207 protein-coding genes and 4 tRNA genes (2 of these 211 running past the window's edge) are annotated in these 224,388 nt (G+C 68.2%); 94 read left to right on the forward strand and 117 right to left on the reverse strand.

Annotation, left to right across the window (positions count from 1 at the left end; translation table 11 throughout):
* Positions 1-52, forward strand: partial view of an SCO family protein gene (locus tag AC07V5_RS11790; RefSeq protein ID WP_495115865.1) — the 3' portion only. 563 nt of this gene lie to the left of the window's left edge; the window shows 52 of its 615 coding nt (coding positions 564-615); its start codon lies off the left edge, out of view; it ends in the stop codon at positions 50-52.
* 45 nt (positions 53-97) lie between these two features.
* Here AC07V5_RS11790 and rpoH read toward each other — a convergent pair whose 3' ends face one another.
* From rpoH to AC07V5_RS11820, 6 genes are all read right to left on the reverse strand, one after another.
* Positions 98-1,015 carry an RNA polymerase sigma factor RpoH gene (gene rpoH, locus AC07V5_RS11795; protein WP_495115866.1) on the reverse strand — a complete coding sequence of 306 codons (918 nt, stop codon included), beginning with the start codon at positions 1,013-1,015 and terminating at the stop codon, positions 98-100.
* A gap of 170 nt (positions 1,016-1,185) precedes the next feature.
* Positions 1,186-1,686, reverse strand: a complete 501-nt coding sequence (locus AC07V5_RS11800; RefSeq protein ID WP_495115867.1) for a chemotaxis protein CheW — start codon at positions 1,684-1,686, stop codon at positions 1,186-1,188.
* A gap of 33 nt (positions 1,687-1,719) precedes the next feature.
* Entirely contained in the window at positions 1,720-4,899 is a 3,180-nt protein-coding gene (locus AC07V5_RS11805; RefSeq protein ID WP_495115868.1) for a CHASE domain-containing protein, read from the reverse strand.
* A gap of 70 nt (positions 4,900-4,969) precedes the next feature.
* Positions 4,970-7,552: an ABC transporter permease gene (locus AC07V5_RS11810; RefSeq protein ID WP_495115869.1), complete on the reverse strand. Its 2,583-nt coding sequence runs from the start codon at positions 7,550-7,552 to the stop codon at positions 4,970-4,972.
* Positions 7,553-7,592: 40 nt separating this feature from the next.
* Complete coding sequence (locus AC07V5_RS11815) at positions 7,593-8,540, reverse strand: PA2778 family cysteine peptidase (RefSeq protein WP_495115870.1); 948 nt, start codon at positions 8,538-8,540, stop codon at positions 7,593-7,595.
* A complete protein-coding gene (locus AC07V5_RS11820; RefSeq protein WP_495115871.1) occupies positions 8,537-8,983 on the reverse strand; it encodes a PA2779 family protein in 447 nt (148 codons plus the stop codon). Before AC07V5_RS11820 ends, AC07V5_RS11815 begins: the two co-directional genes overlap by 4 nt.
* A gap of 102 nt (positions 8,984-9,085) precedes the next feature.
* On the opposite strand from AC07V5_RS11820, the gene AC07V5_RS11825 reads away from it, so the two are divergent.
* A tRNA-Gly gene (locus AC07V5_RS11825) sits at positions 9,086-9,159 on the forward strand.
* A gap of 179 nt (positions 9,160-9,338) precedes the next feature.
* Here AC07V5_RS11825 and AC07V5_RS11830 read toward each other — a convergent pair.
* From AC07V5_RS11830 to AC07V5_RS11840, 3 genes are all read right to left on the reverse strand, one after another.
* On the reverse strand, positions 9,339-10,277 hold the full coding sequence (locus AC07V5_RS11830) for a diguanylate cyclase (protein ID WP_495115872.1): 939 nt from the start codon (positions 10,275-10,277) through the stop codon (positions 9,339-9,341).
* Entirely contained in the window at positions 10,274-12,787 is a 2,514-nt protein-coding gene (locus AC07V5_RS11835) for a response regulator (RefSeq protein ID WP_495115873.1), read from the reverse strand. Before AC07V5_RS11835 ends, AC07V5_RS11830 begins: the two co-directional genes overlap by 4 nt.
* A gap of 244 nt (positions 12,788-13,031) precedes the next feature.
* Positions 13,032-14,711, reverse strand: a complete 1,680-nt coding sequence (locus tag AC07V5_RS11840) for a bifunctional metallophosphatase/5'-nucleotidase (protein WP_495115874.1) — start codon at positions 14,709-14,711, stop codon at positions 13,032-13,034.
* Between the two features lie 441 nt (positions 14,712-15,152).
* Between AC07V5_RS11840 and AC07V5_RS11845 the strand changes: the two genes are divergently transcribed.
* Positions 15,153-18,626, forward strand: a complete 3,474-nt coding sequence (locus AC07V5_RS11845; RefSeq protein WP_495115875.1) for a TonB-dependent receptor — start codon at positions 15,153-15,155, stop codon at positions 18,624-18,626.
* A gap of 91 nt (positions 18,627-18,717) precedes the next feature.
* Here AC07V5_RS11845 and AC07V5_RS11850 read toward each other — a convergent pair whose 3' ends face one another.
* Complete coding sequence (locus tag AC07V5_RS11850) at positions 18,718-20,202, reverse strand: NAD-dependent succinate-semialdehyde dehydrogenase (protein WP_495115876.1); 1,485 nt, start codon at positions 20,200-20,202, stop codon at positions 18,718-18,720.
* Positions 20,203-20,318: 116 nt separating this feature from the next.
* Between AC07V5_RS11850 and alaS the strand changes: the two genes are divergently transcribed.
* Positions 20,319-22,943 carry an alanine--tRNA ligase gene (alaS, locus tag AC07V5_RS11855; RefSeq protein WP_495115877.1) on the forward strand — a complete coding sequence of 875 codons (2,625 nt, stop codon included), beginning with the start codon at positions 20,319-20,321 and terminating at the stop codon, positions 22,941-22,943.
* A gap of 51 nt (positions 22,944-22,994) precedes the next feature.
* Here alaS and AC07V5_RS11860 read toward each other — a convergent pair whose 3' ends face one another.
* The 5 genes from AC07V5_RS11860 to AC07V5_RS11880 form a co-directional block, all read right to left on the reverse strand.
* Positions 22,995-25,127, reverse strand: a complete 2,133-nt coding sequence (locus AC07V5_RS11860) for a methyl-accepting chemotaxis protein (RefSeq protein ID WP_495115878.1) — start codon at positions 25,125-25,127, stop codon at positions 22,995-22,997.
* Between the two features lie 90 nt (positions 25,128-25,217).
* Complete coding sequence (locus AC07V5_RS11865) at positions 25,218-25,742, reverse strand: chemotaxis protein CheW (RefSeq protein ID WP_495115879.1); 525 nt, start codon at positions 25,740-25,742, stop codon at positions 25,218-25,220.
* Between the two features lie 29 nt (positions 25,743-25,771).
* Complete coding sequence (locus tag AC07V5_RS11870; protein ID WP_495115880.1) at positions 25,772-27,898, reverse strand: chemotaxis protein CheA; 2,127 nt, start codon at positions 27,896-27,898, stop codon at positions 25,772-25,774.
* 24 nt (positions 27,899-27,922) lie between these two features.
* Positions 27,923-28,285 carry a response regulator gene (locus tag AC07V5_RS11875; RefSeq protein WP_268165303.1) on the reverse strand — a complete coding sequence of 121 codons (363 nt, stop codon included), beginning with the start codon at positions 28,283-28,285 and terminating at the stop codon, positions 27,923-27,925.
* 56 nt (positions 28,286-28,341) lie between these two features.
* Positions 28,342-28,809, reverse strand: a complete 468-nt coding sequence (locus tag AC07V5_RS11880) for a hypothetical protein (protein ID WP_495115881.1) — start codon at positions 28,807-28,809, stop codon at positions 28,342-28,344.
* Between the two features lie 198 nt (positions 28,810-29,007).
* On the opposite strand from AC07V5_RS11880, the gene AC07V5_RS11885 reads away from it, so the two are divergent.
* From AC07V5_RS11885 to AC07V5_RS11930, 10 genes are all read left to right on the forward strand, one after another.
* Positions 29,008-30,165 carry a hybrid sensor histidine kinase/response regulator gene (locus AC07V5_RS11885; protein WP_495115882.1) on the forward strand — a complete coding sequence of 386 codons (1,158 nt, stop codon included), beginning with the start codon at positions 29,008-29,010 and terminating at the stop codon, positions 30,163-30,165.
* Positions 30,162-30,809, forward strand: coding sequence for a response regulator (locus AC07V5_RS11890; RefSeq protein ID WP_495115883.1), 648 nt, complete (start codon positions 30,162-30,164; stop codon positions 30,807-30,809). Before AC07V5_RS11885 ends, AC07V5_RS11890 begins: the two co-directional genes overlap by 4 nt.
* 70 nt (positions 30,810-30,879) lie before the next feature.
* A complete protein-coding gene (locus tag AC07V5_RS11895; RefSeq protein ID WP_495115884.1) occupies positions 30,880-32,091 on the forward strand; it encodes a diguanylate cyclase domain-containing protein in 1,212 nt (403 codons plus the stop codon).
* Between the two features lie 19 nt (positions 32,092-32,110).
* Positions 32,111-34,057, forward strand: a complete 1,947-nt coding sequence (locus tag AC07V5_RS11900; protein ID WP_495115885.1) for a TonB-dependent receptor plug domain-containing protein — start codon at positions 32,111-32,113, stop codon at positions 34,055-34,057.
* Positions 34,054-34,566, forward strand: a complete 513-nt coding sequence (locus AC07V5_RS11905; protein WP_495115886.1) for a YfiR family protein — start codon at positions 34,054-34,056, stop codon at positions 34,564-34,566. The genes AC07V5_RS11900 and AC07V5_RS11905 overlap by 4 nt, the downstream gene beginning before the upstream one ends.
* Positions 34,567-34,765: 199 nt before the next feature.
* Positions 34,766-35,986 (forward strand): efflux RND transporter periplasmic adaptor subunit, encoded by a 1,221-nt coding sequence (locus AC07V5_RS11910; protein ID WP_495115887.1) that lies wholly within the window; start codon positions 34,766-34,768, stop codon positions 35,984-35,986.
* The gene (locus AC07V5_RS11915) at positions 35,983-36,681 is read left to right on the forward strand and encodes an ABC transporter ATP-binding protein (protein ID WP_495115888.1); all 699 of its coding nucleotides are present in this window, start codon (positions 35,983-35,985) and stop codon (positions 36,679-36,681) included. The genes AC07V5_RS11910 and AC07V5_RS11915 overlap by 4 nt, the downstream gene beginning before the upstream one ends.
* 10 nt (positions 36,682-36,691) lie before the next feature.
* The gene (locus AC07V5_RS11920) at positions 36,692-37,861 is read left to right on the forward strand and encodes an ABC transporter permease (RefSeq protein ID WP_495115889.1); all 1,170 of its coding nucleotides are present in this window, start codon (positions 36,692-36,694) and stop codon (positions 37,859-37,861) included.
* 2 nt (positions 37,862-37,863) lie between these two features.
* Complete coding sequence (locus AC07V5_RS11925; RefSeq protein WP_495115890.1) at positions 37,864-39,180, forward strand: ABC transporter permease; 1,317 nt, start codon at positions 37,864-37,866, stop codon at positions 39,178-39,180.
* Positions 39,181-39,283: 103 nt separating this feature from the next.
* On the forward strand, positions 39,284-40,150 hold the full coding sequence (locus AC07V5_RS11930) for a DUF4394 domain-containing protein (RefSeq protein WP_495115891.1): 867 nt from the start codon (positions 39,284-39,286) through the stop codon (positions 40,148-40,150).
* A gap of 161 nt (positions 40,151-40,311) precedes the next feature.
* On the opposite strand, the gene fliR is transcribed toward AC07V5_RS11930, so the two are convergent.
* From fliR to fliF, 13 genes are all read right to left on the reverse strand, one after another.
* Positions 40,312-41,076, reverse strand: coding sequence for a flagellar biosynthetic protein FliR (gene fliR, locus AC07V5_RS11935; RefSeq protein WP_495115892.1), 765 nt, complete (start codon positions 41,074-41,076; stop codon positions 40,312-40,314).
* A 13-nt stretch (positions 41,077-41,089) separates the two neighbouring features.
* Positions 41,090-41,359: a flagellar biosynthesis protein FliQ gene (gene fliQ, locus AC07V5_RS11940; protein WP_495115893.1), complete on the reverse strand. Its 270-nt coding sequence runs from the start codon at positions 41,357-41,359 to the stop codon at positions 41,090-41,092.
* Positions 41,360-41,361: 2 nt separating this feature from the next.
* The gene (gene fliP / locus AC07V5_RS11945) at positions 41,362-42,108 is read right to left on the reverse strand and encodes a flagellar type III secretion system pore protein FliP (protein WP_495115894.1); all 747 of its coding nucleotides are present in this window, start codon (positions 42,106-42,108) and stop codon (positions 41,362-41,364) included.
* Positions 42,098-42,421 (reverse strand): FliO/MopB family protein, encoded by a 324-nt coding sequence (locus AC07V5_RS11950; protein ID WP_495115895.1) that lies wholly within the window; start codon positions 42,419-42,421, stop codon positions 42,098-42,100. The genes fliP and AC07V5_RS11950 overlap by 11 nt, the downstream gene beginning before the upstream one ends.
* A gap of 67 nt (positions 42,422-42,488) precedes the next feature.
* A complete protein-coding gene (gene fliN / locus AC07V5_RS11955; protein ID WP_495115896.1) occupies positions 42,489-42,935 on the reverse strand; it encodes a flagellar motor switch protein FliN in 447 nt (148 codons plus the stop codon).
* Complete coding sequence (fliM, locus tag AC07V5_RS11960; RefSeq protein ID WP_495115897.1) at positions 42,925-43,929, reverse strand: flagellar motor switch protein FliM; 1,005 nt, start codon at positions 43,927-43,929, stop codon at positions 42,925-42,927. The genes fliN and fliM overlap by 11 nt, the downstream gene beginning before the upstream one ends.
* Before the next feature lie 6 nt (positions 43,930-43,935).
* Positions 43,936-44,523, reverse strand: a complete 588-nt coding sequence (locus AC07V5_RS11965; protein ID WP_495115898.1) for a flagellar basal body-associated FliL family protein — start codon at positions 44,521-44,523, stop codon at positions 43,936-43,938.
* A 136-nt stretch (positions 44,524-44,659) separates the two neighbouring features.
* Positions 44,660-46,006, reverse strand: coding sequence for a flagellar hook-length control protein FliK (locus tag AC07V5_RS11970; RefSeq protein WP_495115899.1), 1,347 nt, complete (start codon positions 46,004-46,006; stop codon positions 44,660-44,662).
* Between the two features lie 14 nt (positions 46,007-46,020).
* Positions 46,021-46,476 (reverse strand): flagellar export protein FliJ, encoded by a 456-nt coding sequence (gene fliJ, locus AC07V5_RS11975; RefSeq protein WP_495115900.1) that lies wholly within the window; start codon positions 46,474-46,476, stop codon positions 46,021-46,023.
* Between the two features lie 61 nt (positions 46,477-46,537).
* Positions 46,538-47,965: a flagellar protein export ATPase FliI gene (gene fliI / locus AC07V5_RS11980; RefSeq protein ID WP_495115901.1), complete on the reverse strand. Its 1,428-nt coding sequence runs from the start codon at positions 47,963-47,965 to the stop codon at positions 46,538-46,540.
* Positions 47,962-48,711 (reverse strand): FliH/SctL family protein, encoded by a 750-nt coding sequence (locus tag AC07V5_RS11985; RefSeq protein ID WP_495115902.1) that lies wholly within the window; start codon positions 48,709-48,711, stop codon positions 47,962-47,964. Before AC07V5_RS11985 ends, fliI begins: the two co-directional genes overlap by 4 nt.
* Positions 48,712-48,743: 32 nt before the next feature.
* A complete protein-coding gene (fliG, locus tag AC07V5_RS11990) occupies positions 48,744-49,739 on the reverse strand; it encodes a flagellar motor switch protein FliG (RefSeq protein ID WP_495115903.1) in 996 nt (331 codons plus the stop codon).
* Between the two features lie 14 nt (positions 49,740-49,753).
* Positions 49,754-51,448, reverse strand: coding sequence for a flagellar basal-body MS-ring/collar protein FliF (fliF, locus tag AC07V5_RS11995; RefSeq protein WP_495115904.1), 1,695 nt, complete (start codon positions 51,446-51,448; stop codon positions 49,754-49,756).
* Between the two features lie 161 nt (positions 51,449-51,609).
* Between fliF and fliE the strand changes: the two genes are divergently transcribed.
* Positions 51,610-51,945: a flagellar hook-basal body complex protein FliE gene (fliE, locus tag AC07V5_RS12000; RefSeq protein ID WP_495115905.1), complete on the forward strand. Its 336-nt coding sequence runs from the start codon at positions 51,610-51,612 to the stop codon at positions 51,943-51,945.
* 19 nt (positions 51,946-51,964) lie between these two features.
* Here the strand turns inward: fliE and AC07V5_RS12005 are convergent, their stop codons facing one another.
* The 8 genes from AC07V5_RS12005 to AC07V5_RS12040 all read right to left on the reverse strand — a co-directional run bounded on the left by AC07V5_RS12005 (position 51,965) and on the right by AC07V5_RS12040 (position 58,986).
* Complete coding sequence (locus AC07V5_RS12005; protein ID WP_495115906.1) at positions 51,965-52,459, reverse strand: pilus assembly FimT family protein; 495 nt, start codon at positions 52,457-52,459, stop codon at positions 51,965-51,967.
* On the reverse strand, positions 52,456-53,187 hold the full coding sequence (locus tag AC07V5_RS12010) for a flagellar brake protein (RefSeq protein WP_495115907.1): 732 nt from the start codon (positions 53,185-53,187) through the stop codon (positions 52,456-52,458). Before AC07V5_RS12010 ends, AC07V5_RS12005 begins: the two co-directional genes overlap by 4 nt.
* A 165-nt stretch (positions 53,188-53,352) precedes the next feature.
* Entirely contained in the window at positions 53,353-53,652 is a 300-nt protein-coding gene (locus tag AC07V5_RS12015) for a flagellar protein FliT (RefSeq protein WP_495115908.1), read from the reverse strand.
* A 36-nt stretch (positions 53,653-53,688) separates the two neighbouring features.
* Positions 53,689-54,123 carry a flagellar export chaperone FliS gene (gene fliS, locus AC07V5_RS12020; RefSeq protein WP_495115909.1) on the reverse strand — a complete coding sequence of 145 codons (435 nt, stop codon included), beginning with the start codon at positions 54,121-54,123 and terminating at the stop codon, positions 53,689-53,691.
* Positions 54,124-54,348: 225 nt separating this feature from the next.
* On the reverse strand, positions 54,349-55,773 hold the full coding sequence (fliD, locus tag AC07V5_RS12025; protein WP_495115910.1) for a flagellar filament capping protein FliD: 1,425 nt from the start codon (positions 55,771-55,773) through the stop codon (positions 54,349-54,351).
* Positions 55,774-55,857: 84 nt separating this feature from the next.
* Entirely contained in the window at positions 55,858-56,745 is an 888-nt protein-coding gene (locus AC07V5_RS12030) for a flagellin N-terminal helical domain-containing protein (RefSeq protein ID WP_495115911.1), read from the reverse strand.
* Positions 56,746-56,915: 170 nt separating this feature from the next.
* Complete coding sequence (locus tag AC07V5_RS12035) at positions 56,916-57,785, reverse strand: flagellin N-terminal helical domain-containing protein (protein ID WP_495115912.1); 870 nt, start codon at positions 57,783-57,785, stop codon at positions 56,916-56,918.
* Positions 57,786-58,122: 337 nt separating this feature from the next.
* Positions 58,123-58,986 carry a flagellin N-terminal helical domain-containing protein gene (locus AC07V5_RS12040; protein WP_495115913.1) on the reverse strand — a complete coding sequence of 288 codons (864 nt, stop codon included), beginning with the start codon at positions 58,984-58,986 and terminating at the stop codon, positions 58,123-58,125.
* A gap of 437 nt (positions 58,987-59,423) precedes the next feature.
* Here AC07V5_RS12040 and AC07V5_RS12045 point away from each other — a divergent pair, with 437 nt between their 5' ends.
* The 8 genes from AC07V5_RS12045 to AC07V5_RS12080 all read left to right on the forward strand — a co-directional run bounded on the left by AC07V5_RS12045 (position 59,424) and on the right by AC07V5_RS12080 (position 64,813).
* Positions 59,424-59,900, forward strand: a complete 477-nt coding sequence (locus AC07V5_RS12045) for a hypothetical protein (protein ID WP_495115914.1) — start codon at positions 59,424-59,426, stop codon at positions 59,898-59,900.
* Positions 59,901-60,117: 217 nt separating this feature from the next.
* A complete protein-coding gene (gene flhD / locus AC07V5_RS12050; RefSeq protein ID WP_056877410.1) occupies positions 60,118-60,438 on the forward strand; it encodes a flagellar transcriptional regulator FlhD in 321 nt (106 codons plus the stop codon).
* A gap of 35 nt (positions 60,439-60,473) precedes the next feature.
* Positions 60,474-61,010 carry a flagellar transcriptional regulator FlhC gene (flhC, locus tag AC07V5_RS12055; RefSeq protein ID WP_119043339.1) on the forward strand — a complete coding sequence of 179 codons (537 nt, stop codon included), beginning with the start codon at positions 60,474-60,476 and terminating at the stop codon, positions 61,008-61,010.
* Between the two features lie 21 nt (positions 61,011-61,031).
* Entirely contained in the window at positions 61,032-61,784 is a 753-nt protein-coding gene (locus tag AC07V5_RS12060; protein WP_495115915.1) for a class I SAM-dependent methyltransferase, read from the forward strand.
* 89 nt (positions 61,785-61,873) lie between these two features.
* Positions 61,874-62,731, forward strand: coding sequence for a flagellar motor stator protein MotA (gene motA, locus AC07V5_RS12065; RefSeq protein WP_495115916.1), 858 nt, complete (start codon positions 61,874-61,876; stop codon positions 62,729-62,731).
* A 3-nt stretch (positions 62,732-62,734) separates the two neighbouring features.
* Complete coding sequence (motB, locus tag AC07V5_RS12070) at positions 62,735-63,709, forward strand: flagellar motor protein MotB (RefSeq protein ID WP_495115917.1); 975 nt, start codon at positions 62,735-62,737, stop codon at positions 63,707-63,709.
* A 56-nt stretch (positions 63,710-63,765) separates the two neighbouring features.
* Complete coding sequence (gene cheY, locus AC07V5_RS12075; protein WP_233371843.1) at positions 63,766-64,158, forward strand: chemotaxis response regulator CheY; 393 nt, start codon at positions 63,766-63,768, stop codon at positions 64,156-64,158.
* Positions 64,159-64,177: 19 nt separating this feature from the next.
* Positions 64,178-64,813 (forward strand): protein phosphatase CheZ, encoded by a 636-nt coding sequence (locus tag AC07V5_RS12080; RefSeq protein ID WP_495115918.1) that lies wholly within the window; start codon positions 64,178-64,180, stop codon positions 64,811-64,813.
* A 53-nt stretch (positions 64,814-64,866) separates the two neighbouring features.
* On the opposite strand, the gene AC07V5_RS12085 is transcribed toward AC07V5_RS12080, so the two are convergent.
* Entirely contained in the window at positions 64,867-65,610 is a 744-nt protein-coding gene (locus AC07V5_RS12085; protein WP_495115919.1) for a substrate-binding periplasmic protein, read from the reverse strand.
* The gene (locus tag AC07V5_RS12090) at positions 65,610-66,371 is read right to left on the reverse strand and encodes a substrate-binding periplasmic protein (protein WP_495115920.1); all 762 of its coding nucleotides are present in this window, start codon (positions 66,369-66,371) and stop codon (positions 65,610-65,612) included. The genes AC07V5_RS12085 and AC07V5_RS12090 overlap by 1 nt, the downstream gene beginning before the upstream one ends.
* A 174-nt stretch (positions 66,372-66,545) precedes the next feature.
* Here AC07V5_RS12090 and flhB point away from each other — a divergent pair, with 174 nt between their 5' ends.
* From flhB to AC07V5_RS12120, 6 genes are read left to right on the forward strand one after another with little or no spacing between them, the layout of a single operon-like run.
* Complete coding sequence (gene flhB / locus AC07V5_RS12095) at positions 66,546-67,721, forward strand: flagellar biosynthesis protein FlhB (RefSeq protein ID WP_495115921.1); 1,176 nt, start codon at positions 66,546-66,548, stop codon at positions 67,719-67,721.
* Positions 67,718-69,808, forward strand: a complete 2,091-nt coding sequence (flhA, locus tag AC07V5_RS12100) for a flagellar biosynthesis protein FlhA (RefSeq protein ID WP_495115922.1) — start codon at positions 67,718-67,720, stop codon at positions 69,806-69,808. Before flhB ends, flhA begins: the two co-directional genes overlap by 4 nt.
* Complete coding sequence (gene flhF / locus AC07V5_RS12105) at positions 69,805-71,484, forward strand: flagellar biosynthesis GTPase FlhF (protein WP_495115923.1); 1,680 nt, start codon at positions 69,805-69,807, stop codon at positions 71,482-71,484. The genes flhA and flhF overlap by 4 nt, the downstream gene beginning before the upstream one ends.
* 11 nt (positions 71,485-71,495) lie before the next feature.
* Positions 71,496-72,275: a MinD/ParA family ATP-binding protein gene (locus AC07V5_RS12110; RefSeq protein ID WP_495115924.1), complete on the forward strand. Its 780-nt coding sequence runs from the start codon at positions 71,496-71,498 to the stop codon at positions 72,273-72,275.
* Between the two features lie 17 nt (positions 72,276-72,292).
* Positions 72,293-73,015 carry an RNA polymerase sigma factor FliA gene (locus AC07V5_RS12115; RefSeq protein WP_495115925.1) on the forward strand — a complete coding sequence of 241 codons (723 nt, stop codon included), beginning with the start codon at positions 72,293-72,295 and terminating at the stop codon, positions 73,013-73,015.
* 52 nt (positions 73,016-73,067) lie between these two features.
* On the forward strand, positions 73,068-74,414 hold the full coding sequence (locus AC07V5_RS12120) for a methyl-accepting chemotaxis protein (protein WP_495115926.1): 1,347 nt from the start codon (positions 73,068-73,070) through the stop codon (positions 74,412-74,414).
* A 1-nt stretch (position 74,415) separates the two neighbouring features.
* Here AC07V5_RS12120 and AC07V5_RS12125 read toward each other — a convergent pair whose 3' ends face one another.
* The 6 genes from AC07V5_RS12125 to AC07V5_RS12150 form a co-directional block, all read right to left on the reverse strand.
* Positions 74,416-75,132 (reverse strand): substrate-binding periplasmic protein, encoded by a 717-nt coding sequence (locus AC07V5_RS12125; RefSeq protein WP_495115927.1) that lies wholly within the window; start codon positions 75,130-75,132, stop codon positions 74,416-74,418.
* 103 nt (positions 75,133-75,235) lie between these two features.
* On the reverse strand, positions 75,236-75,892 hold the full coding sequence (locus AC07V5_RS12130; protein WP_495115928.1) for an ankyrin repeat domain-containing protein: 657 nt from the start codon (positions 75,890-75,892) through the stop codon (positions 75,236-75,238).
* 56 nt (positions 75,893-75,948) lie between these two features.
* Positions 75,949-76,848 carry a helix-turn-helix domain-containing protein gene (locus AC07V5_RS12135; RefSeq protein ID WP_495115929.1) on the reverse strand — a complete coding sequence of 300 codons (900 nt, stop codon included), beginning with the start codon at positions 76,846-76,848 and terminating at the stop codon, positions 75,949-75,951.
* A gap of 16 nt (positions 76,849-76,864) precedes the next feature.
* Positions 76,865-78,712, reverse strand: a complete 1,848-nt coding sequence (locus tag AC07V5_RS12140; RefSeq protein ID WP_495115930.1) for a GGDEF domain-containing protein — start codon at positions 78,710-78,712, stop codon at positions 76,865-76,867.
* Positions 78,712-80,934 carry a putative bifunctional diguanylate cyclase/phosphodiesterase gene (locus AC07V5_RS12145; protein WP_495115931.1) on the reverse strand — a complete coding sequence of 741 codons (2,223 nt, stop codon included), beginning with the start codon at positions 80,932-80,934 and terminating at the stop codon, positions 78,712-78,714. Before AC07V5_RS12145 ends, AC07V5_RS12140 begins: the two co-directional genes overlap by 1 nt.
* A 169-nt stretch (positions 80,935-81,103) precedes the next feature.
* Positions 81,104-81,472, reverse strand: a complete 369-nt coding sequence (locus AC07V5_RS12150) for an Hpt domain-containing protein (protein WP_495115932.1) — start codon at positions 81,470-81,472, stop codon at positions 81,104-81,106.
* A 173-nt stretch (positions 81,473-81,645) separates the two neighbouring features.
* On the opposite strand from AC07V5_RS12150, the gene AC07V5_RS12155 reads away from it, so the two are divergent.
* Positions 81,646-82,977, forward strand: a complete 1,332-nt coding sequence (locus AC07V5_RS12155) for a sensor histidine kinase (protein ID WP_495115933.1) — start codon at positions 81,646-81,648, stop codon at positions 82,975-82,977.
* A gap of 58 nt (positions 82,978-83,035) precedes the next feature.
* On the opposite strand, the gene AC07V5_RS12160 is transcribed toward AC07V5_RS12155, so the two are convergent.
* From AC07V5_RS12160 to AC07V5_RS12190, 7 genes are all read right to left on the reverse strand, one after another.
* The gene (locus AC07V5_RS12160; RefSeq protein ID WP_495115934.1) at positions 83,036-83,656 is read right to left on the reverse strand and encodes a response regulator; all 621 of its coding nucleotides are present in this window, start codon (positions 83,654-83,656) and stop codon (positions 83,036-83,038) included.
* A 21-nt stretch (positions 83,657-83,677) separates the two neighbouring features.
* On the reverse strand, positions 83,678-86,122 hold the full coding sequence (locus tag AC07V5_RS12165; RefSeq protein ID WP_495115935.1) for a PAS domain-containing sensor histidine kinase: 2,445 nt from the start codon (positions 86,120-86,122) through the stop codon (positions 83,678-83,680).
* 26 nt (positions 86,123-86,148) lie between these two features.
* Entirely contained in the window at positions 86,149-87,333 is a 1,185-nt protein-coding gene (locus tag AC07V5_RS12170; protein WP_495115936.1) for an EAL and HDOD domain-containing protein, read from the reverse strand.
* 104 nt (positions 87,334-87,437) lie between these two features.
* Positions 87,438-88,649: a flagellar hook-associated protein FlgL gene (flgL, locus tag AC07V5_RS12175; protein WP_495115937.1), complete on the reverse strand. Its 1,212-nt coding sequence runs from the start codon at positions 88,647-88,649 to the stop codon at positions 87,438-87,440.
* A gap of 15 nt (positions 88,650-88,664) precedes the next feature.
* Positions 88,665-90,647 carry a flagellar hook-associated protein FlgK gene (gene flgK / locus AC07V5_RS12180; RefSeq protein ID WP_495115938.1) on the reverse strand — a complete coding sequence of 661 codons (1,983 nt, stop codon included), beginning with the start codon at positions 90,645-90,647 and terminating at the stop codon, positions 88,665-88,667.
* 10 nt (positions 90,648-90,657) lie between these two features.
* Entirely contained in the window at positions 90,658-91,527 is an 870-nt protein-coding gene (gene flgJ / locus AC07V5_RS12185) for a flagellar assembly peptidoglycan hydrolase FlgJ (protein WP_495115939.1), read from the reverse strand.
* The gene (locus tag AC07V5_RS12190) at positions 91,527-92,636 is read right to left on the reverse strand and encodes a flagellar basal body P-ring protein FlgI (RefSeq protein ID WP_495115940.1); all 1,110 of its coding nucleotides are present in this window, start codon (positions 92,634-92,636) and stop codon (positions 91,527-91,529) included. The genes flgJ and AC07V5_RS12190 overlap by 1 nt, the downstream gene beginning before the upstream one ends.
* 221 nt (positions 92,637-92,857) lie before the next feature.
* Here AC07V5_RS12190 and AC07V5_RS12195 point away from each other — a divergent pair, with 221 nt between their 5' ends.
* From AC07V5_RS12195 to AC07V5_RS12225, 7 genes are all read left to right on the forward strand, one after another.
* A complete protein-coding gene (locus AC07V5_RS12195; RefSeq protein ID WP_495115941.1) occupies positions 92,858-93,256 on the forward strand; it encodes a hypothetical protein in 399 nt (132 codons plus the stop codon).
* A 381-nt stretch (positions 93,257-93,637) separates the two neighbouring features.
* Entirely contained in the window at positions 93,638-94,729 is a 1,092-nt protein-coding gene (locus AC07V5_RS12200) for a glycosyltransferase (protein WP_495115942.1), read from the forward strand.
* Positions 94,729-95,649 carry a glucosamine inositolphosphorylceramide transferase family protein gene (locus AC07V5_RS12205; protein ID WP_495115943.1) on the forward strand — a complete coding sequence of 307 codons (921 nt, stop codon included), beginning with the start codon at positions 94,729-94,731 and terminating at the stop codon, positions 95,647-95,649. Before AC07V5_RS12200 ends, AC07V5_RS12205 begins: the two co-directional genes overlap by 1 nt.
* Positions 95,650-95,713: 64 nt before the next feature.
* Complete coding sequence (locus AC07V5_RS12210; protein ID WP_495115944.1) at positions 95,714-96,127, forward strand: GntR family transcriptional regulator; 414 nt, start codon at positions 95,714-95,716, stop codon at positions 96,125-96,127.
* Positions 96,124-96,975: an ABC transporter ATP-binding protein gene (locus tag AC07V5_RS12215; protein WP_495115945.1), complete on the forward strand. Its 852-nt coding sequence runs from the start codon at positions 96,124-96,126 to the stop codon at positions 96,973-96,975. Before AC07V5_RS12210 ends, AC07V5_RS12215 begins: the two co-directional genes overlap by 4 nt.
* Positions 96,972-98,381 (forward strand): hypothetical protein, encoded by a 1,410-nt coding sequence (locus AC07V5_RS12220; RefSeq protein WP_495115946.1) that lies wholly within the window; start codon positions 96,972-96,974, stop codon positions 98,379-98,381. Before AC07V5_RS12215 ends, AC07V5_RS12220 begins: the two co-directional genes overlap by 4 nt.
* A gap of 6 nt (positions 98,382-98,387) precedes the next feature.
* A complete protein-coding gene (locus AC07V5_RS12225) occupies positions 98,388-99,653 on the forward strand; it encodes an amidohydrolase (RefSeq protein WP_495115947.1) in 1,266 nt (421 codons plus the stop codon).
* 11 nt (positions 99,654-99,664) lie between these two features.
* Here the strand turns inward: AC07V5_RS12225 and AC07V5_RS12230 are convergent, their stop codons facing one another.
* The 8 genes from AC07V5_RS12230 to flgB form a co-directional block, all read right to left on the reverse strand.
* Positions 99,665-100,201, reverse strand: a complete 537-nt coding sequence (locus tag AC07V5_RS12230) for a substrate-binding periplasmic protein (protein ID WP_495115948.1) — start codon at positions 100,199-100,201, stop codon at positions 99,665-99,667.
* A 277-nt stretch (positions 100,202-100,478) separates the two neighbouring features.
* Positions 100,479-101,147: a flagellar basal body L-ring protein FlgH gene (locus tag AC07V5_RS12235; RefSeq protein WP_495115949.1), complete on the reverse strand. Its 669-nt coding sequence runs from the start codon at positions 101,145-101,147 to the stop codon at positions 100,479-100,481.
* A gap of 11 nt (positions 101,148-101,158) precedes the next feature.
* Positions 101,159-101,941 carry a flagellar basal-body rod protein FlgG gene (flgG, locus tag AC07V5_RS12240; protein ID WP_495115950.1) on the reverse strand — a complete coding sequence of 261 codons (783 nt, stop codon included), beginning with the start codon at positions 101,939-101,941 and terminating at the stop codon, positions 101,159-101,161.
* A gap of 2 nt (positions 101,942-101,943) precedes the next feature.
* Complete coding sequence (gene flgF / locus AC07V5_RS12245; RefSeq protein ID WP_495115951.1) at positions 101,944-102,675, reverse strand: flagellar basal-body rod protein FlgF; 732 nt, start codon at positions 102,673-102,675, stop codon at positions 101,944-101,946.
* Positions 102,676-102,697: 22 nt separating this feature from the next.
* Entirely contained in the window at positions 102,698-104,035 is a 1,338-nt protein-coding gene (flgE, locus tag AC07V5_RS12250; protein WP_495115952.1) for a flagellar hook protein FlgE, read from the reverse strand.
* Between the two features lie 31 nt (positions 104,036-104,066).
* On the reverse strand, positions 104,067-104,708 hold the full coding sequence (locus AC07V5_RS12255) for a flagellar hook assembly protein FlgD (protein ID WP_495115953.1): 642 nt from the start codon (positions 104,706-104,708) through the stop codon (positions 104,067-104,069).
* 16 nt (positions 104,709-104,724) lie between these two features.
* Positions 104,725-105,141, reverse strand: a complete 417-nt coding sequence (flgC, locus tag AC07V5_RS12260; protein WP_495115954.1) for a flagellar basal body rod protein FlgC — start codon at positions 105,139-105,141, stop codon at positions 104,725-104,727.
* A gap of 6 nt (positions 105,142-105,147) precedes the next feature.
* Positions 105,148-105,561 carry a flagellar basal body rod protein FlgB gene (gene flgB, locus AC07V5_RS12265; RefSeq protein ID WP_495115955.1) on the reverse strand — a complete coding sequence of 138 codons (414 nt, stop codon included), beginning with the start codon at positions 105,559-105,561 and terminating at the stop codon, positions 105,148-105,150.
* A gap of 157 nt (positions 105,562-105,718) precedes the next feature.
* Here flgB and flgA point away from each other — a divergent pair, with 157 nt between their 5' ends.
* The 3 genes from flgA to AC07V5_RS12280 all read left to right on the forward strand — a co-directional run bounded on the left by flgA (position 105,719) and on the right by AC07V5_RS12280 (position 107,293).
* Positions 105,719-106,414: a flagellar basal body P-ring formation chaperone FlgA gene (gene flgA / locus AC07V5_RS12270; protein ID WP_495115956.1), complete on the forward strand. Its 696-nt coding sequence runs from the start codon at positions 105,719-105,721 to the stop codon at positions 106,412-106,414.
* Between the two features lie 148 nt (positions 106,415-106,562).
* Positions 106,563-106,895: a flagellar biosynthesis anti-sigma factor FlgM gene (gene flgM, locus AC07V5_RS12275; protein ID WP_495115957.1), complete on the forward strand. Its 333-nt coding sequence runs from the start codon at positions 106,563-106,565 to the stop codon at positions 106,893-106,895.
* A 5-nt stretch (positions 106,896-106,900) separates the two neighbouring features.
* On the forward strand, positions 106,901-107,293 hold the full coding sequence (locus AC07V5_RS12280) for a hypothetical protein (protein ID WP_495115958.1): 393 nt from the start codon (positions 106,901-106,903) through the stop codon (positions 107,291-107,293).
* 60 nt (positions 107,294-107,353) lie between these two features.
* Here AC07V5_RS12280 and AC07V5_RS12285 read toward each other — a convergent pair whose 3' ends face one another.
* The 12 genes from AC07V5_RS12285 to AC07V5_RS12340 all read right to left on the reverse strand — a co-directional run bounded on the left by AC07V5_RS12285 (position 107,354) and on the right by AC07V5_RS12340 (position 118,597).
* Positions 107,354-108,124, reverse strand: a complete 771-nt coding sequence (locus AC07V5_RS12285; protein ID WP_495115959.1) for an SDR family NAD(P)-dependent oxidoreductase — start codon at positions 108,122-108,124, stop codon at positions 107,354-107,356.
* Between the two features lie 155 nt (positions 108,125-108,279).
* Complete coding sequence (locus AC07V5_RS12290) at positions 108,280-108,864, reverse strand: TetR/AcrR family transcriptional regulator (protein WP_495115960.1); 585 nt, start codon at positions 108,862-108,864, stop codon at positions 108,280-108,282.
* Between the two features lie 111 nt (positions 108,865-108,975).
* Positions 108,976-109,332, reverse strand: coding sequence for a hypothetical protein (locus tag AC07V5_RS12295; protein WP_495115961.1), 357 nt, complete (start codon positions 109,330-109,332; stop codon positions 108,976-108,978).
* A 245-nt stretch (positions 109,333-109,577) separates the two neighbouring features.
* A complete protein-coding gene (locus AC07V5_RS12300; protein WP_495115962.1) occupies positions 109,578-110,009 on the reverse strand; it encodes a DUF1841 family protein in 432 nt (143 codons plus the stop codon).
* The gene (locus AC07V5_RS12305) at positions 109,931-110,863 is read right to left on the reverse strand and encodes a PEP-CTERM sorting domain-containing protein (RefSeq protein ID WP_495115963.1); all 933 of its coding nucleotides are present in this window, start codon (positions 110,861-110,863) and stop codon (positions 109,931-109,933) included. Before AC07V5_RS12305 ends, AC07V5_RS12300 begins: the two co-directional genes overlap by 79 nt.
* A gap of 75 nt (positions 110,864-110,938) precedes the next feature.
* Entirely contained in the window at positions 110,939-112,849 is a 1,911-nt protein-coding gene (locus AC07V5_RS12310; protein ID WP_495115964.1) for a serine/threonine-protein kinase, read from the reverse strand.
* Positions 112,842-113,405, reverse strand: a complete 564-nt coding sequence (locus AC07V5_RS12315) for an ECF-type sigma factor (protein WP_495115965.1) — start codon at positions 113,403-113,405, stop codon at positions 112,842-112,844. Before AC07V5_RS12315 ends, AC07V5_RS12310 begins: the two co-directional genes overlap by 8 nt.
* Before the next feature lie 16 nt (positions 113,406-113,421).
* Complete coding sequence (kefC, locus tag AC07V5_RS12320; RefSeq protein ID WP_495115966.1) at positions 113,422-115,269, reverse strand: glutathione-regulated potassium-efflux system protein KefC; 1,848 nt, start codon at positions 115,267-115,269, stop codon at positions 113,422-113,424.
* Positions 115,266-115,916 carry a glutathione-regulated potassium-efflux system oxidoreductase KefF gene (kefF, locus tag AC07V5_RS12325; protein WP_495115967.1) on the reverse strand — a complete coding sequence of 217 codons (651 nt, stop codon included), beginning with the start codon at positions 115,914-115,916 and terminating at the stop codon, positions 115,266-115,268. The genes kefC and kefF overlap by 4 nt, the downstream gene beginning before the upstream one ends.
* Positions 115,917-115,944: 28 nt before the next feature.
* A complete protein-coding gene (locus AC07V5_RS12330) occupies positions 115,945-116,496 on the reverse strand; it encodes an outer membrane beta-barrel protein (protein ID WP_495117058.1) in 552 nt (183 codons plus the stop codon).
* Between the two features lie 62 nt (positions 116,497-116,558).
* Entirely contained in the window at positions 116,559-117,941 is a 1,383-nt protein-coding gene (locus AC07V5_RS12335; protein WP_495115968.1) for a sensor histidine kinase, read from the reverse strand.
* Positions 117,938-118,597, reverse strand: a complete 660-nt coding sequence (locus tag AC07V5_RS12340; RefSeq protein ID WP_495115969.1) for a response regulator — start codon at positions 118,595-118,597, stop codon at positions 117,938-117,940. The genes AC07V5_RS12335 and AC07V5_RS12340 overlap by 4 nt, the downstream gene beginning before the upstream one ends.
* Before the next feature lie 85 nt (positions 118,598-118,682).
* Here AC07V5_RS12340 and AC07V5_RS12345 point away from each other — a divergent pair, with 85 nt between their 5' ends.
* Both AC07V5_RS12345 and AC07V5_RS12350 read left to right on the forward strand, forming a co-directional pair.
* A complete protein-coding gene (locus tag AC07V5_RS12345) occupies positions 118,683-119,138 on the forward strand; it encodes a MaoC family dehydratase (RefSeq protein WP_495115970.1) in 456 nt (151 codons plus the stop codon).
* A gap of 26 nt (positions 119,139-119,164) precedes the next feature.
* Positions 119,165-120,073 (forward strand): DUF808 domain-containing protein, encoded by a 909-nt coding sequence (locus AC07V5_RS12350; protein ID WP_495117059.1) that lies wholly within the window; start codon positions 119,165-119,167, stop codon positions 120,071-120,073.
* Positions 120,074-120,076: 3 nt separating this feature from the next.
* Here the strand turns inward: AC07V5_RS12350 and AC07V5_RS12355 are convergent, their stop codons facing one another.
* The 6 genes from AC07V5_RS12355 to AC07V5_RS12380 form a co-directional block, all read right to left on the reverse strand.
* Positions 120,077-120,547 (reverse strand): DUF6714 family protein, encoded by a 471-nt coding sequence (locus AC07V5_RS12355; protein ID WP_495115971.1) that lies wholly within the window; start codon positions 120,545-120,547, stop codon positions 120,077-120,079.
* Between the two features lie 35 nt (positions 120,548-120,582).
* Positions 120,583-121,431 (reverse strand): segregation and condensation protein A, encoded by an 849-nt coding sequence (locus AC07V5_RS12360; RefSeq protein ID WP_495115972.1) that lies wholly within the window; start codon positions 121,429-121,431, stop codon positions 120,583-120,585.
* Between the two features lie 12 nt (positions 121,432-121,443).
* Complete coding sequence (locus AC07V5_RS12365; RefSeq protein WP_495115973.1) at positions 121,444-121,647, reverse strand: DUF3460 family protein; 204 nt, start codon at positions 121,645-121,647, stop codon at positions 121,444-121,446.
* A gap of 17 nt (positions 121,648-121,664) precedes the next feature.
* Positions 121,665-123,314 carry a SulP family inorganic anion transporter gene (locus AC07V5_RS12370; protein WP_495115974.1) on the reverse strand — a complete coding sequence of 550 codons (1,650 nt, stop codon included), beginning with the start codon at positions 123,312-123,314 and terminating at the stop codon, positions 121,665-121,667.
* Positions 123,315-123,446: 132 nt separating this feature from the next.
* Positions 123,447-125,492, reverse strand: coding sequence for a methionine--tRNA ligase (gene metG, locus AC07V5_RS12375; protein ID WP_495115975.1), 2,046 nt, complete (start codon positions 125,490-125,492; stop codon positions 123,447-123,449).
* A 42-nt stretch (positions 125,493-125,534) separates the two neighbouring features.
* Complete coding sequence (locus tag AC07V5_RS12380) at positions 125,535-125,726, reverse strand: hypothetical protein (RefSeq protein ID WP_495115976.1); 192 nt, start codon at positions 125,724-125,726, stop codon at positions 125,535-125,537.
* A gap of 617 nt (positions 125,727-126,343) precedes the next feature.
* Here AC07V5_RS12380 and minC point away from each other — a divergent pair.
* Genes minC through minE form a run of 3 tightly spaced genes read left to right on the forward strand, consistent with a single transcriptional unit; the run spans position 126,344 to position 128,303 of the window.
* Complete coding sequence (gene minC, locus AC07V5_RS12385; protein ID WP_495115977.1) at positions 126,344-127,180, forward strand: septum site-determining protein MinC; 837 nt, start codon at positions 126,344-126,346, stop codon at positions 127,178-127,180.
* 36 nt (positions 127,181-127,216) lie between these two features.
* On the forward strand, positions 127,217-128,032 hold the full coding sequence (gene minD / locus AC07V5_RS12390; protein WP_495115978.1) for a septum site-determining protein MinD: 816 nt from the start codon (positions 127,217-127,219) through the stop codon (positions 128,030-128,032).
* A 13-nt stretch (positions 128,033-128,045) separates the two neighbouring features.
* Positions 128,046-128,303 carry a cell division topological specificity factor MinE gene (minE, locus tag AC07V5_RS12395; protein ID WP_495115979.1) on the forward strand — a complete coding sequence of 86 codons (258 nt, stop codon included), beginning with the start codon at positions 128,046-128,048 and terminating at the stop codon, positions 128,301-128,303.
* Between the two features lie 147 nt (positions 128,304-128,450).
* Here the strand turns inward: minE and AC07V5_RS12400 are convergent, their stop codons facing one another.
* Positions 128,451-128,699 (reverse strand): VF530 family protein, encoded by a 249-nt coding sequence (locus tag AC07V5_RS12400; RefSeq protein WP_495115980.1) that lies wholly within the window; start codon positions 128,697-128,699, stop codon positions 128,451-128,453.
* Between the two features lie 175 nt (positions 128,700-128,874).
* Positions 128,875-129,465, reverse strand: a complete 591-nt coding sequence (locus tag AC07V5_RS12405; protein ID WP_495115981.1) for a 1-acyl-sn-glycerol-3-phosphate acyltransferase — start codon at positions 129,463-129,465, stop codon at positions 128,875-128,877.
* Positions 129,466-129,595: 130 nt separating this feature from the next.
* Here AC07V5_RS12405 and AC07V5_RS12410 point away from each other — a divergent pair, with 130 nt between their 5' ends.
* Positions 129,596-131,263, forward strand: a complete 1,668-nt coding sequence (locus tag AC07V5_RS12410) for a serine hydrolase domain-containing protein (protein ID WP_495115982.1) — start codon at positions 129,596-129,598, stop codon at positions 131,261-131,263.
* Between the two features lie 11 nt (positions 131,264-131,274).
* On the opposite strand, the gene AC07V5_RS12415 is transcribed toward AC07V5_RS12410, so the two are convergent.
* Positions 131,275-131,553, reverse strand: a complete 279-nt coding sequence (locus AC07V5_RS12415) for a 2Fe-2S iron-sulfur cluster-binding protein (protein WP_495115983.1) — start codon at positions 131,551-131,553, stop codon at positions 131,275-131,277.
* Here AC07V5_RS12415 and AC07V5_RS12420 point away from each other — a divergent pair.
* Both AC07V5_RS12420 and AC07V5_RS12425 read left to right on the forward strand, forming a co-directional pair.
* Positions 131,547-132,068 (forward strand): M48 metallopeptidase family protein, encoded by a 522-nt coding sequence (locus AC07V5_RS12420; RefSeq protein ID WP_495115984.1) that lies wholly within the window; start codon positions 131,547-131,549, stop codon positions 132,066-132,068. The genes AC07V5_RS12415 and AC07V5_RS12420 overlap by 7 nt on opposite strands.
* 14 nt (positions 132,069-132,082) lie before the next feature.
* A complete protein-coding gene (locus AC07V5_RS12425; RefSeq protein WP_495117060.1) occupies positions 132,083-133,021 on the forward strand; it encodes a tRNA dihydrouridine synthase in 939 nt (312 codons plus the stop codon).
* On the opposite strand, the gene AC07V5_RS12430 is transcribed toward AC07V5_RS12425, so the two are convergent.
* A complete protein-coding gene (locus AC07V5_RS12430) occupies positions 132,993-133,958 on the reverse strand; it encodes a Bug family tripartite tricarboxylate transporter substrate binding protein (RefSeq protein WP_495115985.1) in 966 nt (321 codons plus the stop codon). The genes AC07V5_RS12425 and AC07V5_RS12430 overlap by 29 nt on opposite strands.
* Before the next feature lie 186 nt (positions 133,959-134,144).
* A complete protein-coding gene (locus AC07V5_RS12435; RefSeq protein ID WP_495115986.1) occupies positions 134,145-135,053 on the reverse strand; it encodes a LysR family transcriptional regulator in 909 nt (302 codons plus the stop codon).
* 150 nt (positions 135,054-135,203) lie between these two features.
* Here AC07V5_RS12435 and AC07V5_RS12440 point away from each other — a divergent pair, with 150 nt between their 5' ends.
* Genes AC07V5_RS12440 through AC07V5_RS12465 form a run of 6 tightly spaced genes read left to right on the forward strand, consistent with a single transcriptional unit; the run spans position 135,204 to position 142,307 of the window.
* A complete protein-coding gene (locus AC07V5_RS12440) occupies positions 135,204-135,713 on the forward strand; it encodes a TRAP transporter small permease (protein ID WP_495115987.1) in 510 nt (169 codons plus the stop codon).
* Positions 135,710-137,032 (forward strand): TRAP transporter large permease, encoded by a 1,323-nt coding sequence (locus AC07V5_RS12445; protein ID WP_495115988.1) that lies wholly within the window; start codon positions 135,710-135,712, stop codon positions 137,030-137,032. Before AC07V5_RS12440 ends, AC07V5_RS12445 begins: the two co-directional genes overlap by 4 nt.
* A 22-nt stretch (positions 137,033-137,054) precedes the next feature.
* On the forward strand, positions 137,055-138,080 hold the full coding sequence (locus tag AC07V5_RS12450) for a TRAP transporter substrate-binding protein (RefSeq protein ID WP_495115989.1): 1,026 nt from the start codon (positions 137,055-137,057) through the stop codon (positions 138,078-138,080).
* Between the two features lie 56 nt (positions 138,081-138,136).
* On the forward strand, positions 138,137-139,858 hold the full coding sequence (locus AC07V5_RS12455; RefSeq protein ID WP_495115990.1) for a subtype B tannase: 1,722 nt from the start codon (positions 138,137-138,139) through the stop codon (positions 139,856-139,858).
* Positions 139,859-139,882: 24 nt separating this feature from the next.
* The gene (locus AC07V5_RS12460; protein ID WP_495115991.1) at positions 139,883-141,175 is read left to right on the forward strand and encodes a gallate dioxygenase; all 1,293 of its coding nucleotides are present in this window, start codon (positions 139,883-139,885) and stop codon (positions 141,173-141,175) included.
* A 34-nt stretch (positions 141,176-141,209) separates the two neighbouring features.
* Positions 141,210-142,307: a porin gene (locus AC07V5_RS12465; protein ID WP_495115992.1), complete on the forward strand. Its 1,098-nt coding sequence runs from the start codon at positions 141,210-141,212 to the stop codon at positions 142,305-142,307.
* Between the two features lie 3 nt (positions 142,308-142,310).
* Here AC07V5_RS12465 and AC07V5_RS12470 read toward each other — a convergent pair whose 3' ends face one another.
* A complete protein-coding gene (locus AC07V5_RS12470; protein WP_495115993.1) occupies positions 142,311-143,552 on the reverse strand; it encodes an MFS transporter in 1,242 nt (413 codons plus the stop codon).
* 117 nt (positions 143,553-143,669) lie between these two features.
* On the opposite strand from AC07V5_RS12470, the gene AC07V5_RS12475 reads away from it, so the two are divergent.
* Positions 143,670-144,608, forward strand: coding sequence for a LysR family transcriptional regulator (locus AC07V5_RS12475; protein WP_495115994.1), 939 nt, complete (start codon positions 143,670-143,672; stop codon positions 144,606-144,608).
* A gap of 2 nt (positions 144,609-144,610) precedes the next feature.
* Here the strand turns inward: AC07V5_RS12475 and AC07V5_RS12480 are convergent, their stop codons facing one another.
* Complete coding sequence (locus AC07V5_RS12480; protein WP_495115995.1) at positions 144,611-145,270, reverse strand: peroxiredoxin; 660 nt, start codon at positions 145,268-145,270, stop codon at positions 144,611-144,613.
* 88 nt (positions 145,271-145,358) lie between these two features.
* Complete coding sequence (locus tag AC07V5_RS12485) at positions 145,359-146,054, reverse strand: hemerythrin domain-containing protein (RefSeq protein ID WP_495115996.1); 696 nt, start codon at positions 146,052-146,054, stop codon at positions 145,359-145,361.
* Between the two features lie 129 nt (positions 146,055-146,183).
* On the opposite strand from AC07V5_RS12485, the gene AC07V5_RS12490 reads away from it, so the two are divergent.
* Both AC07V5_RS12490 and AC07V5_RS12495 read left to right on the forward strand, forming a co-directional pair.
* On the forward strand, positions 146,184-148,607 hold the full coding sequence (locus AC07V5_RS12490) for an ATP-binding protein (RefSeq protein WP_495115997.1): 2,424 nt from the start codon (positions 146,184-146,186) through the stop codon (positions 148,605-148,607).
* A gap of 42 nt (positions 148,608-148,649) precedes the next feature.
* Entirely contained in the window at positions 148,650-149,042 is a 393-nt protein-coding gene (locus tag AC07V5_RS12495; RefSeq protein WP_495115998.1) for a hypothetical protein, read from the forward strand.
* On the opposite strand, the gene ftrA is transcribed toward AC07V5_RS12495, so the two are convergent.
* On the reverse strand, positions 149,039-150,019 hold the full coding sequence (ftrA, locus tag AC07V5_RS12500) for a transcriptional regulator FtrA (protein WP_495115999.1): 981 nt from the start codon (positions 150,017-150,019) through the stop codon (positions 149,039-149,041). The two genes, AC07V5_RS12495 and ftrA, sit on opposite strands and share 4 nt — an antisense overlap.
* A 65-nt stretch (positions 150,020-150,084) precedes the next feature.
* On the opposite strand from ftrA, the gene AC07V5_RS12505 reads away from it, so the two are divergent.
* From AC07V5_RS12505 to AC07V5_RS12525, 5 genes are all read left to right on the forward strand, one after another.
* Positions 150,085-150,489 carry a rhodanese-like domain-containing protein gene (locus tag AC07V5_RS12505; protein ID WP_495116000.1) on the forward strand — a complete coding sequence of 135 codons (405 nt, stop codon included), beginning with the start codon at positions 150,085-150,087 and terminating at the stop codon, positions 150,487-150,489.
* Positions 150,490-150,520: 31 nt separating this feature from the next.
* Complete coding sequence (locus AC07V5_RS12510; RefSeq protein WP_495116001.1) at positions 150,521-152,722, forward strand: S9 family peptidase; 2,202 nt, start codon at positions 150,521-150,523, stop codon at positions 152,720-152,722.
* Entirely contained in the window at positions 152,719-153,063 is a 345-nt protein-coding gene (locus tag AC07V5_RS12515; protein WP_495116002.1) for a translation initiation factor Sui1, read from the forward strand. The genes AC07V5_RS12510 and AC07V5_RS12515 overlap by 4 nt, the downstream gene beginning before the upstream one ends.
* Positions 153,060-154,157 (forward strand): AraC family transcriptional regulator, encoded by a 1,098-nt coding sequence (locus tag AC07V5_RS12520; protein ID WP_495116003.1) that lies wholly within the window; start codon positions 153,060-153,062, stop codon positions 154,155-154,157. The genes AC07V5_RS12515 and AC07V5_RS12520 overlap by 4 nt, the downstream gene beginning before the upstream one ends.
* A gap of 73 nt (positions 154,158-154,230) precedes the next feature.
* Positions 154,231-155,658 carry a S41 family peptidase gene (locus AC07V5_RS12525; protein ID WP_495116004.1) on the forward strand — a complete coding sequence of 476 codons (1,428 nt, stop codon included), beginning with the start codon at positions 154,231-154,233 and terminating at the stop codon, positions 155,656-155,658.
* Here the strand turns inward: AC07V5_RS12525 and AC07V5_RS12530 are convergent.
* Positions 155,655-156,164 (reverse strand): hypothetical protein, encoded by a 510-nt coding sequence (locus tag AC07V5_RS12530; protein WP_495116005.1) that lies wholly within the window; start codon positions 156,162-156,164, stop codon positions 155,655-155,657. The genes AC07V5_RS12525 and AC07V5_RS12530 overlap by 4 nt on opposite strands.
* 128 nt (positions 156,165-156,292) lie before the next feature.
* Here AC07V5_RS12530 and dbpA point away from each other — a divergent pair, with 128 nt between their 5' ends.
* From dbpA to AC07V5_RS12550, 4 genes are all read left to right on the forward strand, one after another.
* The gene (gene dbpA / locus AC07V5_RS12535; RefSeq protein ID WP_495116006.1) at positions 156,293-157,693 is read left to right on the forward strand and encodes an ATP-dependent RNA helicase DbpA; all 1,401 of its coding nucleotides are present in this window, start codon (positions 156,293-156,295) and stop codon (positions 157,691-157,693) included.
* A gap of 132 nt (positions 157,694-157,825) precedes the next feature.
* Complete coding sequence (locus AC07V5_RS12540; RefSeq protein ID WP_495116007.1) at positions 157,826-158,692, forward strand: hypothetical protein; 867 nt, start codon at positions 157,826-157,828, stop codon at positions 158,690-158,692.
* A 126-nt stretch (positions 158,693-158,818) separates the two neighbouring features.
* Positions 158,819-159,043: a hypothetical protein gene (locus tag AC07V5_RS12545; protein ID WP_495116008.1), complete on the forward strand. Its 225-nt coding sequence runs from the start codon at positions 158,819-158,821 to the stop codon at positions 159,041-159,043.
* 99 nt (positions 159,044-159,142) lie between these two features.
* Positions 159,143-160,258 (forward strand): sensor domain-containing diguanylate cyclase, encoded by a 1,116-nt coding sequence (locus tag AC07V5_RS12550; RefSeq protein WP_495116009.1) that lies wholly within the window; start codon positions 159,143-159,145, stop codon positions 160,256-160,258.
* A 3-nt stretch (positions 160,259-160,261) separates the two neighbouring features.
* On the opposite strand, the gene AC07V5_RS12555 is transcribed toward AC07V5_RS12550, so the two are convergent.
* The 7 genes from AC07V5_RS12555 to AC07V5_RS12585 all read right to left on the reverse strand — a co-directional run bounded on the left by AC07V5_RS12555 (position 160,262) and on the right by AC07V5_RS12585 (position 168,324).
* Positions 160,262-162,031: a glutamine--tRNA ligase/YqeY domain fusion protein gene (locus tag AC07V5_RS12555; protein ID WP_495116010.1), complete on the reverse strand. Its 1,770-nt coding sequence runs from the start codon at positions 162,029-162,031 to the stop codon at positions 160,262-160,264.
* A 55-nt stretch (positions 162,032-162,086) separates the two neighbouring features.
* Complete coding sequence (locus AC07V5_RS12560) at positions 162,087-162,902, reverse strand: hypothetical protein (protein ID WP_495116011.1); 816 nt, start codon at positions 162,900-162,902, stop codon at positions 162,087-162,089.
* A 10-nt stretch (positions 162,903-162,912) separates the two neighbouring features.
* Entirely contained in the window at positions 162,913-163,167 is a 255-nt protein-coding gene (locus AC07V5_RS12565; RefSeq protein WP_495116012.1) for a hypothetical protein, read from the reverse strand.
* A 51-nt stretch (positions 163,168-163,218) separates the two neighbouring features.
* Positions 163,219-163,992, reverse strand: coding sequence for a LytR/AlgR family response regulator transcription factor (locus AC07V5_RS12570; RefSeq protein ID WP_495116013.1), 774 nt, complete (start codon positions 163,990-163,992; stop codon positions 163,219-163,221).
* On the reverse strand, positions 163,989-165,062 hold the full coding sequence (locus AC07V5_RS12575; protein ID WP_495116014.1) for a sensor histidine kinase: 1,074 nt from the start codon (positions 165,060-165,062) through the stop codon (positions 163,989-163,991). The genes AC07V5_RS12570 and AC07V5_RS12575 overlap by 4 nt, the downstream gene beginning before the upstream one ends.
* A gap of 76 nt (positions 165,063-165,138) precedes the next feature.
* The gene (locus AC07V5_RS12580) at positions 165,139-166,704 is read right to left on the reverse strand and encodes a methyl-accepting chemotaxis protein (protein ID WP_495116015.1); all 1,566 of its coding nucleotides are present in this window, start codon (positions 166,702-166,704) and stop codon (positions 165,139-165,141) included.
* A 75-nt stretch (positions 166,705-166,779) separates the two neighbouring features.
* A complete protein-coding gene (locus AC07V5_RS12585) occupies positions 166,780-168,324 on the reverse strand; it encodes a helicase HerA-like domain-containing protein (RefSeq protein WP_495116016.1) in 1,545 nt (514 codons plus the stop codon).
* 77 nt (positions 168,325-168,401) lie between these two features.
* Here AC07V5_RS12585 and AC07V5_RS12590 point away from each other — a divergent pair, with 77 nt between their 5' ends.
* The 15 genes from AC07V5_RS12590 to AC07V5_RS12660 all read left to right on the forward strand — a co-directional run bounded on the left by AC07V5_RS12590 (position 168,402) and on the right by AC07V5_RS12660 (position 179,824).
* A complete protein-coding gene (locus tag AC07V5_RS12590; protein ID WP_495116017.1) occupies positions 168,402-169,124 on the forward strand; it encodes a YebC/PmpR family DNA-binding transcriptional regulator in 723 nt (240 codons plus the stop codon).
* A complete protein-coding gene (gene purD, locus AC07V5_RS12595) occupies positions 169,124-170,404 on the forward strand; it encodes a phosphoribosylamine--glycine ligase (protein ID WP_495116018.1) in 1,281 nt (426 codons plus the stop codon). The genes AC07V5_RS12590 and purD overlap by 1 nt, the downstream gene beginning before the upstream one ends.
* A complete protein-coding gene (locus AC07V5_RS12600; protein WP_495116019.1) occupies positions 170,401-171,033 on the forward strand; it encodes a 1-acyl-sn-glycerol-3-phosphate acyltransferase in 633 nt (210 codons plus the stop codon). The genes purD and AC07V5_RS12600 overlap by 4 nt, the downstream gene beginning before the upstream one ends.
* Positions 171,030-171,965, forward strand: coding sequence for an oxygen-dependent coproporphyrinogen oxidase (gene hemF, locus AC07V5_RS12605; protein WP_495116020.1), 936 nt, complete (start codon positions 171,030-171,032; stop codon positions 171,963-171,965). The genes AC07V5_RS12600 and hemF overlap by 4 nt, the downstream gene beginning before the upstream one ends.
* Positions 171,962-172,549: a nicotinate-nucleotide adenylyltransferase gene (gene nadD / locus AC07V5_RS12610; protein ID WP_495116021.1), complete on the forward strand. Its 588-nt coding sequence runs from the start codon at positions 171,962-171,964 to the stop codon at positions 172,547-172,549. The genes hemF and nadD overlap by 4 nt, the downstream gene beginning before the upstream one ends.
* On the forward strand, positions 172,550-173,323 hold the full coding sequence (gene rsfS / locus AC07V5_RS12615) for a ribosome silencing factor (protein ID WP_495116022.1): 774 nt from the start codon (positions 172,550-172,552) through the stop codon (positions 173,321-173,323).
* Positions 173,323-173,790 carry a 23S rRNA (pseudouridine(1915)-N(3))-methyltransferase RlmH gene (gene rlmH / locus AC07V5_RS12620; RefSeq protein WP_056198982.1) on the forward strand — a complete coding sequence of 156 codons (468 nt, stop codon included), beginning with the start codon at positions 173,323-173,325 and terminating at the stop codon, positions 173,788-173,790. Before rsfS ends, rlmH begins: the two co-directional genes overlap by 1 nt.
* Positions 173,787-174,401, forward strand: coding sequence for a Maf family protein (locus tag AC07V5_RS12625; protein WP_495116023.1), 615 nt, complete (start codon positions 173,787-173,789; stop codon positions 174,399-174,401). Before rlmH ends, AC07V5_RS12625 begins: the two co-directional genes overlap by 4 nt.
* A 55-nt stretch (positions 174,402-174,456) precedes the next feature.
* Entirely contained in the window at positions 174,457-175,950 is a 1,494-nt protein-coding gene (gene rng, locus AC07V5_RS12630; RefSeq protein ID WP_495116024.1) for a ribonuclease G, read from the forward strand.
* Positions 175,951-176,020: 70 nt separating this feature from the next.
* Positions 176,021-177,316 (forward strand): Tol-Pal system beta propeller repeat protein TolB, encoded by a 1,296-nt coding sequence (gene tolB / locus AC07V5_RS12635; RefSeq protein ID WP_495116025.1) that lies wholly within the window; start codon positions 176,021-176,023, stop codon positions 177,314-177,316.
* A 102-nt stretch (positions 177,317-177,418) separates the two neighbouring features.
* Positions 177,419-177,958, forward strand: a complete 540-nt coding sequence (gene pal, locus AC07V5_RS12640; RefSeq protein ID WP_495116026.1) for a peptidoglycan-associated lipoprotein Pal — start codon at positions 177,419-177,421, stop codon at positions 177,956-177,958.
* Positions 177,958-178,737, forward strand: coding sequence for a tol-pal system protein YbgF (gene ybgF, locus AC07V5_RS12645; protein WP_495116027.1), 780 nt, complete (start codon positions 177,958-177,960; stop codon positions 178,735-178,737). The genes pal and ybgF overlap by 1 nt, the downstream gene beginning before the upstream one ends.
* Entirely contained in the window at positions 178,737-179,519 is a 783-nt protein-coding gene (locus AC07V5_RS12650) for a tRNA threonylcarbamoyladenosine dehydratase (protein ID WP_495116028.1), read from the forward strand. The genes ybgF and AC07V5_RS12650 overlap by 1 nt, the downstream gene beginning before the upstream one ends.
* A 79-nt stretch (positions 179,520-179,598) precedes the next feature.
* Positions 179,599-179,674, forward strand: a tRNA-Lys gene (locus tag AC07V5_RS12655).
* Between the two features lie 74 nt (positions 179,675-179,748).
* Positions 179,749-179,824, forward strand: a tRNA-Lys gene (locus AC07V5_RS12660).
* A gap of 92 nt (positions 179,825-179,916) precedes the next feature.
* Here AC07V5_RS12660 and AC07V5_RS12665 read toward each other — a convergent pair.
* Positions 179,917-180,705, reverse strand: a complete 789-nt coding sequence (locus tag AC07V5_RS12665) for a glycoside hydrolase family 19 protein (protein ID WP_495116029.1) — start codon at positions 180,703-180,705, stop codon at positions 179,917-179,919.
* A gap of 94 nt (positions 180,706-180,799) precedes the next feature.
* On the reverse strand, positions 180,800-181,744 hold the full coding sequence (locus tag AC07V5_RS12670) for a LysR family transcriptional regulator (RefSeq protein WP_495116030.1): 945 nt from the start codon (positions 181,742-181,744) through the stop codon (positions 180,800-180,802).
* A 133-nt stretch (positions 181,745-181,877) separates the two neighbouring features.
* Here AC07V5_RS12670 and AC07V5_RS12675 point away from each other — a divergent pair, with 133 nt between their 5' ends.
* The gene (locus AC07V5_RS12675) at positions 181,878-182,891 is read left to right on the forward strand and encodes an MBL fold metallo-hydrolase (protein WP_495116031.1); all 1,014 of its coding nucleotides are present in this window, start codon (positions 181,878-181,880) and stop codon (positions 182,889-182,891) included.
* Positions 182,892-182,911: 20 nt separating this feature from the next.
* Here AC07V5_RS12675 and AC07V5_RS12680 read toward each other — a convergent pair whose 3' ends face one another.
* The gene (locus AC07V5_RS12680) at positions 182,912-183,727 is read right to left on the reverse strand and encodes a substrate-binding periplasmic protein (protein ID WP_495116032.1); all 816 of its coding nucleotides are present in this window, start codon (positions 183,725-183,727) and stop codon (positions 182,912-182,914) included.
* A complete protein-coding gene (locus AC07V5_RS12685) occupies positions 183,724-185,262 on the reverse strand; it encodes a glycine betaine ABC transporter substrate-binding protein (protein ID WP_495116033.1) in 1,539 nt (512 codons plus the stop codon). Before AC07V5_RS12685 ends, AC07V5_RS12680 begins: the two co-directional genes overlap by 4 nt.
* Positions 185,263-185,390: 128 nt before the next feature.
* Between AC07V5_RS12685 and AC07V5_RS12690 the strand changes: the two genes are divergently transcribed.
* The gene (locus AC07V5_RS12690; RefSeq protein ID WP_495116034.1) at positions 185,391-185,594 is read left to right on the forward strand and encodes a hypothetical protein; all 204 of its coding nucleotides are present in this window, start codon (positions 185,391-185,393) and stop codon (positions 185,592-185,594) included.
* A 55-nt stretch (positions 185,595-185,649) separates the two neighbouring features.
* On the opposite strand, the gene AC07V5_RS12695 is transcribed toward AC07V5_RS12690, so the two are convergent.
* A complete protein-coding gene (locus AC07V5_RS12695) occupies positions 185,650-194,160 on the reverse strand; it encodes a GH36-type glycosyl hydrolase domain-containing protein (RefSeq protein WP_495116035.1) in 8,511 nt (2,836 codons plus the stop codon).
* 377 nt (positions 194,161-194,537) lie between these two features.
* Here AC07V5_RS12695 and AC07V5_RS12700 point away from each other — a divergent pair, with 377 nt between their 5' ends.
* The gene (locus AC07V5_RS12700) at positions 194,538-196,937 is read left to right on the forward strand and encodes a hypothetical protein (RefSeq protein WP_495116036.1); all 2,400 of its coding nucleotides are present in this window, start codon (positions 194,538-194,540) and stop codon (positions 196,935-196,937) included.
* A gap of 15 nt (positions 196,938-196,952) precedes the next feature.
* Here the strand turns inward: AC07V5_RS12700 and AC07V5_RS12705 are convergent, their stop codons facing one another.
* The gene (locus AC07V5_RS12705; protein WP_495116037.1) at positions 196,953-197,288 is read right to left on the reverse strand and encodes a thioredoxin domain-containing protein; all 336 of its coding nucleotides are present in this window, start codon (positions 197,286-197,288) and stop codon (positions 196,953-196,955) included.
* Between the two features lie 100 nt (positions 197,289-197,388).
* Between AC07V5_RS12705 and AC07V5_RS12710 the strand changes: the two genes are divergently transcribed.
* Positions 197,389-197,967 carry a hypothetical protein gene (locus AC07V5_RS12710; protein WP_495116038.1) on the forward strand — a complete coding sequence of 193 codons (579 nt, stop codon included), beginning with the start codon at positions 197,389-197,391 and terminating at the stop codon, positions 197,965-197,967.
* On the opposite strand, the gene AC07V5_RS12715 is transcribed toward AC07V5_RS12710, so the two are convergent.
* From AC07V5_RS12715 to ssuE, 8 genes are all read right to left on the reverse strand, one after another.
* Positions 197,964-199,106, reverse strand: a complete 1,143-nt coding sequence (locus AC07V5_RS12715; protein WP_495116039.1) for a serine hydrolase domain-containing protein — start codon at positions 199,104-199,106, stop codon at positions 197,964-197,966. The genes AC07V5_RS12710 and AC07V5_RS12715 overlap by 4 nt on opposite strands.
* Before the next feature lie 10 nt (positions 199,107-199,116).
* Complete coding sequence (locus AC07V5_RS12720; protein ID WP_495116040.1) at positions 199,117-200,085, reverse strand: alkaline phosphatase D family protein; 969 nt, start codon at positions 200,083-200,085, stop codon at positions 199,117-199,119.
* A gap of 56 nt (positions 200,086-200,141) precedes the next feature.
* Positions 200,142-200,921 (reverse strand): ATP-binding cassette domain-containing protein, encoded by a 780-nt coding sequence (locus AC07V5_RS12725; RefSeq protein WP_495116041.1) that lies wholly within the window; start codon positions 200,919-200,921, stop codon positions 200,142-200,144.
* A gap of 2 nt (positions 200,922-200,923) precedes the next feature.
* Positions 200,924-201,688, reverse strand: coding sequence for an aliphatic sulfonate ABC transporter permease SsuC (ssuC, locus tag AC07V5_RS12730; protein ID WP_495116042.1), 765 nt, complete (start codon positions 201,686-201,688; stop codon positions 200,924-200,926).
* Between the two features lie 2 nt (positions 201,689-201,690).
* On the reverse strand, positions 201,691-202,863 hold the full coding sequence (gene ssuD / locus AC07V5_RS12735) for an FMNH2-dependent alkanesulfonate monooxygenase (protein WP_495116043.1): 1,173 nt from the start codon (positions 202,861-202,863) through the stop codon (positions 201,691-201,693).
* Positions 202,864-202,883: 20 nt separating this feature from the next.
* Entirely contained in the window at positions 202,884-203,939 is a 1,056-nt protein-coding gene (locus tag AC07V5_RS12740) for an aliphatic sulfonate ABC transporter substrate-binding protein (RefSeq protein WP_495116044.1), read from the reverse strand.
* The gene (locus tag AC07V5_RS12745; RefSeq protein WP_495116045.1) at positions 203,936-204,895 is read right to left on the reverse strand and encodes a sulfonate ABC transporter substrate-binding protein; all 960 of its coding nucleotides are present in this window, start codon (positions 204,893-204,895) and stop codon (positions 203,936-203,938) included. Before AC07V5_RS12745 ends, AC07V5_RS12740 begins: the two co-directional genes overlap by 4 nt.
* Positions 204,896-205,042: 147 nt before the next feature.
* A complete protein-coding gene (ssuE, locus tag AC07V5_RS12750; RefSeq protein ID WP_495116046.1) occupies positions 205,043-205,594 on the reverse strand; it encodes an NADPH-dependent FMN reductase in 552 nt (183 codons plus the stop codon).
* Positions 205,595-205,870: 276 nt separating this feature from the next.
* On the opposite strand from ssuE, the gene AC07V5_RS12755 reads away from it, so the two are divergent.
* Positions 205,871-206,860, forward strand: coding sequence for an SGNH/GDSL hydrolase family protein (locus AC07V5_RS12755; RefSeq protein ID WP_495116047.1), 990 nt, complete (start codon positions 205,871-205,873; stop codon positions 206,858-206,860).
* A gap of 127 nt (positions 206,861-206,987) precedes the next feature.
* Here AC07V5_RS12755 and AC07V5_RS12760 read toward each other — a convergent pair whose 3' ends face one another.
* On the reverse strand, positions 206,988-209,282 hold the full coding sequence (locus AC07V5_RS12760; RefSeq protein ID WP_495116048.1) for an autotransporter-associated beta strand repeat-containing protein: 2,295 nt from the start codon (positions 209,280-209,282) through the stop codon (positions 206,988-206,990).
* An 842-nt stretch (positions 209,283-210,124) separates the two neighbouring features.
* Between AC07V5_RS12760 and AC07V5_RS12765 the strand changes: the two genes are divergently transcribed.
* The 3 genes from AC07V5_RS12765 to AC07V5_RS12775 all read left to right on the forward strand — a co-directional run bounded on the left by AC07V5_RS12765 (position 210,125) and on the right by AC07V5_RS12775 (position 213,160).
* Positions 210,125-211,144: a tyrosine-type recombinase/integrase gene (locus AC07V5_RS12765; RefSeq protein ID WP_495116049.1), complete on the forward strand. Its 1,020-nt coding sequence runs from the start codon at positions 210,125-210,127 to the stop codon at positions 211,142-211,144.
* A gap of 376 nt (positions 211,145-211,520) precedes the next feature.
* Positions 211,521-212,384 (forward strand): hypothetical protein, encoded by an 864-nt coding sequence (locus AC07V5_RS12770; RefSeq protein ID WP_495116050.1) that lies wholly within the window; start codon positions 211,521-211,523, stop codon positions 212,382-212,384.
* 41 nt (positions 212,385-212,425) lie between these two features.
* Entirely contained in the window at positions 212,426-213,160 is a 735-nt protein-coding gene (locus tag AC07V5_RS12775) for a hypothetical protein (RefSeq protein ID WP_495116051.1), read from the forward strand.
* 149 nt (positions 213,161-213,309) lie between these two features.
* On the opposite strand, the gene AC07V5_RS12780 is transcribed toward AC07V5_RS12775, so the two are convergent.
* Positions 213,310-213,879: a tyrosine-type recombinase/integrase gene (locus tag AC07V5_RS12780; protein ID WP_495116052.1), complete on the reverse strand. Its 570-nt coding sequence runs from the start codon at positions 213,877-213,879 to the stop codon at positions 213,310-213,312.
* Between the two features lie 14 nt (positions 213,880-213,893).
* On the opposite strand from AC07V5_RS12780, the gene AC07V5_RS12785 reads away from it, so the two are divergent.
* The gene (locus tag AC07V5_RS12785; protein WP_495116053.1) at positions 213,894-214,172 is read left to right on the forward strand and encodes a hypothetical protein; all 279 of its coding nucleotides are present in this window, start codon (positions 213,894-213,896) and stop codon (positions 214,170-214,172) included.
* 18 nt (positions 214,173-214,190) lie between these two features.
* Here the strand turns inward: AC07V5_RS12785 and AC07V5_RS12790 are convergent, their stop codons facing one another.
* The gene (locus AC07V5_RS12790; protein WP_495116054.1) at positions 214,191-215,657 is read right to left on the reverse strand and encodes a hypothetical protein; all 1,467 of its coding nucleotides are present in this window, start codon (positions 215,655-215,657) and stop codon (positions 214,191-214,193) included.
* 333 nt (positions 215,658-215,990) lie between these two features.
* Between AC07V5_RS12790 and AC07V5_RS12795 the strand changes: the two genes are divergently transcribed.
* Positions 215,991-216,431: a DUF6641 family protein gene (locus AC07V5_RS12795; protein ID WP_495116055.1), complete on the forward strand. Its 441-nt coding sequence runs from the start codon at positions 215,991-215,993 to the stop codon at positions 216,429-216,431.
* 416 nt (positions 216,432-216,847) lie between these two features.
* Positions 216,848-218,779, forward strand: a complete 1,932-nt coding sequence (locus AC07V5_RS12800) for an N-6 DNA methylase (protein WP_495116056.1) — start codon at positions 216,848-216,850, stop codon at positions 218,777-218,779.
* Here AC07V5_RS12800 and AC07V5_RS12805 read toward each other — a convergent pair.
* Both AC07V5_RS12805 and AC07V5_RS12810 read right to left on the reverse strand, forming a co-directional pair.
* The gene (locus AC07V5_RS12805; protein ID WP_495116057.1) at positions 218,776-219,465 is read right to left on the reverse strand and encodes a hypothetical protein; all 690 of its coding nucleotides are present in this window, start codon (positions 219,463-219,465) and stop codon (positions 218,776-218,778) included. The two genes, AC07V5_RS12800 and AC07V5_RS12805, sit on opposite strands and share 4 nt — an antisense overlap.
* Positions 219,466-219,470: 5 nt before the next feature.
* Positions 219,471-219,719 carry a helix-turn-helix domain-containing protein gene (locus AC07V5_RS12810; protein WP_495116058.1) on the reverse strand — a complete coding sequence of 83 codons (249 nt, stop codon included), beginning with the start codon at positions 219,717-219,719 and terminating at the stop codon, positions 219,471-219,473.
* 175 nt (positions 219,720-219,894) lie between these two features.
* On the opposite strand from AC07V5_RS12810, the gene AC07V5_RS12815 reads away from it, so the two are divergent.
* Positions 219,895-220,101, forward strand: a complete 207-nt coding sequence (locus AC07V5_RS12815; protein ID WP_495116059.1) for a hypothetical protein — start codon at positions 219,895-219,897, stop codon at positions 220,099-220,101.
* 90 nt (positions 220,102-220,191) lie between these two features.
* Here AC07V5_RS12815 and AC07V5_RS12820 read toward each other — a convergent pair.
* Positions 220,192-220,266 (reverse strand) — tRNA-Arg (locus tag AC07V5_RS12820).
* A 316-nt stretch (positions 220,267-220,582) separates the two neighbouring features.
* On the opposite strand from AC07V5_RS12820, the gene AC07V5_RS12825 reads away from it, so the two are divergent.
* A complete protein-coding gene (locus AC07V5_RS12825) occupies positions 220,583-220,930 on the forward strand; it encodes a GFA family protein (protein ID WP_495116060.1) in 348 nt (115 codons plus the stop codon).
* Between the two features lie 39 nt (positions 220,931-220,969).
* Here the strand turns inward: AC07V5_RS12825 and AC07V5_RS12830 are convergent, their stop codons facing one another.
* From AC07V5_RS12830 to AC07V5_RS12840, 3 genes are all read right to left on the reverse strand, one after another.
* Positions 220,970-221,293: a hypothetical protein gene (locus AC07V5_RS12830; protein WP_495116061.1), complete on the reverse strand. Its 324-nt coding sequence runs from the start codon at positions 221,291-221,293 to the stop codon at positions 220,970-220,972.
* A 78-nt stretch (positions 221,294-221,371) separates the two neighbouring features.
* Positions 221,372-221,674, reverse strand: a complete 303-nt coding sequence (locus AC07V5_RS12835; protein WP_495116062.1) for a hypothetical protein — start codon at positions 221,672-221,674, stop codon at positions 221,372-221,374.
* A gap of 144 nt (positions 221,675-221,818) precedes the next feature.
* On the reverse strand, positions 221,819-224,388 hold the 3' portion of the coding sequence (locus tag AC07V5_RS12840) for a translocation/assembly module TamB domain-containing protein (protein WP_495116063.1). The gene runs 1,312 nt beyond the window's last position; 2,570 of the gene's 3,882 nt are visible here — the last part of the coding sequence; its start codon lies off the right edge, out of view; the stop codon is at positions 221,819-221,821.

Raw genomic sequence — 224,388 nt, forward strand, 5'->3', positions numbered from 1 at the left:
GCCGCTGGCGGACGACATCAAGCTGCTGCTGGCCGAAGCCGGCAAGAAATGAAAAAGGCCCCTTACGGGGCCTTTTGTTTGCGCGGACAAGACTGGGTCAAGCCGTCTCGGTCAGCGCCTTCTTCATCTTCTTCATCGCCGCCACCTCGATCTGGCGGATGCGTTCGGCCGACACGCCGTACTCGGCCGCCAGCTCGTGCAGCGTCATGCCGCCCGACGCGTCGTCGTTCACCTTCAGCCAGCGCTCTTCGACGATGCGGCGGCTGCGGGCGTCCAGCACGTCCAGCGCGCGGTGGATGCCGTCGCCGGCGAGCTCGTCACGCGAGCGGGCCTCGATGACGCGGGTCGGCTCGTGGCTGTCATCGGCCAGGTAGGCAATGGGCGCGAAGCTCTCGCCGTCGTCGTCGGTCTGCGGCTCCAGGGCCACGTCGCCGCCCGACATGCGGGTCTCCATCTCCAGCACTTCCTCGCGCTTGACGTTCAGCGTGCTCGCCACATGCGCCAGTTCGGCTTCGGTCAGCGTGTTGCGATGCGTCTGGCCGTCGGCTTGGCCGGCCTTCAGCTGGTGCTTCATCGAGCGCAGGTTGAAGAACAGCTTGCGCTGGGCCTTGGTGGTGGCCACCTTGACCATGCGCCAGTTCTTCAGGATGTACTCGTGGATCTCGGCCTTGATCCAGTGCATGGCGTAGCTCACCAGGCGCACGCCCTGATCCGGGTCGAAGCGCTTGACGGCCTTCATCAGGCCGACATTGCCTTCCTGGATCAGGTCACCCTGGGGGAGGCCGTAGCCGACGTACTGGCGCGAGATGGACACGACCAGGCGCAGGTGCGACAGCACCATGCGGCCGGCGGCTTCCACATCGCCCTTGTCGCGCAGGCTGCGCGCGGCCGAACCTTCTTCCTCTGCGGTCAGCAGCGGCAGGCGGTTGACGGCGGAGATGTAGGCGTCCAGATTGCCCAGTGAGGGCACGACGGCCCAGGGACTGCGAACGGCAATGGCGGAAGAAGCAGACATCGTCTTGAATCCTTGCTAAACCGCGGCGTGAACTGCCGCGGTGAACAGGATATTAGCACTCTGGTTCGGTGAGTGCTAAGTTCGATGGTGCGTCAGCTGGAATGCATTGTTTCCAACGGTGAAACAGTGGGCAGGCGCTAACTTACAGCCATTCCCAGCCACGGCGACGCTCAGTCGACGAGGCCGAAATCCGGGCTTTTGATCATCGCCTCGATGTCGAGCAGGATCAGCATGCGCTCGCCGAGCTTGCCCAGGCCGGTGATGAAGCGGGCGTCCAGCGCGGCCGGCACTTCGGGGCGGGCCTTGATCTCGTCGGTGCTCAGTTCCAGCACGTCCGAGACCGAGTCGACCACGATGCCGACAACGCGGCCGGCCACGTTCAGCACGATGACGACAGTGAAGGCGTTGTACTCACCGGTGTGGCCGAGGCGAATGCGCAGGTCCACGATGGGCACGATGACGCCGCGCAGGTTGACGACACCCTTGACGAAGGCCGGCGCGTTGGCGACGCGGGTGGGCGCCTCATAGGAGCGGATCTCCTGCACGCGCAGGATGTCCATGCCGTATTCCTCCTCGCCAATGCGGAAGGTCAGGAACTGGCGGCCATCGGTTCGTGCCGAGGTCTGCACGGCCTGGGCAGCGGTGCTGGGAACGAGGTCGGTGGAGCTCATCGGACGCTGCTGTCTTTTAGAAAAGCTGGGCCTTCATTCTGCCCGCTCCGCGTCTTGCCCCGGCGCCAACAATTCATCGATCAGGCCCAGCAGCTCACGAACGTCCAGCGGCTTGGTCAGGTAGTGCCGGGCGCCGGCCGCGCGGGCGGCGGCAATCTGCTCCGGCTGGGCGTTGGCCGACACGACGATGACGGGCGGCGGGTTGCCGACGTCACGCAGGTGGTGCAGCAGCGTCAGGCCATCGCCGTCGGGCAGTTGCCAGTCCAGCAGCAGCAGGGCCGGCGGGCGCTCGCGCAGCGCGCGCAGGCCGGCCTCGATCGTGGGTGCCACTTGCAGCTCCAGGCCCGGGCGCTGCTCCAGGATGCCGCGCATCACCTCCGCGTTCAGCGGGTTGTCCTCGACGTAGAGCAATCGGCGCCGCGGCCCGGCGCGCGGGCCGGTGGGCTCGTCGGGGGGTGTCTCCCGCGGCGCCGCAACGGCGGCCTTGGCCGCGGCCAGCCTCAGCACGAAGCAGGCCCCAGGGCCCTCGATGGCCTCGGCGCGCAGGCTGCCGTTCATCATCTCGGCCAGGCGCTGGCTGATGACGAGGCCGATGCCGGTGCCGGGCAGGCCGCTGCGCTCCCGGCCCAGGCGGTTGAAGGGCTGGAAGAGGCCCGCGCGCTGCTCGGCCGTCAGGCCCAGGCCGGTGTCGCGCACCGCGATCTCCACCCAGCCCGGCTGCGGGCTGCTGGCCTCGATGCTGACGCTGCCGCCGGGGCGGTTGTACTTGACCGCATTGCTGAGCAGGTTGGTCAGGATTTGCGTGACCCGCGTCGGGTCGCCGATGAGGCTCGCGGCGCCCGGGTCGATGCGCTGGCTGATGGCCAGGCCGCGCTCTGTCGCCTGGCCCTGCACCAGGGCCAGCGCCCGGGCCAGCAGCGGCGACAGCGCCAGCGCAACCGGCTCCAGCCGCAGCGAGCCAGTCTCGATGCGCGACAGGTCCAGCGTGTCGTTGATCATCTCCAGCAGATGCCAGCCCGCCTGCGCGATCTGCTGGGCGCGGCCGCGCTGGCCGGGCGGCAGCGGCTCCGCGGCATCCATCTGCATCAGCTGCGTGAAGCCGAGGATGGCGTTCATCGGGGTGCGCAGCTCATGGCTCATGCGCGACAGGAACTCGTTCTTGGCCTGGTTGGCCGCCTCGGCCGCCTCGCGTGCGCGCCCCAGCTCCTCGATGCGCAACTGGTCGGTGATGTCCTCGACGACGCCCACCAGCCGGTGTGGCCGGCCGTCCGCGCCGCGCAGCAGGCTGACGAGGACGCGCGCGTTGGCGATGCTGCCGTCCGGGTGGACATAGCGCTTCAGCCGCCGGTAGAACGGGATCTCGCCGCGCATCAGCCGGCGCCCCAGGCGAATGTCCTCGCGGCGGTCGTCGGCATGCGTCACGTCGATGGAGCGCTTGCCCGCCAGTGCCTCGGCCGAGTAGCCCACCATGTTGCAGAAATGCGCGTTGACCTCCTGGAACCCGCCGTTCAGGTCGGTGAAGGCGATGCCGATGGGCGCGGTCTCGAAGATGCTGCGAAAGCGCTGCTCGCTCTGGCTCAGCGCGCGTTCGCCCTCGGCGCGGTTGGCAATCTCGCGTTCCAACGCCGCCGTGCGGTCCTTCACCAGCGCCTCGACATGCTGGGTGCGGCCCGACATCAGCAGCAGCAGCGCGCCGACCATGGCCGTCGCCAGCAGCCCCACCAGCGAGAACGTCCAGCTGCGGCCCGGCGGCGGCAGCATGCCGGGCAGGTCGTACATGCGCACCTCCCAGTGCCGGCCGCCGAACTCCAGGGGCATCTTGACCAGGGGCAGGGCCGAGTCGCTGCCGCGCTGCACGGCCTCGCAACCCAGGCGGCCGCCGAGCCGCGGGTAGAGGGCGCCCGGCTCCAGGTCGACGAGGCAGGCGCCCAGATGCTCGGGCCAGTCGGCGGACAGCCGCGACAGCAGCAGGTCCGGCCGCAGCGTCGCGAAGACGACGCCCTCCAGCGCCTCCTCGCTGGGCCGCGCCTGGCTGCGGTACAGCGGCTGGTAGATGACGACGCCTACCGCGGACTCCTTGTCCTGCGACAGCTGGAAGCCGGCCGACGTCACGGTGCGCCCCGCCGCCGCGGCCTTCTCGATGGCCGCGCGCGCGCCTGGAATGGTGCGCACATTGATGCCCAGCGCGCCAGCATTGCGCGACAGTGGTTCGATGAGCCGGATAGCCAGCATGTCCTCGTCCGCCGGCGGGCGCAGATCGCCGGCACGTACCCGGTCGCGGGCCTGGTAGCCGCCGGGGAAGGCATCAGCCGCCGCCGCCGCGTTGAAGCGCTCGACATCCGCACGCGCCACGCGCAGCGTCAGCCCCAGTGCGATCAGCGGGCTGTCCTCGGTCAGGAAACCGCTGGTGGCGCGCGCGAACTCCTCTCGCGTCGGCCGCGGCTTGATCTTGACCATGCCGTGCACGCCTTCCAGCGCCAGCAGCGGCTCGCGCAGGCGGCCGGCCAGGGACTGGGCCGCGGTGGTGGCATCACGCGTGAAGTCGGCGCGGTTGCGCTGGCGATCCCATTCCACGGTGGCGGCCACGCCCAGGCCCACGAGCAGCGTCGTCAGCAGCATCGGCAGGCCGACGCTGAGGCGCCGCGTCGCCCAGGCCGAGCGGGGTTGGCCGATCAGCGCCAGCGTGATGGGCGCGGCGATCAGCACGCCCATCAGGTCGCCGGTGTACCAGACCGTCCAGACCAGCCCCATCTGCTCGCTGCCGATGACGCCGACGGCCTTCAGCAGGAGCGTCGCGCAGGTCGGGCTGATGAGCCCGGCCAGCGCCACGGCGGCCAGGTAGGCGGCGATCTCGCGTGGCGACGCCAGCACCAGCGGCCGGCCGCACCAGTGCCGCATCAGCAGCGTGCCGCCTGCCGCCTGGGTTGCGGCGCCACAGCCGATGCCGGCCGCCAGCAGCGTCGCGCTGTCGGTCATGCTCGCCATTGTCGTGGCCTGCACCACGAAGGAGCCCAGGGCGACGGCCGGCAGATAGCGCAGGCCCCACACCAGCAGCACCGCCAGGCCCCAGCCCGCGGCCGGGTAGATGGGCGCCACCTGGTAGGGTGGCAGCACCATCAACAGGCCGAGCCGGCCGAGCAGGTAATAGACAAGAGTGATGCCTGCCGACAGTGCCAGGTAGCGGCTGACCGTGCGGGCATTCAACTCCGTCACCTTGCGCCCTTCGCGCTACGCGCTGTCCCGCCAAGCGGGAGCTGAGTCCCTTCGGACGGCCGGGCGGGTCTCATTCAGCCTGGGCCTCGCGCAAGGTCTGCATCACCGGGCGCTGCAGCACGCCCCGCAGGCTCCACCAGCCAGCGGCCCAGGCCAGCAACGCGCCGAAGAGCGCGCTGACCAGCGGCACCCAGGGCTTGAGCTGCCAGTCGAACTGGAAGACGAAGCGCGCCAGCAGTGCCGCCAGCACCAGCGCCACGCCGCCGGCCAGGAAGCCCGCCAGCGCGCCGACGCCCAGCAACTCGGCGCGCTGTACCTGGGCCAGCAGCGACGACGGCGCGCCCAGGGCACGCATCAACCCGAACTCACGGGTGCGCGCCTCGCGCGTGCTGCCCACGGCGGCCAGCAGCACGACGAGCCCCGTCGCCAGCGTGAAGCCGAACAGGAACTGCACGGCCTGGATGACCTGGTCCAGCACGCCCTGCACCTGGTTGAGCTGGGCCGACACGTCGATGACCGTCAGGTTCGGGAACTGCCTCGCCAGCTCGCGGTCCAGCTTGCTGCCCGCCGCGGGGGTGCGGTAGGCGGCGATCTGCGTGGCCGGCAGGTCGGGCAGCTCCGCGGCCTCGAACAGCACGAAGAAGTTGACCCGCATCGACGACCAGTCCACCTTGCGCAGGCTGGTGATGCGGCCCTGCACCGGCTGGCCGGCGATGTCGAAGGCGAGCTCGTCACCGAGCTTGAGCCCGAGCGTCTGCGCCAGGCCCTCCTCCACGCTCATGCCCATCTCGCCCGGCTTGGCACTGCCCTTGGCACCGCCCCACTCGCCGGCCACGATCTGGTTGTGCGCGGGTTTCTCGGCCGTGTGGCTGAGGTTGAACTCGCGCTCGGCCAGGCGCTGGGCGCGATCCTCGGCGAAGCGCTTGCCTTGCACCGCTTCGCCGTTGATCGTCGTCAGCCGGCCGCGGATCATCGGATTCCAGTCGTAGTCCTTCACGCCGGCGTCGAGCAGCGTCTTGCGGAAGGCCGTGGTCTGGTCGGGCTGGATGTTGATGACGAAACGGTCCGGCGCCGCAGCCGGTGTCGCGCGGCGCCAGCTGTCGATGAGGTCGGTGCGCAGCAGCACCAGCAGCGCCAGGGCCAGCAGGCCGACGGCCAGCGAGGACACCTGCATGACGGCAAAGCCCGGCCGCGCCGCCACCTGGCGAGTGGCCAGCAGCAGCCAGCGCGGCACGCCAGCGCCGCTGACATTGCTCGGCACGACGCGCCTGAGCAGCTTCACGGCGCCCCAGGCCAGCAGCGCGAACAGCAGCACCGCGCCGGCAAAGCCCGCCGCCGCGATGGCGCCGAGCATCAAGTCGCCGGCCAGCACGACCAGGATGGCCGCGAGGCCCGCCACGCCAGCGCCCAGCACCAGCAGCGAGCCCGCCTTGGGCGCGCCGAGGTCGCGGCGGATCACGCGCAACGGCGGCACGGCCGCCAGCTGCAGCACCGGCGGCAGCCCGAAACCCAGCAGCAGCGACAGGCCCAGCCCCAGGCCGAGCAGCGCCGGCCACACGCTGGGCGGCGGCAGGTTCACCTCGATGAGGCCGGCCAGCAGCGACACGAAGACTTGGTGCAGCGCCAGGCCGATCAGCACGCCGGCCAGGCTGGCGGCCAGCCCCGCCAGCAGGAACTCCAGCCCGTAGGCCTGGGCGATGCGCCGCTGCGACTGGCCCAGCACGCGCAGCATCGCGCAGGCGTCCAGATGCCGGGCCGCAAAATCGCGCGCGGCCAGCGCCACGGCCACCGCTGCGAGCAGGGCCGACAGCATGGCCACCAGGCGCAGGAAGCGCGCCGCGCGGTCCAGCGTCTGGCGCATCTCGGGCCGGCCCGATTCCAGCGACTCCAGGCGCACGCCGCGCAGTTTGTCTTTCTCGACCAACTGCTCGGCTGCGGTCACGAAGCGGCGCACCGCGTCCGGCGTCGCACCGGCGCCGGGCACGAGGGCCACGCGGTAGGTGATGCGGCTGGCCGGCTGGACGAGGTGGGTGGCGGCCAGGTCGGCTTCGGACAGCATGACGCGCGGCGCGAAGTTCAGGAAGCCGGCGCCGCGGTCGGGCTCGGTCTCGATCAGCGCGGCGAGCTTGAGCTGGCTGTCGCCGAGCAGCAGCAGGTCGCCGAGCTTGAGCCCCAGGCCGTCGGCCACGGCCGGGTCGACCCAGACCTCGCCCGCCGCCGGCGCACCGCCACGGCCGGGCAGGGCCTCGCGCAGCGCGATGCTGCCGCGCAGCGGATAGCCGCCGCTGACCGCCTTGACCGCAACGAGGCGGCTCTCGCCCCCCTGCGCCTCGGTCGCCCGCGCCATGCTCGGGAAGGTCGCACTGCGCACCGTGGTCAGCTTCAGTTCGGTGGCCAGGTCAACGAGGGCTTGGGGCGTGGGCTGATCGCTCGCGACGACCGCATCACCGCCAAGCAACTTGGCGGCATCGCGGCGCAAGCCCTGGTCGAGGCGATCCGACAGGAAGGCCACGGCACACAGCGCCGCAACGGCCAGCGCGACGGCCAGCATCAGCAGCCGCAACTCGCCGGCCCGCCAGTCCCGCAGCAGCTGGCGCCAGGCGACGGCCAAGGTGGTTGGCGGACGCTGGTCGTGCGAGGCAGGGGACATCATGCGCGCGACTTTAGCCGCGCATGGCCGCGCGAGAAGCGGCTCAGCGGTCGTTTGTTGCGGCCAGTGTGGCGCGCGCCGCATCCCGCCAGGCCGGCTCGGCCGCGTCAGCCCGCCGAACCGCACGCTCGGCCGCGGCAACGGCGCCGCCACGGTCGCCCGCATCCAGCCGCAACCGCGCGAGATTGATCCAGGCCACGGCGCTGTCGTGGCGTTCGGCCACGGCCTCGAAGGCCGCGCGGGCGCCGGCCGCGTCGCCCGCGGCGTTCAGCGTGTTGCCCAGGCCGATGCCGGCCAGCAGGTTGCCCGGCCAGCGCGCCAGCAGCGTGCGGTAAGCCACCGCGGCGCGGGCCGGTGGTGCGGCGCGCTCGAAGCCGACGGCTGCGTCCAGCGCGTCGGCCTCGGTGGCCGTGGCCGGCAGCCGCTCTGGGGGCAGCACGGCGATGGCCCAGTGCCCGCCGCGCGCCCAGGTGTATTCGAAGGTGCGCAGCGCCAGCGTCGCCCGCTCGGTCGTGCCGGAGCGCAGGATCACTTCGCGCTCGGCGAGGTCGTAGCCGACCACGACGGCGTAGTGCCAGCGCGGGATGAGATCCAGGCCGAGGTTCTGCAGCACGACGACGGCGTGTCCTGCCGCGACCTCGCGCAACAGCGCCTGAAGGTCCCGCGGCAGCCGCGTCGCGACGGCGCCCTGGCGACGCGTGCCGCCCAGCATTTCCAACTGCAGGCTGCCGGAGCGCGACGGCAGGAAGACGGCGTCGGCCAGTCGGTCAGGGTCGGCGGGCAGGCCGATGTCGGCCAGCGCCATGGCCAGCGCCGCCGGGCCGCAGTGGTCGCGCGTCTGGGCAAAGAAAGGCACTTCGGCCCGCTCGGCGCGCACCGGCAGATCCTGCGGCTGCGCTGCCAGCAGCGCAGCCGTCTGTGGCGGCGTGAAGAAGCTCGCGCAGCCGCTCAGCGCCAGCGCGGCGAACGCGCCGGCAAACCGCCCGATCAACGCACGGAGCGTGTGAACGGGAACACCTTGGTCAGCCCCAGGATGTCGGTCACCAGCAGGATGATGAAGATGGTGAACAACACGCCGAGCACATCGCTGCTGCCGGCGGGCGCCTGGTCGATCTGCGTCAGCATCTGCTGGGCTTCGGCATCGCTGAGTGCATCGACGCGGGCGCGCATTTCGTCGGTGGAAACGCCGCGGGCCTGCAGCATGGCGGCCAGGTCGGCGCGGTCCAGCGTCGCCTGCAGCTTGGCGTGAGCCTCGCTGCGTGTGGTCGACTGCATGGCGGTGGCGGCCTGCTCGGTGCTGATGAGTGCCGTCGGCGCCGCTTGCGCCATGCCGCTGAAGACCAGGGAGGCGGTGAGGACGGAAGTGAGGATGCGCCGTGCGTTGTTCATGTGCTTCTCCTGCTGGGGCGAGGCGGTGATGGGATGGGCAGGCATGCTAGTGCCCGCCTTGACTGCGTTCGCCGCGCCATCACCATCTCGCGGCCTTGTCCTACACGCGGGCCGTGGCTCCGTCGTCACGTAAACTCGCGCCCCGATGCGGGTGTAGTTCAATGGTAGAACTTCAGCTTCCCAAGCTGACTACGTGGGTTCGATTCCCATCACCCGCTCCAAACAACAACGGCCCCTCGAGGGCCGTTGTTGTTTGGAAAGGGGTCTTGGGATGAGACCCCACCCGGGTTCGCTCAAGGACAGCCAGTGGCTGTCATTGGACGTGCCGCAGGCACGGGCCGAGTACCAGCGAGGCCGAGGATTCGGCCCAAGCCGATTCCGAGCATTCCCACCCCCGCGGTCAGCCCTCAACCCAGCTGACCCTTCCCCTTCCCGCCGCCTTCGCCAAATACAACGCCCGATCCGCCGCCTCAACAAGCCCCTGCGCCTGCGTCCCCGCCGACACGCCCAGGCTGATCGTCACGCAGCCTTCCACCCCCGGATGCGGCAGCGCCAGGGCCCGCACGGTGTCCTCCATCAACTGCGCGACGCCGATCGCCCCGGCCAGATCGGTTTCCGGCAGCAGGCACACGAACTCCTCACCCCCGTAGCGCGCCAGCAGGTCTGTCGGCCGGCGCAGGCAGGCTCGCAGCGCCGCGGCAACCCGGCGCAGGCAGTCGTCGCCGGCCAGGTGGCCCAGCGCGTCGTTGTAGCGCTTGAAGTGATCCACGTCGGCCAGCGCGATGGCCAGCGGCGCGCGGGTGCGCTGGGCGCGGCGCGTCTCGGCGATGAAGCGTTCGTCGAAATGGCGGCGGTTGTGCACGCCGGTCAGGCCGTCGACGAAGGCGAGCTCGCGCAGCAGGTCGGCCTGGGCCTTGAGCGTGAGCTGGGTGCGCACGCGGGCGCGCACGACGGTGGGGTTGAAGGGCTTGGTGATGAAGTCGGCCGCACCGGCGTCCAGCGCCCGGGTTTCGTCCTCGGGCCGGTCCTGCGAGGTGACGAAGATGACGGCGATGGAGCGCAGCAACGGGTCGGCCTTGAGCTCGGCGCAGAGTTCGTGGCCGTCCATGCCGGGCATCTGCACGTCCAGCAGCACGAGGTCGGGCTGGCGTTCGCGGCAGAGCTGCAGTGCGCGTGTGCCGTCGGTGGCCATCAGCACCTGGCAGTCGGCGGCGAAGACGCGGTGCAGGGCCTGGATGTTGACGGGTTGGTCGTCGACGATGAGCAGGCGCGGCCGGCGGCCGGCGGGTGCGTGGCCAGGCTGCAGCGGGGCCCGGTCGGGCAGAGAGAGCTGCATCATGGGCTGGCCTCCAGCGTGGCGCGCAGGCGCCGGCACAAGGCCAGTGCCGTGGAGAAATCGAGCTCGGCCATGGCCGCGTCCAGCAGCGGGGCAGTGTCTGCAGGCAACTGCGTTCGCAGCGCCTGGTGGGCGTCCAGGGCTTCCAGGTCCGCGCCCTCCAGCAGTGCGGCGAAGGCATCCAGGCGCTGGGCCAGGTCGCTGGGCGGGGCAGGGCGCTCCTGTTCGGCGTGGTGGTCGTGCAGAGCCTGGCGTGCAGTGAGGTCGGCGGCGAGGCGGTCCAGCGCGGCGAGGTCGGCCTCGCGGCGTTCGAGGAAGCGGCGGCGCCAGTCTTGGTCGGGTGCGGCGGCGTGCTCGCCTTCGGCGGCCAGCGCGGCCAGCTCGCCAGCGCCGAGCATGGCGGCCAGGCCGCGATAGCCGTGCAGGCCGCGCGCCGCGGTGCGCCCACCTTCGGCCAGGGCCTGGGCCAGCTTGCGATCCTGTTCATGCAGCGCGGCCAGCGTGCGCTCGAAGAGTTCAACGCGACCCGACATGCGCGCCAGCGCCTCGGCCAGCGCGATGCCGGCGCGGCCGGCGTCGGCGAGCAGGGCCGGCGGCAGATCGGGGGTGGCGGCGCGGTCCTGGATGGGTGCCGCGCCGCAGCGGCGCCTCAGCACGGCGACGAGGGTGTCGGGGTCGAAGGGCTTGCCGATGTGCTCGTCCATGCCGGCGTCCAGGCAGGCCTGGCGCTCGGTGTCGAGGGCGCCAGCCGTCATCGCGATGACGGGCAGGGTCAGGCCGAGCTGGCGGCGCAGCAGCCGGGTCGCCGTGGTGCCGTCCATGACGGGCATCTGCACGTCCATCAGCACGGCGTCGAAGCCCCGCCGGCCGCGGGTCTGGGCGAGCAGGGTCAGGGCTTGCTGGCCGTCTCCGGCCACTGTGATGGTGGCGCCTTCGAGCTCGAGCAGTTCGCGCGTGACCTGCTGGTTGCTGGGGTTGTCTTCGACGAGGAGGAGCCGGAGGCCGGCCAGGCGTTGCGGCGCCGGTTCGGGCGGCTCGCCGTCGCTGCAGCGGGCCTGGATGGCGCTGGTGACGGCCTGGCTCAGCATGGTGGCCGTGACGGGTTTGACGAGGAAGCCATCGAGCAGGGCCTGTTCGGTGGCGCTGCGCTGGGCCAGGCGTTCACGGTCGTGGCTGGTGACCATCAGGATCAGCGGCTCGGGGCCGAGGTGCTGGCGCAGGTGCACGGTGGCCTGCCAGCCGTCCATGCCGGGCATGACCCAGTCGAGCAGCACGACTTCCGGCGCGCTGGCTTTGGCGAGCTGCAGGCCTTCGGCACCGCTGGCGGCAAGCCGGACCTGCCAGCCCAGCGATTCCGCCAGCACGCCGAGGACGCGGCGGGCCTGCGGGTGGTCGTCGATGACGAGGGCCTGCAGGGCCTGGCGGGGGGTGGGCGCGGGCTCGTCGGCAGGCAAGGGGAAGCTCAGCGTGAAGCTGAAGCGGCTGCCCTGGCCGGGCGTGCTTTCGACGTGGATGTCGCCGCCCATCAGGCGCACGAGGCGGCGGCTGATGGCCAGGCCCAGGCCGGTGCCGCCGAAGCGCCGCGCCGTCGACGCCTCGGCCTGGCTGAAGCCCGAGAAGATGCGCTCCAGCTGCTCGGGCGAGATGCCGATGCCGGTGTCGCGCACCGAGAAGGCGAGCACGATGCCGCTGGCACTTTGCGACACCCGCGTGATGCCGAGCACGACCTCGCCGGCCTGGGTGAACTTGATGGCGTTGGTGGCCAGGTTGATGAGCACCTGCTGCAGCCGCAGCGCGTCCGCGACGATGACCGGGGGCAGGGAGGGGTCGAGGTCGAAGAGCAGCTCCAGTTCGCGCTTGTCGACGTTGGCGGCCAGGATGACGGAGAGGTCGCGCAGCAGCTCGTCCAGGCGCGTCGGGTGCGGGTCCAGGCTGAGGCGGCCGGCCTCGATCTTGGAGAAGTCCAGGATGTCGTTGAGCAGGCCGAGCAGGCCGCGCGCGGCGCCCTCGCTCTTGACGGCGTAGTCGCGCTGCTGCGGGTCCAGCGGCGTCTTCTGCAGCAGGCGCAGCATGCCGAGCACGGCGTTCATCGGCGTGCGGATCTCGTGGCTCATGTTGGCCAGGAAGCGTGTCTTGGCCTGCGATGCGCGCTCGGCGGCCAGCCGCGCCTGGGCTTGCGGCGTCAGGTCCAGGCAGGTGAGCACCAGGCCGCCGTCGGGCAGGGGCGCGGTGCGGGCCTCGATGAGGCGGTCGCCGGTGCGGTAGGTTTCGAGGCGGTTGGCGTGCTGGTCGCGACCGAGCGCGAGGGCGGCATCCACCGAAGCGCGGGCCTGGTCGCCCTGGCCGTAGTCGCCGCGGGCGGCGAAGAACTGGACGAGGTCGTCGAAACGCAGCGGCGGCTCTTCGAACAGCGAGCTGGGGACGTTGAGCAGGCGCTCGAACTCGGCGTTGTGCACGAGCAGGCGGCGCTCGGCATCAAAGACAGCCAGGCCGCAGGGCAGATGGGCGATCACCTCGCGGACCAGCGAGCTGGTCGAAGGTGAATGGCCCGTGGCCGGGGGCCCAGCCCGAGGCTGGCCGTCCGTGCCACCTTGCATGTCCCACGCCGCCATCGCTCCCCCGAACCGCTGGCGCCCGACATGCACTGCCGGGCGTTTCGAGTCTAGGACTGGGGAGTCAGGGTACCGCTATGGGGTCGCTACAACAAGTTACAGGTTTGCCCTAGTGCGCTGACCGAGTGGTGCGGCGAGCCACAGCTCAATCGCGCACGATGCGCCCGGGCGCGGCCTGGGGCAATGCCTGCGGGTTGTCGCGGAGCAGCCCGACGAGGGCGTCGATGTCGGTACCCAGCATGGCACGGTCGCGGCCGTGCTTGAAGCCGGTCTGGGCATCGCCGCCTTCAGAGAGGAAGTTGTTGACGACGACGCGATAGTCCCGGGTGCGGTTCAGCGGTTGGCCGTCGATGAGGATTTCGCCGAGCTGGGGCGTGCCGTCGGTGCCTGCACGCCAGTGGTAGCGCAGGGTGGACGACGGCTGCAGCATGCGCGGCGCGGCATCGCCCTTGGGCAGCTGGCGCTGCAGGATGTCCCAGAGCTGCTGGCCTGTCAGTGTCAACGCGACGATGTCGTTGCCGAAGGGCTGGATGGCCAGCAGGTCGCTCATGGTCGTGGGCTTGCCGGCCTCCACGACGAGGTCGGCGCGGATGCCGCCCGGGTTCATGAAGGCGATGTCCGCCGGGCCCTGCTTGCGCGCGAAGGCCAGCTGGCTGTCGGCAATGAGGTTGCCCAGCCAGGAGTCGCCGTTGGGTTCCTTGGCGTTGCGCGTGGCGCCGCGGGGCAGGGTGGCGACAGGCTTGTTGCGCGCGGCTTCCGTCAGCGCGGCAGCGCGGGCGACCAGGTCGGCCAGGGCGGCGTTGGGCGCGTAGACCGACTGCAGCACCGGGTGGTTGACGGCCGTGGCTTCGAGCACGCGGCCGGAGGCGTCGAGCTTGAGATGGCTTTCGGTGATCCAGCCGCCATAGCTGCCGGCCTGCACGACGAGGCGGCCGTTGATCTTGCAGGTGTAGGCCTGGTGCGTGTGGCCGCCGACGATGATGGCGTAGGCCGGGTCGAGCCGCTTGGCGATGTCCTGCACGCGGCCGGTCAGCGTGGGGCAGGCGTAGCTCGGGTCGTTGGCACCGGCGCCCTGGCCCTGCACGCCGCCTTCATGCATGACGGCCACCAGCACCTGCGCACCCTCGGCCTTGAGCTGGGGCACGAGGGCGTTCAGCGTGTCGGCCTCGTCGGCGAAGCGGATGCCCTTGATGGCGCGGGCGACGATGACGTGCGGCGTTTCCAGCGTAGCCACGCCGGCGATGGCGACCTTGAGGCTGCCGGCCTGCTTCATGACATGGGTGGGCAGCAGCGGCTTGCCGGTGCTGGCGTCCAGCACGTTGGCGCCGAGGTAGGGGAAGCCAGGGCCTTTGTAGCCCGGCCACAGGCAGCCGCTCGCGCCGCATTCGCCGCGCGCCTGGCGCAGCAGCTCGGGCAGGCCGGCGTCCAGTTCGTGGTTGCCCAGCGCGCTGGCCGAGATGCTGAGTTCGGACATGGCCGCCAGCGTCGGCTCATCGCGCAGCAGGTTGGAGATCAGCGGCGAGGCGCCGATCAGGTCGCCGCCTGCGACGACGAGGGCGTCGGGGTTCTTGGCTTTCAACTCGGCCAAGGCCGTTGCCAGGTGGGCCACGCCACCGGCCGGCTGGGGCTTGACCTCGCCGGTGGCGGGGTCGGGCAGGCGGGGCATCAGCGGCGTCGGGCGCGCCGGCTGGATGTTGCCGTGGAAGTCGTTGATGGACAGCAGCGTCAGCTCGGTCGTTTTGGAAGGCTGCTGGGTTGCGCAGCCCGCGAGCAGAGCGCCGAGCACGAGGCCGGCGCCGAGGCGGAAATGTTGGGTGTTGGCCATGGCGGGGAGGCTTGAAGAAGGGCGCGATCTTAAAAGTGGCTTTGTTGCCCGAGTTTGTCGCTGTTTCGCGACAAGCCCCAGCACCGCATCAATGTTTACATTGCAGAAAGAATTGCACCAATGAGGTGCGTTGCGAGCCGAGATTCGAGAACTTCATCTCCGAAACACCCGGCTCAGCGGGCCGTTCCGTGGGCAATGTCGCGGCCGAGCGACGCACTGTCCCAGTGCTTCTGTCTGGGAGCCGGTGTCTAAAAACGGCCACTTCTGACTTACCCGTAAAGTTCCGTCACAGAAAGTCATGACAATTCCGCCACCGATGCGGCCGTGCCTCCTTTGGGACGCCAGGCGGCTGCAACCGCGGCAAGCGCTACGTGACGTTTCCGTGACGACTTTCGACACATCAGCCGCGCGCTTGCCGCGCGCACAACAGGAGTGATTGGGATGAGCAACAGGTTTGGGTCTGGATTCCCGCTGTCGGCGCTTTGCGCTGCCGTGGCCATCGTGGCTGCCGCGCCCGCAATGGCGCAGAACACGACGGCTGCCATTGGCGGCCGTGTGACCACTGCGGATGGCAAGCCGGTGGCAGGCGCCACGGTCACCGTCCTGCACCGTGAGTCCGGCTCGGCCAACACGCTCGTCACCGACGGCGAAGGCCGCTACGCCGCCCGCGGCCTGCGCGTGGGTGGTCCTTACTCCGTCACCGCCGTCAAGGGCGCTGACCGCAGCGTGCAGGACGACATCTATCTGCAACTGGCCGAAAGCCTGAACTTCGACGTTCGCCTGGGCGGCCAGACGCTGGAGGCTGTCGTCGTGACGGGCTCCGCGGCTTCGGCCAACAACAAGTTCAACAGCTCCAACGCCGGTGCCGGCACGAGCCTTGGCCGTCAGGAACTGGACGCCTATGCGTCCATCGCCCGCAACCTGCAGGACTACGCCCGCCAGGATCCGCGCCTGTCGCAGACCGACAAGGAGCGTGGCGAGATCTCGGCCGGCGGCCAGAACTCGCGCTACAACTCGATCACGGTCGACGGCGTCAAGATCAACGACACCTTCGGTCTCGAGTCCAACAACCTGCCGACGATCAAGCAGCCGATCTCCATCGACGCGATCCAGTCGGTGCAGGTCAACATCTCGAACTACGACGTTACCCAACAGGGCTACACCGGCGCCAACATCAACGCCGTGACCAAGTCGGGCACGAACGAGTTCAAGGGCAGCGTCTATTACGTCTACCGTGACGACGACATGAGCGGCCGCCGCTTCAACCGCGTCACCAACACGCAGTTCGCCTTCCTGCCGTACAAGGAAGACACCAAGGGTGTGACCCTGGGCGGCCCGATCATCAAGGACAAGCTGTTCTTCTTCGCCAGCTACGAGGAACTGAAGAGCACGCGCGCCCAGCCTGAATTCGGCCCCGTTGGCAGCCCGCTGACCAACGTCGCGATCTCGCAGGCGACCATCGACGCCGTGACCAAGGTCGCCAAGGACAAGTACGGCATTGACGTCGGCACGCCGAATGGCCCCGCCCCCGTCAGCGTCAAGGACGCGCTGCTCAAGCTCGACTGGAACATCAACGAGAACCATCGCGCCAACATCCGCTACACCAAGACGAAGCAGGACGAGACCAACTTCGGCACCTACAGCGCCACTGGCCTGAACCTGACCTCGTGGTGGTGGAACCAGCAGAAGACGATCGAGACCGTCGTCGGCCAATGGTTTGCCGACTGGACGCCCAACTTCTCGACCGAACTGAAGCTGTCCAACCGCGACTATCACGCCGAGCCGCAGAACAACAGCAAGCTGCCGGCCATTGGTCTGTCGTTCTCGGGTGCGGCTCCGGCTGGTTCGCCCGCTGGCATCAACACCGGTACCCGCTTCCTGAACTTCGGCACGGAACTCAGCCGCCAGTTCAACATCCTCGACACCAAGACCGTCGACGGCTACTTCGGCGCCAACTGGGTCGTGGGTGACCACGAGATCAAGGCCGGTGTCGACTACAGCAACAACAAGGTCTACAACGCGTTCTTCCAGAACGTCAACGGCAACTACACCTTTGCCTGTATCAACGGCCCCGCAGGTACTTACACCACGGCCGGCCTGACGGGCGCCGTGACTTGCGCAAGCCTGAGTGGCGCCCTGGTGGAGGCCGCCGTGCTGGAGAACTTCACCCGTGGCCGCTACAACGGCTTCCAGGTGCAGACTCCGCTGGCCGGCAAGACGCTGGACGATGGCGTCGCCAGGTGGTCCATGGCCAACACGGGCCTGTTCCTGCAGGACGCGTGGACGCTCAGCAGCAACCTGACGCTGGGCGCTGGCCTGCGCTATGACCGCACTTCGGTGCCGGATTCCCCCGCGCAGAACACGGCCGTGCTCGCCGCGCCGGTGGCTGGCTCCGTCAGCGGCAGCCTGGTCACTCGCGCCGCCGGTGGCTTCGGGATGAACAACGCCCTCACGGCCGATGGCAAAGACCTGGCCCAGCCGCGCGTGTGGTTCAACTACGTGCTGGACAGCAAGGCCAACCAGAAGAAGCAGGTCCGTGGCGGCTTCGGCCTGTTCCAGGGCGCAGCGGCCAACGTCTGGATGTCCAATCCTTTCTCCAACACCGGCCTGGCGACGGGCTTCGTGGGTTGCGGCAACACCGGCTTCGCGAACTGCGTGCTGGGCACCACGACCAAGGACGGCGCGTTCAATCCGGATCCGAGCAAGCAACCGACCACCGGCTTCGGTGCCGCGGCGACCAACGTCGACCTGCTCGATCCGTCGCTGACCCAGCCCTCGGTTTGGAAGTTCAACCTGGCGTTCGATGCCGAGCTGCCGATGAACCTGACGGCGGGTGCCGAATGGGTGCACACCAAGGTCAAGGACGGTATCTACTACCAGCATCTGAACCTGGGTGCGCCGACCGCGACCGGCAAGGACGGCCGTGAGCTGTACTACACACCGGCCGCGTACAACCCGGCCTGCTGGAGCGCGACGGGCGGCACGGTCACCACGGGCACGGCCTGCGCCACTTCGGCGACCAACGCCGGTGTGCGCAACCGCGCGCTGTCCAACGCCAGCTACAACAACGTGTTGCTCGCCACCGGCACCGACAAGGGCGGCGGCGATTCAATCACCTTCAGCATTGGCAGCAGCAAGCCGGTGGGCGGCCTGAACTGGCAGCTGGCGTACACCCGCACGTCGGCCACTGAAGTCAGCCCGCTGACCTCGTCGGTGTCGAACTCGAACTTCAACGCCCGCTCGGTGTTCAACCCGAACGAGAACGTCGATGCGAACTCGGCCTATCTGGTGAAGGACCGCTTCAACGCGTCCCTGAACTGGTCGCAGGCCCTGATCGGCAAGTACAAGACGACGGTCGGCGTGTTCTATGAAGGCCGCAAGGGCAAGCCCTACAGCTGGACTTACCGCAACGACCTGAACGGCGACGGCGTCTCGGGCAATGACCTGATGTATGTTCCGACGGCTTTCGGTTCGGGTGAAGTGATCTTCCTGGGCGACACCGCCACGAACAAGGCTAACGAAACCCTGTTCTGGAGCATCGTGGATGCCAACAAGGCTCTGCGTGATGCCAAGGGCGGCGTGGTCAAGCGCAACAGCGCCTTCTCGCCGTTCACGAACAGCTTCGACGTGCGCGTCAGCCAGGAAATCCCGGGCTTCAGCGCCAAGCACAAGGGCGTGCTGACGCTGGACATCCTGAACTTCGGCAACCTGCTCAACAACCGCTGGGGCCGTATCAACGAGATGGCCTTCGCATCCGCAGGTGGCCAGCGCCGCACCTTCGTCAACTATGTCGGCCTGAACCCGGACGGCAAGTACATCTACCAAGTCAACGGCACGATCGACGACTACACGCAGCGCCAGGTCAAGGGCGAATCGCAGTGGGCCGCCCAGGTCACGGCTCGGTACGAGTTCTAAAAGCAAAGAGCAAGATGTCAGGACCGCCTTATCGGTCCTGACAAAGCAAAGGGGCCCCAAAAGGGCCCCTTTTTCGTTGGCGCTTGAGCGGCTACTTCAGGATGTCACCCAGGCAGAGGTACTTCACCTCCACATAGTCCTCGATGCCCTGGCGGCCACCCTCGCGGCCCAGGCCCGATTGCTTGACGCCCCCGAACGGCACTTCGGCCGTCGAGATCAGCCCCGTGTTGACGCCCACCATGCCGTACTCCAGCGCCTCGCCAACGCGGAAGATGCGGCCGATGTCGCGGCTGTAGAAATAGCTGGCCAGGCCGAACTCGGTCGAGTTGGCCAACTGGATGGCTTCGGCCTCGGTCTGGAACTTGAACACCGGCGCCACCGGGCCGAAGGTCTCCTCGCGTGAGCACAGCATCTGCGGCGTCGCATCGGCCAGCAACGTCGGCTCGAAGAAGTTGCCGCCCGCCATGTCTACGCGCTTGCCACCGGCCAGCAGCTTGGCACCCAGTGCGATTGCGTCGGCCACGTGGGTCTCGACCTTCTGCATGGCCTGGTCGTCGATCAGCGGGCCGACGTTGATGCCGGCTTCGAAGCCATTGCCCGTCTTCAGCGCCGCCACCTTGGCCGCGAACTTCTCCAGGAAAGCGTCGTAGACACCCGCCTGCACGTAGATGCGGTTGGCGCAGACGCAGGTCTGGCCGGCGTTGCGGTACTTGCTGACGATGGCGCCTTCCACGGCCGAGTCGAGATCGGCATCGTCGAAGACGATGAAGGGCGCATTGCCGCCCAGCTCCAAGCTGAGCTTCTTGATCGTCGGCGCGCACTGTTTCATCAGGATGCGGCCGACTTCCGTGCTGCCGGTGAAGGACAGGTGCTTCACGACGTCGCTCTCGCACAGCACCTTGCCGATCTCGATGGACTGCTCGGAATCGGCCGTCAGCACATTCAGCACGCCCGCCGGCATGCCGGCCTGCTGGGCCAGCTCGGCGGCGGCCAGGGCCGTCAGCGGCGTGGCCTCGGCCGGCTTGATGATGACCGTGCAGCCCGCAGCCAGCGCTGGGGCAACCTTGCGCGTGATCATCGCCAGCGGGAAGTTCCACGGGGTGATGGCCGCGCAGACACCGACGGCCTGCTTGATCACCAGGTAGCGCTTGGTTGGGTCGGTCGTCGGGATGGTTTCGCCGTAGACCCGCTTGCCCTCCTCGGCAAACCAGTCGAGAAAGCTCGCGCCATAGACGACCTCGCCTCGGGCCTCGGCCAGGGGCTTGCCCTGCTCGGCCGTCATCAGCCGGGCCAGGTCGTCGGCATGCTTGACGAGCAACTGCTGCCAGCGCACCAGCACGGCGGCGCGCTCCTTGGCCGGTTTGGAGCGCCAGGCGTTCAGCGCGTTGGCGGCGGCGGCGATGGCTGCGTCGGCGTCGGCGCGGCCCAGGTTGGGCACCTGGGCCAGCTCGCGGCCGGTGGCCGGGTCGTTGACCGCAAAGCTGGCCGCGCCGCTGACCCATTCGCCGTTGATCAGGGCCTGCGTGCGCAGCAGTCCGGGGTTTTCGAGTGCGTCCAGCGGCGAATTCGCGTCCATTCGGGGCTTCTCCAGTCGTATTGACGCCCACTCTACCCGTGGGACGTAAAGCCCCCTCCCTACAATCCGCCTTCTTTGTCACCGACCTTTTCGTCAATTTCCCAGGAAGCCCCGGAATGAAAGCCGCTGAGATCCGCCAGACCTTTCTGAAGTTCTTCGAGTCGAAAGGCCACCAGATCGTCGCGTCCAGCCCCGTCGTGCCGGGCGATGACCCGACGCTGCTGTTCACGAACGCCGGCATGAACCAGTTCAAGGACGTGTTCCTGGGCTTCGACAAGCGCTCGTACTCGCGCGCCACCACCAGCCAGAAGTGCATTCGCGCCGGTGGCAAGCACAACGACCTGGACAACGTTGGTTACACGGCGCGGCACCACACCTTCTTCGAGATGCTGGGCAACTTCAGCTTCGGCGACTACTTCAAGAAGGACGCCATCTCCTACGCGTGGGAGCTGCTGACGGTCAACTTCGCGCTGCCGAAGGACAAGCTCTGGGTCACCGTCTACGAAGAGGACGACGAGGCCTACGACATCTGGAACAAGGTGGTGGGCGTGCCCGCCGAGCGCATCGTGCGCATCGGCGACAACAAGGGCGCGCGCTACATGTCCGACAACTTCTGGATGATGGGCGACACGGGCCCCTGCGGCCCCTGTACCGAGATCTTCTACGACCACGGCGCCGACGTGGCCGGCGGCCCCCCGGGCTCGGCCGAGCAGGACGGCGACCGCTACATCGAGATCTGGAACAACGTCTTCATGCAGTTCAACCGGACTGAAGACGGCGTGATGCACCCGCTGCCCAAGCCCAGCGTTGACACCGGCATGGGCCTGGAGCGCCTGGCGGCCGTGCTGCAGCACGTGCATTCCAACTACGAGATCGACACCTTCGTGAACCTGCTCGCGGCCGCCAAGTCGGCCGTGGACGCAGCCGGTGGTGGCGACTGTGATGCCACAAGCCCGTCGCTGAAGGTCATCGCCGACCACATCCGCGCCTGCTCGTTCACCGTTGTCGACGGCGTGATTCCTGGCAATGCCGGCCGCGGCTATGTGCTGCGCCGCATCGCCCGCCGCGCCATCCGCCACGGCTACAAGCTGGGCGCACGCACGCCGTTCTTCCACAAGCTGGTGGCCGCGCTGAGCGCCGAGATGGGCGAGGCCTACCCCGAGCTGCGCCAGGCCCAGGCCCGCGTGACCGATGTGCTGAAGCAGGAGGAAGAGCGCTTCTTTCAGACCATCGCCACCGGCATGGAAATCCTCGAAGCGGCGCTCGCCAAGGGCGGCAACGTCGATGGCGACACGGCGTTCAAGCTGCACGACACCTACGGCTTCCCGGTCGACCTGACCGCCGACGTCTGCCGCGAGCGTGGCGTGGCGGTGGACGAGGCGCGCTTCAACGAACTGCTCGAGGAGCAGAAGAACCGCGCCCGCGCCGCCGGCAAGTTCAAGATGGCGCAAGGCCTGGCCTACAGCGGCGCGCCGACCGAGTTCCACGGCTACGACGACCTCGTCGTCGAGGCCGCCAAGGTCACGGCGATCTACATTGATGGTGCACAGGTCGACCAGGCCCAGGCCGGTGACGACGCCGTCATCGTGCTGGACCACACGCCCTTCTACGCCGAGAGCGGCGGCCAGGCGGGTGACTCCGGCGAGCTGCGCAACGGCACGACGCGGGTCGTCGTTGCCGACACGCTGAAGATCCAGGCCGACGTGTTCGGCCACCATGGCCAGGTCGTCGAAGGTTCGGTCAAGGTCGGCGACGTGTTCGCCGCCCGTGTCGACGCCGAGCGCCGTGCCAAGACCGTGCGCAACCACAGCGCCACCCACCTGATGCACAAGGCCTTGCGCGAGGTGCTGGGTGCGCACGTGCAGCAAAAGGGCTCGCTCGTGAACGCCGAGCGCACGCGCTTCGACTTTGCGCACAACGCACCGATGACGGCCGAGCAGATCAAGGAGATCGAGGCCATCGTCAACGCCGAGATCCTCGGCAACGCCGGCGCCAAGGCCCAGGTCATGGCGCTGGACGACGCGCAGAAGTCGGGCGCCATGATGCTGTTCGGCGAGAAGTACGGCGACACCGTGCGCGTGCTCTCCATCGGCTCGTCCAGGGAACTCTGCGGTGGCACGCACGTGAAGGCGACCGGCGACATCGGCCTGTTCAAGATCGTGGCCGAGGGTGGCGTGGCCGCGGGCATCCGCCGCGTCGAAGCCGTCACCGGTGACAACGCGCTGGCCTATCTGCAGTCGCTGGAAGCGACCGTGCACGCTGCGGCCCACACGCTGAAGACAGCCCCGGCCGAACTCGACGCCCGCCTGCATGCCGTGCTGGACCAGGTCAAGGCGCTGGAGAAGGAACTCGCCACCGCCAAGAGCAAGCTGGCGTCCGCCCAGGGCGACGAACTGATGGCGCAGGCCGTCGACGTGGGTGGCATCAAGGTGCTGGCCGCCAAGCTCGAAGGCGCCGACGCCAAGACGCTGCGCGAGACCATGGACAAGCTCAAGGACAAGCTGAAGACTGCAGCCATCGTGCTGGCGGCCGTGGACGGCGACAAGGTCCAGCTCGCGGCCGGCGTGACGGCCGACAGCATTGGCAAGGTCAAGGCTGGTGAGCTGGTCAATTTCGTCGCCCAGCAGGTGGGCGGCAAGGGCGGCGGCAAGCCCGACCTGGCCATGGCGGGCGGCACGCAGCCGGCCGGTGTGGCGGCTGCGCTGAGCAGCGTTGCAGCCTGGGTGGCCGAGCGCGTCTGACGCGACTCAGCCCCTGATGCAAAAAGGCCCGCGATCAGCGGGCCTTTTTCTTTAGAAGGTTTCCCAGTCGCCCTCAGCGGTGGCGGGTGCAGGTGCTGGCGCCGGTCGCGGCGCGGCCGCCGGCGCCGGTTTGGCTGCCGGCTTCTTGATGGCCGGAGCAGGGCGTGGCGACGCGGATGTCTTGGGTGTCGATGCCGGCTTGGGGGCGGCAAACGGGGCTGCCTTGGGCGCGGCGGGTCTTGGCGCCGCAGCGCGATGGGGCTCGCTGCCCGCAACGCGGAACACGGCCACGGCCTCGACGAGGCGCTGCGCCTGTTCCTTCAGGCTCTCGGCGGCCGCGGCAGACTCTTCCACCAGCGCTGCGTTCTGCTGCGTCATCTGGTCGAGCTGCACGACCGAGGTGTTGACCGAGGCGATGCCCTCGCTCTGCTCGGTGGCGGCAGAGCTGATCTCGCCAATGATGTCCTGCACGCGCTGCACGCTGGAGACGATCTCACCCATCGTCGTGCCGGCCGTCTGCACCAGGCGAGCGCCGTTCTCGACGCGCTCGACGCTGTTGCCGATCAAGGCCTTGATCTGCTTGGCGGCCTCGGCGCTGCGGCCGGCCAGTGAGCGCACTTCGCCGGCCACGACGGCAAAGCCGCGACCTTGCTCGCCGGCGCGTGCCGCTTCCACCGCGGCGTTCAGCGCCAGGATGTTGGTCTGGAACGCGATGCCGTCGATGGTGCCGATGATGTCGGAGATCTTCTTGCTGGCCACGTTGATCTCGTCCATCGTCGTGACGACCTGGCCGACGACCTCGCCGCCGCGCGTTGCCGCGGACACGGCGGACTGCACGAGCTGGTTGGCCGTGCGGGCCGAGTCGGCCGTCTGGCGCACCGTGCCGGTCAGCTCGGCCATCGACGAAGCCGCGTTCTGCAGGTTGCTCGCCGTTTGTTCGGTGCGCTGGCTCAGGTCCAGGTTGCCGGTCGCGATCTCGCTGCTGGCCGTGCCGATGCTGTCGACCGAGTTGCGCACGGTGCCGATGGTGGAGGCCAGGCGCTGGCGCATGCTCTCCGTGTCCTGGATCAGCGAGCCGATCTCGTCGTTGCGGGTGCTGCTGACCGACTGGCTGAGGTCGCCGTCGGCAATAGCGCCGACCGCCTTCTGCAGCGACGCCAGCGGCTGTGCCACCCAGCGGCTCATCATCCACATCAGGCCGAATCCCAGGCCAACGGTGGTCAGCGCGAGGGCGCCCCAGAAGAACCACAGCGTCGCGCGGCCGGCGGCCTGGGCCTCGCCACGAGAAACCTGGGCGATGACCCAATAGCCGGTCTTGTCGCTCTTGCGAGCCACGGCGAAGTTGTCGCTCAGGCCGTTGCCGAGCACGTCGGGCACGTCGTCGAGCACAACGACGCTTTCCTTCTGCTCGGCCAGCAGCTTCTCGAAGCCCGGCGCGACGCTGGACAGCAGCTTGCCCTTGGCACTCGGGTGGGCGGCCAGCAAGGCCTTGGTGGGGTCCTTGGGCACGGCGACGATGTAGGTGCCGCCATGCTCGAAGAACTTGGCGCTGCCGGCCATGCGGTCCATGGCCAGCTCGAAGGCGTCGAGGTCGAAGCCGACGAAGAGGATGCCGACGATCTTGCCGGCGTCGCTCTTGATCGGCTCGTAATGCGTCATGTAGGCGCGCCCGAACAGCAGCGCGCGGCCGGTGTAGGCCTTGCCGCCCTTGATGGACGCGTAGGCCGCACCCTGCTTGTCCAGCAGCGTGCCCATGGCGCGTTCGCCCTTCTCATTCTTCAGCGACGTGGTGATGCGCTCGAAGTCATCGCCCTTGGATGCGAAGACGGTGGCCACGCCGCCATTGACGGCCGCGAACTTGTCGACCTGGGTGAAGTTGCCGTTGAGCTTGGGGCCCCAGTCGCGCAGTTCGCCGGTGGCCTCGTCCAGCGAGAAGCTGGGGCCGAATTCCTGGCGGAAGGAGCCGAAGCTGCGCTGGATCTGCTTGGCGGCGACGTCGTCCATCGCCTGCATGGCGTCCACCAGGGAGGCGGCCTTGTCGCCAACCCAGGTTTGCACCTGCTCATTAGCTGAACGTTTCAGCAGCGTGCCCACGATCAGGCTGACGCCGAGCAGCACCGCCGCAACCGCGACGGCGCCGGTCAGGGATACCTGCCGGGCGATGGAGTTCACGGACTGGCTCATGCGGTTCTCCAAAAGCCAAAAAAACGGGCAATGCTCCGCAATCCCTGCCTCGTTGCAGGGTCGCGTTGACGGGATCAGGTCGGGGTGGGGTCAGGCGGCGATGGCCGCTTCCATCAGGCCCATCTCGGCACTGCTCATCAGGCCTTCGATGTCCATCAGGATCAGCATACGGTCGCCGACCGAGCCGATGCCGGTGATGAAGCTGGTATCGACCGATGCCGAACTCAACTCGGGGGCCGGCTTGATCGCGTCACGGCTCAGCTCAAGCACGTCGGAGACCGAATCCACCACGGCGCCGACGACTCGATTCTTCACGTTCAGCACGATGACGACGGTGAAGCTGTTGTACTCGGCCGTCGGGCAGTTCAGCTTCAGGCGCAGGTCGACGATCGGCACGATGACGCCGCGCAGGTTGACGACGCCCTTGATGAAGTCCGGCGCATTGGCAATGCGTGTCGGCGCCTCGTAGGAACGGATCTCCTGCACCTTCAGGATGTCGATGCCGTATTCCTCGGAGCCGAGGCGGAAGGTGAGGTACTCGCCGCTCTTGGGGCCGTGGGCCTTGGCGCTGAGGGCACCTTGCTGGCGCAGGGCAGGGACGTTGCTGGCTTCCATGCGGACCTCTCTGGGTGGATTGTGGTTTGTTAGTGGCGCGAGCGGCGCACGAGGCTGCCAACGTCCAGGATCAGGGCCACGCGGCCGTCACCCATGATCGTTGCGCCGGAGACGTCGTTGACCTTGCGGTAGTTCGCTTCGAGGTTCTTCACGACGACCTGTTGCTGGCCGAGGAGTTCGTCAACCAGCAGCGCGACGCGGCCGCCTTCGGCCTCGACGACAACCATGATTGAGCTGACGTGCTCGAAGTCGAAGCGCGGCACGTCGAAGACCTTCTCGAGCTCGATGACCGGCATGTACTCGTCACGCACCTCGACGACGCGGCCGGAGCCGGCGACGGTCTTGATGGTGTCGGACTGCACCTGGAAGGATTCGACGACAGAGGACAGCGGCAGGATGTAGCACTCGTCACCCACGCCCACGCTCATGCCGTCCATGATGGCCAGCGTCAGCGGCAGGCGCACCGAGACCTTCATGCCGTAGCCTTCGGCCGAGTCGATCTCGACCGTGCCGCCCAGCGACGTGATGTTCTTCTTGACGACGTCCATGCCCACTCCGCGGCCGGACACGTCCGTGACCTGTTCGGCGGTGGAGAAGCCAGGCGCGAAGATCAGGCTCCAGCACTCGGTGTCCGTCATCGTGTCCGGCGCGTCGATGCCTTTCTCGCGGGCCTTCTTGATGAGCTTGTCGCGGTTCAGGCCCCGGCCGTCGTCGCGCACCTCGATGACGATGCTGCCGCCCTGGTGGGAGGCCACCAGCGTGATCGTGCCCTGCTCGGACTTGCCGCGCGCGACACGGTCCTCCGGCATCTCGATGCCGTGGTCGCAGCTGTTGCGCACCAGGTGGGTCAGCGGGTCGGTGATCTTCTCGACCAGGCTCTTGTCCAGTTCGGTCGCTTCACCTTGCGTGACCAGCTCGACCTTCTTGCCCAGCTTGGCCGCCAGGTCGCGCAGCATGCGCGGGAAGCGGTTGAACACCGTCGACATCGGAATCATCCGGATCGACATGACCGACTCTTGCAGGTCGCGCGTGTTGCGCTCTAGGTCGGCCAGGCCCGAGGTCAGCTGCTGGTACAGCGCGGGATCGAGCTCGCGGCTGTTCTGGGCCAGCATGGCCTGGGTGATGACGAGCTCACCGACGAGGTTGATGAGCTGGTCGACCTTCTCGATGGAGACGCGCAGCGTCGTCTGGTCCATGGCCGCGGGCTTGGAGTCGGCCTTGGCAGCGGGCGTGGCCGCACGGGTCGGCACGATGGCGGCCGTGGGCGCTGCCTCGGCGGCAGGTGCGGGCGCAGCAGCGCCGACGGGCACGCCGGGCGCGTCGTCGAAGAAGCCGTAGCCCGGGTCTCCGGACGGTGCCTCGGCCGGCGGCGCGCCAGGGGCGCCGTCGTAGAAGCCGAAGCCGGTGCCCAGCGGCATCAGCTTGACCTGTTCACGGGCGACGTGGAAGGTGAAGAGGTCCAGCAGATCGTTGTCGGTCGAGCTGGTCAGCACCTTGAAGCGACGCATGCCGTCCGAGCTCTGCCCGGCGTCCAGCGGTTCGATGGTGCCGAGGTCGGTGATTTCCTTGAACAGCTCGACGAGGTTGTCGGCCAGGGTCAGATCGGTCAGCGGGCCGACCTGCAGCTCCAGCAGGCGCGTGCCCGGCTTGACGCCTGCGGCAGGGGCCGCAGCGGCGACGGGTGCGGCTGCTGCGGCGGCCTTGGGCGCCGGTGCGGCAGCGGCCGGTGCGCCGCCGCCCTCGACGAAGCTCTTGATGCTGATGAGCAGGTCGGTCGTGTCGATGAGGTCGCCACCCGAGCCCTGATGGCGGCCCAGCTGAGCGCGCAGCGCGTCGCCCGACTGCAGCAGCACGTCCACCATGGCGGCGTTGGGCTGCAGTTCGTGGCGGCGCAGCTTGTCCAGCAGCGTCTCCATCTGGTGGGTCAGCTCGGCAACGTCCGAGAAGCCGAAAGTCGCTGCGCCACCCTTGATGGAGTGGGCGCAGCGGAAGATGGCGTTCAGTTCTTCGTCGTCGGCCTCTTCGACATTCACATTGAGCAGCAGCTGCTCCATGTTGTCGAGGTTCTCTCCAGCTTCTTCGAAGAAGACTTGATAGAACTGGCTGAGGTCGATGCCAGCACTGATGCTGGCGCCTTCGGTGGTCATGTCACCCATGGCTGTTCTCCCTTGGGACGGACTTCAGCGGATAACCTTGCCGATCACTTCGATCAGCTTGGCCGGGTCGAAAGGCTTGACCAGCCAGCCGGTGGCGCCTGCGGCGCGGCCAGCCTGCTTCATCGTGTCGCTGGACTCGGTAGTCAGGATCAGGATGGGCGTGGTTTTGAACTTCGGGTTCTCGCGCAGCTTCTTGGTCAGGCTGATGCCATCCATGCGCGGCATGTTCTGGTCGGTCAGCACGAGGTCGAAATCGCGCTGGCCGGATTTTTCCCAGGCGTCCTGTCCGTCCACTGCTTCCACCACGTTGAAGCCGGCGTTCTTGAGCGTGAAGGCCACCATCTGGCGCATCGAGGCGGAGTCGTCGACAGCGAGGATTGAGTGCATTTAGTTTTCTCCGAGGGAACGTGTAGTGCCTGGGGGCTGGAAATTGACCGGGGGATTCAGAAAAGCTCGATGGAGCCGGCGTCCATCTCGTCTTGAGTCACTGGATTGGGACGCAGCGGCGCAATCTCGACAACAGCCGCGCCGTCCTCGTCGTCCATGCCGAAGGTGTCACGGGCCAACTGGTCGGCGCAGTTGCGCAAGCGCTGGCTGGTGTGGGCGATCAACTGCGTCGCCATGTCCTGGAATTGCAGCGCAGTGATCGCGCCGGCGATGTCCTGCATGATCTGCTTGAGCCCGTCGGAGGCGGGTGTGCCGTCGCTGGTACTTAGCAAGGTCATGGCCTGGCTGGACGCGCTGTAGAAATGCGTGGACAGGGCCTCACCGGCGTCGTCGAGCAGGCGCTGCAGGCGCTCAAGGTCGTGCGTCACCGTCATCAGGTGATCCTGCAGTTCCGCTGCCGCCAGCAGCGGCATGGCGGCCGCAGCTCCATCGAAATCGGCGGCGGTGGATGGTTCTGTCTGCATCGTTTCTCCGCGAGGGGATGCTGCTTCTTGTCCCGATGCCCTGTGGATACCCTCAGGGCAAATGCATCATGGCATGTTCACTTGTTTTTCGGCACCTGTCGACCTGGAGATGTCGCGAGAACGAGCCGTATTACCGGTCTGAACTGCGTTGAGTGTGGCGCCGGCTGCCTGTCTCGGCGCGCGGCATACTGCTGCCCCATGACGATTTCTGGTCTGGATCAGGCCCCCAGGGTCCTGCGCGTGCTGCATGTCGAGGACTCCGAACTCGACCATCAACTCATCTTTGCCCAGCTCTCCCGTGCCGGGCTGAAGGTCGACATGGAGAGGCTGGACGCACTGCCCGCGGTGCTGGCAGCGCTGGAGCGTTCGTGGGACGCCATCATCTCGGACTACAACCTGCCGGGCTACTCGGGCCTGGATGTGCTGGAGGCGCTGAAGGCTCGCCAGCGCACCGTGCCCTTCATTCTTGTCTCGGGCGAGATCGGCGAGGACACCGCCGTTGGCGCGATGCGCAACGGGGCGTCCGACTACCTGCTGAAGAACAACCTCAATCGCCTCGCGCCTGCCCTGCTGCACGCCATCGACGCGGCCGAGAACGAGCGCGCCCGCCTCGCGGCGGACCGGGAGCTCGTCAAGTCCAAGCAGCGCCTGCATGAGCTCGCCGGCCATCTGCAGACCAGCGTCGAGCTGGAGCGGGCGGCCATCGCGCGCGAGATCCACGATGACGTCGGCGGATCGCTCACGGCCGTCAAGTTCGACCTCGCCTGGATCGACCGCCACGCCCAGGAGCCCGAGGTGCGCCAGCGCGTCGCCGCGGCCCTGGAGACGGTCAACTCGGCCATCGATGCCAGCCAGCGCATCATGCACAACCTGCGCCCGGCCATCCTGGAGCAGGGGCTGGTGGCCGCGCTGCAGTGGATGACGGCGCGCTTCGAGCGGCGCACCGGCATCGAGGCCGGCCTGCGTCTGGGTGACGAGCGGCTGGGGCTGCCGCCCGGCGTGCCGCTGGTGGCCTACCGCACGGCACAGGAGGCGCTGACGAATGTGTCCAAGCATGCCCTGGCAACCCGGGTCGATGTCGAGCTCAGCCTGGACTCCGGCGTGCTGACACTGGAGATCCGCGACGACGGCCGTGGCATGGGCCCCAACGACCTGACCAAGGAGCGGTCCTTCGGCATCCGCGGCCTGCACGAGCGCGCGGCCACTGTGGGGGGCTGGGTCGACCTGTCGAGCCCGCCGGGCGGCGGCACCAGCCTGATCCTGACCGTTCCGCTGGCACAGGACGCCATCGACGCACTGGACGACTCGACCGACTTCGGCAAGGATGACGGCAACTCCATCTGGGGACGCGTGTGATCAAGGTCATCCTCTGCGACGACCACGGCCTGATCCGCCGCGGCATCCGCGACACGCTGGCGGATTCCCAGGACATCGAGGTCGTCGGCGAGGCTGGCGACTACACCGAGTTGCGCGGCCTGCTGCACACGCTGGGCAAGGACAACCCCTGCGACGTGCTGGTGCTGGACATCAACATGCCCGGCCGCAGCGGCCTGGACGTGCTGCATGTGCTCAAGGAAGAGGGCAACCCGGTGCGCACGCTGATCGTGTCCATGTACCCCGAGGACCAGTACGCCATCCGCGCGCTGCGTGCCGGCGCCTACGGCTACGTCAACAAGGGCGGGGACCCGGCGACGCTGGTGCAGGCCGTGCGCACGGTGGCCCAGGGCCGCAAATACGTAACGCCCGAGATCGCGCAGATGCTGGTCGAGAGCCTGACCGCGCCCGTCACCGAGCAGGCCCACCACAAGCTCTCCGACCGGGAGCTGCAGACGCTCGTCATGATCGCCTCGGGCAAGCGGCTGTCGGACATCGCCGAGGAGCTGATGCTCAGCCCCAAGACGGTCAGCGTCTACCGCGCCCGCATGCTGGAGAAGCTCGGGCTGACCAACAACTCAGAGTTGACGGTCTATGCCATCCGCAACGGACTCGTCGCCAGCTGAAGGGCCTGCAAGAAGCCCGCGCCGCCGGCCCTCGCTGGTCAGGCGGCTGACGCGACTCAGCGTCGCCGTCATGGGCGCGGCCCTGCTGCTGAGTGCGCTGGCCCTGGCCGCCTGGGTGCATCACAGCCTGCGCGAGGCCCAGTTGAAGAGCGCCGAGCAGTCGGCCCAGTTGCTGGCCGAGAACCTGGCGCCGGCCCTGGCATTCCACGACCGCCAGGCCACGCGAGACGCCCTGGTCACGTTCAGCCGCCGCGAGGGCCTGCAGAGCCTGGTGGTGCGCCAGCCCGGTGGCGAGGGCTTTGCCTACTGGCCCGGCGCGGCAGCGTCCGCGCCCTGGGTCGATGTGCCGCTGCAGGTCGACTGGCGCGGCCTGCGCCTCGTCGTGCCCGTGCAACTGCAGGGCGAGCGCATCGGCAGCCTCGACTGGCAGGAGTCCTTCGATGCGCTGAACGCAACGCTGCTGCGGCTGGCGGTCGGTGCCGTCACCGTGCTGGCCCTGTCGCTGCTCGGCGCCAGCTTGCTGCTGCGCTGGACGCAGCGGCGGGCGCTGGCGCCGCTGATCGCGCTGTCGCGCCTGGCCGAGCGCGTGGCGACCAGCCAGGACTACAGCCTGCGCGCGCCGGTGCGCGAGCACGACGAGGTTGGCCGGCTGGCCGAGCGCTTCAACGGCATGCTCCGGCGCATCGAGGTCTGGCACGAGGACATGAACCAGCAGCTCGCGCAGGAGCAGCAGACCGGCCGCGCGATGCAGCAACTGGCCCACCGCGACACGCTGACCGGTCTGCCCAACCGCCTGGCCTTCGAGTTGACGCTGGAGCGCCTCTTCGTCGACCTGCACCACCCCCAGCATGCCGGCGCGCAACGCCTGGCCCTGCTCTTCATCGACCTGGACAACTTCAAGGGCGTCAACGACAGCCTGGGCCATGCGGCGGGGGACGCCGTCCTCATCGAGGTCAGCCGGCGCATGAGCGGCGTGCTGCGCGCCAGCGACACGCTGTTCCGCCTCGGCGGCGACGAGTTCGCCCTGCTCGTTGCCGACGTGGCCGAGCCCGAAGCCGTCGAGCATCTGGCCGTCCGGCTGATCGCCAGCGTGCGTGAACCTCTCGTCATCCAGGGCGAGGTGGCGCCCGTCGGGGCCACCTTGGGCCTGGCTTTCGTGCCTGATGACGCAACCGACCCGCAGTCCCTGCTGTGCGCTGCGGACGCCGCCATGTACGCTGCCAAGCATGCCGGCAAGAACACCTATCGCAGGGCGGTCAGCGAGCATCCTGCGGGGCCTTGAGCTCTGCACTCTTTGCGCTTTGCTGCTGCTGGGCAACCCCGCCCTGGCTCAGGCCCAGCCTCCCGACATCCCCAGCCTGGAAGACCTGCTGCGCACCGAGCGCCGTGGCGCCGCCGCAGAGCTCGCCGTCAGCACGGCGTCGCGCCAGGCCCAGAGCGCCGACCTCGCACCCGCCGTCACCCACGTCGTCAGCCGCCAGGACATCGCCCGCCTGGGCCTGCGCAACCTGGGTGATGTGCTGCGCCGCATGCCGGGGCTGGAGGTGCGCCAGGACGACGAGTTCACGCGCGTCGCCGTGCGCGGCGTGGCACCCGGCGATTTCAATGGCCGCGTGCTCTTCTTGCTGGACGGCCTGCGGCTGAACGACAACCTCTACGACGCCGGCCCCATCAACCGAGAGTTCTTCGTCGACGTCAGCCTCATCGACCGCGTCGAGTTCACGCCCGGGCCGGGCTCGGCGCTGTACGGCGGCAATGCGCTGCTGGGCGTCGTCAACATCGTCACCCAGCGCGCCGACACGCTCGCCGGCCCGCAGGCCCACGTCGTGCTGTCGCCGCGCGGCCAGGTCAGCACCCGGCTGAGCTACGCCCAGCGCCTGGACAGCGGCGCCGAATGGCTGGCCGCCTTCAGCAGCGACGAGGAACCCCATCCGCCGCTGGCCTTTGGCGAGCCCGAGGAGTACCACGCCCGGCTGGAACCACTGGAGTGGGACCGTGCGCGGCGCTGGCTGCTTGGCGGGCGCGCCGGTGGCCTGTCGCTGCGCTTCGGTGGCACGCAGCGGGAGAGAGGTCTGTACAGCTTCCTGCCCAAGTCGGGCGACATCACCGGCAGCGTGAACTCGCTGCGTGAGAACTACGCCCAGGCCGGCTGGGAAGGCCGCGTGGCCGACTGGGACCTGCACCTGGGCCTGGCCTGGCAGCAGTCGCGCTACCGCTCCGAGCAGGCCGACGACAACGAGCCCGAGCTGCGCACCAGCCGCTTCGAGGCCTTGGGCCGCTGGTGGCTGGGCGAGCTGCGAGTGGCGCGCGCCTGGGGCGGCCCCGGCGGCGACAGCCACACCACCAGCGTCGGCATGGACTGGCAGCGCGACGGCGTGCAGCGCTTTCGCTTCGTCTACCTCGGCCAGCCGCCGACCGACGAGAACTACGCGTCGCGGCGGCTGGGCTTTTATGTGCAGGACGAGTGGCGGCTGGCGGAGCGCCAGCGCCTGGTGCTGGGCCTGCGCCAGGACGGTGTGCGCGGCGGTGATTCGAGCTGGAACCCGCGCGCGGCCTGGGTCTGGTCACCCGAACCGGGTCAGAGCCTGAAGCTGATGTGGGGCACGGCCTTCCGGGCGCCCAACCGCTTCGAGCATGCCTACAACCAGGGCGCCGGCGCCGAGCCGCCACGGCCCGAGCGGTTGCGCACGATGGAGCTGGCCTGGCAGGGGCCCCTGCCAGGCCTGGCCGGCATTGCCGCCGGCACCTGGAGCTGGCAGGCCTCGCTGTTCAGCAGCCATCTCGTCAACTTCATCGAGCGCGGCGGCGACAAGCCGTTTGCCAACACGCCCGTCGCCCACTCGCGCGGCGTCGAGCTGGGCCTGAACGGCCACTGGGGCGAGGGCTGGCAGCTGCAGCTCAGCCTGATGGGGCAACGCAACCACGCAGCGGACGGCAGCCGCCAGGGCTACAGCCCCAACCAGACGCTGAAGTGGGCGCTGCAGATGCCGCTTGTCTCGGCGCTGCGCCTGTCCGTCAACGGCTGGGCGACGACCCAGCGCATCGGCGACGAGCGCCTGCCCGGCTATGCCCAGCACCAGGCCCACCTGCTGTGGCAGCCGAGCCGGCGCTGGGACTTCTTCGTCGGCGCCGAGAACGTGGGCGGCCGCGCCTACGCCGAGGCCAGTGCCACCGGCTACAGCGCCCCCCTGCAGCACAGTGGCACGCGCTGGCAGGCAGGCCTGACCTGGCGTGGAGACGCCCCTTGAAACCCTGGCCGCTGCTGTTGGCCGTGGCCGCTGTTGCGGCCAGCGCCGACAGCCTGGATGAAGACAGGCTGCGCGCCGCCTTCGTGCTGCGCCTGGCCCAGTACACCCAATGGCCCGCCCCGGTGGCGGAAAGCCCGACGCTGTCGCTGTGCGCGGCCGGCCTGCAACCCGCCGGGCTGGAGGCGGTGCGCGCGCTCGCCAGCCGGGCGGTGGGTGGCGCGCAGATCAAGGTCAGGGCGCTGAGCGAGCCGCGGGATGCGGCGCGCGACTGCCAGGTGCTGTTGCTCGGCCACCCGGACGCGGCGACGCTGCGCCAGTGGATCGCGGCCGTCGGCGACGCGGCCGTGCTCGTCGTGGCAACCAGCCCCGAGGCGATGCGCGCCGGTGTCTGCATCGCGCTGATCAACGAGCCGCAGGGCATGGCCTTCGCCGTCAACCACGGCGAGTCCAAGAAGCGCGGCCTCAGCCTGGCGGCGCCGGTGCTGAAGCTGGCCCGCGAGGTGCGTTAACGCCGAGGAACTTGCCGTTCATCGCGCTTGGCTGTCGATTCGCCAGCTCCGGCTGCCGTTTATCGATTGATGACACCTTGTGGCAGTAGCCACTGCAAAATGCGCCCGGTTCCAAATGGGTGGCCGAAAGGCCGGTGCTGCTGCGGGCCGGGAGGTCGGCCCAAGCCAACTGTTCAGGGGGCGTGTCATCGATACCGGATTGTTGAAAGAGCTGCGCATCGACGGTGCGCATCGCGAGGACCATGACGGCGGCGGGCCGCCGAAATGGATCTGGGGCCTGCTGGCCGCCGTCATCGTGCTGGCCTTGGCAGGTGGTGCAGCCTGGTGGTACTGGGCGGGCAGCAAGCCCATCGCCGTGCAGACCACCAGCGTGCGCGCCAACGGCCAGGGTGCGAACACCGATGCCGTCCTGCAGGCCACGGGTTATGTGACGGCGCGCCGCATGGCGACGGTCTCGGCCCAGATGACCGGCACGCTGACCGAGGTGCTGATCGACGAAGGCTTCAAGGTCAAGAAGGGGCAGGTGCTGGCCCGGCTGGACGACACCGGGCTGAGGGCCGGCCTTGCATCGGCCGAAGCCCAGATCCGCACGGCCGAAGCCAATCTCGGCCAGGTGCGTGCCCAGCTCGCCCAGGCCCAGGCCGACGAGCGCCGCCAGGCCGAGCTGAATGCCAGCGGCATGACGACGCGCCAGTCCCGCGAGCAGTCCGCGACCGCCGTGAAGACCGTGTCCGCCCAGCTGGAAGCAGCGCAGCGTCAGGTCGAGGCCGCCCAGGCCCAGGCCCGCATTGCCCGTGTGAACTTCGACTACGCCACCGTGAAGGCGCCCTTCGACGGCGTCGTCACGGCACGTGCGGCCCAGGTGGGCGAGATCATCTCGCCGCTGTCCGCCGGCGGTGGCTTCACCCGCACGGGCGTGGGCACCATCGTCGACATGGACTCGCTGGAAGTGAATGTGGACGTCAACGAGGCCTACATCGCCCAGGTCAAGGCCGACATGCCCTGCGAGGCCGTGCTCGACGCCTACCCGGACTGGAAGATCCCGGCCCACGTCGTGGCCGTCATCCCGAGCGCCGACCGCGGCAAGGCCACCGTCAAGGTGCGCGTGGCGCTGGAGAAGAAGGACGACCGCGTCGTGCCCGACATGGGCGTGCGCGTGAGCTTCCTGGCGGCCAAGCCCAAGGTCGAGGCCAAGCCGGTAGCCGGCGTGCTGCTGCCGCCCGACGCGGTCGTCGGGCGCGATGGCGCGTCCGTCGTGTTCGTCGTTCACGACAACCGCGCCGAGCAGCGCGCGGTGAAGCTGGGAAGCGATGTCGGCAAGTTCCGGCTCGCCACCGAAGGTGTGAAGGCAGGGGAGACGGTTGTCGTGTCGCCGCCCGCCGAGCTGAAACAGGGTTCAACCGTCTCCAACAAGGAATGAGCATGAGCGCTTTGATCGAGGTCCGCGATCTCTCCAAGGTCTACACCCGCGGCAAGCAGAAGCTTGAGGTGCTGCACCACATCGACCTGGACGTGCAGCAGGGCGACTTCCTCGCGCTGATGGGCCCGTCGGGCTCGGGCAAGACCACGCTGCTCAACCTGATCGGCGGCCTGGACACGCCCAGTGGCGGCGCCATCACGGTGGGCGGCGAGCGCATCGACAAGCTCGGCGGCGCGGCGCTGGCCAAATGGCGTGCGTCCCGGGTCGGCTTCATCTTCCAGTTCTACAACCTGATGCCCACGCTGTCGGCGCAGAAGAATGTCGAGCTGCCGCTGCTGCTGACCAAACTGTCGGCCGGTGAGCGCAAGAAGCGCGCGTCGATTGCGCTGCAGCTGGTGGGCCTGGCCGACCGCGCCTCCCACAAGCCGACCGAGCTGTCGGGCGGCCAGCAGCAGCGCGTGTCCATCGCGCGGGCCATCGTGTCGGACCCGACGCTGCTGGTTTGCGACGAACCCACCGGCGACCTGGACCGGCAATCGGCTGAAGACGTGCTGACGCTGCTGCAGGCGTTGAACCGCGAGCATGGCAAGACCATCGTCATGGTCACCCATGACCCGCGCGCCGCCGCCCGTGCCAGCCACACGCTGCACCTCGACAAGGGCACGCTGGTGACCGCCGCCGAGGCGCTGGCTTAAGGAGCCCGCGATGAAATACCTCCACCTCATCTGGGCAGCACTGTTCCGGCGCAAGCTGCGGACCTTCCTGACCCTGGTGTCCATCGTCACGGCCTTCCTGCTGTTCGGGCTGCTGGACGCGGTGCGCGTCGGCTTCGACCAGGCGGGCAAGAGTGCGAATGGCGCACAGCGGTTGCAGACGGGCGCCAAGATCAGCTTCATCCAGCTGCTGCCCATGTCGCTGACCGCACGCATCTCGCAGATCGACGGCGTGAAGGACGTGGCCTTCGCCAACTGGTTCGGCGGCGCTTATCAAAAGCCCGAGAACCAGGTCTTCAGCTTCGCCGTCTCGCCCAACTACCTCGACATCTATCCCGAGATGGAGGTGTCGGCCGAGCACCGCAAGGCGTTCGCCGAAACCAAGGACGGCGCCCTCGTCGGCGAAGGCCTGGCGAAGAAGTTCGGCTGGAAGGTGGGCGACCAGATCCCGATGCAGTCCACTATCTTCCCGGACAAGAACGGCAGCCAGAACTGGCCGTTCAAGATCGCCGGGATCATCCACGTGGCCGACAAGAAGACCGGCGCCTGGTACGACCAGATGTTCCTGCTGAACTGGAAGTACTTCGACGACACGACGCCCTGGAACCAGGGTCAGGTGGGCTGGTACGTGACGCGCGTGAAGGACGTGAACCAGGCCGACCGCGTGCTCAAGGCCATCGACGAGATCTCGGCCAACTCCGACCATGAGACCCGCACGCTGACCGAGCAGGCCGCGATGTCCAGCTGGATGAGGCAGCTGGCCGACATCAACCTCATCGTCACGTCCATCATGGGCGCCGTGTTCTTCACGCTGCTGCTGCTGGCCGGCAACACCATGATGCAGGCCGTGCGGGAACGCACCGGCGAGATCGCGGTGCTGAAGACGCTGGGCTTCTCGGGCGAGAGCGTGCTGTCCATGGTGCTGGCCGAGTCGGTGCTGCTGCTGCTGATCGGCGGCGTCGTCGGCCTCGGGCTGGCCAGCGTCATCGGGCCCGCCGCGAGCGCGGGCAGTGGGGGTGCGCTGAACCTGCCGGCCGCCGGCCTCAGCAGCTGGGCGATCGGCGTGGGCCTGGCCCTGGTGTTCGGCCTGGCCGTCGGCGCGTTGCCCGCACTGCGCGCGATGCGCGTCAACATCACCGACGCCCTGGCGGGGAGGGCCTGACCATGAAATTCCTGAAGAACCTCGGACTCTTCCTCCTCACGGTCGCGCTGCTGGTCGGTTGGATCTTCCTGCCCTGGTACGGGGCGCTGGCGGCCGCCGTGTTGCTGGCGCTGTGGATGTTCCTGTTCCGCAGCGGTGCGCAGGCTCGCTCGGTCACGGCGGTGGGCATCAGCACGCTGACGCAGCGGCTGGGTTCGTCGGCCGTCATCGTGGTCGGCATCGCCGGCGTGGTGGGTGTGCTGGTGGCCTTGCTGGCCATGGCCGAGGGCTATGCCCAGACGCTGCGCAACTCCGGCAGCCTGGACACGGCCATCGTCATGCGCGGCGCCTCGGCCAACGAGGTTTCGTCCTCGCTGAGCCGCGAGGACATCGTGCAGATCGAGCAGGCGCCCGGCGTGGCCCGCAACGCCAAGGGCGAGCCCATCATCTCGGCCGAAACCGTGGTGGCGGCCAACCTGCCCATCAGGGGCAGCAAGACCGGCGACGCCGGCAGCGCCCAGGTGCGCGGCATCAGCGAGGCCGCCTTCGCCGTGCGCGCCAACGTCAAGATCATCGAGGGCAAGACCTTCCAGCCGGGGCTGCGCGAGATCATCGTCGGCAAGGGGGCGGTGCGGCAGTTCGAGGGGCTCACGGTGGGGTCCAGCCTGAAGCTGGGCAACCAGCCCTGGACCATCGTCGGCATCTTCGCCTCGGGCGACTCGATGGAGTCCGAGCTCTGGGCCGATGCCAACGTCGTCAACGACACCTACAAGCGTGGCAGTGGCCGCAACTCGGCGACGGTCAAGCTGGAGAACCCGGCGGCCATCAAGGCCTTCAGCGCCGCGCTGGAAGGCAACCCGCAGCTCAAGGTCAAGGCCAGCACGACGCTGGAGTTCTTCTCCAAGCAGGGTGAGCAGATGACCAAGATCCTGCGCATCATCGGCATCACGGTCGGCTCCATCATGGCCGTGGGCGCGGTGTTCGGGGCGCTGAACACCATGTTCGCCGCTGTGGCCACGCGGGCCCGCGAGATCGCCACGCTGCGCGCCATCGGCTTCCGTGGCCTGCCGGTCGTTGTGGCCGTGATGCTGGAGACGACGCTGTTGGCGCTCATCGGCGGGCTGATCGGCGGCTTCGTGGCCTGGCTGCTGTTCAACGGTTTCGAGGCCTCCACGATGTCGGCCGGCTCGGTCGGCAAGCTCAGCTTCAACCTGGCCGTGTCGCCTGGGCTGCTGTGGGAAGGCATCAAGTGGGCGCTGGCCATCGGCTTCGTTGGCGGGTTGTTCCCGGCCGTGCGGGCGGCCAGCCTGCCAGTGACGACGGCACTGAGAGAGGCTTGAGGCAGACAAGTTAGGGGGAGGGCGCCGGATTACGCATCCGGCGCATGGCACCTGGCCGTAGGCAGTGGGGTTCGTCCCCACCACCCTCACCAGGAGCCTTCCCATGACTTCTTCGCTACGCACCGCGCTCGCCGCGGCGGCTTTCCTCGTCTGCGCCTCGTCGCAGGCCGTCACGCTGATCGGCCTGAACAGTCAGAACCAGATCAGCCGCATCGACACGACCAACATCGGCGCCGCGGTCAACATGAACATCACCGGCCTGGCCGCCGGTGACCGCCTCGTCGGCATCGACACCCGGCCCAAGGATGGCAAGGTCTACGGCGTCAGCCTGTCCAACCAGCTCTACACGATCGACGAGCTGACCGGCGCGGCCACGCTGGTTGCCGCCTTGAGCGCGCCAGTGATCCAGGCCAACCTCGGCTACGGCATCGACTTCAACCCGGTGGCCGACTTCGGCACCGGTGCGTCGCTGCGCCTGGTCAGTTCGGCCGGCAGCAACTTCGCGATCAATGCCGCCACCGGCGTGGTCGGCAACGCGGCCAACACCATCGCAACCGGCTTCTCGGGCGTGGCCTACACCAACGCCACGTTGATGCCCGTCGCCGCGCCGGCCAGCACCGCGCTGTACTACATCGACAGCAACAACGACACGCTGGCCATGGCGTCCTCGGCCTTCAACACACCCGTCATCACGACGGTGGGCGCACTGGGCGTGGACGTGCTCAAGGCCAACGGCTTCGAGATCCTGGGCAACGGCCAGGCCTACGCGGCCCTGAATGTCGACGCCGGCACCTCGCTGGCCACGGGCATCTACAGCATCAACCTGGGCACGGGCGCAGCCACGCTGGTCGGCACCTACAACGGCACGCTGTCGGGCTTGACCGTCAGTGCCGTTCCGGAGCCGCAGACCTATGCGCTGATGGGCCTGGGCATGCTCGGCCTGGCCGTGCTGCGCCGCCGCCGGGGCTGAGCCCCTCGCCCAGTCTTGCCGCGCTGAACGCAGGCAAGCCTGGTCGGTCCCCCGAGGGGACGGCGATGCGTGCCGGATCGACCGTCACGCATCGCCCGACGGGCCGGCTTGGGAGCGGCCCGGCGCTCGGCCCGAACCATCCTCGCCAAGCTCGGCAAAGCCTAGCTGAACGCTGCCAGCAGACGCTCAAGAGCCACGGTGAAGGGTGTCTGCATCAGCGGCAGCGTGGCCACCATGCCGATCAGGCCGATGCTGACGGTCAGCGGGAAGCCGACCGAGAAGACGCCGATCTGCGGCGCGACGCGCGAAATGACGCCGAGCACGAGGTTGACGAACATCAGCATCGTGATCAGCGGCAGCGCGATCCACAGCCCGATGCTGAAGATCTCGGCGCCCCACTTCTGCGGCGTGGCCGCGCGCAGGAAGGCGAAGGGCTCGCCGCCCACCGGGAAGGCGTGAAAGCTCTGCACCAGTGCATTGATCAGCAGCAGGTGGCCGTTGATGGCAATGAACAGGAAGGCCACCATGCTGCCGAAGAAGCGCGCACTGGCCGTGCCCTGGGCACCGGTGCCGGGGTCGAAGAAGCCGGCGAAGTTCAGGCCCATCTGCAGGCCGATGATTTCACCGGCGAACTCCAGCGCCGCGAACACGATGCGCACGGCGAAACCCATGGACAGGCCGATCAGCAGTTGCTGGGCGATGAGCAGCGTCAGCATCGGCAGGGAGTCCAGCGGCGTGACCGGGATCTCGGGCAGCGAGGGCTGGGCCGCGACGGCGATGAAGAGGGACAGCCCCACGCGCAGGCGCAGGGGGACGTTGCGCTGGCTGAAGGTGGGCATGCCGGCGAACAGCGCCAGCGTGCGGATGAAAGGCCAGAGCAGCGGGTTCAACCACGCCAGCAACTGGGCTTCGGTGACGCTGAACATCGGACTTGGAGCTTCAGCCGACGACGTTCGGAATTGTCATCAACGTCCGCTGGATGTACTCCACCAGCGTCGTCATCATCCAGGGCCCCGCGACGGCCAGCGTCAGCACGGCGCCGATGACCTTGGGCACGAAGGACAGCGTCGCCTCGTTGATCTGCGTGGCCGCCTGGAAGACGCTGACGACGACGCCAACGAGCAGCACGACGATGAGGATGGGCGCTGACACCAGCAGCAGCATGTACAGGCCTTGCTGGCCGAAGGTGAAGACTTGTTGTGCATCCATGGTCAGGTCACAAAGCTAGCGGCCAACGAGCCAAGAAGAAGATTCCACCCATCCGCCAACACGAACAGCATCAGCTTGAAGGGCAGGGCGACGAGCACCGGTGACAACATCATCATCCCCAGGCTCATCAGCACGCTCGCCACGATCATGTCGATGACGAGGAAGGGGATGAAGATCAGGAAGGCGATCTGGAAGGCACTCTTCAGCTCGCTCGTCACGAAGGCCGGCACCAGCACCTTGAAGGGCACGTCCTCGGGCTTGATGCTGCTGTCCAGCTTGGCCAGGCGCGAGAACAGCGCCACGTCGGCCTGGCGGGTTTGCTTGAGCATGAAGCCGCGCATCGGCACTTCGGCGCGCTTCAAGGCCTCGTCGAACTGGATGGCGCCGGTGCTGTAGGGCTGCCAGGCCTGCTCGTAGACCTTGTCCAGCGTCGGGCTCATGACGAAGAAGGTCAGGAACAGCGACAGGCCCACGATGACCTGGTTGGGCGGTGCGGCCTGTGTGCCCAGGGCCTGGCGCATCAGGCTCAGCACGATGGCGATGCGCGTGAAGCCCGTCATCATCAGGATGACGGCGGGCAGGAAGCCCAGCGCCGTGAAGAAGAGCAGGGTCTGGATGGGCACCGAGTAGTTGCCGCTCGCGCCCTGGCCGATCAGCAGCGGCAGCGTGGCCGGTGGTGTCTGGCTCTGCGCGAAGGCAGCGCCTGCAGTCAGCAGCAGGCTGGCACCCAGCAATAACTTAGACCGCATTGCCGCGCTCCTTGCTGAGCAGCTTGGCGAAGCTTGCCGGCGCGACCGGTTCGGCCTGCGGCGGCAGCGTGTGCAGCGTCGTGATGCTTTGCGCCGTGGCACCCAGCACCAGCCAGCGGCGATCCTCGCCCTGGCCCACCTCGACGACGAGCAGGCGCTGGTTGGGCGCCATGGGCAACTGGGCCACGACGCGCAGCACGCCGGCTGCCGCCGCGCCGCCCATGGGCGTGCGCTTGAGCAGCCACAGCGCGACCGGGATCAGCGCGACGATGCCGAGGAACCAGAGGAAGGGGAGCAGGCCGGAAGCATTCATGCCTCGGCATTTTGCGGACCGACTTGAGCAGTCGGTCCCGGTAACTGCGCCGCAAAAGCGGCGTTGTTCAGGCGGCCTTGGACAGGCGGCGCATGCGTTCGGACGGCGTGACGATGTCGGTCAGGCGAATACCGAACTTGTCGTTCACGACGACGACCTCGCCCTGGGCGATCAGGTAGCCGTTGACGAGCACATCCATCGGCTCGCCGGCCAGCGCGTCCAGCTCCACGACCGAGCCCTGCGCGAGTTGCAGGATGTTCTTGATCGGGATGCGGGTGCGGCCCAGTTCCACGGTCAGCTGGACGGGGATGTCCAGGATCATGTTGATGTCGTTGCCCGGCCCCATGCCCGTGGTGGGCGTGAAGTTGGCGAAGCTGGGCGTGGACACCTGCTCCGGTGCCACCTCGGAGACGACTTCGTTGGCAGAAGGGGCAGGCGCAGCCTCGGCCAGGGCCGCAGCCCATTCGGCCGCCATCGCGTCCTGTTCGTCTTGGCTGGGTGAATCAGGGCTCATGTTTGGCTCCCAACCAGCTCTCCTGAGAGCCAGTCAGCATCTTGTCGATCTTCAGGGCGTAACGACCGTTGGACGTGCCGTAGTGGCAGTCGAAGATGGGCACGCCGTCCACCTTGGTCTGGATCATGGGATCGAGGTCCAGCTCGATGAAGTCGCCGGGCTTGAACGCCAGCAACTGCTCGATGGTGGCCGGCGCGGTGCCCAGCTCGGCGACGAGCTCGACCTCGGCGGCCTGGATCTGCGTCTTCAGCAGGTTGATCCAGCGGCGGTCGGGCTCGGTGGAGTCGCCCTGCGTGGTGCTGTAGAGCACGTCGCGGATGGGTTCCAGCGTCGAGTAGGGGATGCAGAAATAGATGGTGCCGCTCGTTTCGCCGATTTCCAGCGTGAACGAGGTGGACACCACGATCTCGCTGGGCGTGGCGATGTTGGCGAACTGGGGCTGCATCTCCGAGCGCTGGTATTCCAGCTCCAGCGGGTAGATGCCTTTCCAGGCCTTGTGGTACTCGGTGAGGATGACCTCGACGATGCGCGTGATGACGCGCTGCTCGGTGGGCGAGAAGTCGCGGCCCTCGATGCGGGCGTGGAACTTGCCGATGCCGCCGAAGAGGGAGTCGATGACGGCGAACACCAGCGTCGGGTCGCAGACGATCAGGCCGCTGCCGCGCAGCGGCTTCACCGACACGATGTTGAAGTTGGTCGGGACGACGATCTCGCGCAGGAAGGCGCTGTACTTCTGCACCTTGATGCCGCCGATGGCGACTTCCGGGCTCTTGCGGATGAAGTTGAACAGGCCGACGCGGATGTTGCGCGCGAACCGCTCGTTGATGATTTCCATCGTGGGCATGCGCCCACGAACGATGCGTTCCTGGCTGGCGAGGTTGTACTCGCGTATGCCGCCGACCTGCTCCTCTTCGGCCTCGAGCTTCTGGCTCTCGCCGGTGATGCCCTGGAGCAGTGCATCGACTTCGTCTTGCGAAAGAATCTGCTGATTCATTTGCGCTTACTGCACGATGAAGTTGGAGAACAGGACTTGCGTCACGGGGTTTTCCACGGCGGCCTTTTTCTTCTTCTTTTTCTTCTTCGGCGCGTCGGCGGACTCTTCTTCTTCCTCGTCGACCTCGATGCCCATCGGCCGCACCGACTCGCGCATGATTTCCTTGGCGAGCCGGTCCTTGCCCTCGCGGGTCAGCAGCTCACCGGCGGTCTTGTGCGACAGCACCATCAGCACGTTGCTGCGGATGGCGGGCATGTAGGCCTTGATCTGGTCTGCGAACTTCGGGTCTTCGACCTGCAGCGTCACGCCGATCTGGGCGAAACGGTCCACGTCCTTGTCGGCCAGGTTGACCGTGAAGGGGTCCAGTGGCACGAAGGTGGGCGGGTGGTCGCTCTTGGCGTGAGCCTTGGCTTTGGGCGCCTCCACGGCTTCGGCACCGTCCTCGCCTTCCTCGGCCACGGGCTTCTTCTTGAGCAGCAGGAAGGCCGCGCCCCCACCCACCAGCACGAGCACGAGCACGGCGGCCAGGATGATGATCAGCTTCTTGCTGCCGCCCTTGGGCGCGGCGGGTTCAGCAGCCGGCGCAGTCGCCATGAAAACTCCTTGAGAGGTCCTTTGCCCAAGCCCGTCACTGCGGGCCATGGGACACATTGCGCCTGATTATTGACCCGGCATACGCCGGGCAAACCTCGATTAGCTCAAGCGGGGCGGGGCTATTCCCGCTTCAGCTTCAGGCAAATGTGTCGAGCAGGCCCACAGCGCGGCGTACGTTGGCCGCCGCGGCGCTGGCGCTACCTACGCGGCCACCTCGGGTGTTGTCGGCGCGCGAGCTGCGGCTGTCGGTGTTGCCGGCCTCGGCGTCGCCGCCCTTGCCATCCCGCGACGATTGCTGGAAGACACCGCCGCCCGATAGCGTCAGCCCCTGGCCCTGCAGTGCGGCCGCCAGATCGGGCAGGCTCTGCTCCAGCGCCAGGCGGGTCTCGGCCTGGGCCGCATGGAAGGAAACCTGAGCCTGCGAACCGTCGATGACGATCTGCACGGCCACCGGGCCCATCTCGGCCGGGTTCAGTTGCAGCTCGGCCGACTGCACGCCGTCCACGGCCAGCAGGCTGACGCTGGCCGCCAGTTCGGGCCCGAAGGCGTTGCTCTGCAGCGCGGCATGCACCTGGCTGGTGGCGGTCACGGGCGCGGCGTCGGCCGTTGCGGTGGCCGAGGGCAGGGCTTGGGCCAGCACGGCGGCAAAGCTCGGCGCGATGGCATCGGGTGCTGCTGCAGCGCGCGGGCTGGCATCGCCGGGCGCGGAGGTTGTGGCTTGCAGCGCGTCGCTGCTGGCGCTGCGTGCAGCCGCGGCCTTGTCGGCGGCGAGCTCGATGCCCTTGACTCGTGGAGCGTCCGAGGCGCGCACGGGTGCTTCGGCGGGGCGGCGTTCGGTGGTCGATGCGGGGGCGGATTCGGTGTTGCTGCTGCGGGGCGCCGAATCGTTGGCGTCTTCGTCCACCACTCGGCCGGGGCGGGCCGCATGCGCGGTCCCGGCGCCCGTGACGGCAGGCGTGGCGTCTGCGGCCGCCTCGGCATTGGATGCGACGGTCAAGCCTGTCGCCACGGCCTGCACTGGCACAGCCTGCGGCGTCGGCACGGTCAGGCCGATGAGTTGCGTGAACTCGTTCAGGCCCGAGGTCTCCGGGGCCTGGGCGATGTCGGTGGTGCCATCGGTCGTCTCGCTGTCGGCATCACAGGCCTTGGCGTCGTCGGCCGGCTTGGCCGAAGCGGCAGCCGCTTCGGGCGCGCGGCCAGCGGCGGGCGCGGCCGGCTTGGCGGGCGCGGCGTTGCCTTCCTTGCGGCGAACCGGCGACGTGTTCGCCGCGGGTGCCGGTGCCGCCGTCGCTTCGTTGGCCGAGTCGGGCGCGACCGGCACGGGTTCGGCGTGGGCGGGCGGTGGCGGCAGCAGGTCGGGCTGATCGCTCAGGAACTGGGCAAAGCTGGGGCCCGTTGGCGCACCCGACGTGGGCATGGCGGGTTGGGCGGCGGGCGGCAGGGCGGCCGGCTTGGGTGAGACGTAATGGGCGCTGCTGAGCATGGTGGCGGACCTCCTCAGGCGTGGGCCGCGCGGCGCAGATGCGCGCGGGCGGCAAATTCGTCCGTGGCGCGCTGCTCGCGCCGCTGGTCGGTCTTGGCCGCTTCGGCGTGGCGGCGTGCGATCAGTTGGCGCAGGGCTGCAACGCGCAGTTCGGCCTGGCGCAGCGCCTCGCGGGCGCGGACCTGGCGCTGGTCGGCGTGGCTGGCGACATGGCTTTGCGTGTCGACGGCCTGGTTCAGGCGCTGGCCGAAGCTCTGGTAGCAGGCCACGATGTCCATCGTCGTGGCCTGGGCGAAGCTCTGTGTCCAGCGCTGCTGGTAGTCCTGGCGGTAGCCGGACAGTTCGCCATGCTGGGCTCGGGCGGCCTGGGCTTGGGCGCTGGCGGCGTGCAGGGCCTGGGCGGCCGTGTCACGTTCGCCTTCGGCGCGTTCCAGCAGCAGGCTCAGGGTGTCGGTCGCGGTTGCACTCATTCAAAAACTCCAGCGCAGCGTCAATGACGCTCAGTCGATATCGGCGCGCCCAACCGGAGGTTTAGGCGCCCTGGACCACAGCCTGCAATTGGCTGACGCTGGCGTGAAGAAGTGCCGGGCTGTGCATGTCTTGCTGCAGCAGCCGCGTCATGTCGGCATGCAGGCGCACGGCCAGGTCCAGCTCCAGGTCCGCCCCGGGGGCGTAGGCGCCGAGCTGGATCAGGTCGCGGGCCTTGTTGTATTTCGCCAGAAGTTGGCGGAACCGACGCGCGGAATCGACCTGGTTTTGGGGTGCAACACTGGTCATCACCCGGGAAACGGAGCGCTCGATGTCGATGGCCGGGTAGTGGCCGGCCTCGGCGAGGTCGCGGGAGAGCACGATGTGGCCGTCCAGGATGCCTCGCGCCGCGTCGGCGATCGGGTCCTGCGGGTCGTCGCCCTCGGTCAGCACCGTGTAGAAGGCGGTGATGGAGCCTTCGCCCGGCAGCCCGTTGCCGCTGCGCTCCACCAGCTGCGGCAGCTTGGCGAAGCAGCTCGGCGGATAGCCCTTGGTGGCCGGCGGCTCGCCGATGGCCAGGGCAATTTCGCGCTGGGCCATCGCGTAGCGCGTCAACGAGTCCATCAGCAGCAGCACGTGCCGCCCCTGGTCGCGGAAGTGTTCGGCGATCGCCGTGGCGTAATGCGCGCCCTGCATGCGCATCAGCGGCGGGGAGTCGGCGGGTGCGGCGACGACGACGCTGCGCTTGCGGCCCTCGTCCCCGAGGATGTCCTCGATGAATTCCTTCACCTCGCGCCCGCGTTCGCCGATCAGGCCGACGACGATGACATCGGCCTGGGTGTAGCGCGCCATCATGCCCAGCAGCACCGACTTGCCGACACCGGTGCCGGCGAACAGCCCGAGGCGCTGGCCGCGGCCAACAGTGAGCAGCGCATTGATGGCGCGCACGCCGGTGTCCAGCGGCGTGCGTACCGGGTCGCGGTCCATCGCGTTGATGGGGCGGCGCACCATGGGTTCGTTGTGGATGTCGCTCAGCTCGCCGCCGCGGTCCAGCGGGTGGCCATGCGGGTCGACAACGCGGCCGAGCAGGCCGTCGCCCATCGGCAGGTGCAGGCCGCGGTCCTCGCCGCGGCGCCAGGGGTGCAGTGGCTGGCCCAGCTGGGGCGCCAGCGGTGGCAGGTTGCGGGGCACGACGCTGGCACCGCTGGACAGGCCCTGCACCTCGTCGGTGGGCATCAGGTAGGCACGGTCGCCGGAGAAGCCCACGACTTCGGCGTTGACGGGTGCCGAGCCGCGGCGCGGGTTGTTGCCGCTGCTGGGCATCTGGATGCGGCAGACCGAGCCCATCGGCACCTTGATGCCGGTGGCCTCCAGCACGAGGCCGGCCACGCGCACCAGCTTGCCGTGGGATTCCAGCGGCGCGGTGTTGACCGCCAGCGTTTCCAGATCGGCCAGGTAGCGCTGCCAGCGCTCCGTGCGGGCGGAAGTCATTCGTCGTCTTCCTGGCGGCGGTCTTCCCAGATCGACTGCTGGCCGATGGCGGAGACGGCATGCTGCCAGCGGGTTGCAATCGTCGCGTCGACGCTGGCGATGTCGGCATCGACCCTGACGCCACCGCGCGGCACCTCGGCATCGGGGATGAGCTGGGCCTCGCGGGCTTGCAGCTCGCTGCCGGCGCCGTCACGCACCAGCGGGAAATCGTCGGGGTGCACGCGCACGCGCACGTGGCGGGCCGAGAGCTGCAGCGCCTCGACGGCGTCGTGGGCCACGCGGGCGATCAGCTCGGGGCGCTGCTCCAGCTCGCTGCGCACGACCTGGCGCGCCAGCTCGACGGCGATGCGGGCAACGGACGCGGCCATGTCGTCCTCCAGCGCGCGCATCTCGGTATCGAAACCGTTGACGAGCATGCCGAGCTGCTTGCTCATCTGCTGCGCAAAGCTCTGCTTGAAGGCGTCCAGCGCGGCCATGCCGTCGCGGTAGCCGTCCTGGTAGCCGCTCTGGCGGGCGGCGTGCAGTTGCTCGTGCTGGCTGGGTTCAGGCGGCGGGGGCGGCTCCACGGGGGCCGCAGCAGCAGGCGCGGCCGCCGGGGCGCCCGGGCGCATCGGCGCGAAGGGCGAGGGCGCGCTATTGCCCAGGTTGTCGAGGTTCCAGGCCTTGGCGCCCTGCAGTTCTTCGCCCGGGATGAAGCGCGCGTAGTTGCCGCGGCGGTCGGTCTCGCGACGGTCGGGCGGCGGCACTTGTCGCGGAGGTGGACGGGTGGCCATATCGCCTAGACGAATTGGTCGTCACCACCACCGGCGAGGACGATCTGGCCCTCGTCGACAAGGCGGCGCACGATCTTGAGCATTTCCTTCTGCTCGGCCTCCACTTCCGACAGCCGCACCGGGCCGCGGCTTTCGAGGTCTTCGCGCAGCGTTTCGGCGGCGCGGGTGGACATGTTGCGGAAGACCTTCTCGCGCAGGTCGGTGCTGGCGCCCTTGAGCGCAACGACGAGGCTCTCGCTCTGCACTTCCTTGAGCACGGCCTGGATGCCCTTGTCGTCGATCTTGTTCACGTCGTCGAACGTGAACATGTTGTCCATGATCTTCTGCGCGAGGTCGGAGTCGGCCTCGCGGATGTAGTCCAGCACCGAGGCCTCCACGCTGGAGCCCATCATGTTGATGATTTCGGCGGCCGTCTTGGCGCCGCCCAGCGAGCTCTTCTTCATGCGCTCGCCGCCGGCCAGGATCTGGCTCATCACTTCGTTGAGGTCTTTCAGCGCCGTCGGTTGGATGCCGTCCAGCGTGGCGATGCGGATCAGCACTTCGTTGCGGCCGCGCTCGGTGAACATCTTCAGCACCGAGCTGGTCTGGTCGAAGTCCAGGTGGGCCAGGATGGCCGCAATGATCTGCGGATGCTCGTTGCGCAGCAGCTCGGCCACGCTGGCGGCGTCCATCCACTTCAGGCTCTCGATGGAGGAAACGTCACTGCCTTGCAGGATGCGGTCCAGCAGCAGGTTGGCCTTGTCTTCGCCGAGGGCCTTGCGCAGCACGGCGCGCACGTATTCATCGGTGTCGGTGACAAGGGTGCTCTGGGTCTCGGCGACAGCGTCGAACTTGTCGAGCACGGTCTCGACCTGGGCGCGCTTGATGACCTTGAGCTTGGCAATGGTCTCGCCCAGCGCCTGCACTTCCTTGGGCGACAGATGCTTGAAGACCTCGCTGGCTTCTTCTTCGCCCAGCGACATCAACAGGATTGCGGCGTTCTCTATGCCTTTGTCGTCCATGGTTCAGCTCTGAATCACGCGGCGGTCTCGCCGGCCATCCAGTCGCGCATGATGTTGGCGACTGCCACTGGATTGTCGCGGGCCAGGGCGCGGGCCCGCTCGAGTTTTTCGTTGTGCAGCGGTGCCTCGAGGCGCGGGATGCCGTCGGCGCCCGGCAGCAGCTCGGCGTCGTCGACCACCTCGTCAACCGTCTCCGGCTTGTCCTCGGGCGGCAGCGGTGCGGCGGCCTTGATGGCGGGGCGGATCATGCCGAAGACGGCGATCAGCGCGATGGCTACGAAGGCCAGGGGCACGATGGCGCTGCGGGCGATGTCCAGCAGCCAGGGCTGCTTCCAGATCGGCACACTGGCCGGCTCGGTCTTGTCGACGATGAACGGCGCGCTGATGACCTTGACCGAGTCACCGCGGTCGGCGCTGAAGCCCATGGCTTCCTTGACGAGGTCGGTCAGGCGCGCGACCTCTTCGGCCGGCACCGGCTGGGTGGTCGTCTTGCCCTTGGCGTCGGTCACCGAGCGGTGGTTGACGACGATGGCCGCGTTCAAGCGCTTGACGTTGCCCACGGCGCCGCGGGTGACGCGCACGGTCTTGTCGAGTTCGTAGTTGGTGACCTGCTCGCGGCGGCTGTTGTTGGCGCCGCCACTGCCCTGGGTGGCCTGCAGCGGTGCGCTGGCGCCGTTGATGGGCGCCGTGGCCGGCACGGGCGGCTGGTTGCTGGCCGCGCCCGGCACGCCGGTGGGCGTGGCGGCGTTGGCGTTGTTGGACTCGTTGCTCTGGCTGGAGCGCACCGAGGCGGTCGCGTTCGGGCCCTGGTTGGGGCGGTATTCCTCGGCGGTAGCCTCGGTCTGCGAGAAGTCCACGTCGGCGGTGACGGTGGAGCGCAGGTTGTCGCGGCCCACCACGGGCTCCAGCAGGTCGAAGATGCGCTTGTTGTAGCCGGCTTCGATCTGCTGCTTGTATTGCAGCTGCTGGCTGTCCAGGCCACTGGCGGCGTCGGCGCCGGTCTGGGAGAGCAGGGCGCCGGTCTGGTCCAGCACGCTGACGGCCTTGGGGTTCAGCTCGGGCACGCTGCTGGAAACGAGGTGGACGATGCCTGCGATCTGGCTGCGGTCCAGCGTGCGGCCGCCGCGCAGCGTCAGCATCACGCTGGCGCTGGGCTTTTGCTGCTCGCGGAAGAAGCCGTTCTGCTGCGGCATGGCCAGGTGCACGCGCGCATCGGCCACATCGGCCAGGGCGGTGATGGTGCGGGTCAGCTCGCCCTCCAGCCCGCGCTGGAAGTTCAGGCGTTCGTTGAACTGGGTCTGGCCGATGCTGGACTTGTCCATCAGCTCGAAGCCGACCGCATTGCCGGTGCCACCCTTGGGCAAGCCCAGGGCAGCCAGCTTCATGCGCAGCTCATAAACCTGGCCCGCGGGCACGAGGATGGTGCCGCCGGCCTCATGCTTGTAGGGCACCTGCAGGGCCGCCAGCTGGCCGATGACGGCGCCGCCGTCCTTGTCGGCCAGGCCGCTGAACAGCGGGCGGTAGTCGCCCTGGGACGACCACAGCGTGATGGCCAGCACGGCACCGGCCAGGGCGGCCAGGCCGGCACCCATGGTCAGCTTGCTGCGCAGCGGCAGGCCGCCCAGGCGCTGAACGAAGTTGGGCTGTGCGTCGACCGGCGAGATCATCACCGGGGCGGCAGCAGCAGAGGCGCTCAGGGCGTTGTCCATCGAAGGGGGCGAGTACGGCAGGGGACCGGAAGGCGGGACGCCAATTGGTCGATGGCGCAAATTATTTGTGCCGGGCCCCCTCAAGAAAGCGCCGAAGTGGCCGACGCGGGCAGCTCATCTCGATGCTTCGCGCTTGTGACTTGCTGCCAAAGTCCTGTCCCATGGACATGAAGCTTCGCCCCTTCGACTTTGCACAGGCCGCCGCTCGCGCTGGCCTGGCGGTGAACGGCACGCCCCTGTCCGCGAAACCCGGTGCCACGGCCGCCACGGCGGGTGCCAGTTTCGGCGACGCGATGACGCAGGCGCTCAAGGGCGTCAGCGCCCAGCAGAACGAGGCCGCCCGGCTGCAGCGCGAGGTTCAGCTGGACAACCCGACCGTCAGCCTCGAAGAGACCATGGTCTCGATGCAGAAGGCGCAGATCGGTTTCCAGGCGACGCTGCAGGTGCGCAACCGCCTCGTTTCCGCCTACTCGGAAATCATGAACATGCAGATCTGAGCCCCGGGCTCGGACCTGCTCAGCAGCTTTCGTTCTTGCGCGCGTCGCTGCCGCAGATCTGCGGCCTGCCCAGCGGGTTGAGGTCGATGCGCAGTTGCTGGTTGTTGTCGTTGGAGATGCCGATGCGCGTCCAGTCCAGCGCCCGGCCCATGCCGCCCTGGAAGGTAACGCTCTGGCCGGATTGCAGCAGCGTGCCCTTGTGGTCGTGTGAGTCCATGCCGCCGAGTTCGCAGCGCGGCACGCCGGTGACGCAGCTGCAAGGCGCCTTGCGGCTCAGGCCCCAGCACCACTGCGCGCCGCTGTTGAAACTGACGTAGATGTTGCGACCCTCGTCGACGCTGAGCGTGCGGGCGCGGCGCAGGTCCAGCTCCAGCAGGCCGGCCACATGGCGCAGGCGCTGGCGAGCCAGGTAGTTGGCATAGCTCGGCACGGCCGCAGCCAGGATGATGGCCAGCACGGCCATCACGAACGCGACCTCGATCAGCGTGAAGCCTCGGTTGCTGCCCGCCCTCATGGATCCAACTTCAGCAGGCGGCGGCGCTTTTGCGTCTGGTCGACGTAGACCTGCAGCGAGCGGGCGGCATTGGCATCGAGCTCCACGAAGGAGCAGCCCAGCTGCTGCATGCCGCTGGCGTCGCCGCTGATGGGGCTGACGTGGTGCGGCATCAGCGCGATGCGCAGCGCGCTGATGCGGTCCAGCTCGAGCATCAGGCCTTCGGTGACCTGCCCGGGGGGCAGGGCGGGGAAATCGGGCGGCAGGGCCAGGGCCAGGCCGCCGATGCTGACGTCCAGCACGCGCAGCGCGCGCCCGGGCTGGGCTGCGCCAGGCAGGATGACGCGCGGATAGGCGCTGCCCGCGGGCTGCACACGGTAAGACTGGCGGCGCTGGAAGCGGTACAGCCGCGTGGGCAGCGTGCCGCGCAGTACCGTGCCCTGTTCGCCGCTGACGAGGACGGCGGCTTCGAGTTCGAACTGCAGCTTGATGGGGCCGAGATAGGCGACCGCGGTGATCTCGCCTTCGGCCACGAGGGCCTGGCTGATGCCGTCGGGGTCGGTGCCGATTTCCAGGCCGATGAGGTCGGCGTCGGCGTCGAGGGCGACGATTCGGCTGGTGAGGCTGCGACCCTGCGGGCCGCTCAGCAGCACGCCGGCGTTTTCACGCTGCAACTGCTGCAGATAGGCCGTGATCTCGGCCGTGGAGGCAACTCGCAGTTCCGCGGTGGTGGCTTCAGGGGCGGTCATGCCGCGATGGTAGTCGTCTTGCAATTGCGGGCCGAGCGCCGGGCCGCTCCCAAGCCGGCCCGTTGTGGAGGTGCTTGCTGCTCAAAGCAGCAAGCACCTCCGTCCCCTCGGGGGACCGACCGGGCACGCCCGCGTTCAGCGTGGCGAGACCGGGCGAGGGGCTCCTCAATGGACCATTCGGCTGTTGCCCTTCAACACATGGTCGAGGTCCTCGAGCCAGGGCTCGGCGAGATGGCGGATCTCGGCGTCGTTGAGCAGGATGCGCTGCATGATGCGCGTCTTCAGCTGCGATTCGTTGGCAGCCAGCTGGCTCTGGTTGGCGGCAGACTTGAGTTGCGAGATCAGCAGCACGCAAGCGCCTTCGAGCTTGACGACTTCGTCCCAGTTGCCCGTGCGGGCTGCGGAGAGCATGTCGGCGCTGGCTTGCTCGATGGCTTCGTAGTAGTTCAGCAGTTCGGAGTTCATGTCGGAAGGCACCGGCTAAGTCTTTGAAGGGGCGGCTCAGGCCGCTCGGGCGGCGTCGCTGCCGAGGGCGGCCGGCGTCTGGGCGATGGCACCCCAGGCCTCGCGCACCGGTGTCAGCAGGCGCTGGCACTCTTCGATGGCGGCGAGGTCGCTGTGCAGATTGGCCTGGGTCAGGCGCATGCAGACGTAGCCATAAAGTTCACGCAGATCGACGGCAAGCTGGCCGGCGGACAGGTCCAGCCCGGCCCGCAGGCCCTCGTCGAGGATGCGAACGGCACGCGACAGCGCCCGGTTCTTCAGTTCCACGTTGCGGGCAGGGATTGCCTGCGTGGCCTGGTTCATCGCGTCGAACACGCCGTCGAACAGCATGGCGACGAGGCGATGGGGGCTGGCAGCCTGCACATCGGTCTCCAGGCCTACTTTGGCGTAGAGGGTGGCGCGCTGGTTGCGGGCTGCAAAAGGGGAGGACATGTTGCCGTACATGGTGTGTCGGAGGTTGCCGTCGTCGTGTTGACTGTTTTTCGGCCTTCCCCGGGTGGACTTGAGCCGGCCTTCGCCGGAACTTGTCGTGAACTGTGCTGCTATTCCGCCCGCTTGAAAAGACGAGCACCTATCGCGGCATGGCTGCCGACCGCGGGCCACAAAGAACAACGGCGACCCTGGGGTCGCCGTTCGAGTGCGCCGAGCGTGCCGGCCTTACGACGACTTGTTCAGCAAGGCCATTTGCTGGGTGACGTACGCAGACAGCCCGTTGAGCTTGCTCATCTGGGTATCCAGCGCCGAATAGCGGGCGCGCAGCCGCGCTTCGGTCTGGCTGGAGTGGTCCTCGAGCTGGTCCTGGCGCTTGTTGTTGTTGTCGATCTGCTTCTGGATGCCACTCTGGCGGCTCGACAGCCGGCCGTCGGTGCTGAGCGCCCCGTCGACGTAGCTGCGGATGCGCTGCGCGAAGCCGTCGTTGCTGCTGTTGGTGCCATCCAGGCCCATGAAGAGCTTCTTCAGGCTGTCCAGGTCACCGAGCGCGGTGTTGAGCTTGGCGTCCGAGGTCTTGATGTTGCCGTCACTGCCGGGCTCCAGGCCAACTTCCGCCAGGCGGCCGATGCTGCCGGCCAGCGAGGTTGACCCGCCGATGATGCTGCGCAGCTGGCCCTGCAGGCCCACGGCGGTGGCATCAGCCTGCAGTACGCCGGCCGTCTTGCTGCCGGAGTCGTACTTGGTCTGTTCGCGCAGCAGCGCGTTGACGGCGTTGTAGGCGGTCGTGAAGTCGCTGATGACTTTCTTGATCGCGTCCTTGTCCTGGCCGACGGACACGCTGGCCGGGATGGTGGTCGTCTTCAGCAGCGTGATGTTGAGGCCGTCGATGGCCTCCTTCAGCGTGTTGGACTCGGAGCTGATTTCGATGCCGTTGATCAGCGCGCGGGCGTTCTGGGCCGGCAGCGTCTGGATCAGCGAGCTGACGCCCACGCGCGGGTCGTAGCCCAGGTCGGCCAGGCCGCCGCCAGCGTCGATGCGAAAGCCATTGGTCTCGCCGGTGGCGGTGGAGCGCAGCGTCAGGCGCGAGCCGGTGGCGTCGTTGACGATGGAGGCCGTGACGCCGGCATTCGACGAATTGATCGCGTCGCGGATGCCGGCCAGCGTGTCCTGGCCGTCGCCGATGTTGATGGTGACGGGCGTGCCGCCGGCCTTGTCGGTGAAGGTGGCGGCGCCGTTGGCGTCGGTGCCCCAGGCGCCGAGGGTGATGGTCAGGCTGCCCTGGCCGACGGTGGTCGTCGAGCTGGCGTAAGGCGTGCCGCTGACCAGGGTCTGGGCGCTGGCCAACTGGTTGACCTGGACGGACACGCTGCCGATGGCGGCGCCGGTGCCGGCGCTGACTGCCACCGACGATGTGTCGCTGGAGGTGGCCTGTGTGCCGCCCCAGGTGGCGGGCGACGTCAGCTTGGCAGCCGCGTCACGCAGGGTCGACAGCGTGCTTTGCACCTTGCCGAAGGCCGACAGTTCGGTCTTCAGGCCTTCCGTGCGCTGGGCCAGCTGGGTGATGGGGGTTCGTTCGGCAGCGACGAGTTTGCTCACCAGCGACTCGATGTCGAGGCCGCTGCCGATTCCGGCGGAGCTAATGGTTGCCATGCTGCTTCAGAAGTGAAAAAGGCCGATATGCCAGAGCGATATCGACCAGGGTGTACCGGAACTTTAGGCCCGGAACAAACTTTTTTAGCGTTGCAGCAGCGACAGCACCTGCTGAGGCAGCTGGTTGGCCTGGGCAACCATCGCGTTGCCAGCCTGTTGCAGGATCTGTGCCCGGCTCATGTTGGCCGTTTCCTGCGCAAAGTCGGCATCCATGATGCGACTGCGGGCGGAGGTCTGGTTCTCGACGGCCACCTGCAGGTTGGAAATCACCGCGTCGAAGCGCGACTGGATGGCGCCGTAGGTGGCCCGGGTGTTGTTGACCAGGTCCAGCGCCGAGTCGATGCCGTCGATGACGGTACCCAGCGCGGCGAAGTCGGCCGTGTTGTCGATCAGGGCCGGGAAGGGAACGGCGCCAGTGCCCAGCAGGTTGGTGATTGCTGAGGCGGTTGCCGCATCGGTGAGGTCCAGCGCCGTGATCGTGATGGAGTCGTTGGTGGTGGTGTTGGCACCGATCTGGAAGGTCTGGCCCGTGCCGGCCGCCACGCCTGCCGTGTCGGCGAGGATGGGTTTGCTGTTGAAGGTGGTCGCATTGATGATGCGCCAGATTTCCGAGCCCAGCTGCTCGAATTCCTTGTTCAGCGAGTCCTTGTCGGAGTTGCTGTTGGTCGCATTGCGGGCCTGAACGGTCAGTTCACGCATTCGCTGCAGGTTGTCGCCGATCTTGCCCAGCGCGCCTTCAGCGGTCTGCGCCAGCGAAATGCCGTCGTTGGCATTTCGGATCGCGACATTCATGCCGCGGACCTGCGTGTTCATCCGCTCGGCAATGGCCAGGCCCGCCGCGTCGTCCTTGGCGGAATTCACCCGCAAGCCGGACGACAAGCGCTGCATCGACACCGCGAGAGAACTCTGCGAGGCGTTGAGGTTGCGCTGAGCGTTCAGCGAGTTGATGTTTGTGTTGATGGTTTGTGGCATCGCGCACTCCTGGATTCGGTCGCCGAGCCGGCCTACAAATGCCAGACTCGATGAACCGAATTCTGAGGATGCGCGCTGCCGCCGAAAGCCCGATCAACGGGCCAAACCACGGCTATTCAAAAGCTCGGCGCCTCTGCCCGCCAGGGCGCGGCGCCGGGCGCTGCGGAGGTTTAGCTGCGCAGCAGAGCCAGCACCTGCTGGGGCAACTGGTTGGCCTGGGCCACCATGGTGTTGCCAGCCTGCTGCAGGATCTGGGCGCGGCTCAGGTTGGCGGTTTCCTGGGCGAAGTCGGCGTCCATGATGCGGCTGCGGGAGGCGCTCTGGTTCTCGACGGCGACCTGCAGGTTCGAGATGACGGCGTCGAAGCGGTTCTGCGAGGCGCCGAGCGTGGCGCGCTCGCCGTTGACCTTGTCCAGGGCCGAATCGATGTTGGTGATGACCGTGTCGATCGTGGCGCCCACGGCCGTGTTGTCGATCACGGCGCGGCCGGTGCCGAGGTTGTCCGTGCCGGCAACCGTCGTGATGTTCGGATCGATCGTCATGTCCGTCGTGACGATGTCGATGCGGTCGTTGCCGGTCGTGTTGGCGCCGACCTGGAAGGTCTGGGTGCCCGCAGCGGCGGTGGCCAGCACGGCCTTGCCGTTGAAGGTGGTGCCGCCCAGCACGCGCTGGATTTCCTTGGCCAGCTCGCCGAACTCCTTGTCCAGCGAGTCCTTGTCGGCGTTGGTGTTGGTGGCGTTGCGGGCCTGCACCGCCAGTTCACGCATGCGCTGCAGCGCGTCGCCCACCTTGGACAGCGCGCCTTCAGCCGTTTGCGCCAGCGAGATGCCGTCGTTGGCGTTGCGGATGGCGACTTGAGAGCCGCGCACCTGGGCATTCATGCGCTCTGCAATGGCGAGGCCGGCGGCGTCGTCCTTGGCCGAGTTGACACGCAGGCCCGAGGACAGGCGCTGCATGGAGACGGCCAGGGACGACTGCGACATCGCCGTGTTGCGTTGAGCGTTCAGCGAAGCGATGTTGGTGTTGATGATTTGAGACATAACTCAATCCTTTCGTTGACGATAAGTCCGGTGCGAAGCCGGTCAAAAGCGGTTGCAACATGGCCGCCCCACATGGGGTGGCCGCGTCCGCGTCCTGCCCGTGCGCCCCATGGCGCTGGTCGGGCCGGCTGACCGGACCACGTAGTCCTCGAATGAATCGCGAACCCGTTGGACTGGTTATCGTCGACTGATGGATTGACTTGAATCCTTTTGCACTTCGCTCCGAAAAACGCCACCCGCGGCGGCGGGCGGGCGTCAAGGGGCTTGTGCTGGTGGGGTGAGGATTTCTGTCTTCGTGACGGACAGTTCACTCAGGGCCAGCGGTGCTGGCCCGGCGTCATCGAAGCAAGGAGAGAACTTGCGACGGGATCTGGTTCGCCTGCGCGATCATCGCGTTGCCAGCTTGCTGGAGGATGCTGGCGCGAGACAGGTTGGCCGTTTCTTGCGCGAAGTCGGCATCGGTGATGCGGCTCTTGGCAGCGCTCTGGTTCTCGACCGAGATCTGCAGGTTGGAGATCACGGCGTCGAAGCGGTTTTGCGAGGCACCCAGGGTGGCGCGCTGGCTGTTGACCGTGTCCAGGGCGGTGTCGATGGCGGTGATGACGGTGTCGATCGTGGCGCCAACGGCGGTGTTGTCGATGACGGCGCGGCCCGTACCGGCGTTGTCGGTGCCAGCGACGGCGATGACGGACGCGTCGGTCGTCATGTTGGTCGTGGTGACGTCGATGCGGTCATTGGTCGTGGTGTTGGCGCCAACCTGGAAGGTCTGCACGCCCGACGCACCGGCCAGGACAGCGCGGCCGTTGAAGGTCGTACCGCCCAGCACGCGCTGGATTTCCTTGGCGAGTTCGCCGAATTCCTTGTCCAGCGAGTCCTTGTCGGCGTTGGTGTTGGTCGCGTTGCGAGCCTGCACCGACAGTTCACGCATGCGCTGCAGGGAGTCGCCCACCTTGGCCAGCGCGCCTTCAGCCGTCTGCGACAGCGAGATGCCGTCGTTGGCGTTGCGGATGGCGACGTTGGAGCCACGCACCTGAGCGTTGAGACGCTCGGAGATGGCGAGGCCGGCGGCGTCGTCCTTGGCGGAGTTGACACGCAGGCCCGAGGACAGGCGTTGCAGCGACGTGGCCAGGGAGGCCTGCGCGGTGGACGTGTTGCGCTGCGCGTTCAGCGACAGCAGATTGGTGTTGATGACCGAGGCCATGATGTTGCTTCCTTTTGCTAGATATACCGGCAAGCCGCCGGACGAAGACTCGAGTGCCCGGGTTTGGCACCCGTGCTATCCGCTCCGGCGCGCCTTTCAACGCACCTTTGCGGCGACGCCCGACGCCAGTCAACCTCTGAAGCTGTGTCGCCACCCGAGGGTGATGTCACAACACTTCGGCCTTCTAGCCGGACCACGAAGCTGAAATCAGCCCCGTTGCAATGGCTATCGGTGTGACGCTGAAGTTTCTTTAGCCACATTTGTCAAGGCCGTGATCTTTTGAATAAAAGCAGTTGCAGGTGCCTGTTCGTTGGATCGACCGGCGGCGCACGAAGCGGGTTCGAAAAGCGCGGCTTTTCAGGAGATCGACCGGGGGCGCGCTTCCTAAAGTGCGATTCATCCCGGCCGAACCCCTTGCGCCGGACTGGAGCCCCGCCATGCGCGCCTCGTCGACCACCGCCACGACAGCCCGACCCAAAAACGCCCACCGTCCCGTCATCGTGCCGGCGAACGACCCGGCGATGCTGCTGGCGCGTGCCCGCAATGAAGCCTTCGCGCAAGCCTCCAAAGGCAACCTCGGTGGCGGCCTGGGCGTGCTGTACGACGCCTTGCAGGGCGAGCCGATGAGCCACGACCTGATGTCCGACATGGCGGCGCTGCTGCTGGCGGCTGGCAAGCTGGAGCACGCGGCGGGCTATGCCGAGCGCGCTCTGCAGGCGCATTCCCTGCACGGTCCCAGCCTTTACACACTGGCGTTCGCGCTGTCGGGCCAAGGCCAGGTGGACCGCGCCATCGGCGTGCTGACGGAGTTGCAGTCAGGCGCCGGCCGCGACAGCCTGCAGTCGGAGGCGCCGGAGCTGGTGCCCGTGGCAATGATCGAGCTGGAGCGCCTGAAACGAGAGCGCAAGGGCTGATTCCGCGACGTTTTTCACACCCCGAGGCCCCGGCCAGCGCAAGCTGCCGGGGCCTCAGCATTTGGGCCCGACGCGCTTGTAGGAATTTGGCTGACAAGGCCTTCCTCCCAGGGTGACGCTGCGTACCGACGCAGCCTGATATCGCCGAAGAAGGCCGGTCAACACAATCCGTTTCACTGATCTGCAACACCCCCTCACCTCTGAAACGGAAGCTGCCATGAACACCGAACAAATGCTCGCCGAGATTCGTGAAGCCAATCTGTCCTACCTGATGCTGGCCCAGAGCCTGATTCGCGCCGACCGCGAGCAAGCCCTGTATCGCCTGGGCATCAGCGAAGACACGGCCACGCTGATCGGCACGCTGAGCCCGGCCCAGATCATGAAGATCGCTTCCGGCAACACGCTGCTGTGCGCCTTCCGCATGAGCGACGACCTGGTGTGGGGCCTGCTGACCAATCACAGCAAGCCGGGAGCGAACGAATCGGTCTCGCGTCTGCATGCCTCGATCCTGATGGCCGGCCGCCACGAGCACGCCTGATCTAGAACCGCCTTAACTGATTCCGGAGCCACACCATGCGCGTCAAGAGCATCCTCACCGAAGCCAAGCAGATCGACCGTGCCGTCCAGCTGATCCATCTCGGTGCCCGCCTGCAGGTGCTGGAATCGGAAACCGACCTGTCCTACGAGCGCCTGCTGCGCCTCTATAAAGAAGTGAGCGGCAAGTCGCCGTCGAAGGGCCAGCTCCCGTTCTCGACCGACTGGTTCATGACCTGGCAGCCCAATATCCACGCCAGCCTCTTCCTGAACATCCACGAGTACCTGAACAAGGCCGCGGCACTGGACGAGATCGACACCGTCATCAAGGCCTACCAGCTCTACCAGGAGCAGACGACGGCCCAGGGCCTGGAAGCCATGCTGTCGGTCACTCGCGCCTGGCGCCTGGTGAAGTTTGTCGACAACGGCATGCTGACGCTGACCAAGTGCTCCAAGTGCAATGGCCAGTTCGTGACCCACCCGCACGAGACGGCCCGCCACTTCGTCTGCGGCCTGTGCAACCCGCCCGCACGTGCCGGCAAGGGCCGCGCCCAGGGCTCCATCCAGATGCACTGATTGGAAGGCGACACTGTCGGCATGTGGATCACCCGTTGGCCGCTGCCGGCTCTGTTGAGCTGGTTGGCGGCCTGGTTCATTTATGCGGCCGCTCTCAAGTTCGGCGCTGGCCCGGGGCCGGCGCTGACCTTGGGGGCTGCGCTCGCGGCTGGGCTGGCCTGGCTGCAAAACGAGCGTTGGCGGCGGCTCATCGTCGCGCTGGGTTTTCCGGCCTCGGTGCTGGCGCTGGGCTGGCAGGGCGGCGCCTCGGGTCTGCTTTGGCTGGCGCCGCTGGCGCTGCTGTGGTGGCTGTACCCGCGGCGGACCTGGTCGGAAGCGCCCTTGTACCCAACGCCACGCAGGGCCCTGGCGCAATTGCCCGCCCTCGCACCACTGCTGCCGGGTGCCCGCGTGCTCGACGCCGGCTGCGGCGTTGGCGATGGCTTGCGTGAACTTCTTCACGCTTATCCCCAGGCCCTTGTCGAGGGTGTCGAATGGAGCCGCCCGCTGGCGTTGCTGGCGCGTTGGCGCGTGCGCGGCGCCACGGTGCGCCAGGGGGACTTGTGGGCCGACGCCTGGGCGCCCTTTGCGCTGGTCTATGTCTTCCAGCGGCCGGAGTCCATGCCGCGCGTCTGGGCCAAGGCCTGCGCCGAGCTGGCGCCTGGGGCCTGGCTGGTCAGCCTGGACTTCGCCGTGCCGGGGGTGGAGCCGGTGGCGAACTGGCAGTTGCCGAGCGGACAACCGGTCTGGCTCTACCAACCTGTGCGGAAAGCCGCTGCAAAGCAGCCCAATTGAAGCTACCGACGCGGTTTGCGCGCGGCATACTTACTCAAGCCCCCCGGCTCCGGGCCGATATGGCCTGAACACCCCCAACTCCACCGCGCATGTTCGTCATCATCGGCTGGGCCATCTCCATGGTCTGCATCTTCGGCGTGTTCATCGCTCACGGCGGGAACATCGGCGTCATCCTGCACGCCTTGCCGTTCGAGATGATCACGATCTTCGGCGCCGCCATCGGCGCCTTCCTGGCCAACAACCAGATGAAGGTCGTCAAGTCCACGGCCGCCGGCCTGGGCCGCTGCTTCAAGGGCAGCAAGTACAGCAAGGCTCGGTATATGGAGCTGCTTGCGCTGATGTACGACATCCTGCAGAAGGCCCGCAAGGAAGGCCTGATGTCCATTGAAAAGGACGTCGAGGATCCGCACAGCAGCCCGCTGTTCCAGAAGTACACGACGGTGGGCAACGACCATCACGTCACCGAATTCATCACCGACTACCTGCGCATGATGGTGTCGGGCAACCTGAACGCCCACGAAATCGAATCGCTGATGGACAGCGAGATCGAAACCCACCATCAGGAAGAGCATGCGGCCGTTGCTGCGCTGCAGCGCCTGGCCGGCGGCCTGCCGGCCTTCGGCATCGTGGCTGCCGTGCTGGGTGTCGTGAACACCATGGGCTCGGTCGGCCAGCCGCCGGCGGTGCTGGGCGGCATGATCGGCTCCGCTCTCGTCGGTACCTTCCTCGGCATCTTGCTGGCTTACGGCTTCGCCGAACCACTGGCCGGCTTGCTGGAGCAGAAGGTCGAGGACGGTGGCAAGGAATTCCAGTGCATCAAGACGACGCTGCTGGCCAGCATGCAGGGCTATGCCCCGCAGGTGGCCATTGAGTTCGGTCGCAAAGTGCTGTTCTCTGGCGACCGCCCGTCGTTCACTGAACTCGAAGGCCACGTGAAGAAGAAGTAATCGATGGCTGGCGACGCGAAAAAGCTCCAACCGATCATCATCAAGAGGGTGAAGAAGGGCGGCCATGCCGCTCACGGCGGCGCCTGGAAGATCGCCTACGCCGACTTCGTCACGGCCATGATGGCCTTCTTCCTCCTGATGTGGCTGCTCGGCTCCACGACCGAGGGCGACAAGAAGGGCATTGCCGACTTCTTCCAGTCGCCGTTGAAAGTGGCCATGACCGGCGGCTCCGGCTCGGGCGACTCGTCCAGCGTCGTCAAGGGCGGCGGCAAGGACCTCACGCGCGAGACCGGTCAGGTCAAGGAAGGCGAGAGCGCCGCCAAGCGTGCCAGCTACACCTTGCGTGCGCTCAAGGAAGAACAACGCAAGGCCGAGAAGGCCCGACTGGAGCAGCTCAAGACCAAGGTCGAGGAAGTGCTTGCCGAGAACCCCAAGCTGGCGGCCCTGGGCGGCCAGATCCGGTTGGACATGACCAAGGAAGGCCTGCGTATCCAGATCGTCGACGAGGGCAACCGGCCGATGTTCGACAGCGGCAGCGCCGTGGTGAAGCCGTACATGCGCGAGCTGCTGCGGGAGCTTGGCAGCGTGCTGACCGAGGTGCCCAACCGCCTGACGGTGGAGGGCCACACCGACGCCCAGGCCTTCCCGGGCGGCGACAAGGGCTACAGCAACTGGGAGCTGTCGGCCGACCGCGCGAATGCGTCGCGCCGCGAGCTGGTGGCGGGCGGGCTGTCCGAGGCCCGCATGCTGCGCGTGCAAGGCCTGGCCGCGAGCAAGCTGCTCGACGCCAAGGACCCCAACGGCGCACTGAACCGGCGCATCAGCATCATCGTGATGAACCGGGATGCCGAGGACGCGGTCTTGAAGAACGTGGCCGAGGAACCCGAGGCCGATGCGTCAGGTGCTGAGATCGGGCTCACGCAAGTGCCGGGGACCGGCAAAATGCCGCAAACTCAATCTTCGGCACCGGCTCGCTAGAAACTAGACTGCGTGCTGACCCTGAAATCCAGCCTGCCCCCAGAGAGAGGATCGCCATGAGCGCTGACATGAAATTCCTGGTCGTTGACGACTTCTCCACCATGCGCCGCATCGTCCGCGGTTTGCTGAAGGAGATCGGCTACAACAACTGCGAAGAGGCCGAGGACGGCGTCGAAGCGCTGAGCATGCTCAAGGGCGCCAAGTTCGATTTCGTCGTCAGCGACATCAACATGCCCAACATGACGGGCTTCGAGTTGCTGAAGGCCATCAAGGAAGATCCCAACCTCAAGCACCTACCGGTGCTGATGGTCACCGCCGAGGCACGCAAGGAAGACATCGTGTTGGCCGCACAGTCGGGCGCTGCCGGCTACATCGTCAAGCCTTTCACCAAGGCGACGCTGGAGGAAAAAGTCCTCAAGATCATGCAGAAGCTGGCCGCTGCGGCCTGACAACAAATAGGGGACTGCCATGTCGATGGAACAGTTGGACAAGCTGGCCGGGAGTGCCGAGCCATTGCTCGTCTCCCCCGAGGTCTTCCAGCAACTCGGCACGATCACGCGCACGCTGCACGACACCATGCAGCGCCTGGGCGTCATGCCCAAGCTGCAGGTGGCCACCGACGGCCTGCCCGACGCGCGCAGCCGCCTGAGCTACATCGCCGAAAAGACGGCCGCCGCCGCCGAGAAGGTGCTGAACTCGGTGGACCAGGCCAAGGCGGAGCACGCCGGCATCAGCAAGGCCACTAAGGAGCTCGCCGCCGCCATCGTGGCCGACCCCGTGCGGGCGGTTGCCAGCGGCGCGGTGATGAACTTCGTCAAGGATGTCGAGGGCCGCACGCAGAGCATCGACAACCACCTGACCGACATCATGCTGGCGCAGGACTTCCATGACCTGACCGGCCAGGTCGTGGCCAAGGTCGTGAAGCTGGCCAACGACCTGGAAGACAGCCTCGTGAAGCTGCTGGTGCAGGTGGTGCCGCCCGAGCAGCGCGAGAAGGTCGACCCGACCATCCTGCAGGGCCCGGTCGTCAACGCCGAGGGCCGCACCGACGTCGTCACGAACCAGGGCGAGGTCGACGACCTGCTGGCCAGCCTCGGTTTCTAAGACCGGGCTTTGTCCCCCAGAACAGGCCGGCCGCAGCGCCGGCCTTTTTCATTTCAGCCGCCCTGGGCCTCGGGCACCAGTTCGCGGATGGCCTGGTTGAGCCGCTCCATCGTCTGCACCGGCACCTGCCGCGAGCAGGCCAGATAGCGAAGCTCGCCCGGCGGCATGTCGGCGAAGGCGATGCGCACCAGCGGCAGTGGCGCGAAGCTCGCGTCCTGGCGCAGCCAGGCCAGGTCTTCTTCATCGATCAGCATGTAGTCGACATGGCGCGCGCCCACCATGCGGGCCAGCTGCATCGGCGTCAGCTGGGCGCGCACGGCAGGGCGTGGCGTGGTGGCCAGCGCGCGGTCGAGCTTGGGGCCGTAGGAGACGCCATCGACCAGGCCGGGCCGCAGCGCCATGGTGCCGAGCAGCTCGGCAAAGCTCTGCATGGCACGTATTTGCGCCTCGACGCCGGCATGGGCCAACACCACATGGGGGCGGCTCTGGTGGATGGGCAGGGAGAAGCGCATCGTGGCTTCGCGCTCGGCCAGCCGGAACAGCCCCAGCGAGCAGACGGCGCCATCGTTCTCCTGCAGCCTGCGCAGCGTGCGCCGGGCCGGCATCTCGGCGAAACGCACGGCGACACCGGCATGCTGGAATACCAGCCGCACACGTTCCAGCAGGAAGCCGTCGGGCCTGCCGTCGACGGTGTAGGTGTAGGGCGGTTTGTCGCGGTATTCGACCGTCAGGGGCTGGCTCCAGGCCGGCGCCAGGCTGGCAGCCAGCAGGCATCCGAGCAGGGCCGGCGTGCGCATCATTCGCTCTGGGCTTCAGGCGCCAGCTCGCGGATGGCCTGGTTGAGCTTGTCCAGGGTCTGGGGCGCGACTTGCTGGGAGCAGGCCAGGTAGCGCAGTTCGCCGCGCGGCATGTCGGCGAATTCGACGCGCACCAGGGGTAGGGGGGTGAACTCCGCATCCCTGCGCAGCCAGCCCAGGTCTTCCTCGTCGATCAGCATGTAGTCGACGCGCCGCATACCCACCATGCGGGCCAGTTGCAGAGGCGTCAGCTGGGCGCGGACAGGGGGCTTGGCCGCGGCGGCCAGCAATTGGTCGAGCCGCTGGCCGTAGGACACGCCGTCCAGCAAGCCCGGTTGCAGCGAGGGGTCGGCGAACAGCTGGGCAATGCGCGGGATCGCGCGAACGCGTGAAACGACGTCGGCATGGGCCAGCACGACGTGCGGCCGGTCGCGGTGGATGGGCAGTGAGAAGCGCGCGAACTCCTCGCGCTCGGCGTTCTTGTAAAGGCCCGGCGAGCACAGCGCCGCCTGGTTGGCCTGCAGATGCTGCAGCGTGCGCCGGATCGGCACCTCGGCATAGCGCCCCTCGATGCCGGCGCGCTTGAGCAGCCTGGCGGTGCGCTCCATCAGGAAGCCGACCGGCTTGCCATCCACCGTGTAGCTGTAGGGCGGTTTGTCGCGGTATTCGATGGTCAGCGGCGCCTGGGCCAGCGTGGCACCGGCGCCGCAGGCAGCAGCCGTCAGGGCGAGCAGGCGGGCAAGGCGAGCAGGGCGGGGCATGCCTGAAGATTAGCCGCAGCTGCGCAGGGCTCGCCACCGTCGAAGCGGCAATCCTGCACACCCTGGCCGCGGGCGCGTGGCAGGGGCCGGGAACAGGCGGCCATCCACCCCGCTTTTCTCGCTCAAGTTTTGGCGGCCGCCTCGAACAATTCGGTCTAGCGCTACAGAACCGCCATGGCCGACCAAGACGCACAGGATCGCAACTTACCCGCCTCGCCCAAGAAGATCGAAAGATCCCGGGCCGAAGGCCAGCTGCCGCGTTCCCGTGACCTGCCGCATTTCGCCATGATGGTCGCCGGCGGCGCCGTGCTGAGCGTGGGCGGGCCGCAGATCGTCGAGAAGCTGCGCCAGATGTTGATCACCGGCCTGCACTTCGACGCCCGCATGCTGGCGCAGAAGGGCTTCATGGGCGAGCGCCTGGCCGAGATGACGCTGGCCTTCGCCGCCGTCATGGGCCCCATCGCCGCACTGCTGATGGTTGCCGGCATCGCCGCCAACCTCGCCAGCGGCGGCTGGAACTGGACGATGAAGCCGCTGGCCCCGAAGTTCACGCACCTGAACCCGCTGGGCGGGCTCAAGCGCCTGTTCACCGGCCAGGGCATCGGCACGGCGCTGAAGGCCGTGCTGCTGGCGCTGGTGCTGGGCATCGTCGGCGCCATGGTGCTGAAGGACCGCCTGGCGGCCTACGTCAGCATCATGTCCGTGCCCCTGCCTTCGGCCCTGGCCTATGCCGGCCAGCAGTTGATGGGCGGCCTGGGCCTGCTGGCCATCGCGTTGGCGCTGTTCGCCGCCATCGACGTGCCGCTGCAGCGCCAGCTCTGGCTGCGCCGCATGCGCATGAGCCGCGAGGAGGCCAAGCAGGAATTGAAGGAGGTGGAAGGCAACCTCGAGATCAAGGCCAAGATGCGCGCCCGCATGCGCGAGATGGCCAAGCGCCGCATGCTGGCCGCCGTGCCGCAGGCCGACCTGGTCGTCATGAACCCGACCCACTATGCCGTCGCGCTGAAGTACGAGGAAGGCAAGATGGCCGCGCCCAAGGTCATCGCCAAGGGCGCCGATCTGCTGGCCATGAAGATCCGCGACCTGGCCAAGGAAAACAAGGTGCCGGTGCTGCAGCAGCCCGTGCTGGCCCGTGCCCTCTACGCCCACGCCAAGGTCGACCACGAGATCCCCGCCGCGCTGTTTGGTGCCGTGGCCCAGGTGCTGGCCTATGTCTACCAGCTGCGCGCTGCCATGGCCTCGCGCAACGCGGCCCGGCCGGATGTGCCGCACCCGCACGTGCCGCCTGAGCTCGACCCGCACAACAAGCCGGGCTGGGCGCCTGATCCCGACGAGGACTTTGCCGAATGAATCCGCTGATCCAGAAACTGCAAGGCATGCTCGGCCCGCGCGCCGGGGTCATCGCCGCCCTGGGGGCGCCCATCGCGGTGCTGCTGGTGCTGTCGATGATGGTGCTGCCGCTGCCGCCCTTCGCGCTGGATCTGCTCTTCACTTTCAACATCGCGATGGCGGTGATGGTGATGATGGTGGCCGCCCATATGGTGCGGCCGCTGGACTTCGCGGCCTTCCCGACCGTGCTGCTGCTCACCACGCTGATGCGCCTGTCGCTGAACGTGGCGTCCACTCGCGTCGTGCTGCTGGAGGGCCACACGGGCACGGGCGCAGCGGGCAAGGTCATCGAGGCCTTCGGGCACTTCCTGATCGGTGGCAACTTCGCGGTCGGCCTGATCGTGTTCGCCATCCTGGTGGTCATCAACTTCATCGTGGTGACCAAGGGCGCGGAGCGGATCGCCGAAGTCGGTGCGCGCTTCACCCTGGATGCGATGCCCGGCAAGCAGATGGCCGTGGACGCCGACCTGAATGCCGGCCTCATCAACGAGGCGGAAGCCAAGCGCCGCCGCGTGGAACTCTCCGACGAAGCCGACTTCTTCGGCTCCATGGACGGTGCCAGCAAGTTCGTGCGCGGCGATGCGGTGGCCGGCATGCTGATCCTGGCCATCAACATCGTCGGCGGCTTCATCATCGGCGTGGCCCAGCACTCGCTGAGCGCCAGCCAAGCGGCCGACAGCTACATCCTGCTGGCCGTCGGCGACGCGCTGGTGGCCCAGGTGCCGGCGCTGCTGATCTCGGTTGCCGCCGCGATGGTGGTGTCGCGCGTGGGCACGGACAAGGACATCGGCAGCCAGATCGGCAAGCAGGTGTTCGGCTCGGCCAAGTCACTGGCCATCACGGCCGGCGTCATCGGCGCGCTGGGCCTGATCCCTGGCATGCCGCATGTCGTCTTCCTGCTGATCGCCTCCGGCATGGGCTACCTGGCCTACTGGCTGCGCAGCAAGGAGCAGGCGCTGGAGGCCGCCAAGGCCGTCAAGCCCATCATGCCCAGCAGCGAAGGCGCCGGCGAGGCGAGCTGGGAAGACCTGGTGCCGGTGGACACGCTGGGCCTGGAGGTCGGCTACCGCCTCATCACGCTGGTGGACAAGAGCAAGGAAGGCGACCTGCTGAGCCGCATCAAGGGCGTGCGCCGCAAGTTCGCGCAGGAGGTCGGCTTCCTGCCGCCGCCGGTGCACATTCGCGACAACCTGGAACTGCGCCCGAGCCAATACCGCATCTCGCTGCGTGGCGCCGTCGTCGGCGAGGCCGAGGCCTTCCCCGGCATGTGGCTGGCCATCAACCCCGGCCACGCGACGCAGAAGCTGCTCGGCACCCAGACCACCGACCCCGCCTTCGGCCTGCCCGCCGTGTGGATCGAGGATCGCCAGCGCGAGATGGCCCAAATGAGCGGGTTTACGGTGGTTGATTGCTCGACCGTCGTGGCCACCCACCTTTCACACTTGATGCAAGTGCACGCGGCCAAGTTGTTGGGCCGCGTCGAGACGCAAGCCCTGGTGGAACACCTCACCAAGCAGGCACCTCAATTGATCGAAGACGTGATTCCCAAGATGGTCAGCATCGCCACACTGCAACGCGTTCTCCAGCTACTGCTGGAGGAGGGTGTGCACGTTCGCGACATGCGCTCCATCGTCGAATGCCTGGCCGAGAACGCGCCGAGCGTGACCGACCCGCAGGAGCTGGCCCGCCGCATCCGCACCCACATCGCGCCGGCCATCGTGCAGCAGATCTACGGCAGCACCAAGGAGCTGGACGTCATCGCGCTGGAGCCCGAGCTGGAGCGCCTGGTGACTCAGGCCCTGAGCTCGCCCCACGGTGCCGCGCTGGACCCCGGCGTGGCCGACACGCTGGCCCGCAGCGCCGCCGAGACCGCCCAGAAGCAGGAAGACCGCGGTGTGCCCGCCACGCTGCTGGTGCCCGACCTGATCCGCTCGCCCATGGCCCGCCTGCTCAAGCGCGCGGCGCCCCGTCTCAAGGTGCTCGGCCACAGCGAGATTCCTGAGACCCACACCATCCGCATCGGCTCCATCATCGGAGGCACAGCATGAACGTCCGCAAGTTCACCGCCCGCACATCGCGCGAGGCGCTCACTCTGGTCAAGCAGGCCTTTGGCCCCGACGCAGTGGTGCTGTCCAACAAACCCGTGCCGGAAGGCGTGGAGGTGCTGGCCATGGCGCCCGAGGGCATGGGCCAGATCGATCAGATCGCCGCCACGGCGCCGCGCAGCCGCGCGATGCCCGCCGAGCTTTCCGCCGCCCGCCCGCAAGTGGCACCGCCGCCCACCGTGCCCCAGCAGCCGTCGGCTCGCTCCAGCTTTGCCGAGCGCACGCTGCGCCAGGAGCCCAGCTTCGGCAGCGCCGAGGTGCAGGGTGATGTGCAGCAGCTGGCGATGAGCACGCTGTCCTTCCAGGACTATGTCCGCGAGCGCGTGCTGCGCCGCCGCCAGGCTGAGATGACCGGCCAGCCCGATCCCGTCGTGCAAGTCGCGCCGCCGCCCACTCAAGCCCCCGCGGTGTCGCTGGACGCCGCCCGCCAGCAGCGCGAGCGCCGCGCTGCCGAGGCCATTGCCGCGCTGGCACCACGCCGCGCCGTGCCGCCGCCGACCGCGCCTCAGGCCCGCCCCGCGCCGCCCGTGCTGCGCGACGAGATCCGCATTCCGTCCGCGACCGCGGCAGACCGGCAACGCGCCGTGCCGCAGCTGAGCGGCCTCGGCGGCGAGCCGATGCCCCTGCCCGGCCAGCCCAATGCCAGCCAGCGCAACCAGATGGACATGGCCGATGAGCTGCGCCAGATGCGCGGCCTGATCGAGGAGCGCTTCTCGTCGCTCGCCTTCATGGAGAAGCTGCAGCGCCAGCCCGTGCAGGCCCGCCTGACGCAAAAGCTGCTGGAGCTGGGCTTCAGCCCGGCGCTGGTGCGCAAGCTGGCCGAGAGCTGCCCGTCCGACTTCAAGGCCGGTTCGCCCCTCGACCCCGCCGACGAGACCGCCTGGGCCGCCCACGTGCTGTCGCGCAACCTGCAGACCGACGAGGCCGCCCTGGCCATCGAAGACCGCGGCGGCGTGTTCGCACTGATCGGCTCCACCGGTGTTGGCAAGACGACGACGACCGCCAAGCTGGCTGCCCACTTCGCCACCAAGTACGGCGCCGGCCAGCTCGGCCTCATCACGCTGGACGCCTACCGCATCGGCGCCCACGAGCAGCTGCGCGCCTACGGCCGCATCCTCGGCGTGCCGGTGCACACGGCGCACGACCGCGCCTCGCTGGACGACCTGCTGGACCTGCTGTCCAGCAAGAAGCTGGTGCTGATCGACACCGCCGGCATGGCCCAGCGCGACAGCCGCACGCAGGAGCTGCTGGAGATGCTGGCCCACCCCAGCATCAAGAAGCTGCTCGTCATCAACGCCGCCCAACAGGGCGAGACGATCGAAGACGTCGTCAACGCCTGGAAGGCTGCGGCCTGCGAAGGTGTCGTGCTCAGCAAGATCGACGAAGCCGTCAAGCTCGCCCCGGCGCTGGACACGCTGATCCGCCACAAGCTCAAGGTGCTGGGCACCGCCAACGGTCAGCGCGTGCCGGAAGACTGGCACCGCCTGCCCAGCGTGGCCCTGGTGCAGCGCGCGCTCAAGGGCGCCGCCTCGGGCGCCTGGCGCATGGACAACACCGACGTCAACCTCATCTTCGCCGGCGCGCCGCTGGCGGAAGGCCTGTCGAGGGCCGTTCATTGATGACGCGCGCCATGCCACAAGACCAGGCCCACGGCCTGCGGCGGCTGTTCGCCGCGTCCAAGACCCGCTTCGTGCCGGTGGTCAGCAATCCGCGCGTCATGGGCGCCGGCGTGCTGCTGGAAGGCCTGTGCACCGCGTTCGCGGAGCTCAACCTGCGCACCTTGGTGGTCGACGCGGGCGTGCATTCGCCGGCCCCGTCTGAGCTGGCCCTGGTGGACCTGTCCAACTGCATCGAGCAGCTGTCGCCCAAGGTGTCCTACCTCGCGGCGCGCGGCCTGCCGATGCGCCACATCAACGCCAATGGCTCGGCGGCTTCCTTCCTGGAGGCCGTGGCCGACGCCGCGCCGGATGTCGACGTCATCCTGCTGCACGCCAGCGCGGCCGAGCTGGCCCGCGTCGTCGCGCTGCGCGAGGTGCGCCCGCTGCTGCTGGCCGACACCGATCCGGCCAGCGTCACCGAAGCGTACGCGGGCATGAAATGGCTCACACAACGGGCCGGGCTGATGGTCTACAGTCTGCTGATGGCCTGCCACCCTCAGCTGCGCGTGGCCACCCGCATCGCGCAACAGCTTCATTCCTGCGCCGACGGCTTCCTCGGCGCGGTGCTGCGCGACTGGGCCTGCCTGGACCCCCGAGCTTCACAACACGCACCGCTCACGCCGGAGCTGCGCCATCTCGCCCGCGAGCTGCTGCTCGCGGCCCCTCCGGGAGCGGCCGTTGATGCCGCCTCCGATGCGACCCCGCTGCGCCCGGCGCGCACGGCGTCTTCCCCCTTCATCGCAGCGCATTGAACTCGCCGGAGTCCATCATGTACACGCCCAAAGGCCGCCTCGACAACAGCACGCTGATCAAGCAGTACAGCCCGCTGGTCCGACGCCTGGCGCACCAGATGATCGCCAAGCTGCCGGCCAACGTGGAGGTGGACGACCTGATCCAGGTTGGCCTGATCGGGCTGACCGACGCGCTGTCGCGCTTCGACGCCGAGCAGGGCGTGCAGTTCGAAACTTTCGCCACCCAGCGCATCCGCGGCGCCATGCTCGACGAGCTGCGCGGCGGCGACTGGATGAGCCGCGGCACGCGCCGCCAGCAGCGCGAGATCGAGAGCGCCGTGCACAAGGTCGAGCAGCGCCTGGGCCGCGCGCCCCACGAGGCCGAGATCGCTGCCGAGATGGGCCTGCCACTGGCCGAATACCAGGATCTGCTCGGCAAGGTGCGTGGCACCCAGCTGGTTTATCTGGAAGACATGTCGGGCGGCGACGGTGACGGTGGATCGGAGGCCTTCCTCGATCGCCATGTCGCCGACGAGAGCAGCAACCCGATGGCCCAGCTGCAGGACCACCGCATGCGCGAGGCGCTGGTGGCCGCCATCAAGAACCTGCCCGAGCGCGAGCAGTTCGTGATGAGCATGTACTACGAGCACGACATGAATCTCAAAGAGATCGCGGCCGTGCTCAAGGTCACGGAGTCCCGCGTGTGCCAACTGCACAGTCAGTCCATTGCAAGGTTGCGCGTTAAGCTGCGTGACTGGTAGATAACGGGGCCATCTCTTGCTGCGCCCCGGCTAATAAGCGGGGACAAAACGCATGTTCAGGTGGCCCAAGGTCGGAGGCTCGTCCCCCGCCGTCGTTCGCGAAGAGCCCAGCCGTCGTGACGACAGCGCGGCGTTGAATGTCGTCAAGCGGCTCGCCCGCTCCATTTCCACTGTTGGCAAGGACGCCGCCGAAGTTCGCGGCGCGCTGGAAGACACGCAGCGCATCGTCCAGGCCCAGAGCCAGGCCATGCAGGCGCTGGCCCAGCAGCTCAACCAGATCGGCCAGGCCCAGGCGGCCATCGCCACCGCCACCGCGCAGAGCGCTGCCGCCGTGCAGCGCGCCCGTGGCGCCTTGGGCGTTGTCGGCGGCGAGGTCGTTGGCATGGCGACCACGCTGGCGCAGGTGTCCGACGCGGCGGCCGAGATCACCAAGATTTCGCTGCAAACCCGGCTGGTGGCCTTCAACGCGGCCGTCGAGGCCAAGCATGCCGGCGACGCCGGCCGCGGTTTCGCCGTCGTGGCCGAGGCCGTCAAGGCCCTGGCCGGTCAGGTCGAGGCCTCGTCCAAGGCCATCGTCAGCGCGATCTCCAGCCTGCATGACCGCATCGACCGCTTCAGCGCCGAGCTGAGCGAGAACGCCGCCAAGCCCAGCTCCATCCATGCCGCCTTCCACGAGGTCGAGGCGGACGTGCAGCGCATCTCCGCATCGGCCGCCGAGAGCGGCCAGCAGATGAGCCTGCTGAATGAGCGAGCCCACGAGTTGCAGCGCGAGGTGTCGGAAGCCTCGCACGGCCTCAAGGTGGCCTTCGACGGCAGCGACCGCTTCCTGAAGATGTCCGAGGACCTCGTCGAGCAGATCGCCGAGAGCGGCGTCGAGGTCGACGACATGCCCTTCATCCGCGCCGCTCAAGCCGCCGCCGCAGAGATCGGCGAGCTGCTGGAAGGCGCCGTGCGCGATGGCCAGATCTCGCAGACCGACCTGTTCGACGAGCACTACCGCCCGATCGAAGGCACGTTGCCGCAGCAGCACACGACGCGCTTCTGCCAGCTGACGGACCGGCTGTTCCCGACCGTGCAGGAGAAGACAGTCGCCTTCAGCGACAAGGTGGTGTTCTGCATCGCGGCCGACCGCAACGGCTACATCGCGACGCACAACCGCAAATACTGCCAGCCGCAGCGCCCGGGCGACACGGTCTGGAACACGGCCAACAGCCGCTACCGCCGCATCTTCAACGACCGCACCGGCCTGGCCTCTGCCCGCAACACGCGGCCCTTCCTGCTGCAGACCTACCGCCGCGACATGGGTGGCGGCCGCTTCGTCGTGCTGAAGGAAGTGACGGCGCCCATCACCGTGGGCGGCCGCCACTGGGGCGGGCTGCGGCTGGCCTTCAATTTCTGATTCAGTTCCGAATCGAAGCCCTGATTTCCTGATTCAGCAGCTCCAGCCAGGCGTCGGCCTGGGGGTGGGTCTTGCTGATCGCCATGAAGGTGGGCTTGATTTCAAGCGGCGGCGCCTGCCAGCGCACCGCCTCGGCCAGCCGGGGCTGCTTGGCGAGCTGGTACTCGAAGGTGGCGCGTTCCGAGAACACCGCGTCGACGCGGCCCAGGTGCAGCATTTCCAGCCCCGGGCGTGGGTCGACGAGTTCATGCAGCTTGTAGCGGCCGCCGGCCAGCTCGGCCGGCAGGTAGGAACCGCGCTGGTAGGCGACGGTGGCGTCCGGCGGCAGCGGCGTCTTGCGCTCGGCGCGCACGAAGAAGCCCAGCTGCATGCGTGCCACCGGCAGCGTGTAGCGGAACAGCGCGTCCCGCTCCTCGTTGCGCCACAGCGTCAGCAGCAGGCAGTCCCCTTTCCTGGCCAGCGCGAAGGCGCGCACCCAGGGCACATGCAGCGTCTCCACAACCAGGCCGGCAGCGGCAAAGGCGCGGCGGGCCAGCGCCGTGAGGCTGCCACCGTCGTGCAGCTCGGCACTCACGTAGGGCGGGAAGTCGGTGAGGCACAGCGGCACGGTGGCCACGGGTGCTTGCGCGCGCGCCGCACCCATGCCGAGCGCCACGGTGGCAGCGCAGAGCAGGCGAGTGAGGGTGTGGTGGGGCAGGGCGGGGCGCGAGAGATGCATGCGGGGCTGAGCCTAGCCAGCCCGCCGGCATTCGGCAATGCGAAAGAACGGTGCCCGCCGTGCGTTTTGGCGCGTTGAGCCGCGTTGACCCGCGGCGCTGGCGTCAATGCGCCAGCGCTTCCGCCAGCTCGGTGTGGCCATGCTGGCGGGCATGCTCGGCCGCGTCGCGCCCGGAGTCATCCTGGCGGTGTGGGTCGGCGCCGGCGCGGCGCAGCAGTTCAACCAGATCGGCCCGGCCGGCGCCCGCCGCGGCGTGCAGCGGCGTGATGCCCTGCTGCTGGGGCAGATCGGCCGTGGCGCCGCGCGCCAGCAGGGCCTGCACCATCGTGGCGTTGCCGCGTGCGACGGCCGCGTGCAGCGCGCCCACCTGCTGGGCGTTGTTGGCGCGTGCATCGACGTCGGCACGGGCATCGAGCAGCCGTCGCGCCAGCTCGTCATGGCCGAAGAACACCGCCAGGCCCAGCGGCGTGAAGCCGTCGGGTGCGCGCTGGTTCAAGTCCTGTCCGGCGGCCAGCGTGCGTTCGACGAGGCCTGCTTCGCCCAGGATCAGGCTTTCGAAGAAGTCGGGCTCGCCGCGGCGCAGGCGCAGCGACGCCACAAGGTCGGGCAGGCCGACGTAGGCCGCCAGGGTCAGCGGCGACAGGCCAGCCGGTGAACGCTGGCCGAGCAGCGCGGGGTCGGCATCGGCCAGTGCCAGCGCGGTGGCGGCGTCGCGGCCGGCGATGGCGTCGAGCAGGGCTTGCAGGGGGGCGGTGTTCATGCGGGTCTCCGGCTTCTGGTCATGGCCGCAGCCTAGGCGGTCGCAGCACGTTGCGCTTATCCCTGCTTGCGAATTGCCCGCCGGTAGCGCGACGGCGCCTGCCCGAAGGCGGCGCTGAAGCGGCGCGAGAAGCTCGGCAGGCTGTCGTAGCCGACCGCGGCACAGACCTCGGTGACCGACAGCCCGTCCTCTTCCAGCAGGCTGCGCGCACGCTCCAGCCGCAGCCGGGCGACATGGGCGGCCGGCGGCTCGCCGAGCAGCGCGCGGAAGCTGCGGTGGAAGTGGTGGGGCGCCATCGCCGCCTCGCGCGCTGCAGCGGTGAGGTCGAAGGCCTGCGCGAAATGCTCGTCCAGCCAGGCCTTGCCACGCAGCACGCGGCGGTGCACCTCCTGGCGCACGGCTGGCCGCGCGGCTGCGATGCGCTCGCGCTCCTCGCGCACCTGGGCGGCGAGGTCGGCCAGTGCGTCCAGCGCCTCGCGCAGCCAGCCGTCCCAGTGGCCGCTGGCGTCGGCCGCGCCGCCGGCCGGCAGGTGGTCCAGGCCGAGCATGAAGCGGCCCAGCGGCGAGTCGTGCTCCCACAGGCGCTGGTTCACGGGCATGGCCTCGGTGTCGCGTGCGTCGGGCGCGTCCAGCAGCCGCACCAGGGCGTTGAGCCGCGTCGAGGCCACGTCGCGCACCAGGGCGTCGGCGAAGAACAGCACGCGGGTCTCGACGCCTTCAGGCGCGGCGATGTCGAGGTCGTAGGGTTCGCCGTGCGTGGTGACGAGAAAGCGCCCGGGCCTTAGCGTGAAGGCTTGGCCGCCGACGGTCCAGCGGGCTTGCCCGCGCCGCACCGATTTGATCGACAGCGGGCCGGGGTAGCCGCGCACGTGGTGAACGCGGCCGCGGGCGCGCAGCAGCACGTTGGCGTCGAACAAGGCCTCGGGCGTCGTGCGGATCAGCAGCTCGTCCGTCACCGTGGCCTCACGGGCATCACTCAGCGATGCAAGCCCTGTTCTTGCCGGTGTGCTTGGCCTCGTACAAGGCCACGTCCGCGCGGTCCAGCGCGGCTTCCAGCGTCTCGCCGGGGCGGTAGAGCGTGACGCCGGCCGAGAAGGTCACGAAGACGTCCTTGCCTTCGTGGTTGAACAGCGCGCTCGACAGCGAGCGTTGCAGTCGCACGAGCACGGCCTGAGCTTCGTCCAGCGGCGTGTTGGGCAGCATCAGCACGAACTCCTCGCCGCCGTAGCGCGCCACCATGTCGCCGGGGCGCAGCGAGGCCTGGGTGCGCTCGGCGAGCGACTTCAGCGCGATGTCGCCGGCATGGTGGCCGAGGCTGTCGTTGAGCTTCTTGAAGTTGTCGATGTCCAGCAGGGCCAGCGCGACACGGGTCGACTCGCGCTCGGCCTTGGCCTGCTCGATGCCGAAGGCCTGGATGAGGCCACGGCGGTTGGCCACCTGCGTGAGCTGGTCGGTGTGGACTTCGTTGGACAGGCGGCGCAGTTCGCCCTCCAGCTCATCCACCCGCTGTGTCAGCGCGGCGGCGCGGTCATGCTCGAGCGTCAGCCGTTGCTGCGTCTGCGCCACGAGGCCCTGCACGCTGCGGCTTTCCTCGACCATCTCGCGCACGGTGCCGGCCAGGCTTTCCAGCGAGTCGGCCTGCTGGATGGCCTCGGCATAGCGGCCGACGCTGGTCTGGAAGCGGTCGGTGTGCTGGCCCAGCTCACCCAGCTCGGACAGCATGCGCTGGATCAGGCCCTTGAGGGCATCGCGAGCCTTGGAGCGCTCGTCGCGCAGCGTGCGCTGGCGCTCGCGTGTGCCGCTCAGCAACTCGGAGACGGTGCGCACGCCGCGGCCTGACAGACCTTGCGTCAGCGTGTTGTTCATGGCCTCGGCCTGACCACGAGCCCAGGAGTCGTCCTCGGCCAGGTCGACGAGGCTGGCGCCCAGCTCGCGGCACAGGCCGCCGAGTTCGTCGAAGAGGTGGCGGCGGTGGTCCAGCAGATGGCGTGCGCGCAGGCAGAGCGCGGCCATCTGCGTGGCGCGCTCAGGGCTGGCACCCTTGGCCTTGAGCTCGGCCTGGGCGGCTTCCAGCTCGCGCATCAGCGAGTCGGCGGGCGTCGCCTCGGTCTGCGGCGAACGCAGTGCGTGGCGCACGGTGCCATTGAGCTCATTGCCGACGTCGGCCCAGTACGGGCTGGTGTCGATGGGCGGTGTGCTGTCGCGCGGGCCGGTGCGGCTCAGTTCGCCGAAGCCGGAGCTGTCGCGAAAGCCAGTTTCCGCAAAGCCGCTTTCGGCGAAGAGCTGGCTGGGCGTGCCGCCATCGTCGTCGGTCTCGACCTCGCTGCCGTCGCCGTCCTTGTCCCAGCTGGCGATCAGCTGGGTAAGGCGCTTGATGAGCTTGCCGCTGTCGCTGCGGCTCAGCTCCAGCGCGCGGTAGATGCCGTCCTTCTTGCGCGCCACCGTCCAGTGCCTGCCGCCGCGTTCCAGGCCACGCACCAGGCGCTCGATGGCCTGCGCCAGGGCCTCGGCCTGGGCGGCAGGGCCGGCCACGTCGAGCAGCTTGTCGACCTGGCGTTGCAGTTCGTCCAGCCGCTGTTCGCGCAGCGAGGTCTGCAGTTCCTGGCGCGTGCTGCCGCTGGGCAGGGCCAGGCTGATGAGCTTGGACATCAGCTGCTGGACGCGCTCGGGCACGGCGCCGCTCGCCGCCGACGAGGGCTCGCCGCCGCCTTCGATGGCGTAGGCGCGGGCGTAGTTCTCGGGGGTTGGCTCCAGCCGGGCCTGGGCGAGGCGTTGCAGCGCGGCCTTGGCCAACTGGGCCGGGGGCAGCTGAGCGCGCATCAGCCTTGCCCGCGCGAAGCGGCGTCGCTGGCGCCGTCGGCCTGCGTGATCCAGGGCGCCTTGCGCGGCAGCACGGTCTGGGCGATCCAGCGCTCCAGCTCGTCGGGCGGCAGCGGCTTGCTGAACAGGAAACCCTGCATCAGCGAGCAGCCCAGTCGGTGCAGCACTTCCATCTGACGCAGCGTCTCCACGCCCTCGGCGATGACGCGCAGGCCCAAGGCCCTTGCCAGCGCAATGATGGCGGTGACGACGGCCGAACTCTGCGGCGTGATGCCGAGGTCGCGCACAAAGGTGCGATCGATCTTGACCTCGGAGATGGGCAGCGTGGTCAGGTAGGCGAGGGACGAGTAGCCCGTGCCGAAGTCGTCGATGGAGATCTCGACGCCCACTTCGTTCAGGCGGTGCAGAGACGGGATGACGTTCTGCAGGTCCTTCATCAGGTTGTTTTCGGTGATCTCGAGCTGGATGGACCGGTGCGGCACGCCGTAGGCGCTGACGCATTGGTGGATGTGCTCGACGAGATCGGTGCGCTCGAACAGCCGGCTGGGCAGGTTGACGGCGATGGAGTCGCTGAAGCCGAACTGCAACTGCCACAGCTTGGCCTGACGGGCGGCCTCCTTCAGCGCCCATTCGGACAGCGGCACGATGAGACCGGTTTCCTCGGCCAGCGGGATGAAGTCGGCCGGCGGCACCAGCACGTTGCCGCGCTGCCAGCGCATCAGCGCCTCGGCACCCACCATGCGGGCGGCGCGCACGTCGATCTTGGGCTGGTAATGCAGCACGATCTCGTTGCGCTCCAGCGCCTTGTGCAGCGCGCTTTCCAGCTCCAGCTTCTGCTTGCCGTGGCCGGCCAGCTGCGGCGAATACACGGCCGAGGCGTTGCGGCCCTGGCTCTTGACGGCGTACATGGCCACGTCGGAGTTGCGCAGCAGGTCGGCCATGGTCTGGCCATCACGTGGGTACAGCGCAATACCGACGCTGGCGGTGACGAAGCATTCCTGGCCGCCGACGAAGATGGGCTCGCGCAGCGCATCCAGCACGCGCTGGGCCACGCGCTCGGCGTCGCGTTCGTCGGCCACCTCGGGCAGCAGGGCCACGAACTCGTCGCCGCCCAGGCGCCCCACGGCCTCCAGGCCGCGGTGGCTGCGGTTGCCGAGGCCGTCGAGCACGCCTTCGAGGATCTGGTCCGAATGGCGCACGCAGCCGCGCAGGCGGCGGCCAACCTCGATGAGGAGTTCATCGCCGGCCGCATGGCCCAGTGTGTCGTTGATGACCTTGAAGCGGTCCAGGTCGATCAGCAGCAGGCCCACCTCGTGGCCGCCGCGGCGGGCGCTCTCGATGGCCCGTTCGACGCGGTAGATCAGCTGGCGGCGGTTGGGCAGGCCCGTCAGCGCGTCGAAGTGCGCCAGTTGGCGGATACGGTCCTCGGCCTGACGGCGGTCGGTCACGTCCTGCAGGATGCCGGTGTAGCCGGAGACGGTGCCCTGTTCGCTGAACTCGGGCTCGGCCTCGATGTGGACGACGCGCTGGCGGCCGTCGGGCAGCGTCAGCGGCAGGTCGGTGACAAGCACCGAGGTGTGGGCGATGACGTCGCGCAGCAGGCGCAGGAAGACATGCCGGTCGTCGGCCGGCACCATGCGCATGACGCCGATGAAATCGAGCCTGTCCTGCGGGCCGCGGCCGAAGACGCGCAGGCCTTCGGCGGAAATGGCGAAGCTGGCGGATGTCTCGCGCCACCATTCAAAGCTGCCCATGCGCGCCAGATCCTGGGCACGCGCCAGCTTGGCCTTGCTGCGTTCCAGCTCGAGCCGCGTGCGCGAACTGCGCAGCAGATAGCGCAGCCGGCCGTCCAGCAGGCTCCATTGCGACGACTTGACGAAGAAGTCCGTCGCGCCGGCCTGGTAGGCGCGGTTGATGGAGGCTTCGTCGTCCAGCCCGGTCAGCATCAGCACGGGCAGGGATTCGAAGCCGGGCGTGGCGCGCAGCAGCGAGCAGGTCTCGAAGCCGTCGAGCTCGGGCATCAGCGCGTCGAGCACGACGACGTCGGGCGTGCGGGTGGACAGCAGGCCCAGGGCTTCGCTGCCGCTGGGAGCTTCAGTGACTTCGAAGCCGCGCTCGCGCAGCGCGGCGGCGGTCAACAGCAGATTGACCTCGTCGTCGTCCACCAGCAGCACGCGCGGGCGCGGCGGCAGGTCGTCGAGGGCTTGACCGGTAGGCGGCATGAGGCTCAGAAGCTGTGGGTGAGTCCCGCACGGTCGAGCTGACCGTTGCGGTGCAGCCAATCAAGGCGCAAAGCACAGCCGTAGCCAGGGCTACGGCGCGCATATGCAACGCCGAGTGGCGGCGTTGCGGCGGGATGAGCGAGCGTGTGGGACTTATTCACAGCTTCTCTTAGAGCAGCGCGGCCAGGGCCGTGCGTACCTGTTGGATGTCTTGGAGCATAGCGTCCAACTGTTCGGACAAGCCCTGCACTTGGCCGTCGCGAGCCATGGTTTCAATGACGGCGCAACGCTCGGACAGCACCGTTGCGCCGAGACTGGCGGACGAGGACTTCAGCGTGTGGCTGACGTGGCGGACGACGGCAAGGTCAGGCACCTCGCCCTCGCGGGCAAGCGCAAGGTCGGGAAGCAAACGGTCCAGTGAGCTGGAGAAGGCATTCACGACACGTTCAAGCAGCCTGTTGCCGCCGCTCGGATCGAGCTCGCGCAGGCGGCGAATTGCCTCAGGGTCGAGCAGGGCTGCGGGATGGGAGGCGGTCATGAACTGGTCTGCGGGTCTGGGGACTCGGCATATCTAAATGTAGCTTGGGTGGGAGGGGTGCCCGCCGCGAAGAAATGCACAGATTCGGGCCTGCTCTCTGTGCTTATTGACATCGACAACACAGGGAGCTTCCAGGGCCTGAAGCGGGGGAAGCGCTGCCTACAATGCCATGCATGAACAGCCTCAGCGACGACAGCGCGCTCACGTCGCGCCGCCAGGAGCGACGATTGCCGATGCGGTTGCTGGTGCTGGGTCTGGCCGTGGCGTCGCTGCTGATGCTCGTGCTCGGTGGCCTCGTGGTGCTGGCGCTGATGCGCGTCTGGGGTGGCGAAGTCGGCCTGGTGCACGCAGCCCTGGTGCTGACGGCATTCTTCACTGGAGTCATGGTGCTTGTTGCTGCGGCGCTGGGCTGGCATGCCGGCGTGCGGCTGACACGCCAGCGCCTGGCCGAGCCGCTGCGCGAAGCGCGCCAGCAGCTGCTGATGCAGGCCCAGCTGCAGCGCGACTGGCAATGGGCCACCGATGCTTCTCACCGACTTGTGCGTTGGCAGGCGCCTCAGGGAGCGCCTTCGTCGAGCTGGGTGGGGGCGGGCGCGAGCACTCAGCAGCTGTGGGAGCGTTTCGAGGCCGCCGCCCCGGCCAGCCAGCTGCGCGAGCGGCTGGACGCGCAGCAGCCTTTCGCAGACCTGCAGCTCAACGCTGCAGAAGGCAGCACGCAGTGGCGCCTGCGCGGCATGCCTTGCATCGATTCGCAGGGTCATTTCGCCGGCTTTCTGGGCACGGCCAGGCCGGACGAGCCCGCCGTCGCGGCGGCACTCCCTGCGGCACAGCCCGATCTGGCCGCCGAACACGAGTCCTTCAGCTACACGGTTTCGCACGACCTGCGCGCGCCACTTCGCGTGGTCGAGGGCTTTGCGCGCATCCTCAAGGAAGACTACGGCGGGCGGCTAGACCGGGTCGGCAACGATCACCTCGACCGCGTCATGAGTGCTGCGGCGCGCATGAACAGCATGATCGATGCGTTGCTGTCGCTGAGCCAGCTGTCGACGCGGCCGCTGGCCTGCCAGCAGGTCAACCTGTCCCAGCAGGCTGGGTATGTGATGGAAGAGCTCAAGCGCGGCGCGCCGCAGCGTGAACTCGATCTGGACATCGAGCCGGGCCTGGTGGTGCAGGGCGACCCGACGCTGCTGCGCATGGTGCTGGAGAACCTGCTGGGCAATGCCTGGAAGTACAGCGGCAAGGTCGAGTGCACGCGGATCGGCTTTGGCAGCGTTCAGCAGGGCGGCCGACGCGTCTTCGTCGTGTCGGACAACGGCGCCGGTTTCGACATGCGCTTTGCCGAGCGGCTGTTCGGCGTTTTCCAGCGCCTGCACAGCGCCAGCGACTTCCAGGGCACGGGCGTTGGCTTGGCCCTGGTGCGGCGCATCGTGCGCCGCCACGGCGGCGACATCTGGGCTGAGTCGGCGATGGGCGAGGGCGCCCGCTTTTATTTCACTCTGAGCTGAGTAGGCCCCTCGTCCAGTCTTGCCTGCTGAACGCGTGCAAGCCTGACCCAAATCAGTGTCAGCGCTGCCCAGGCCGGGCCAGCAGTTCCAGCGCATCGACGACGCGTCGCGCCTGCTCGGGCAGGCTGTGACCATCGGCCGAGGCCAGGCTCATCAGGCGGGCCAGCGCCTCGTCGCGCGGCAGCGAGTAGCGGTGCATCAGCACGCCGACAGCCAAGGCCGTCACGTCCAGCAGCGGCAGCTCGGAGGGGCTGGCAAACGCCTCGACCCGTGGTGCTTCGGTCGGCGCGCTGGCGGGGGCGGCCGGGTGGGTGGTCGAACGTGCGAAGGCGGCCTCGACGGCGGGCACGATCTGCGAGATGTCCAGCGGCTTGACGAGGTAGGCGACCGCGCCCAGCTCCTTGACCTTGGCTACCGTCGCGTCGTCGGCGAAGGCGGACAGGAACATGAAGGGCGTCTGCAGGAATTCGCGCAGGTAGGCGGCCACGTCGAAGCCGGTCAGGCCTTCCATGCGGATGTCCAGCAGGGCCAGCTCGGGCCGGTGCTCGCGGGCGAGCAGGATGGCGTCGTCGCCGTTGTCGGCGTCGATGACCTCGAAGCCCGCCTGCGTGAGCCCGTAGCTCAGCGTTGCCAACACCAGTCGGTCATCGTCGACGACCAGGATCTTGCCCTTGCTCACCGCGCCCCTCAATGTCCTGAATCAAGAACTTGATTTTGTGGCGGCATTGTGAACCACGCTGGGTGGAATCAGTTCCAGCCGGCAAACCACGTCTGCGCCAACCTGTTCCAGGCTCAGGATGGCGCTGCGCCGCGGCAGCAGCGCGCGCACCAGGCCCAGGCCCGACACGCCGCTTTTCACGTTCAGCAGCACGAAGCCGTCCGGCAGTTGGCCGGGGTTGACGATCTCGACGGTGACGCCTGTCATGTCGCAGATGAGCTGGCAGCGCACCTGGGCTCCATGGCTGTGCCGCAGCGCATTGCCGAGCAGCTCGTTCAGGCTCAGTGCGATGGGGATGGCCTCGGCCTCGGGCAGGCACCAGTCGTCCAGCAACGCGCCGCCTTCGGCCGCGGTGGTGATGACGCGGCCTTGCATGCGCTGCACGGAGCCAACGATGGCGTCGAACACGCGCTTGAGCAGCAGCGGGCCGGTAGCGCCCACCTGCAGGCCGTAGACCTGCGCGATGGCCTGCACCTGGCCCACGGCCTCCTTCAGCACCCCCGCCACTTCGGGGCGGCGCGCGGCGATCTGCTGCAGCAGGCCGGCCACGCCCTGCAGGTTGTTCTTGATGCGGTGGTGCACCTCGCGCACCAGCAGTTCGCGCTGCGAGATGGCGGCCTGCAGCCGTGCCTGTTCGGCGGCGCGCTGTTCGGTCACGTCGCTGGCCACCAGCAGCAGCAGCTCGGGTGTGTCATCGCCGCCCACGCCGGCCAGGTGCAGCAGCCGTGCGTCCCAGATGCGTGTGGAGCCGCCTGCCGGCACGTGGTATTCGCGCTGCACGACGCTTTGCGACTCCAGCGCCTCGCGCATGTCGGCCACCACCTGGGCACCCTGCTCGGCGCCGAAGAGCTGGGCCGGCGTGCCGCCGAGCAGGGCGGCTTCGGGTCGGCCGGCCAGCGTGGCGGCGGCCTGGTTGAGCTTGACGACGCGCAGGCTCTGCGCCTCGTGCAGCGTGATGGCCAGCGGCGCGCCTTCGATGATGCGGGCCAGCGAAGCCTGGGCCAGCCGGCTTTGCGCCTCGGCCTGGCGGCGGCGGTCGATGTCGAGCAGGGCGTAGGTCAGCTGGGTGCTGCCGTCCTCACGCGGTGTCTGCACGGCATTGCCGATGACCCAGAACTCGCGCCCGTCGCGGCCGCGCAGCCGGCACTCGAAGACGTCGGTGCCGGGCTCGGCGTGGAAGGCGTGTTCATCGTCCTCAGGGGCCAGCACGCCCATGGGCTGGCCTTGCACGTCCTCCAGTTCGCAGCCGAACATGCGGCGCGCTGAGCGGTTCATCCATTCGATGCCATCGGGCCCGACGGAGACGATGCCCACCAGCACCGAGTCCAGCACCGCGCGCTCGCTCTCGGCGCGCAGCAGCAGTGCGTTTTCGGCCTGAGCCTGGGCCGTCACGTCCAGCGTCACGACGGAGGTCGAGCGCCGGCCGCCGGCCAGCAACCCGGGCGCGACGCGTGTCAGCAGCCAGCGCCGACCCAGCTCTGGGTGGCGCACCGCGTAGCGCACCTCGACCGGGTCACCTCGTTTCAGCGCGCGCTGCAGGCGTTCGAACTCGGGCAAGGATGCCGGCTCGACGATGTCGCGGTTGATGCCCTGCAGCGAGGCGACGGGTTGCTTGCTGCCCGCCTTGAAAGGCGAGCCCTTGCGGTGCGCCTTGAGCCAGCCAGCCTCGGGCTGGAAGGTGGCCAGGCCCACGGCGGCGGTGTCCATCAGCGCGTCGAGCTGCTGGTGGGCGAGGTCGCGCTCGTGCAGGGTGCTCTGGTCCTCCAGCACGGCCAGCAGCAGGGCGCGGCCGCCGTGCCGCCACAGCCGCAGCCGGGCCTGCAGCCAGCGGGGCTGGCCCTGGGGGTCGATGAACTCGGCCTCGGTCACGAGGGGCCCGTCCTGTGGGCGCTGGGCCGCCAGCGCTGGCAGTGGCGTGCCACGGTGCCAGCCGAGCAGGGCCTGCAGCAGGTCGGGCAGGTCGTTCAGATGGCGGGGCGAGCCGGCGTAGAGCGCAGAGAAGGCGGCGTTGTGGCGCAGCAGGGTGCCGCTGGCGGCGTCGGCCAGCACGGCCGGCAGCGGTGACAGCGCCAGCCATTCGGCCAGCGGTGGCTCGCCCGGGTCGGCCGCGCTGAGGCGGGCATGCAGCAGCCAGTTGGGGCGGTCGCGCAGCAGATGCAGCGTGGCGCGCTGCCCGTCGGCCAGCTTGAGCGGCGGCGCGGGTGGTGGCGCACGGCCGGCGTCGATGGCGTGGGCGGCATCTCGCAGCCAGGCTTCGAGGCGGGCGCCGGCGGCATGGCGCAGCAGCCGCCAGCCCTCGGCGGCGTCGGCCCCCAGCCATTCGCGGGCAGCCGGGTTGGCACGCAGCGCGGACAGATCGGCCCGCAGTGTCAGCACCGGGTCACCGACGAGGTCGAGCAGGGCAGCGGAGGCAGGCGGGCCGAACATGGCTCAGCCGTCCGAAGGCGCTGTGCTCATTCGAGCTGGGAAGCCTTGTGCAAGGCCCTCAACACGCAGGCATTGATCTCGCCGGCGCCCAGCATCAACGCCTCGGCGCAGTCGCGGTAGTCGAACACCGATTCGGCCTCCAGCGCGCGAACGAGTTGCAGATAGGGGTGGTAGGGGCCGCTGTCCTCCACCAGCGCCTGGCGCACGCCTTCGGGCACGGGGATGCTTTGCAGCAGCTTGTCGAACGGCTGCTTGAGCATGTGGTCCAGCAGCGAGAACAGGCCGCAGATGAACATCTCGTCGCGCTGCTCGCGCTCGCTCATGTTCTGCGCGAACTCTTCCATCAGCAGGCCGCGGCGCAGCGCCCCGAACATGATGGGGCGCATGCTGTGGTCCTTGCTGGCCGTCGTCAGCAGCAGGGCCAGCCAGCGCTTCATGCGGACATAGCCGAGCAGCATGATGGCGTGGCGGAAGCTCGACACCTCGACAGGCAGGCCGAAGGCGGCGGAGTTCAGGTAGCGCAGCAGCTTGAAGGCCAGGCTGGGGTCGCGCTTGAGCGTCTGCTCCAGGCGCTCGACGTCTTCGCCCTGGTCGACGCGCGACATCAGCTCGACGATGACTTGAAGGTCGGCGGCAATCTCGGTCTTGGCGGCGGGGGGCACGACTTCGAAGGGGCCGTCCATCGGCCAGCCGATGACGGCAGTGGCGCCGGCATTGAAGCTGGCGTCGATGGCGTCGGCACCGCGCACGCCGGCGTGCACCAGCGCCAGCCCGGCCGGCGCCGCCTGGCCCGGCTCCAGCACCACCTGTTTGAACACGGAGGCCACTTCGGCCGGCAGCGCAGCCTGAGGCAGACCCTTGAGCAGGCCCGTGTGGCCGGCGGCTTTCAATGCGGCCAGGGCCGCGCTGTGGGTGGCATCCGCGGCGATGAAGGCCGGGACTTCGATCTGCGTCGGCTGGGCCGGCGGTTGGGCCAGCACGGCGGCCAGCAGGGCCTCGCCTTGCGGGTTGAGCAGTTCACCGCCGTTCGGCCAGGTGGCGGCGAGTGCGGCCAGCAGCTCGGCGTGGTCGGTGCGGGCGTCGGCGCGCAGCGGCACCAGCGTCAGCCGCGTGCCGGTGATGTTGCGCTGGCGGTCGATGATCGGGGCGTAGCCGAGCGCAATCCCGGGCAGGATGGCGTGATCGAGGGCGGCAGGAGTGTTGTCGGACATGGCGCGGCGCGGGGGGCGATGAATGCGGCAGTCTGCCACGCCGCCCCGCTCCCCATGGCGGCAAATCGTGACAGCTTCACGCGAGCTGCCGTAAGAACTGGCCCTCAGCCCTGGATGTACTGGAACAGCGACATGCGCTGGACCATGGCGTAGGTCTTCAGCGCGGTGTCGTAGCCGGTCTGCTGGTTCTGGAAGTCCGAGATGCCCTGCACCATGTCGATGTCCTCGGCGGCGCTCTTTTCCTCGGTGTTGTACTGCTTGAGCGCGGCCAGGCGGGTCTCGGTGCCGTCGAGGTTGTTCAGGCGCTCGCCGGTCTGGCTGCGCGCGTTCTGCAGCCCGCCCATGGCAGCGTCGATGTCGCGCAGCCGGCCGGAGTTGCTCTGGGCGATCTGCGCGTTGCTGCGCAGCGGCGTCTTCAGCTCGCTGATGGCGCGGTCCAGTACGTCGAAGACCTTGAGGGAGTTGGTGGCCGGTGCAACCGAGAAGTTGTCGCCGTCGGCCGGCGTGCCCGCGACGGCGACGCTGATGCCGTCGAAGACGATGGACTGGCCGGACTTGTAGGCGCCACCGGCAACGCCGGCGCCGGTGTCGGTGTTGGTGACGCTGTAAGTCTGCGCCGGCGCCGTGCCGGCGATGTCGATGCGGTAGTTCTGGCCGGTCACCAGCGTGGGGTCGATGACGCGGCCCGAGTCGACCCAGGCCTGGGCCGGGTTGCCGGTGATGCCGTTGGCGTTGGCGTCGGTGACGAACGTGCCGTTGCCGCTGCGTGCCTGCTCCCACGCGCCGCGGCCGTCGATGCTGAGCTGGAAGTTGTCGAGGTTGCCGGTCTGGATGGTGCCGGCCACGCCGACGTAGCTGACGCCGCCGGCCTGGTCCAGGAAGGGCGGGTTGGCCGAGCCCTGGCCCGAGAAGAGATAGCCACCGCCGCCGTCCGGCCGGTTGGCGATGGACAGGAGCTGGTCGCGGATGCCCTGGAGCTTGTTGGCCAGGCCCTGGCGCTCGGCGTCGGAGTAGCTGGCGTTGCCGGCCGACACCATGGTCTCGCGGGCCTGCTGCATCAGCTCGTTGGCGTCGCCCAGTGCGGACTCGGCCAGCGTCATGCTGTTGCGGCTGGCTTCCAGCGCGCGCTGGTTGGCGTCGACACGGCCGATGGCGGCCAGCGCCCGCTCGGCGCGCGCAGCGCCGGTGGGGTCGTCGCTGGCCATGGTGATGCGCTTGCCCGACGTCAGCTGCTGCTGCTGGTTCTGCAGAGACTGCTGGCGGCGCTGCAGGTTGGCGATGGAGGCGTCGTAGAGGTTGGCGGTGGAGAGTCTCATGGCTTACCTCTGTGCCTAGCGCGCAGCGATGCGCATCAGTTCGTCGAAAAGGGTCTGGGCGGTCTGCAGCACCTTGGCAGCGGCCTGGTAGCTCTGCTGGAACTGCATCAGGCGCGAGGCTTCCTCGTCGAGGTTGACGCCAGCCTGGCCGGCGCGGTTGGCCTCGGAGTCGCCGGCGACGCTGGTGGACACGCCCGACAGGTAGTTGGCACTCTGCACGCGGGCGCCAATCTCGCTCATCGCGGCAGCGTAAGCGTCGTTGATGGTCGTGCCCGGCGTGACGCCGCCACCGGCGAGCAACTGGCGGCCGACAAAGCCTTCGGACTGGATGTTCAGGAAGGCCTTGGCGTTGCCGTTGTTGGTGCTGGTGAAGACGGTCGGGTCGAGCGCCAGCTTGTCGCCCGAGCGCGGCACGCCGTTGGTACGCAGCTCGAAGCCGAGGTCGATGCCGGCGGCCGGCTGGTTGCCGATGGCCTGGCCCGGGCTCCACACGCCGTTGAGCACGGTGCCGTCGGCCAGCGTCACCGTGTACAGCACGTTGGCAGGGTTGGCCGGGTCGGGGCCGCCGAACTCGACGGTCATCGGGACCTTGGTGGGGTCGTAGCTGCTGTTGACGGCGTAGATGCTGTCGACCGTCAGCGTGCCGGTGTTGTTGACCGAGGCGGCGGCCGTCAGCGGCGAGGCGGCGGCGATGCCGTTGGGGTTGTCCAGCACGCGGCGCATCTCGACGGCCGCGGCGCCCACGGGCTCGATGAGAAAGCTCTCGCCGGCGGCGGGTGCACCGGGAGTGAAAGTGAACTGGACGCCGTCGATCGTGTCGCCGTCGTTGATGTTGCGCACCAGGCCGTCGGACAGCCGGGTCAGCTCGTAGGTGCCGGACACACTGGACGTCAGCTTGTAGCTGCTGGCCTGCAGCTGGCTGGCGTTGACGATGGTGGCCTGCACGCCGTTGGTGAAGCTGCCGCCGGGGTTGCGCAGATTGGTGGCAGCCGGCATCACCTTCGGAACGGCGACGTTGAAGATGGGCGCGCCCTTGCCGGGCGGGTTGGACAGATCCAGGCCGAGGCTGTTCTGGTCGTTGACGCGGGTGCCGATGGCGGCCGCGAGCTGGCCGAGCAGGTTCTTGGCGTCCTGCAGGTCCTTGTTCTGAAAACTCAGCAGCGCCGTCATCGAGCCGCCGGTCAGCACGCTCTCGTCCAGCCCACGGCTCAGGCCGCCTTCGTTCAGGGACAGCATGGCGCGCTGGGGGTCGTAGGCGTCGGCCGAGACCTGCAGCGTGGAGGCCTGGTTGCCCAGCACGAGGCGCTGGCCGCCGCCGATGAAGACACCGACGGTGTCGTCGTCGGCGGTCAGCGTCGTTACCGCGACATGCTCACCCAGTTGGGAGATCAGCAGCTCGCGCTTGTCGAGCAGGTCGTTGGGCGTGTGGCCGCTGCCGCGCGTCTTGGAGATCTGGTCGTTGATGTTGGCGATCTGCCGCGCCAGCTCGTTGACGACGGTGACGTTGGCCTTGAGGTCGCTGACGACGCCGGCCTGCAGGTCGGTGATCTGCTGGCCGGCGTTGGAGAAGCGCACGGCCAGCTCGTTGGCACGGCCGAGCGCCACCTGGCGGGCCGAGGGGTCGTTCGGCCGGCTGGTCACGTCGACCATGGCGTTCAGGAACTGGCTGGCCGCGTAGCCCAGGCCGTCGGTGCCGGGCGGGAAGACTTTCTCCATGCGGGACAGTTGGTCGGCACGCGTCGAGTCCGCCATCGCGGCGGACTTGGAGCTGGCGGCTTCCTTGGTCAGGAACTCGTTGTGCGAGCGCACGACGGTCTGCACGTCCACGCCCTTGCCGAAGAAGCCCGCGCCGGTGTACTGGCCGGGCGAGGTTGTCAGCACGACTGACTGGCGCGAGTAGCCCTGCGTGTTCGCGTTGGCGATGTTCTGGCCGATGGTCTGCAATGCCGCCTGGTTGGCGAACATCGCGCGGGCGCCGAGGGTGAGCAAGCCAGCCATGGTCTAGTCCTTAGGCGAGTGTGCTTTGCACGCGCTGCGTCGTGTGGATGGTCTTCGCCAGCTTCTCGGCATAGGCCGGGTCGGTGGCGTAGCCGGCCTGCTGCAGGCCGCGTGCGAAGCCGGCGGCGTTGCCATTCTGGGCTTGGGCGACGACCTTGGAATAGCGGTCGTTGCTGCTGATCAGCCGGGCGTAGTCCTTGAAGGCCTCGTCATAGCTGCCGTAGGCGCGGAACTTGGCGGTGACCTTGACGGCCTGGCCATTGATGACCTCGGTGGTCTTCACGTCGACGGTCTTGCCCGTCCAGCCCGGCGTGGCCTTGATGCCGAAGACGTTGTGGCTCTTGCTGCCGTCGGCGCCAACGATCTCGCGCTTGCCCCAGCCGCTCTCGTGCGCAGCCTGGGCGACCATGAAGCTGGCCGGGATGCCAGTGGTTGCCGAGGCCGAGCGGGCGGCGGCGTCGTGCTGCTGGATGAAGCTCTGCACGTGGTTGGGGATGCCCTTGGTGGCCAGCGCGGGCAGGGCCTGGGCCAGCGTCGTCTGGCTGGCCTTCCTGACGTTCTCGGGCGACAGGTCCTGGATGCCCATCTGGCGCTGCAGCTGCTTCTGGATGGCTTCCGACAGGCCGCCCGGCAGGCCGCTCATCTTGCCGGCGAACTGCGTGTCCAGCATTTCGGTGCCGAGCTGGGTCGCGTTGTTGTCCAGCATGCCGCTGGACAAGGTGGAAGCGCGCATGCTCTTCATGACTTCCTGCATGAAGAGCGATTCGAACTGCTTGGCCGTCTCGCGGATGCTGGCCTTGGGGTCGCGCGAGGCCTGGGCCTTCAGCGCGTCCAGGCTGCCCAAGCTCTGGCCGGAAACGGACTGGAAGCTGTTGGCCATCAGATCACCTCAAGCTCGGCATTCAAGGCGCCCGCGCTCTTCATGGCCTGCAGGATGGCGAGCAGATCCTGCGGTGTGGCGCCGAGGGAGTTCAGCGCCTTGACGACGTCTGACAGGCGCGCGCCGGCGGCCAGCTGGATGAGGCTGCCGGGTTCCTGGCGGATGGAGATGTCGGCCTTTTCGGCCACCGTCGTCTGGCCGCCGGACAGCGCATTGGGCTGGCTGATGATGGGCGTGGAGCTGATCGTCACCGACAGGTTGCCGTGGGCGATGGCGCAGGCCGACAGCGTGACGGCCTGGTTCATGACGATGGAGCCGGTGCGGGCATTGATGACGATGCGCGCGGCCGGTGCCGCCATGTCGATGGCGAGGTTCTCGACATCGGCCAGGAAGGCGACGCGTTCGTCCGGCGTGGTGGGGGCGCGCACGCGCACGACGCGGCCGTCCAGCGCCTGGGCCACGCCGCTGCCCTTGGCCTTGTTGATGGCCTGCGCCACGGCGCGGGCGGTGGCGAAATCGCTGCTGTTGAGATCGAGTTGGATGCTGTCGCCCTGCGCCAGGGGCGTGGGCACGGAACGCTCGACGAGGGCGCCCGCCGGGATGCGGCCGGCGCTCAGGTGGTTGATCTGTACCTTGGAGCCACCGGCGGAAGCGCCGGCACCGCCCACCACCAGGTTGCCCTGGGCGATGGCGTAGATCTGGCCATCAGCGCCGCGCAGGGGTGTGGCGATCAGCGTGCCGCCGCGCAGGCTCTTGGCGTTGCCGATGGACGAGACGTTGATGTCCAGTTGCTGGCCGGGCTGGGCGAAGGCCGGCAGCGAGGCCGTCACCATGACGGCGGCGATATTGCGCGGCTGCATCGTCACGCCCTGGGGGAGGATCACGCCGAACTGCTGCAGCATGGCCGACAGGCTTTGGCCCGTGAAGGGCGCCTGCGTCGTCTGGTCGCCCGTACCGTCCAGGCCGACGATGAGCCCATAGCCCGTCAACGGGTTGGAGCGCACGCCGGCGATCGAGGCAACTTCCTTGATGCGGGCGGCCTCGGCGGGCGGCGCCAGGGGCGCCAGCACGACGGCGAGGCTGAGGAGGAGGGCTTGCAGGGACTTCACTCGGCAGATTCTGCGGACGCTTGAGCCCGCGAAGCCGACGAAAAGGGCGCGGACCGCCCCGCTTTTCGAAGCCACTGGCCGTGGCTGCCGGGAAGGACGGGGATTTTTCACAGTTTGTAAGGCCAGGCCGGTTCGGCCGACCACTGGCCACCTGTGAGGCACTGAGGCGCCCAGTCAGCACAGCCCCCTTTCTTTCCCCCTCATCTTTTTGGAGACCCGAAATGAAACGCCTTTCCCTGCTGACCCTCGCTCTGGCCACCTCCCTCGCCGCTTTCACCGTGCCTGCCCAGGCCCAGAGCGTGACGCGCGAACAGGTCAAGATGGAGCGCGACACCTTCCTGGCGCTGATGCGCTGGGACGAACTGACCGGCATGTGGGTGCTGAAGTCCGGCATGGAGCCGCCCAGGGGCGTCATGTCGCGTGCCGAGGTCATCGCGATGCGTGACCATTTCCTGCGCATGAACGTCTACGACGACACCGTCGGCACCTGGGTGCCGGCCAAGGCGCCGCGCGACATGAGCACGCTGACCCGCGAGCAGGTCAACATGGAGACGCTGCGCTTCCTGATGATGTACCGCTACGACGAGCAGCGGAACGAGTGGATCAGCAAGATGCGCTGAAGATCCGGTGCGCCCGGGGCTGGCCTCCGGGCGCCATCCGCCGGCCCCTGCGCGGGCCGCATGCCCTGATCGCCCGACCGGCCGGTTGGGCGATTTTCATTGCGGGACGCAAGCTTGTACTCAGCTTGCAAGTCTCCTGCCGTGAGATTCTGTCAATCCCGACTCTTGGCCCTCCACGGGCTCTGCCAACGACGCGTGAGCGTCGAGATGACGGTGGAACTACTTCACGTTTTCGCGCACTTGAGGCGCGTTGGGAGCGTTTGAGGGAAATTCCGGACCTGACGGCCACTTGACTGAAGGGTTGTGTGACAGGTTTCTGAATGTGTACATCGGTAAAGTTTTGCTTACTGACCCGAGCTGCACACGTTTGCAAGACCTGCCATGCCCCCGCCCTTCGTACCGCTGACCCTGGTTCACGTCGTGTTTTCGTCCCGGATCGCGGGCGGTGAGCGGCATTGCATCGACCTCGCCAACGCCCAGGCCGCGCTGGGCCACCGTGTCCACGTCATCGGTTCGGCCGGCTCGGCCGTCGCCGGTGCGCTGGCGCAGGGCGTGCAGTTCCACGGCCTCGCCTTGCCGCTGCTGCGCGGCTGGCGCGTCGCTGCGCTGGCGCGCCGCCTGGGTGCCGACGTCTGCCACGGCCACCTCGGCCCGGCCTGCAAGGCCGTTGCCCACGCCCGCCGCTCGGCGCGCATCGGCACCCTGCACGTCGGCTACAAGGCCCACCACCATGCGCGCCTGGACGGCCTCGTCTGCGTGAACCGCGCCCAGTACGACGGCCTGCCCGACAGCGAATCGCTGGCCCACGTCATCTACAACTGGGCACCCGAGCGTGACGCGGCAGCCGCGGCGCGCCACACCGATCTGCGCGCCGAGCTGGGCCTGGCGCCCGACCAGTTGCTGGTCGGCAGCGTCGGCCGCCTGCACCGCAGCAAGGGCATGGACCTGCTGATCGCCGCCTTCAAGGCTCACGCACCGGCGGACGCCGTGCTGGCCATCCTCGGCGAAGGCCCGGACGAAGCCCAGCTGAAGGAAATGGCCGCCGCCGACTCGCGCATCCGCCTGCTGGGTTTCCGCAGCGATGTCGACCAGGCACTGAAGGCCTTCGACCTGTTCGTGTCGCCGTCCCGCGAGGAAGCCTTCCCGCTGGCCATCCTGGAGGCCATGCGCGCCGGCCGGCCGGTGCTGTCTTCCGCCACCCAAGGCCCGCTGGAGATGCTGGCCGGCCAGCCGGCGCGTCTCGTGCCGGTCGGCGACGCCAACGTGCTGGGCCATGCGATGGCCGAGGAACTCGCGCGCCTGCGCCCGCTCAGCGCCCCGCAGCGCGCCGTGCGCTACGCAACGGCCGCCTACGACCGCTCCAACGCCGTCGCCCGCACGCTGGGCTTCTATCGCGATGTCATGCTGCACCAGGCCGCCCAGGTCCAGCGCTTCGATGACGAGGAAGACGCCTACGCCGCCTGGCACGTCTGATGTTCAAGAGGCCGCGCAGCGACTTCTGGCGAGTCGGCATCGTTCCCGTTCCTGTTGAAGACATCGATGCCCGCAGCCTGGGTGCCGCGCGGGAGCGCATCACCTGGCTGCCCGAGGCCGGCCGCTGGCGCTATCTGGCCGACCCCTTCGGCCTGGTACGTGGCGACGCCCTGCACGTCTTCGTTGAAGCCTTCGACTATCCGCTCAAGCGCGCCACCATCGAGCGCCACGAATTCCGCCTGGCCGACCTGACCTGGCGCGGCCGCACGACGGTGCTGGACAAGCCATTCCACCTGTCCTACCCCCAGGTCTTCGAGCACGACGGCGAGACCTGGATGGTGCCGGAGACCTTCCAGGCCGGCGAGATTGCGCTCTACCGCGCGTCCGACGATTCGCTGGACAACTGGGAGCGCGAGTGCGCGCTGATTGGCGGCGTACCCGGGGCAGACGCCTCGCTCGTCGAGTACCAGGGTCGGTGGTGGATGTTCTACACGCTGGTCGGCCCCGGTGCGCGTGACCAGCGCGAACTGCACGTCGCCCACGCCCCCGCGCTGGCCGGCCCGTGGACGCCGCTGGCTGCCAACCCCGTGCGCGTGAACCGTGAGGGCGCGCGCCCGGCCGGCCGGCCCTTCATCGGCCGCGACGGTGTGCTGACGCTGCCGGTGCAGGACAGCTCGACCGGCTACGGCGGCGCCACGCGCCTGCTCCGGTTCCCGGTGCTGACGCCGGAGCGCGTCGACATTGAGGCCGGCACTGAACGCCTGACCGGCGACCTCGTCAGCAGCAGCCACACCGCCGGCCTGCACACGCTGACGGGTTGCGCCGGCTTCACGCTGATCGACGTGAAGCGCATCGACCGCTCGCGCGGCAGGCAGTGGCTGGACTTCAAGCGCCGGCTGAGGCGACTGACAGGCGGTTGACGAACCGGGGCGGCTGACGGATTTCGGTTGATTGGTGTATTGATATTGCAATACACTAATGCGCATGGCCGGCAACCCTAGTCCTAACCCCGTCCCCTTCGACATCCAGCCCCACCACGCCACGCCCATCTACCGGCAGGTCGTGGAGCAGGTGCAGCGCCTTGTCGCCAGCGGCCAGCTGGTGGCTGGCGACGAACTGCCCAGCGTGCGCACCGTGGCCGAGCGCCACGCCGTCAACCCCATGACGGTCAGCAAGGCATACAGCCTGCTGGAGGCGCAGGGCCTACTGGAGCGGCGGCGGGGGCTGGGCATGGTGGTGGCCGAAGGCGTGCAGCGCACAGCCAAGGCGACCGACCGCATCGCGCTGCTGCAGCCGGCGCTGGACGCCGTTGCCCGTCATGCCGTGCAACTCGGCATCACCCCCGCCGCCGCGCTCGCAGCGTTCGAGCGCGCCCTTCAGGAGCAAGAGCAACCATGACCCCCGTCCTCCAAGCCCGGCAGCTCACGCTCGACCGCCACGGCGACAGCTGGACCAGTGCCCGCGCCCGCGTGCTCGACCGCATCGACCTCGACATCCCCGCGGGCGCCGTCGTTGGCCTCGTCGGCCGCAACGGCGCGGGCAAGAGCACGCTGATGCGCGCGCTGCTCGGCCTCATCACGCCCTCGGCCGGCGAGGCCCAACTGCTGGGCGAGCCCAGCCTGGCGCTGACCGACGCCGTGCGCGAACGCCTGGGCTATGTGGCGCAAACGCCGGACCTCTTCCCGCGCCTGACCGGCATGCAGCACCTGGGCGAAATGGCCGCCGTCTACCGCGGCCTGCACCTGCCCACGGCCGCCACGCTTGCCGCGCGGCTGGACCTGAGCCTGGGCAAGCGCGCCGATGCGCTCTCGCTCGGCGACCAGCAGAAGCTCTCCCTCGTGCTGGCGCTGGCGCACGACCCCGACCTGCTGCTGCTCGATGAGCCGATGGCGAGCCTGGACCCGATCACGCGCCGCGAGGTGCTGCGCGCGCTCTTCGGCCTGCGCCAGCGCGCCGAGCCGCGCACCGTGCTGATCTCCAGCCACTTGCTGGCCGACCTGGAGCGCATCGTCAGTCATGTGCTCTTCCTTCGTGACGGCCGGGTGCAGCTCTTCATCGGCTGGGACGATCTGCTGGAACACCTGCGGCGCGTGCCCTGCGCCGCGCCACCGCCGGCCCTGGCGCCGGGCCAACTGCACTGGTCGGCGCGCGATGGCGGGCAGTTGCTGGTGGACACGCGCATGTGCCGGGCCGAAGGCGGCGTGGCGCTGGACATGACGGGCGTGCTGGAGCTGTTGAACACATGAACACGTCTCAAGCCTTGAAAGCACGCGGCCCCGGCTTCGACGACGGGGCGTTGGACGTCGGCCTGATCGGGCCGCTGCTCATCTCCGGTTTTGCGCTGCTGCTGGCGTTGCTGCTTGGCAGCAACTCGGATGCGCCGCCGGCGCTGCGCTATGCCATCGTCGGCCTGCAGGCCGTGATGCTGGCGGTGAGCGCGGCAATGTCCGCGTCGTCCGCCAGCGTGCGGATCGGGCAGTGGGTGGCACGGGCGGCGCCATCGCAGGCGGCTGTTCGTACCCGCCTGCGCATGTGCCGGCAGTTGGTGGTCACGGGCGCCTTGGGGTTCGCAGGCCCCCTGCTGCTGGCCGGTCGCCTGTCGGAGGCGGATGGTGTGGCCGCCATGGCGCCCACGGCCATGCTCGCCACGCTCGCGATGCTGGCAAGCGCACAGGCCCTTGGTGCCTGCTGCGGCCTGGCATGGCGAGGCCGTTTGCCGCGCCGGGCGCTGCTGGGCTGGCTACTGCTCGTGCTGACCGTGTCGATGACGGGCATGCTGCTGCGCTGGCTGATAGCCTGGCCGGTGCTCGCGCTCAGCCTGTTGGGCGCGGTCGCCGCCGTGTGGTGGTGGGTGGCCGGGGTGCTGCGCCGGCCGGTGCTGGCTTGGTCCGGCGTGCCGCGCTTTCGGGGTGTGGCCGTCTCGGGTGGGCGCAACAAGGCCATCGGTTGGCGGCTGCTGCCGTTCGCGGACTTGTTGCGCAGCGGACAGCGTGGTGACGTCTGGGTCTATGGAGGTTCGCGGGCGGTATCTTCGGTCGCGACCATGCTTGCGGTCGTCGGTGCGCAGTTCATCGGTCAGCACAAGCTGTGGGTCTTCCTCGCCTGGGGCAATCCGGTCGAGGGCTTCGGCGTGCTGGGCTATGCCGGCTGGCTCGCGGTGTTGGGTGTGAGTTGCAGCACCAGCCTCGTCCACCCCGGCCTGCATTGGCGCAACAGGCTGGCGCCCGGTGGCCTGTCGCCGACGGCCTGGGCCTGGCGCATGCTTGCCGGCAGTGCGTTGGCGAGCGGTGCGCTGCTCATCATGTTCGCCGCGTTGTCCTTGGTGTTTGCCCCGCGGCAGCAGTACGGGGCGATGCTCAGCAGTTGGCCCCTGGCCATGGGCGACCTGGCCCTGGCGCTGACCTGGAGCGTCTGGGTGCGCGGGCTGCGCAACCACCAGGTCGCCATGTTGCTCGGTTGGCTGGCGTTCGCGGGTGTCGCCGCGGCCATCCTCGCCGCGCTGGTGGCCGTTGGGTGGCCGCTCGTGCGCGGCGGCGTCTGGCTCGCGGTCGAACTGGTGCTCGCGGCGCTGCTGGCCCGCGCTGCTGTGGCGCAGTGGGCACGGCGCGACCTGAACCCCCTGGCCGAGCAGGACAACGGCGTGCTAGCGTGACCCGCCATGGACACGCCCTCGCTCGCCGACCGCATCGCCACCGCCACCGCCTGCCTCGAACAGCAAGTCATCGCCTGGCGGCGCGACCTGCACCAGCATCCCGAACTCGGCAACCGAGAGTTCCGCACCGCGTCCGTTGTCGCCGAGCATCTGCGCAGCCTGGGCTTTGACGAGATCAAGACCGGCGTCGCACACACCGGCGTCGTCGGCCTGCTGAAAGGCGGCAAGCCTGGCGGCGTGGTGGCGCTGCGGGCCGACATGGACGGCCTGCCCGTCACCGAAGAAGTGGAGCTGCCCTTCGCCTCCAAGGCCCGCGCGGTCTGGAACGGCGAGGAGGTGGGCGTCATGCACGCCTGCGGGCATGACTGCCACGTCGCCATCCTGATGGGCGTGGCCAGCATCCTGGCCGGCCTGCGCGCCGACATTCCCGGTGCGGTGAAGTTCATCTTCCAGCCCGCCGAGGAAATGCCGCCCGAGGGCGAAGAGGGCGGTGCAGCACTGATGATCAAGGAAGGCGTGCTGGAGCACCCGACGCCGAGCGCCATCTTCGGCCTGCACGTCACGTCGCGCCAGCCGGTCGGCGTCATCGGCTACCGGCCTGGGCCGACGATGGCGAGCAGCGACAAGCTCAAGATCACCGTGCAGGGCAAGCAGACCCACGGCGCCGCGCCCTGGCTGGGCATCGACCCCATCGTCACGTCCGCGCAGATCGTGCTTGGCTTGCAGACCATCGTCAGTCGCACGCTGGACCTGAACCGCGAGCCGGCCGTCGTCACCATCGGCGCCATCAAGGGCGGTGTGCGCGAGAACATCATCCCGGACACCGTCGAGATGCGCGGCACCATCCGCAGCTTCGACGAGGGCATGCGCGACGCCATCCACGAGCGCGTCACGCAACTGGCCGAAGGCATCTCGGCCGCGTCGCGTGCCAGCTGCAAGGTCTGCATCACGAAGAACTACCCGGTCACCCGCAACGACCCCGTGCTGACCGAGCAGATGGTGCCCACGCTCACGCGCGTGGCCAGCACCGGGCCGCGGCCGATGGGCATCGAGGTCGTGCCCAAGGCCACCGGCGCGGAGGACTTCTCCTTCTTCCAGCGCCTGATTCCCGGGTTGTTCTTCTTCGTCGGCGTGACGCCGCCGGACATCGAACCGAGCCAGGCCTATTCCAACCACTCGCCGCGCTTCATCGCCGACGAGCGCGGGCTGGAGGTGGGCGTGCGGGCCCTGGCCAATCTGGCTGTGGACTATCTGGAGTCCGTCAGGGCTTGACGGCGCCAGGCTCAACGCGGGTCACGCTCGCCGCCGCGCAGGCTCCTGTCCGCCCAGGCGGCGCTGCGCAGCCTGGCGGACTCGCCGCTGGCCTCCATCTGCTGCAAGGCCTTGGTCAGCTGTGGCAGCAGCGCCCGGTGGCGGCTGTTCAGCAGCGCGTAGAGCGGCGTCGAGTGCAGCGCGGCGGGGAGCCTGGCGAGACCCTCGGTCTGATCCGCGTCGATGTCGGGCTCGCCGGTCGTGGACGCGAACAAGGCCAGGTCGATGGTGCCCATTCGCAGCAGCCGCAGCAGATCCTGCCGGGTGGTGGCCTCGACACGGCGTGGCACGTTGGCCAGCAGTTTCTCCAGCGCAATGACGCCACGCGGATGGCCAACACGCCAGGCCGCCAGCGAACTCAGATCGGCCGGCCCGGCCTCGCCTCGCCGCACATAGCCCCGGACCTCCATCGTGGCCAGCGGCACGGGCACAAGCAGCAGCCCGGGGTGTTCCTCGGCGACAGCGCGGATGCGCATCGTCTCGCCGTCCAGCAGGCCTTGTTCAGTCATGGCCATCGAACGGCGCAAAGGCAGCGGTTCGAAGAGTACCTCATGGCCCAGCGAGGCCAACGCGTGCCGTATCAGCGCGCGGGCGGCCGGAGACAAGCCGCTTTGGTCGTTGGCATCGGTGGCGAAGCGCAGCGGCGCGCTCCCCGCCCGACAGAGTCCGCCCACGGCAAGCCAAGTCAGCAGCGTTGGCGTCAAGTGGCGACGCCTCCACAACGAGAGCATCTGGCCCCCCGCCTCTGGCTATCTTTTTCTCCCTAGCCAGTGCGGATGTTAGAGCTCAGCTGGGCGCGATGTTCAGGAAAAAGCGCGACAGCCAACCCACCGCGTGGGTGTCTGCAACGGCGCCGCGGCCGCGCTGCTCGATGCGCACATTGGCGACCGAGGTCGACGACACGGCGTTGCCCTGGGCAATCATGCGCGGGTCCACCTGGCCGGAGAAGCGCAGCACGTCGACATTGCGGTTCACGCCGATCTGCTTCTCGCCGCTGATCATCAGGTGGCCGTTGGGCAGCACGCCGGTCACGACGGCCGTGATGGCGCCGGTGAACTCGTTGGTGTTCTGGTTGCTGCCCTTGCCCTTGTTGTCGTTCGCCGAGCTGGCACCGGCGCTGGCCTTGCCGAAGGAGTTGCCCGCGATCAGCGGCAGCGCCGTCACGCCGGCCGACAGGCTGCCCGACTTGCTCAGCTCGCTGGTGCTCGTCTGCGTGGCCGACACCTTCTCGACGATGTTGATCGTCAGCGTGTCGCCCACCAGCCTTGCGCGGTGGTCCTCGAACAGCGGGCGGTAGCTGGCGCCCTGGTAGATGGCGCCATTGGTGGGCGCCAACGGCTGCACCGGCGGCAGGTTGACGACGGGCGTGTGGGCCAGCTCGACCTGGGGTTCCGGGTAGGGCGTGGCGCAACCGGCCAGCAGGGCGGTGGCGAGGATGAGGGCGAAGTACTTCATGACGCGTCTCGTTAGATCTGGGCCAGTTTTTGCAGCATCTGGTCGGACGTCTGCACGGCCTTGGAGTTCAGCTCGTAGGCGCGCTGGGTCTGGATCATCTGCACCAGCTCCTCGACGACGTTGACGTTGGACGTCTCGACGAAGCCCTGCTGCAGGGCGCCCATGCCGTTGTTGTTGGGTGCACCGGTGTTGGGCGTGCCGCTGGCTGCCGTCTCGGTGAAGAGGTTCTGGCCCTTGGGATCCAGGCCGGCCGGATTCACGAAGTTGGCGAGCTGCAGCTGGCCGACGGTCTGCGCTGCGGCCTGGCCGGGCAGCGTGACGCTGACGGTGCCGTCGTTGCCGATGGTCAGGCTCTGCGCGTTGGCGGGAATGGTGATGCCCGGCAGCAGCGTGTAGCCGTTGTTGGTGACCATCTGGCCATTGGCATTGAGCTGGAACGAGCCGTCGCGTGTGTAGGCGGTCGTGCCGTCGGGCTGCTGGATCTGGAAGAAGCCGTCGCCCTTGATGGCCAGGTCCAGGTTGTTGCTGGTCTGCTGCAGGTTGCCCTGCGTGTAGATGCGAGCCGTGGCCACCGGGCGCACGCCCAGGCCCACCTGCAGGCCGGTGGGCAGCGTGGTCTGGTCGGTCGTGTTGGCGCCGGCCTGGCGCATGTTCTGGTAGATCAGGTCCTCGAAGACGGCGTGCGAGCGCTTGTAGCCGTTGGTGGCGACGTTGGCGAGGTTGTGCGAGATGTTGTCCAGCTGGGTCTGCTGGGCTTCCATGCCGGTCTTGGCGATCCAGAGCGAGCGCATCATGGTCAGGTACTCCCTAAAAGTTTGGCGGACTGCTGACCCTGGGTCTGCGCGATCTGCAAGAGCTTCATCTGCTGCTCGAACTGGCGGCCGGCGGCGATCATGGACACCATGGTCTCGACGGGGCTGACGTTGGAGCCTTCCAGCGCGCCGTCCTGCAGGCGGGCGGCCTGGTTGGCGGGCAGGTCGCCGTCGGCGGCGCGGAACAGGCCGTCGTCGCCGCGCGTGAGCTGGTTGGTCGTCTCGGGCGTGACGAGCTTGAGCCGGCCCACGGTGTTGGGCTTCTGGTTGGGCGACTTGGCGCTGATGGTGCCGTCGCTGCCGATGGACACCTGGCTGTTCTGCGGGATGTTGATAGGCCCGCCATCGCCCAGCACCGGCATGCCGTTGCGCATGACCAGGATGCCTTCGGCATTCACGTCCAGCGAGCCGGCACGGGTGTAGGCCTCGGTGCCGTCGTTGCTCTGCACCGCCAGCCAGGCATTGCCCTGCATGGCCACGTCGAGGTTGCGGCCGGTGGGCGTCAGCGGGCCCTGGGCGTCGTTGTAGCCGATCGTCGTTTCCAGCGAGTAGGCGCGCGTGGACGCGCCGTCGCCGCGCACCGGCACGGCGCGGAAGGCCTGCAGCTCGGCGCGAAAGCCGTTGGTCGTGACGTTGGCGAGGTTGTGCGAGAGCACGTCCTGCCGCTGCATGGCCGCCTTGGCGCCGGCCATCGAGAGGTAGATCATGCGGTCCATCGCGCGTCCTCGCCTTCAGTGCTTATCGAAGGTTCACGATCGTCTGCAGGACCTGATCCTGCGTCTTGATCGTCTGCGCATTGGCCTGGTAGGCGCGCTGCGCCGTCACCATGTTGACGAGCTCGGCGGTCAGGTCGACGTTGCTTTCTTCCAGCGCACCCGATTGCAGCGCGCCCATGTTGCCGTCGCCCGGTACGCCCACGACCGCGTCGCCCGAGGCGACCGTGCGGATCCAGACGTTGCCGCCCATGGTCTGCAGGCCTTGCGGGTTGCGGAAGGTGGCGAGCTCGACCTGGCCGGCCGGCTTGCTCTGGCCGTTGGAGTAGCGGGCCTGGACCACGCCGTCGTTGGCGACCTGGATGCCCGTCAACTGGCCGGGCGCGTAGCCGTCCTGGCTGAGGTTGGTCACCGCGAAGCTGCTGCCGTTCTCGGTCGCGCCGGCCAGCGAGAGCTGGATGCCGGGGATTGCGAGCGTCGAGTTGCCGCGGGTGCTGGTGCCGGCAGGCACGTTCATCGGGATGTCGCCCGGCGGCGTGGTGCTGCTGCCCACGATGCCGGAAGGCGCGCCGCCGGTGGGCGGGAAGGTGATGGTGGTGTAGGGCGCCGTCGGGTTGCCGAAGGCATCCAGCGCGATGGCCGCACCCGCCGCGTCGGTGTCGAAGGGGGTGCCGTTCGCGGTGGCGTAGACGTTCCAGATGTCGTCGCCGGTGGCCGAGGTGGCGGCCTTCTGGAAGTAGAAGGTCACGGCCACGTCCTGGCCCTTGGCGTCGTAGACGGTCAGCGAGGTCGCGTTGTTGTAGGTGGCGCTGTCCTTCAAGTCCATGCCCAGGCCGGTGCCGCCGCCCGGGGCGGTCGTCTTCAGGCGGGAGTCGAGGTTGAACTCCATCGTCACGTTCGCCGTCGTCGCCGGCGGGATGCCGCCGGTGGGCAGTTGCAGCGGCTGGGCCGTGCCCGGCTGGATGACGCCGGCACCGTTGGCCGGGTAGCCCATCAGCTTGAGGCCATCGTTGTTGACGATGGAGCCGTCCTTGCTGACCTTGAACTGGCCGTTGCGGCTGTAGCGCGTGGGGTTCACGCCGTCGCTGACCTGGAAGAAGCCGCCGCCATTGATGGCGAGGTCCATCGGGTTCTCGGTCGTCGTGATGTTGCCCTGCGTGAACTGCTGGGCCACGGACTGCAGGCTGGTGCCGATGCCGACCTGATTCGCGCCGGCGCCATTCAGCGCGGCGGCGTAGACGTCAGAGAACTCGGCCCGCGAGCCCTTGGCGCCGAAGGTGCCGGAGTTGGCGATGTTGTTGCCGATGACGTCCAGGTTCTTGGAGGCGGCGTTGAGCCCGGAGAGGCCTTGCTGGAAGCTCATGGGGAGTCCTTGCTGTCGTGCGGGTGAGGGTTCAGTTGACGGACGAGACGGCCGTGTAGTCCACGGGGCCGAGGCGTTCGAGATTCAGCTTGAGGGTGCCGTTCTCGCTGTAGACGGCGTCCACCTTGTCGTGGGCGTACAGCGTGGAGGTCACGGCCTTGGCGCCGTTGGCGGCGGTGATGCGGTACTTGACCTCCGTGCCCTCGGCTACCTTGGTGCCGGCTGGCCAGGAGAAGGTCTGGCGGCCCGTGCCCTGGGCGCCCAGCTGCACGGTGTCGATGACGTTGCCGGCTCCGCCGAGGATCTCGAGCTTCACGGTCTGGGCCGCGCCGTCGAGCTCGTAGCTGCCGTCGGCCACGCCGTTCTCGACCTTCAGCTTGTCGCTGGGCACGCTGACCTCGCGGCCCACCAGCGAGATGGACTGCAGTGCCTGCATCTGGCCAAGCTGGGTGCCGAGGCCCTTGATGCTGGTGTCCAGCGTGGACAGGCTCGTCACCTGCTGGATCTGCGCCATCTGGCTCGTCACCTGGGCGTTGTCCATCGGGTTGAGCGGGTCCTGGTTGTTCATCTGGGCGACGAGCAGCTTCAGGAAACGGTCCTGGGTTTCGGCGGCGTTCTTGGCTGAGACGGTGGGCGTGCCCGTCGTGCTGCCGTTGAGTGCGGTGATGTCCATGGCGGGCTTTCAGCGGTCAGGACTGGCCGAGTTGCAAGGTCTTGAGCAGCAGGCTCTTGGCCGTGCTCATCACCTCGATGTTGTTTTGGTAGGAGCGCGAGGCCGAAATCATGTTGACCATCTCTTCCACCGGGCTCACGTTGGAATAGGTCACGTAGCCGTCGGCGTCGGCCTGCGGATGCTTGGGGTCGTGCACGCGGCGGCCGGGGGTCTGGTCCTCGGTGATGGTGCTCACGCGCACGCCGGCGTTGCCGCCGTCGGTGCCCGCGCCCATCAGCTGCGTCTGGAAGACGACCTGGCGCGCCTTGTAGGCCTGGCCGTCCGGGCCGGCCACGGTGTCGGCATTGGCCAGGTTGCTGGCCACCACGTTCAGGCGCTGGCTCTGCGCGCTGACCGCGCTGCCGGAGACGTTGAAGATCTGGAACATCGACATGGCGTATTACCCCTGGTTGGGCGACTTCATCGCATCGAGCGCGGTTCGCACCGAGCCGTTGATGAAACGCAGCGTCGCCTCGTACTTCACCGAGTTGTCGGCAAAGCTCGCGCGTTCGCGGTCCATGTCGACGCCGTTGCTGTCCAGGCTGGTCTGGGATTGCAGCGCGTAGTCCTTGCCGCTTTCGCCGCGGGCACCGGCCAGCGGCGCGATGTGGCCGCGTTGCGTCGTCTGCAGCGCGCCGTTGGTGGCGACCTCGCCGGTGGCTTCGCGCAGGGCCTTGGCGAAATTGATGTCGCGCGCCTGGTAGCCCGGCGTGTCGGCGTTGGCGATGTTGCTGGCGAGCAGGCGCTGGCGCTCCGCCCGCAGCGTGAGCGCCTGGGTCTGGAAGTTCAGCGTGTCGGTGATTCGGTTCAACATCTGGGGCCTCTTTCGAGGTTGCTTTCGGCATCAAGGGCCGGGATGGCTCTTGCGCAAATTGTCTGGAGCTGCCCCGAAAACATGAGCGGGATTAGCGGGCGCAAAGCCCGTCAATTCCGACCTAGCGCCGCCCGCCTGCTTCCCTAGAGTGGCGGTCATGCTCCGTGCCACCCTGCTCCTCGTCTGCCTGCTCGGCGCGCCTGCCGCGTGGGCGCAGGCTGTGCTTGAACCGGCACTGCTGGAGCGGGTGCGCGTGCTGGCCGAGACGGCCGCCCGCGCCGCCGCGCCGCCCAATACCCGCGTCGCCGTCGAGATCGGCGCGCTCGACGCCCGCCTGCGCCTGGCGCCCTGCCAGCAGGTGCAGCCTTACCTGCCGCCTGGCATGGCCGTCTGGGGCAAGAGCCGTATCGGTCTGCGCTGCACCGACGGCGTTGCACGCTGGAACGTGACGCTGCCGGTGCGCGTCGCCGTTTTCGGCCGCGCCGTCGTCGCCAACGGCCCGTTGCCGGCCGGCGTGAATTTGTCTCAAGAGCAGCTGGCCCTGGCCGATATCGACATTGCCGCCGAACCTGGCGCCGTTTTCACCGACGCAGCCTTGCTGATCGGGCGCACGCTCGCGCGGCCGTTGCAGGCTGCGGAAGCGGTGCGGGCGCCGGCGCTCAAGACGCGGCAGTGGTTCGCGGCCGGTGAGACCGTGCAGGTGTTGGCCGTCGGCACTGGGTTTTCGGTCGCCTCCGAGGCTCAGGCGCTGTCTGCCGGCATCGAAGGCCAGGAGGTCAGGGTGCGCTTTGAGAGCGGCCGCATCGGCAGTGGCCGGGCCACCGGCGACCGCAAAGTGGAGCTGCTGCTGTGAGCAAAGCACCACGAATCGGGGGTGATACGCCGAATTGGCCGGAAAAACCCGCCAGTTCTCTCTCAAGTTCCTGGGTCAGGGGCCGATACAGGTGGAAACTCCCCTGCAATGCCCTCAGCGGGGCCCGCCCCGCACCCTGGAGAAGCAAATGAAGATCGGTAACAGCCCTGATGGAAGTGCCAGCCCGGCCAAGGCCGAGCAGCGCCCCGCTGCGCGAAAGCCCGAACCCACGCCGAGCAACGACATCGTTCGTCAGCCGGCTGCCGCACCTGCAGCCAGCGCCCAGGTCGCTATCTCCAGTAGTGCCGCCAAGCTGGCCGCCAGCGCCGGATCCGACGATGGCAGCTTCGACGCCGCCAAGGTCGACCGCATCGCCAAGGCCATCAGTGAGGGCAAGTTCACGGTCAACGCCAATGCCATCGCGGACAAGTTGGTCGCGAATGCGCAAGAATTGCTGAGCGCGCGCGCCAACAAGCACTGAATCCCATGACAGCCACCGTTTCGCCTACTCCGCTCGGCCCCGAACTCGAACAGCCCCTGCTGGCCGTCGAGGCATCGTTGAACCAGCTTGGCGACGCGCTGGCTCGCCGCGACGCGGCCGCCATCGAGTTGCACGCAGCCGAGCTGCACCAGCACCTCGCCCGCGCCGTGCAAAGCTTCAGTGAAGCCGCCCGCACCGGCACCGTGCCCAGCGCGCTGCGCAACCGCCTCGTACGCGCCGGCGGCCTGCTGGCCGCCCAGCGCGAAACCCTGGCCCGTGGCAACGCCTCGCTGGACCGTGCGCTGGACGTGTTGATTCCCAGCGAACCCACCGGCCTGTATGGCGCCGGTGGCAAGGCCGAGCGCCGCAGCACCGGCGGCGGCAGCTACCAGGCCTGAGTCACAGGCCCCGAGCAAGAAAAGCCACCCTCGGGTGGCTTTTTTGTTGCCGCCTCGGCTTCAGTTCCGGCCGGCCATGACGCCTCCATCCACGTCCCAGACCACGCCGGTAACCCAGCTTGCCTGCTCCGACAGCAGGAAGCCGATGACGCTGGCGACGTCCTGCGGCTGGCCGACGCGCCCCAGCGGGTGGAAGGCGTCGAAACCGCGCAGCGTCGGCTCGATCTGGTCCTTGGCGATGAAGCCCTCGTAGATCGGCGTGGCCACGACGGCCGGTGCCACGGCATTGACGCGGATGCGGTGGGGTGCCAGCTCCATCGCCAGATGCTGGGTCAGCGCATGCAGGCCGGCCTTGGCCATGGAATAGGCCGATGACGGCGTGGCCGCGATGGCCTGCTTCGCCCACATCGAGCCGATGCTGACGATGGCGCCCGGGCGCTGCGCCTGCACCCACAGGCGGGCGACGGCCTGGGTGACGAAAAAGCTCGCGCGGTTGAGGGCGTGATACGCGTCGTAGTCCGCTGGTTCGTGCGCCAGGAAGGGCTTGGGCACGAACACGCCGGCCGCGTTGACGAACAGGTCGACGTCGCGATGGGCGCCTTGCAGGGCTTCGGTGATGGCTGCCAAGCCTTCGGGCGTCGTGATGTCGGCGGGGATCGTCGCGACCCGGTCCGTGCCGAGTTGCCCGGCCACCTGCCTCAGCTTGGCGGCGTTGCGGCCGACGATCACCACGGCGGCGCCTTGGGCATGCAGGTCGGCCGCCACCCGGGCGCCAATGCCGCTGCCCCCGCCGATGACGAGCAGCTTGCGGCCTGTGAAGTTCTGGGTCATGAATATCTCCTTTGACTACCTATCAATTGGTAGGTAACGCGAGCGGAAAAAGCCCATGGATGCACCCCCGCTCAGCGGGTGCCGGGCCGGAATCTCAGTGGTGTGGCGTCAAACCCTTCGGCCCGCAGGCCGCAGGGCTTGTTCCCGGCCTCGCCTCAGTGCCAGCAGAGGTCGAGCATGGCGCTGCCGACGGCAGTGGGGCGTTGGTCGTCGGCCAGGCCGCGGCCCACGACCATGGCGCCTTCGAGGGCGCAGAGGTAGGCACGCGCCAGCGCCTCGGGCTGGGCCTTGGGCCCCAGCGAGCCCTCGCGGCGGCCGAGCTCGAAGGCGTCGTTCAGCCAGCGCAGATTGATGTTGAAGAAGCGCGCCACCTCGTCCCTCACGGCCTGCGGCAGGTCATGCGCCTCGGCGCCCAGCATGCCGCAGACGCACAGGCGGCGCTCACGTGCAAAGGTGTGGTCGAAGAGCTCGGCATAGGCCAGGAGCCGATCTCGGGCGCCGGCGTGGCCGCCCTCGATGCGCAGCAGCGCCTCGCGGAAGCGGTGGGTGTAGCGCTGTACCACCATGGCGGCCAGGTCGCCTTTGGTGGGGAAGTGGTGGTGCACGCTGGGTTTCTTGATGCCGACCAGTTGCGCCACATCGTCGTAGGAAAAGCCGTTGTAGCCCTGCTGCTGCATCAGGCCCTCGGCGGCGTCGACGACGCGTTCCGCGGCGGGGCTGAGTTCGGAGAAATGCTTCATCGGGCTGGTGGCTGAGTCGATGTCGAGAGTTTGCCTACCAATTGGTAGGTTTGTCAACGGACAAAAGAAAAGCGGCCCCGGAGGGCCGCTTGTCGTTGCGCGGGAGGCGGCTTACTTGGCAGCCAGGGCCGTGGCGCGGCGGGCGACGGGAGCCGGGAAGTCGCCCAGTTCGCGAGCGGCGTTCTCGCCGTGGTCGGCGGCCAGCGCAGCGGTCTGCTCAGCTTGCAGCTCGGTCGCCTTGACCGTCAGGATGGCCTGGCGGGGCAGCTTGGCGGTCACGGTGGCGGCGGTCTTGGCGGCGGCGGGCGCCGTCACTTCGATGCCCTTCTCACCCTGGATGGCGGCCAGTTCGCCGCTGTTGCGGGCGGCCACGAGGTCGGCGATGACGGCTTCGCGGGTGGTTTGGGCGGAGGCGGCACCGGCAGCGATCAGCAGGGCGGCGGCGAAGACGGTGGACAGCTTGCTCATGATGATTTCCTTCAAGTTCCGTGGCGGGTTATTCCGCCGTGTTTGCTTGGGCATCGCGACCGCGGTGTCCATGGGCTGAACTCTAGGCAGTACCCCTCGGTAGAAACACCAGGTGCAAAGCAATGAGTCGTTTGCGAAATGCAAACAATTGAGGATTTGAAATTACCGTTGTGCCGATAAACGGCGCAATCGCAGAGTGCCGTGGTGGCCCACCTCGGGGCCGTGCGGTCAGCGGACGCCTGCGCTCAGCGGGTTGCCGCCTGGCGCACCTTGTCCAGGTAGGCGTGCCCATCCGGCGGCATCCCGCTGCGCTGGGAGGCCCAGATCATTTCGCCCAGGGCCTCCATCGCCACGTGGTGGGCTTCATGGCGCGAATTGCGCTTGGCGCTCAGCAGGTCGACCGCCTGGCGGATGCCGGAGGGCTGGTCGATGGCGTGCTGCTCGGTGATCGTCAGGTGCATGGACAGGTGCAGGAAGGGGTTGGTGCGACCTTCCTCCACCGTGTAGACCTTTTCCAGCGCCGCGGCCTCGTCGGCCAGGTCCGCGTGGTACTCCGGGTGCTCGGCGATCCAGTCCGCCGCGATGGCTTCCATCGGGATCAGCGGCGCGCCGTCGCGCCACTTGCGGTAGGTGGCGCAGAAGAAACGGCGGACTTCGAGCTGGGACGGGGCGAACATGAGCTCAATTGTCGCCGGGCCACCAGAACGGCGAGGCCGGCGAGCATCAGCAGCCCCGCACCCGGCTCGGGCACCGGCGTCGCAAAGTCCCAGCCGCTGGCGCCGACCGTGTTGAGCCCGGCGACTGACGGCACCAGCTGGTAGCCGGCGGAGTGCGCGAAGTCGGCCTCCACGTAGCGGCCCAGCAGCGCGTAGTCGCTGACCGACGCGCCGACGGCCAGCATGCCGGTGACGTAGATGGTGCGGCCCACTTCGGTGTCCAGCGTGAGCTGGTAGTTGCCCGGTGCGTCGCGGCTGGCGTCCCAGCTGCGGATCTTCACTTCACGGGTGGTCAGGTCGCCCAGGCGCGCCTCGGCCACGCCGTAGGCCGACAGGAAGCCGCCGATCTCGAAACTGGGGTTGGACAGATGCCCACCGATTTGGAAGTTGATCGTGTAGCTGACCGGCGTGCCCACGGCCAGCCCGGCGCCGGAGACAACGATGCTGTCGTAGAAGTTGCCCTGCACGCTGGCTCCGGCATAGCCGTAGTTGACGCGGTTGCCGGCCAGGTTGCAGCAGTAGGGGAAGCTGCCCGAGGCGAAGGCGCGCAGCAGGCCGACGTGCCCCTCGAAGCGGCCGATGCCATGGCCGCCGGCATAGCTGGCGATCTCGTACAGGTGCTGCATCTGCGCCAGCTTGGGGTCGTCGCGCAGGTCCAGGGTGGGCACGAAGCGCTGCTCGCCGTCGCCTGGCGTCAGGAAGCTGGTGGCGTGTACGTTCATGTTCACGCTGAGCTGCGAGTTGATGGCGGCGGCCGGGAGGCTGGCTGCCATCAGCAGGACGAACGTGGCCGGGGTGAGGGCGAGAGCGCGCATGGGGATTCCCAAGGTCAGCGCCAACAGCGGCGCATCTCCACACACGCAATCCGGCCGCAAAACCGGCCAGACAAGCTAGGGGGTGGAGCAGGCGGGCAGGCCAGCTTCCTGTGCCAGCGCGTTGGCCGCACCCGCATCGCTGGCGCAACGGCGGGCGATCAGCGCAACCAGCGGCTCCTTCAGGAAGGCGGCGCGCAGGCCTGTGCTGCCGCGCAGCAGTTGCAGCGCCTGGGCTTCGTCCTGCGGCGCGTCGACGAGGCTGGCGCGGTGCAGCAGCTGGCGGGCGTGGTCGCTGGCGATGTAGGGCTGGGCGTGGGCGACGTGGGCCAGCGCCTGGTTGACGGCGGCCAGTGCTTCGGCACGCCGGCCGGTGGTGGCCTGCAGTTCGCTCAAGGCCAGCCAGGTGGCGGCGTGGCCGCTGTCGTTCGGCGCGTCGGCGGCGTAGCGGGCGAGGGCCTGGCGCAGCAGGCTTTCGCGTTCGTCGGGGGCAGCACCTTCACGCTGGCGCAGGTCGTGGCGGGCCAGCCACCATTCGGCGCGCAGCAGCCCGGTGGCGGGCAGCGCGGCGTCCATCTCGGCCAGCAGCGCGCTTGACGTGGGCAGGTCTTGCTCGGCCAGCAGCGGCCAGACGAGACCCATGCCGGCGAACTGCGTGCGCTCGTGGCGCAGGCCCAGGCGTTGTTTCAGCAAGGCGTAGCGGCGCTCGCTCAAGGCGCGGCTGCGCTTGGCCTCGCCCAGGTAGTCGTGCAGCGTGGCGGTGATGCGCAGCAGCTCGTCGGCGGTGTCGGGGTCGGTGGGCAGCGTGGCCTCGATGCGGGCCATGCGTTCGGCCAGCAGGCGGCGCAGCGCGGCCTCGGGCTGGGCGGCGTCGGGGGCGCGGCGGTCCAGCGTCTTGAAAAGATCCAGCAGATAGGCGTTGGCCGCCTCGGCGCGGCGGGCCTCGTGGCGAGCGGCGTCGGCCTGCCACAGCGCGGCAGCGAGGCCGAGCAGCAGCGCCGTGGTGCCCAGCAACGGCCAGCGCTGGCGGCGCAGGAAGCAGGCGAAGCGGTAGCCGCGCGCATGCGGCAGCGCGGCCACGGGGTGGTGGTCCAGCAGGCGGTGGATGTCGTCGGCCAGCGCTTCGACGTCGGCATAGCGGTCGGCCGGCTGCTGCGCTTGCGCGCGGGCGATGACTGCGGCTAGTGCGCGACTGCGCTCGGGCATCAGCGCGGCCAACACGCCGCCCAGGCCGTAGACGTCGGCCGCCACGGTCAACGGTTCGCCACGCTGCTGCTCGGGTGCGGCCAGGCCCGGCGTGAAAGCGCGCGGGCCGGCGGCGTGCAGCAGGCGAGCAATGCCGAAGTCCAGCAGCTTCACGCGGCCGTCGTCGCCGACGAGGATGTTGCCGGGCTTGAGGTCGGCATGCAGCACGAGGCGGGCATGAGCATGGCGCACGGCGTCCAGCACTTGCAGGAAGGCGATGAGCCTGGCACGCAGCGGCCGGCCCGCCAGCGCCTCGGTGATGGTGCGGCCTGCCACCCATTCCAGCGCTAGCCAGGGTTGGCCGGCCTCGGCGCCGGCGTCGTAGAGCCGTGCGATGTGCGGGTGCTCCAGGCCGATGAGCAGGGTGCGTTCCTCGTCCAGCCGCTCGCTGAGGCGCTGGCCGGGGCGCGGCAGCTTCAGCGCGACGCGCCGGCCGGCCATGGGGCCGTCCACCTGCTCGGCGCCCCACACCTCGGCCATGCCACCGGCGCCGATGCGCTCGATCAGCCGGTAGGGGCCGATCCGCATACCAGGCTCGCCCGGTGCCGCGAGTGCCGAGGGCGTGTCCAGCGTGGGCAGCTCGGCCTGGCTTTCGTGTGCGCGCAGCATGGCGCGCAGCGGCTTGGCGATGTCGTCGGGCTGTGCGGCGAGCCAGGCCCCGCGCTCTGCGGCCGGCCGGTCCAGCGCGGCGTCGAATGCCGCCGACAGCCGCGGCCAGAGCGCCGGGTTGATAGGCTCAGCCATCGAGCTGCATCAGCAGGAAGGCGCGTGCCTTGGCCCAATGGCGGCGCACCGTGCGCTCGCTCAGCGCCAGCGCCTCAGCGGTCTCGGCCTCGGTGTAGCCGCCGAAGAAGCGCAGCTCCACAACGTGGGCCAGGGCCGGCTCCAGCGTGGCCAGGGCGTCCAGCGCGATGTCCAGCGCGAGCAGGCGCTGGTCGTCGGCGGGCGCTGCCATGTCGACCATGGCCGTGTCCCAGCTCAGCGCCTGCCAGTCGCCACCGCGGGCTTGCGCACGGCGGTGGCGCAGGTGGTCGATAACGATGTGGCGCATGGCCTTGGCGGCCAGCGCATAGAAGTGGTGGCGGTCGGCCAGCGGCGCGGTGGGCGCCTGGGCCAGGCGCAGAAAACCCTCGTGCAGCAGTTCCTCGGTTGCCAGGCTGGGCGCGCCGGGCCCGCGCAGCCGGGCGCGAGCGATGCGTTGCAACTCGGGGTAGATCAGCGGCCACACGGCGCCAGCCGCTGCCGAATCGCCATCGCGTGCGGCCTGCAGCAGCGCGGTGAGGTCGGCGGGTGCCGTCATGCCGACAGCGCCCCCTTCATGAGGTGGGGCCGGCGTCGTGCCTGTCCCAGCCACCGCGTTGGGCCTTGCGGTGCGCGTCCTCGGCGTCGCGCTCGGCGGCCAGCAGCTGCTCGAACTGCTGGCGGCCCAGCCGCGCGGCGGCGATCAGTGCGCCCTCGTCGCCCTGCAGCGGCACCATGGTGTTGAGCACGTCGATGTTGTGGCGCCTGAAGCGCATTGCCTGGCGGCGCGCGGCGTGGGGCTCCATGCCGGTCAGCTCCAGCACGCTGCGGGCACTCATCAGCGCGGCATCGAAGGTTTCGCGCTCGATGTGGCGCACGCCGGCTTCGTGCAGTTGGTAGTAGTGCTGCACATTGCGCGCCCGGGCCACGACGGTGAGCTGCGGGAAGTGCTCGCGCGCCAGATGGGCAATCTCCACGCTCTGCGCGATGTCGTCGATGGCGATGACGAGGATGCGGCCTGTCGCCGCGCCGGCGGTCTTCAGCATGTCCAGGCGCGTCGCATCGCCGTAGTACACCGTCCAGTCGAAGCGGCGCAGGCTCTCGATGGCCTCGGAGTCGTGGTCCAGCACGGTGGCTTCCAGGCCGTTGGCGCGCAACATGCGGGCGACGACCTGGCCATAGCGGCCACTGCCGGCAATGATGATGGGCGACGGCGGCGGTGGCGCGGCTTCGGCGCGCTTCTTGAGCCCGCGGCGGGCGAGCTTCTGCGACATCAACCGGTCCCCACCGGTCAGCAACAGCGGCGTCAGCGCCAGCGACAGCGCGATGGACGCCACCAGCGCCGAGTTCTGCGCCGCGTTGATCATCCCTTCGCCCTGGGCGAGCTGGAACACGACGAAGCCGAACTCGCCGCCCTGCGCGAGCAGGATGACGAAGGCCGGGCGCTCGACGAGCGGGATCTTCATCGCCTTGGACATCAGCACCAGCACGAAGATCTTGCAGACCAGCAGCGCCGTCACCAGCGCCATCACCAGGCCCGGCTGGGCGGCCACGGACTTGAGGTCCAGCCCCATGCCGACGGCGATGAAGAACAGGCCGAGCAGCAGGCCCTTGAAAGGCTCCAGGTCGGTCTCCAGCTCGCGGCGGTATTCGCTTTCCGCCAGCAGCACGCCGGCCAGGAAAGCGCCCAGCGCCATCGACAGGCCCACCACCTGCATCAGCGCCGCCGTGCCCAGCACCAGCAGCAGGGCCGCGGCCGTGAAGATCTCGGGCGTCTTGCTGCGGGCAATCCAGCGCAGCGCCGGGCGCAGCAACAGGCGACCGCCGAAGACGATGGTGACGATGGCACCGATGGCCTTGGCGGCTGCGATCCAGGTCTTGCCATCGCCGTCGTCATGCGCACCGCTCAGCGCCAGCACGGGGACGAGGGCCAGCACGGGAATCGCCGCGATGTCCTGCAGCAGCGCCACCGACAGGATGCTCTCGCCCGCCGTCGTGCGGCCGAGGTTGCGCTCGGCCATGACGGCCAGCGCCACGGCGGTGGACGACATCGCCAGCCCCAGGCTGACAACGACTGTCAGCCGCCACGGGTAGCCCAGCGCCAGGCCCACGGCCGCCAGCGCGGCCGCGCAGCCCAGCAGCTGTACGCTGCCCCAGCCGAAGATGGGCCGGCGCATGGCCCAAAGCCGCTTGGGCTCCAGCTCCAGGCCGACGAGGAAGAGCATCAGCACCACGCCGAGCTCGGCGACCTCGGGGATGGCGGTGGACTCAGGGATCAGCCCGAGCACGGCCGGGCCGATCAGCAGGCCGGCGACGAGGTAGCCGAGGATGGAGCCGAGCCTGAGATAGCGGGCCAGCGGCACCGCCAGCACGGCGGCGGCCAGAAAAACCAGAGGCAGTTGCAGCCAGGCGCCGTGGGTCATTCGGTACCCCCGATCGTCGAGAACAGTGCCGGGCGCTCGTCCAGCGCCACGGCTTCTTCGTCGCCGACGGCGGGCTCGGCGATGTGTTCGCACCACTCGGGGTAGTGGGCCAGCCGTTTGACGAACAGTTCGGCGTGCGCGGTGATCTCTTCATCCGTTGCGCGGTGGGCCGCGTGCAGGATCTGCGGCGGCAGGTAGTTCATGCCGCAGGTGCGGGCCGACTGCTGGTAGGGCAGCAGGAAGTCGGTGATGGGGTGGTGGTTGTGGCCGCCCGGCGCATAGGCCTCGGCGCCGCCGCCGGTGGAGGCCACCAGCCAGAAGTCCTTGCCATGCAGTGCCGTGCCGCCGGGGCCGTAGGCCCAGCCCAGGCGCGGCACTTCGTCCAGCCAGAGCTTTTGCAGCGCCGGCATGCTGTACCAGTAGATGGGGTGCAGCATGACGACGAGCTTGGCGGCTTCGAGGGCGCGCTGCTCGGCGTCGATGTGGATGTGGAAGTCCGGGTAGAGGCGGTAGAGGTCTCGCAGCTCGACCCGATCGGCCGCCGGCGAGGCGCGCAGCGCGTCGAGCACGGTGCGGGTCGCGTGGGAGCGGGCCAGGTCGGGGTGGGCGGCGAGGACGAGGATGTCGCGGGCGGTGCTGTCGGGCATGGCCCGCGAGGGTAACTGCTCCTCCCGACTAGAACTTGAAGGCCAACCCCACTTCGGCCTTTTGCTGCGTGAAGCGGTCACCGTCGCTGCGGCGCGAGCCGTAGTAGGCGTACTCGACCGTGGCCGAGACCTGCGGCGCGAGCTTCCACTCCAAGCCGCCGCTGGCCATGGGGCGCACATAGGTCTCGCGCGCCGAGTGGCCCAGCGAGTCGTGCTGGCTGAGGCGGTTCAGCGCCAAGCCGGCCTTGGCGAACAGCGAGAAGGATTCGCTCAGTGGCTGTGTGGCACGCCCTGCCAGGTAGAAGACGCTGGAGGACAGGCGGGTCTGGTAGGTCGACCCGGGCGTGGGGTCGGTGGCATGCCAGCTGCCGAAGGCGCCGTAGCCCAGCTCGGCCGCCCAGGTTGGCGTGAGCTGCAGCCCGGCGTACAGCTTGACGGCACGCGGGTTGTTGTCGTTGGGGACGTTGCGGCCGTTGATGTTGAAGTTGGCCTCGCCGGGTGTGGTGAGGTTGAAGCCGACATAGGGATCGGCGGCATGCGCGTGGCAGGTGGCCAGCGCGGCAACGGTGAGGAACAGCACAGCTTTCAAACAAGGCTCCGGTCGGTGGTGGAAGTGACCGGGCCATTGTTGAAATCCGTGGCTTAAGGAACGCCCAAGACGGCGCTCGGCAGCTGCAGCTCGAAGCGCGCCCCGCAGCCCCCGGGCCGCGCGAGGCCGTCGCCCAGCGTGACCTGGCCGCCCAGCCGATCGGCCGCCCGCGCGACGATGGCCAGGCCCAGCCCGCTGCCCTGCACGTCATGCCCGGTGCCGCGCCAGAAGCGTTCGAAGGCCAAGTCGCGGTCGGCGGGCGCAATGCCTGGGCCGTCGTCGGCCACGGTCAGCCGCGGGCCGTCGGGCGTGATGTCGAGGCTCACCTCGACGCGCCCACCACGGCCCACATAGCGCAGTGCGTTGTCGAGCAGGTTCTGCAGCAAGGACTGCAAGGCCATGGTGTCCAAGCGCACCGGCAGCCGGTCCGGCGCGTCCAGCGCCAGCGCGATGCCGCGCTCGCGTGCGATGCCCGCCTGCTCGGCCAGCCGCTGCGCGCAGAGCTGCGCCAGGTCCAGGGCAACCGGCGCTGCGGGCTGCTCGTTGTCGAGGCTGGCCAGGTCCAGCAACTGGCGCGACAGGTGGGCGCTGCGCGCGATGGCTTGTTGCAGCTCGGCGGCGGCGGTCGTGCGGGCTTCGGCGTCAGCCGCGTGGACGAGGGTGTGGGCCTGCGTGGCGACGACGGCCAGCGGCGTGCGCAACTCGTGCGCGGCCTCGTGCACGAAGGCGCGTTCGCGCGCGCGGCGCTGGCGCAGGCGGCCCAGCAGCGCGTCGAAGGCCTGGCCCAGCGGGCGCAGCTCGCGGTAGCGCAGGTCGACGTCCAGCGGCGCCAAGTCCTGCCGCAGGTCCAGGCTGTTCAGCCTGCGAGCGAAGCGGCGCAGCGGCGCCAGGCCCGTGTAGACGGCGATCCACAGCGGCAGCAGCATCAGCGGAAAGCCCACCAGCAGCTGCATGCCCAGCGCCCCGCTGGCAAAGCCGAGCAGCTGGGCGCGCGACAAGGCCGGCTCGGCCAGCCGCAGCGACCAGCGCGGCCCGTCCTGGCGATAGGTCCAGTGCGTCCGGCCGGCGATGGTCTGCTCGCCAACGCCAGGCTTGGCGATGGCGTCGCCCGGTGCCGACGCGTAGACCTGTCGACCTTCGCGGTCCAGCAGCTGCACCAGCAGCGGGCCGGTCGTCATGTTCAGCCCTGCGCGCAGCTGGTTGATGTAGCGCGTGTGGCCATCCAGTACGCGGGCGGCCAGCGCGGCATCGTCAATCTCCTCCAGCCCCGCGGCGAGCTGCCGGCCCAATTGGCGCACACCGGGGTCGGTGGCCAGCTGGTGCTGGACGTCGAGCTGGTCGTCCACCAGCAGCAGCACCGAGCACAGCGTGAAGGCGACCAGCAGCGCCAGGATCAACCGGCGCGTCAGCGTGGGCTGCAGCCAGGACGTCCTCATGCGCATTCCAGCCAGTAGCCCACGCCGCGCAGCGTGCCGATGCGGGCCGCGCCCACCTTGCGGCGCAGATTGGCCAGGTGCACCTCCAGTGTGCCGAACTCCATCGGTTCGCCCAGTGGCGCCAGGCGCTGCGCGAGCTGGTGCTTGGCCACCACGCCGCCGCGCTCGCGCGCCAGCTCCAGCAGCAGCTGGTATTCGCGCGGCGACAGCGCCAGCTCCACGCCGTCCAGCAGCGCCCGCTGGCGGCGCGGCTCGATCGTCAGGTTGCCCAGCGTCCACTCGTCGCTGGCCTGCTGGGCGCAGCGCCGCAGCACCGAGCGCAGCCGCGCGATCAGTTCAGGCATTTCGAAGGGCTTGACCACGTAGTCGTCGGCGCCGCCGTCGAAGCCGGCGAGGCGGTCCTCCAGCGCGGCGCGTGCGGTGATGACGATGACGGGCACCGCGCTGCCCTGGCGGCGCCAGCGCATCAGCAACTGGCGGCCGTCGCCGTCGGGCAGGGTCTGGTCCAGCAGCACGGCGTCCTGCGCGGCGGGGTCGAGCTGCCAAGGCGCGTCGGCACTTCGCCGCAGCCAGGTGCTGCTGTGGCCTTCGGTGTGCAGCGCGGCCTGCAGCGCGGGCCCCAAGCCAAGGTCGTCCTCGATCAACAGAATGTGCATGGAACGGCGGTGTCGCGTGGGCTACGGTCGATCAGGGCGCGCGAGGTTAACGTAGCGGCACACCAGCCACCTTGCGTCACCCTGCATGCGCCACTTCGACACCCTTGCCGATCTCGAATCCCTGATCGGCCAACCGCTGGGCCACAGCGACTGGATCACCGTCGACCAAGACCGCGTCAATGCGTTTGCCGAGGCCACCGAGGACAGGCAGTGGATCCACGTCGACCCCGAGCGCACCAAGGCCGGCCCGTTTGGCGGGCCGATCGCGCATGGCTTCCTGACGTTGTCGCTGATCCCGTATTTCTTCGAGACCGGCTTTGCGGTGCGCGAGTCGCGCATGGTGCTGAACTACGGCCTGAACAAGGTGCGCTTCACGGCGCCGGTACCGGTGGGCAGCCGGCTGCGCGCGGCCTTCAGGCTGCTGGCCATGGACGACGTAGCCGGTGGCGCCAAGCAGCTGACGGTGGAAGTGGCCATCGAGGCTGAAGGCTCGGCCAAGCCGGTCTGCGTGGCAGAGAGCCTGGCGCGGCATTACCGCTAGCATCGCGGGCTTTCAACGCCCGCTCCATCATGGCCTCCAGCCTGCTAGTCCTGCTCGACGACATCGCCACCATCCTTGACGACGTGGCGACCATGACCAAGGTCGCCGCCAAGAAGACCGCCGGCGTGCTGGGCGACGACCTGGCGCTGAATGCCCAGCAGGTCACCGGCGTCAATGCCGACCGCGAGCTGCCCGTCGTCTGGGCGGTGGCCGTGGGCTCGATGCTGAACAAGGCCATCCTGGTGCCAGCAGCGCTCGCCATCTCGGCGTTTGCGCCCTGGGCCATCACACCGCTGTTGATGGTGGGCGGCGCCTACCTGTGCTTCGAGGGCTTCGAGAAGCTGGCGCACAAGTTCCTGCACAGCCCCGAGGAAGACAAGGCGCACCACGACGAACTGGTCAAGGCGATTGCCGACCCGAAGGTGGACATGGCTGCCTACGAGCGCGACAAGGTCAAGGGCGCCATCCGCACCGACTTCATCCTGTCCGCCGAGATCATCGTCATCGCGCTGGGCACGGTGGCCAGCGCGCCACTGCAGACCCAGCTGGCCGTGCTGGTGGCGGTGTCCATCGCGATGACGGTGGGCGTCTACGGCTTCGTGGCCGGCATCGTGAAGATGGACGACGTCGGGCTGTGGCTGTCACGCAAGCCCAGCGCGGTGGCACGGGCCTTCGGTCGCTTCCTGCTGGCCGCCGCGCCGCGGTTGATGAACACGCTGTCGGTGCTGGGCACGGCGGCGATGTTCCTTGTTGGCGGCGGCATCCTCGTGCACGGCATTGCGCCGCTGCACCATGCCATCGCGCGCCTGGCCGAGGGCAAGGCCTGGCTGGTGGCGGCAGTGCTGGAGAACGGTGCGAACGCGCTGGTGGGCGTCGTGGCCGGCGCGCTGGTGCTGGCCGGCGTGGTGGCGGTGCAGAAGCTGCGCGGACGCTGAGTTCTACAGGTACTGCGACCAGTATTTGTCCAGCGGTTCCTTGACGTAGGAAAAGCCTTCCTCGTCCAACACCTCGTACACATAGAGCATGTACTGCGCGATAGCTTGGCACTGCGCTGGCGAGAACATCTCCTGAGGTTTGTGCCACCCGTCGCGGTCGGATCTGCCTCTTGGATGGAACGCCATCTGCGCCTCGGCCGCCGAGTTCCACTGCGTGTGATATCCCCCGCGCAGCAGCCAGCACATATAGGCCGGCGCGTAGAAGACGTAGCCCTTGACGTCAAGAAACGAGAAGACAGCCTCATGGCGCGCGAGGTGGTTGTCCGGCACGTCCTGCCAGCGCTGCGCGGTGTCCAGCCGGCGGGCCACCTGCCGCTGCGCCTGTGTGGCACCGTCGTCGATTGCCATGGCCTCGTGCAGCGTTACGCCATCGCCCAGCTCCACGTCGTGGAACGCTTCATAGATCTGCTTCAAAACGCGATCCAGGCGATCCATGTGCAGAGCGGTCTTTAGTTGGCCGAGTAAGCCAGCCTTACATAGATCGGCGCAAACGCCTCGGCCTGCGTGATTTCCAGCAGGCACTCCTTGGCCAGCTCCAGCATCGCGATGAAGGTGACGACGAGGACGGCGTGGCCTTTCTCGACGTCGAAGAGCTTCTCGAACTCGACGAAGCGCTGGCCCTGCAGGCGGCGCAGCACGATGCTCATGTGCTCGCGCACCGACAGTTGCTCGCGGCTGATCTTGTGGTGCTGGTTGAGCTTGGCGCGCTTGAGGATGTCGAGCCAGGCCTCGCGCAGGTCGACGGTAGAGACGTCGGGGAAGTTTGGCGTCAGCGACTGCTCGATGTGGATCTGCGCGCGCAGGAAGTCCCGGCCCAGCACGGGCAGGCGGTCCAGCCGCGCGGCGGCGAGCTTCATCTGCTCGTACTCCAGCAGCCGGCGCACGAGCTCGGCGCGCGGGTCCTCGACCTCCTTGCCGTCCTCGCTCTTCTTGGGCGGCAAAAGCATGCGCGACTTGATCTCGATGAGCATGGCCGCCATCAAGAGGTATTCGCTGGCCAGTTCGAGGTTGTGCTTGCGGAGCTGCTCGACATAGCTCAGGTACTGGCGCGTCACGTCGGCCAGCGGGATGTCGAGGATGTTGAAGTTCTGCTTGCGGATGAGATACAGCAGCAGGTCCAACGGGCCCTGGAAGGCCTCCAGGAAGACCTCCAGCGCATCCGGCGGGATGTAGAGGTCCAGCGGCATCTGGAACAGCGGCTCGCCGTACAGGCGTGCCACCGCGACCGCGTCCACCACGTCGGGCATATCCGAGATACCCGAGATGGCGGATGTGGCTTGGCTGGTTTCGTCAGCCATGGCCGTCAAGGCTTATTTGTCGGAGGTCTGGTAGACGTAGGGCTGCTGCGGCACCTTGGCCTCGTTGAAGCCAGCCTGGGCAGCGCGGTCCTGTTCCTTGTCCCACAGCAGGGCGCGGCCGGCGCGCTGTTCGGCTTCCAGCGTCGGGCGCTGGGCCTTGAGCTGTTCGATGAAGGAGGTGACTTCGGACTTGTAGGGCTTCCAGAACAGCGGCATGGGGCGGGTCTCTCTGACTAAGCTGGGCATTTTAGATCGGCAAGGGTCGGCACGATGGCCGCGGCGCCCAATTCGGCCGCCAGGCCGGAGCGGCGCAACAGATCCAGCGGCTGGGCGTTGACCTGGGCGAGCACCAGGGTGACGTCGCGCCTGGCCAGCGTGCGGTGCAGTTCGCGCAGGGCCTCCATGCCCGAGGTGTCCATGACGATGAGGCGGTGCATCTCGAGAACGACGGTGCGCGTGCCGGCGGGCAGCTGCTCGGCCAGCGCCTCGATCTTGCCGACGGCGCCGAAGAACAGCGCGCCGTACAGCTCGTAGGCCACCACGCCCTCGGGCAGCGGGCCGGCGTCGAAGCGGCTGATGGTGAACAGCTGGCCCATGCGCCAAACGAAGAAGACGCAGGATGCGATCAGGCCCACCTCGACGGCAACCGTCAGGTCGGTCACGACAGTAAGCGCGAAGGTACCGACCAGCAGCGTGCGGTAGGTGAGGTTGAAGCGTCTCAGCCGCGCGAACTCGTGCCAGTCGCCCATGTTCCAGGCGACGACGAGCAGGATGCCGGCCAGCGCCGCCAGCGGCACATGCGCGGCCAGCGGCGCGGCCACGAGCAGGATGAGCAGCAGGGCCAGCGCGTGCACGATGCCGGCGACGGGGCTGGTGGCGCCGGCGCGGATGTTGGTGACCGTGCGTGCGATGGTGCCGGTGGCGGGCAGGCCGCCGAACAGCGGCGCGGCGAGGTTGGCGATGCCTTGCGCCATCAGCTCCTGGTTGGGGTCGTGGCGAGGCAGGTTGGGCGTGAGCTTGTCGGCCACGCGGGCGCAGAGCAGGGATTCGATGGCGCCCAGCAGCGCCAGCGTCAGCGTCGGGATGACGAGCTGGCGCAGGCCGTCCCAGCTCACCTCGGGCCAGGCCAACGCGGGCAGGCTCTGCGGGATGCCGCCAAAGCGGCTGCCGATGGTCTCCAGTGGGAGGTTCAGCAGCGCCGTGGCCAGCGTCGCCCCCACCAGCGCGATGACGGTGCTGGGCAGCAGGGCCATCCAGCGCCGCGGGCCGCTCAGCGCCTGCTGGCCGATGTTCTTGGGCCAGGCCAGCACCACGGCGACGGCCGCGGCGGCCGTGGCGACCGCCCAGGGGTTGAAGCCCGCGGCATGGCTGGCAATCACACCGATCTGGCCGAAGAAGTCCGCCGGCATGGGCACGCGCGACAACCCCAGCGCGTCCTTCAGCTGCGCCAGCGCGATCAGCACGGCAATGCCATTGGTGAAGCCGGTGACGATGGCCACCGGGATGTAGCGCACCAGCACGCCGAGCTTGAGGGCGCCCATCGCGAACAACAGCAGGCCCGCGCCCATCGTGGCCAGCAGCAGATTGGCCAGGCCGTAGCGCTGCAGGATGCCGTAGACGACGACGATGAAGGCGCCGGCCGGCCCGCCGATCTGCACGCTGGAGCCGCCGAGGAGGGAGATCAGCAGGCCCGCGACGATGGCCGTGGCCAGGCCTTGCTCGGGGCGCAGCCCGGAGGCGATGGCGAAGGCCAGCGCCAGCGGCAGCGCGACGATGCCGACCGTCAGGCCGGCGCCGAGGTCGGCGAAAAAGCGTTCACGTGAATAGCCCGCCCGCAGCGCGAGCGCGCGGGGGCGAAAGGGGTGCAGCTGGGGCAGTGACATGGAACCTCCGGTAGGGCGACGACGCGAGGGGCGTGGTCGCGGCCGGAGGTCCGCAGTGGTAGCGCTCGGCGATGAAACGCCGGCGCCTGGAGGGGCCGAGCAGCGAGTGGGGCGTCGCTCGGCGCATGGCGTTCAGCGCACCCGCATGCCCGGCTGGGCACCGGGGAACGGTTCGAGCACGAAGATGCCCGGGTGGGCCTTCTCGTCGGCGTGGCTGGCGGCCAGCACCATGCCCTCGCTGATGCCGAACTTCATCTTGCGCGGTGCGAGGTTGGCGACCAGCACGGTCAGCTTGCCTTCCAGGTCTTCGGGCTTGTAGGCGGACTTGATGCCGCTGAAGACGTTGCGCAGGCGGCCTTCGCCGGCGTCCAGCGTCAGGCGCAGCAGCTTGTCGGAGCCTTCCACGTGCTCGGCCTTGACGATCTTGGCGATGCGCAGGTCCACTTTCGCGAAGTCGTCGATCTTGATCTCTTCCGCGAGGTCTTCACCGCCGGGCACCACCTTCGGCGCGGGCGGGGCTTCGAACAGCTGCTCGACCTTGGCGAGGTCCACGCGCTGCATCAGGTGCTGGTAGGCGCCGATCTGGTGGGCGCCCAGCGCGCGGGCGCTGTCGGCCCACTTCAGCGGGTCGATCTTCAGGAAGGCCTCGACCTGGCCGGCCAGCGCGGGCAGCACGGGCTTCAGGTAGATCGTCAGCAGGCGGAAGGCCTCGATGCAGACGCTGCAGACGTCGTGCAGCGCCGCGTCCATGCCGTCCTGCTTGGCCAGCTCCCAGGGCTTGTGCTGGTCGACGAACTCGTTGACCTTGTCGGCCAGCGCCATGATCTCGCGCAGGGCCTTGCCGAATTCGCGGGTTTCGTACAGCTCGGCGATGGCACCGCTCTGGCCGCGCAGCGCGTCCAGCAGCATGCGGCCTTCAACGCCGAGATCGCTGCTCAGGTGGCCGCCGAAACGCTTGGTCAGGAAGCCGGCGGCGCGCGACGCGATGTTGATGAACTTGCCGACCAGGTCGCTGTTGACGCGGGCGGCGAAGTCCTCGGGGTTGAAGTCGATGTCCTCAACCTTGGCGTTGAGCTTGGCGGCGATGTAGTAGCGCAGCCATTCGGCGTTCAGGCCCAGGCTCAGGTACTTCAGCGGGTCCAGGCCGGTGCCGCGGCTCTTGCTCATCTTCTCGCCGCCGTTGACGGTCATGAAGCCGTGAACGAAGACGTGGTTGGGCGTCTTGCGGCCGCTGAAGTGCAGCATCGCCGGCCAGAACAGCGTGTGGAAGTAGGTGATGTCCTTGCCGATGAAGTGGATCTGCTCCACCGATTCGTCGGCGATGAACGAGTCGAAGTCCTTGCCCAGCTTGCCGAAGTAGTTCTTCAGCGAGGCCAGGTAGCCGATGGGCGCGTCCAGCCAGACGTAGAAGTACTTGCCCGGCGCGTCGGGGATCTCGATGCCGAAGTAGGGCGCGTCGCGGCTGATGTCCCAGTCGCTCAGGCGGTTCTTGCCTTCCTCGTCGGGCTCGAACCATTCGCGGATCTTGTTCAGCACCTCGGGCTGCAGGCGGCCGGCTTCCTGCGTCCACTGCGTCAGGAACTCGACGCAGCGCGGGTCGCTCAACTTGAAGAAGTAGTGTTCGCTGGTCTTCAGCACCGGCGTGGCGCCGGACAGCACCGAGTAGGGGTTGTTCAGCTCGGTGGGCGCGTAGACGGCGCCGCAGACCTCGCAGGAGTCGCCGTACTGGTCCTTCGCACCGCACTTGGGGCACTCGCCCTTGATGAAGCGGTCCGGCAGGAACATGGACTTGGCCGGGTCGAAGAACTGCTCGATGGTCTTGGTGGTGATCAGCTCGTTATGCCGCAGCGCCAGGTAGACCGACTTGGACAGTTCGTGGTTCTCTGCGCCGTCCGTCGAGTGCCAGTTGTCGAAGCTGATGTGGAAGCCGTCGAGGTACTGCTGGCGGCCGGCTGCGATGCCGGCGACGAAGTCCTGCGGTGTCTTCCCGGCCTTCTCGGCCGCGATCATGATCGGCGCGCCGTGGGCGTCATCCGCGCAGACGAAGTGCACCTGCGAGCCGGCCATGCGCTGGTAGCGAACCCAGATATCGGCCTGGGTGTACTCCATGATGTGGCCGATGTGGAAACCGGCGTTCGCATAGGGCAGGGCGGTGGTGACGAAGAGCTGGCGGGGCATGGGCGCTGGGACGACAGGGACTGGGCGGAAGGACCGGGGATTTTAGGTTTGCGGTGCGGCGGGGTCGGCGGGCGCTGCGGGCTCGGAAGAAGCCTCGCCATCGGCGGACGCTTCATCGGGGGAGCTGCCGTCGTCCGGCTTGCCACTCAGCTTGCGCTGGCGCTTTTCTTCGGCCTTGCGTTTCTTGGCCAGTTCGCGCTGGCGTTTTTCGTAGCTGTAATTCGGTGTGGCCAAGTGCGGTCTCCTGCAAGCGCCCGCACGCGCGGGCAACGTCCAATGTAACCCGCGAGCTTCGGCGGCACCTCGCCGCACTTGGCACCGAAAGCTACAGAGCGCCTCAAGGACCACGCCTAAGTCACTGATCCGTAACACTTCCGCAACCTATCCACCGATGCTGTGGAAAACTTTGTGGAAAACCTGCCTCCATCGCAGCCAAGCCCTTGTGTGATGCGGTTCGGCTTAGGTTGCTGAATTTTTGAGCACCGGCAACCGGCCTATATGAATCAATCACTTAGCCTTATGCCCTGAGTTGTGGAAGCGTTGCCGCCGCTCAGGGTCCAAAAGGCTTGACGCTTGCCAGATTTGGGGATAAGTCAAGGCGCGGCGTGCGGATGTCACGGGTCTGGATGACATCGCGGTTGCAGTTGTCCCCGTCATCTGTGGACAAGTCTGTGGGCCGGAGGCCTGCATCGACGCTAAGTGCTTGATCGGCCACCGTTGGCGCTGCAATGCCCGTTTTTGAGGCGGTGCGGCTGGGGGCTGTCCCCAACAGGCTGCTTGAGGGTGGCGGCTAAACTCGCGCCCTTTCCAAGCGGCGGCGGTGGGCAGATGGGGCGCAAGATGAGGGTCGAATGGCGGATTTGACGAGGGAGAGCGGCGGGCGCAAGGGCGCTTCACGCACCAGCACTTTCGAACTGAAATCGCGCCGCTTCAGCTTGCTTGGCCTGGTGCTGCACAGCGCCGACATGACCGAGATCGCCGCTGACTGGGCCCAGCGCGCCGGCGCCGGAGGTTTCGAGCACGAGCCTGTCGTCATCGACCTGAGCTTGGTGCCGCGCGCCGCCGCGTCAGCGGCAGCACCCGCCGAAGGCCAGGCGCCACTCGCGCTGGACGGCCCCGCGCCCGTCGACCTGCGTGCCATCGTCGAGCTGCTGCGCGCCAGCCAGTTGCAGCCGGTGGCCGTGGCGGGTGCGACGGCCGAGGAACTGGCGCTGGCTCTTGAGCTGGGCTTGGCCGATGCGGCCGATGAGCCGGCTACTGCGGCCACCGCGGCAATCGCGCCGGCCGAGACCGTGCGCGAAGTGGTGCGCGAGGTCGTCGTCGAGAAGATCATCGAGAGGCCTGCCGCGCCGGCGCCGACCATGGTCATCGACAAGCCGCTGCGCTCCGGCCAGCGCATCTATGCCAAGGGCGGCGACCTCGTCGTGCTGGCCCTCGTGAACCACGGCGCCGAGGTCATCGCCGACGGCAGCGTGCATGTCTACGCACCGCTGCGCGGCAAGGCCATTGCCGGCGCACGTGGCGACACGACGGCGCGCATCTACGCCCACAGCCTGGAGGCGGAGCTGGTGTCGATTGCCGGCATCTACCGCACCGCCGAGAACCCGCTGCCGGCCGACGTGGCGGGCAAGCCGGCCCAGGTCTTGCTGGATGGCGAGAAGCTGCTGATGCAGCCGCTCGCCTTCTGAACACCCGATTGAACTGAACGAACAGGAAAGCTCCAGATGACCAAGATCGTCGTCGTCACCTCCGGCAAGGGCGGGGTCGGCAAGACCACCACCAGCGCGAGCTTCGCCACCGGCCTCGCGATGCGCGGCCACAAGACCTGCGTCATCGACTTCGACGTCGGCCTGCGCAACCTCGACCTCATCATGGGCGTCGAGCGCCGCGTCGTCTACGACCTGATCAACGTCGTCAACGAAGAGATCAAGCTGACGCAGGCGCTGATCAAGGATAAGCAGCTCGACAAGCTCTACATCCTGGCCGCCTCGCAGACGCGCGACAAGGACGCGCTGAAGCAGGAAGGCGTGGAGCGCGTGCTCAACGAGCTGAAGGCGATGGAGTTCGACTACATCGTCTGCGACTCGCCGGCCGGCATCGAGACCGGCGCGCTGATGGCCATGCACTACGCCGATGAGGCGCTGGTGGTGACCAACCCCGAGGTCTCCTCGGTGCGCGACAGCGACCGCATCCTGGGCATGCTCTCCAGCAAGACCAAGCGCGCCATCGAAGGCGGCGACCCGGTCAAGGAGCATCTGCTCATCACCCGCTACAACCCGAACCGGGTCGAGGGCGGCCAGATGCTGAGCCTGGACGACATCCACGAGATCCTGCGCACGCCGCTGATCGGTGTCATCCCCGAGAGCGAGAGCGTGCTGCAGGCGTCCAACCAGGGCACGCCGGCCATCCACCTCGCCGAGACCGACGTGGCCGAAGCCTACAAGGACGTCGTTGCGCGTTTCCTGGGCGAAGACAAGCCGATGCGCTTCACCGAGGCCGTGAAGCCGAACTGGTTCAAGCGCGTCTTCGGCGCGAAGTGAAGGGAGCCACGCGATGGGATTCCTGAACTTCTTCCTCGGCGAAAAGAAGAGCTCGGCCAGCGTCGCCAAGGAGCGGCTGCAGCTCATCCTCGCGCATGAGCGCAACGGCCGCAGCAGCAGCCCCGACTACCTGCCGCAACTGCAGCGGGAGCTGGTGGCCGTCATCAGCAAATACGTGTCGATCAACCCCGAAGACATCAAGGTCCACATGGAGCGCCAGGGCGACCTGGAAGTGCTCGAAGTGAAGATCGAGTTGCCGGAGCCTCGTTGACCCCTCGCCCAGGCTCGCCGCGCTGAACGCGGGCGAGCCTGGTCGGTCCCCCGAGGGGACGGCGATGCTTGCCGGATTGACCGGCAAGCACGTCGCCAGATGGGCCGGCTTGGGAGCGGCCCGGCGCTCGGCCCGAAATGCGGGCGGCTAGTTCGCAGGCCGAGTGGCGCGCGCCTGCTCGCGCCGCATGAACAGGTAGAGGCTCTCCACCTTGGCGCGCGCCCACGGCGTCTTGCGCAGGAACTTCAGGCTCGACGCCACGCTGGGGTCGATCTGGAAGCACTTGATGGCGATGCGCTGGCCCAGTTCGGCCCAGCCGAAGTGCTCGACCAGCGCGGTCACGATGGCCTCCAGCGTGAGGCCGTGCAGCGGGTCTTTGGACAGGTTGGTTGGCATTGGCTGCACCGTGCGAAGTAGGTAGTTTCGGTATTCGGGCCGAGTGCCGGGCCGCTCCCAAGCCGGCCCGTCTGGCGATGTGCTCGCGGCTTGATGCCGTGAGCATCGCCGTCCCCTCGGGGGACCGACCGGGCTCGTCCGCGTTCAGCGGCGCGAGACTGGGCGAGGGGCTTGTCTATTCGTGCGTGAACTGGTCTGAGTTCTTGCCCTTGAACTGGGCGTAGTAGCGCTTGATCTCGACCATGTCGGCCTCGACGTTGCCGGTCGGGCGGAACAACGGCCCCAGGCCCACCAGCTTGCGTGGGTAGTCCATGTGGGCCATGACGATGGGCAGCTTGGCCGTGACGGCGATCCAGTAGAAGCCCGTCTTCCAGTAGATGGTCTTGCTGCGCGTGCCCTCGGGCGGCACGATGAGCTGCACCGGGCCATCGGCGGCCAACAGGGCCTCGGCCGACGCGGCGACGAGATTGCTCGACTTGCTGCGGTCCACCGGGATGCCACCCAGCCAGCGCATCAGCCCGCCGAACGGGAACCTGAAGATCGACGACTTGCCCATCCAGTAGGGCGTGAGGCGCAGCGCGAAGGCGGTGAACAGCGTGTAGGGCAGGTCCCAGTTGCTGGTGTGAGGCGCGGCGATGAAGACGCTCTTGCGCGCTTCGGGCAGCAGCTCGCCCTGCACCGTCCAGCCCGCGAGCTTGAGCCAGGCGACGGACAGGCCCCGCAACAAGGTGCTGACGACCGGGGTCGTGAAGATGGTGCGGTGCATGGGCGGGATTATCCCGGCGCCGTGCGGCTCATGCCTTCATTCATGCAGCCTGTCGCAGGCACATTTGCCGCAACGCAAACTTGCCGCGATGCTGCACCGCCCAAACCCCCAGTCTGTGGAAGAAGAACGCATGAGCAATCAAAAAGTCCCGGTCGCCGTCTTGCTGTTGCTGTTGATCGGTGGGGCGCACGCCGGCCAGCCTGCCACGCCCGCAGCCATGGCCACCTACGCCAACCGGCTGCTCGATGAGCAGAAGCTGAGCCGCGACGGCCCCGGCATCACGGTGCTGGTCGCACGCGGCGACCAGCTGCTCTACAAGGGCGCGCGCGGCCTGGCCAACGTCGAGCTGGGCGTGCCCATGCAGCCCGACAACCTGCTGCGCATCGGCTCTGTCACCAAGCAGTTCGCCGCCGCCACGCTGCTCAGGCAGATCGACGAGGGCAAGGCCCGCTTCGACGACCCGCTGTCCAAGTTCCTGCCCGACTATCCCAACGGCGCCAACATCACGCTGCTGCAACTGCTCAACCACACATCGGGCGTGAAGAGCTACACCGGCATCCCCGGCTACATGCTCAACCCGGTGCGGCGCGACCTGAGCACGGCCGAGCTGATCAAGGAGTTCAAGGACCTGCCGGCGGACTTCGCGCCCGGCGAGAAATGGGCCTACAACAACTCCGGCTACGTGCTGCTCGGTGCCGTCGTCGAGGCTATCTCGGGCAAGAGCTGGCACCAGGCGCTGGACGAGGCGCTGCTCAAGCCCGCGCAGATCGGCAGCGTGCACTTCGAGGCTGGCGACCAGCTCTTCAAGGGCATGGCCCGGGGCTACACGATGAACGGCCAGGGCCAGGTGGCGCCGGCGGGCTTGCTCAGCATGACCCAGCCGCACGCAGCCGGCGCTTTGATCGCCAACACCGAGGGCCTGTGGCGCTGGAACCAGGCGCTGCATGGCGGCAAGCTCATCAGCAAGGCCAGCTACGAGCGCATGACGACGCCGGAAGGCCCCGCCAAGCCGCAAAGCTATGGCTTCGGCATCACGACCGGCAAGACGCGTGACCACGCCATGCTGGCCCACGGCGGCGGCATCCACGGCTTCGTGTCGACGTTGAACTACCTGCCCGGCAGCCAGACGACGGTCGTCATCCTGCGCAACAGCGACGCCCCGGGCTTTTCGATGGACCTGGTGGCGCGCAAGCTCGCGGCTTTCGCCATCGGTGAGCCTTATGCCGAGCACAAGGCCCAGGCCGTGCCGGCCGACCAGCTCAAGAGCGCCGAAGGCCTCTACGCCCGCGAGGACAAGCAGACCCGCACGCTGCGCGTGAAGGATGGCGTGCTGCAGAGCCAGCGCACCGGCAGCGGCATCGCCACGCTGGTGCCGCTGGGTCAGGACCGCTTCGTCTTCAAGGACTCTCTGAACGAACTGCAGCTCGAGCGCGGCGCGGACGGCAAGGTCACGGCGCTGCGCGTCTTCAACAACGGCGAGAGCGCTGGCGAACGCTGGGCGCTCAGCGGCGAGCTGCCGCCCGAGCGGGCCTTCATCACGCTGAGCGCGCCGCAGATGCAGGCCCTGGTGGGTGAGTACAGCTCGCCGCAGTTCTCCATCAAGGTCTTCGTCGACGACAAGGGCCGCCTGCTGGGCCAGGCGCCGGGCCAGCCGACTTTCGAACTGATGGCCGCCACGCCGCGCCAGCTTCTTGTGCCACAAGTCGGCGCCCAGCTCGACTTCGGCGCCGAGGAAGCCAAGGCCGGCTCGATCACGCTGACCCAGGGCGGCCAGACGCTGGTGATGCCGCGCAAGTGAGGCGCTGAGGCTCAGGGCCGCCGCAGCGTCACATCGCTGCGCGGCTCGGCCACGCAGGGCAGGATCAGCCCCTCGGCCTTTTCCTCAGCCGACAGGCCCGGCCAGGGGATGCGGTGCTCGACGCGGCCCTCCACAAGGTGCGAGATGCAGGTGCGGCAACTGCCGTTGCGGCAGGACCAGGGCAGGGCGATGCCGGCGGCCAGGCCGGCCAGCAGCAAGGGCTGGTCCGGCGCACAGTCGAAAATGGCGCCCTGCGGCTCCAGCCGCACCTTGAATCTCTCTGATGACATCGCCCCATCTTGCCAGCCCCAGCACCGCCGCCCGCTACCTTGCTGGCTACCCGCCCGAACTGATCGCCCAGGCTGAACAGCTGCGCCTGGACGGCCGCCTGGGCGACCACCTCGCCCGCCGCCTGCCCGAGCGCCACGAGGTGCGCAGCGACGGCGCGCTGTTCGACTACGTGCAGGCGCTGAAGGCGCGCCACCTGCGCAACGCCGAGCCGCTGAACTCGGTCAACTACGACGCCAAGCTGCGCGTGCTGCAGCACGCGCTCGGCACGCACACCCGCCGCACCCAGGTGCAGGGCAGCAAGCTGAAGATGCGCCGCGAGATCCGCGTGGCCACGCTGTTCAAGGAGGCGCCGGCCGCGCTGCTGCGCATGATCGTCGTGCACGAGCTGGCGCATCTGCGCGAGCTGGAGCACAACAAGCCCTTCTACAAGTTGTGCGAGCACATGGAGCCGGACTACTTCCAGCTGGAGTTCGATCTGCGGCTCTACCTGATGAACATGGAGGAATCCAAGTGATTCTTCTCGCGCCCATGGAAGGCCTGCTGGACCACATCCTGCGTGACGTGCTCACTCGCGTGGGCGGCGTGGACCGTTGCGTCAGCGAGTTCATCCGTGTGACCGACCAGTTGCTGCCCAGCCGCGTGTTCACGCGCATCGTGCCGGAGCTGAAGAACGGTGGCCGCACGGCGGCCGGCGTGCCGGTGCATCCGCAGCTGCTTGGGTCGGACGTGACCTGCCTGGCCGAGAACGCCGCGCGCCTGGCCGAGCTGAAACCCGAGGGCATCGACCTGAACTTCGGCTGCCCGGCCAAGTGCGTGAACCGCCACCGCGGCGGCGCGGTGCTGCTGGACGAGCCCGAGCTGATCCACGAGATTGTTTCGGCCGTGCGCCGCGCGGTGCCGATGGACGTGATGGTGTCGGCCAAGATGCGCCTGGGCTACATGGACGACAGCCGCACGCTGGACGTTGCCCGCGCGATCCATGCGGCCGGCGCGCAGGAGATCGTCGTCCACGCCCGCACCAAGGCCGATGGCTACAAGCCGCCGGCTTACTGGGAGCGCATCGCCGCCGTGCGCGAAGCCGTGCCCATCACCATCATTGCCAACGGCGAGATATGGACGGTGGAGCACGCCCAGCTGGCGCTTGAGCGCAGCGGCTGCGAGCACCTGATGCTGGGCCGCGGCATGGTGGCGGACCCTGGCCTGGCGTTGCGCGTGGCCGGCCAGAGCAGCACGCTGCTGCCTTGGAGCCAACTGCTGCCGCTGATGCAGGTCTTCTTCGACCAGGTCCGCGGCCACGTCGCCGCCAAGCACCAGGGCGGGCGGCTCAAGCAGTGGCTGCACTACCTGAAGCGCGCCTACCCCGAGGCCGACGCGGCTTACGCCGAGCTGCGCACCGTCAACGCGGCGGACGAGCTGGCGGCGCGGCTGTTTGCCGGGCTCAATCCAGCGCCACTTTTGCCCGCTTGATCACGTCGGCGTACTTGGCCGACTCCGCCGCGATGAAGGCGGTGAACTGGTCGCGCGTCGTCGGGAAGGGCTCGTAGCCGAAGGTCGCGTAGCGCTCCTTCATGTCCGGCTCGGCGAGCGAGGCCGCGATGTCCTGGTTGATCTTGTCGGCCACGTCCTTGGGCAGGCCCTTGGGCGCGGCGATGGTGGTCCAGCCGGTCATCTCGTAGCCGGCCGGGCCCCGAGACTCGGCCACCGTGGGCACATCCGGGAAGGCGCTGTGCCGTTGCGGCGCCGTGACGGCGATGAAGCGCAGCTTGCCGGCTCGGTACAGCGGGCCGGCCGTGGCCAGCGAGCCCAGCGCCCAGCGCAGCTCGCCGTTGGCCACGCCGGTGTAGAGCAGCGACGTCTCCTTGTAGACCACGTGCTGCATCTGCGTGCCGCTCATGGCTTCCAGCAGCGCTGAGCCCAGGTGTACCGGGTTGCCGACCGACCAGGAGCCGTAGTTCAACTCGCCGGGATGGGCCTTGGCATCGGCCAGGATGTCGCCCACGGTCTTGTACGGGCTGTTGGCCGCGACCGCGACGAAGAAGTAGGTGCGGAACAGCGGCGCCACGGGCTCGAAGTCCTTCACCGGGTCGTAGGGCAGCTTCTTGAACAGGTGGGGGTAGGCGACGAGGTGGACGTTGTCCAGCTGGATCAGGTCGGTGCCGTCCGTCGCACCGCGCTTGAAGGCGTCGATGGCCAGGAAGCCATTGGCGCCCGGCTTGTTCTCGACGATGACCGGCTTGCCCCAGCGGCGCTGCAGCTTTTCGGCCAGCACGCGCAGCACGGCCTCGGGGCCTGAGCCGGCGGGGAAGGGCGTGAGGATGCGCACGGGCTTGGTCGGAAAGTCCGTCGCCCACGCCGGTGTCGCCACCGCGGCGCTCGCCAGCAGCAGCATTGCCAGACGGGCCATCGCGCTTCGACGCGGCTTTGGGTTTTCCATGCTCATCTGGCGGTCTCCTCGCGGGTTTTCGTTTTGGGCAGCGCCGGCTTTGCCCTCGGCCTGCGCTGCGCGCATTCTTCGGAGCCGCCCCCAACTCAACAAGTTCTAACCGGCACTAGCTGCTATTCGTTCCCGGCATGAGCGCAGCGCAGTCGTTCAGCCCGTTGCGCCCGTCGTCAGGTGGTGGGCAGCGCGGTGCAGGTGGGCCAGGAAGTGGCGCACGCTGGGCTTCACAGCCGTGTCCGTGCGGGCCAGGGCCACCAGCGTCAGGTTCAGCGCGCCTTCTTCCACGGGCACGATCTCCAGGTGCTGGCTCGCGAACGGGTGCGTCGCGATCTGGCGCGGCAGCAGGCCGATGCAGTTGCCGCTGGCGACGATGGACAGCAGGCCCAGTGTCGAGTTGACGATGGCGCCGGCCGGCGGCGGCTTCATGCCGTGGCTCTCGTACAGCGTCTTGGCGTAGCCGGCGTCGGCCGTGGCGCCGGTGTAGACCCAGGGCAGGTCGGCCAAGTCCGCCAGCCGCTGCGCCCGCGCCGCCGGGTTGCCCTTGCGCACGACGATGACCATGTCGATGGGCATCAGCGTCTCGACGGCGAACTCGCCCGCCGGCAGGTGCTCGGGCAGCGGGCCCAGCGCGATGTCGACCTCGCCTTTACGCAGCCGCGTCAGTTGCGCGATGTAAAGCTCTTCACTGATGCGCAGCTGGATGTCGGGGAATTCGCGGCCGAAAGTGCGCAGCGTTTCGGGCACCAAAAGCATCACGGCCAGCGGCACCGCGCCGATCGACAGCGTGCCCGTCATGCGGCCGCCGAGCTGCTGGATCTGGTCAACCGCCTGCGTCAGCTCGCGGTCGGCGGCGATGGCTCTTTCATAGAGAACCATGCCCTGCGCTGTGGCCAGAACGCCGGTCGTTGAGCGCAGCAGCAGCAGCGTCGCCAGCTCGCGTTCCAGCTCGCGAATCATCTTGGTCAGCGCCGGCTGCGACACGCCGATCTGCCGCGCTGCAGCGCGCAGGCTGCCCTGCTCGATGGCGGCCACCAGCGCGCGCAGGTTTGTTAACTTCATCGTTTGATGATAACCAGCGGTTATCGCGACCCCTCCCGCAGCATCTTTTGGCGACAGGACCCGATTCCTAGACTGCGCCGCAACTTGACCTGGATCAAGTTCACACCAGAGAGATTGCCGCCATCGCAGCGGCCACGCGAGGAGACTTCGTTGGATTCACATGACCCCGGCGCGCCGCCGTTGATGCGCCGCCTGGAACAGCTTTGCGACGTGAGCGCCGCCATCGGCGCGCTGGTGCTCAGCGCCGTTGCGCTGATGACGACCTGCAGCGTCATCGGCCGAGCCTTTTTATCCCACCCCATCCTGGGTGACGTCGAGCTGGTGCAGCTCGGCGGCGCCGTCGTCGTGGCGAGCTTCCTGCCCTACACGCAGTTCCGCCGCGCCAACATCATCGTGGACTTCTTCACCACCGGCACCAGCGCCGGTGCGCAGCGGTTGATGGACGCCTTCGGCACGCTGCTCTACACGGCCGTGCTGGCGCTGGTCACCTGGCGCGTGGCCGCCGGTGGCGTGTCGATGTACCAGTCGCAGGAGCGCTCCATGTTGATGGACCTGCCGCTGTGGATGCCCTATGTGTTGATGCTCCCCGGCCTCGCGCTGTGCGTCGTCATCGGTGCCGTGCAGACGGCGCAGCTGCTTCGTGCGGAGGTGCCGGCATGACCACGATGTCCATTGGCCTCTCCATGTTCGGCGCCATGCTGGTGCTGATGGCCGTGCGCGTGCCCATCGCCATCGCGATGTTCGTGCCCGGCGCCGTCGGCTACATCTTCCTGTCGGGCTTCGACCCCTTGCTGGCCCATCTCAAGGGCGCCGTCTACGGCCGCGTGTCGGTCTACGACCTGTCGGTCATCCCGCTCTTCATGCTGATGGGCGCGGTGGCGGTGCAGGGCGGGCTGTCCAAGGCGTTGTTCGACTTTGCCAACGCGTTGCTCGGGCGCTTCCGTGGCGGCATGGCCATGGCCGGGGTGCTGGCCTGCGCGGCCTTCGGCTCGATCTCGGGCTCCACGGTCGCCACCACCGCCACCATCGCGCAAGTCGCCTACCCGCAGATGCGCCGCATCGGCTACTCGGGCCGCCTGGCCACCGCGGCGCTGGCCACGGGCGGCACGATGGGCGTGCTGCTGCCGCCGTCGGTCACGCTGATGGTCTACGCCATCCTGACCGAGCAGAACATCACCAAGATGTTCCTCGCGGCCTATGTGCCGGCGCTGATCGCGGCCCTGGGTTACATCGCAGCCATCGCCGTCATGGTGCGCATCAACCCGCAGGACGCGCCCGCCGCCAAGGCCGCGCCGCGCGCCGAAGTCGTCGGCGCCGCGCTCAAGGTCTGGCCCATCGTCGCGATCTTCGCGGTCGTGTTCGGCGGTATCTACGGCGGCCTGTTCACGGCGACGGAGGGCGCGGCCATCGGCAATGTGATGACCTGCGCCATCACGCTGCTGCGCCGCGAGATGGATGCGGGCAAGTTCGTCGCCGCCGTGCGCACCACGGCGCAGACCAGCGGCATGATCTTCCTGATCTTCATTGGCGCCGACATGATCAACGCGGCGCTGGCCCTGTCGCAGCTGCCCGCGCAGCTGGCCGACCTGGTGGGCCACCTGCAGATCTCACCGCTGCTCGTGATGGCCGGCGTGATGGTGTTCTACATCGTGCTCGGCTGCGTGATGGACGAGATGAGCATGATCCTGCTCACCGTGCCGACGCTCTTCCCCGTCATCATGGGCATGGACTTCTTCGGCCTCGGCGTGGCTGACAAGGCGCTGTGGTTCGGCATCCTGATCCTGACGGTGTGCGAGATCGGCATGATCTTTCCGCCCGTGGGGCTCAACGTTTACATCATGAACGGCCTGGCGCGCGATGTGCCCATGGTCGAGACCTACAAGGGCGTCGTGCCCTTCCTCATCACCGACGGCCTGCGCCTTGCGCTGCTGATCGCGTTCCCCGCCACGGCCCTCTGGCTCGTGCACCTGCTGACCTAAGACCGAGAACCTAGGAGACACCATGAAATTCCACTTCCTGGCCGCATGCGGCCTGGTTGCAGCCGCTGCATTGCCCGCGCAGGCCCAAGAGGTCACGCTGAAAGTTCACTTCTTCCTGCCGCCCACCTCCTTCGCCAGCACCCTCTTCATCCAGCCCTGGTGCGACAAGATCGCCAAGGAATCCGCCCAGCGGATGAAGTGCCAGCTCTACCCGTCGATGCAGCTCGGCGGCACGCCCCCGCAGCTGTTCGACCAGGTGCGCGACGGCGTGGCCGACGTGGTGTGGACGCTGCCCGGCTACACCGCCGGCCGCTTCCCCACCGTGGAAGCCTTCGAGCTGCCCTTCATGATGCAAAGCCCCGAGGCCACCAGCAAGGCGCTGTGGGACTACGTGCAACTGCACGGCCAGGCCGAGTTCAAGGACGTCAAGCCGCTGGCCTTCCATGTGCATGGCGACGGCGTCTTCCACATGGCCAGCAAGCCCGTGAAGAGCGCGGCCCACCTGCGCGGCCTGAAGCTGCGCGCCCCCACCCGCATGACCAACAAGTTCATCGCCATGCTGGGCGCCACGCCCGTCAGCATGCCGGTGCCGCAGGTGGGTGACGCGCTGTCCAAGGGCGTCATCGACGGCGCCGTCGTGCCCTACGAGGTGGTGCCCTCGGTCAAACTGCAGGAGCTCGCCAAGTTCCACTCCGAGACCGACCCCGCCGAGCCGGCCTTCTACACGTCGACCTTCATCTTCGCGATGAACAAGGCCAAGTACGAGTCGTTGCCGGCCGACCTGAAGAAGGTCATCGACAACAACAGCGGCCAGGCCCTGTCGGGCCAGATCGGCAAGGCCTTCCTGCAGGCCGACCACGAGGGCAAGAAGCTCGTCTCGCCGGCTTCAGTCAACGTGATCCCGGCGAGCGAACTCGCCACCTGGAAGCAGCTCGGCAACAAGCTGGCCGCCGACTGGGTCAAGGACATGGACGCCAAAGGCCTGGCAGGCGGCAAGTTGCTCGACGACGCCAAGGCCCTGATCGCCAAGCACGCCGTGGCGCGCTGAACACCTCAACGACCGACGACAACGACAAACGGCCCGCCAGGGCCGAGGAGACAGCCATGCTCAAACGCTTCAAGACCCATGCCATCGCCTGCGCGGCCTTCGCCGCCTCAGGCCTGCTCGCCGCCTGCGGCGGCAGCAACCCCGCACCCGTGGAGCCGACGCCCGTCGTGCCCACGCCGGAGCCGGCCGACGCCGAAGACACGGCGCTGAAGTTCGACGCCACCAAGTACACGACGGTCAACGTCACCGTCGACGGCGTGGCCGTGAAGCTTCGCCAGTACCGCATCGTCTACGTGGCCAAGCCGGTCAAGGCGCTGCTCACGCAGGCGAACAGCACGCTGACCGATGCCAACGTCTACCAGACCATGATCGTCTCGGTGCCGGAGGACAAGGCCAGCGACCAGAAGACGGCGCTGTACTTCCTCGTCAACAACGCGGGCTGGATGGCCAGCGCCGTGTCGACGACGCTCGTCGAAGGCGCCAAGTTCGTCAGCACCACCGACACCGACAACGTCGGCGCGGCGCTGAAGGCGGGCTATGTCTTCATCAACGTGGGCACCCGCAGCCGCGGCATCGTGGCGGAAGACGGCAGTTGGATGGGCAAGGCGCCGGCGCCCGTGGTGGATGCCAAGGCCGCCATCCGCTACCTGCGCCTGAACGACGCGCTGATGCCGGGCTCCGCCGAACGCATCGTCGTCACCGGCACCAGTGGCGGCGGCGGCCTCACGGCGGCCGTGTCCGCCAGCGGCAACAGCACGGACTACATCCCCTACCTGGACGCCGTCGGCGCCGCCGGCATCAAGGGCACCGGGGCCAGCGCCACCAGCACGATCAAGGACGACGTGTTTGCGGCGGTGGCGTACTGCCCCATCAACAACCTCGGCAACGCCGACCTCGGCTACGAGTACGAGTACAGCGCCGTGCGCAACGACAGCAACACCGGCGCGCTGGGCGGCGTGGCCTACACGGCCGGCCTGCAGCCCGCCGCGTCGGCGGCCATCGCAGCCAAGTTCGCTGCCTACGTGGCCAGCCTGGGCCTGAAGGCCGAGGACGGCTCGGCACTGACGGCGCAAGGCCTGCGCGACAGCACGCAGGCGCTGGTGAAGGCCGAGATCGAGCGCCAGATCGCCAAGGGCACGGCAGTGCCGGCGCTGGGCGGCAACTTCGTGACGACCCGCGCGACCCTTGTCAACGACTGGCTCACGCTCAGCGGTACGGGCACCAGCGCCACGGTGACGAGCATCGACTACGCCAAGTTCGTCAAGTACGTTGCAGCCAACCAGGCGCTCAAGACCGTCGTGGCCTTTGACGCCGTTGGCGTCACCGGCAACAAGAACGCGTCGACCGGTGTCTGGAACGTCAGCGGTGAGACCAACCTGTTCGGCCCGGCAGACGTGCGCTACATGAACTTCAGCGAGTGGAGCTGGAACAACAACGCCGCGTTGGGCGACAACACCGGCACCGACGACACCGGCCTGACCTTCGCGCAGTACATGGCGCTGAGCTCCAGCACGCTGGCCCGGCAGATCAAGCTCATCAACCCGCTGGCCTACCTGGGCACGGCGGCCGACAGCGCGCCCTACTGGTATGTGCGCCACGGCATGGTGGACCGCGACACCGCGTTCTCGATGCAGACGCTGCTCTACCAGGCGATTCGCAACGACTCGTCGGTCAAGGACGTGAGCTTCAAGTTCCCCTACCTCGTGCCTCACAGCGGCAACTACGACGTGCAGGAAGCCTTCGCCTGGATCAAGGCAAAGCTGGACGCGAACCCCTGAACCCCGCACCGAGCAGTCCACGACATGGCCCAGATCATCGGCGGCATCGCCGCCTCCCACACCCCCACGATCGGCTTCGCCTTCGATCGTGACAAGCAGAGCGACCCGGTCTGGGCCCCCATCTTCAAGGCCTTCGAGCCCGTTCAGCAGTGGATTGCGGACCGCAAGCCCGACGTCTTGCTGCTGATCTACAACGACCACGTCACGTCGTTCTTCTTCGACCACTACTCGGCCTTTGCCCTCGGCGTGGGCGAACGCTGGGCCGTGGCCGACGAGGGCGGCGGCGCGCGTGACCTGCCGGCCATCGAGGGCCACCCGGCGCTGGCGGCTCACATCGGCCGCTCGCTGATGACGGACGAGTTCGACCTGTCCTTCTTCCAGGACCGTGGGCTGGACCATGGCTGCTTCTCGCCGCTGTCCGTCATGTGCCCGCACGAGCCGCAATGGCCGGTTCAGCTCGTGCCGTTGCAGATGGGCGTGCTGCAGTTCCCCATCCCGAGCGCACGGCGTTGCTACAAGCTGGGCCAGGCGCTGCGCCGCGCCATCGAGAGCTACCCCGAGGACTTGCGCGTCGCCATCGTCGCCACCGGTGGCCTGTCGCACCAGGTGCACGGCGAGCGCGCCGGCTTCAACAACCCCGAGTGGGATGCGCGCTTCCTCGACCTCTTCGATAGCGACCCCGAGGCGCTGGCCGACATGACGCATGCCGAGTACGCCGAGCTGGGCGGCTTCGAGGGCTCGGAGGTCATCATGTGGCTGGTCATGCGCGGCGCGCTGGCGGCGCAGGTGACCTGCCTGCACCGCGACTACTACCTGCCGTCCATGACCGGCATCGCCACGGCCATCTACGAGCCCGTGCAGCAGGCCCTGCCCCAAGCCGTGCTGCAACGCCACCGCGCCCGCATGGCCGAGCAACTGAGCGGCGCGGAGAAGCTGCTTGGTACCTACCCGTTCACGCTGGAGCGCAGCGTCCAGGGCTACCGGCTGAACCGCTTCCTGCACGGCCTCGTCGAGCCCGAGTTCCGCGCCTCCTTCCTGGCGGATGAAGAGGCCACCTTCGAGCAAGCCGGCCTGCCCGAGGTCGAGCGCGACCTCGTGCGCCGGCGCGACTGGCGCGGCCTCATCCAATACGGCGCCATCTTCTTCATGCTGGAAAAGCTGGGCGCCGTCGTGGGCGTGTCCAACCTCCACATCTACGCCGCCATGCGCGGCGAGACGCTGGAAGCCTTCCAGCGCACGCGCAACACCAAGGCCCTCTATTCCGTCGCCGGCACCCAGGCCGGGCCGCTGGACTGGAACCCGGCCAAGACCTCTTGACCCCACCCACCAACCACAACGAGGAGACATTCGCATGATCAAGCACGCATTCGCGCTATCCGCACTGGCCCTGGCCGCCAGTGCCCAAGCCCAGACCAACGTCACCATCTACGGCATCCTCGACAGCGCCGTCGAGCATCTCAGCAACGTCGGCGCCACCGGTGCCAGCCTCACGCGCATGCCGGGCCTCACCGGGGGCATCTCGCCGTCGCGCCTGGGCTTTCGCGGCACCGAAGACCTGGGCGACGGCCTCAAGGCCGTGTTCACGCTGGAGCAGGGCCTGGGTGTCGACAGCGGCACGCTGAACCAGGGCGGCCGCGCCTGGGGCCGGCAGGTCTTCGTCGGCCTGCAAGGCAGCTGGGGCACCGTCTCGCTGGGCCGCCAGTACTCCATGCTGTTCTGGTCGCAGCTGGACGCTGACATCCTCGGCCCGGCCATGTTCGGCTCCGGCTCGTTGGACAGCTACCTGCCCAACTCACGCGTCGACAACGCCATCGCCTACCGTGGCACCTTCAACGGCCTGACCGTCGGCGCCACCTACAGCTTCGGCCGTGATGCGGTGAACGCCGGCCCCAGCCCCTCGGGCACCAACTGCGCCGGCGAGAACGGTGCCGACACCAAGGCCTGCCGCCAGTGGTCCGTGCTGGCCAAGTACGACACGCCCACCTGGGGCGTGTCGGCCGCCGTCGATGAGATCCGCGGCGGCACCGGCGCCTTCGCGGCCCTCACCAGCAGCGCGCTCACCGACCGCCGCTCCACCGTGGCCGGCTGGGTCAAGTTCGACAAGGTCAAGCTCGGCGCCGGCGTAATCGACCGCAAGAACGAGGGCAGCGCCACCACGCCCAAGAGCCAGCTCTGGTACTTCGGCGCCAGCTACCCCGTCACGCAAGCCTTCACGGTGGACGCCCAGGTCTTCAAGCTCGACTACAAAGGCACCGCCAACGAGGCCACGCTGTTCGCCGTGCGAGGCGTCTACAGCCTGTCCAAGCGCACGGCGGTCTACGCCACGGCTGGCCGCATCGACAACGACGGCACGCTGGCGCTGGGTGTCTCCAACGCTGCTGCCGGCAACGGCCCCGCTGCGGGCAACGGCCAGACCGGCCTGGCCCTGGGCGTGCGCCACAGCTTCTGATGCTCAGCCGCAGCTAGCGGCTGCTGCCGCTACCGTGGCGCTGGCCGTCGTGGCGCGCGCCTCCATCCGCACGCTGACCCAGGCCACGGCCAGCCCGCCCACGGTCAGCGCCGCGGCGGCCCAGGGCAGGGTGCCCAAGCCTGGGCCGTGGTCGATGACCGCGCCGCCCAGCCAGGCACCCAACGCGTTGCCGAGGTTGAACGCGGCGATGTTGAGGCTAGAGGCCATGCTCTGGCCGGCGCCTTCCGCCTTGCTCAGCACGCGCAGCTGCAGCGGCGCGACGGTGGCAAAGCCGGCCGCGCCCAGCAGGCCGATGAACAGCACTGCGAGCAGTTGGCTCTGCATCGCAAAGCCCATCAGTACCAGCACGCCGGCCAGCACGGCGAGCGACCCCAGCAGCGCTCGCACCGGTGCCCGGTCGGCCAGCCGGCCGCCAACGATGTTGCCGATGATCATGCCCACACCGAACACCAGCAGGATGGCCGACACGCCGGCTTCGCCGAAGCCGCTGACGCGCATCAACAGCGGCTGCACGTAGGTGAAGACGAGGAACACGCCGGCAAAGCCCAGCACCGTGGCCGCGAGGCCCAGCAGCACGTGCACGCGCTTGAGCACCTTGAACTCCTCGCGCAGCGACACGGCGCTGCCGCTGCCGGCCTCTTTGGCCGACACGAAGGTGGCGATGACGGCCATCGCGATCAGGCCGATGGCGCTGACGGCCCAGAAGGTCGAGCGCCAGCCGTAGTGAAGGCCCAGCCAGGCGCCGGCGGGCACGCCCAGCAGCGTGGCGACCGTCAGGCCCGTGAACATCGTCGAGATGGCCGAGGCCTTGCGGTCGGCGGGTACGACGCTGGTGGCAACGACGGCGCCCACGCCGAAGAAGGTGCCGTGTGCCAGCGACGTGATGACGCGCGCCGCCATCAGCACCCAGTAGTTGGGCGCCACCGCGCAGGCCAGGTTGCCCAGCGTGAAGATGGCCATCAGCGCGAGCAGGGCGGTCTTGCGCGGCACGCGGCTGGTGGCGGCGGTGAGTAGCGGCGCGCCGACGAACACGCCCAGCGCATAGCCGGAGATCAGCAGGCCGGCCGTGGCCAGGCTCACCTGCAGGTCGCCCGCCAGCTGCAGCAGCAAGCCCATGATGACGAACTCGGTGGTGCCGATGCCGAAGGCGCCGACGGTCAGCGCGTAGAGGGCCCAGGGCCGGCGGGCGGTGCCCGGCGCGCTCAGGGTGGAGGCAGTAGCCATGATGGAAGTCTTTCGGGTGATTGAAGCTGGCCGCCAGTTTGGGGATTTGTATTCGATGTAAAAACCACCAAACCGCTCAATCACCTTCAACGATTCCTTCATAACGAGGCCTGGCGCATGAGCCGTGTCGATGACCTGAACCTGTTCCTGCGCGTGTTCGACGCCGGCTCGATCAGCGCCGCCGCGCGCCGGCTGGACCTGTCGGTCGCCGTGGCCAGCCAGCGGTTGCGGGCGCTGGAGCAGTCGCTGGGCGTGCGGCTCTTTCACCGCACGACGCGCAGCCTGACGCCCACGGCCGAGGGCCTGGCACTGGCCGAGCAAGGCCGGCCGTTGGTGGACGATCTGCAGACGCTGATGTCGGGCCTGCGCCAGGCGGGCACCGAGGTGAGCGGCACGCTGCGGCTGACCACCTCAGCCACGTTCGCTCGCCAGTACGTGTCGCCGCTGCTGCCGGAGTTCATGCGGCGCCACCCACAGCTGCGCCTCAGCGTGGATCTGTCAGACCAGATGCACGACCTCGTGACGGCCGGGTTCGACCTGGCCTTGCGCATCGGCGCGATGGAGGACTCCAGCCTCGTCGCGCGCCGGCTGGCGGCCAACCGCCGCGTGCTGTGCGCCGCGCCCGACTACCTGCGCCGGCGCGGCAGCCCCGCGCGGCCGGAGGACCTGACGGAGCACGATTGCCTGGTGCTCGTCGGCACCCAGGGCAGGGCGGATGTGTGGCGCATGAAGGACAAGCGCGGCCGTGAGGTGGCCGTGCGCGTGGATGGCCTGCTGGAAAGCAGCCAGGGCGAGGTGTTGCGCGACGCGGCCGTGGCCGGCATGGGCATTGCCATCCATTCGACCTGGCATGTGGCCGACGACCTGCGTGCGGGGCGGCTGGCCGTCGTGCTGCCCGACTGCAAGCTGCCCGAGACGGGCATCCACGCCGTGATGCCGCAGCGCCGGCTGGTGCCGGCGCGCGTGACCGCCTTCGTCGACTTCATGACCGAGAAGATCGGCGGCGTGCCGCCCTGGGAACGCGACGCGGCGGTGAAGCCGCGTCGTTCAAGCTGAGCTCAGCTCGGCTGCTTGGTGATGCGCAGGTAAGGCTTGGGTGCCTTCCAGCCGGCCGGGAACAGCGTCTTGGCGTCTTCGTCGGACACCGAGCCGGCAATGATGACGTCCTCGCCCTGCTTCCAGTTCACCGGCGTGGCGACCTTGTGCTTGGCGGTCAGCTGCATGCTGTCCAGCACGCGCAGGATCTCGTCGAAGTTGCGGCCCGTCGTCATCGGGTAGGTCAGCATCAGCTTGATGCGCTTGTCCGGGCCGACGATGAAGACCGAGCGCACGGTGGCGTTGGTGGCCGCGGTGCGGCCCTCGGACGTGCCCTCGATGTCGGCCGGCAGCATGTTGTAGAGCTTGGCGACGGCGAGGTCATGGTCGCCGATCATGGGGTACTTGGGCAGGTGGCCCTGGGTCTCCTCGATGTCGGCGGCCCAGCGGTGGTGGTTGTCCACGGGGTCGACGCTCAGGCCGATCAGCTTGGCATTGCGCTTGGTGAACTCGGGCTCGATCTTGGCCATGTAGCCCAGCTCGGTCGTGCACACCGGCGTGAAGTCCTTGGGGTGCGAGAACAGGATGGCCCAGCTGTCGCCAATCCAGTCATGGAACTTGACGGTGCCCTGGGTGGTCTGGGCGGTGAAGTCGGGGGCGATGTCGTTGATGCGCAGGGACATGGTGGGTCTCCTTGAGTGGCTTGGGGGCGAGGGTGAATGATAGGAACGAAGCAAATGCCTGTTGAGCATGTGCTTGCTCGAAAAGGGTCTATGCGGCTTCCAGGCTGGGCACCTCGGCCAGCACGGCCGCCCACACGGTGGGCGCTGCCGCGTTGCGCGCGATGGGCAGGTAGCGAGCCCATTGCTGAGGCGTACAGACAGCCTTGAGGGCTTGCACGAACACGCGGGTGGCACCGGCCGGCGTGTTCTTGGTGCTGCCGAAGGCGGCAAGCGACGCCACGCCATGGGCCACGAGGTGGTCGAAGCCGCCGTGGGCGATGCCGGCCGACACGCACCACTGCGCAAACAACGCCGCCTTGTCCTCCTTGGGCAGGCGGGCGACGAGCGGCATCATGATGTCTTCCTCGTGCAGCAGATGGGCTTCGGCGCATGCGCGGTAGGCGGCCCAGGCGTCGCGCAAGGCGCCCACGCCCATCGGGATGGCGCGCGTCACCGCGGCCTGCAGCTCGTGCTCGTCGTCGTGCTCGGCGCGGAACAGGGCGGCGTTGACGGCGCCGTCGAAAAGCTGGTCGAGCATGGTCGTGATGCCGCCGCCGGCACCCTCCACGCCGTCCTCCATAGCCGCGTGCACGGCGATGGCGGCCACGTAGTCGGCCCAAGCGGGCTCGAAGCGGGCCAGGTCGCCGGCCTCGGCCAGCGGCGCCAGCACCTTGGCGAGGTCGTTGCGCAGCACCTCGTGATAGTTGCGCATGACGGCGGGTACGGAGACTTCGGGTTCGGTCATGTCGGGCTCCTTGGGTGGGGTGAGCAAATGTTCGGGGCTGGCGGCCTTTAACGGGTGTTCAACGTTGTTAAACGTGGCGGTGCCGGCTGGCTTAAGCTGCGCGCGATTTGGCCAGGGACGGGAGTGGCGATGGACGAGGCGCCAGCGGTGCTGCGGTTCGGTACGAGTGGGCGGTTCGAGCTGCGGCCGGCGGAGCACCGGCTGCTGGTGGACGGCGCACCCAGCCCTTTGGGTGGCCGCGCGCTGGACCTGCTGTTCGTGCTGGCTTCGCGCCCCGGCGAGCTGTTCACCAAGGGCGAGTTGATCGAGAAGGTCTGGCCCGGCCTTGTCGTCGAGGAGGGCAACCTGCGCGTGCAGGTCAACGGCCTGCGCCGGCTGCTGGGCGAGGACGCCATCGCGACCGTGCCGGGGCGGGGCTACCGCTTCACGGCCCTGCTGCATGACGCGGCGACGCCCAAACCGACCGACCGCGTCACCCCCGCGCAGACGCTGTTCGGCCGCGATACCGACCTGGCCCGGCTGCGCGACGCGCTGGCCGCGGGCCCGCGCTGCGTGACGCTGGTGGGCATGGCCGGCGTGGGCAAGAGCAGCCTGGCTTGCGTGGCGGCCGGGCAGGGCGCCTGGGTGGACCTGGCGCCGCTGACGCTGGGCAGCCAGGTCGCCGAAGCCATCACCCGCGCGCTGGGTGGCCAGTTGGCCGGCGGCGATGCAGTCGCCCAGGTGCTCAAGCTGCTGCCCGAGGGCGAGCCCGCGCTGCTGGTGCTGGACAACGCCGAGCATCTGGTGGACGCGTGCGCCAGCTGGGCCACCGCGCTGCAGGGCCGGCTGCGCCTGCTCGTGACCAGCCAGCTGGCGCTGGGCGTGGCGGGCGAGCGCGTGCTGCGTGTCGAGCCGCTGCCCGTGGCCGAGGGCGACGCATGCGAGGGCGCGCTGGCGCTGCTGGTGGCGCGCATCCGCGCGATGGATGCCCGCTTTGAAGCGACACCCAAGGCCCTGCCTCTGCTGGCCGCGCTGTGCCGGCAGCTGGACGGCCTGCCGCTGGCGCTGGAGCTGGCCGCGGCGCGCGTGCCGCTGATGGGCTTGCAGGCCGTGCACGACGCGCTGGCCGAGCGCTTCGCGCTGCTGTCGCGCGGCCGGCGCGACTCCTCCGCCCGGCACCGCAGCCTGCTGGAGGCGCTGGACTGGAGCCACGGCCTGCTGGAGCCGGCCGAGCAGCAGCTCTACCAGGCCCTGGGCGTGTTTGCGGGCGGCTTCACGCTGGAGCTGGCCGTCACGCTGAGCGGCGACGAGCATGTGTCGCGCTGGGACGTGGTGGACGGCCTGGCGACGCTGGTGGAGCGCTCACTCGTCGCCCTGGACGGTTCCGACCCGCCGCGCTACCGGCTGCTGGAGACCATGCGCGCCCATGCGCTTGCCCGGCTGGATGAAGCCGGCCACCATTCGGCGCGGCGCCGCCACGCGGCCGCCGTGCTGGCGCTGATCGCGCCCAGCGACGACACCCAGCTTTGGCTGGCCGACATGGAGAACGTGCGCGAGGCCTTCCTGTGGGCGCGCGAGCACGACCTCGCCACGGCCGCCCAGCTCAGCGCCCGCGCGGCGCGCGTCATGGTGCTGACCGTCTGGCGCCACGAGGTCACCGGCTGGCTGCTGTCGCTGGAGCCCGCCATGGACGCCCGTGGCGACGGCCTGCCGCCGCAGGTGCTGGCGCTGTGGACCTCCATGCTGTCCTACCTGCTGCTCATTCGCGCCGACGTGCGCGCCGTGCCGGTGGCGCGCCGCGCCGTGGCGCTGTGGCGGCCGCTGGGCAACGCGACCGAGCTGCAGATCGCTGCCGTGCACTGGGTGCGCGCCTTCTCGGAGTCCAACCGCTCGCCTGAGCTGGACGAGGCCTGTGCGCTGCTGCTGGCCCTGACGGCGGGCGACGACTCGCCGATGACGCGCTTTCGCGTGAACAACGCCATGGCCGTGGCCGAACGGCTGCGTGGCAACCTCGCGGAGCACCTGGCCTGCATGGAACGCGAGCAGCTCGCGGCGCGCGAACTGGGCATGCAGGCGCGCGTGCTGATCGCCGAGAACAACATCTGCCTGACCCTCGTGCGCCTGGGCCGGTTGGAGGAGGGTGCCCAGCGCACCCAGGCCTTGCTGGCCAGCCTGGACGCCGATGGCAGTGGCAACAACGGCAGCCTGCCCTGGGTGCTGAACGCGCTCGTCGAAGCCCTGGTCGGCCTGGGCCGGCTGGATGAGGCCGCAGCCCTGGTGCCGCGCTCCCTGGCCGTGGGGCGGCGTTTCGGCACCCATGTGGCCTGGATGGGCATCCTGCCGCTGCTGGTCACGCAGCGGCGTGTCGAGGCGGCCTGTCGTCTGGCGGGCTATGTGCGCCGAGTCTGGACCGAGGCTGAAACGACGCTGGACCCGGTGGAGCTGAAGATCCTGGCCGGCGCCGTCGAGCCCGCCCAGGCCCTGCTGGGCCGCGACCGCGCGGCGGCGCTGGAGGCCGAGGGGCGTGGTCTGGATGACGACGCGGCCGTGGCGCTGGCGCGATCAGCGTCCTAGAGCATTGCGGTAGGGCAAGCAGCCGGCGAAGATCGACCGGCCATGTCCGAAGTTCGCGCCCTCGACCTCAGCCGCATCGATGACGAGACGCGCCCACATGTCGTCGAGTGGCTGCGCGACCGCAGTGCCTTTCACAGCTGGTTCTCGTCGCTGGTGACCGGCAGCTTTGTCGTCATCACGGTGTTTGGCAGCAAGCCCGGTTTCTCGACGCCGGACGGCGTCGTGCTCGCCATCGCGGTGGCCTTGCTGCTGCTGAGCTTGCTGGCCAATCTGGTGGCTGTCTGGTCCATCCCGAGCTGGAAGTTCCGCGTGTCGACCGGCGTGCTGAAGAACGGTCAGGTCATGCGGCGCGAGCTGGCCATCACCGCCTGGTTCAGCGTCGTCTGCTTTGTCGGCGGCCTGACGCTGGGCTTCATCGGCGGCACGCCCGGCTAGCTGCCGAAGCTCGCCCGGTAGGCCCGCGGCGCCAGGCCCAGCCGGGCCTGGAAGTGATGGCGCAGCGCCTGCACGCTGCCAAAACCCGCCTCGGCGGCGATGCGCTCCACGCTGAGCGCGCTGGCCTCCAGCAACCGCTGCGCCTCGGCCACGCGCTCGGCGATCAGCCAGTCGCCGGGTGACTGGCCCGTGGCCTCGGTGAAGCGGCGCAGGAAGGTGCGCGGGCTCATGGCGGCGGCCTCGGCCATGCGCTCCACCGTCCAGGCCGCGCGCAGGTCGGCGCGCACCTGCTCCAGCACGCCGGCCAGGCGGTGGCTTCGGTCCGCGGGCACGGGCCGCTCGATGAACTGGGCCTGGCCGCCGCTGCGGTGGGCCGGCATGACAAGGCGGCGCGCCACGCTGTTGGCCGCTTCCACGCCGAAGTCGCCGCGCACGATGTGCAGCATCAGGTCGATGCCGGCCGCGCTGCCGGCCGAGGTCAGCACGCGGTCCTCGTCGACGTAGAGCACGCCGGCGTCGACCTCGATGGCCGGGTGGCGCGCTCGCAGCTTCTCGGCATAGCGCCAGTGCGTGGCGGCGCGGCGGCCGTCGAGCAGGCCGGTGGCGGCCAGCACGAAGGCGCCCGAGCAGATCGACGCCAGCCGTGCGCCGCGCTGCCAGGCCTGGTGCAGCCGCTTCGCGAAGGCCTCGGGCACGGGCACGTCAGCGCCTTTCCAGCCGGCCATGACGATGAGGTCGGCGCGGTCGATCAGCTCCGGCCCGCCGTCGGTCGTCACGCTCAGGCCGCCATGGGCGCACAGCGGGCCGGGCTCGATGGCGGCGCTCGCGAAGCGGTACCAGCCCGGCCCCATTTCGGGCCGGGTCAGGCCGAAGATCTCCGCCGCGATGGCGAACTCGAAGGTGCACAGGCCGTCGTACACCGGCACGACGACGAGAGGGCCGGTGGTGTTTGGCGTGATCTTGTTGATAGTCGTCATGAGCGCCAATTGTGCGGCGAGCCGGCCGCCGTGACCATGGCGGCGTCTGTTCAACGGAGCCCACCATGCCCTCTCAAGTGACCGCCATCCCCGCCGCGCCGGCCCATCTGGCCGAAGCCCATTTCGCCGCCGAGTTCACCTTCGAGGCGGACTGCTGGGACGTGCACGACGCGCTGACCCACGGCGCCGACTTCGTGCTGCTCGACGTGCGCTCGGCCGAACTGTTCGCCCGCGGCCACGTGCCCGGCGCTATCCACTTTCCACACGGCAAGCTCGTCGAGAGCAAGCTGGCCGCCTGGCCGGCCGACACGCTCTTCGTCACCTACTGCGCCGGCCCGCATTGCAACGGCGCGGCCCGCGGCGCGCTGCGCCTGGCCCGCCTGGGCCGGCCCGTGAAGATCATGGCCGGCGGCATCACCGGTTGGCTGGACGAAGGCTTCGAGCTGGCGCGGGAGCCCGTGCCGGCCTGAATCGGCGCCCCGGCGCGGCTAGCATGTCGCGATGAAGATCCTCATCACCCTGCTCGCCGCGGCCTGCGTCACAAGCGCTGCCTCGGCCCAGACCCTCACCCTCGAACGCCTCACCGCCGACCCACCCCTGGCTGGCCGCCTGCCCCGCCAGGCCGAGATCTCGCCCGGTGGGCAGTGGGTGAGCTTCCTGCGCCCGTCGGCCGCGGACAGCGAAGTGCTGGAGCTGTGGGCCCAGCCGAGCAGCGGCGGCGAGCCGCGCAAGCTGGTCAGCGCGGCCGACCTGCTGGGCGGCGCCGCCCAGAAGCTCAGCGAGGCCGAGAAGATGGCGCTGGAGCGCCAGCGCATCAACCAGCGCGGCATCACCAGCTACCAGTGGTGCGGCGGCGATGACAGCGCGCTGCTGTTCCCGCTGTCCGGCGACCTCTACCTCGTGCGCCTGGGGGCCGGTGGTCCGCAGGCGCAGCGCCTCACGAGCACGCCCGACGCACCCAAGCTCGACCCCCGCTGCGCTCCCGATGGCCAGAGCCTGGCTTACGCACAGAACGGCAATCTCTTCGTGCTGCCGCTGGGCGCGGGCGCCAAGCCGCGCCAGCTGACCGAGGATGGCAGCGACACGCTGACCTGGGGCCTCGCGGAATTCATCGCCGCCGAGGAGCTGGGGCGCCAGCGCGGCTTCTGGTGGTCCAAGGACGGCAAGTCGCTGTTGGCGCTGCGTGTGGACGAGTCCGGCGTCGGCATCAAGACGCGGGCCCAGATCTTTGCCGACCGCACGGCCATGACGGCGCAGCGCTACCCCGCCGCAGGCGAGGCCAACGCCAAGGTCACGGCCTTCGTCATCGACGCGGCCACGGGCCAGCGCCGCGCACTGCCGTTGCCTGCGACGGCCGAGTACATCAGCCGCGCCGGCTGGTTCGCTGACGGCACGCCCTGGCTGCAGTGGTTCACGCGCGACCAGACGCGGCTCACGCTCACTGAATTCAAGGCCGCGCCCCGCGACATCACCGTTGAGACCGATGCTGCCTGGGTCGACGTGCACGACGACCTCATCGAAACGCCGCGTGGCCTGCTCTGGTCCAGCGAGGCGTCCGGGCGGCGCCAGTTGCAGCTGATCGACCGCGCCAGCGGCGCGCGCACGCCGCTGACTCAGGCGCCCGAGCCGGTTGCGCATGCGGTTTGCGTGGGTGATCGCGGTGTTGTCTTCGCCGCCGCGGGCGATCTTGGCAAGAGCCAGGACCTCTACCTCGTGCCGCTGGCCGGCGGCAAGGCCCAGGCCGTACCCGGCACGGCCCAGCGCCAGTGGCGTGACGCCAAGGCTGACAGCGCCTGCACCCGGCTGCTCGTCACCCAGGCCGCCTGGGGGCAGCCGCCGCGGCTGGAGCTGCGCTCGCTGGGCCGCGGCGATGCCATCGCACTGGCCGGCGATGCGCCCGATCCGGCGCTCAAGGCCTTCACCAACACGCCCCTCGCGCTGGAGCTGACGGCCGCCGACGGCCGCACACCGCTGAACGCGTTCTTCTTCGCAGCCCAGAGTGCTCGTGAGGGCAAGCACCCCGTCATCGTGCTGGCCTACGGTGGCCCCGGTGCCGCCACGGTCAGCTGGGGCTGGGGCCGCGACATGCCCTTGATCGCCTACTGGCAGCAGCGCGGCTATGGCGTGCTGATGCTGGACACGCGCGGCATGGAGCACCGCGACCGCGAGTTCAGGCGCGCCCACCATGCCGCGTTCGGCAAGGTCGAGGTGGCCGACCTCTTCGCCGCCGTGCGCCAGCTGCCCAGCCGCGTGCCGGGCGTGGACGCGGCGCGCATCGGCTTCTTCGGCTGGAGTTATGGCGGCTTCCTCGGTGCGCGGGCGATGCTGGACGCCGACACGCCTTTCGCCGCAGCGGTGGCCGTCGCGCCGGTGACGGACTGGACGCTTTACGACACGGCCTATACCGAGCGCTATCTCGGCATGCCCGAAGGTGGAAAGGCGGCGACCTATGCCAGCGCCAACCTGCCGGCCCGCGCCTCGCTGCTGTCCAAGCCCCTGCTGCTGGTGCATGGCACCGCCGACGACAACGTGCTGTTCGAGCACACGCTGCGCCTCGTGGAGGCCCTGCAGACCGCCGGCAAGACCTTCGACCTGCAGATCTACCCCGGCAAGGCCCATGGCATCGCCGGTCGTGCAGCGCGGCTGCACCTCTACCGCACGATGGATGCCTTCTTCGAGCGGCATCTGAAGCCTGCGCCATGAGCCTGGTCTATTCCACCGATGTTGGCCGGGTCTGCCCCGGCTGCAGCCAGCCGGTTGCGCAGTGCGTCTGCAAGGCCAAGGTCCGCCCGGCGGGCGACGGCATCGTGCGCGTCAGCCGCGAGACGGCCGGGCGCAAGGGCAAGGGTGTGACGGTCATCAAGGGCCTGCCGCTGGACGACGCGGCGCTGACGACCTTGGGCAAGCAGCTCAAGGCGACCTGCGGCAGCGGCGGCACGGTGAAAGACGGCGTCGTCGAGATCCAGGGCGACCATCTCGACAAGGTGCTGGCCTGGCTGAAGGCGCGGCCTGAAGGCTGGACGATCAAACGAGCCGGCGGATGATTCGCTTCGGCCCATGGAGCACGACGCTGGGCCTGGGCGCCGTGTTCGCGCTGGTCGTGGCCGTGGCACTTCTGGCCGACCCGCGCCAGCGCCGTGCCAACCGCTGGGTGGCTGCCTTGCTGGTCGTGATGGCGCTCAAGCTCACGCCCTATGTCATCGGCTACGCAGGCTTCTACGACGCTTACCCCTGGTTGAGCTTCGCGCCGCTGGATCACGGCCTGGCCTTCGGGCCGCTGCTGTGGCTGCACGTGCAGCAACGCACCCGCGAGCGCCTGCCTTCCCGTTGGGCCTGGCATCTGCTTCCCTCCGCGCTGGTGCTGGTCTATTTCTCGATCTGTTTCGCCCAGCCGCTGGCGTGGAAGGACCGCTGGAACGACGCGGTGCATGCGCCGTTCATCGACCCGGCGCTCACCTGGCTCGGCCTGGCTTCGCTGCTGATCTACCTGGCGCTGGCCTGGCGCCGGCACCGCGACTTCCAGGCCTGGCTGGCCCAGCATGTCAGCAATGCCGACGAGCACCGCTACAGCAGCCTGGCCGGCACGCTGGTCGCTTTGGGCCTGCTGTTGGCCGTCAGCCTGCCCTACGAAGCGGCGACTGCGATCTGGCGGCTGAACTACTTTGACCGCTTCGGCCTGTATCTCGCGTTGACCCTGCTGGTCTTCGCGCTGGGCCTGGAGGCCTGGCGGCATGCCGGCCAGCGCCACCCGCTGCAGCCCGAGACGGCAGCTCCCGAGCCGCCAGCGCCGCGCGCCCCGCCGGACTGGGTCGCCCAGGGCGCGGCCTGGCGCGCGCGTACCGAGGCCGAAGGCTGGTTCCGCGACCCCGAGCTGAGCCTGGACGGCCTGGCTCGCCGGCTGGGCACCAACACCAGCTATCTGTCGCGGGCCTTCAACGAGGGCCTGGGCCTGGGCTTTGCCGACGTCATCGGCGGCTTGCGCGTGGCCTGGGTGCAGCAACGGCTGGCGGCCGGCGCGAGCGACGAGCTGCTGGACCTGGCCTTGCAGGCCGGCTTCAGCTCCAAGACCAGCTTCAACCGCGTCTTCAAGGCGCAGACCGGCATGACGCCCTCGGCCTGGCGACGTGCCAAATCCTGAAAATGTGAGGTTCGGCGGGCACTTGCGCTGATCTGGTTCGCGCGCCGCGGCCGCGGCGGCGACGCTGGCGGGCATGAAATCCCTCCTCATCGCACTGGCCCTCGTTCTGTCCTTCGCCACGGCCCAGGCCGCGCCCGAGCTGAGTGCCGAGCAGGCCCAGCGCGACCTGCGCATCCTCAAGCGCGCCCTCGTCGAACTGCACCCCGGCCTGTACCGCTACGCCACGCCGGCGCAGATCGACGCCGGCTTTGCCGACGCGCAAGGCCAGGTGGCCACCGGCGCCAGCCGCGCCCAGCTCTATCTGCTGGCCACTCGCCTGGCGGCGGCCGTGCGCTGCGGCCACACCTGGACGAATCCGTCCAACCAGCCGCCAGCCGTGCAGGCTTTGCTTGGCCGCCAGACGCTGCCGCTGGTGCTGCGGTTCATTGAAGGGCGCATCCGCGTCATGGCCAGCGCCGGCCCGGCGGTGCCGGCCGGCAGCGAGCTGCTGGCCATCGACGGCCGCACGCCGGGCGAGATCAGCGCCGCGTTGCTGCCCTATCTGCGCGCCGACGGCAGCAGCGACGGCAAGCGCCTGGCCCAGCTCGATGACGACGCCAACGGCGGTGCGATGCAGCGCCTGTTCCCGTTGCTCTTCCCGCCTGGGCCTGACGGCTGGCGGCTGCGCCTGGCTGATGGCCGCGAGGTGGTGGTGCCGGCCATGGCCTCCGCCGAGCGCGAGCAGGCGCTGCAGGCGGCCGGCTGGCGCGCGCCAGATCAGGCCTGGCGGTTGCAGATCGACGGCGGCACCGCGGTGCTGACGCTGCCGACCTTCACTTTCTGGCGCGGCGGCTTCGATGCCCCCGCCTTTCTCGACCGCAGCTTCGACGAGTTGCGCACGCGCGGCATCCTCCGCCTCGTCATCGACCTGCGCGCCAACGAGGGCGGCGACGACGCGCTGGGCCGCGCGCTGCTGGCGCAGCTGATCTCGGCACCCCACACCCTGCCGGGCGGCCGGCGTGAATCCGCCTACGAGCGCGCGCCTTATGTGCTGGCGCGCTACCTGGACACCTGGGACTACAGCTTCTTCGACCGCACCGGCCAGGTCACGCGCACCGAGGGCCCGAATCAGACCGGAAATTGGCGCCTGCCCGACAGCCCGCCGCGCGTCGTCGAGCCGGTGGCGAGGCCTTTCCAGGGAAGGGTCGTCGCCCTTGTCGGGCCGCAGAACAGCTCGGCCGGCTACCTGATCGCCCGCGACCTCAAGGCCAGCCACGCGGCCACGCTGCTGGGCCAGCCCACCGGCGGCAATCTGCGCGGGCTGAACGGCGGGCAACTGGCCTGGATCACGCTGCCGGCGTCGGGCGTGGCGGTGGATATTCCGCTGCTGGCCCACTTCTCGCCGGGCGAACCGCCGGATGCCGGTGTGCAGCCGGACATCGTCGTGCGGCCGCGCTGGGCCGATGTGGCCGCGGGCGTGGACACCGAGCTGGCCGCAGCGCTGCGGCTGCTGGCGAATTAATACTGCTGGCGCGCCTTCTCGCGGGCCATGTAGTTGGCCTGGGCCTGGTCGCGCTCGCGCTGCACGCGTGCCTCGCGTGTCTCCCAGTCGCCGCAGCTGAAATAGGAGCCACCGAACAGCCAGCCGCTGAGGCTGGAGCTGTCCACGGCGCGGCCTTCGCCGCCAGTGCAGACCAGGGCCGCCTTGGAGCTGCTCTGCTCGGCCAGGGCTTCCTGCACGAGCATGGAGCGCGACATCAGCACCGTGGCCGGCATGCCGACGGCCAGCAGCACGCCGCCGATGACGACACCCTTGGCCCAGCGTGGCAGTGCCGCTGCGGGCGGGGCTGCGGCCGGCGTGGCCTGGGCCTGCGGCCGCTTGAACGGCACGGTGGCCGTGAAGGTGGTGGCCTCGGTGGCCTTGGTGCCTGCGGTACGGGTGCCGCTGTTGCGGCCACCGCCGGCACCGCTCAGCAGGCGGCGCTGGGGAGAGGAAGCGGGGGTGGAAGAGGGCGGAACGGTGGGCATGGTGCAGGCCGGCTAGGGGGCCGGAGGGCATGCTATTGAGCCGTTATCGACGAGGTGTGAGCAATTGCAAGGCGGTGCTCGCCGGGGCCTGAATCTGCGCAGGAAGTCACACCCTCGACAATCGGGGCATGACCGATACCGCTTTCTCCCGCCTGCCCCTCAGCCCCGCCATGCTGGCCAACCTCGACCAGCTCGGCTACGCGCAGATGACGCCCATCCAGGCCGCCAGCCTGCCGCTGGCCCTGGCGGGCAAGGATGTCATCGGCGAGGCGCAGACCGGCAGCGGCAAGACGGCCGCCTTCGCCATCGCGCTGCTGCACCGGCTGGACGCCGCGCAATCGCGCGTGCAGGCCCTGGTGCTCTGCCCCACCCGCGAGCTGGCCGACCAGGTCACGCAGGAGATCCGCCGCCTGGCCCGTGCGGCCGACAACATCAAGGTGCTGAGCCTGTGCGGCGGCAACCCGATGAAGCCGCAGATCGAGAGCCTGTCCTTCGGCGCCCACATCGCTGTGGGTACGCCGGGTCGGCTCATCGACCACCTGGAGCGCGACACGCTGGACCTGTCCGCGCTGAACACGCTGGTGCTGGACGAGGCCGACCGCATGCTGGACATGGGCTTCCTGGACGACATCAAGGCCATCGCCAAGCGTGCGCCGGCCAAGCGCCAGACGCTGCTGTTCTCCGCCACCTTCCCCGAGGGTGTGACCGAGATCGCCGCCAAGTTCATGCGCGAGCCGCAGACGGTGAAGGTGGCCGGCTCGACGAGTGCTGCCGCGTCCACCATCCGCCAGATCGCCTTCGAGGTGACCGAGGACCAGCGCCTGGACGCCGTGCCGCGCCTGCTGCGCTCCTTCCGGCCCGAATCGACCATCGCCTTCTGCAACACCAAGCAGCAGTGCCGCGACCTGGAGGCCGTGCTGGCCGCGCAAGGCTTCATCGCGCTGGCCCTGCACGGCGACCTGGAGCAGCGCGACCGTGACCAGGTGCTGATCCAGTTCGCCAACCGCAGCGCCTCGGTGCTGGTGGCCACCGACGTGGCCGCGCGTGGGCTGGACATTGCCAACCTGGCCTGCGTCATCAACGTGGACATCAGCGCCGACGTGGAACAGCACGTGCACCGCATCGGCCGCACCGGCCGCGCTGGGGCTGAGGGCCTGGCGCTCAGCCTGGCCAGCCTGGACGAGATGGGCCGCATCGGCCGCATCGAGCTGCTGCAGGGCGAAGAGTTCAAGTGGCAGCCGCTGGACAGCGTGCAGGACGCCCCCGGCGGCCCGCTGTTGCCCGCGATGGACACGCTGCAGATCCTGGGTGGCCGCAAGGAGAAGATCCGCCCCGGCGACATCCTCGGCGCGCTGACGGGCGAGGCTGGCTTTGCCGGCACGCAGATCGGCAAGATCAACGTGACCGACTTCCACAGCTATGTGGCCGTGGAGCGCGGCATCGCGCAGGAGGCCGTGCGGCGCCTGTCGCTGGGCAAGCTCAAGGGCCGCAAGGTCAAGGTCAGAAGGTTGACCGACCTGACCGACTGAGGCGCCACCCGGCTGCCGACCTAACTGGCAGTCTTAGGGAGAAGCCGCCATTCCCCGGCCGGCGCGTGGCAGCTACATTGGCCACCTGCCCAGGTCCTGCCGATGTTGCCCAGACGCTGTTTGCTCCAAGGGATGGCTGCGCTGCTGACTGCGGCGGCTGGGCCGGCGCGCGCGCAGGAGCTGACGCTGACACTGCGTGCGCCCGACAGCGAAACCGACCTGCGCAACGCCTACATCCGCGACGCCGTGCAGCTGGCGCTGGACAAGACCCGCGCCAGCGACGGCGCCTACCGGCTGCAGCTCTCCGCGCCGATGAACAAGCGCCGCGCGCTGCTGGAGGCCGCCCAGCAGACGGTGCCCAATTTCCTGCTCGTCACCGGGCCCGATGCCGGCCGCGCCGCCGGCCTGGTGCCGGTGTTGTTCCCCATCCACCTCGGCGTGAACCGCTACCGCGTCTGCTTCGCGCACGCGCCGAACCGCGCCATCGTCCGTGAAGCAGACACGCTCAGCGCCGTCGCGCGGCTGCGCCATGTGCAGGGCCGGGGCTGGGCGGACGCCGACATCCTGCGCGCCAACGGCTTCACGGTGGCCGAGGTCGGCACCTACGAGGCGCTGTTCCAGATGGTCGCCCTGGGCCGGGCCGACCTGTTCTGCCGCAGCGTGCTGGAGGTGGGCGAGGAGGTGCGCGCCCATGCCGGCCTGATGGGCGCCAAGGGACTGGCCCTGGACGACAGCCTGCTGTTGGCCTACGACCTGCCGCAATACATCTACACCCACCCCGGCAACCAGGTCGCCATCGAGCGCATCGCCCGCGGCCTGCGGGTGGCCTTTGCCGACGGTTCGCTGCAGGCCCTGCTGCGCCAGCATCTGCAGCCCTCGCTGGCGTTGCTGAACCTGGCCCAGCGCCGGCTGATGACGCTGAACGTGCCCAACCCGGTCATCGTCGAGATGAACGACAGGCCGTATCAGATCGACGTGCTGCGCGCGCCGCTGCGGTAACGAAACGTAGGCGTGACATCTTGGCGCGTGGGCAGCCAACTGCGGGGGGCCAGGGCCTCGCCTGAGACCTTTTCACGCGCAACGGGGCAGGGCGGCGCCTAGTCTTCCAGCAAGACGAGGTGCACCATGAACTCACGCCCCATGCCCCTGATGTGCGACGACTACGAACTGCGGTTCGAATCCCTGTTCCAGGCCGGCCGAGCGCTGGCCTTCCCCTGCGACGCGAAGGGCGGGGTGCGCATCGACACGCTGAGCGAGCGTGCGCGCGCCAACTACCTGTTTGCACGCGCCGTCGTCGGCCGTGAATACGCCACGCCCATCGTGCTGCGCTGCGGCGGCGCGCGCGATTGATGCTGTTGGCGCACCGCTGAATTGCGCCGGGCGGGCTTTTTGCGCGCGCGGCTGCGGCCCAAGATGCCGCCATCGTGAATCGCTGCGAGGAATGACGCCATGTCCGCCACTGCCCGGCTCCCTGAACACCCACCCACGACGTCGGCGACGCTGCGCTGGTTTCGCGGCGAGGCGTCGCCCACCCGGCCGCTGGCCGCCGCGCCCGGCCCCGAAGCCCGGCGGCTTGCTGCGCTGTCCCAGTACGACATCCTGGACACCGATGCCGAGCCCCAGTTCGACCTGATCGCCCGCCTGGCCAGTGAGCTGACCGGCAGCCCGGTGGCCGTTATCAATCTCATTGCGAACGACCGTGTCTGGACCAAGGCCGCCGTGGGCCTGCCGCGCGGCGACATGAGCCGCGAGCAGGCCTATTGCTCCCTCGTCATCGACAGCCCCGAGGGTCTGCACATCGTCGACCTGCGCGACGACCCCCGCACCCGCAACCTGCCGCTGACGCTCGACAAGGGCTACGTCATGTACAGCGGCGTGCCGCTGTGCGCCTCCTGCGGCGCGCCCATTGGCACGCTGGCCGTGCTGGACACCATCCCGCGCCGCCTGACCGACCGCCAGCTCGACTGGCTGGAGCAGCTCGCCCAGCAGGCCATGGCCTTGCTGGAGCTGCGCCGCAAGCAGCGCGAGCTGCAGCAGGCCAAGGCGGAGCTGCAGCGCCTGGCCCACACCGACGCGCTGACCGGCCTGCTGAACCGCCGCGCCTGGGATCAGGCCAATGCGCTGGAGGGCGAGCGCGGCAAGCGCTGGGGCGAGGGCCATGCCGTCATCGCGCTGGACCTGGATCACTTCAAGAAGGTCAACGACACCCATGGCCACTCGGCCGGCGACGCGGTGCTGAAGGCCGTGGGCGCGCTGCTGGCCAAGAGTTTTCGCAAGCTGGATTCGGTCGCCCGCATCGGTGGCGAGGAATTCGGCGTGCTGCTGCCGCACACGCCGGCAGCCGACGCGGCCGCGCTGGCGGGCGAGCTGCGCGCGGCCATCGAGGCCCTGCGCATCCCCATCGGCGAACTGGAGCTGCGCATCACGGCCAGCATCGGCGTGGCTCACAGCAGCGAGGCGGCCGACGTGCAGGCGCTCGCCGACGCGCGCAGCTACGCCGCCAAGCGCGGCGGGCGCAACCGCGTCGTCAGCGATGGCGGCGGGGCGAGCCTGCTGGCCGCCTGAGCCTTACTTCGCGAAGCCGTCCTTCAGCCCGGTGATCTTGTTGAACACGGGCTTGTCCGCGCGGTGGTCGGCGCGGTCAGTGACGAAGTAGCCGTGCCGCTCGAACTGCCAGCGCGCATCTGACGGCGCATTCGCGAGCGAGGGCTCGACAAAGGCCTGCACGACTCGCAGCGAGTTCGGGTTGACGAATTCCAGGAAGTCCCGGCCGCCGGCATCGGGCTGCGGTTCGGCGAACAGGCGCTCGTACAGGCGCACCTCGGCCGCCACGGCTTCGTGGGCAGCCACCCAGCCGATGGTGCCCTTGACCTTGACCGCGTCCGCACCCGGGGTGCCGCTCTTGGTGTCGGGAATGACGGTGGCCAGCGCGGCCGTGACCTTGCCATCGGCGTCCTTCTCGGCGCCGGTGCATTCGATGATGTAGCCGGCCTTCAGGCGCACCTTGTTGCCTGGGAACAGGCGGAAGTAGCCCTTGGGTGGCACTTCGACGAAGTCTTCCGCTTCGATCCACAGCTCGGGGCCGAGCGAGAACTTGCGTTGGCCGAGTTCCGGCTTGTGCGGGTGGGCGGCCGTCTCGCAGGGCTCGCGGTGGTCGGTGGAACCAAAGACCTCGGCGTAGTTCGTCAGCTTCAACTTCAGCGGCTGCAGCACGGCGAAGGCGCGGGGCGCCTGCGGCTCCAGGTCGGCGCGCAGGGCCTGGTCGAGCACGGTGTCGTCGATCCAGGCGTTCTGCTTGCTGGCGCCGGTGGCCTCCACCATGGCGCGCACGCTGGCCGGCGTGAAGCCGCGGCGGCGCAGGCCCACCAGCGTCGGCATGCGCGGGTCGTCCCAGCCGCTGACATGCTTCTCTTCCACCAACTGGCGCAGCTTGCGCTTGCTGGTGACGACGTAGTTCAGGTTCAGACGGCCGAATTCGATCTGCTGCGGCAGCGGGCGGGCCAGCAGGCCGAGGTCGGCGAGGTGCTCCAGCAGCCAGTCGTAGAAGGGGCGCTGATCCTCGAACTCCAGCGTGCAGATGCTGTGCGTGATGCGTTCCAGCGCGTCCTCGATGGGGTGGGCGAAGGTGTACATCGGGTAGATGCACCACTTGTTGCCGGTCGCGTGGTGTTCCGCATGCTTGATGCGGTACAGCGTCGGGTCGCGCAGGTTGATGTTGGGCGAGGCCATGTCGATCTTGGCGCGCAGCACCATGGCGCCGTCGGCGTGCTGGCCGTCGCGCATCTCGCGCAGGCGGGCCAGGTTCTCTGCCGGCGTGCGGCCGCGGAAGGGGCTGTCGACACCGGGGCGGCCGAAGTCGCCGCGGTTGGCCCGCATGTCTTCGGCGCTTTGTTCGTCCACGTAGGCGTGGCCAGACTGCACCAGTGCCTCGGCGGCCGCGTACATGAAGTCGAAGTAGCTGCTGGCCTCATAGAGGTTGTCGCCCCAGCTCCAGCCCAGCCACTGCACCATCTCCTTGATGGCGTTGACGTACTCCAGCTCCTCCTTCTCGGGGTTGGTGTCGTCGAAGCGCAGGTGGCAGGCGCCGCCGAAGTCGCGCGCCAGGCCGAAGTTCAGGCAGATGCTCTTGGCATGGCCGATGTGCAGATAGCCATTCGGCTCGGGCGGGAAACGGGTGCGGATGCGCGCCTCGTCCAGCGGGCCGGCCGCGTGGTGGGCGGCGTCGCCGGGCGTGCCGCCGAAATGGCGGCCGGCAAAGGCGCCGGTCTCGAGGTCGTTCTCGATGCGCTGGCGCAAGAAATTCGTCGCGGGTGCAGCGGGTGCGGCGGGGTTGCTCATCGTCGGCTCTGGAAATGGGAGCGGGCCGTGTTCCAGGCCCGCGATAGCGCCGATTCTAAGGACGCTGCCGGTCGACCCTGAGCGGCAGCCGCACGTGGGCCAGGCCGATGCTGATCCAGACGGCCACGCTGAAGTACAGCGTCATCCAGACGACCTCGCTGCGCCAGTGCGCCCAGTCGTGCGAGACGGTCCAGCGGCTGCTGGCGTCGGTGATGCCCGCGGCGAGGCTGGCGTAGCTGCGGCCGGCGGCTTCGTCGACCAGCCAGCGTTCCCAGTACATGGGCACGTCCACCGTGAACATGTAGGCCGCGTAGAGCGTGCCCACCACGATGGACAGGGCCAGCCAGCGCCGGGCGCGTGCCGTGGCCTGGGGCCACAGCGCCAGCATGGCCAGCACACTGAGCAGGGCCACCGTGCCCCACAGCGTCTCTTCGACGACGTGGCCGATGTTGCGTGTCGTCAGCACCGCGTACCAGGAATTGACCTCGGCGATCGCGATCAGCGGCACCACGGCGTTCGACAGCATCAGGCTGTGGCGGTGCCCGGTGGCCAAGGCGGCGCCGCGCAGCAGCAGCGCCCACTGAGCGGCAAAGCTCAGCTCGGCGATGGTGGCGACCGTACGGCCGATGAGGACGCTGGACGCAAAGGAATCCACCATGACGACGCGCGGCACGTCGAAGACCGGCAGGAAGGAGCGGTAGCCGCAGCCCAGCACGTAGAGCGCCGACAGCAGCAGCTGCAGGCGCTGGTGGGGCCAGGTTGTGCCGTCCGGGCGATTGCGGTGCAGCCAAGCGGTCGAGACCGTCCAGGCGACGAGGTTGAGGCCGGCGATGGCGCAGAGCAGATGCCACCAGTTGGTTGCGTCGAGCATCGTGTTCTCCTCAGCCCGCCTTGGGTGGGCGCCCGGTCTTCACGGGCGCCAGCCGGTCCAGCGCCGCGGCCAGGGCCTTGGCGTCGAGCTGGGCCAGGGCCTGCAGGCCGGCGCGCAGCAGCTCGCTTTTCTTGGCTTCTCGCTTCACGTCGTGCAGCCGGTGCTTGAGCTCGGCGATCAGGGCGTAGTCGGCCTCGGGCATGGTGAAGCCGTCGCGCACGAGCTTGGCGCGTTCAGTGGGGGCGGGTTTGCGTGTGTGTGGCATAACGATAGAAACCGTTTATACGGTTTCTATCGCCAGAGCGCTACCTTGGCGCTACAGGGCTTTGAAACGATTTGCGTGCACGCGACTGACGGTCAGCTTCTCGGGCCGCTGTCGCAGCTCCAGCAGCACGGTGCCGTTTTCCTGCCGCATTGCGCGGGCGACGGCGTCGATGTGGACGACGGTGGAGCGGTGCACCTGCCAGAAGCGCTCGGCGTCCAGTTGCGGCAGCAGTTCGCGCAGTGACACGCGCACCCAGTAGTCGCGCTCGGCCGTCACGGCGCGCACGTACTTGTCGGCGGCCTCCAGGTAGACGATGTCGTCCATGGGCACCAGCTCGATGGCTTCGCCGACGGCGGCCTGCAGATGGCGCAGGCGTGGGGCTGGCGCGGCCTGGGTCAGCAACTGGCGCAGCGTGGCCAGCGTCGAATCGCCGGCGGCGGGCTGAGCCAGGCGGGCCTGCAGCCGCGCCACGCTCTGGGCCAGGCGTTCGGGCGTCACGGGCTTGAGCAGGTAGTCGGCCGCCGCGGCCTCGAAGGCCTGCAGCGCGTACTGGTCGTAGGCGGTCACGAAGACGAACAGGGGCAGTGGGCCTGCTTCCTCGGGCCAATCCTCGGTGATGGCCTGGGCGGCTTCCAGCCCCGTCATGCCGGGCATGCGGATGTCGAGGAAGCAGAGCTGGGGGCGGTGCTGCAGCGCCAGTTCGACGGCGGCGGTGCCGCTGCCGGCCTGCGCCACGATCTGCAGCGCGGGCCAGGCCGTGGCCAGCTCGGCGCGGAGGTTCTCGGCGAGCAGCGGTTCGTCTTCGGCGATCAAGGCTGTGGTCATGACGGAAGCTCGATGCGGGCGACGCTGCCGCCGCCTGGTTGAGGGCTCAACGTGAAGCAGGCGGTGTCGCCGTAGCGCTGGGCCAGGCGCTCGCGCACCTGGCTCAGGCCGAAGCCGGTGCCAACGCTGGCCAGCTCGCTCGCGCCGGCCAGCCCGGTGCCGCTGTCGGCCACTTCGAGCACCAGGCGTTGGCCGTCGCGGGCCGCCGTCACGCGCAGCTCGCCGCCATCCACGTGCGGCTCCAACCCGTGCTTGATGGCGTTCTCCACCAGTGGCTGCAGCAGCAGCGGCGGTATCGCGACGCGGCTCAGCTCGGCGGGCAACTCCAGCGTCACGCGCAGCCGCTCGCCCATGCGCAGCTGCATCAGCGCGAGGTAGTCCGACAGGCGGTCGAACTCGTCGGCCAGCGGGTGTTCGGTGGCTCGGCTGGCCTGCAGCGTGGCGCGCAGATAGTCGATGAGCTGGTCCAGCATGCGCTGGGCCTCGTCGGGCCGCAGCTTGATGAGCACGCGCAGATGCGCCAGCGTGTTGAACAGCATGTGCGGTTCGAGCTGGCTCTGCAGCAGCGTCAGCCGCGCCTCGGCAGCCTGCTGCTGGGCCTGCGCCTGGTCCAGCCTCAACGCGTTCAGCTTGAACAGCGAGAAGAAGAAGAACGTGCCCAGCACCGACACCAGCAGCACGAAGCCGATGGACAGGGCCGCTCGGCCCTCGGCCATGTTCCAGGGGCGGGTGGCGTGGCGGCCGCTGATCAGGTCGCCCAGCCACAGGCCGCCCAGGTAACCGGCCAGCGCACCCACCAACACGCAGGGGGCCACCCAGCCCCAACCGACCCAGCCATGGCGCAGCCCGGGCAGGTCGCCGCACCGGCGCCGCAGCCAGTAGGCGACGCCCGCCATCAGCAGCGAGATGTAGAGCGAGATCTGCGCGCCGACGGTGAACGAATACAGCATCGCGATGCCGAAGCTGCCACCCTGCATCAGATAGTTCAGGAAGCCGACGACAACGCAGATGAGGGCCGTGCCGCCGATGTGGGTCGGCCAGCTGTGGTCTTGGCTTTCGGAGGGCGTCATGCGGCCAGCATCATGCCGCGCGCTGGGCAGCGCCAGCGGTCCGCGATGGGCGGTGCCGGCGCGGCGCCAGCCGCGTTCAGCGGTCGCCGCCGGTGCCGAGCTTGAACACGCCCACCACCTCGTTCATTTGCTGGGCCTGGCCTCGCAGGCTGTCGGCGGCCGCGGCAGCCTCTTCGACGAGGGCGGCGTTCTGCTGCGTGACACGGTCCAGTTGCTGCACGGCCTCGCTGACCTGGCCGATGCCCGTCGTCTGCTCCTGGGTGGCCGAGCCGATCTCGGCGATCAGGTCGGCCACGCGCCTCACCTGGGTCACGATCTCCGTCATCGTGCTGCCGGCCTCGCCGACGAGGCGTGAGCCGGTGTCGACGTTGTCGACGCTCTGCCCGATCAGTGCCTTGATCTCGCGGGCCGCCTGGGCGCTGCGCTGGGCCAGTGCCCGCACCTCGCCGGCCACCACCGCGAAGCCGCGGCCCTGCTCACCGGCACGCGCCGCCTCTACAGCCGCGTTCAACGCCAGGATGTTGGTCTGGAAGGCGATGCCGTCGATGGTGCCGATGATGTCGGCGATCTTGCGCGAGCTGGCCGAGATGTCGCCCATCGTCGCGATGACCTGCTGCACGACCTGGCCCCCACGCGCGGCGACGCCGCTGGCCGATTCGGCGAGCTGGGCGGCGGTCTGCGCCGTGTCCGCGTTCTGGCGTACCGTGGCGTTCATCTCCTCCATGGAGGCGGCCGTCTGCTCCAGGTTGGCAGCCTGTTCCTCGGTGCGCTGCGACAGGTCGGCGTTGCCGCTGGCAATCTCGCCGGCGCCGGTCAGGATGGAGTCGGCGCCGTTGCGCACCTGGCGCACGATGTTCACCAGGCCCTCGTTCATCTGGCTCAGTGCGCCCAGCAGGGCCGCGATCTCGTCACGGCCCTCGGCAGTGATGGCCGACGTCAGGTCGCCCCCGGCCACGGCCTGGGCAAAGCCGACGGCGCGCCGCACCGGCTCGGTGATGGAGCGGGTGATCAGCCAAGCCAGGCCGCCCCCCAGCAGCAGGGCGATGCTGGTGAGGACGACGGTCGTGGTCACGGCCGCGGTGCGGGTGTCCTGGCCGCGCTGGTACTCCGCGGCGGCCTCGTCGATCTGCAGCTTGACGAGCTGGTCCGACAGGTCGCGCGTCTTGGTGGCCAGCGGCAGCGTCTTTTCCTCGTAGATCTGCAGCGCGGTGCTCATGCCGCCGGTGGACAGCGCCGCGCCGATCGGCAGCAGGCCTTCGTCGATATAGGCCTTGCGGGTGGCGGTGAAGCGCTGGGCCAGGTCCTTCTCCTGGTCCGTCAGATGGGTGGCCAGGTACTGGTCCAGCACTTCCTGGCCGCGTTTGAGGTTGGCGGCGAGTTCGTCGTTGCGGCGCTTGATTTCATCGAAGGCCGGCGCTCGCAGCATCTCGACGATGACCAGGCGGTTGCGGGTGGAGAGGTTGTTCAGCTCACCGAGCTGGGCCAGCGGGATGGTGCGGTCGAGGTAGACCGTCTCCAGCCCTGCCGCGACGCGGTAGATGCCGCGCACGCTGACGGCCACCACCACCAGCATCAACACCAGCACCACCGCGAAAGCGATGCCGAGCCTGCTACCGATGCGCAATTGCTTCAGAGCGTTCATGCCGTCCCCTTGTTCTTGAGGTTGTCTCGTCGGGCGCTGCGAGTCTGCATGAACGGCCCGTTCGCGTCGACCCGATCAGCGCCGGCGCGAGCTACTTCCTCCGAGGATGCTGCCCAATACGCCACGGATGATCTCTCGGCCGACTGCCGAGCCGATGCTGCGCACGGCGGATTTGGCGGCGGTCTCGGCCAGGCCGGCGTGGTGGGCGCCGCGCGGGCCGGTGGTGCCGAAGAGCACGTCCTTCAGGCCGCCCAGCATGCCGCCGCCGTCATCGGCGGGCGCCGGCGCGGCCGGGCCGCCCTGGGGTGCCGGGCCTGCGGCGACGCCGCCGCCAGCGGGCGCCGCGGCGGCCTTGCCGCTCAGCTTCTCGTAAGCCGATTCGCGGTCCAGGTGTTTTTCGTACACACCGGCTACCAAGGAGTTGGCAAGGAGCGCCTGGCGCTGCTGCGGGCTGATGGGCCCGATCTGGCTGCCCGGCGGCAGCACGAAGACGCGTTCGGTGATGCTGGGCCGGCCTTTTTCATCCAGCAGGCTCACCAGCGCCTCGCCAACGGCCAGCTCGGTGATGGCGGTGGCGATATCCAGCCCCGGCTTGGCGCGCATCGTGTCGGCCGCGCTCTTGACGGCTTTCTGGTCGCGTGGCGTGAAGGCGCGCAGCGCGTGCTGCACGCGGTTGCCGAGTTGGCCCAGCACGGCGTCGGGGATGTCCAGCGGGTTCTGCGTCACGAAGTACACGCCAACGCCCTTGGAGCGCACCAGGCGCACCACCAGTTCGATGCGCTCCACCAGCGCGTCGGGTGCGTCCTTGAACAGCAGGTGGGCCTCGTCGAAGAAGAACACCAGCTTGGGTTTGTCGAGGTCGCCCACCTCGGGCAGCGTCTCGAACAGCTCGGAGAGCATCCACAGCAGGAAGGTCGCGTACAGCCGCGGCGCGTTCATCAGCTTGTCGGCGGCCAGCACGTTGATGACGCCCAGGCCGCCTTCCGTCTGCATGAAGTCGGCGATGTTGAGCATGGGCTCGCCGAAGAACTTGTCGCCGCCCTGGGCCTCGATCTGCAGCAGGCCGCGCTGGATGGCGCCCACGCTCGCGGCCGAGACGTTGCCGTACTGGGTGGTGAACTGGCTGGCGTTGTCGCCCACGTGCTGCAGCATCGCGCGCAGGTCCTTCAGGTCCAGCAGCAGCAGGCCGTTGTCGTCGGCGATCTTGAACACCATCTGCAGCACGCCGGCCTGGGTCTCGTTCAGGGCCAGCATGCGGCTCAGCAGCAGGGGGCCCATGTCCGAAACGGTCGCCCGCACCGGGTGGCCCTGCTCGCCGAAGACGTCCCACAGCGTCGTGGGGCAGGCCAGCTTCTCGGGCGCCTCCAGGCCGCGGTCTTTCAGCACGCCCAGCAGCTTCTCGCTGGGGGCGCCTTGCTGGCTGATGCCGGTCAGGTCGCCCTTCACGTCCGCCATGAAGACGGGCACGCCGAGCTTGGAAAAATTCTCGGCCAGCGTCTGCAGGCTGATGGTCTTGCCGGTGCCCGTGGCGCCGGTGATGAGGCCGTGGCGGTTGGCCAGTGCGGGCAGCAGCAGGCACTCGATGTCGCCATGGCGGGCCAGCAGGATCGGGTCAGTCATGGTGCGTCCTCTAAAATCGCAAGCTTGCCAACGATAAATCAGGCGGCCTTCGATGCCGTCTGCCAGGAGCCAAACATATGGCTGGTCATTCCAAATGGGCCAATATCCAACACCGCAAAGGCCGCCAGGACGAGAAGCGCGGCAAGATCTGGACGCGAATCATCCGTGAGATCACGGTCGCGGCGCGCCAGGGTGGGCCCGACATCAAGGACAACCCGCGCCTGCGTCTGGCTGTCGACAAGGCCAAGGCGGCCAACATGCCGGCCGACCGGATCAAGTACAACATCGACAAGGCCAGCGGCAACATCGACGGCCTGACCTATGAAGAAATCCGCTACGAAGGCTATGGCATCGCCGGTGCGGCCATCATGATCGACACGATGACGGACAACCGCGTCCGCACCGTGGCCGAGGTGCGCCACGCCTTCAGCAAGTACGGCGGCAACATGGGCACGGACGGCTCGGTGGCCTTCCAGTTCAAGCATTGCGGCCAGCTGCTGTTCGCGCCGGGCACGTCGGAAGACAAGGTCATGGAAGTGGCGCTGGACGCTGGGGCCGAGGATGTCCTCACCGGTGACGACGGCGCCATCGAGGTGCTGACCTCGCCCGCCGACTACGAAGTCGTCAAGGCTGCGCTGGAAGCCGCCGGCCTGGTGCCGGAACTGGCCGAAGTGACGATGCGCGCAGAGAACACCATCGAGCTGACCGGCGAAGACGCCGAACGCATGCAAAAGCTGCTGGATGTCATCGAAGACCTCGATGACACGCAAGCCGTCTATCACAACGCCGAGCTGAATTGATGCGAGTCCTAGTCATTGGCAATGGCGGCCGCGAACATGCCCTGGCCTGGAAACTGGCCCAGGGCGAACGCGTCAGTCAGGTGTTCGTTGCGCCCGGCAACGGCGGCACCGCCCGCGATGAGCGGCTGGAGAACGTGCCCATCACCGACGTGAAGGCGCTGGCCGACTTCGCCGTCGAACAGAAGATCACGCTGACCGTCGTGGGCCCCGAGGCGGCGCTGGCCGCTGGCGTCGTCGACGAGTTCCGCTCGCGCGGCCTGCGCATCTTCGGCCCGACCAAGGCCGCCGCCCAGCTCGAAAGCTCCAAGGCCTTCGCCAAGGATTTCATGAAGCGCCACGGCATCCCCACGGCCGCCTACGAGACCTTCACCGACCCGGCCGCCGCCCACGCCTACGTGGACAGCCGCGGCGCGCCCATCGTCATCAAGGCCGACGGCCTGGCGGCGGGCAAGGGCGTCGTCGTCGCGATGACGTTGGCAGAAGCCCACGAGGCGATCTCGTGGATTCTTGAAGACAACAAGCTCGGCGTGACGCACAACGCCGGGGGCGCGCGTGTCGTCATCGAGGACTTCCTGGAAGGCGAGGAAGCCAGCTTCATCGTCGTCTGCGACGGCAAGCAGGTCGTGTCGCTGGCCACCAGCCAGGACCACAAGCGCCTGCTCGACGGCGACGAAGGCCCCAACACCGGTGGCATGGGCGCCTACTCGCCCGCGCCGGTCGTCACGCCCAACGTGCATGCCAAGGTCATGCACGAGATCATCCAGCCGACCATTGCCGGCATGGCTCGCGACGGCCACCCCTTCACGGGCTTCCTGTATGCCGGGCTGATGATCGACGAGCACGGCCAGCCGCGCACCGTCGAGTTCAACACCCGCATGGGCGACCCCGAGACCCAGCCCATCATGATGCGGCTCAAGAGTGATCTCTTCGAGCTGATGATGCATGCCACTGACGGCACGCTGGACGAGGTCGAACTGCAGTGGGACCGCCGTGTGGCCTTGGGCGTCGTGCTGGCGGCCGAGGGCTACCCGCTCACCCCGCGCAAGGGCGACGCCATCACCGACCTGCCCGACGACGAGGACGAGGCCATGGTCTTCCACGCTGGCACGGCGATGGCTGATGGGGGTCTTGTGACCAGCGGCGGCCGCGTGCTTTGCGTGACGGCCCTGGGTGAATCCGTGCGCACGGCTGCCCAACGCGCCTATGAGCTGGCCGCGGGCATCCAGTTCGCTGGCCGCCAGTACCGTTCCGACATCGGCCACCGGGCCATCAAGCGTTGAGCCCAGCTTCCGTCATCCAGCCAGCTGTCCTGACCGGGCCACTGCGCCCGCATGGCCCGTCCAGCGCCTTGGCGCGCTGGGTGCTGGGCCTGTTCGGCTGGACGGTGGACGCACCCGGCGTGCCGGCGGAGCAGGGCGTCATCCTCGTCTACCCGCACACCTCCAACTGGGACTTCGTCATCGGCCTGATGGCCAAGTGGGCCGTCGGCATCCAGCTGCGCTTCTGGGGCAAGGACAGTCTGTTCAAGGCGCCGTTGATCGGCCACTGGATGCGTTGGATCGGTGGCGTCGGCGTGGACCGCAGCAGCCCGCATGGCATCGTGGCCGACACGGTGAGCCAGATGAAGGCCGCCGCGGCGCGCGGTGAGCGCTTCTGGCTGGCCGCCGCACCCGAGGGCACGCGCTCGCTGAAGAGCGGCTGGCGCACGGGTGCCTACCAGGTGGCCGTGCAGGCCGGTGTGCCCGTGGGCCTGTGCTATTTCGATTTCCAGCAGCGCGTTGTCTCGGTGACGCGCTTTGTCATGCTGACCGGCGACGTGCAGGCCGACTTCGCCGCCTTTGCCGCCTACCTCGGCCCGCGCGTCGGCAAGCGACCCGAGCTGGCCAGCCCCATCCGCCCGCGCACATGAACACCCAAGCCGTTCGCGACTATCTGCTCGACCTGCAGCAGCGCATCGTCACCGCGCTGGAGGCGGCCGACGGCAATGCCTTCGCCAGCGACGGCTGGACGCGCGAGCCCGGCGGCCGGCTGGAAGGCGATGGCCTGTCGCGCCTCATCGAAGGTGGTGCGGTGTTCGAGCGCGGCGGCGTCAACTTCTCGCACGTGAAGGGCCGCGTGCTGCCGCCCTCGGCGACGCAGCACCGCCCCGAACTGGCTGGCGCTCCCTTCGAGGCCATGGGTGTGTCGCTGGTCATGCACCCGCACAACCCCTTCGTGCCGACGGTGCACATGAATGTGCGCATGTTCGCGGCCCTGCCGCCCGGGCTGCCGGCCGTGACCTGGTTCGGCGGCGGCATGGACCTGACGCCCTATTACGGCTACGAGCGCGACGCTCAAGCCTTCCACCGCACCTGCCGCGACGCGCTGGCGCCCCATGGCGCCGAGCTGTATCCGAAGTTCAAGACCTGGTGCGACGACTACTTCTTCCTGAAGCACCGCCAGGAGCCGCGCGGCATCGGCGGCATCTTCTTCGATGACTTCAACGAGGGCGGCTTCGATGCCGGCTTTGCGTTGATCCGCTCCGTTGGCGATGCCTTCATCGGCGCCTACCTGCCTATCGTCGAGCGCCGCCAGGGCTACGCCTACAGCGAGCGCGAGCGCGACTTCCAGGCCTATCGCCGTGGCCGCTATGTCGAGTTCAACCTCGTCTGGGACCGCGGTACGCTGTTCGGCCTGCAATCCGGTGGGCGCACTGAGTCCATCCTGATGTCCATGCCCCCCCAGGTGAAATGGCGCTACGACTGGGCGCCCGAGCCGGGCACGCTGGAAGCGCGGCTGTACAGCGACTTCCTGCGCCCGCGCGACTGGGCCGATGAAGTTCCCACGGCGCTGTGGCTATGAAGCTTGCCCTCTTCGGCGGTAGTTTCGACCCGCCCCATCTCGGCCACCTGGCCTTCGCCCGCTTCGCGCTGGACGCGTTGGCGCCCGATCGCATGGTTTGGCTGCCCGCCGGCCGGCAATGGCAGAAGCCCGACCAGATCATGGCCGCCGCCGTGCATCGCGCCGGCATGATCAAACGGCTCATCGCCGGCGAGCCGCGTTTCGTGCTCGACGAGCGCGAGCTGCACCGCCGCGGCCCCAGCTTCACGGCCGACACGCTGCGCGAGTTCGCCAGCCAGAACGCTGGCGCCGAGCTGATGTTTCTCTTCGGCCAGGACCAGTACGCGCGGCTGCCGAGTTGGTACCAGGTCGAGACCGTCACGTCGCTGGCAACGCTGGTGGTTGTGCCGCGCGCCGGTGAGGCTGTCGTCACGCCGCCAGGCCTGCCCGCGCACCGCCTGCAGGTGCTTTCGCTACCCGAATTACCCCTTTCGTCCACCGCCGTGCGCGACGCCGTCGCCCGTGGCCAGGACATCAGCCCCATGGTGGGCGCCGAGGTGGCGAGCTATATTGCCTCGCACCGCCTCTACGAGAAGAAGTACTGAATGGACATTCGTAAGCTGCAACGAGCCATCGTCGATGGTCTCGAAGACGTCAAGGCCCAGAACATCGTTGTGTTCAACACCGAGCATCTGTCGCCCTTGTTCGAGCGCGTCATCATCGCGTCCGGCACGAGCAATCGGCAGACCAAGGCCCTCGCGTCCAGCGTGCGTGAAACCGTCAAAGGCCGTGGCATGCAGGTCATGCGTACCGAGGGCGAGGACAACGGCGAATGGATCATCGTGGACTGCGGCGCCGCCGTCGTCCACGTGATGCAACCCGCCATCCGCGACTACTACCACCTCGAAGAGATCTGGGGTGACAAGCCCGTCAAGCTCAAGCTCGGCAGCACCGAGACCCGGCTGGTCAAGGCCTCCGAGGAGCCCGCTGCCGCACCGGTCAAGACGGCGCGCAAGGCCACGGCGTCCAAGCCCATCACAGCCAGGGCGGCGCCCAAACCTGCGCCCAAATCTTCGGCGAAACCGGCGCCCAAAACTGCAGCCAAGGTGAGCGCCAACAAAGCGGTGCCATCGGCAGCGGCCAAGAAGGCGGTTGCCAAGAAGGCCGCCGCGGGCACTCAGGCGCCCAAGAAGGGCGTGACCCGCAGCGTGGGCGTGAAGACTGCAGCACCCGTCAAGACCGTGAAGGTCGGCGCTGGCCAGGGCGTCGGCAAGGCGGCAACTGCCAAGCGGATCACGCCTGCTGCCAAGCCGGCCGCCAAGGCAGCACCCCGCGCGCCTGCCAAACCCGCCGGCCGCGCGTCTCCGAAAAAGGGCTGATGCGCCTCTTCCTCGTCGCCGTCGGCCAGCGCCAGCCGGCCTGGGCCGACACCGCCTACGAGGACTTTGCCAAGCGCTTTCCGCCCGAGCTCAAGCTCGAACTGAAAGCCGTCAAGGCCGAGACGCGGGGCAGCAAGACGGCCGAGCAACTGATGGCCGCCGAGGCGGCGCGCATTGAGGCGGCTTTGCCGAAAGGCGTGCGCCGCATCATCCTGGACGAGCGCGGCGAGCGCCGCACCTCCGTGCAGCTGGCCGAGCGACTCAAGCTGTGGATGGGCGAGGGCCGCGATGCGGCGCTCATCATCGGCGGGCCTGACGGCCTGCATCCCGACTTGAAAGCCACGGCCGACGAGACGCTGCGCCTGTCCGACCTGACGCTGCCCCACGCTTTCGCCCGCGTGCTGCTGGCTGAAGGCCTGTACCGCGCGTGGACCGTGACGACCGGCCACCCCTATCACCGCGAATGACCGGATTCATCTACCTCGCCTCGCAAAGCCCGCGCCGCCGCCAGCTGCTGGAGCAGATCGGCGTGGCGCATGAGCTGCTGCTGCCCGGCGCCGATGAAGATGCCGAGGCGCTGGAAGTGGTTCTGCCCGGTGAACTGCCCGAGGCCTACTGCGCCCGCGTCACCGCGGCCAAGCTGGACGCGGCCCTGGCGCGTCTGGCCGCGCGCGGCTTGGCCGCGGCGCCCATCCTGTGCGCGGACACGACGGTCGCCGTCGATGACCTCATCCTCGGCAAGCCCGAAGACGAGGCCGATGCACAGCGCATACTCACCCTGCTGTCCGGTCGCAGCCACCGTGTCATTACCGCGGTGGCGGTTGCCGATGCCAGGGCTGGCAATTCGCGCCGCGCGGCAACGCTGAGCGTCTCCCACGTGGAGTTCGCACCGCTCTCCACCGCACAGATCGAACGCTACGTCGCCAGCCGCGAACCCTTCGGCAAGGCGGGCGCCTATGCCATCCAGAGCCAGGCGGCGGCCTGGATCGTGAAGATTGCCGGCAGCTACTCGGGCATCATGGGGTTGCCCCTCTTTGAGGTGGCGCAGCTGCTAGAACAATTCGGTTTCGAGTTCTGAGTTTTGATGCGTGCCGCTCGGCACGGAGGCACGCATCAGCATTCAAAGGTTCGCGATGGAAGACATCCTGATCAACTGGTCGCCGCAAGAGACGCGGGTGGCCGTGGTCGAGAACGGCGCCGTGCAGGAGTTGCACGTCGAGCGCACGTTGGAGCGGGGCCTGGTCGGTAACGTCTATCTCGGCAAGGTGGTGCGGGTGCTGCCCGGCATGCAGTCCGCCTTCATCGATATCGGCCTGGAGCGCGCCGCCTTTCTGCATGTGGCCGACCTGCACAGCGCCTCGCAGTTCGGTCATGGCAGGCATCAGAGCGCACACGGCACGGATGTGCCGCCGACGCCGATCGAGCGCCTGCTCTTCGAAGGCCAGCCGTTGACGGTGCAGGTCATCAAGGACCCGATCGGCACCAAGGGCGCGCGCCTGTCCAGCCAGATCAGCATTGCCGGGCGCATGCTGGTCTATCTGCCGCAGGACGAGCACATCGGCATCAGCCAGAAGATCGGCTCGCCCGAGGCCCGAGAGGCGCTGCGGGCGCGCATGGTGGCGCTGGTGGGCACGAAGGAGCAGGGCGGTGGCGGCGGCTTCATCCTGCGTACCAATGCCGAGGATGCGAGCGACGAGGAACTGGGCGCCGACATCGCCTATCTGCGCTTGACCTGGGGGCGGATTCGCGCGGGGGCGCTGACCACGCCGGCCGGCAGCCTGCTGCACCAGGATCTGAGCCTCGTCGAGCGGGTGCTGCGCGACCTGACGAGCGAGCGCACCGGCTCCATCCGCATCGACTCCAAGATGCAGTACGACGTGCTGCGGACCTTTGGCGAAACCTTCATGCCTGCCGTCACGGCCAAGCTGGAGCATTACCGCGGTGAGCGGCCCATCTTCGATCTGTGCAATGTCGACGCGGAGATCGCGCGCGCCTTGGCGCGCAAGGTCGAGCTGAAGTCCGGCGGTTCGCTGGTGTTCGACCAGACCGAGGCGATGACGACCATCGACGTCAACACCGGCGGCTTCGTCGGCGCCAAGAACTTCGACGACACGATCTTCAAGACCAACCTCGAGGCGGCGGGTTCCATCGCGCGCCAGCTGCGCCTGCGCAACCTGGGCGGCATCATCATTGTCGACTTCATCGACATGACCCGCGATGAGCACAAGGTGGCAGTGCTTGCCGAGTTCCGCAAGCAGCTGGGCCGCGACCGCACCAAGGTGACCGTCGGCGGCTTCACGCAGCTGGGCCTGGTGGAGATGACACGCAAGCGCACGCGCGAATCGCTGGCGCGCATGCTTTGCGAACCCTGCCCGACCTGCGAGGGCCGCGGCCAGGTGAAGACGGCGCGTTCGGTCTGCTACGACATCCTGCGCGAGATCTTGCGCGAGGCGCGCCAGTTCTCGCCCCGGGAGTTCCGCGTCGTCGCGGCGGCCAACGTCGTGGAGATGATGCTCGACGAGGAAAGCGCCCACCTGGCAGGCCTGTCGGACTTCATCGGCAAGCCCATCTCGCTGACCGCCGAGCCGACCAACCAGACCGAGCATTACGACATCGTGCTGCTCTGAGCGGTCCGGCCACGCCGACGCGGCCTTGTCCGACGTTACAACTCGCGCGCCTGCGGCAAAATCGTGCGCCATGCTCGAAGCCTTCGCATACGTCTCCCGCCGCCGCACCCTAGCGGCCCTTGCCTTCCTCTCAGCCGCATTCAGTGCCGGCCCTGCGCTGGCCCAGGTCCGCATCGACATCTCCGGTGTTGGCGGCACGCGCGTGCCGGTGGCCATCGTCGATTTCCGCGACGAATCCAAGTCACCCCAGCCCATCGCGGCCATCGTGCGCGCCGACCTGGAGCGCAGCGGCCAGTTCCGCAGCGTCGACGCGCCCGGGGCCTTGAACGAGACGAGCAGCCCGGTCTGGCCCGACTGGCGCGCCCGCCAGGCCGACGCCCTCGCGGCCGGCTCCGTCAACCGCCTGGCCGACGGCCGGCTCGACATCCGCTTCAAGCTCTGGGACGTCGTCAAGGGCACGGAGCTCGTCGGCGAAGCCCATGCCGTGCATCCGGACGATGCCCGCTTGGCGGCTCACCGCATTGCCGACACCATCTACCAAAAGCTCACGGGCGAGCGCGGCGTGTTCGCCACGCGCATGGCCTACGTCACCAAGGCCGGCCCGCGCTACAGCCTCATCGTGGCCGACGCGGACGGCGAGGGCGCCAAGGTCGCGCTGACGAGCCCCGAGCCCATCATCTCGCCCGCCTGGGCGCCCAACGGCCGCGAGCTGGCCTACGTGAGCTTCGAAAGCCGCAAGGCCACGGTGCGCGTCCAGGACGTGCAGACCGGCCAGCGCCGCGTGCTGGCCGATTTCAAGGGCACGAACAGCGCGCCGGCCTGGTCGCCCGATGGCCAGCAACTCGTCCTCAGCCTGTCGCGCGAGGGCGGCACCCAGCTCTTCGTCATCAACCGCGACGGCTCGGGTTCGCGCCGCCTGACGCAGAGCGGCTCCATCGACACCGAGGCCTGCTACTCGCCCGACGGCAGCAAGATCTACTTCGTGAGCGACCGCGGCGGCGGCCCACAGATCTACCGCATGCCCGCCAGCGGCGGCGCAGCCGAACGCGTGACCTTCGGCGGCAACTACAACATCAGCCCCGCCGTCAGTCCTGATGGCCGCACGCTGGCCTACATCACGCGGGTCAGCGGCGCATTCCGCCTCTCCGTGATGGACCTCGGTACCGGCCAGTCGCAGCAGATCAGCGAAGCCAACGACGACGAGAGCCCCGCCTTCTCGCCCAACGGCAAGCTCATCGTCTACGCCAGCCGTGCCGGCGGCAAGGAAGTGCTGATGACGACGACGCTGGACGGCAAGATCAAGACACCGTTGCTCGTGACGCTGGCCGAGGTGCGCGAACCCACCTGGGGTCCGTTTACACGCTAGTAACTTGACAGTTCGCACCATGTTGGACAATCACGCGCTCGCGCCGCTGGCGGCGCCGTGTATCCCATTCCCCGCCCCCCGTCTGTTGTGGAGACCCCTCGAATGAAACTGACCCGCTATGCGCTTACCCTGATTGCCGCCGCCGCCTTGGCTGGCTGCGGTTCTGCCGTCAAGCTGGACGAGCCCGCGCCGGTCGAGACGCGTCAGCCGACGCCGCCCGTGGCGACGCAAGCTCAACAGCCCGTGGCACCCGCGCAGACTGCCGTGCCGACGGTTGACCTGTTCAGCCAGTACACCCAGGAAGTCAACAAGGGTGCCAATCGCGTCGTCTACTTCGACTTCGACAGCGACGTCGTCAAGGAAGAGTACCGCCCCCTGGTCGACCTGCACGCCAAGCGCCTGAACGCCAACAAGAAGGCGGCTCTGAACCTCGAAGGCCACACCGACGAGCGCGGTGGCCGCGAGTACAACCTGGCCCTGGGCCAGCGTCGTGCCGAAGCCGTCGCCAAGTCGCTGACGCTGCTGGGCGTGGGTGCTGCTCAGGTCGAAGCCGTCAGCTTCGGCAAGGAGCGCCCTGCCGTGCAAGGTGGCACTGAAGAAGCCTGGGCCAAGAACCGCCGCGTTGAGCTCAAGGACAAGTGATGCGCGGTTTGCGTCTGTCGTTTGTCGCCCTGGCTGCAGGCTTAGCCTTCATGCAGCCGGCCCGCGCGGGCCTGTTCGAGGATGACGAAGCCCGCAAGGCCATCATCGAACTGCGCGCCAAGGTCCAGGCCAACGAGGACGCTGCCAAGCAGCGGGCCGAGCAGCTCAACGCGCTCGTGCAGGATCAGCTCCAGCCGCTGCGCCGCAGCATGCTGGATCTGAACGGCCAGATCGACGCCCTGCGCGCCGAGATCGCCAAACTGCGCGGCGCCAACGAGCAACTCGCCCGCGACCTGTCCGACACCCAGCGCAAGCTGACCGATCAGTCGCAGTCCGTCGAAGCGCGGCTGAAGCCGCTGGAGCCGCAGAAGGTCAGCCTCGATGGCCGCGAGTTCCAGGTCAACCCGGACGAGCGCAACCAGTACGAAGCCGCCATCGGCCTCGTGCGCCGCGGCGATTTCCCGGAAGCAGTGGCTGCGCTCAATGCCTTCCTGAAGCGCTACTCCGCCAGCGGTTACACCGACTCGGTGCGCTTCTGGCTCGGCAACGCCCAGTACGGCAAGCGCGACTACAAGGACGCCATTGCGACCTTCAAGACCTTCATCGCCGGCAACCCCGACCACCCGCGCGCCGGCGAAGCGCTGCTCGCGCTGGCCAACTGCCAGATCGAGCTGAAGGACAACAAGGCTGCCCGCCGCAGTCTTGAAGACCTCATCAAGGCCTACCCCGGCACCGAAGCAGCGCAAGCGGGCAAAGAGCGCCTGGCTGCGCTGAAGTAATGACGACAGATCAGCTCGACGCTGATCTGGAGCGTCGCTTTGGCGGCCTGCGCCGCCTGCATGGGGACGCCGCCTACCAGCGCCTGCGCAACGCGAGATTCGCGGTCGTGGGCCTGGGGGGTGTCGGTTCCTGGGCCGTTGAAGCACTGGCGCGCAGCGGCGCTGCCGAGCTGACCTTGATCGATCTCGATCAGGTTTCCGAATCCAACATCAACCGCCAGATCCAGGCGTTAGGCTCGACCGTTGGCATGGCCAAGGCCGAGGCGCTCCGGCTGCGCATCGCCGACATCCACCCGGGCTGCACGGTGCGCGTCATCGAGGAATTCGTCGAGCCCGACAACTGGCCGGCTCTCATCGGCGATGCCGAGTTCGACGGTCTCATCGACTGCTGTGACCAGATCCGCGCCAAGGCCACGCTGGCAGCCTGGGCCCGCGATCGCGGCCTGCCTTTCGTCACCGTCGGCGCTGCAGGTGGCAAGCGCGAACCGCATCGCGTGCAGCTCGACGACCTTGCCGCGACGACGCACGACCCGCTGCTCGCTTCGCTGCGCCAACGCCTGCGCAAGCACCACGCCGCGCCGCGCACGGGCAAGATGGGTGTGGCTTGTGTCTACTCCAGTGAGCCGGTGCACCTGCCGCAGCAAGGCGAGGGCGAAGCCTGTGATGTCGATGGCAGCCTGAACTGCCATGGCTACGGCTCCAGCGTCACCGTCACGGCAACCTTTGGCCTGTGCGCGGCGGCCGAATTGCAGCGCCTGCATCTGATTCGTCCGGCTCCATGAAAGAGCTGACCGGCTAAAACGAAAAAAGTCTTGCAGAAGCTTAAAAAACCTGCCTACAATGGCAGGCTCTGCTTGACACGGGACGTTAGCTCAGTCGGTAGAGCAGCGGACTTTTAATCCGTTGGTCGCAGGTTCGAATCCTGCACGTCCCACCAGAATTTCTGGCGGTGATTCGAAGGAATCAACGTTACAATATTTGGCTTAGCTAGGTACACCTAGTTGAATCAAAGGGCTCTTAGCTCAGTTGGTAGAGCAGCGGACTCTTAATCCGTAGGTCGAGTGTTCGAGTCACTCAGGGCCCACCAAAATTAAGAACGAAACAAGGACTTGCCGCGAGGCAAGTCCTTTTTTCTTGCCCCCTTGGATCGCCAGTCTGGATCGTGGGCTTGGCTCGATGTCAAAGGCCCAGCAAGGCCTTTGCCCGTGCGAGATGCTCCAGGCGATCGTCCAGCCCGTTGTAGCCGCCATTGATGCGCTTGGTGACCGCCTTAGCGTCGTCGGCCTCGGCCAGCGGGCCGATCTTGCGTGACTGCCAGAACCAGCAGGCGACATCCACGCAGGCGAACGGGTCGATGGCCAAGCGGGTGGGGTCGGCGACGTAGTCGACGCCGGTGTACTGGCTGTAGTCCCGGTAGTTGTTGCGGCCGGTGAGCTGGATCAGGCCGCGGCCCTTGAAGCGCACGCCGTCGCCAGGCTGGTTGTTGCCGAGATCCGTGCGGCCCTCATAGGCGCTGCCGCTGGCCAGTTCCTCGTTGTAGAGCAGAGAACCCGACTCGTGCGCCAGCTGGGCGATGAAGTGGGCGATCTGTCTTGGCGTGTCGATGCCGTAGCGGGTCATGCCCTTGACCAGGGGCTCGTAGTACAGGTCGATGCGCTTGGGCATCGCGCGCGGCATCACGACGCCCAGCTTCTCCTTCGTCGCGCCCGGGGGCAGGCCGGCCAGCAGCCTGGCCATCGTGGCATCGCCGGGGGTGACGAGGCCGTCCGACTCCGACAGGCCCATGGCCCGGGTCTCGAAGGTGCGGATCGCTTCGATGGTGTTGGGGCCGATCTGCCCGTCAACGCCCAACTGGACAAGCGCCGCGCCGCTCCAGGCCTCGCTGTTCAGGTTGAGCAGCGTCTGGACGATGCGAACGTCGGCGACATCGTTGCGGGCACCAAGCCCGACGCTTTTGGCAATGCACATTGCAGCTTCTCCGTGGGGAAGGAATAGCTACGCACCTTATGCGCCTGCTGCCAGCGGCGAATCCCCAATCGGCAGGACGAGGGCGGCACGCCTCTCAAGCCGCCACGGCGTCGCCTTGCTGGAGCAAGCGGTCCCACCACGGCGTTTCGCCGATCTCCGCGCGCAGATGGTCGATGAAGAGCCGGGCCTTGGTTGCATGGCTGCGGCCGGGCAGGCGCACCGCGTGGATGGCGGGCATGTCCGGTGGCGCAGCGGCGTTGGCTTCCTCGGGGAACAATGCCACCAGTTCGCCGGAGCGCAGGTGCTCGCAGACGACCCAGGTGGCCATGTGCAACACGCCCAGGCCCTGCAACGCGGCCTGGAGCATGCCGTCCTTGTCGTCGCTGCGGTAGCGGCCATGCACGGGCAGCGGCTGGTTGCGGTTCACGCCGGGGTATCGCCACAGGAAGCTGGGCGCGGGGGGCGACGCGACGGTGATGCAGTCGTGCTGCAGCAGGTCCTCGGGTGAGCGGGGATGGCCGGCGCGGGCGAGGTAGGCCGGGCTGGCGCAGGTGACGAAGCGAATCTGCGCTAACTTCGTCGCGCGCAAGTCGCTGTCAGGCAGCAGGCCGATGCGGATGGCCACGTCCATGCGTTGCTCCGACAGGTCGACGATCTGGTCGATGAGATGCAGGTCGACCTCGATGTCCGGGTAGCGGCGCAGGAAGCTGGCCAGGGCGCTGACGACATGGCGGCGGCCGAAGACCGTCGGTGCCGTCACCGTCAGCTGCCCGCGCGGCTCGGCGTCGCTCGCGTTGATCGCCTCCTTGGCGCCGGCCAGCTCGCCCAGGATGTGGCGGGCCCGCGGCAGGAACTGCTCGCCGGCGTCCGTCAGCGTCAGGCGACGCGGGCTGCGATGGAAGAGCTTGGACCCCAGCTCCGACTCCAGTGAATCGATCTTGCGTGTCACCGACGACACGGCCACATCCTGGCGGCGTGCGACTTCGGAAAAGCTGCCAGCCGCTGCAACGGCAAGAAAGGTCTCGAAGGATTCGATCATTGAGTTTTGCGAAATTCGCAAGTTCTGTTTGCGTTTGGTGTGATTGTTCTGGAAAACGCAAAACAAAACAATCCACCCCGTTCGCGAAACAACCCCTCTCCGACGCGGCCCGCCGCCCACCAGAAAGCCGAAGATGAACTCCTCCACCCCCTTCCCGACTCCCTCCCGCCGCCGCCAGGTGGCTCTCGGCCGCCTGGCGATCGCGGCCGTGCTGGCCCTGGCCGGCCTGACCGCTGCGACGCTGCCCGCGCCCGCCGAGGCCGCCGCGCCTCAGCTCAAGACCCAGGCTCCCGGCTGGTACCGCCTGATGGTGGGCAGCTTCGAGGTCACGTCGCTCAGCGACGGCACCGTCGGCCTGGCCGTCGACCAGCTCCTGCACGCGCCGGCCGGCCGTGTCGCCCAAGGCCTGAAGCAGAACTTCCAGCAGACGCCGCTGGAAACGTCCGTCAACGCCTGGCTCATCAACACCGGCAGCCGCCTCGTCCTGGTCGACGCCGGCGCCGGCACGCTGTTCGGTCCCACGCTGGGCAAGCTGACGGCGCAGATCCGCGCGGCCGGCTACCAGCCCGAGCAAGTCGATGACATCCTCATCACCCACATGCACCCCGACCACGTCGGCGGCATCTCGGCCGACGGCCAGCGCCTCTTCCCCAACGCCACCGTGCATGCCGACAAGGCGGACGCCGACTTCTGGCTGTCCCAGGCCCGCGCCGACGCCGCGCCAAAAGAGATGAAGGGCTTCTTCCAGGGCGCCACGGCCTCGCTGACGCCCTACGTGCAGGCCGGCCGCTTCCAGCCCTTCGAGCGTGACGGCGAGATCGTGCCCGGCATCCGCGCCATCGCGGCGCATGGCCACACGGCAGGCCACGCCATCTATGCGGTCGAGAACCAGGGCCAGCGCCTGGTGCTGATCGGCGACCTCATCCATGTGGCCTCGGTGCAGCTGGCCTCGCCCGAGGTGACCATCGCCTTCGACACCGATGAGCCCCAGGCCGCCAAGACCCGCGCACGCGTGTTTGCCGAGCTGGCCAAGGATGGCAGCCTCGTGGCGGCGACGCACTTCAGCTTCCCCGGTGTCGGCCGGCTACGCCAGGCCGGCAAGGGCTGGCAGTGGGTGCCGCTGGACTACAACAGCCAGGTGCGCTGAACGACAGCGGCGTCAGGGCGTCACGGTGCCAGCGGCCGGATGCTGACGCCCAGGCTGCCGGGCGGGTGCAGCTCGTTGAAGAGCTGCCAGGTGCGCCCGCTGCGCGCCACCTGGCTGAAGGCCTGGCGCAGCGTGCGCCGGTCGATCTCGCTGAGACCGCGGCGCGACAGATACAGGCCGCTGGCGTGCCAGCCCAGTTCCTCCAGCGGCTCGACGCGCAGCCGCTTCAGCAGCGGCGTCAACTCCGGCTCGATGACCAGCGTCCCGACCAGGATGGAGGCCGTCATGACCGTGGCCTGGGCCAGGCCCTGGCGCAGCGCACGGGCGACGCCGCTGGGGTCGGCCTCCTCGACGAGGCGCTGGCGCTGGCGCAGCGTAGCGATGGCACCGTCATAGGCCGGGCCGAAAGAGAATCCGCGCACGACGACGAGCTTGTAGTCGGGCTGGGCCAGCAGTTCGGCCAGCGAGCGCGGCACGGCGGCCTCGGCGTCCAGCGTCAGCAGGCTGGCCCGCACCTGGATCAGCGGCACGAACTCGCCCGCCGCGTCACGCGCTGGCGTGGCCGAGGCCGGGATCAGCATGTCGGCCTGGCCCGCGTCGAACAGCGTCTGCAGTCGCGCCCGCGGCACCTTGTGGATGTCGAACTGGCAAAGGGTGCTGGCAGCCACCTCGCGCAGCATCGTGGGATAGATGCCCTGGGCCCGCCCATCCTCGAAGCTGACACTCAAGCCGATGGAGGCCATGGGCACGTTGATGGGGCGCGTGCAGCCGGCCTGGGCGGACGCTGCCACCAGCCAGCACAGCACCAACAAGCTCGATCGCGTCTTCGCGTTCATGCCCCTCGACTCCCGGAACCTCTCGTCCGATTGTGCGGGCTGCGCGTTCCGCTGGGCGTGACCCGTCGCTCCAACGCATCAAAACCCAGCTGCACGACGACTGCCAGCGCCGCGGCGGGCAGGGCGCCGGCCAGCATCAGCGCGCTGTCGTTGACGGCCAGGCCCGCGACGATCCGCTCGCCCAGGCCGCCCGCGCCGACGAACGCCGCCACGGTAGCCGTGCCGACGTTGGTGACGGCGGCGGTCTTCACGCCGGCCATCAGCGTCGGCAGGGCCTGCGGCAGTTCGACGAAGCGCAGCGTCTGGCCGCGCGTGAGGCCCAGGGCCAACGCTGCCTGGGCCTGGCCTGCGGCCACGGCCTGCAGGCCGGCGTGGGTGTTGCGCACGATGGGCAGCAAGGCATAGACGAACAGCGCCAACAGGGCGGGCACAAAGCCGATGCGGCCAACCAGCGCGATCAGGAACGCCAGCAGGGCGAGCGAGGGCAGCGTCTGCAGCAGGCCCGCCACGGCCATCACCGGTGGCGCCAGCCGCGGCAGGCGATGCGCCGCGATGCCCAGCGGCACCGCCACGGCCACAGCCAGGGCCAGCGAGGCCAGCACCAGGGCCAGGTGCTGGGCGAGCAGCGGGCCCAAGTCGGGCGCGAACATGCGGGCCATCAGCCCGTGCCCGGCCTCGGCCTGTGGTGCCGATTGCAGGAAACCACGCGCCACCTCGGCGAAAGGTTTGCCCTCCAGCTCGGCCGCCGCGTTGAGCCGGATCATGGTGGCTTCCGGCAGCCGCCCGGCCAGGCCCCGCAGCGGCTGTTCGTCGACCGCGGCGCGCATCAGCAGCACCGCGTCATAGCGCGGGAAGAAGCCAAGGTCGTCGCGCAGCACGCGCACCGCCTGCCGGGCGAGTTGCGCATCGGTCGTGTAGACGTCGATGAGGTCGACCTGGCCGCCGGCCAGCGCCGTGTAGGCCAGGCCGTGGTCCAGCCCGGCGCCGGGCGAGAGCTTCAGGCCATAGGCGCGCTGCAGCGCCGGCCAGCCGTCCGCGCGGGCCGTGAACTCATGCGACAGGCCGAGCTTCAATGCCGGTGCCTTGGTGGCCAGCTCCGAGATCGTCGCGATGCCCAGCCGCGCCGCGTCCGCTTCGCGCAGCGCCAGCGCATAGCTGTTGTTGAAGCCCAGCGGCACGCCGGCCTTCAGCCCCAGCGGCTTCAGCCAGGCGTTGATCTGTTCCAGCGGCGCCTGGGCATCAGTGGGCGCCTCCCGCTTGAGCAGCTCGCGCACGATGGTGCCGGTGTACTCGGGATAGACGTCGATCTGGCCCTGCTGCAAAGCTGCGGCCAAGATGGCCGTGTTGCCCAGGCCCTGGCGGTGCTCGGCAGTGATGCCCTGCGCGACAAAAGTCTGCGTGACGATCTCGCCCAGCAGATAGCTCTCGGTGAAACGCTTGGAGCCGACCTGCAGCGCAGGAGCCGCCAGCGTGCTGCCAGCAAACCACGCCGTTAGCAGGGTCAACAGCAGTCTGAGCAGCCGGTTCGTCGTCATGGGGGCATCGTGCCTCATCGTGCAGGCCGGCGTGTCAGACGGGGCCTACATGCAAGCGCCCCCGTGTCCGAATGCAACAGAGGCCCGTCTTGTCTAGAGTTAATGACATCGTTTCAGAGGAGGTCTCCATGCCCCGCGCCGCCGATCACTCACTGCACCAGCATCTCGACAGCCTGGGCGCCCATCTGCGCCAGTGCCGTACGCTGTCCGACCGCAAGCTGCGCATGCTGTGCTCGCTGGAAGCCATCGACGCGGCCATCAGCGAGCGCCTGTTCACGACCGTCGTCATGGGCACGGTGCTGATGGCCGTGGTGCTGAGCCTGACGGTCTGAACCTCTCGTCTCCATCCAGGAACAGCGGCCCACGGGCCGCTGTTCTTCTTTGGGCTCACAGCATCGCCGCCGTTTCGGCCGAGCGGGCCGTGGTGGCCTGGGTCACCGGCACCCACAGCAGCACGTCGCCGTCGATCTCGGCCAGGGCCAGCGCCGCCCCCGGCACCAGCGTGCGGTAGCCGGCGGGCGGCGCAACCCCGGCCCCGGTGGGCGCGCGCTGCAGCAGCACCTCGATGCGCCGGCCCTGCTGCGCCAGCCGCACGCGGGCCTGAGCCCAGTGCGGCGGCAGGCAGGGTTGAACGCGCAGCCGGCCGTCGGTCAGCTTCACGCCGCACAGCGACTCGACCGCCGCGCGCAGCAGCCAGCCGGCCGCACCCGTGTACCAGCTCCAGCCACCGCGGCCGGCGTGTGGTGCGGCGGCCTCGATGTCGCCCGCCACGGCGAAGGGCTCCAACCCGTAGGCCGCGCCATGCGCACCGCGGTGAGCCGGGCTGATGGCCGTGAACGCCGCCCAGGCGCGCTCGGCCTGGCCCAGCTTGGCGCTGGCCATCAGCGCCCAGGTGGCGCCGTGGTTGTACTGGCCACCGTTCTCGCGCACGCCGCCCGGGTAGGCCTGGATGTAGCCGGCTGGCGGCTGGTGGTCCTTCAAGGGGGGCCACAGCAGGCGCAGCAGATGGGCGTCGCGGTCGTGCAGTTCGCGCCAGGCGCTGTCCAGCGCCTGTTTCGCGCGGTCGGCCTGCGTCGCGCCGGTCAGCACGGCCCAGGCCTGCACGATGAGGTCGATGCGGCATTCGGTGGCGCTGTGCGTGCCGAGGATGCTGCCGTCGTCGAACCAGCCGCGGCGGTACCAGCGGCCGTCCCAGGCCTCGGCGTCCAGCGCGGCGGCCAGCTTCTCGCTGGCCTGCTGCCAGCGCGCCGCGCGGGCCGCTTCGCCGCGAGCCAGGGCCAGCGGGCGCAGCGCGTCGATGACGGCGCACAGGAAGAAGCCCATCCACACCGATTCGCCCCGCCCCTCGGCACCCACGCGGTTCATGCCGTCGTTCCAGTCGCCGGTGCCGAACAGCGGCAGGCCGTGCGCGCCCACGGGCAGGCTCACGTCGATGGCACGGGCCGCGTGCTCGTAGATGGGCGCCACTTCGTCGCTGACCGCCGGCACTTCGTAGACGTCCTCCTGGCCCTCGGGCACCGGGCGGCCCTGCAGGAAGGGCAGGGGCTCATCGGCCAGTGCCGTGTTGCCGGTGCGCTCGACGTACAGCGCCAGGGCCAGTGCCAGCCACAGCCGGTCGTCGGCGAAATGCGTGCGCACGCCGGCGCCGGCGGGCTCGTGCCACCAGTGCTGCACGTCGCCGGGCGGGAACTGGCGTGCCGCGTGGCGGCGGATCTGCTCGGCCAGCCGCTCCGGGGCGTGCTGCACCAGGGCCATCGCGTCCTGCAACTGGTCGCGAAAGCCGAAGGCGCCGCCCGCCTGGTAGAAGCCCGCCCGCGCCCAGATGCGGCAGCCCAGCACCTGGGCCGGCAGCCAGTGGTTCACCAGCGCGTCGAAGGCCGCGTCGGGCGTTTCCACCTGTACCGGGGCGCTCAAGTCGCGCCACACCTGGCGCTGGGCGGCCAGGCGGCGCAGCGGGTCTGCATGCCAGGCCGCCACGGCCTGCTCACGCGCGGCGGGCAGGCTCGTGGCATGGCCCAGCAGCACGGTGCCATGCCAGGCGTGGCCGGCCTCCAGGCGCAGTTGCACGGCCAGCAGGGCGGCGGGGTCGGTGGCGGGGCCGGCCAGGCCGTCCAGCGCGTGCGGCATGACGAGGCGGCCCTCGTCGTCGAACAGCAGGCGGCGGTCGCCGCTGGCCTCGATGGCGGCCGTCCAGGGCCGCGGCGTGTTCAAGTCGGGCCGGAAGCCGGCATAGGCCGGCCAGGGCCACAAGGCCTCGTCACCGGCCAGCGTGTCGATCTGTTCTGGCGTCACGTCGCCGACGCGCGTCGGGCGCAGCGCCATCCAGGCGGTATGGCCACCAAAGCCGTTGAGGCCGTCGGCCTGCGTGGCCAGGGCCAGCAGCGGGCCGTCGCCCACGGCCGGCTCCAGGCGGGTGACGACGCTGCGGCGTGCGCTGCTGTCGGCGCCGAGCTGCCATTGCGCGGCGGCCAGCAGGCGCATCAGCCGCGGTGGGCGGCCGGGCGCCGCGTGCAGCTCCACCTGGCATTGCTTGACGGCGGTCACCGCGTCCACCGTCCAGCGCAGCCGCACCACCATGCCGGGCAGCTGGAAGGCCATGGCCGTGGCGCCTGGCAGGTGGGCCATGCTCTGCTGCGCCGCGGCGCGGCCCAGCAGCCAGGCCTTGCCGCTGCTCAGGCAGTGCAGCACCAGCCATTCGCCGGGCGAGTCCAGCAGCGCGTCGTTGGACCAGGGCGTGACCTGGTGCAGCCGGCTGTTGCCAGCCCAGCTGACGCCGCTGCCACGCTCGGACACCTGGCAGCCGAAGTTCTCGTTGGCGATGACATTGATCCACGGCCGCGACGGCTGGGCGCGTTCGCTCAGCTCGAAGCGACAGGCGCCGCTGCCGTTGTCGAAGCTGCTCGTGGGGGTTGCCGCACCGGGCGCGCCCGGCAGCGTGGACACCAGCGTCGCGCCGGCGTTGCGCCGCGCCTTGGCGGATTGCTCGTGGTTGATGCCCAGCCGTTCCAGCTGCTGGGCCAGCGGCCGGCCGTCGGCAAACCAGCGCACGCGCGCCAGCAGGTTGAGCGCCAGGCGTGTGTCGTGCCCCACGGTCTCGTCGGCCAGTACATGCACGCGGCAGCGGCCCAAGGTGAGATGCCCTTGCTGCTCGGCCAGCGACCGCAGCGCGCGGGACACCGGCGCCAGGTACGACGGCGCCTCGGCGTCCAGCACGACGACATCCACCGGCAGCGGGCTGCCCTGGGCCTGCAGCAGCGCGCACAGCTCGCGCACCATGACGACGCCGGTGGCGTCGGCCACGCGGATCAGCACGATGGGGTCGTCGCCCGAGATGCCGTGGCGCCACAGCGCGTCGCGCTCGAAGCCGGTCTCGGGCAGGAGCGGCGTCTCGCGTGCGGCCTGCGAGGTCAGCAGGGTCTGCAGCGCCAGGCCTGCGCGCCAGGCGCCAGGTGCCAGCGCTGCGCCCTGGGTGCGCACGCCGGCCATGGTGTGGGCCAGCGTCAGCGCACGCTCACACAGGGCCGGCTGGCGCAGTTTGTCCAGCAGATGGGAGAGCGTCTGCGGCTCGCGCGCGGCGGCGGTGGCCAGCGTCAGCGTCACGCTCGCGCCCGGCGGCAGCTGCAGCACCAGGTGCAGCAGCGAGATCGGGTCGTTGCCGGTGTCCAGCATGCCGGAGTCGCTGTTCAGCCCCGTCACCTGGGCGCCGAGCAGTGTCTGCACGCCCGCGTGGGCGATGGCACCGCCGGGCTGGCCGGGCGTGCCGCCGCGGGCCAGCCAGTGGGCCCGGTCGGCGCCGGCGCGCACGCGGTCCAGCCGGGCGCCGCCTTCCAGCTCCACGCCCACCAGCGCATGCACGGCATGCAGGGCCGCTTCGCTCTGGCTGCGCGGCAGGCGCTGCCAATGCAAAGCCTGCTGGCCGGGCTCCCAGCGGCATTGCAGGAAGAGCTTGCCGAAAGCCGGGTGCGCCAGGTCGGCCTTGGCCGGCGCCAGCACGGGCTCGAAGCTGGACGCAAAAGCCAGCCGGCGCGGCCGGTTGGACAGATTGCGCAGCGTGATGCGGCGCAGCTCGGCGTCGTCCTCCACCGCCACCCACACCTCGGTGCGGGCGTGCAGCTCCTCGCCCTCGGCGGTGAACTGTGCGCTGGCGGGGTGCAGGCGGGCGGCGTAGCGCCACTGCGGGCCGGGTGTGGGTCGCAGTGTGAGCGAGCGCCAGGGGCTGGTCTCGGGCGCGCCGTTCCAGTGCAGGTCCAGGTCGCGCAGGTGCAGGTGGTGGCCGAGCAGGTCCTGCGCGAGGTCGTCGCGCCAGCGGCTCACCAACACCTGGCTGCCGGGCTCGCCCCAGACCAGCGTGCCGGCGCCATGCTCGCGCACCATCGCGCTGAGCTTGCCGTGGCCCAGCCAGGCGGTGGCGGGCAGGGCGCGGCCGTGCACCTCGGGCACCACGAGCGAGATGCTGGCGCGGCGCGGCCCGCTGCGGGTCGGCTTGGGAGGCGGCTCGCGCAGCGGCGCGACCTTGTGCGGCGCCCGCTCATGCAGCAGCCAGCGCACTGCACACAGCCGCGGCTCGGCGTCGGCCCAGCGCTGCGGCGCGCCGCCGCACAGCACCTCGGTCAGTGCCACGAGGGACATGCCCTGGTGATGGCTCATCGCCGTACCGATGCGCTGGAAGCGCCGGCCCGGCTGCGGCGTGTCGCCACTCGCCTCGGGCAGGCGGCTGACGGTGTAGTCCAGTGCCTCGACGAAACCGCCCTCGTGGCGGGCACCCAGGGCCTGCAGCGCGCGCAGGTTGGCCACGGCCGCGCGCGGCATCACCATGGTGGCCATCAGGCTGGCGTAGGGCGCGATGACGAGTTCCTCGGGTGGCGTGTCGCGCAGCGCCAGGCTGGCCACGCCCTGCGGGCCGTACTGGTAGGCCAGGCTCCGGTCGCGCTTGGCATAGGCGCTCTCCGAGACACCCCAGGGCAGGCCGGCCGCGCGCCCGGCGCGGATCTGCTCCATGACCGCCGCGCGGGCGGCCTCGGCCAGCGCGCTGCCGGTGGGCTCGTCCAGCACCAGGGACGGCATCAGCATCTCGAACATCGAGCCCGACCAGCTCTTCAGCCCCGTCACGCGGCCCCGCGAGAAGAAGGGCCTGCCGAGCGCACCCCAGTGCGCGGGCGGCACGTCGCCCTTGGCGATGGCGACGAGGCTGGCCAGCCGCGCCTCGGAGGCGAGCAGGTCGTAGTGGTTCTGGTCCAGCTTCTCGGTGCCGGCTTCCGAGCCGGCGTTGGCGACGGCGCCGATGTGCAGCAGGCGGCGCTGCGGGTCGTAGAGCCAGCTGAAGTCGTGGGCCAGTGCCAGCGTGCGGGCGCGTGCGGCCACGGCGTTCAGCGCCTCGGCCACGGCCAGCGGCGGCGGCATGCCCTCGCCACCGCGCGCATAGCCCTCGCAGGCGGCTGCCACGACGAGCAGGTGGGCGCACAGGTTGCCGCTGTCCACCGTCGAGACGTAGGGCGGCTCCAGCACGGCCAGGCGCTGGGTGTCGATCCAGTTGTAGAGGTGGCCGCGGTGCTTGGGCAGCTTGTCCAGCGTGTCCAGCGTGCGGCCGATGCGCTCGGCCAGGCCCACGTCGTGCAGCCAGCCGAACTCGCGCGCGCAGCAGGCCGACAGCAGGTACAGGCCGATGTTGGTGGGCGAGGTGCGGTGGGCGACGACGACGTCGGGGTCGAACTGCACGTTGTCGGGCGGCAAGTCGTTGTCGTCCTGGGTCACCCAGCGCTCGAACCAGCGCCAGGTGTCGCGCGCGATGCTCAGCAGGTACTGGCGCTCGTCGTCGTCGATGGCCTCGCGGCGCGGCCGTGCGCGTGGCCGGCTGGCCAGGCCTATCCACAGCGGCGTCAGCGCCCAGACAAGCAGCATCGGCAGGGCCAGTTCCCAGTCGATGGGCCGGCCGATGAGGGCCGGCGTCATCAGCAGCAGGGCCAGCCCGCCGCTGGCGATGGTGAGGCGCCGGTGCTGGCCCAGCAGCGAGCGCCAGTCGGTGCGCGCCGCGGCCTCGGCAGCGTCGGCGGTCGTCCACTCCAGCAGGTGGCGGTGGCTCATGCGCTGGCGCCACAGGGCGCGGGCGATGGCGTCCGTGCTCAGCCAGGTCGCGTGCGGCAGCATCGCGACATGCCAGACGACGCCGCCGATGGCCCGGCCGAGCTCGGTCACCGCCTGGCGATAGAAGCGCGGCAGGGAGATGCGGTCGCCCGACGGCCCGCAGGCGGCCAGTGCCCCCATCAGCGGCCCCGCACCGAAGGCCGCGGCCACCAGGCCCAGCGCGTAGGCCGGCGTCAGGCCGATGCCCAGCCACGAGGCCAGCAGCAGCAGCATGGCGGTGGGTGCCACGAGGGAGCGGCGCAGGTTGTCCAGCATCTTCCAGACGTGGATGGCACGCAGGCCCCAGCGGCGTGGGTTGGCGAGGAAGGGCAGCAGTTGCCAGTCGCCGCGCGTCCAGCGGTGGATGCGCGAAGCCGCCACGTCGGCGTGCATGGGCGCGGGCTCGACGAGCACGACGTCGCTGACGCCGGCGCAGCGCATCAGCGAGCCTTCCAGCAGGTCGTGGCTGAGCACCTGGCCTTCGGGCAGGCTGTGGGCCAGCACCTGGGCCGCGGCCTGCACATCGATCAGGCCCTTGCCGGTGGCGCTGCCTTCGTCGAACAGGTCTTGATAGACCTCGGAGCTGGCGGCGCTGTACGGGTCCAGCCCCGGCTGGCCGGCGAACAGGCTGTGGAACCAGGTGCCGTGCACCGTGGAGCTGCCGGCGGCGGTGGCCAGCGGCGTGGCCACGCGCGGCTGCAGCATGCCGTGGCCGCGCACGACGGTGACGGCGCCGCTGGCCGAGCGAGCCACCCGCGGCAGGTTCAACGGGTGGGCTGCAATGGCCACCATCTCGCGCAGCGCGCCGGGGGGCAGGGCGGTGTCGGCATCCAGCGTGACGATGTGGCGCATGCCCGGTGCCGGCGTTGACAGCTCGCCCAGGTCGAGGAAACGGTCGGGCGGCAGCTCAGGGGCTTGCCCTGCGAGCAGCACCGCCAGCGCCTCGGTCTTGCCGCGTTTGCGCTCCCAGCCGATCCAGCGCTGCTCGGTTTCGCTCCAGCGCCGATCGCGGTGCAGCAGCAGAAAGCGCGGCCGGCCGTCGCAGGCCGTGCCGTGGCGCTGGTTCAGCGCTTCGATGCCGGCGCGCGCCTTGGCCAGCAGGGCCGCGTCCTGCGGCTGGTGCTCGGCCTTGGCATCGGTCCAGTCGCTGAGCAGCGCGAACTGCGCCTGGGCTTCGAGGTTGGCGAGGTGGTGGCGTTCGAGCTGGGCCAGCAGCGTGGCGATGCCCTTGGGCCGCGTCAGCATGCAGGGGATGACGACGAGGGTGCGCGACGTGGCTGGGATGCCGTGCGGCCAGTTGAGCCGCGGCAGGCGCGCCGGCGCGGCGGATTCGCTGATGAGGCGGTTGGCCAGCGCGACGACGGCCTCGCTGGCCGGCAGCAGCGACAGCAGCACCGCAGCCACCACCATGGGCCAGCCGGCCTGCGGCGGCAGACCCAGCACCAGCAGTCCGAGTTCGGTCAGGCCCAGCAGCGCGGCCAGGCTGGCGAGGTAGATCGCGCCGCGGTGGCGGCGCAGCGCGGCGGCCAGGCGTTCACCACCGGTAGGCTTGAGGTGCAGCTCGCTCAACAGGCGAGGGCGGCCCGGGCCGCTGAGCCAGTGCAGCGGTGCGGTCTCCTCGGCGTCGTCGGGCCAGCTCGGGTCGTTGCACAGCCTTTGCAGCGCCTGGGCCACGTCGGCCTCGGCCACGCCGTGGCGCTCGGTCAGCGCCTCGATGGCGTGCATGGCCATGTCGCGCGTGGCCTCGTGCTCCTGGCGGTAGACGTCGATGCGGCCCAGGGCCTGCAGCGTCGGGTGCACGGTCTCGAACAAGCCGGCCCAGTCGGCCGCGCCGAGGTTGCGCAGGCTGCCGATGGCGTTGCGGATGCTCTGGTGATCGGCCGCGCTCTCGGCCTGCTCGGCGGCCTGGGCGGCGGCGGGGTCGGGCAGCACCTCGGCCAGCCAGGCGCTGGCGGCGGCCCAGGAGGAGTCGTCGGGCTCGTGCTGCTCGGCCTGGCCCATCGCACGGTCGGTCAGGCGTTCGTGCAGCCTCAGGCCCAGCGCCGTGATGGCCGGATCGCGCGGCCAGGCGGCCTGCCACTGCTGCAGCTGGCTGCGCACGGCGGCCGCGTCGATGGTGGGCAGGGCTTCAAAGAGGCTTTGCGCCGCGCGGCGTGCAAGGTGCCGCCAGGCGGCCCGCTCGGCCAGCCGGCGCAGGTTCTCCACCAGCACGACGCGCAGCGTGGAGGGCAGCGCCCACAGCTCGCGCAGCGTCAGCGCCTCGACCTGGTGGTGGCCCACCAGGAAGTGCTGCATCAGCGACAACTCCAGCGAGCTGTCCGCATGCGCCACCCAGGCCCAGGCCACGCCATAGATGCGCGGCAAGCCTTGCAGCGGATCGTCGGCCAGGCGCGGCAGGCGCTGGAAGTAGCTGCGCGGCAGGTCGTGCAGCACCTCGTCGAGCTGCTGCTGCACGATGCGCGCGTTGTCCAGCAGCCAGGCGTGGGCGGGGTCGATGTCGGCCTGCAGGCCCTCCTCGGACAGCACATCGAGCGCGGCGGCCCAAACCTGCAGATTGCTGCGCAGCCGCGGCGAGAAAGGCCGGGGCAGGCTGCGCGGGTCGTCCAGGCGCTGGGCGGCAGCCAGGCTGCGGCCGTGCTCGGAAAAACGCTCGGCGCCGAACTGCACGGCGCGCACGGGCAGCGCGGCGGCTTCAGCGCCGGCGGTGAGGCGCACGAAGGCCTGGGTGGCCCCGGCCGGCGTCAGGTCATGGGTCTGGGATCGGAGCGGGGCAGTCATGGGAAGACTGTCGACGCCTGAGCCTCGCCGGCACAGCGGCATGGGGCGCGTGCATCTGTCAGTGCTGTCCTACGTCAAGATCAATCTAGGGAGCGTTGTTCAGGAGCAGTTGAAAAGCGTTCTTTGTGCAAACCCTAAACGTTCCGTCGATGGACTCCAATTGATCAGTAAGACAATGCCGAACATTGGGGGGAACTCAAATGAAATGTTCAGGCTTTGGTGCCGGGCTGCTGCATTGGATACGCAGGGTGTCCGTCGTCGGCATCTTGCTCGTATTGGTGGCATGCGGTGGGGGCGGCGGTCAAGCGGGTGGCGGCTCGCCTCCAACGGTACCGGTGCCGGAGACGCCCGCGTCTGCGCCCGATCCGACGCCAGTGGTGCAAGCGCCTGCCGCGACGGCGGTCACCTTGCAGAGTGAGGCAAGTGACCCGATCGGCCAAGGCAAGACCTATGGTTACAGCCTGGCCAATGCTGAGATCAAGGTCACCCTCACGAACAAGATTCTTTCAGTCACAGTGTCTGGCGACGAAGACTGGACGGGCGATTTCCAGATTCCCAATGGCAGCGCTTGGCAGCCAGCGCGGTTCGATAACGCGAACATCTTCAAACCATCGATCTCCAACGTCGCGGCCATGCGCTGGTTTGGTCTAGGCCGCGGCTGCACCAAGGCTACAGGCTGGTTCTCGATCGATCAGGTAGACCGCGCCGACTCCTATGGACTGAGATCCATGATCCTGCGATTTGCGCGTTACTGCGATGGCGCCGTTGGCGCGTTGAAGGGCGAAGTCCGATTCCAGGTGAGCGATGCGACGACGCCTCCCGCCGTCGCTTCCGCCCCTGGAACGTTGTGGGCACCCCCTGCGGGGGCCGTTCCTGCAACGGGCAACTACGTCTACCACTCCAGCGCCACCGGCGACGTCGTTGGCTTGAACCGGACCCAGCTGTACGTGCCCGAGAACACGCGCATCTTTGGTGTCGGCGTTGGCGAGTATTTCGAGGTCTACCTTGGAGGAAGAGAAAGCTGGTACGGCATCTTCAATGGCCGCAAGGCCACTCGCCTGAGCGTCGGCTACTACCCGGACCTGGTTCGCTACCCCTTCGCAAATCCGACACGAGGTGGCTTGTCCTGGGTGGGCGGAGGGCGAGGTTGTCAGGATTCACGAGGTTGGGTAGCCGTCGATCGCGTGGAATACGAAACGCTGCCGGGCCTGAACATCAAGGCGATCGAGTACCGATTCGAGCAGACTTGTGCAGGCGCAGCGGGGCCGTTGCGCGGGGCCGTTCGGTGGACCGCCGATGCGCTGACCGCAGCCACTCCGATCACGTCGCCAGGAGGCTGGGGGCCTCCGGTTGGCTCCACGCCGGCAAGCGGGAATTACGCCTACGTCAACAGCAGCCCAGGCGACGCGCTGGCGGCGGGGAAGACGACGCTCAACACGCCGCTGGATAGCGTGATCTCGCTGACCGACCAGGGCGGTCGCATCTTTGTCGATATCAATGGTGAGGACCGGTGGATGTTGGATCTGAAAACCACGTCGACGGGGTCACCGCTGGTGAAAGGAACGTATGGACAGCTTGGCGCTCCCGCCGGTGCGAACGGCGGCCCCCATTTCCAGTTTTCCGTCGGTAGCAATACATGCGCGCAGCAGAGCTGGGTGGTGGTCGATGACGTGGCCTATGCAGATGGACATCTGACGGCGCTTCGGCTGCGGTTCGAAGCGCTATGCCAGGGATCCTCCGGTCCTATCCGTGGCGAAATCCAATGGCGTGCCGATGATCTCCGCCCACCCGCCGGGCCGGCGTCAACGGCGCCGGCAGTGCTCTGGAAGCCAGCGGCCGGTACGACGCCTGTTTCAGGTCAGAACTACCTGCGAGTCGAGAGCTCGCGCGCCGACTTCGTGGGAGCAGGGTTGTCGACAACCTATACCCAGGCCAACGCGGCATTTGCTGTGTCGACCGTCAATAACCGGCTGCACTTGGATGTCGCCGGTGACCAGCGCTGGACCGCGGACTTTGCAGGTCCAACAGGGCAACAGCGACTGCAGTCGGGCTTTTATTCCGGGCTGCGGCGCTATCCATTCCATAACCCTGCTCGCGGCGGCATGGACGTGGGCAGTGATGGGCGGGCCGGCAACGAGATTCAAGGCTGGTTCGCCATCGACCGCATCAGCTATTCGCCTGCTGGCGAGCTCCTGGACGTCAGTCTGAGGTTCGAACAGCATGCCCAAGGGTCGACGACGGGGGGGCTTTGGGGCGAGCTGAGCTGGGCATCTGGCGATGTCACCCAACCGCCCGGGCCGGTCGCGACACCTGCGGATTTGTGGCAACCAGCCGCAGGGAGTACCCCTGCCAGCGGCAGCTATCTCTACTTCGAAAGCAGTAGCGTTGCAGACTTCATCGGAAAAGGCACGACGCAAACGTTGACCACCACGAATGCGAAGCTTTCGTTGACGCAAAACCAGGCACGCGCCACGGCGACCTTCACGGCGGACGTTGGCACCTCATTTCCGTGGACGGCAGAGTTCAAGGCGATGTCCAGCATTGCCCGTCTGCAGCCCGGCTTCTATGGCGGCATATCCGGGCACCTGTTTCAGAACCCAGCAAAGGGCGGACTCTCCTTCACGGGTGGCGGAGGTGGCTGCAATGCGGTCGACGGCTGGTTCGTGGTCGACGATGTCCGTTACACGGGCGACCAGATCACTGCCCTGAAGATCCGCTTCGAACAGGTCTGCGATGGTGCAGGAGTGCTTCATGGGCAGATCAATTGGAGCCCTTGAAGCGGATGAATCGGACTACCGGCTGCGCAGTCGCGCTGCGAGCGCGATGTAGTGCGCATCCACTCTGGCTGCGGTGGCATCTGCCAGATGCGCCCGCAGCACGCGCTTGAGCGTCTCGGGCTGCGGCGTCAGCGGGCCGGCGAAGCGCACGTGTTCGTCGTCGGCGATCAGCAGCGTCGGGAAGGTCTCGATGTCGAGGTCGCCGATGAGGTCGGCCTCGTCCTCGATGTCGATCCAGCGCACGTGCAGCCCCGCCTGCGGCAGCTCGGCACAGGCGGCTTCAAATACTTCTTGGTAGGACTCGCAGGTGCGGCACCAGGCGGCGCAGAGGCAGACGACGTGAACGGTCATGGGCCGGCATGGTGCCATGGGCGGGCGGTGGCCGCAGGAAGCCGGTAAATGCCGCCCAGTTGGGCGTTTCGGCTTGGCGTTGCGACCGCAAGATGCCGGCATGGTTTCCAGCATCAACAACCCCCTGCTCAACTATCTGTCGGGCCAGGGCCTGGACAGCGCGGCGACGAACGGCAAGACGGCCGGCAAGGCCAGTGCCCCAGCCGTGCCGAAGGCTGCGCTGGATCGTGCCGCGGGCACGGCCAAGTCCGTGTCGGCAGCCCGCAGCCTCGAAAGCGGCCAGAAAACGCTTGGCAACGACCTGCGTGCTGCCCTGGCCAAGGCCGGCGTCAAGCTGAGCGGCGCCGTCGAGTTCGCGGTGAAGAGCGATGGTGCCGTCGAGATCAAGGGCTCCGACGCCGACAAGGCCGCCGTCAGGGCCTTCCTGGGCGCCGACACCAGCCAGCCCAGCTTCGCCACCCGCATCGCCAGCCAGGCAAGGGATGCGCTGAAGCTGTCGGCCACCATCCAGCAGAGCGCCGCCATCTCGCAGGCCGCCAAGCTCGCCAAGAGCTCGGGCGGCGTCATGTCGCTTTACACATCGATGATGCAGCAGACGGCCACAACGAGCGTCGTGTTCTCGGTGTCGGCCAGCTTGAGTTCGTTGAGCTACCCGGGCTCGTTGAGCGCAAACGCCTAGTAGCCGGCGGCCTGTGCCGCCAAGGTGCCGAGCTCTCCGTACAACGGCAGCACGTTCGTCCCCAACCCCGGGTGCACCCGGTTGGACAGCAGCACGAAGAAGCTGCGGCTTGTCGGGTCCAGCCAGAAGGCGCAGCCGGTGAAGCCGGTGTGCCCGAAGCTGGTGGGCGGGTAAAGGCTGCCGCGCGGGCGGGCGTAGGGCGAGGCGATGTCCCAGCCCATGCCGCGCAGCTCGGCAATGCCGGCGGGAGACTGCGCGGTGGTCAGCAGCGCCACGCTGTCCTGCGACAGCAGGCGCCGGCCGTCGTCGGCCACGCCACCGGCCAGCAGCATGCGGGCGAAGCGGGCCAGGTCGGCTGTCGTCGTGAACAAGCCCGCGTGGCCGGCCACACCGCCCATCTTGCGGGCGGTGGGGTCGTGCACCTCGCCACGCAGCAACTGGCCGTCTTTCAATCGCTCGGTTGGCGCGATGCGCGCGGCCGCCATGCGGCGCAGCGGCAGGTAGCCGCTGTCGTGCATGCCCAGCGGCTGGAACAGGGCTTCAGCCGCGAAGCGCTCCAGCGGCATGCCTGCCTGGCGCTCGACGATGCGGCCCAGCAGGATGAAGTTGACGTCGGAGTAGCGGAACAGCGTGCCCGGCGCCGCCGTCAGCGGCAGGCCGCAGGCGATGCGCTGAGCGTCGGCCGCGCCTGCCCAGTCGCCCGCGCCGTTGCCGGGCAGGCTGGCCGGCAGGCCGGAGCTGTGCGTGAGGAGCTGGCGCAGCGTGATGCCGGCCTTGTCGGCACCGCCGCAGTCGGGCAGGTAGCGCTGCAGCGGCGCCTCCACGTCGAGCTGGCCGCGCTCACGCAGCAGTTGCACCAGCGTGGCGGTGACGACGGGCTTGGTCAGCGAGGCGGCGTCGAAGACGGTGGCTTCGTCCAGCGGTTCGGGTGCGGGGTCGACGGCACGGTGGCCGTACGCGCGGTGATGGCTGCCATGGCCCACGCGCTCGATCCACAGCGCCGCGCCCGGCAGCTGGCGCTGGGCGATGAAGCGTTCGACAGCGGCGTCGGCCTGGGCCAGCGGTGCAGGTGCCAGTGCGGGGCGGCTGGCGCAGCCCGTCAGCAGGGCGGCGGCGAGCAGGCAGAGGATCTGTCTCATGGCCGCGGATTCAGCTTGCCTTCATGAGATGCCAGTCGACGCGCCGGATGCGACGCGGCCTGGCCTCGCCGCTGCGGTGGAAGAAGCGCAGCTGCACCTCGTCTGCACCCACGTCGGCGATGGCGAAGTTCTCGATCTCGGCGCCGTAGACGACGGCATCCCGGATGGCCGCGCCGGATGAGGTGGCCTCGTGCAGCGGCAGCCCGTCGGACTCTCCATGCGACGCGAACGCGTTGTAGTGCACGTCGCCGCTGAGCATGAGGGTGCGATGCCGGTCGGCGAGGGCGTTCAGCGCCGTCCAGTCGTGCAGGTATTTCTTCCAGCCCGAACTCGTGGAGCCGCTGGCCACCAGGTGCACGGTGCCGGGCGCCGCGGCGTCGGCCACCGTGGCTATTGCTGCCAGCTGTGGCTGCCCGAGGATGGCGCGCTTGTCCTGGGGCACCAGCCAGGTCTCGGTGCGGCAGGTGCGGGCGTCGGTCAGGTGCAGCCAGACGTCGTCACGCAGCTGGATGCCTTCGTAGAGCGGGCCGTCGTCGCCAGGCGCGGGCGGCTGGGTGTCGTGGAAGGATTCTGGAAAGCTGCCCACCTCGACCAGCGCCTTGCGGAAGGCCTGGAACAGCACGCGGCTGCGCCGCACCTTCTCGCTGTGCTCGGGCATCTGCGCGATGGCGGCGCCGGCGGCGTCATTCCACAGGAAGTCGTGGTCGTCCCAGATCGCGAACACGCGGCGCTCGCCCTTGGCGGCCATGTGGCGCAGCAGCACGTCGAACTCCGGCACCGCCAGCTGGGCGCGGTAGCGCGCGTGGCAGTGCTCGCCGAACTCGTCGTCGCTCATCTTCCTCACGGCCACGTCGATGTCCAGGTAGATCGAGTCGCCGAGCAGCACGAGGTAGTCGGGGGCCGCTGCCTGGATGCGCTGCCAGACGGGCTGGCTCTCGAAGCGCTGCTCCAGCATGCATGACGTGAATGCGATCTTCATCCTCTGACCTCCCGCCTCTTTGGCAAGCGTCGGAGGATATCGGTCTCAGGGCTTTCTCAGGCCGAGCCGACGATCTGTCGCAGCACGCGTTCTTCCAGCTCCGCAAAACCCGGTGCCGTGCGCGAACGCGGGCGGGGTAGAGCCACCGTCGCGTCCAGCGCGATGCCGCCGCGGTCGATGAGCAGCACGCGGTCGGCCAGGGCCACGGCCTCGGCCACGTCGTGGGTCACGAGCAGGGCCGTGAAGCCGTGGCGGCGCCAGAGCTGCTCGATGAGGCGGTGCATCTCCAGGCGGGTCAGCGCATCCAGCGCGCCCAGCGGCTCGTCCAGCAGCAGCAGACGGGGGTTGTGGACGAGGGCGCGGGCGAGGGCCACGCGCTGGCGCTGGCCACCCGAGAGCGTCGCCGGCCAGTCGCCGCCGCGGCCGGCGAGGCCGACCTGGTCCAGCGCCTGCATCGCGCGGTCCTTCGCGTCACGGCCTGTGAGGCCGAGGGCCACGTTGTCGACGACGCGCTTCCAGGGCAGCAGCCGCGCGTCCTGGAACATCAGCCGGCGCTCATGGGGCGCACCGGCTTCGACGCTGCCGGCGCTCGGCGCGTCCAGCCCGGCGATGAGGCGCAGCAGCGTGCTCTTGCCGCAGCCGCTGCGGCCCACCAGCGCGACGAACTCGCCGGGGGCGACCGTCAGGTCCAGGGCTTCGAGCACGTGGCGGGCACCGAAGGACTTGGCGACACCGTGCAGCTTCAGCGCCAGGCCTTGCGAGGGGTCGCGGGCGGGTGCGGCCTCAGCCACGGGTTCGCGCGGCAGCACGGGGGAGTCGTACTCGGTCAACCACATCGTCAGTTCCCTTCAACGGCATAGCCGCGGTGCCAGGCCAGCCAGGCACGTTCCAGCCCGCGCGCGACGACGTCGGCCAGCTTGCCCAGCAGCGCGTACAGCAGGATGCCGACGAGCACGATGTCCGTCTGCAGGAATTCGCGCGCGTTCATCGTCAGGTAGCCGATGCCGGCCTGGGCCGAGAGCGTCTCGGCCACGATGAGCAGCACCCACATCAGCCCTAGCGAGAAGCGCAGGCCGACGAGGATGGAGGGCAGGGCACCGGGCAGGATGACCTGCCGGTACAGCTGAAAGCCCGACAGGCCGTAGCTGCGCGCCATTTCGATGAGGTCGCGGTCGACGTTGCGGATGCCGTGGAAGGTGTTCAGGTAGACCGGGAAGAACACGCCCACCGCCACGAGCACCAGCTTGGCCGCCTCGTCGATGCCGAACCACAGGATGACCAGCGGGATCAGCGCCAGCGCCGGGATGTTGCGCAGCATCTGCAGCGTGGTGTCCAGCAGCGCCTCGGCCTGGCGCCAGGTGCCCGTGAGCAAGCCCAGCAGCAGGCCCAGCCCGCCGCCGATGGCCAGCGCCGAGAAGGCCCGCGCGGCGCTGACGCCCACGTGATGCGCCAGCTCGCCCGAACGCAGCAGCTGCCAGAACGCGGCCAGCACGGCAGCCGGCTCGGGCAGGATGCGCGCGGACAGCACGCCGCTGCGCGAGGCCAGCTCCCAGGCAACGAGGACGGCCGCAGGCAGCAGCCAGGGAGTGAGGCGCTTGAGCATCGTCAACTTGCCGAGACGGCCTTGGGCACGTAGCTGTTGGCGACGACTTCGCCGAACGGGCCGGTCAACACCGGCGCGCTGAGCTTCTCGCGCACGCCCAGCGGCAGCAGCGGGAACACCAGCTCGGCGAAGCGGTGCGCCTCGTCCAGGTGCGGGTAGCCGCTGAGGATGAAGTACTCCAGGCCGAGGTCGGCGTACTCGGTGATGCGGTCCGCCACCTGCTGCGGGTTGCCGACCAGCGCCGTGCCCGCGCCGCCGCGCACCAGGCCCACGCCGGCCCACAGGTTGGGCGAGATCTCCAGACCCTGGCGCACGTCCGCCTTGTTGAACTGGCCGCCATGCAGCTCGGCCATGCGGCGCTGGCCCACCGAGTCCATGGTCTTGAAGCGCGCCTGCGCGGCCGTGACGGTGGCTTCATCCAGCTCCGACAGCAGTTCGGTCGCGGCGCGCCAGGCTTCGTCTTCGGTCTCGCGCACGATGACGTGCAGGCGGATGCCGTACTGCAGCTGGCGGCCCTTGGCCGTGGCGCGCTCGCGCACGTCGGCCAGCTTCTTCGCGACCTCGGCCGGCGGTTCGCCCCAGGTCAGGTAGGTGTCCACCTGCTCGGCGGCCAGGTCGTGCGCCGGGCCGGAGGAGCCGCCGAAGAACACCGGCGGGTAGGGGTTGTTGATGGGCGGGTAGAGGATCTTGCCGCCCTTGACGCTGAGGTGCTCGCCGTCGAAGTCGAAGCCCTCGCCACTGTGCGAGCGGGCCAGCAGTTCGCGCCAGATGCGGATGAACTCGGCGGACTGCTCGTAGCGCTCGGCATGGCCCAGGAACTGGCCGTCGCCGGCCAGCTCGTCGGGGTCGCCACCGGTGACGAGGTTGACGAGCAGGCGGCCGCCCGAGAGGCGGTCCAGCGTGGCGGCCATGCGGGCGCTCTGCGAGGGGGCGACGAGGCCGGGCCGCAGCGCGACGAGGAACTTGAGATTCTTCGTCGCGTCGATGAGGCTGGCGGCGACGATCCACGAGTCCTCGCAGCTGCGGCCCGTGGGCAGCAGTACGCCTTCGTAGCCGAGGCTGTCGGCGGCGATGGCGATCTGCTTGAAGTAGGCGTGGTCCGCCACGCGGGCGCCGCGCGAGCTGCCGAGGTAGCGGCTGTCGCCGTGGGTGGGAATGAACCAGAAGATCTTCATGACGTTGTCCGTTGGTCGGCTTACGAAACTTGCGGGCCGAGCGCCGGGCCGCTCCCAAGCCGGCCCGGTATGGCGATGTGCATGCCGGTCGACCCGGCATGCATCGCCGTCCCCCCGGGGGACCGTCCAAGGCTTGCCTTGGACGAGGGGCTCACGGCATCCAGCACGCGGATGGGGCGGGGGATGAGGCCAAGCTCGGCGAAGGCGTCGGCCACCTGCTGCTGCTCCCTGACGAGATCAGGCGTCAGCGGGGCCACGGGTGCGGCGCCGCGGCGCTCCACCATGCGCTGCACCGTGGCTGCCGGCAGGCCGGCGAACTCGGCGTAGCGCTGCACGGCGTCGCGGCGGTCGGCCTGCACGCGGGCATCGGTGTCGGTCAGCGCCTGGAAGATGGTCTTCAGCAGCGCAGCCTCGCGGCTGAGCGCGCGCGAGGCCAGGTAGAAGGTGTTGTTGCTCGTCAGCCCGCGGCTGGTGGCCAGTGCGCGCAGCTCGCCGCTGATCTCGGCGGCGGCGTAGTAGGGGTCCCACACGGCCCAGGCGTCCACCGAGCCGCGCTCGAAGGCGGCTCGCGCGTCGGCGGGCGCCAGGTAGACGGGCTGGATGTCGCTCCAGCCCAGGCCCGCCTTCTTCACGGCCTGCACGGTCAGGAAGTGGGCGCTGCTGCCTTTTTGCAAAGCCACGCGGCGGCCCTTCAGGTCGGCCAGCGTCTTCAGCGGCGAGTCGGGCTTCACCAGCACGGCCGAGCTGTCGGGCTTGGGCGGCTCGGCGCCGACGTAGACGACGTCCTTGCCCGCGGACTGGGCGAACACGGGTGGAGCGTCGCCGGTGACGCCGAACTCCACGCTGCCCAGCGCCAGCGCTTCAAGCAGCTGCGGGCCGGCCGGGAACTCGGTCCACTGGATGCGCGTGCCGGGCAGGCGCTGCTCCAACAGGCCGTAGGTCTTCAGCATCGCGAGGTTGAAGCTGCCCTTCTGGAAGCCGATGCGCAAGGTGGGCGGCGTCTGCGCACGCACCCACAGCGAGGCCGTCGTCGCGAGGATGGCGACGGCCGCGCGGCGCGTCGTCGGCGCGCTCATCGGGCCGCCTCGGCGAGCTTGGCCGTGCCGGGCAGGGCGTCCGCCACGCGGATGGGCTTGGGGATCAGCCCCAGCGCCAGGAAGGCGTCGGCGATCTTCTGCTGCTCGGCCGCAACGGTGGCAGTCAGCGGCTTCACGCCGAACTGGTAGCGCGTCAGGCTCTTCTCGACGACCTCCGGCTCCAGCCCCTGCAGCGGCGCGATGACGGCGGCCGCGGCCTTGATGTTGGCCTTCAGATAGGTGGCCTGGGCCTGGCTGTCGTCGAAGAGGGCCTGGATGACCTGCGGATACTTCTCGGCGAAGCCGCGCTCGGCCAGGTAGTAGGCGTAGTTGTTGACCAGGCCTTTGCCATCGGCCAGCACGCGCGCACCGCTCTGCTTTTCCACGGCGGCGAGGAAGGGGTCCCAGATCACCCAGGCATCCACCGCGCCGCGCTCGAAGGCCGCGCGCGCATCGGCCGGGGGCAGGTAGACGGCCTGGATGTCGGTGTACTTCAGGCCCTGCTTTTCCAGTGCCTTGACGAGCAGGTAGTGGACGTTGCTGCCCTTGTTCAGCGCGATCTTCTTGCCCTTGAGATCGGCCAGCGTCTTGAGGGCCGAGTCCTTGGGCACGACGATGGCTTCGGCCTCGGGGGCCGCGGGGTCGAAGCCGATGTAGACGAACCGCGCACCGGCGGCCTGGGCAAAGATGGGCGGGGCTTCGCCGACGAAGCCCACGTCGACGGCGCCGACGTTCAGGCCTTCGAGCAGCTGCGGGCCGGCCGGGAATTCGACCCACTTCACGGCCACGCCGAGGGGGCTGAGCTTCTTCTCCAGCGAGCCGCTGGATTTCTGCAGCGTCAGCAGGCTGGCCGATTTCTGGAAACCGACGCGCAGCGTGGTCTGGGCGGATGCACTGAGGCTGACGGCGGCAACTAGGAGCGGCGCGGTCCAGCGGAGGAGGGAGCGGAAGAGCATGAGGTGTGTCCTGTGCAAAAAGATCCCGGCGCCGGGGCGCACCCGATCAGCACCCGAGGCGCCGGGATGAAGTCGCCGATCCCGTGCGGGGGGCGAGGAGACAAGCGGTGGTGAGAAGAGTTCAGCCTTGAATCGGCCGTTTGGGCGTCAACAGCTGAGCGCCGGTTCGAGCTGCGACCGCATTCGCGGCGCCAGCGGTGCCAGGGCGCGGTCCAGCCGCGCGATCAGGTCGGGCTCGGGCACGAAGCCGCCGGCTTCGTGACGGCGCAACTGGGCGTCGGTGGCGAACACGCCGTCCAGCACGTGGCGGGCGCCGAGTGCCGACAGCACGGGCTTGAGGGCGTAGTCCAGTGCCAGGAAGTGAGCCGGGCTGCCGCCAGTGGCCAGCGGCAGCACGAGCTTGTCGCGCAGGGCGTCGGGCGGCAGCAGGTCGAGGAAGACCTTGAGCAGGCCGCTGTAGGCCGCCTTGTAGATGGGCGTGCCGACGACGACGAGATCGGCCTGCTCGACCGCCAGCACGGCGGCGGCGATGGCCCGGTCTTGCACGTCGGCCGCCAGCAGCGCCGCGGCGGGCAGTTGGCGCACGAGGATGCTGTCGTGCCGCGTGCCCCGGCCTTCCAGGCGCGTCAGCGCGAACTGCGTGAGCCACGCGGAACGCGAGCGTTCGCTGGGGCTGGCGGAAAGGCTGGTGATGTGCATGGCGGCCGGTGTCGGTTCAGGCCTTGCACGATAGGGAAAGCGCCTTCCTCGCGGAACGAAGGAAAGTGGGGATGCTTATGCGGAAAGGCGTTTTTGGGTTGCGACGCTCACGCGTGGCCCCAGTCGTTTGCGAAGCACAACAGGCGTGGCTTCAAGCCCGTGCAACAACTCACGGTAAGGAGGTCGCCGTGCGAACGACGAGCGTCCGAGACAGGTAACTAAAGGCTTCAGCGGTTCAACTGGAAAAAGGGATGCAACCGTTTGCGAAGTTGATTGATGGACACGAAGTTTCTTTTTATTGCCGCAGCCTGCCTGTCGATTGCGACGTTGACCGGATGCGGAGGTGGCGGTGATGTCGCCTTGCCTGAAGAGGGCCCCAGCGCCCACCGGATGTCGATGGCCGAACCGTCGTCGGCCTGCGTTCCCGCGAGCAAGGTTCGCATTCAGCTGTTTGGGGACAGCACGCAAATCAGCCAGGGCGACGCGATCCAGCGTTGGATGGACGAGCGCTACGGCTACGGCGTGGTGAAGGCGACGAACCATGGGGTCAGCGGCTCCACGGCTGCTGACTTCCCTGCATCCGAGGTTGAAGCCGGTGCCATCACCGTCGTCAATTACGGCATCAACGATGCGCGGCAGCCGGGGGCATCGCCCGAAGCCTTCAAGGCGCGGCTGCGCGCCATCGCGCCCACGGTCTTGCAGACCCAGAACCCGCCGATCGACACCTACGCGCAGGCGATGCGGGATGTCGCTACAGAGCGCACGTCGCCCCTCATCGACGTCGCGGCGGCTGTGCGTGCACAGGCCGGCTGGGAAAAGCAGCTTCAGGATGGCGTGCATCCGAACGGCTTCCTTTACCTCTGGATCACGTCACAGGTCGTTGCGCCCGCGCTGGCAAAGCTGGTCGATGAAAAACTGTGCCTGGCCAACCGGGACGTTGCCGGAGCAGCAACCGCCGCGCCCATTCGCGTCAGCGACAACTCGGCACGCATCATGTGGGCACGGGCCGGCACTCCCGCTCAAGGCCGGATCACCTTCGTCAATTCAGGGCCGGAATTTGTAGGGATTCGCTTCACGCCACTGAGATACCCCTACGTGGTTTCTCCGTCCAAATGCGTGCTCGCTGCCCGTGGAGGCACGTGCACAGCCACGGTCACGATGAAGGCCGACACACTGGGGGCGCAGGGCACGCAAGTGCTGACGGTGACGAGCCTGGGCAAGGCACCGCTGCAATTGGCGCTTTGGGGCATGGTGACGCCACCCTGATCACAGGGATGGCGATTTCGTTGGGGGAGGTGACTCCTACGACAGGAATCGAACCTGTATCCACCACTTGGCAGGCGGCCGTTCTATCCATTGAGCTACGGCAACCTCGCCCGGTAGCCCCTCGGGGCTAAACCGCTGCGCGATCGCGCATGCGCTTGCGCGACCAAACGCCCATGACGGCCAGGCCTGCCAGCAGCAGCGCGTAGGTCTGCGGTTCTGGCACGGCGACCGCGCTGAAGCCGATGTTCAGGTCCTGGCCGACCTGGAACAACGCGGCCTGGTAGTGGACGTTGTCGTAGCCGGTGATGCCGGCGAAGCTGAAGCCGTCGGCCAGGACGTTGTGGAACAGGGTGTAGGTGTGGGCGTAGTCAAAGCCCGCGTTACCCACGTTGAGGTCCAGTGTTGCCAGGCCGCTGCCGGCCAACCAGTGGCCGTTCTGGTCGAACGAGATCAGGTCCTGCGAGCTGCCCAGGTCGAATTCCAGGTGGGCGCCTTGGCCCCAGTTCAGCTTGCTGCCGTTGGCGAGGTTCAAGATCAGCGTGCCGGCCGAGGCGTTGTTGGGGGCCAGTACGCCGTCCAGGGCGATATCGCCACCCCGCTGGCCGCTGATGCCGCGCAGCTTGATCTGGACCAGGTCGCTGCTGGTGGCCAGGCGTGCACCGGCGGCGACGCTCACCTCGGTGGTGCCGTCCAGCCCGCCGCCCAGTTGCAGGGTGCCGGCCTGCACGCTGGTCTTGCCCCAGTAGGTGTTGGCGCCGTTCAGGGTGAGCGTGCCGGTGCCCGACTTGGCGAGGTTGCCGTTTCCGGTGATGGCGCCGCTGAGCGTCTGGTCTGCATTCGCGGCGAAGGCCAGCGTGCCGGCCGTGATGGTGGTGGTGCCGCTGTAGCGGGCAATGCCGCCGAGGGTCAGCACGCCGCTGCCGGCCTTGGTGAGATTGCCGGTGCCGCTGATGACGCCGGTGAAGCTCGCGTCGCCGCCAGGGCTGAAGGCGAGGGTGCCGTTGTTGAGCACGTCGCCCCGGATGGCGCCCGTCGTGCCGCCGTTGCCGATCTGCAGCGTGCCGGCCAGCACCTGGGTACCGCCGCTGTAGGTGTTGTTGCCGCTGAGGATGAGCGTGTTGGCGCCGAGCTTCTGCAGGCCCAGGACGTTGGCGCCGGCGTTGGTGTCGGCGATGGCGCCGGCGTAATCGAAGCCCGACGCGGCGTTGCTGGTGTCCAGCCCCAGGAACGAGCCGCTCTGGAACCCCCCGGTTGCCGAGCCGAGGGACTTCAGCACGTTGAGGTCCGACGCCTTGAAGTCCGTGGCCTGCGAGCCGACGCGGAAGGCGGCCGTCGCGCCCGGCTGCACCACGATGCGGTTGGCGGTCCACAGGTTGGGCAGGCCGCCATACAGGGCCTGCGTGGCCGTGAACTGCAGGGTGCCGTCGCTGACGGTCGTGATGCCGCGGAACTGGCCGTTGGCGCCACTGAGCAGCAGCGTACCGGCGCCAGCCTTCGTCAGGTCGCCCCCGCCAGCCAAGGGTCCGCTCAGCTGCCGGTCGGCGGCCGAGTCGAACGTCAGCGTGCCGTCCTCGATCGTCGTCTGGCCCGTGAAGGCGGCGGTGGTGCCCTTGAGGGTCAGCGTGCCGGCACCGGCCTTGGTGAGGTTGCCGGCTCCTGAGATGCCGCCCAGCAGGGTCTGGTCGGCCTGCGAGGTGAAGGCCAGCGTGCCGCCGTAGATGGCGATGTCACCGCTGTAGGTGTTGACGCCAGCGAGGGTCAACGTGCCGCTGCCGGCCTTGATCAGCACGCCGGTTCCGGTGACGGCCCCGGCTAGTTTCTGGTCTTGCGCGGAGTCGAACTGCAAGCCGCCGCCGCCGATCAGCGTCGTCCCGGTGTAGCTGTTGATGCCCGCGAGGGTCAGCAGGCGGCCGGGGCCGGCCTGGGCGGTCAAGTTGCCGCTGCCGGTGACGTCACCCTGTACCGTTTGTGTCAAATTGGAGTTGAAGATCAACGTGCCCTCTTCGATCGTCGTCTTGCCGGTGTGGTCGATCCCTCTGCGAATGGTGAGCGAACCCGCGCCCGACTTGATGAGGCTGCCGCTGCCGCCGATGGCGCCATTGAGCACCTGGTTCGAGGCTGTATTGAAGTTCAGGGCACCGCGCAAGATCTCGGTGGAGCCGTTGTAGTGGAGGTCGCCGGTCAAGGTCACTGTGTTGTTGTTGATCTTGATGACCTTGCCCTCCCCGAAGATGTTGGCCGCCAGGGTGAAGTCGTCGGACCGGGCGAAGACCACGTTCGCATCTCTGGTGTGCAGACTCAGGTTGCCAATGAGCGAACCCTTGGTGCCGCCGTTGCCGATGTTCAGGGTACCTAGCAACACGCCGGTGCCGCCGGTGTAGGTGAAGTTGGCTACGAGGGCCAGGGTGCCTGCGCCGCTCATCTCGACACTGTCACTGTCGTAAATGCCGCTTGCTCCATTGCAGACTCGTGCGGCACATCCGGCCACGTTCCAGGTGTCCGCCGGGGGGGCGAATTTCCAGTCTATGGCCTGCGAAGGCGCGAAGGCCAGCGCGAGGCTCAGGGCCAAGGCCCCACGCAGCGGCCGGGATGCGGCAAGGACACGGGCACGCACGAGGCGCGCTTGAGAAGGCGCCGCAGGGGCGCGCGAAAGACCTGCGTGGATCGGCATCGAGGGGCTCCGGGAAGTGAGGCAGCCCAGCGAAACCGGCGAGACCGGCCCTGAAAGAGACCTGGTGGGCCCCGCGACTGTAGGGGGCAACCCGCTCCGCGCGCACAGGGAGGCGTCAGGTGCCTGACCGACCCCTGCGGATGAGGGGCTGCCGTTCTACGGCGGATGGTCCCTCCGACAGGAATCGAACCTGTATCTGCCGCTTAGGAGGCGGCCGTTCTATCCATTGTACGGCTTTTGCCAAAAAGTTAGTGGTTGCTACCGCTGAGCATGGCGTAGTTGCTAGGTTTCAAAAACGGCAAAAAACGATTGACGCTCTTGTTCGCCTGTGTTTGTTAAGACGCAAAAAACGCGTGACAGGATTCACCGTTTTTATAGCAATCCCGAGGTCGCAAAAAGTAAAACTGCCCCGTAGCATTTGTTGCGTGAGCAGTGACAAATAAGTGACATTGCTTTTGCAACAGCAAAGGGAATGCAGCATGTCAGACGTAGAGAAAACTTTTAGTAAAAGCAAAGTAAGTGCTAACAAACACCAGAAAGAGCGAAGCAAGACCAACTATGGTGGCCTGCTGTTGCGCGGGGGTGTTTGGCACATGCGCAAGGTCATCAAGGGTGTCATGCTTGCCGAGACCACACACACCAGCAATCGGCGTCTTGCAGAGCAAATCCTTGCTAAGCGCGTCAATGAGCTGACACAGGAAGTGGTGCTGGCAGGCAAGAAACCGATCAGGCTTCATGACGCCATCGACGCCTTCGTCAAGTCACGTGGTCATCTGCCTAGCGCACAGAACTGCGAGATCCACATCCGCTACTTCAAGAACGCACCGAACCACTATTTGGATCGCATCACAGATGCAGACCTGCAAGCGGTCATCCAAGCCAAGCGTGCTGAAGGCTACGCGGAAAGCACGCTCAAAGTCAGCGTTACCTACTTCAATGCGATGCTCAAGTTTCTTGAGGAGCAGGGCTACACGGTCCGCAAGAAGCTCAAGCCCATCAAGCATGACAGCGGCAAGATCGTCTGGATGTCAAAGGCAGAGCTAATGCGTTTGTATGCCGCCCTCGACCCCGAAGCGACAAAAGATCCCGTCACCAGAGCGCAGAAGCAAGACAACTTCGACCTCGTGCGCTTGCTGTACGAGACGGGGTGCAGGCTCACGGAGATTTCGGGCATGCGCTGGAGTCAGATCGACTTTGATGCCGGGACTGTCTTCGTCGAGCGCTTGAAGGGCAGTGTCAGCAACACCATCAACATGACACGGTTGATGCGAGAAATCCTGACTCGGCGACGCGAGATGGAGAAGGGCGAATTCGTGTTCTCAGCCAAGCAGCTGACATCGGGGAATCCCAACAACCGCTGGTTTAACGGCGCGGTTGCGCGGGCCAAGCTCGACGAGAGCAGGGGCAGCATCACCCTCCACACCCTGCGTCACACCCGCGCCGTCCACTTGCTGAAGGCGGGGTTGGGCTTGCTGGAACTCAAGACCTTCCTGGGCCACAAGACGATCCAGTCCACGATGGTCTACGCGCACGTCATCGAGGACGAGGTGATGAAGAAAGCTGTGCGCTTGACGGACGTGGACGAGCTGCTAGACGTGCCCGACCCCAGCTAAAACGCGCTGTAGACCCCTTTTGAGCCCCGCAAGACGGGGCTTTTTTACGGCTGCTTGCTGCGCTGCTGCGCGTGGGTAGGAGGCAGGGGGGAGGGGTGTCACACGAAAGTAAAACCGCTAGGTCTGTTCTTTGATTAAGGAAAGCAGAGTCGGCACATTTACTCCCGTTGCAGCACACACAAACACGCTGTCAACAATCGCATAGCCGCCCATCAGTACCACTTCGAGAAAGCGGGCCGACTTGCTATGCGCGTTTTGGAGTTATCCCATGGCAAATTTTATTGAATCGGAGCAACAAGCAAACGCGTCTTTCGTCGTGCGTAATGCCACGGTGAGCGCGACTAACGAGTCTGCCGCTTTTACCGTGGACACTGCGATGTCGAAGCTCGCCGGGCTTCGCACCAAGGCTGCGGAGAATCACGAGCAATTCGAAGTTCGCGGGCGCAAGGCGATGATCTCGCTTATGTCTTCTGTCTACGTTGTGTGGCACGAGGCTAATCAAGCGTCGAAAGCCGAGTTCGACAAATTCAAGTCGAACCTCAAGCAAAAGCTGAAAGACCTCGACATCGGCTTTAAGTCCACCAGCAGCACTAGCAACCTCCTCGTTCGCTATGTCTTCAGCAGCCTCAGCGAGAAACTGACCGACAAGCAAGTTCATGTCTACAGCCGCGCTCTCGATGTCGCCACTGACAAGGGCATTGCGGCCGATGGCTTCGCTGACCTGGTGAACAACACGACCGGCGGCTTCGAGGGCTTGCGTGCCAAGGCTGCGGGTGCGAATACGCCGGGTGCCGACAGGGGCCAGGTCGCGCTGTCTGCCTGCGTCAATCAGCCCACGCTGGAGACGATGGACGGCATGACCTGGGGGGAGGGCGAGCAGTTCCGCGTCTTCATTGCTGTGCGCAACTCCGACGACACGGCCGACATTAAGGACGCGCTGCTCGACACGGACAAGTGCAAGTCCGTCCTGTTGCAGTTCAAGGCCGCGAAGGAGGCGCTGGACAAGGCCAAGGAGGACGAGGGCAAGCCCAAGCAGAAGTCCAAGGCCGAGAAGGTTGTCATCGACACGCTCACTGCTGACGTTGCGCAGCAGGCCGCGAAGCTGACCCAGCTGAGGCTCGAACTGCAAGTTGCCCGCCAGGGTGATGACGCGGCCCGGGTGCGCGATCTGGAAATCAGCGTCGCTGTGGCTGAGGCGACGCTGGCCGCGTTCGAACGCTCGCTGGCTGCCGTGAAGTAAGGAGGAGGGGGAGGCTGAATAAGCCTCCCCCTTTCAACATCATGAAACTTCATACCTTTCTTTACGACCTGACCGACATCCTTGGCGGCTTTGACTTCTACGCACTGCGCATTGACGACCCCTGCACCTTCAGAGCCGTTAGCACTGACAAGCGCTTGGTGGTCTACGGCAAGACGAGGGAGCCGATTGAGTTCATCGACGGCATCTGCGGGCTGGAACTCGACATGCTCCGCTCGATGTTGAACGCACCTGGGTTCAACCGCCTGACCATGACTTGCGCCGTGGGCACTGGCAAGTTCGGCAAGTTCATCGAGCTGAATGGTGGCGCCCATCGATACAACCTGCCGTTGTGGAGCGAGGAGGCGACGAAGACGAACATCAGGGTGCCACCCTTTAAAGGTGCCGTCTTCAACATTTCTTCCACGCCTACCGCCGATGGCGTCCAGCTGCTTAAGTATTGGCGTGGGAAGCTGCGCCAGGAGGGCGAGAAGGACATCCACGAGCCGCATTTCGTGCTCGACATCGCTAACGGGAAGTTGACCGCCGAGCACAAGCTTGGCGGCGAGAAGATCAACTTCGCGGTGAGCGACTTCTGTGTGGGCCAGCCCTCGCAAAAGCACTTCCGCTACTCGTCGGCCTCGCTGATTAAGCTGTGCGAACTCCAGGCGCACACCGTGAGCACGCTGCTTCAGGTGTCGGACATGGGCGCCGCTAAGTTCGAAGTCGAGACGACGCACTGCCACTATCAATTTCTGCTACCCGGTCGGCAGGTCTAAGCTGATCCCGCACCACGAGCCCGCACTTGTTGCGGGCTTCTTTTGCGGCCCCAACAGGCCCCCCAACAGCCTCTGCAGCGAATTCAAGTCCGGCGCCCTATATCCGGGTGCAGGACATGGTCGTCTCTGTCGTGATTCACGATACTTGGTCAAGCCAACTCGACGGCTCGCCGTTTCATGTCGTCGTTGACGTCGATGTATGCCTGGGTGGTGCTGATGCTGCGATGGCCGGCAAGTGCGGCCAGCACGCGAACGCCGACACCTTTGGCGGCGAGGTTGGTGATGAAGGTGCGGCGGCCGGAATGGCTGCTGGCGCCCTCGATGCCGGCGCGGCGATAGAGCCACAAGAAGTGCTGGCAGAGCGTGTTGGCGGTGAAGTGGTCGCGCTTCTGCGTGCGGAACAACGGCAACGCCTCGTTGTTGTGCCTCTTGAGCGTCTTGACGTAGGCGCTGAGTTCCCGCCGCAGTTTCTCGCCGACGAACACGACTCGCGCATGCCCGCCCTTCGTCTGATACGCGGCGAGCTGAAATTCGGCCTTAACCGTGGCATCCGCGGCGACAACGTCGCTGTACTTGAGTGCCGCGACCTCGCTGACGCGCAGGCCGGCGTAGTAGGTCACCAGCAGCATGGCGCGGTCCCGCGCTGCATGTCGGCCCAGCGCCGCGAAGTCCAAAACTCGCTTCAGCTCGCGCTCAGTAAGTGTTTTTGCTTGCCCCAACTCGGCCCCCTTTCATGACCAAAGCCAATGAATGGCATGCGGGCAAGTGTGTGATCTTTGATTCCGATTCGCGACCTGAACTTGTCCAGGCCCCAATCTCCATGCAGGTCAATGAGATAGCTGCGAAACTACATCAAATGCGTATTTCATTTGGTTTGCGGGCGGTGGGGATCGGGGGCGCTTTTGAAACGTTGCAAGCGCTGACCCCCAGCACTGCAGCCAACCCCTTGCTCTTGGTGCGCGGCGCGCTTGTAGGGGCCTTTACGCCTGCGCAAGAGCACTTGCCGTGGTGATGCTCGTGCTTGCAGCTTCTAGCCGGCGCGTTGCTCCCAAACCCCCGCGTCGATTGGTCCCCAGGGCGTTGTTGCGTAGCGCGGGGCGTCAACATGCGCAATGAAGTGCGGAGAGGTGTAATTGGCGGCCGCCCGCTCTTCCGTAGCGATAAACGCGCGATGCGCGGGGTCTTTTTCGGCGATGAGCCAATCACGTGGCCGATGGTCTTCGGTGGCGTGAATCGGGATGATCGGCTCATGTTCAAAGCGCAGCAGCTCGAATCGCAGGGACAGCAGGTGGGCGATGTCGGCCGCCAATGAAGACGGGAGCTTGTGCTTGAAATACAGGCAATCGTGGGCGGCGAGCAGCGGTGAGGCGTCGGCGTGGTCGATGAAGGTCTGCAGCGCCGTGCTCTCCAAGCATTGATAGATCCAGGCCAACCGTTGGTTGGCCGTCCGCTTGCGGCCAGTCTTGGGGTCTGTGGGCGAGTACGTGCGTCCGCAGAGTTCGAATCCATCGCCGGAAAAGGCCGATAGGATGGTCTTGCACACCGCCTTGAACTGGCTTGCGATGGCAGCAAACTCGTCATTGCCGATGAGCGTGTGGTACTTGTCATGGCCGAGCTGCTTGCGAATGGTGTTGAACGGCGTGTTCTTCAGCTCTGCGCCGAAGCCGAGAGCCGTAAACACGGACTTCGCCCATTCCTCGCTGATGCCTATTTGCTCCGCGATGCGGCTACGGACATGGCTGCGATGCTTGACGTAGTACCTGATCGCCTCGACCCGCAGCGTCGGATCGATCTGTAGCGCCAACGAAGTCATCAGTGCGTAGCTGCTGGCCTTGAAGTCGTACTTGTGGCAGGGCCCAAGCGCTGCATGACGTACTTCCCTGGGGACGCGTTGCAGGCTGAGTCCATGCCCGTAGACGCGCCCGCTGTCGATCTCTTCCCAGTACTCGCTGATGTAGTGCGTGCCATCGGGCAGGCTCTTGACCTGCGACTTGAGTGCATTGGCGATGCATAGGGCGCGTGTGAGCTTTGCTTGGTACTGCTCGCCGTGGTCGCCGCTGTTGAGGGAACGGCGTGTGTGCGTGATGTACGACTGGAGCGCATTGGGCGCAACGACCACATCCCAGTTCGCCCGTTCCTCTAGGTCTTGTAGATGGGTGGGGTTTAGTTCGAGCGCCAGTGATTTGAGTTCGTCCATGATGTCCTTCTTGTACTTGGGGTTCAGGGTCACGCGACTGATGCGCCCGCTCAAGCTGTTGCCTCGGTACGCGTTGATCACAAGGCTGGTCTCGGCATGGCTCTGCATCAGCGACCAGACTCGGGTGCGCTCGCCGCACGACTGCACCTGCCCACAGGCGTGCATGACGTGCTCAGCCCTGAAGTTCATCTCGCCGGCGGTGAAGTCGTCTCGCGTCATCAAGGCGAACTGCATCGCGACTTCTTGCATGACGGCCGCCCGGTAGCGGACTACGCAGCGGTCCGCGATGCGATCTTTCATATCGGGGCTGTGCCGTAGCAGTGCCGCCTTCAACTTGTCTCTCATATCCTTCCCTTTCGTCTTGTTCTTGATCTGCGGGGGAGGAGCAGTTGAAGCAGTAAAGCGGAGGCCAATCAGGTCTAGATCCCATTTATTGGTCAGCTCAGTTGCTCTGTACTACAAGCATGTGCACTTCTGCTCTCCCCAGCTATTTACCGGGAAAGCAGGGCGGCCAGAAGCACTTTTCTGAACTCAGGACAACCGAATGTGCCGCCGGTCTGGCCGGACACCGGTCGCGGTCCTTTCTTGAAGAAAGCACACTGCCATAGCACGTTCAACAACGGAGTTAGGAAGATGAGTGCTTTGGCAAAATTCAAGCTCGTGAGCGCCACGCAAGATCGCAAGTCGCCCGAGGTTCTGCGTCGCAGCAAGCTGACTGGGAAAATCGACCACCAAATCTTTGCCGCAAAGGCGGCAATCGCAGGCGACACCTACGCCGCCAAACGCGTGAAGTTTGTTCAAGACTCCGAATCTGGCCAGCGGCGACAGGTCGAGATGGCTGTTCGCGTGAAGCCGTGGTGGTGGAAGTCGGCGAACGGAAAGCTGATGCTGGCCTTGCGCTACGGTGCGCGACCCATCGAACTGGCCAAGGGCAAGAATGCTATCGAGATCGGCAGCATGGGTGACTTGGTCGCTGCTCTGGAAGCCGTCAAGGACGCAGTTCAGGCCGGCGAACTGGATGCGCAGATCGAGCAGGCCAGTGGCTCGCTGCGCGACGGCTTTAAGAAGAAGTGAGCGGCGGCGTGAAGACGTATCGCGCCACCGTGCGTGTACCGCACGCTTCTGGTCGGGGAACGATGGTCGTCTGGGCCACGGTCATTGCGACCAGTCCGATAGCGGCGAAGGCGATGCTAGAAGCCAAGTACGGGCGTGGCAACGTAATCAGCGTGCCGACTTAGGCAAGGGCACATCTTGTGGACTCGTGTGATGCGCTGTGCGGGTCTGGGTGGCTGTGCGCTTACGCAACTCAAGCGTCACGATGGACGCTGCAGCGACGGCGCTCTGCCTGCCTGCTGTCGTGCCAAAGCGCGTGCTGCTGTCACTGACTTGGGATGCGTGATAACGCTGTGTAAATGCACAGCTCCTTGTCGCGCCGACCAAAGCCAACGACTACAATACACCTTGTGTTGTGCTACTCATAGAAGGCATAGATGACGAAGACGTCAAAGCAACTGGCAGGCGAGTCCAGTCACCACAACCTGCCAGAGAGTTTCAAGCGGCTTTACTACCACCTATACACCAACAGTAAGGCAAGCCGAGCCGAAGCAATCATCGAGGATCTCGCGCTGCTCCTGCTGGTCAAGCTCGCCGCCGACTTCTCCGGGGGAGTGGCTTCTTTTAAGGCATTTATGGGCGGTGGTTCTTCTCGCGATTGCCTTCTTCCTGTGCTTCGAGAAAGCTTCCCGCACCTCCTGACGCCGGAACAGAAATTCAGTCTCGGTGACGAGTCCCTTAGAACTGCGTTAGCCGAACTCGACAACATAGACCTATCGCACGCCCCTGCTCATTCTGTAGGTGAGGCATTTCAAGCGTTGATGGGACCTCGTTTACGAGGCGAGAAGGGGCAATTTTTTACGCCTAAGTCGCTTGTTCGTTGCATGGTTGAAGTGCTGGACCCACAGCCGGGCGAAACAGTCTTGGATCCCGCAGCCGGGACCGGAGGCTTCTTGGCGGAAACATATTTGTATCAGCTGAAGAAGTATCCAAGGAAAGAGTCACGTGGCCGCTTAGTTGGCGTGGACAAGGACGCGGGATTGGCGCGCTTGGGGAGCGCGTTGCTGACGGTTCTTCTCAAGGGCGGTAAGCAAGGTGAAATTGCCAATTTCAACTCGCTGAGCGCCGCCGAGTGGCGAGAGCACTTCAATGGCCAAGCAGAGGGGGCCTTTGATATTGTGCTGACAAACCCACCGTTCGGAGCGAAGATTGGAGTGAAAGAGCCAGAGATTCTAAAAGACTTCGATTTTGGGCATGTCTGGACCAAGGCTGGTGGGGATTCTTGGGAGAAAACGTCCGCCTTGTCGACGAGTGAGGACCCCCAAGTACTCTTCCTTGAATTCTGCGTGCGGGCGCTGAAGCCGGGAGGGAGGATGGGAATAGTTTTGCCTGAGGGTATGTTTGGCAATCGCCAAACGTCCTATATTTGGGATTGGCTGCGCAGCAAGGGTGAAATTCTCGCTTTGTTGGACTGCCCGCGAACCACGTTCCAGCCAGGCACTGACACAAAGACAAACGTTCTATTTTTCCAACGGCACAAGAAGGCGAAAAACGTCGGAGCCACGACCACAAAGCTGGCGGTGGCTTTGAACTGCGGTCACGATAGGCGAGGACGTTCAATGCGTCCGTCGGGTGACTTGTATCCGGACGATTTCGAGCATATTGGCCGAAGCTACTCCGCAGCCGAAAGTATTTGGCGCGAGACTGAGCTTAGCGGTGACTATCTTGTCCCCAGGTACCACTATTACAAAGCCGAAGGCACGAGTGTTGAGCCTGGCTTTGAACAAGCGGAGTATTTTTCACTTGGGGATTTGATCAAAAAGAAGTTGATCACGCTTAAGAAGGGCCACGAAGTGGGGTCTGACGCATACGGAACGGGAGATATCCCTTTCGTTAGAACTTCAGATCTTGCGAATTTTGAGATCTCTGTCGACCCGACAAAGGCGGTGAGTGAGCAGGTGTATGCAGATTATGCCCCTCAACAGAATTTGCGCGTTGGTGATATTCTTATAGTTGTGGACGGTCGGTATAGAATCGGGACAACCGCCATTTTGGACGAGCATAGCGTTAAGTGCGTCGCCCAAAGCCATTTGAGGATAGTCAGCGTTGCCGATGCAACGAAGTTGGATCCGTATGCTCTGCTTTACGCCCTAAATTTGCCTTCAGTTAAGGTTCATCTGCGTGGACTGGTTTTTATCCAGTCCACACTCGGAACCTTGGGGTCTCGTTTGCAGGAACTTCGTATCCCGCTTTTGCACTCTGGCGGCCCGTGGCAGTCCAAGATTGATCGATTTAAGGCGCTATTGCAAGGGCGTGCCCAGCATCTTGCGCAACTTAAAGAGATGTCAGCTCCTGAGATTGAGCTTTAGGCACCGCCCCTGGCTCGCGCAAGGATTTCGGAAATCCAGTCATAGAACTGATCCAGATCCTTGTCGCCCTGCGCGATGTTGCAATGGCGATGAGCAAATCCAATGTTGCCGGGTTGGTGTAACCGTGGGCTGGCATGTGCTGTTTCGATCAAAGCTCTTCCTCGGCGCGCTTCACTGAAATCCGCAAAATCGAGAGTTTCCTTGCAGATCAGGCAAGTCGTGTTGGTCTCAACGATCGGGCCGAACAGGGCTTCAAGATAGGTTCGAGTGGCTGCATCAGGTGGAGGTGCATTCCGCATTCCATATGCGAGCCATGTCAGATATTGCGCACAACTCATGCAGTCTTCGTAGGAGGCTGCTTTGTCGCGAAGCTTGGCTACGACACCGGGCTTGAGTGCAGCCATGTTCAACCCCAGCTGCTGCAACTGTTCGTCCGACATTTGCATTACCCATCGAGAAATACGATTCGGACCCGCGTCGTCACTTTTCCACGCCGCGCCTGTTGTCTTCGTCGCGTCGCGAATGATCTTTTGGCGCACTTTCTTGGCTGCGCCATCCATATGATCCAGGTACGGATATGAGTCGCACTTGCCGGTGTGCCCACTTTCCCGATAGCACCGTTGCATATCGTCTGGGTCGTACTTGTTGTTCTTGCGTGGTGGGATGGTTTTGCCGCAAAAGATCACTTTTTCTACTCCCTTTTCAGAATGTTCTCTGTTGTTTGGAGAAGTTCTGAAACCGGGATGCCTAGCGTCTTTGCCAATGCGAAGACGTTCAACAGACCAATATTTCGCTCCCCTCGCTCAATGCCACCTATATAAGTCCGATGAAGTCCGACTAAGTCAGCAAAGGCGTCCTGAGAGAGGCTTAGGCGCAGCCGATGCTGGCGAACTGCCAACCCGAACGCTTTTAGCCCGTCTTCATTTTTCTCCACCGGCACATCATGTGCGAAAGATGACTTTGAGGCGACAGACTATCGGTATCAAACGTTCATTTGGCTGGCATAGGGCGCCATCGTGCGAGGTTATCGAGCGAGGGTGCTCCTGCTTTCGTCTGAAGCGCCCGTGTCCGTGCTTCTCCATTGCTGCTAAATACGTGCAGCAGGAGGGGCAAGGATGAGACTGGAAGAGATCGAAGTCGCCAGCGCGGACAAGAGGCGCGAACAACAACTAAGGACGGGAGCAGCGGTGGCGGCTGCGAAGGCAGCGCAGCTTCGGACACAGGCGGACGACGCAGGTAGCAAGGCCGCCAAGGGCGCGCGCCAGGATCGTCCAATCAAGCCGAAGCCGCCGTCCACGAAGACGATCAAGCCAAAGGCCTAGCGCTGTCGATCAACGTCGAGAGAGGTCTGCGCGAATGTCGTGCGACACGACATGTCCGGAAATTTCTCTGAATTCCTGGACGTAAGCGACTGGTCCCTCCGCCGGGAATCGAACCCAGATTTGCCGCTTAGGAGGCGGCTGTCTTATCCATTAGACGACGGAGAGGGAAGGCGGGGCGACAGTGTAACTATGGCCCTCGTGTAGATAACCTAAACCGACGATCAAGCTGACAAATACTGTATAAAAACACAGTAGTTTTCTTTGCGTGCACTTGCTGCAAGGGTGTGACAAAAGAGTGACAGTGCTGTCACACCCTTGCTGCAGGCCCCATAAACACTAGCTTTGCGCACGCAGCAGTCGTTTCCATTGAACTACGGAGAGAGCCCTCGGTGCGGCAGGACTGCCGGTGGAGCGGCGCGGATTCTCGCATGGGGTGGCATGGGCTTTCTGGCAGCATCTGCCTGCACAAGGAGGCTCCGACATGACACACCTGGGAAGCTGCCACTGCGGCCGCATCAAGTTCGAGGTCGAGGGCGATATCGACTCGGCCCTGTCGTGCAACTGCTCGATCTGCCAGCGCAAGGGCTCGCTGCTGTGGTTCGTGCCGCGCGGCGCGCTGAAGCTGCTGACGCCGGATGAGAACGCCAGCAGCTACACCTTCAACAAGCACGTCATCCAGCACCGCTTCTGCCCGACCTGCGGCATGCATCCCTACGGGGAAGGCAAGGGGCCCAACGGCGCTGCGATGGCGGCGATCAACATCCGCTGCCTGGAAGGCATCGACCTGAAGGCCGTGCCCGTCACGGAGTTCGACGGGCGATCGAAATAGGCGGGCCTTCGCGACCCATTGCCACAGCGTTAACAGGCCCTAGAACTGCGTGACCAGGTGGGGCTGGCCGGCCACGCGCGTGAGCACGCGGCGGGGCTGGTGCAGGGTGCCGCCACGCGTGGCGCGGGCCACGGCAGCCTGCACGGCGTCCAGCAGGGCGGCCAGGCGAGGGCGCTCCCCTTGGCAACGCGAACGCGGGATGACCAGGGCCAGGGCCATGGCTTCGCTGGTTTGCAATTCCAGGCTGGCGTTGACGACCAGCGTGGACGGCGTGCTGAGGGAGACGTCGAGATCGGCATCGACGAGGTCGGCGGCCACCGGCAGATGCGGCACCGTCAGCGGGGAGAGTGAGTCTGTGAACATGGCCGGGATCCTCGCGGAGCTTCGTGACAGCCGTTGTCGGGCAGGCTGGGGCACGGCTGTAGGACAGCGCCTGATCGCTCAGGCGTGCAGCATCGGCAAGGCCTGCTTGACGGTGGGCTTGGCGAACAGGCGGCCGATCAGGGCGCGCGCAAAGAAGTAGTCGTTGCGCAGCCTGTCGCCCAAGGCGTCCAGCCCGACGCGGCCTTGGCCGTCGCAGGGAATGTCGAGACCCGCGCCTTGCCAGGCTAGGGGCTCGAAATGCAACAGATGCGTGGGCTCGGCGTCAGTCGGCAGCGCGTCGGCGAGCGTCGTCTTGGATGCGGACTGCGGAACCGGCAGCGCCGTGGGCGCCGTCGCGGGGTTGAGCTGAACCTGGGTCATCGTGAACCTCCATCGGAATCAACGCGGGGTTGATGAGACAACTTTGGTCTCGATGAGATTCGAAATGTGTAGGCAGGTCGGGATGGCGGATGGGAGAGGCAACGCGTCGCGTTGTAGGACGCCGCTGGCCGCGCAAGGCAGCGGCTAGTTCCACTTCCACTGCCAGATCAGGTCGAGGGCGTTGTCGTCCCCGCCCTGGGCGCGCAGGGTGAAGCGCTGGGCGATGCGATAGATGAGCTGCCAGGAGCCCGTCGTCGCGTTCAGGCTGCGCTCGTAGCCGACGTACCAGCGCCGTGACAGCTGCTTGCCCAGGCGCACGATGGTGGCGCGGGTGTCGTCGTCGCTCTGCGACAGCGACAGCTCGTCCAGCCCCAGGTTGCGCAGCACCTTGCCTGTCGGGCCTTCGCCTTCGCCGCTGAGCAGCGCCAGCGCGGCGCGTTGCAGCAGCGCCGTGTCGGTGCGCCCCAGGCCGTCGGGGCCGCGGCCCAGCAGCAGCCAGGAGAGCTTGTCGGTGTCGACCATCTCGGGCTCGGAGTACAGGCTCACGCGCGGGGCCAGCGCGGTGCCGCCTACGCGCACGCCCACGCGGATGTCGAGGTTGGGGCGCACGGCCAGCAGGTCCAGCGAGGGGTTGTCGTAGGCGCCGGTGAAGCTGATGTCGCCGCGCTCGATGTCCAGCTTCTGGCCATAGGCGGCGTACTGGCCGCCATCGGCGTCGAGCTTGCCGGTCACGCGCAGCGGGCCGTTGTTCTGCGTGACCTGCAACTGGCCGCGCAGCGTCGTCGCCAGGCCGCGGCCGCGCACCTTGAAGTCGCGGCCGAAATCCACGGCCAGGTTGACGAGCGTGTTGCGCGCGGCCTTGGGCGCCGCGGGCGCGGTGGGTGCAGCGTCGCGCGGGCCGCGCAGCACGGTGACATCGTCGGCCAGGCCTGGCGCGTCGCTGCGGCTGAAGTCGAACAGGCCTTCGTCGGCGCGCAGCTTGCCGTCGAGCTTGAGGCCCTTGGGGTCGAGGTCCAGCGTGGCCGTGCCGCTGGCCACCAGCCGGCGGTCCACGCGCGAGAGCACGCGCAGCTTGTCGGCCGCGATCTCGACGTGGGCGGTGGGCTGGGCGCCGAGCTCGGCCTTGCCGCTGGCGCGCAGCCAGCCGTCGCCGCCGCGTGCCTCCAGCTTGGAGAGCTCGGCGTGCTGGCCCTTGAGGTCCAGCGTGAAGCGGCCTTCGGTCACGTCCACGCCGTAGAGCAAATGGCGCAGCGCCAGGTTCTCGCCTTCAGCGCGGCCGGTCAGGTCGGGTGCGCCCAGGCGCCCGCTCAGCTGCACCGTGGCGGCCGCGCGGCCACCCAGGCGCCAGCCGGCCGGCACCCAGCTGCCCCAGGTACCGAGGTGGGCCACGTTGGCCTGCAGCACACCTTCCACGGGCGTCTGCGCATCGGGCCACAGCTTGGGCGGGCGCAGCGTCACCGCGCCGCCGAAGCTGCCCAGCTCGCTGCCGGCCACGCCCTGGGCAAAGCGCCAGACGCCGTCATTCACGTTCAGCGCCAGGCGCAGGTCGGTCAGGCCCAGGGCGCGCTGGCCGAACTCGTCGGTTACGCGCAGGTCGCCGCTCTGGCGTTCGATGAGCAGCTCGGCCGTGAGCCTGTCGTTCAGCAGCAGCGAGGCGTGGCCGGTCACGCGCAGGTCGCCGCCCCAGCCGAAGTCGGGCTGCCAGCGCGCCAGCAGCGGCGCCACGGCGAGGTCTTCCAGCTGCAGGTCGGCGCGCGCTTCGGGCCGTTCGCCGCCGTTCCAGCTCAGCTTCTGCCAGCGCACGAAGGCGCCGCCCACCTCGGCGCGGCCGGGCTCGGCCGTGAGCAGCGGGCCGTCGCTGGCCCAGCGCAGGCCGATGTCGGTGGCGGCCAGCAGCGGCGGCGTGTTGGGGCGCAGCGGGCCGATGTCGATGCGGGCGACGCGGCCCGCCCAGGCCTGGCCGTCCCAGCGGCCGCGGGCCTGGAGCTGGGCGTTGAGGTTCAGGTCCTGCGACTCGCGGGGGAGCTTGCCGCTGACCTGGGCCTTGGCTTCATGGGCGCTGCGGCGGCCCTGCAGCTCGATCTTCAGGCTGGCGAGCTGGGCCAGCGGGTCGCGCAGCTGGGCGATGTCCAGCGACAGCGCGATGGGGCCGTCGCCATCGGCGCCCGGCAGCGGCAGCTCCCAGCGCGCCTTGGTGCTGCCGATCACGGTGTCCATGGCGCGCGCGCCGGTGAGTGCGAGCTTGCCGTTGCCGCCGGCCTGCCAGCCCTTGGCCGTGCGCACGAGCTGGAAGCTGCCGTCGCCCTCGCCCTGGCCGGCGATGGGCCGGTGATCGAGCAACGCCAGCAGTGGGTTCAGCTCGGCCAGTGCGCCGGCTTTCAGCGTGGCGGTGCCGGTGACGTTGTCGGGCCGTGCCTGGCCGCTGGATTGGATGCGGTTGCTGCCCAGCCTTGCGTCGATGTCGAAGGCGGCGGGATCGGCCGCGTGCTCACGCTTGACGCTGACGCGGCCTTCGAGCGCAAGGCCGGCGAACTGGCCCGGTAGCAGGCGTGCGTCCACGCTGCCGCTGAGCGTGGCCAGCGTCTTGCCGCGCAGGTCGATGTCGGCATCGGCGTTCAGCCGCGTCGGGCCGGGCAGGCGGGCCCAGGCGGAACCGGGCGTGCCACGCCACAGCAGGTGCGGGTCGAGCTGGCGCACCTGGGCCTTCAGTTGAG

This window comes from Roseateles sp. GW821-FHT02E12, from assembly GCF_059421665.1.

Coding starts and splice junctions, on each gene's coding strand:
- rpoH (WP_495115866.1), bottom strand. CDS start 1,015: ATGTCTGCTTCTTCCGCCATTGCCGTTCGCAGTCCCTGGGCCGTCGTG.
- AC07V5_RS11800 (WP_495115867.1), bottom strand. CDS start 1,686: ATGAGCTCCACCGACCTCGTTCCCAGCACCGCTGCCCAGGCCGTGCAG.
- AC07V5_RS11810 (WP_495115869.1), bottom strand. CDS start 7,552: ATGATGTCCCCTGCCTCGCACGACCAGCGTCCGCCAACCACCTTGGCC.
- AC07V5_RS11820 (WP_495115871.1), bottom strand. CDS start 8,983: ATGCCTGCCCATCCCATCACCGCCTCGCCCCAGCAGGAGAAGCACATG.
- AC07V5_RS11830 (WP_495115872.1), bottom strand. CDS start 10,277: ATGATGCAGCTCTCTCTGCCCGACCGGGCCCCGCTGCAGCCTGGCCAC.
- AC07V5_RS11840 (WP_495115874.1), bottom strand. CDS start 14,711: ATGGCCAACACCCAACATTTCCGCCTCGGCGCCGGCCTCGTGCTCGGC.
- AC07V5_RS11845 (WP_495115875.1), top strand. CDS start 15,153: ATGAGCAACAGGTTTGGGTCTGGATTCCCGCTGTCGGCGCTTTGCGCT.
- AC07V5_RS11850 (WP_495115876.1), bottom strand. CDS start 20,202: ATGGACGCGAATTCGCCGCTGGACGCACTCGAAAACCCCGGACTGCTG.
- alaS (WP_495115877.1), top strand. CDS start 20,319: ATGAAAGCCGCTGAGATCCGCCAGACCTTTCTGAAGTTCTTCGAGTCG.
- AC07V5_RS11860 (WP_495115878.1), bottom strand. CDS start 25,127: ATGAGCCAGTCCGTGAACTCCATCGCCCGGCAGGTATCCCTGACCGGC.
- AC07V5_RS11865 (WP_495115879.1), bottom strand. CDS start 25,742: ATGGAAGCCAGCAACGTCCCTGCCCTGCGCCAGCAAGGTGCCCTCAGC.
- AC07V5_RS11870 (WP_495115880.1), bottom strand. CDS start 27,898: ATGGGTGACATGACCACCGAAGGCGCCAGCATCAGTGCTGGCATCGAC.
- AC07V5_RS11875 (WP_268165303.1), bottom strand. CDS start 28,285: ATGCACTCAATCCTCGCTGTCGACGACTCCGCCTCGATGCGCCAGATG.
- AC07V5_RS11880 (WP_495115881.1), bottom strand. CDS start 28,809: ATGCAGACAGAACCATCCACCGCCGCCGATTTCGATGGAGCTGCGGCC.
- AC07V5_RS11885 (WP_495115882.1), top strand. CDS start 29,008: ATGACGATTTCTGGTCTGGATCAGGCCCCCAGGGTCCTGCGCGTGCTG.
- AC07V5_RS11895 (WP_495115884.1), top strand. CDS start 30,880: ATGGGCGCGGCCCTGCTGCTGAGTGCGCTGGCCCTGGCCGCCTGGGTG.
- AC07V5_RS11915 (WP_495115888.1), top strand. CDS start 35,983: ATGAGCATGAGCGCTTTGATCGAGGTCCGCGATCTCTCCAAGGTCTAC.
- AC07V5_RS11920 (WP_495115889.1), top strand. CDS start 36,692: ATGAAATACCTCCACCTCATCTGGGCAGCACTGTTCCGGCGCAAGCTG.
- AC07V5_RS11925 (WP_495115890.1), top strand. CDS start 37,864: ATGAAATTCCTGAAGAACCTCGGACTCTTCCTCCTCACGGTCGCGCTG.
- AC07V5_RS11930 (WP_495115891.1), top strand. CDS start 39,284: ATGACTTCTTCGCTACGCACCGCGCTCGCCGCGGCGGCTTTCCTCGTC.
- fliR (WP_495115892.1), bottom strand. CDS start 41,076: ATGTTCAGCGTCACCGAAGCCCAGTTGCTGGCGTGGTTGAACCCGCTG.
- fliQ (WP_495115893.1), bottom strand. CDS start 41,359: ATGGATGCACAACAAGTCTTCACCTTCGGCCAGCAAGGCCTGTACATG.
- fliP (WP_495115894.1), bottom strand. CDS start 42,108: ATGCGGTCTAAGTTATTGCTGGGTGCCAGCCTGCTGCTGACTGCAGGC.
- AC07V5_RS11950 (WP_495115895.1), bottom strand. CDS start 42,421: ATGAATGCTTCCGGCCTGCTCCCCTTCCTCTGGTTCCTCGGCATCGTC.
- fliN (WP_495115896.1), bottom strand. CDS start 42,935: ATGAGCCCTGATTCACCCAGCCAAGACGAACAGGACGCGATGGCGGCC.
- fliM (WP_495115897.1), bottom strand. CDS start 43,929: ATGAATCAGCAGATTCTTTCGCAAGACGAAGTCGATGCACTGCTCCAG.
- AC07V5_RS11965 (WP_495115898.1), bottom strand. CDS start 44,523: ATGGCGACTGCGCCGGCTGCTGAACCCGCCGCGCCCAAGGGCGGCAGC.
- AC07V5_RS11970 (WP_495115899.1), bottom strand. CDS start 46,006: ATGCTCAGCAGCGCCCATTACGTCTCACCCAAGCCGGCCGCCCTGCCG.
- fliJ (WP_495115900.1), bottom strand. CDS start 46,476: ATGAGTGCAACCGCGACCGACACCCTGAGCCTGCTGCTGGAACGCGCC.
- fliI (WP_495115901.1), bottom strand. CDS start 47,965: ATGACTTCCGCCCGCACGGAGCGCTGGCAGCGCTACCTGGCCGATCTG.
- fliG (WP_495115903.1), bottom strand. CDS start 49,739: ATGGACGACAAAGGCATAGAGAACGCCGCAATCCTGTTGATGTCGCTG.
- fliF (WP_495115904.1), bottom strand. CDS start 51,448: ATGGACAACGCCCTGAGCGCCTCTGCTGCTGCCGCCCCGGTGATGATC.
- fliE (WP_495115905.1), top strand. CDS start 51,610: ATGGACATGAAGCTTCGCCCCTTCGACTTTGCACAGGCCGCCGCTCGC.
- AC07V5_RS12005 (WP_495115906.1), bottom strand. CDS start 52,459: ATGAGGGCGGGCAGCAACCGAGGCTTCACGCTGATCGAGGTCGCGTTC.
- AC07V5_RS12010 (WP_495115907.1), bottom strand. CDS start 53,187: ATGACCGCCCCTGAAGCCACCACCGCGGAACTGCGAGTTGCCTCCACG.
- AC07V5_RS12015 (WP_495115908.1), bottom strand. CDS start 53,652: ATGAACTCCGAACTGCTGAACTACTACGAAGCCATCGAGCAAGCCAGC.
- fliS (WP_495115909.1), bottom strand. CDS start 54,123: ATGTCCTCCCCTTTTGCAGCCCGCAACCAGCGCGCCACCCTCTACGCC.
- fliD (WP_495115910.1), bottom strand. CDS start 55,773: ATGGCAACCATTAGCTCCGCCGGAATCGGCAGCGGCCTCGACATCGAG.
- AC07V5_RS12030 (WP_495115911.1), bottom strand. CDS start 56,745: ATGCCACAAACCATCAACACAAACATCAACTCGCTGAACGCTCAGCGC.
- AC07V5_RS12035 (WP_495115912.1), bottom strand. CDS start 57,785: ATGTCTCAAATCATCAACACCAACATCGCTTCGCTGAACGCTCAACGC.
- AC07V5_RS12040 (WP_495115913.1), bottom strand. CDS start 58,986: ATGGCCTCGGTCATCAACACCAATCTGCTGTCGCTGAACGCGCAGCGC.
- AC07V5_RS12045 (WP_495115914.1), top strand. CDS start 59,424: ATGCGCGCCTCGTCGACCACCGCCACGACAGCCCGACCCAAAAACGCC.
- flhD (WP_056877410.1), top strand. CDS start 60,118: ATGAACACCGAACAAATGCTCGCCGAGATTCGTGAAGCCAATCTGTCC.
- flhC (WP_119043339.1), top strand. CDS start 60,474: ATGCGCGTCAAGAGCATCCTCACCGAAGCCAAGCAGATCGACCGTGCC.
- AC07V5_RS12060 (WP_495115915.1), top strand. CDS start 61,032: ATGTGGATCACCCGTTGGCCGCTGCCGGCTCTGTTGAGCTGGTTGGCG.
- motA (WP_495115916.1), top strand. CDS start 61,874: ATGTTCGTCATCATCGGCTGGGCCATCTCCATGGTCTGCATCTTCGGC.
- motB (WP_495115917.1), top strand. CDS start 62,735: ATGGCTGGCGACGCGAAAAAGCTCCAACCGATCATCATCAAGAGGGTG.
- cheY (WP_233371843.1), top strand. CDS start 63,766: ATGAGCGCTGACATGAAATTCCTGGTCGTTGACGACTTCTCCACCATG.
- AC07V5_RS12080 (WP_495115918.1), top strand. CDS start 64,178: ATGTCGATGGAACAGTTGGACAAGCTGGCCGGGAGTGCCGAGCCATTG.
- AC07V5_RS12085 (WP_495115919.1), bottom strand. CDS start 65,610: ATGCGCACGCCGGCCCTGCTCGGATGCCTGCTGGCTGCCAGCCTGGCG.
- AC07V5_RS12090 (WP_495115920.1), bottom strand. CDS start 66,371: ATGCCCCGCCCTGCTCGCCTTGCCCGCCTGCTCGCCCTGACGGCTGCT.
- flhB (WP_495115921.1), top strand. CDS start 66,546: ATGGCCGACCAAGACGCACAGGATCGCAACTTACCCGCCTCGCCCAAG.
- flhA (WP_495115922.1), top strand. CDS start 67,718: ATGAATCCGCTGATCCAGAAACTGCAAGGCATGCTCGGCCCGCGCGCC.
- flhF (WP_495115923.1), top strand. CDS start 69,805: ATGAACGTCCGCAAGTTCACCGCCCGCACATCGCGCGAGGCGCTCACT.
- AC07V5_RS12110 (WP_495115924.1), top strand. CDS start 71,496: ATGCCACAAGACCAGGCCCACGGCCTGCGGCGGCTGTTCGCCGCGTCC.
- AC07V5_RS12115 (WP_495115925.1), top strand. CDS start 72,293: ATGTACACGCCCAAAGGCCGCCTCGACAACAGCACGCTGATCAAGCAG.
- AC07V5_RS12120 (WP_495115926.1), top strand. CDS start 73,068: ATGTTCAGGTGGCCCAAGGTCGGAGGCTCGTCCCCCGCCGTCGTTCGC.
- AC07V5_RS12125 (WP_495115927.1), bottom strand. CDS start 75,132: ATGCATCTCTCGCGCCCCGCCCTGCCCCACCACACCCTCACTCGCCTG.
- AC07V5_RS12130 (WP_495115928.1), bottom strand. CDS start 75,892: ATGAACACCGCCCCCCTGCAAGCCCTGCTCGACGCCATCGCCGGCCGC.
- AC07V5_RS12140 (WP_495115930.1), bottom strand. CDS start 78,712: ATGCGCGCTCAGCTGCCCCCGGCCCAGTTGGCCAAGGCCGCGCTGCAA.
- AC07V5_RS12145 (WP_495115931.1), bottom strand. CDS start 80,934: ATGCCGCCTACCGGTCAAGCCCTCGACGACCTGCCGCCGCGCCCGCGC.
- AC07V5_RS12150 (WP_495115932.1), bottom strand. CDS start 81,472: ATGACCGCCTCCCATCCCGCAGCCCTGCTCGACCCTGAGGCAATTCGC.
- AC07V5_RS12155 (WP_495115933.1), top strand. CDS start 81,646: ATGAACAGCCTCAGCGACGACAGCGCGCTCACGTCGCGCCGCCAGGAG.
- AC07V5_RS12165 (WP_495115935.1), bottom strand. CDS start 86,122: ATGTTCGGCCCGCCTGCCTCCGCTGCCCTGCTCGACCTCGTCGGTGAC.
- AC07V5_RS12170 (WP_495115936.1), bottom strand. CDS start 87,333: ATGTCCGACAACACTCCTGCCGCCCTCGATCACGCCATCCTGCCCGGG.
- flgL (WP_495115937.1), bottom strand. CDS start 88,649: ATGAGACTCTCCACCGCCAACCTCTACGACGCCTCCATCGCCAACCTG.
- flgK (WP_495115938.1), bottom strand. CDS start 90,647: ATGGCTGGCTTGCTCACCCTCGGCGCCCGCGCGATGTTCGCCAACCAG.
- flgJ (WP_495115939.1), bottom strand. CDS start 91,527: ATGGCCAACAGCTTCCAGTCCGTTTCCGGCCAGAGCTTGGGCAGCCTG.
- AC07V5_RS12195 (WP_495115941.1), top strand. CDS start 92,858: ATGAAACGCCTTTCCCTGCTGACCCTCGCTCTGGCCACCTCCCTCGCC.
- AC07V5_RS12200 (WP_495115942.1), top strand. CDS start 93,638: ATGCCCCCGCCCTTCGTACCGCTGACCCTGGTTCACGTCGTGTTTTCG.
- AC07V5_RS12205 (WP_495115943.1), top strand. CDS start 94,729: ATGTTCAAGAGGCCGCGCAGCGACTTCTGGCGAGTCGGCATCGTTCCC.
- AC07V5_RS12210 (WP_495115944.1), top strand. CDS start 95,714: ATGGCCGGCAACCCTAGTCCTAACCCCGTCCCCTTCGACATCCAGCCC.
- AC07V5_RS12215 (WP_495115945.1), top strand. CDS start 96,124: ATGACCCCCGTCCTCCAAGCCCGGCAGCTCACGCTCGACCGCCACGGC.
- AC07V5_RS12220 (WP_495115946.1), top strand. CDS start 96,972: ATGAACACGTCTCAAGCCTTGAAAGCACGCGGCCCCGGCTTCGACGAC.
- AC07V5_RS12225 (WP_495115947.1), top strand. CDS start 98,388: ATGGACACGCCCTCGCTCGCCGACCGCATCGCCACCGCCACCGCCTGC.
- AC07V5_RS12230 (WP_495115948.1), bottom strand. CDS start 100,201: ATGACTGAACAAGGCCTGCTGGACGGCGAGACGATGCGCATCCGCGCT.
- AC07V5_RS12235 (WP_495115949.1), bottom strand. CDS start 101,147: ATGAAGTACTTCGCCCTCATCCTCGCCACCGCCCTGCTGGCCGGTTGC.
- flgG (WP_495115950.1), bottom strand. CDS start 101,941: ATGATGCGCTCGCTCTGGATCGCCAAGACCGGCATGGAAGCCCAGCAG.
- flgF (WP_495115951.1), bottom strand. CDS start 102,675: ATGGACCGCATGATCTACCTCTCGATGGCCGGCGCCAAGGCGGCCATG.
- flgE (WP_495115952.1), bottom strand. CDS start 104,035: ATGAGCTTCCAGCAAGGCCTCTCCGGGCTCAACGCCGCCTCCAAGAAC.
- AC07V5_RS12255 (WP_495115953.1), bottom strand. CDS start 104,708: ATGGACATCACCGCACTCAACGGCAGCACGACGGGCACGCCCACCGTC.
- flgC (WP_495115954.1), bottom strand. CDS start 105,141: ATGTCGATGTTCCAGATCTTCAACGTCTCCGGCAGCGCGGTCAGCGCG.
- flgB (WP_495115955.1), bottom strand. CDS start 105,561: ATGTTGAACCGAATCACCGACACGCTGAACTTCCAGACCCAGGCGCTC.
- flgA (WP_495115956.1), top strand. CDS start 105,719: ATGCTCCGTGCCACCCTGCTCCTCGTCTGCCTGCTCGGCGCGCCTGCC.
- flgM (WP_495115957.1), top strand. CDS start 106,563: ATGAAGATCGGTAACAGCCCTGATGGAAGTGCCAGCCCGGCCAAGGCC.
- AC07V5_RS12280 (WP_495115958.1), top strand. CDS start 106,901: ATGACAGCCACCGTTTCGCCTACTCCGCTCGGCCCCGAACTCGAACAG.
- AC07V5_RS12285 (WP_495115959.1), bottom strand. CDS start 108,124: ATGACCCAGAACTTCACAGGCCGCAAGCTGCTCGTCATCGGCGGGGGC.
- AC07V5_RS12290 (WP_495115960.1), bottom strand. CDS start 108,864: ATGAAGCATTTCTCCGAACTCAGCCCCGCCGCGGAACGCGTCGTCGAC.
- AC07V5_RS12295 (WP_495115961.1), bottom strand. CDS start 109,332: ATGAGCAAGCTGTCCACCGTCTTCGCCGCCGCCCTGCTGATCGCTGCC.
- AC07V5_RS12300 (WP_495115962.1), bottom strand. CDS start 110,009: ATGTTCGCCCCGTCCCAGCTCGAAGTCCGCCGTTTCTTCTGCGCCACC.
- AC07V5_RS12305 (WP_495115963.1), bottom strand. CDS start 110,863: ATGCGCGCTCTCGCCCTCACCCCGGCCACGTTCGTCCTGCTGATGGCA.
- AC07V5_RS12310 (WP_495115964.1), bottom strand. CDS start 112,849: ATGGCTGAGCCTATCAACCCGGCGCTCTGGCCGCGGCTGTCGGCGGCA.
- AC07V5_RS12315 (WP_495115965.1), bottom strand. CDS start 113,405: ATGACGGCACCCGCCGACCTCACCGCGCTGCTGCAGGCCGCACGCGAT.
- kefC (WP_495115966.1), bottom strand. CDS start 115,269: ATGACCCACGGCGCCTGGCTGCAACTGCCTCTGGTTTTTCTGGCCGCC.
- kefF (WP_495115967.1), bottom strand. CDS start 115,916: ATGCCCGACAGCACCGCCCGCGACATCCTCGTCCTCGCCGCCCACCCC.
- AC07V5_RS12335 (WP_495115968.1), bottom strand. CDS start 117,941: ATGAGGACGTCCTGGCTGCAGCCCACGCTGACGCGCCGGTTGATCCTG.
- AC07V5_RS12340 (WP_495115969.1), bottom strand. CDS start 118,597: ATGCACATTCTGTTGATCGAGGACGACCTTGGCTTGGGGCCCGCGCTG.
- AC07V5_RS12345 (WP_495115970.1), top strand. CDS start 118,683: ATGCGCCACTTCGACACCCTTGCCGATCTCGAATCCCTGATCGGCCAA.
- AC07V5_RS12360 (WP_495115972.1), bottom strand. CDS start 121,431: ATGGCTGACGAAACCAGCCAAGCCACATCCGCCATCTCGGGTATCTCG.
- AC07V5_RS12365 (WP_495115973.1), bottom strand. CDS start 121,647: ATGCCGCTGTTCTGGAAGCCCTACAAGTCCGAAGTCACCTCCTTCATC.
- AC07V5_RS12370 (WP_495115974.1), bottom strand. CDS start 123,314: ATGTCACTGCCCCAGCTGCACCCCTTTCGCCCCCGCGCGCTCGCGCTG.
- metG (WP_495115975.1), bottom strand. CDS start 125,492: ATGCCCCGCCAGCTCTTCGTCACCACCGCCCTGCCCTATGCGAACGCC.
- minC (WP_495115977.1), top strand. CDS start 126,344: ATGGCGGATTTGACGAGGGAGAGCGGCGGGCGCAAGGGCGCTTCACGC.
- minD (WP_495115978.1), top strand. CDS start 127,217: ATGACCAAGATCGTCGTCGTCACCTCCGGCAAGGGCGGGGTCGGCAAG.
- minE (WP_495115979.1), top strand. CDS start 128,046: ATGGGATTCCTGAACTTCTTCCTCGGCGAAAAGAAGAGCTCGGCCAGC.
- AC07V5_RS12400 (WP_495115980.1), bottom strand. CDS start 128,699: ATGCCAACCAACCTGTCCAAAGACCCGCTGCACGGCCTCACGCTGGAG.
- AC07V5_RS12405 (WP_495115981.1), bottom strand. CDS start 129,465: ATGCACCGCACCATCTTCACGACCCCGGTCGTCAGCACCTTGTTGCGG.
- AC07V5_RS12410 (WP_495115982.1), top strand. CDS start 129,596: ATGAGCAATCAAAAAGTCCCGGTCGCCGTCTTGCTGTTGCTGTTGATC.
- AC07V5_RS12420 (WP_495115984.1), top strand. CDS start 131,547: ATGACATCGCCCCATCTTGCCAGCCCCAGCACCGCCGCCCGCTACCTT.
- AC07V5_RS12415 (WP_495115983.1), bottom strand. CDS start 131,553: ATGTCATCAGAGAGATTCAAGGTGCGGCTGGAGCCGCAGGGCGCCATT.
- AC07V5_RS12425 (WP_495117060.1), top strand. CDS start 132,083: ATGGAAGGCCTGCTGGACCACATCCTGCGTGACGTGCTCACTCGCGTG.
- AC07V5_RS12430 (WP_495115985.1), bottom strand. CDS start 133,958: ATGGCCCGTCTGGCAATGCTGCTGCTGGCGAGCGCCGCGGTGGCGACA.
- AC07V5_RS12435 (WP_495115986.1), bottom strand. CDS start 135,053: ATGAAGTTAACAAACCTGCGCGCGCTGGTGGCCGCCATCGAGCAGGGC.
- AC07V5_RS12445 (WP_495115988.1), top strand. CDS start 135,710: ATGACCACGATGTCCATTGGCCTCTCCATGTTCGGCGCCATGCTGGTG.
- AC07V5_RS12450 (WP_495115989.1), top strand. CDS start 137,055: ATGAAATTCCACTTCCTGGCCGCATGCGGCCTGGTTGCAGCCGCTGCA.
- AC07V5_RS12455 (WP_495115990.1), top strand. CDS start 138,137: ATGCTCAAACGCTTCAAGACCCATGCCATCGCCTGCGCGGCCTTCGCC.
- AC07V5_RS12460 (WP_495115991.1), top strand. CDS start 139,883: ATGGCCCAGATCATCGGCGGCATCGCCGCCTCCCACACCCCCACGATC.
- AC07V5_RS12465 (WP_495115992.1), top strand. CDS start 141,210: ATGATCAAGCACGCATTCGCGCTATCCGCACTGGCCCTGGCCGCCAGT.
- AC07V5_RS12470 (WP_495115993.1), bottom strand. CDS start 143,552: ATGGCTACTGCCTCCACCCTGAGCGCGCCGGGCACCGCCCGCCGGCCC.
- AC07V5_RS12475 (WP_495115994.1), top strand. CDS start 143,670: ATGAGCCGTGTCGATGACCTGAACCTGTTCCTGCGCGTGTTCGACGCC.
- AC07V5_RS12480 (WP_495115995.1), bottom strand. CDS start 145,270: ATGTCCCTGCGCATCAACGACATCGCCCCCGACTTCACCGCCCAGACC.
- AC07V5_RS12485 (WP_495115996.1), bottom strand. CDS start 146,054: ATGACCGAACCCGAAGTCTCCGTACCCGCCGTCATGCGCAACTATCAC.
- AC07V5_RS12490 (WP_495115997.1), top strand. CDS start 146,184: ATGGACGAGGCGCCAGCGGTGCTGCGGTTCGGTACGAGTGGGCGGTTC.
- AC07V5_RS12495 (WP_495115998.1), top strand. CDS start 148,650: ATGTCCGAAGTTCGCGCCCTCGACCTCAGCCGCATCGATGACGAGACG.
- ftrA (WP_495115999.1), bottom strand. CDS start 150,019: ATGACGACTATCAACAAGATCACGCCAAACACCACCGGCCCTCTCGTC.
- AC07V5_RS12505 (WP_495116000.1), top strand. CDS start 150,085: ATGCCCTCTCAAGTGACCGCCATCCCCGCCGCGCCGGCCCATCTGGCC.
- AC07V5_RS12510 (WP_495116001.1), top strand. CDS start 150,521: ATGAAGATCCTCATCACCCTGCTCGCCGCGGCCTGCGTCACAAGCGCT.
- AC07V5_RS12515 (WP_495116002.1), top strand. CDS start 152,719: ATGAGCCTGGTCTATTCCACCGATGTTGGCCGGGTCTGCCCCGGCTGC.
- AC07V5_RS12520 (WP_495116003.1), top strand. CDS start 153,060: ATGATTCGCTTCGGCCCATGGAGCACGACGCTGGGCCTGGGCGCCGTG.
- AC07V5_RS12525 (WP_495116004.1), top strand. CDS start 154,231: ATGAAATCCCTCCTCATCGCACTGGCCCTCGTTCTGTCCTTCGCCACG.
- AC07V5_RS12530 (WP_495116005.1), bottom strand. CDS start 156,164: ATGCCCACCGTTCCGCCCTCTTCCACCCCCGCTTCCTCTCCCCAGCGC.
- dbpA (WP_495116006.1), top strand. CDS start 156,293: ATGACCGATACCGCTTTCTCCCGCCTGCCCCTCAGCCCCGCCATGCTG.
- AC07V5_RS12540 (WP_495116007.1), top strand. CDS start 157,826: ATGGCTGCGCTGCTGACTGCGGCGGCTGGGCCGGCGCGCGCGCAGGAG.
- AC07V5_RS12545 (WP_495116008.1), top strand. CDS start 158,819: ATGAACTCACGCCCCATGCCCCTGATGTGCGACGACTACGAACTGCGG.
- AC07V5_RS12550 (WP_495116009.1), top strand. CDS start 159,143: ATGTCCGCCACTGCCCGGCTCCCTGAACACCCACCCACGACGTCGGCG.
- AC07V5_RS12555 (WP_495116010.1), bottom strand. CDS start 162,031: ATGAGCAACCCCGCCGCACCCGCTGCACCCGCGACGAATTTCTTGCGC.
- AC07V5_RS12560 (WP_495116011.1), bottom strand. CDS start 162,902: ATGCTCGACGCAACCAACTGGTGGCATCTGCTCTGCGCCATCGCCGGC.
- AC07V5_RS12565 (WP_495116012.1), bottom strand. CDS start 163,167: ATGCCACACACACGCAAACCCGCCCCCACTGAACGCGCCAAGCTCGTG.
- AC07V5_RS12570 (WP_495116013.1), bottom strand. CDS start 163,992: ATGACCACAGCCTTGATCGCCGAAGACGAACCGCTGCTCGCCGAGAAC.
- AC07V5_RS12575 (WP_495116014.1), bottom strand. CDS start 165,062: ATGACGCCCTCCGAAAGCCAAGACCACAGCTGGCCGACCCACATCGGC.
- AC07V5_RS12580 (WP_495116015.1), bottom strand. CDS start 166,704: ATGAACGCTCTGAAGCAATTGCGCATCGGTAGCAGGCTCGGCATCGCT.
- AC07V5_RS12585 (WP_495116016.1), bottom strand. CDS start 168,324: ATGACTGACCCGATCCTGCTGGCCCGCCATGGCGACATCGAGTGCCTG.
- AC07V5_RS12590 (WP_495116017.1), top strand. CDS start 168,402: ATGGCTGGTCATTCCAAATGGGCCAATATCCAACACCGCAAAGGCCGC.
- purD (WP_495116018.1), top strand. CDS start 169,124: ATGCGAGTCCTAGTCATTGGCAATGGCGGCCGCGAACATGCCCTGGCC.
- hemF (WP_495116020.1), top strand. CDS start 171,030: ATGAACACCCAAGCCGTTCGCGACTATCTGCTCGACCTGCAGCAGCGC.
- nadD (WP_495116021.1), top strand. CDS start 171,962: ATGAAGCTTGCCCTCTTCGGCGGTAGTTTCGACCCGCCCCATCTCGGC.
- rsfS (WP_495116022.1), top strand. CDS start 172,550: ATGGACATTCGTAAGCTGCAACGAGCCATCGTCGATGGTCTCGAAGAC.
- rlmH (WP_056198982.1), top strand. CDS start 173,323: ATGCGCCTCTTCCTCGTCGCCGTCGGCCAGCGCCAGCCGGCCTGGGCC.
- AC07V5_RS12625 (WP_495116023.1), top strand. CDS start 173,787: ATGACCGGATTCATCTACCTCGCCTCGCAAAGCCCGCGCCGCCGCCAG.
- rng (WP_495116024.1), top strand. CDS start 174,457: ATGGAAGACATCCTGATCAACTGGTCGCCGCAAGAGACGCGGGTGGCC.
- tolB (WP_495116025.1), top strand. CDS start 176,021: ATGCTCGAAGCCTTCGCATACGTCTCCCGCCGCCGCACCCTAGCGGCC.
- pal (WP_495116026.1), top strand. CDS start 177,419: ATGAAACTGACCCGCTATGCGCTTACCCTGATTGCCGCCGCCGCCTTG.
- ybgF (WP_495116027.1), top strand. CDS start 177,958: ATGCGCGGTTTGCGTCTGTCGTTTGTCGCCCTGGCTGCAGGCTTAGCC.
- AC07V5_RS12650 (WP_495116028.1), top strand. CDS start 178,737: ATGACGACAGATCAGCTCGACGCTGATCTGGAGCGTCGCTTTGGCGGC.
- AC07V5_RS12665 (WP_495116029.1), bottom strand. CDS start 180,705: ATGTGCATTGCCAAAAGCGTCGGGCTTGGTGCCCGCAACGATGTCGCC.
- AC07V5_RS12670 (WP_495116030.1), bottom strand. CDS start 181,744: ATGATCGAATCCTTCGAGACCTTTCTTGCCGTTGCAGCGGCTGGCAGC.
- AC07V5_RS12675 (WP_495116031.1), top strand. CDS start 181,878: ATGAACTCCTCCACCCCCTTCCCGACTCCCTCCCGCCGCCGCCAGGTG.
- AC07V5_RS12680 (WP_495116032.1), bottom strand. CDS start 183,727: ATGAACGCGAAGACGCGATCGAGCTTGTTGGTGCTGTGCTGGCTGGTG.
- AC07V5_RS12685 (WP_495116033.1), bottom strand. CDS start 185,262: ATGACGACGAACCGGCTGCTCAGACTGCTGTTGACCCTGCTAACGGCG.
- AC07V5_RS12690 (WP_495116034.1), top strand. CDS start 185,391: ATGCCCCGCGCCGCCGATCACTCACTGCACCAGCATCTCGACAGCCTG.
- AC07V5_RS12695 (WP_495116035.1), bottom strand. CDS start 194,160: ATGACTGCCCCGCTCCGATCCCAGACCCATGACCTGACGCCGGCCGGG.
- AC07V5_RS12705 (WP_495116037.1), bottom strand. CDS start 197,288: ATGACCGTTCACGTCGTCTGCCTCTGCGCCGCCTGGTGCCGCACCTGC.
- AC07V5_RS12710 (WP_495116038.1), top strand. CDS start 197,389: ATGGTTTCCAGCATCAACAACCCCCTGCTCAACTATCTGTCGGGCCAG.
- AC07V5_RS12715 (WP_495116039.1), bottom strand. CDS start 199,106: ATGAGACAGATCCTCTGCCTGCTCGCCGCCGCCCTGCTGACGGGCTGC.
- AC07V5_RS12720 (WP_495116040.1), bottom strand. CDS start 200,085: ATGAAGATCGCATTCACGTCATGCATGCTGGAGCAGCGCTTCGAGAGC.
- AC07V5_RS12725 (WP_495116041.1), bottom strand. CDS start 200,921: ATGTGGTTGACCGAGTACGACTCCCCCGTGCTGCCGCGCGAACCCGTG.
- ssuC (WP_495116042.1), bottom strand. CDS start 201,688: ATGCTCAAGCGCCTCACTCCCTGGCTGCTGCCTGCGGCCGTCCTCGTT.
- ssuD (WP_495116043.1), bottom strand. CDS start 202,863: ATGAAGATCTTCTGGTTCATTCCCACCCACGGCGACAGCCGCTACCTC.
- AC07V5_RS12740 (WP_495116044.1), bottom strand. CDS start 203,939: ATGAGCGCGCCGACGACGCGCCGCGCGGCCGTCGCCATCCTCGCGACG.
- AC07V5_RS12745 (WP_495116045.1), bottom strand. CDS start 204,895: ATGCTCTTCCGCTCCCTCCTCCGCTGGACCGCGCCGCTCCTAGTTGCC.
- ssuE (WP_495116046.1), bottom strand. CDS start 205,594: ATGCACATCACCAGCCTTTCCGCCAGCCCCAGCGAACGCTCGCGTTCC.
- AC07V5_RS12755 (WP_495116047.1), top strand. CDS start 205,871: ATGGACACGAAGTTTCTTTTTATTGCCGCAGCCTGCCTGTCGATTGCG.
- AC07V5_RS12760 (WP_495116048.1), bottom strand. CDS start 209,282: ATGAGCGGCGCAGGCACCCTGGCCCTCGTAGCCAACTTCACCTACACC.
- AC07V5_RS12765 (WP_495116049.1), top strand. CDS start 210,125: ATGCGCAAGGTCATCAAGGGTGTCATGCTTGCCGAGACCACACACACC.
- AC07V5_RS12770 (WP_495116050.1), top strand. CDS start 211,521: ATGTCGAAGCTCGCCGGGCTTCGCACCAAGGCTGCGGAGAATCACGAG.
- AC07V5_RS12775 (WP_495116051.1), top strand. CDS start 212,426: ATGAAACTTCATACCTTTCTTTACGACCTGACCGACATCCTTGGCGGC.
- AC07V5_RS12785 (WP_495116053.1), top strand. CDS start 213,894: ATGACCAAAGCCAATGAATGGCATGCGGGCAAGTGTGTGATCTTTGAT.
- AC07V5_RS12790 (WP_495116054.1), bottom strand. CDS start 215,657: ATGAAAGATCGCATCGCGGACCGCTGCGTAGTCCGCTACCGGGCGGCC.
- AC07V5_RS12795 (WP_495116055.1), top strand. CDS start 215,991: ATGAGTGCTTTGGCAAAATTCAAGCTCGTGAGCGCCACGCAAGATCGC.
- AC07V5_RS12800 (WP_495116056.1), top strand. CDS start 216,848: ATGACGAAGACGTCAAAGCAACTGGCAGGCGAGTCCAGTCACCACAAC.
- AC07V5_RS12815 (WP_495116059.1), top strand. CDS start 219,895: ATGAGACTGGAAGAGATCGAAGTCGCCAGCGCGGACAAGAGGCGCGAA.
- AC07V5_RS12825 (WP_495116060.1), top strand. CDS start 220,583: ATGACACACCTGGGAAGCTGCCACTGCGGCCGCATCAAGTTCGAGGTC.
- AC07V5_RS12830 (WP_495116061.1), bottom strand. CDS start 221,293: ATGTTCACAGACTCACTCTCCCCGCTGACGGTGCCGCATCTGCCGGTG.
- AC07V5_RS12835 (WP_495116062.1), bottom strand. CDS start 221,674: ATGACCCAGGTTCAGCTCAACCCCGCGACGGCGCCCACGGCGCTGCCG.